At 58.0% G+C, this 224412-nt stretch carries 191 protein-coding genes, 1 tRNA gene and 1 riboswitch (1 of these 193 running past the window's edge); of the genes, 87 read left to right on the top strand and 105 right to left on the bottom strand.

Going from position 1 to position 224412, the window contains the following annotated elements:
* Positions 1 to 251: 251 nt before the first annotated feature.
* Together G5380_RS05610 and G5380_RS05605 are read right to left on the bottom strand one after the other, a co-directional pair.
* Entirely contained in the window at positions 252 to 4052 is a 3801-nt protein-coding gene (locus tag G5380_RS05610; RefSeq protein WP_421352492.1) for a translocation/assembly module TamB domain-containing protein, read from the bottom strand.
* A 61-nt stretch (positions 4053 to 4113) separates the two neighbouring features.
* On the bottom strand, positions 4114 to 5889 hold the full coding sequence (locus tag G5380_RS05605) for an autotransporter assembly complex protein TamA (RefSeq protein ID WP_100646312.1): 1776 nt from the start codon (positions 5887 to 5889) through the stop codon (positions 4114 to 4116).
* 514 nt (positions 5890 to 6403) lie between these two features.
* On the opposite strand from G5380_RS05605, the gene G5380_RS05600 reads away from it, so the two are divergent.
* From G5380_RS05600 to mltB, 10 genes are all read left to right on the top strand, one after another.
* Entirely contained in the window at positions 6404 to 6778 is a 375-nt protein-coding gene (locus tag G5380_RS05600) for a hypothetical protein (RefSeq protein WP_236271099.1), read from the top strand.
* Positions 6779 to 6901: 123 nt separating this feature from the next.
* Positions 6902 to 7180 carry a peptidylprolyl isomerase gene (locus G5380_RS05595; protein ID WP_005334269.1) on the top strand — a complete coding sequence of 93 codons (279 nt, stop codon included), beginning with the start codon at positions 6902 to 6904 and terminating at the stop codon, positions 7178 to 7180.
* A 179-nt stretch (positions 7181 to 7359) separates the two neighbouring features.
* Positions 7360 to 8034, top strand: a complete 675-nt coding sequence (locus tag G5380_RS05590; protein WP_216977405.1) for a DUF1499 domain-containing protein — start codon at positions 7360 to 7362, stop codon at positions 8032 to 8034.
* Positions 8035 to 8059: 25 nt separating this feature from the next.
* Positions 8060 to 8641, top strand: a complete 582-nt coding sequence (locus tag G5380_RS05585) for a carboxymuconolactone decarboxylase family protein (RefSeq protein ID WP_421352491.1) — start codon at positions 8060 to 8062, stop codon at positions 8639 to 8641.
* The gene (locus G5380_RS05580) at positions 8641 to 10794 is read left to right on the top strand and encodes an FAD-dependent oxidoreductase (protein ID WP_421352490.1); all 2154 of its coding nucleotides are present in this window, start codon (positions 8641 to 8643) and stop codon (positions 10792 to 10794) included. Before G5380_RS05585 ends, G5380_RS05580 begins: the two co-directional genes overlap by 1 nt.
* 17 nt (positions 10795 to 10811) lie before the next feature.
* Positions 10812 to 12035: an ABC transporter substrate-binding protein gene (locus G5380_RS05575; RefSeq protein ID WP_421352489.1), complete on the top strand. Its 1224-nt coding sequence runs from the start codon at positions 10812 to 10814 to the stop codon at positions 12033 to 12035.
* Between the two features lie 77 nt (positions 12036 to 12112).
* Positions 12113 to 13747: an ABC transporter permease gene (locus G5380_RS05570; protein ID WP_421231798.1), complete on the top strand. Its 1635-nt coding sequence runs from the start codon at positions 12113 to 12115 to the stop codon at positions 13745 to 13747.
* 23 nt (positions 13748 to 13770) lie between these two features.
* Positions 13771 to 14421: an ATP-binding cassette domain-containing protein gene (locus G5380_RS05565; RefSeq protein WP_421352488.1), complete on the top strand. Its 651-nt coding sequence runs from the start codon at positions 13771 to 13773 to the stop codon at positions 14419 to 14421.
* Between the two features lie 16 nt (positions 14422 to 14437).
* The gene (locus tag G5380_RS05560) at positions 14438 to 15052 is read left to right on the top strand and encodes a CDP-alcohol phosphatidyltransferase family protein (RefSeq protein WP_042010154.1); all 615 of its coding nucleotides are present in this window, start codon (positions 14438 to 14440) and stop codon (positions 15050 to 15052) included.
* Between the two features lie 132 nt (positions 15053 to 15184).
* A complete protein-coding gene (mltB, locus tag G5380_RS05555) occupies positions 15185 to 16267 on the top strand; it encodes a lytic murein transglycosylase B (protein WP_202001272.1) in 1083 nt (360 codons plus the stop codon).
* Positions 16268 to 16369: 102 nt separating this feature from the next.
* Here the strand turns inward: mltB and pgm are convergent, their stop codons facing one another.
* Together pgm and seqA are read right to left on the bottom strand one after the other, a co-directional pair.
* Positions 16370 to 18019 (bottom strand): phosphoglucomutase (alpha-D-glucose-1,6-bisphosphate-dependent), encoded by a 1650-nt coding sequence (gene pgm, locus G5380_RS05550; RefSeq protein WP_021231101.1) that lies wholly within the window; start codon positions 18017 to 18019, stop codon positions 16370 to 16372.
* Positions 18020 to 18077: 58 nt separating this feature from the next.
* Positions 18078 to 18587: a replication initiation negative regulator SeqA gene (seqA, locus tag G5380_RS05545; RefSeq protein WP_005350541.1), complete on the bottom strand. Its 510-nt coding sequence runs from the start codon at positions 18585 to 18587 to the stop codon at positions 18078 to 18080.
* 274 nt (positions 18588 to 18861) lie between these two features.
* On the opposite strand from seqA, the gene G5380_RS05540 reads away from it, so the two are divergent.
* The 4 genes from G5380_RS05540 to fldA are packed head-to-tail and all read left to right on the top strand — an operon-like array spanning position 18862 to position 20802.
* Positions 18862 to 19644, top strand: a complete 783-nt coding sequence (locus G5380_RS05540; protein WP_421205777.1) for an alpha/beta fold hydrolase — start codon at positions 18862 to 18864, stop codon at positions 19642 to 19644.
* Between the two features lie 55 nt (positions 19645 to 19699).
* Positions 19700 to 19921: a DUF2788 domain-containing protein gene (locus G5380_RS05535; RefSeq protein WP_005334296.1), complete on the top strand. Its 222-nt coding sequence runs from the start codon at positions 19700 to 19702 to the stop codon at positions 19919 to 19921.
* A 20-nt stretch (positions 19922 to 19941) separates the two neighbouring features.
* Positions 19942 to 20238, top strand: a complete 297-nt coding sequence (ybfE, locus tag G5380_RS05530) for a LexA regulated protein (RefSeq protein WP_005334297.1) — start codon at positions 19942 to 19944, stop codon at positions 20236 to 20238.
* A 39-nt stretch (positions 20239 to 20277) separates the two neighbouring features.
* The gene (fldA, locus tag G5380_RS05525) at positions 20278 to 20802 is read left to right on the top strand and encodes a flavodoxin FldA (protein ID WP_005334298.1); all 525 of its coding nucleotides are present in this window, start codon (positions 20278 to 20280) and stop codon (positions 20800 to 20802) included.
* A gap of 90 nt (positions 20803 to 20892) precedes the next feature.
* Here the strand turns inward: fldA and G5380_RS05520 are convergent, their stop codons facing one another.
* On the bottom strand, positions 20893 to 21366 hold the full coding sequence (locus tag G5380_RS05520) for a DUF4442 domain-containing protein (RefSeq protein WP_058056010.1): 474 nt from the start codon (positions 21364 to 21366) through the stop codon (positions 20893 to 20895).
* Between the two features lie 242 nt (positions 21367 to 21608).
* Here G5380_RS05520 and fur point away from each other — a divergent pair, with 242 nt between their 5' ends.
* The gene (gene fur / locus G5380_RS05515; protein WP_005334301.1) at positions 21609 to 22037 is read left to right on the top strand and encodes a ferric iron uptake transcriptional regulator; all 429 of its coding nucleotides are present in this window, start codon (positions 21609 to 21611) and stop codon (positions 22035 to 22037) included.
* Between the two features lie 115 nt (positions 22038 to 22152).
* On the opposite strand, the gene glnS is transcribed toward fur, so the two are convergent.
* The 3 genes from glnS to nagE form a co-directional block, all read right to left on the bottom strand.
* Complete coding sequence (gene glnS / locus G5380_RS05510; RefSeq protein WP_005334302.1) at positions 22153 to 23814, bottom strand: glutamine--tRNA ligase; 1662 nt, start codon at positions 23812 to 23814, stop codon at positions 22153 to 22155.
* Between the two features lie 355 nt (positions 23815 to 24169).
* The gene (locus tag G5380_RS05505; RefSeq protein WP_181224396.1) at positions 24170 to 26833 is read right to left on the bottom strand and encodes a beta-N-acetylhexosaminidase; all 2664 of its coding nucleotides are present in this window, start codon (positions 26831 to 26833) and stop codon (positions 24170 to 24172) included.
* Positions 26834 to 26954: 121 nt separating this feature from the next.
* Positions 26955 to 28433, bottom strand: coding sequence for an N-acetylglucosamine-specific PTS transporter subunit IIBC (gene nagE, locus G5380_RS05500; protein WP_076492426.1), 1479 nt, complete (start codon positions 28431 to 28433; stop codon positions 26955 to 26957).
* Positions 28434 to 28706: 273 nt separating this feature from the next.
* Here nagE and nagB point away from each other — a divergent pair, with 273 nt between their 5' ends.
* Genes nagB through nagC form a run of 3 tightly spaced genes read left to right on the top strand, consistent with a single transcriptional unit; the run spans position 28707 to position 31881 of the window.
* Positions 28707 to 29507: a glucosamine-6-phosphate deaminase gene (nagB, locus tag G5380_RS05495; RefSeq protein WP_005334308.1), complete on the top strand. Its 801-nt coding sequence runs from the start codon at positions 28707 to 28709 to the stop codon at positions 29505 to 29507.
* 9 nt (positions 29508 to 29516) lie between these two features.
* Positions 29517 to 30662: an N-acetylglucosamine-6-phosphate deacetylase gene (gene nagA / locus G5380_RS05490; RefSeq protein WP_021231107.1), complete on the top strand. Its 1146-nt coding sequence runs from the start codon at positions 29517 to 29519 to the stop codon at positions 30660 to 30662.
* A gap of 4 nt (positions 30663 to 30666) precedes the next feature.
* Positions 30667 to 31881, top strand: a complete 1215-nt coding sequence (nagC, locus tag G5380_RS05485) for a DNA-binding transcriptional regulator NagC (RefSeq protein WP_101530951.1) — start codon at positions 30667 to 30669, stop codon at positions 31879 to 31881.
* A 71-nt stretch (positions 31882 to 31952) separates the two neighbouring features.
* On the opposite strand, the gene G5380_RS05480 is transcribed toward nagC, so the two are convergent.
* Positions 31953 to 33569 (bottom strand): phosphoethanolamine transferase, encoded by a 1617-nt coding sequence (locus G5380_RS05480; RefSeq protein ID WP_421230653.1) that lies wholly within the window; start codon positions 33567 to 33569, stop codon positions 31953 to 31955.
* Between the two features lie 230 nt (positions 33570 to 33799).
* On the opposite strand from G5380_RS05480, the gene G5380_RS05475 reads away from it, so the two are divergent.
* The 9 genes from G5380_RS05475 (at position 33800) to G5380_RS05435 (ending at position 44756) form a co-directional block, all read left to right on the top strand.
* On the top strand, positions 33800 to 35035 hold the full coding sequence (locus G5380_RS05475; RefSeq protein WP_257124650.1) for an HD-GYP domain-containing protein: 1236 nt from the start codon (positions 33800 to 33802) through the stop codon (positions 35033 to 35035).
* A gap of 353 nt (positions 35036 to 35388) precedes the next feature.
* Entirely contained in the window at positions 35389 to 37059 is a 1671-nt protein-coding gene (locus tag G5380_RS05470; protein ID WP_421230654.1) for a LytS/YhcK type 5TM receptor domain-containing protein, read from the top strand.
* Complete coding sequence (gene btsR / locus G5380_RS05465; protein WP_421230655.1) at positions 37056 to 37760, top strand: two-component system response regulator BtsR; 705 nt, start codon at positions 37056 to 37058, stop codon at positions 37758 to 37760. Before G5380_RS05470 ends, btsR begins: the two co-directional genes overlap by 4 nt.
* A gap of 140 nt (positions 37761 to 37900) precedes the next feature.
* Entirely contained in the window at positions 37901 to 39322 is a 1422-nt protein-coding gene (locus tag G5380_RS05460) for a carbon starvation protein A (protein WP_005350521.1), read from the top strand.
* 223 nt (positions 39323 to 39545) lie between these two features.
* Positions 39546 to 39884 carry a DUF3302 domain-containing protein gene (locus tag G5380_RS05455; RefSeq protein WP_257124649.1) on the top strand — a complete coding sequence of 113 codons (339 nt, stop codon included), beginning with the start codon at positions 39546 to 39548 and terminating at the stop codon, positions 39882 to 39884.
* Positions 39885 to 39887: 3 nt separating this feature from the next.
* Positions 39888 to 40925, top strand: a complete 1038-nt coding sequence (locus G5380_RS05450; protein WP_075115488.1) for an HlyD family secretion protein — start codon at positions 39888 to 39890, stop codon at positions 40923 to 40925.
* Positions 40926 to 41040: 115 nt separating this feature from the next.
* Positions 41041 to 42801, top strand: coding sequence for a DEAD/DEAH box helicase (locus G5380_RS05445; RefSeq protein WP_421352487.1), 1761 nt, complete (start codon positions 41041 to 41043; stop codon positions 42799 to 42801).
* A 124-nt stretch (positions 42802 to 42925) separates the two neighbouring features.
* A complete protein-coding gene (gene dacB, locus G5380_RS05440) occupies positions 42926 to 44365 on the top strand; it encodes a D-alanyl-D-alanine carboxypeptidase/D-alanyl-D-alanine endopeptidase (protein ID WP_058056004.1) in 1440 nt (479 codons plus the stop codon).
* Between the two features lie 94 nt (positions 44366 to 44459).
* Complete coding sequence (locus G5380_RS05435; protein ID WP_224970215.1) at positions 44460 to 44756, top strand: GrxA family glutaredoxin; 297 nt, start codon at positions 44460 to 44462, stop codon at positions 44754 to 44756.
* 106 nt (positions 44757 to 44862) lie between these two features.
* Here the strand turns inward: G5380_RS05435 and G5380_RS05430 are convergent, their stop codons facing one another.
* A complete protein-coding gene (locus G5380_RS05430) occupies positions 44863 to 45708 on the bottom strand; it encodes an endonuclease/exonuclease/phosphatase family protein (protein ID WP_005337873.1) in 846 nt (281 codons plus the stop codon).
* Positions 45709 to 45815: 107 nt separating this feature from the next.
* Here G5380_RS05430 and G5380_RS05425 point away from each other — a divergent pair, with 107 nt between their 5' ends.
* On the top strand, positions 45816 to 46040 hold the full coding sequence (locus G5380_RS05425) for a hypothetical protein (protein WP_005344394.1): 225 nt from the start codon (positions 45816 to 45818) through the stop codon (positions 46038 to 46040).
* Here the strand turns inward: G5380_RS05425 and yciA are convergent, their stop codons facing one another.
* From yciA to G5380_RS05395, 6 genes are all read right to left on the bottom strand, one after another.
* Positions 46041 to 46445 carry an acyl-CoA thioester hydrolase YciA gene (yciA, locus tag G5380_RS05420; protein ID WP_005337875.1) on the bottom strand — a complete coding sequence of 135 codons (405 nt, stop codon included), beginning with the start codon at positions 46443 to 46445 and terminating at the stop codon, positions 46041 to 46043.
* 59 nt (positions 46446 to 46504) lie between these two features.
* Entirely contained in the window at positions 46505 to 47323 is an 819-nt protein-coding gene (locus G5380_RS05415; RefSeq protein WP_421352486.1) for an NAD-dependent epimerase/dehydratase family protein, read from the bottom strand.
* A gap of 256 nt (positions 47324 to 47579) precedes the next feature.
* Positions 47580 to 48395, bottom strand: a complete 816-nt coding sequence (locus G5380_RS05410) for an SH3 domain-containing protein (protein WP_421352485.1) — start codon at positions 48393 to 48395, stop codon at positions 47580 to 47582.
* 267 nt (positions 48396 to 48662) lie between these two features.
* Positions 48663 to 52238, bottom strand: coding sequence for a pyruvate:ferredoxin (flavodoxin) oxidoreductase (nifJ, locus tag G5380_RS05405; protein ID WP_421352484.1), 3576 nt, complete (start codon positions 52236 to 52238; stop codon positions 48663 to 48665).
* Positions 52235 to 53881 carry an NAD(P)-binding protein gene (locus tag G5380_RS05400; RefSeq protein ID WP_421352483.1) on the bottom strand — a complete coding sequence of 549 codons (1647 nt, stop codon included), beginning with the start codon at positions 53879 to 53881 and terminating at the stop codon, positions 52235 to 52237. The genes nifJ and G5380_RS05400 overlap by 4 nt, the downstream gene beginning before the upstream one ends.
* A gap of 176 nt (positions 53882 to 54057) precedes the next feature.
* A complete protein-coding gene (locus G5380_RS05395; protein WP_164537195.1) occupies positions 54058 to 54810 on the bottom strand; it encodes a substrate-binding periplasmic protein in 753 nt (250 codons plus the stop codon).
* Between the two features lie 77 nt (positions 54811 to 54887).
* On the opposite strand from G5380_RS05395, the gene G5380_RS05390 reads away from it, so the two are divergent.
* Together G5380_RS05390 and G5380_RS05385 are read left to right on the top strand one after the other, a co-directional pair.
* The gene (locus G5380_RS05390) at positions 54888 to 56738 is read left to right on the top strand and encodes an MOSC N-terminal beta barrel domain-containing protein (RefSeq protein ID WP_421352482.1); all 1851 of its coding nucleotides are present in this window, start codon (positions 54888 to 54890) and stop codon (positions 56736 to 56738) included.
* A 224-nt stretch (positions 56739 to 56962) separates the two neighbouring features.
* Entirely contained in the window at positions 56963 to 58675 is a 1713-nt protein-coding gene (locus tag G5380_RS05385) for a methyl-accepting chemotaxis protein (protein ID WP_266134426.1), read from the top strand.
* A gap of 77 nt (positions 58676 to 58752) precedes the next feature.
* Here G5380_RS05385 and htpX read toward each other — a convergent pair whose 3' ends face one another.
* From htpX to bioB, 5 genes are all read right to left on the bottom strand, one after another.
* Positions 58753 to 59625 carry a protease HtpX gene (gene htpX, locus G5380_RS05380; protein ID WP_005337890.1) on the bottom strand — a complete coding sequence of 291 codons (873 nt, stop codon included), beginning with the start codon at positions 59623 to 59625 and terminating at the stop codon, positions 58753 to 58755.
* Between the two features lie 113 nt (positions 59626 to 59738).
* Positions 59739 to 60416 (bottom strand): dethiobiotin synthase, encoded by a 678-nt coding sequence (gene bioD, locus G5380_RS05375; RefSeq protein ID WP_005337893.1) that lies wholly within the window; start codon positions 60414 to 60416, stop codon positions 59739 to 59741.
* A gap of 60 nt (positions 60417 to 60476) precedes the next feature.
* Positions 60477 to 61292, bottom strand: coding sequence for a malonyl-ACP O-methyltransferase BioC (bioC, locus tag G5380_RS05370; RefSeq protein ID WP_270904484.1), 816 nt, complete (start codon positions 61290 to 61292; stop codon positions 60477 to 60479).
* Positions 61285 to 62481, bottom strand: coding sequence for an 8-amino-7-oxononanoate synthase (gene bioF, locus G5380_RS05365; protein WP_421352481.1), 1197 nt, complete (start codon positions 62479 to 62481; stop codon positions 61285 to 61287). The genes bioC and bioF overlap by 8 nt, the downstream gene beginning before the upstream one ends.
* Complete coding sequence (gene bioB / locus G5380_RS05360) at positions 62478 to 63566, bottom strand: biotin synthase BioB (RefSeq protein WP_005350480.1); 1089 nt, start codon at positions 63564 to 63566, stop codon at positions 62478 to 62480. The genes bioF and bioB overlap by 4 nt, the downstream gene beginning before the upstream one ends.
* 193 nt (positions 63567 to 63759) lie before the next feature.
* Here bioB and bioA point away from each other — a divergent pair, with 193 nt between their 5' ends.
* Together bioA and G5380_RS05350 are read left to right on the top strand one after the other, a co-directional pair.
* Positions 63760 to 65034 (top strand): adenosylmethionine--8-amino-7-oxononanoate transaminase, encoded by a 1275-nt coding sequence (gene bioA / locus G5380_RS05355; protein ID WP_421352480.1) that lies wholly within the window; start codon positions 63760 to 63762, stop codon positions 65032 to 65034.
* 176 nt (positions 65035 to 65210) lie between these two features.
* Positions 65211 to 66023 carry a HAMP domain-containing protein gene (locus G5380_RS05350; RefSeq protein WP_216979127.1) on the top strand — a complete coding sequence of 271 codons (813 nt, stop codon included), beginning with the start codon at positions 65211 to 65213 and terminating at the stop codon, positions 66021 to 66023.
* A gap of 23 nt (positions 66024 to 66046) precedes the next feature.
* Here G5380_RS05350 and G5380_RS05345 read toward each other — a convergent pair whose 3' ends face one another.
* Entirely contained in the window at positions 66047 to 66397 is a 351-nt protein-coding gene (locus G5380_RS05345) for a hypothetical protein (protein ID WP_216979128.1), read from the bottom strand.
* A gap of 194 nt (positions 66398 to 66591) precedes the next feature.
* Between G5380_RS05345 and asnS the strand changes: the two genes are divergently transcribed.
* The 4 genes from asnS to G5380_RS05325 all read left to right on the top strand — a co-directional run bounded on the left by asnS (position 66592) and on the right by G5380_RS05325 (position 71406).
* Positions 66592 to 67992 carry an asparagine--tRNA ligase gene (asnS, locus tag G5380_RS05340; protein WP_216979129.1) on the top strand — a complete coding sequence of 467 codons (1401 nt, stop codon included), beginning with the start codon at positions 66592 to 66594 and terminating at the stop codon, positions 67990 to 67992.
* 110 nt (positions 67993 to 68102) lie between these two features.
* The gene (locus tag G5380_RS05335) at positions 68103 to 68858 is read left to right on the top strand and encodes a substrate-binding periplasmic protein (RefSeq protein WP_216979130.1); all 756 of its coding nucleotides are present in this window, start codon (positions 68103 to 68105) and stop codon (positions 68856 to 68858) included.
* A 374-nt stretch (positions 68859 to 69232) separates the two neighbouring features.
* On the top strand, positions 69233 to 70576 hold the full coding sequence (locus tag G5380_RS05330; RefSeq protein ID WP_421352479.1) for an anaerobic C4-dicarboxylate transporter: 1344 nt from the start codon (positions 69233 to 69235) through the stop codon (positions 70574 to 70576).
* A 173-nt stretch (positions 70577 to 70749) separates the two neighbouring features.
* Positions 70750 to 71406: an adenine nucleotide alpha hydrolase gene (locus G5380_RS05325; protein WP_258720979.1), complete on the top strand. Its 657-nt coding sequence runs from the start codon at positions 70750 to 70752 to the stop codon at positions 71404 to 71406.
* A 122-nt stretch (positions 71407 to 71528) separates the two neighbouring features.
* Here G5380_RS05325 and G5380_RS05320 read toward each other — a convergent pair whose 3' ends face one another.
* The gene (locus G5380_RS05320; protein WP_421352478.1) at positions 71529 to 72668 is read right to left on the bottom strand and encodes a M20 family metallopeptidase; all 1140 of its coding nucleotides are present in this window, start codon (positions 72666 to 72668) and stop codon (positions 71529 to 71531) included.
* 134 nt (positions 72669 to 72802) lie between these two features.
* Entirely contained in the window at positions 72803 to 74179 is a 1377-nt protein-coding gene (dcuC, locus tag G5380_RS05315) for a C4-dicarboxylate transporter DcuC (protein ID WP_128836092.1), read from the bottom strand.
* Between the two features lie 285 nt (positions 74180 to 74464).
* On the opposite strand from dcuC, the gene G5380_RS05310 reads away from it, so the two are divergent.
* From G5380_RS05310 to G5380_RS05275, 8 genes are all read left to right on the top strand, one after another.
* The gene (locus G5380_RS05310; protein WP_421264953.1) at positions 74465 to 74779 is read left to right on the top strand and encodes a hypothetical protein; all 315 of its coding nucleotides are present in this window, start codon (positions 74465 to 74467) and stop codon (positions 74777 to 74779) included.
* Positions 74780 to 75095: 316 nt separating this feature from the next.
* Entirely contained in the window at positions 75096 to 75446 is a 351-nt protein-coding gene (locus tag G5380_RS05305) for an ArsC family reductase (protein ID WP_005337930.1), read from the top strand.
* A 19-nt stretch (positions 75447 to 75465) separates the two neighbouring features.
* Positions 75466 to 76593, top strand: a complete 1128-nt coding sequence (gene dapE, locus G5380_RS05300) for a succinyl-diaminopimelate desuccinylase (protein WP_421264954.1) — start codon at positions 75466 to 75468, stop codon at positions 76591 to 76593.
* Positions 76590 to 77279 (top strand): M15 family metallopeptidase, encoded by a 690-nt coding sequence (locus tag G5380_RS05295; protein ID WP_101530496.1) that lies wholly within the window; start codon positions 76590 to 76592, stop codon positions 77277 to 77279. Before dapE ends, G5380_RS05295 begins: the two co-directional genes overlap by 4 nt.
* Entirely contained in the window at positions 77276 to 77422 is a 147-nt protein-coding gene (locus tag G5380_RS05290) for a hypothetical protein (protein ID WP_005337933.1), read from the top strand. The genes G5380_RS05295 and G5380_RS05290 overlap by 4 nt, the downstream gene beginning before the upstream one ends.
* Before the next feature lie 280 nt (positions 77423 to 77702).
* Entirely contained in the window at positions 77703 to 79430 is a 1728-nt protein-coding gene (locus G5380_RS05285) for a potassium/proton antiporter (protein ID WP_005359340.1), read from the top strand.
* 43 nt (positions 79431 to 79473) lie between these two features.
* Positions 79474 to 80577, top strand: a complete 1104-nt coding sequence (locus G5380_RS05280) for a beta-N-acetylglucosaminidase domain-containing protein (protein WP_421221440.1) — start codon at positions 79474 to 79476, stop codon at positions 80575 to 80577.
* A 153-nt stretch (positions 80578 to 80730) separates the two neighbouring features.
* Positions 80731 to 81939, top strand: a complete 1209-nt coding sequence (locus G5380_RS05275; protein ID WP_421171983.1) for a cation:proton antiporter — start codon at positions 80731 to 80733, stop codon at positions 81937 to 81939.
* 73 nt (positions 81940 to 82012) lie between these two features.
* On the opposite strand, the gene G5380_RS05270 is transcribed toward G5380_RS05275, so the two are convergent.
* Positions 82013 to 82645, bottom strand: a complete 633-nt coding sequence (locus G5380_RS05270; RefSeq protein WP_216954223.1) for a LysE family translocator — start codon at positions 82643 to 82645, stop codon at positions 82013 to 82015.
* Positions 82646 to 82877: 232 nt separating this feature from the next.
* On the opposite strand from G5380_RS05270, the gene G5380_RS05265 reads away from it, so the two are divergent.
* The 3 genes from G5380_RS05265 (at position 82878) to G5380_RS05255 (ending at position 85500) form a co-directional block, all read left to right on the top strand.
* Positions 82878 to 84500 carry a methyl-accepting chemotaxis protein gene (locus G5380_RS05265; RefSeq protein ID WP_421352477.1) on the top strand — a complete coding sequence of 541 codons (1623 nt, stop codon included), beginning with the start codon at positions 82878 to 82880 and terminating at the stop codon, positions 84498 to 84500.
* Positions 84501 to 84676: 176 nt separating this feature from the next.
* On the top strand, positions 84677 to 85207 hold the full coding sequence (locus G5380_RS05260; RefSeq protein ID WP_005350438.1) for a DUF1523 family protein: 531 nt from the start codon (positions 84677 to 84679) through the stop codon (positions 85205 to 85207).
* Positions 85204 to 85500 (top strand): winged helix-turn-helix domain-containing protein, encoded by a 297-nt coding sequence (locus G5380_RS05255; RefSeq protein WP_287974366.1) that lies wholly within the window; start codon positions 85204 to 85206, stop codon positions 85498 to 85500. The genes G5380_RS05260 and G5380_RS05255 overlap by 4 nt, the downstream gene beginning before the upstream one ends.
* Before the next feature lie 185 nt (positions 85501 to 85685).
* Here G5380_RS05255 and G5380_RS05250 read toward each other — a convergent pair whose 3' ends face one another.
* Both G5380_RS05250 and rihA read right to left on the bottom strand, forming a co-directional pair.
* Positions 85686 to 86153 (bottom strand): hypothetical protein, encoded by a 468-nt coding sequence (locus tag G5380_RS05250; protein WP_179903520.1) that lies wholly within the window; start codon positions 86151 to 86153, stop codon positions 85686 to 85688.
* Between the two features lie 33 nt (positions 86154 to 86186).
* Positions 86187 to 87122, bottom strand: a complete 936-nt coding sequence (gene rihA, locus G5380_RS05245) for a pyrimidine-specific ribonucleoside hydrolase RihA (RefSeq protein WP_335836722.1) — start codon at positions 87120 to 87122, stop codon at positions 86187 to 86189.
* A 222-nt stretch (positions 87123 to 87344) separates the two neighbouring features.
* Between rihA and G5380_RS05240 the strand changes: the two genes are divergently transcribed.
* Positions 87345 to 88073, top strand: coding sequence for an RluA family pseudouridine synthase (locus G5380_RS05240; RefSeq protein ID WP_421352476.1), 729 nt, complete (start codon positions 87345 to 87347; stop codon positions 88071 to 88073).
* A gap of 140 nt (positions 88074 to 88213) precedes the next feature.
* On the opposite strand, the gene udp is transcribed toward G5380_RS05240, so the two are convergent.
* On the bottom strand, positions 88214 to 88969 hold the full coding sequence (udp, locus tag G5380_RS05235; protein WP_005337975.1) for a uridine phosphorylase: 756 nt from the start codon (positions 88967 to 88969) through the stop codon (positions 88214 to 88216).
* Between the two features lie 382 nt (positions 88970 to 89351).
* Here udp and yiaY point away from each other — a divergent pair, with 382 nt between their 5' ends.
* From yiaY to G5380_RS05220, 3 genes are all read left to right on the top strand, one after another.
* On the top strand, positions 89352 to 90503 hold the full coding sequence (gene yiaY, locus G5380_RS05230) for an L-threonine dehydrogenase (RefSeq protein WP_421352475.1): 1152 nt from the start codon (positions 89352 to 89354) through the stop codon (positions 90501 to 90503).
* 137 nt (positions 90504 to 90640) lie between these two features.
* Positions 90641 to 90979, top strand: a complete 339-nt coding sequence (bamE, locus tag G5380_RS05225) for an outer membrane protein assembly factor BamE (protein ID WP_005337980.1) — start codon at positions 90641 to 90643, stop codon at positions 90977 to 90979.
* 184 nt (positions 90980 to 91163) lie between these two features.
* The gene (locus tag G5380_RS05220) at positions 91164 to 91793 is read left to right on the top strand and encodes an NAD(P)H-binding protein (RefSeq protein WP_421352474.1); all 630 of its coding nucleotides are present in this window, start codon (positions 91164 to 91166) and stop codon (positions 91791 to 91793) included.
* A gap of 144 nt (positions 91794 to 91937) precedes the next feature.
* Here the strand turns inward: G5380_RS05220 and G5380_RS05215 are convergent, their stop codons facing one another.
* Positions 91938 to 93632: a pyridoxal phosphate-dependent decarboxylase family protein gene (locus tag G5380_RS05215; protein ID WP_421352473.1), complete on the bottom strand. Its 1695-nt coding sequence runs from the start codon at positions 93630 to 93632 to the stop codon at positions 91938 to 91940.
* Positions 93633 to 93855: 223 nt separating this feature from the next.
* Positions 93856 to 94872 (bottom strand): lipoate--protein ligase A, encoded by a 1017-nt coding sequence (locus G5380_RS05210; protein WP_158113190.1) that lies wholly within the window; start codon positions 94870 to 94872, stop codon positions 93856 to 93858.
* Positions 94873 to 95302: 430 nt separating this feature from the next.
* Between G5380_RS05210 and G5380_RS05205 the strand changes: the two genes are divergently transcribed.
* On the top strand, positions 95303 to 97765 hold the full coding sequence (locus tag G5380_RS05205; protein WP_421352472.1) for a diguanylate cyclase domain-containing protein: 2463 nt from the start codon (positions 95303 to 95305) through the stop codon (positions 97763 to 97765).
* Positions 97766 to 97815: 50 nt separating this feature from the next.
* Here G5380_RS05205 and G5380_RS05200 read toward each other — a convergent pair whose 3' ends face one another.
* The 9 genes from G5380_RS05200 to G5380_RS05160 are packed head-to-tail and all read right to left on the bottom strand — an operon-like array spanning position 97816 to position 107541.
* Positions 97816 to 99015 carry an ABC transporter permease gene (locus G5380_RS05200; protein WP_421352471.1) on the bottom strand — a complete coding sequence of 400 codons (1200 nt, stop codon included), beginning with the start codon at positions 99013 to 99015 and terminating at the stop codon, positions 97816 to 97818.
* A complete protein-coding gene (locus tag G5380_RS05195; RefSeq protein WP_421352470.1) occupies positions 99015 to 100229 on the bottom strand; it encodes an ABC transporter permease in 1215 nt (404 codons plus the stop codon). Before G5380_RS05195 ends, G5380_RS05200 begins: the two co-directional genes overlap by 1 nt.
* Positions 100230 to 100919, bottom strand: a complete 690-nt coding sequence (locus tag G5380_RS05190; RefSeq protein WP_421352469.1) for an ABC transporter ATP-binding protein — start codon at positions 100917 to 100919, stop codon at positions 100230 to 100232. It lies immediately after the preceding gene.
* Positions 100912 to 102051 carry an efflux RND transporter periplasmic adaptor subunit gene (locus G5380_RS05185; protein ID WP_421352468.1) on the bottom strand — a complete coding sequence of 380 codons (1140 nt, stop codon included), beginning with the start codon at positions 102049 to 102051 and terminating at the stop codon, positions 100912 to 100914. The genes G5380_RS05190 and G5380_RS05185 overlap by 8 nt, the downstream gene beginning before the upstream one ends.
* 27 nt (positions 102052 to 102078) lie before the next feature.
* Positions 102079 to 105255, bottom strand: a complete 3177-nt coding sequence (locus tag G5380_RS05180) for an efflux RND transporter permease subunit (protein ID WP_421352467.1) — start codon at positions 105253 to 105255, stop codon at positions 102079 to 102081.
* Entirely contained in the window at positions 105248 to 106288 is a 1041-nt protein-coding gene (locus G5380_RS05175; RefSeq protein ID WP_421352494.1) for an efflux RND transporter periplasmic adaptor subunit, read from the bottom strand. Before G5380_RS05175 ends, G5380_RS05180 begins: the two co-directional genes overlap by 8 nt.
* Before the next feature lie 41 nt (positions 106289 to 106329).
* Positions 106330 to 106800 carry a DUF6691 family protein gene (locus tag G5380_RS05170; protein WP_421352466.1) on the bottom strand — a complete coding sequence of 157 codons (471 nt, stop codon included), beginning with the start codon at positions 106798 to 106800 and terminating at the stop codon, positions 106330 to 106332.
* 13 nt (positions 106801 to 106813) lie between these two features.
* The gene (locus G5380_RS05165; RefSeq protein ID WP_421352465.1) at positions 106814 to 107227 is read right to left on the bottom strand and encodes a YeeE/YedE family protein; all 414 of its coding nucleotides are present in this window, start codon (positions 107225 to 107227) and stop codon (positions 106814 to 106816) included.
* Positions 107227 to 107541, bottom strand: a complete 315-nt coding sequence (locus tag G5380_RS05160; RefSeq protein WP_005338008.1) for an ArsR/SmtB family transcription factor — start codon at positions 107539 to 107541, stop codon at positions 107227 to 107229. The genes G5380_RS05165 and G5380_RS05160 overlap by 1 nt, the downstream gene beginning before the upstream one ends.
* Before the next feature lie 88 nt (positions 107542 to 107629).
* Between G5380_RS05160 and G5380_RS05155 the strand changes: the two genes are divergently transcribed.
* The 3 genes from G5380_RS05155 (at position 107630) to G5380_RS05145 (ending at position 109599) form a co-directional block, all read left to right on the top strand.
* Positions 107630 to 107815: a YgaP family membrane protein gene (locus G5380_RS05155; RefSeq protein WP_201990468.1), complete on the top strand. Its 186-nt coding sequence runs from the start codon at positions 107630 to 107632 to the stop codon at positions 107813 to 107815.
* A 422-nt stretch (positions 107816 to 108237) separates the two neighbouring features.
* On the top strand, positions 108238 to 108642 hold the full coding sequence (locus G5380_RS05150; RefSeq protein ID WP_201990470.1) for a hypothetical protein: 405 nt from the start codon (positions 108238 to 108240) through the stop codon (positions 108640 to 108642).
* Positions 108643 to 108870: 228 nt separating this feature from the next.
* A complete protein-coding gene (locus G5380_RS05145) occupies positions 108871 to 109599 on the top strand; it encodes an MgtC/SapB family protein (protein WP_201990472.1) in 729 nt (242 codons plus the stop codon).
* A 92-nt stretch (positions 109600 to 109691) separates the two neighbouring features.
* Here G5380_RS05145 and G5380_RS05140 read toward each other — a convergent pair whose 3' ends face one another.
* The 5 genes from G5380_RS05140 to G5380_RS05120 form a co-directional block, all read right to left on the bottom strand.
* Positions 109692 to 110702 (bottom strand): LacI family DNA-binding transcriptional regulator, encoded by a 1011-nt coding sequence (locus tag G5380_RS05140; protein ID WP_319920197.1) that lies wholly within the window; start codon positions 110700 to 110702, stop codon positions 109692 to 109694.
* Between the two features lie 27 nt (positions 110703 to 110729).
* Complete coding sequence (locus tag G5380_RS05135; RefSeq protein WP_421352464.1) at positions 110730 to 112145, bottom strand: glycoside hydrolase family 32 protein; 1416 nt, start codon at positions 112143 to 112145, stop codon at positions 110730 to 110732.
* A complete protein-coding gene (locus G5380_RS05130) occupies positions 112145 to 113509 on the bottom strand; it encodes a sucrose-specific PTS transporter subunit IIBC (protein WP_042657031.1) in 1365 nt (454 codons plus the stop codon). The genes G5380_RS05135 and G5380_RS05130 overlap by 1 nt, the downstream gene beginning before the upstream one ends.
* Positions 113510 to 113592: 83 nt before the next feature.
* Positions 113593 to 114549: an aminoimidazole riboside kinase gene (locus tag G5380_RS05125; protein ID WP_421294624.1), complete on the bottom strand. Its 957-nt coding sequence runs from the start codon at positions 114547 to 114549 to the stop codon at positions 113593 to 113595.
* A gap of 115 nt (positions 114550 to 114664) precedes the next feature.
* Positions 114665 to 116170 (bottom strand): carbohydrate porin, encoded by a 1506-nt coding sequence (locus tag G5380_RS05120; RefSeq protein ID WP_421352463.1) that lies wholly within the window; start codon positions 116168 to 116170, stop codon positions 114665 to 114667.
* A gap of 1240 nt (positions 116171 to 117410) precedes the next feature.
* Between G5380_RS05120 and mgtE the strand changes: the two genes are divergently transcribed.
* Positions 117411 to 118790: a magnesium transporter gene (gene mgtE / locus G5380_RS05115; RefSeq protein ID WP_216954257.1), complete on the top strand. Its 1380-nt coding sequence runs from the start codon at positions 117411 to 117413 to the stop codon at positions 118788 to 118790.
* Between the two features lie 115 nt (positions 118791 to 118905).
* Here mgtE and dnaJ read toward each other — a convergent pair whose 3' ends face one another.
* The 3 genes from dnaJ to grpE all read right to left on the bottom strand — a co-directional run bounded on the left by dnaJ (position 118906) and on the right by grpE (position 122951).
* Positions 118906 to 120048, bottom strand: coding sequence for a molecular chaperone DnaJ (gene dnaJ, locus G5380_RS05110; protein WP_216954258.1), 1143 nt, complete (start codon positions 120046 to 120048; stop codon positions 118906 to 118908).
* Positions 120049 to 120149: 101 nt separating this feature from the next.
* Positions 120150 to 122078 carry a molecular chaperone DnaK gene (gene dnaK / locus G5380_RS05105; protein WP_005338034.1) on the bottom strand — a complete coding sequence of 643 codons (1929 nt, stop codon included), beginning with the start codon at positions 122076 to 122078 and terminating at the stop codon, positions 120150 to 120152.
* 297 nt (positions 122079 to 122375) lie between these two features.
* Entirely contained in the window at positions 122376 to 122951 is a 576-nt protein-coding gene (gene grpE / locus G5380_RS05100) for a nucleotide exchange factor GrpE (RefSeq protein ID WP_005338036.1), read from the bottom strand.
* A gap of 291 nt (positions 122952 to 123242) precedes the next feature.
* Between grpE and nadK the strand changes: the two genes are divergently transcribed.
* The 6 genes from nadK to G5380_RS05070 all read left to right on the top strand — a co-directional run bounded on the left by nadK (position 123243) and on the right by G5380_RS05070 (position 131951).
* Positions 123243 to 124127: an NAD(+) kinase gene (nadK, locus tag G5380_RS05095; RefSeq protein WP_005338038.1), complete on the top strand. Its 885-nt coding sequence runs from the start codon at positions 123243 to 123245 to the stop codon at positions 124125 to 124127.
* Positions 124128 to 124359: 232 nt separating this feature from the next.
* Positions 124360 to 126024, top strand: a complete 1665-nt coding sequence (gene recN / locus G5380_RS05090; protein ID WP_421352462.1) for a DNA repair protein RecN — start codon at positions 124360 to 124362, stop codon at positions 126022 to 126024.
* A gap of 279 nt (positions 126025 to 126303) precedes the next feature.
* Positions 126304 to 127194, top strand: a complete 891-nt coding sequence (locus tag G5380_RS05085) for a manganese-dependent inorganic pyrophosphatase (RefSeq protein WP_167557940.1) — start codon at positions 126304 to 126306, stop codon at positions 127192 to 127194.
* A 250-nt stretch (positions 127195 to 127444) separates the two neighbouring features.
* Positions 127445 to 128608, top strand: coding sequence for a macrolide transporter subunit MacA (gene macA / locus G5380_RS05080; protein ID WP_421352461.1), 1164 nt, complete (start codon positions 127445 to 127447; stop codon positions 128606 to 128608).
* On the top strand, positions 128605 to 130584 hold the full coding sequence (locus tag G5380_RS05075) for a MacB family efflux pump subunit (RefSeq protein WP_421352460.1): 1980 nt from the start codon (positions 128605 to 128607) through the stop codon (positions 130582 to 130584). The genes macA and G5380_RS05075 overlap by 4 nt, the downstream gene beginning before the upstream one ends.
* 2 nt (positions 130585 to 130586) lie before the next feature.
* Positions 130587 to 131951: an efflux transporter outer membrane subunit gene (locus tag G5380_RS05070; protein WP_323912944.1), complete on the top strand. Its 1365-nt coding sequence runs from the start codon at positions 130587 to 130589 to the stop codon at positions 131949 to 131951.
* A 547-nt stretch (positions 131952 to 132498) separates the two neighbouring features.
* Here G5380_RS05070 and G5380_RS05065 read toward each other — a convergent pair.
* From G5380_RS05065 to G5380_RS04935, 27 genes are all read right to left on the bottom strand, one after another.
* Positions 132499 to 132909: an H-NS family nucleoid-associated regulatory protein gene (locus tag G5380_RS05065; protein WP_216954269.1), complete on the bottom strand. Its 411-nt coding sequence runs from the start codon at positions 132907 to 132909 to the stop codon at positions 132499 to 132501.
* Between the two features lie 462 nt (positions 132910 to 133371).
* Positions 133372 to 135099 carry a Wzy polymerase domain-containing protein gene (locus tag G5380_RS05060; protein WP_421352459.1) on the bottom strand — a complete coding sequence of 576 codons (1728 nt, stop codon included), beginning with the start codon at positions 135097 to 135099 and terminating at the stop codon, positions 133372 to 133374.
* 17 nt (positions 135100 to 135116) lie between these two features.
* Positions 135117 to 136397 (bottom strand): sugar transferase, encoded by a 1281-nt coding sequence (locus G5380_RS05055; RefSeq protein WP_421263467.1) that lies wholly within the window; start codon positions 136395 to 136397, stop codon positions 135117 to 135119.
* A gap of 18 nt (positions 136398 to 136415) precedes the next feature.
* The gene (locus G5380_RS05050) at positions 136416 to 137549 is read right to left on the bottom strand and encodes a glycosyltransferase family 4 protein (protein WP_421352458.1); all 1134 of its coding nucleotides are present in this window, start codon (positions 137547 to 137549) and stop codon (positions 136416 to 136418) included.
* A complete protein-coding gene (locus G5380_RS05045) occupies positions 137546 to 138640 on the bottom strand; it encodes a glycosyltransferase (protein WP_421352457.1) in 1095 nt (364 codons plus the stop codon). The genes G5380_RS05050 and G5380_RS05045 overlap by 4 nt, the downstream gene beginning before the upstream one ends.
* Before the next feature lies 1 nt (position 138641).
* On the bottom strand, positions 138642 to 139409 hold the full coding sequence (locus G5380_RS05040; RefSeq protein WP_421352456.1) for a glycosyltransferase family A protein: 768 nt from the start codon (positions 139407 to 139409) through the stop codon (positions 138642 to 138644).
* 8 nt (positions 139410 to 139417) lie between these two features.
* Positions 139418 to 140674 carry a lipopolysaccharide biosynthesis protein gene (locus tag G5380_RS05035; protein WP_421352455.1) on the bottom strand — a complete coding sequence of 419 codons (1257 nt, stop codon included), beginning with the start codon at positions 140672 to 140674 and terminating at the stop codon, positions 139418 to 139420.
* 30 nt (positions 140675 to 140704) lie between these two features.
* On the bottom strand, positions 140705 to 142690 hold the full coding sequence (locus G5380_RS05030; RefSeq protein WP_421208014.1) for a polysaccharide biosynthesis protein: 1986 nt from the start codon (positions 142688 to 142690) through the stop codon (positions 140705 to 140707).
* Positions 142687 to 143712, bottom strand: coding sequence for an MraY family glycosyltransferase (locus tag G5380_RS05025; RefSeq protein WP_421352454.1), 1026 nt, complete (start codon positions 143710 to 143712; stop codon positions 142687 to 142689). Before G5380_RS05025 ends, G5380_RS05030 begins: the two co-directional genes overlap by 4 nt.
* Positions 143712 to 144662 (bottom strand): UDP-glucose 4-epimerase family protein, encoded by a 951-nt coding sequence (locus G5380_RS05020; RefSeq protein WP_216954413.1) that lies wholly within the window; start codon positions 144660 to 144662, stop codon positions 143712 to 143714. The genes G5380_RS05025 and G5380_RS05020 overlap by 1 nt, the downstream gene beginning before the upstream one ends.
* Before the next feature lie 19 nt (positions 144663 to 144681).
* Positions 144682 to 145806 carry a glycosyltransferase family 4 protein gene (locus tag G5380_RS05015; RefSeq protein ID WP_421352453.1) on the bottom strand — a complete coding sequence of 375 codons (1125 nt, stop codon included), beginning with the start codon at positions 145804 to 145806 and terminating at the stop codon, positions 144682 to 144684.
* Positions 145784 to 146272 (bottom strand): GDP-mannose mannosyl hydrolase, encoded by a 489-nt coding sequence (locus G5380_RS05010; RefSeq protein ID WP_421352452.1) that lies wholly within the window; start codon positions 146270 to 146272, stop codon positions 145784 to 145786. Before G5380_RS05010 ends, G5380_RS05015 begins: the two co-directional genes overlap by 23 nt.
* 16 nt (positions 146273 to 146288) lie before the next feature.
* Positions 146289 to 146939 (bottom strand): acetyltransferase, encoded by a 651-nt coding sequence (locus G5380_RS05005; protein ID WP_421208011.1) that lies wholly within the window; start codon positions 146937 to 146939, stop codon positions 146289 to 146291.
* Complete coding sequence (locus G5380_RS05000) at positions 146911 to 148551, bottom strand: glycosyltransferase (RefSeq protein ID WP_421352451.1); 1641 nt, start codon at positions 148549 to 148551, stop codon at positions 146911 to 146913. The genes G5380_RS05005 and G5380_RS05000 overlap by 29 nt, the downstream gene beginning before the upstream one ends.
* Positions 148542 to 150827, bottom strand: coding sequence for a glycosyltransferase (locus G5380_RS04995; RefSeq protein ID WP_421352450.1), 2286 nt, complete (start codon positions 150825 to 150827; stop codon positions 148542 to 148544). Before G5380_RS04995 ends, G5380_RS05000 begins: the two co-directional genes overlap by 10 nt.
* Positions 150824 to 151582: an ABC transporter ATP-binding protein gene (locus G5380_RS04990; RefSeq protein WP_108539993.1), complete on the bottom strand. Its 759-nt coding sequence runs from the start codon at positions 151580 to 151582 to the stop codon at positions 150824 to 150826. Before G5380_RS04990 ends, G5380_RS04995 begins: the two co-directional genes overlap by 4 nt.
* Complete coding sequence (locus G5380_RS04985) at positions 151579 to 152364, bottom strand: ABC transporter permease (RefSeq protein ID WP_213386863.1); 786 nt, start codon at positions 152362 to 152364, stop codon at positions 151579 to 151581. The genes G5380_RS04990 and G5380_RS04985 overlap by 4 nt, the downstream gene beginning before the upstream one ends.
* A 63-nt stretch (positions 152365 to 152427) precedes the next feature.
* Positions 152428 to 153516 carry a DegT/DnrJ/EryC1/StrS family aminotransferase gene (locus G5380_RS04980; protein WP_421352449.1) on the bottom strand — a complete coding sequence of 363 codons (1089 nt, stop codon included), beginning with the start codon at positions 153514 to 153516 and terminating at the stop codon, positions 152428 to 152430.
* 2 nt (positions 153517 to 153518) lie between these two features.
* Positions 153519 to 154640, bottom strand: a complete 1122-nt coding sequence (gene gmd, locus G5380_RS04975) for a GDP-mannose 4,6-dehydratase (RefSeq protein WP_108540000.1) — start codon at positions 154638 to 154640, stop codon at positions 153519 to 153521.
* 14 nt (positions 154641 to 154654) lie between these two features.
* Entirely contained in the window at positions 154655 to 156064 is a 1410-nt protein-coding gene (locus G5380_RS04970; RefSeq protein ID WP_302055988.1) for a phosphomannomutase CpsG, read from the bottom strand.
* Complete coding sequence (locus G5380_RS04965; protein ID WP_108540002.1) at positions 156045 to 157442, bottom strand: mannose-1-phosphate guanylyltransferase/mannose-6-phosphate isomerase; 1398 nt, start codon at positions 157440 to 157442, stop codon at positions 156045 to 156047. Before G5380_RS04965 ends, G5380_RS04970 begins: the two co-directional genes overlap by 20 nt.
* Positions 157443 to 157480: 38 nt before the next feature.
* A complete protein-coding gene (gene rfbC, locus G5380_RS04960; RefSeq protein WP_421208007.1) occupies positions 157481 to 158026 on the bottom strand; it encodes a dTDP-4-dehydrorhamnose 3,5-epimerase in 546 nt (181 codons plus the stop codon).
* A gap of 62 nt (positions 158027 to 158088) precedes the next feature.
* On the bottom strand, positions 158089 to 158967 hold the full coding sequence (gene rfbA, locus G5380_RS04955; RefSeq protein WP_216954298.1) for a glucose-1-phosphate thymidylyltransferase RfbA: 879 nt from the start codon (positions 158965 to 158967) through the stop codon (positions 158089 to 158091).
* A 99-nt stretch (positions 158968 to 159066) separates the two neighbouring features.
* Complete coding sequence (rfbD, locus tag G5380_RS04950) at positions 159067 to 159954, bottom strand: dTDP-4-dehydrorhamnose reductase (RefSeq protein WP_421208006.1); 888 nt, start codon at positions 159952 to 159954, stop codon at positions 159067 to 159069.
* Positions 159954 to 161060 (bottom strand): dTDP-glucose 4,6-dehydratase, encoded by a 1107-nt coding sequence (gene rfbB / locus G5380_RS04945; protein ID WP_421208005.1) that lies wholly within the window; start codon positions 161058 to 161060, stop codon positions 159954 to 159956. The genes rfbD and rfbB overlap by 1 nt, the downstream gene beginning before the upstream one ends.
* Positions 161061 to 161649: 589 nt before the next feature.
* Positions 161650 to 164799 carry an efflux RND transporter permease subunit gene (locus G5380_RS04940; RefSeq protein WP_181222115.1) on the bottom strand — a complete coding sequence of 1050 codons (3150 nt, stop codon included), beginning with the start codon at positions 164797 to 164799 and terminating at the stop codon, positions 161650 to 161652.
* 17 nt (positions 164800 to 164816) lie between these two features.
* A complete protein-coding gene (locus G5380_RS04935; RefSeq protein ID WP_421352448.1) occupies positions 164817 to 166010 on the bottom strand; it encodes an efflux RND transporter periplasmic adaptor subunit in 1194 nt (397 codons plus the stop codon).
* 140 nt (positions 166011 to 166150) lie between these two features.
* On the opposite strand from G5380_RS04935, the gene G5380_RS04930 reads away from it, so the two are divergent.
* The 6 genes from G5380_RS04930 (at position 166151) to G5380_RS04905 (ending at position 170159) form a co-directional block, all read left to right on the top strand.
* Complete coding sequence (locus G5380_RS04930) at positions 166151 to 166789, top strand: TetR family transcriptional regulator (protein ID WP_421352447.1); 639 nt, start codon at positions 166151 to 166153, stop codon at positions 166787 to 166789.
* 105 nt (positions 166790 to 166894) lie between these two features.
* A complete protein-coding gene (locus G5380_RS04925) occupies positions 166895 to 167446 on the top strand; it encodes a hypothetical protein (protein ID WP_421352446.1) in 552 nt (183 codons plus the stop codon).
* Between the two features lie 192 nt (positions 167447 to 167638).
* A complete protein-coding gene (locus G5380_RS04920) occupies positions 167639 to 168820 on the top strand; it encodes a dicarboxylate/amino acid:cation symporter (protein WP_005359180.1) in 1182 nt (393 codons plus the stop codon).
* Between the two features lie 224 nt (positions 168821 to 169044).
* The gene (locus tag G5380_RS04915) at positions 169045 to 169359 is read left to right on the top strand and encodes a DUF134 domain-containing protein (protein WP_005338107.1); all 315 of its coding nucleotides are present in this window, start codon (positions 169045 to 169047) and stop codon (positions 169357 to 169359) included.
* The gene (locus tag G5380_RS04910) at positions 169356 to 169931 is read left to right on the top strand and encodes a NifB/NifX family molybdenum-iron cluster-binding protein (protein ID WP_421263008.1); all 576 of its coding nucleotides are present in this window, start codon (positions 169356 to 169358) and stop codon (positions 169929 to 169931) included. The genes G5380_RS04915 and G5380_RS04910 overlap by 4 nt, the downstream gene beginning before the upstream one ends.
* Positions 169932 to 169973: 42 nt before the next feature.
* Entirely contained in the window at positions 169974 to 170159 is a 186-nt protein-coding gene (locus tag G5380_RS04905) for a hypothetical protein (protein WP_421352445.1), read from the top strand.
* Between the two features lie 163 nt (positions 170160 to 170322).
* On the opposite strand, the gene G5380_RS04900 is transcribed toward G5380_RS04905, so the two are convergent.
* The gene (locus tag G5380_RS04900) at positions 170323 to 171447 is read right to left on the bottom strand and encodes an HD domain-containing phosphohydrolase (protein ID WP_216951702.1); all 1125 of its coding nucleotides are present in this window, start codon (positions 171445 to 171447) and stop codon (positions 170323 to 170325) included.
* Between the two features lie 293 nt (positions 171448 to 171740).
* On the opposite strand from G5380_RS04900, the gene rimO reads away from it, so the two are divergent.
* Entirely contained in the window at positions 171741 to 173069 is a 1329-nt protein-coding gene (gene rimO / locus G5380_RS04895) for a 30S ribosomal protein S12 methylthiotransferase RimO (protein ID WP_421352444.1), read from the top strand.
* Positions 173070 to 173233: 164 nt separating this feature from the next.
* Positions 173234 to 173911 (top strand): Crp/Fnr family transcriptional regulator, encoded by a 678-nt coding sequence (locus G5380_RS04890; protein ID WP_216951704.1) that lies wholly within the window; start codon positions 173234 to 173236, stop codon positions 173909 to 173911.
* 97 nt (positions 173912 to 174008) lie between these two features.
* Here the strand turns inward: G5380_RS04890 and tsgA are convergent, their stop codons facing one another.
* The 4 genes from tsgA to G5380_RS04870 form a co-directional block, all read right to left on the bottom strand.
* Positions 174009 to 175172, bottom strand: coding sequence for an MFS transporter TsgA (gene tsgA / locus G5380_RS04885; RefSeq protein ID WP_227340955.1), 1164 nt, complete (start codon positions 175170 to 175172; stop codon positions 174009 to 174011).
* Positions 175173 to 175225: 53 nt separating this feature from the next.
* Positions 175226 to 175927 carry a purine-nucleoside phosphorylase gene (gene deoD / locus G5380_RS04880; RefSeq protein ID WP_005303072.1) on the bottom strand — a complete coding sequence of 234 codons (702 nt, stop codon included), beginning with the start codon at positions 175925 to 175927 and terminating at the stop codon, positions 175226 to 175228.
* A 318-nt stretch (positions 175928 to 176245) separates the two neighbouring features.
* Entirely contained in the window at positions 176246 to 176827 is a 582-nt protein-coding gene (locus tag G5380_RS04875) for a DUF1349 domain-containing protein (protein ID WP_421352443.1), read from the bottom strand.
* A 365-nt stretch (positions 176828 to 177192) separates the two neighbouring features.
* Positions 177193 to 177282, bottom strand: a tRNA-Ser gene (locus G5380_RS04870).
* Positions 177283 to 177673: 391 nt separating this feature from the next.
* Here G5380_RS04870 and G5380_RS04865 point away from each other — a divergent pair.
* A complete protein-coding gene (locus G5380_RS04865; protein WP_216979181.1) occupies positions 177674 to 178630 on the top strand; it encodes a L,D-transpeptidase family protein in 957 nt (318 codons plus the stop codon).
* Between the two features lie 39 nt (positions 178631 to 178669).
* Positions 178670 to 179659 carry a DUF481 domain-containing protein gene (locus G5380_RS04860; RefSeq protein ID WP_323913161.1) on the top strand — a complete coding sequence of 330 codons (990 nt, stop codon included), beginning with the start codon at positions 178670 to 178672 and terminating at the stop codon, positions 179657 to 179659.
* A gap of 66 nt (positions 179660 to 179725) precedes the next feature.
* On the opposite strand, the gene G5380_RS04855 is transcribed toward G5380_RS04860, so the two are convergent.
* The 4 genes from G5380_RS04855 to G5380_RS04840 all read right to left on the bottom strand — a co-directional run bounded on the left by G5380_RS04855 (position 179726) and on the right by G5380_RS04840 (position 183966).
* A complete protein-coding gene (locus G5380_RS04855; RefSeq protein ID WP_421222144.1) occupies positions 179726 to 181141 on the bottom strand; it encodes an SLC13 family permease in 1416 nt (471 codons plus the stop codon).
* A 245-nt stretch (positions 181142 to 181386) separates the two neighbouring features.
* Positions 181387 to 182112 (bottom strand): MaoC family dehydratase, encoded by a 726-nt coding sequence (locus G5380_RS04850; RefSeq protein WP_204483864.1) that lies wholly within the window; start codon positions 182110 to 182112, stop codon positions 181387 to 181389.
* A 245-nt stretch (positions 182113 to 182357) separates the two neighbouring features.
* The gene (gene rlmF / locus G5380_RS04845; protein ID WP_421172009.1) at positions 182358 to 183329 is read right to left on the bottom strand and encodes a 23S rRNA (adenine(1618)-N(6))-methyltransferase RlmF; all 972 of its coding nucleotides are present in this window, start codon (positions 183327 to 183329) and stop codon (positions 182358 to 182360) included.
* A gap of 148 nt (positions 183330 to 183477) precedes the next feature.
* Positions 183478 to 183966: a C40 family peptidase gene (locus G5380_RS04840; protein WP_421172010.1), complete on the bottom strand. Its 489-nt coding sequence runs from the start codon at positions 183964 to 183966 to the stop codon at positions 183478 to 183480.
* A gap of 275 nt (positions 183967 to 184241) precedes the next feature.
* Here G5380_RS04840 and G5380_RS04835 point away from each other — a divergent pair, with 275 nt between their 5' ends.
* Positions 184242 to 184961, top strand: a complete 720-nt coding sequence (locus G5380_RS04835) for a 4'-phosphopantetheinyl transferase family protein (protein ID WP_158112381.1) — start codon at positions 184242 to 184244, stop codon at positions 184959 to 184961.
* Positions 184958 to 185806, top strand: coding sequence for a tetratricopeptide repeat protein (locus G5380_RS04830; protein WP_421205837.1), 849 nt, complete (start codon positions 184958 to 184960; stop codon positions 185804 to 185806). Before G5380_RS04835 ends, G5380_RS04830 begins: the two co-directional genes overlap by 4 nt.
* Before the next feature lie 172 nt (positions 185807 to 185978).
* Here the strand turns inward: G5380_RS04830 and G5380_RS04825 are convergent, their stop codons facing one another.
* Together G5380_RS04825 and ribB are read right to left on the bottom strand one after the other, a co-directional pair.
* A complete protein-coding gene (locus G5380_RS04825) occupies positions 185979 to 186221 on the bottom strand; it encodes an Lpp/OprI family alanine-zipper lipoprotein (RefSeq protein WP_005334342.1) in 243 nt (80 codons plus the stop codon).
* 225 nt (positions 186222 to 186446) lie between these two features.
* The gene (ribB, locus tag G5380_RS04820) at positions 186447 to 187100 is read right to left on the bottom strand and encodes a 3,4-dihydroxy-2-butanone-4-phosphate synthase (protein ID WP_100654777.1); all 654 of its coding nucleotides are present in this window, start codon (positions 187098 to 187100) and stop codon (positions 186447 to 186449) included.
* 104 nt (positions 187101 to 187204) lie between these two features.
* Positions 187205 to 187361, bottom strand: a riboswitch (FMN riboswitch).
* 259 nt (positions 187362 to 187620) lie between these two features.
* Here ribB and purU point away from each other — a divergent pair.
* Positions 187621 to 188457 carry a formyltetrahydrofolate deformylase gene (gene purU, locus G5380_RS04815; RefSeq protein WP_005344188.1) on the top strand — a complete coding sequence of 279 codons (837 nt, stop codon included), beginning with the start codon at positions 187621 to 187623 and terminating at the stop codon, positions 188455 to 188457.
* Between the two features lie 79 nt (positions 188458 to 188536).
* Here the strand turns inward: purU and G5380_RS04810 are convergent, their stop codons facing one another.
* Both G5380_RS04810 and cls read right to left on the bottom strand, forming a co-directional pair.
* Entirely contained in the window at positions 188537 to 189799 is a 1263-nt protein-coding gene (locus G5380_RS04810; protein WP_421352442.1) for a DUF945 family protein, read from the bottom strand.
* Positions 189800 to 189906: 107 nt separating this feature from the next.
* Positions 189907 to 191388 carry a cardiolipin synthase gene (cls, locus tag G5380_RS04805; RefSeq protein ID WP_421352441.1) on the bottom strand — a complete coding sequence of 494 codons (1482 nt, stop codon included), beginning with the start codon at positions 191386 to 191388 and terminating at the stop codon, positions 189907 to 189909.
* 95 nt (positions 191389 to 191483) lie between these two features.
* Between cls and G5380_RS04800 the strand changes: the two genes are divergently transcribed.
* The gene (locus tag G5380_RS04800) at positions 191484 to 192026 is read left to right on the top strand and encodes a DUF1439 domain-containing protein (protein ID WP_005344183.1); all 543 of its coding nucleotides are present in this window, start codon (positions 191484 to 191486) and stop codon (positions 192024 to 192026) included.
* 5 nt (positions 192027 to 192031) lie between these two features.
* On the opposite strand, the gene G5380_RS04795 is transcribed toward G5380_RS04800, so the two are convergent.
* The gene (locus G5380_RS04795; RefSeq protein ID WP_266134531.1) at positions 192032 to 192472 is read right to left on the bottom strand and encodes a GNAT family N-acetyltransferase; all 441 of its coding nucleotides are present in this window, start codon (positions 192470 to 192472) and stop codon (positions 192032 to 192034) included.
* Between the two features lie 325 nt (positions 192473 to 192797).
* On the opposite strand from G5380_RS04795, the gene G5380_RS04790 reads away from it, so the two are divergent.
* The gene (locus G5380_RS04790) at positions 192798 to 193547 is read left to right on the top strand and encodes a lytic transglycosylase domain-containing protein (protein WP_410170577.1); all 750 of its coding nucleotides are present in this window, start codon (positions 192798 to 192800) and stop codon (positions 193545 to 193547) included.
* 92 nt (positions 193548 to 193639) lie between these two features.
* On the opposite strand, the gene aqpZ is transcribed toward G5380_RS04790, so the two are convergent.
* Positions 193640 to 194329 carry an aquaporin Z gene (gene aqpZ, locus G5380_RS04785; protein WP_421205840.1) on the bottom strand — a complete coding sequence of 230 codons (690 nt, stop codon included), beginning with the start codon at positions 194327 to 194329 and terminating at the stop codon, positions 193640 to 193642.
* Between the two features lie 274 nt (positions 194330 to 194603).
* Positions 194604 to 194813 (bottom strand): DUF1653 domain-containing protein, encoded by a 210-nt coding sequence (locus G5380_RS04780; protein ID WP_043851261.1) that lies wholly within the window; start codon positions 194811 to 194813, stop codon positions 194604 to 194606.
* A gap of 387 nt (positions 194814 to 195200) precedes the next feature.
* Here G5380_RS04780 and G5380_RS04775 point away from each other — a divergent pair, with 387 nt between their 5' ends.
* A complete protein-coding gene (locus G5380_RS04775; RefSeq protein ID WP_005334367.1) occupies positions 195201 to 196415 on the top strand; it encodes a pyridoxal phosphate-dependent aminotransferase in 1215 nt (404 codons plus the stop codon).
* 63 nt (positions 196416 to 196478) lie between these two features.
* Here the strand turns inward: G5380_RS04775 and G5380_RS04770 are convergent, their stop codons facing one another.
* From G5380_RS04770 to G5380_RS04745, 6 genes are all read right to left on the bottom strand, one after another.
* Positions 196479 to 197954: a YfcC family protein gene (locus tag G5380_RS04770; protein WP_421249136.1), complete on the bottom strand. Its 1476-nt coding sequence runs from the start codon at positions 197952 to 197954 to the stop codon at positions 196479 to 196481.
* Positions 197955 to 198115: 161 nt separating this feature from the next.
* Entirely contained in the window at positions 198116 to 199309 is a 1194-nt protein-coding gene (gene fabV / locus G5380_RS04765; protein WP_421352440.1) for an enoyl-ACP reductase FabV, read from the bottom strand.
* A gap of 150 nt (positions 199310 to 199459) precedes the next feature.
* The gene (locus G5380_RS04760; RefSeq protein WP_127005742.1) at positions 199460 to 200047 is read right to left on the bottom strand and encodes a histidine phosphatase family protein; all 588 of its coding nucleotides are present in this window, start codon (positions 200045 to 200047) and stop codon (positions 199460 to 199462) included.
* 153 nt (positions 200048 to 200200) lie between these two features.
* Positions 200201 to 200854, bottom strand: a complete 654-nt coding sequence (locus tag G5380_RS04755) for a helix-turn-helix transcriptional regulator (RefSeq protein WP_005334376.1) — start codon at positions 200852 to 200854, stop codon at positions 200201 to 200203.
* A gap of 64 nt (positions 200855 to 200918) precedes the next feature.
* The gene (locus tag G5380_RS04750) at positions 200919 to 202208 is read right to left on the bottom strand and encodes a serine dehydratase subunit alpha family protein (protein ID WP_421235758.1); all 1290 of its coding nucleotides are present in this window, start codon (positions 202206 to 202208) and stop codon (positions 200919 to 200921) included.
* A 22-nt stretch (positions 202209 to 202230) separates the two neighbouring features.
* Positions 202231 to 202614: a Rid family detoxifying hydrolase gene (locus tag G5380_RS04745; protein WP_040095234.1), complete on the bottom strand. Its 384-nt coding sequence runs from the start codon at positions 202612 to 202614 to the stop codon at positions 202231 to 202233.
* 251 nt (positions 202615 to 202865) lie between these two features.
* On the opposite strand from G5380_RS04745, the gene G5380_RS04740 reads away from it, so the two are divergent.
* The 3 genes from G5380_RS04740 (at position 202866) to G5380_RS04730 (ending at position 206945) form a co-directional block, all read left to right on the top strand.
* Positions 202866 to 204161 (top strand): amino acid permease, encoded by a 1296-nt coding sequence (locus G5380_RS04740; RefSeq protein ID WP_005334398.1) that lies wholly within the window; start codon positions 202866 to 202868, stop codon positions 204159 to 204161.
* 203 nt (positions 204162 to 204364) lie between these two features.
* Positions 204365 to 206371: a methyl-accepting chemotaxis protein gene (locus G5380_RS04735; RefSeq protein WP_362786913.1), complete on the top strand. Its 2007-nt coding sequence runs from the start codon at positions 204365 to 204367 to the stop codon at positions 206369 to 206371.
* Between the two features lie 268 nt (positions 206372 to 206639).
* Complete coding sequence (locus tag G5380_RS04730; RefSeq protein WP_279486815.1) at positions 206640 to 206945, top strand: hypothetical protein; 306 nt, start codon at positions 206640 to 206642, stop codon at positions 206943 to 206945.
* A gap of 62 nt (positions 206946 to 207007) precedes the next feature.
* Here the strand turns inward: G5380_RS04730 and G5380_RS04725 are convergent, their stop codons facing one another.
* A complete protein-coding gene (locus G5380_RS04725) occupies positions 207008 to 207196 on the bottom strand; it encodes a hypothetical protein (protein WP_279486814.1) in 189 nt (62 codons plus the stop codon).
* Between the two features lie 271 nt (positions 207197 to 207467).
* The gene (gene speA, locus G5380_RS04720) at positions 207468 to 209369 is read right to left on the bottom strand and encodes a biosynthetic arginine decarboxylase (RefSeq protein ID WP_005344160.1); all 1902 of its coding nucleotides are present in this window, start codon (positions 209367 to 209369) and stop codon (positions 207468 to 207470) included.
* A 1014-nt stretch (positions 209370 to 210383) separates the two neighbouring features.
* On the opposite strand from speA, the gene pepT reads away from it, so the two are divergent.
* Together pepT and G5380_RS04710 are read left to right on the top strand one after the other, a co-directional pair.
* Positions 210384 to 211607, top strand: a complete 1224-nt coding sequence (pepT, locus tag G5380_RS04715; RefSeq protein ID WP_421352439.1) for a peptidase T — start codon at positions 210384 to 210386, stop codon at positions 211605 to 211607.
* Positions 211608 to 211816: 209 nt separating this feature from the next.
* Positions 211817 to 213526, top strand: coding sequence for a lysophospholipid acyltransferase family protein (locus G5380_RS04710; RefSeq protein WP_421352438.1), 1710 nt, complete (start codon positions 211817 to 211819; stop codon positions 213524 to 213526).
* Between the two features lie 114 nt (positions 213527 to 213640).
* Here G5380_RS04710 and G5380_RS04705 read toward each other — a convergent pair whose 3' ends face one another.
* From G5380_RS04705 to G5380_RS04690, 4 genes are all read right to left on the bottom strand, one after another.
* Positions 213641 to 213949, bottom strand: coding sequence for a SelT/SelW/SelH family protein (locus G5380_RS04705; protein WP_216979195.1), 309 nt, complete (start codon positions 213947 to 213949; stop codon positions 213641 to 213643).
* Positions 213950 to 214027: 78 nt separating this feature from the next.
* Complete coding sequence (locus G5380_RS04700; RefSeq protein WP_216951723.1) at positions 214028 to 215152, bottom strand: adenosylhomocysteinase; 1125 nt, start codon at positions 215150 to 215152, stop codon at positions 214028 to 214030.
* A 182-nt stretch (positions 215153 to 215334) separates the two neighbouring features.
* Complete coding sequence (locus tag G5380_RS04695) at positions 215335 to 216072, bottom strand: hypothetical protein (protein ID WP_421352437.1); 738 nt, start codon at positions 216070 to 216072, stop codon at positions 215335 to 215337.
* Positions 216072 to 216632, bottom strand: a complete 561-nt coding sequence (locus G5380_RS04690) for a YceI family protein (RefSeq protein ID WP_216951725.1) — start codon at positions 216630 to 216632, stop codon at positions 216072 to 216074. Before G5380_RS04690 ends, G5380_RS04695 begins: the two co-directional genes overlap by 1 nt.
* 109 nt (positions 216633 to 216741) lie before the next feature.
* Here G5380_RS04690 and G5380_RS04685 point away from each other — a divergent pair, with 109 nt between their 5' ends.
* Positions 216742 to 217641 (top strand): LysR family transcriptional regulator, encoded by a 900-nt coding sequence (locus G5380_RS04685; protein ID WP_150997262.1) that lies wholly within the window; start codon positions 216742 to 216744, stop codon positions 217639 to 217641.
* A 45-nt stretch (positions 217642 to 217686) separates the two neighbouring features.
* Here G5380_RS04685 and G5380_RS04680 read toward each other — a convergent pair whose 3' ends face one another.
* Positions 217687 to 218115: a hypothetical protein gene (locus G5380_RS04680; RefSeq protein ID WP_279496602.1), complete on the bottom strand. Its 429-nt coding sequence runs from the start codon at positions 218113 to 218115 to the stop codon at positions 217687 to 217689.
* 67 nt (positions 218116 to 218182) lie between these two features.
* Between G5380_RS04680 and G5380_RS04675 the strand changes: the two genes are divergently transcribed.
* Positions 218183 to 219913 carry a formate--tetrahydrofolate ligase gene (locus G5380_RS04675; protein ID WP_421332644.1) on the top strand — a complete coding sequence of 577 codons (1731 nt, stop codon included), beginning with the start codon at positions 218183 to 218185 and terminating at the stop codon, positions 219911 to 219913.
* A gap of 73 nt (positions 219914 to 219986) precedes the next feature.
* Here the strand turns inward: G5380_RS04675 and G5380_RS04670 are convergent, their stop codons facing one another.
* Both G5380_RS04670 and folE read right to left on the bottom strand, forming a co-directional pair.
* Complete coding sequence (locus G5380_RS04670) at positions 219987 to 221642, bottom strand: methyl-accepting chemotaxis protein (RefSeq protein ID WP_421352436.1); 1656 nt, start codon at positions 221640 to 221642, stop codon at positions 219987 to 219989.
* Between the two features lie 411 nt (positions 221643 to 222053).
* A complete protein-coding gene (gene folE / locus G5380_RS04665) occupies positions 222054 to 222710 on the bottom strand; it encodes a GTP cyclohydrolase I FolE (protein ID WP_005344140.1) in 657 nt (218 codons plus the stop codon).
* 309 nt (positions 222711 to 223019) lie between these two features.
* On the opposite strand from folE, the gene moeA reads away from it, so the two are divergent.
* The gene (gene moeA / locus G5380_RS04660) at positions 223020 to 224246 is read left to right on the top strand and encodes a molybdopterin molybdotransferase MoeA (protein ID WP_421352435.1); all 1227 of its coding nucleotides are present in this window, start codon (positions 223020 to 223022) and stop codon (positions 224244 to 224246) included.
* Positions 224243 to 224412: the 5' portion of a molybdopterin-synthase adenylyltransferase MoeB gene (moeB, locus tag G5380_RS04655; RefSeq protein WP_421352434.1), read on the top strand. It continues 586 nt past the right edge of the window; 170 of the gene's 756 nt are visible here — the first part of the coding sequence; its start codon is at positions 224243 to 224245; the stop codon falls past the right edge of the window. Before moeA ends, moeB begins: the two co-directional genes overlap by 4 nt.

Below are 224412 nucleotides of genomic sequence, written 5' to 3'. Positions count from 1 at the left end.
CCGAGCGGCCAAAGGGATCAGACTGTAAATCTGACGGCTCTGCCTTCGAAGGTTCGAATCCTTCTCCCTCCACCATAATTCAGAAAACCCGGCCTAGTGCCGGGTTTTCGCATTTTTGGCCCATCGCAATTCATTCTCCCTCTGCACTGCCAACCTTTATCACGGCTTGCCCGCGGCCGATCGAGCAATACAAAACGGGAGGCCTGCGCCTCCCGTTTAGATTCATATCAGCCCTGTTACGGGATGAAGCGTTACAGAGTAAAGCGATAGAAGATATCGACCGCCTGAGCCACCCCGCTCATCGCCTGCAGATAGAGCCGTGGCAATACCTCGTAGCGCAGCTTGAACTCGGCGATGGGGCTGAAGACCCCGACCCCGTACTGGAACTGCAGGCCCGGCAGCAGATATGCAGACAGAGTCACCTGGGTGTTGTCACCACTGCCCGCCGTATCGAGGGAGACATCGCTCATCCCCAGCGACTCGCCGATGCTCGACACCACGCCGTTGGCCTGACTCACCGCGCCGGCTACCAGCAGGCCGTTGAAACCGCCATCCTCACCGCCGGTCTGCAACCCTTTGCCGCGCAGCAGATAGGAGAGCTGTTCCGACTGCGCCATCTGCGGTTCGGAGTAGACAGTGATCTCCGGCTTGCTGGCAGGGCCAGTCACCCGCACCCCGACCGTCACCTGACCCTCGATGGTATCGGGATCCCGGTTGGCCTCGATGTTGAGGAAGGGCCGATCCAGCGGACCGGAGAAGAGGATCCGCCCCTCCTTGATGATGAGGTTCTGACCATAGGCCTTGAAGCGGCCATTGGTCAGCACCAGCTGGCCGTTGCCTGCCAGCGGTTTCTCGGGATCCTGACGGATATTGAGGCCACCGGAGACATCGGTCTTCAACCCCATGGCATCGAGCTTCACATCGTTGCCAAGGCGGATCGCCACCTTCATCGCCAGCGGCAGACTTGCCTGCTTGGGAGCCGGGGGCAGATCGTCATAGACCACGGTCACATCATCGGAGACCGCAACCGCCGAATCCGGCAAGCTCTTGACCAGAATGCGCGCCCAGGGAATATCCACCTGACCGGTAATCCGGGTCTCCTCCCCCAGCGACACCGCGATATCGGGAGAGACTCTGACCCGGCCCATGCCCGGATATTGCGCCTCCAGATCCTTGCCCTGAATGGTGAGGCTGCCGCTGACCGGCATCTTGGCCCAGCTGAGCCAGCCGCCCAACGCCAGCGGCCCCTTGCCCACCAGCATGGAGCCATCGAGCTCGGCACGGTTGCCTTCGATCTTGAGGCGGGTCACCAGCTTGGTCAGGGTCACCATGTCGGAGTGAGTCTGCACTTCACCGTCACGCAGGTTGAGCTGGCCAAACAGCAGGGGCGCCGCCAGGGTGCCGTCGAAGCGGGCATCGGCGGAGATGATCCCTTGCAGGGAGCGCACCTCAGGGATGAGCGGCGCAAAGGTATTGAGCTTGAGATCGTCAAACTTGAGCTGACCACCTAGCAAACCGCGACCGGCAGGCTCCTTGATCAGCAGATCGGTATCGATATTGCCGATCTGCTTGGAGGCAAAATCGAGGCGAATGGCCGCCTGCTGCCGCTCGAAATCCAGGGCTAGGGCCAGCTGCTGATAATCAGTCTTGAGACCATCAGCCACAAAAGTGCCCGGCGTGGTGCGCACCACCGCATGCAGGGTCGGCTGATTGCCACGCCAGCTGGCGCGGCCATCGGCGGAGAGCATCGCCTGCCAGCGGAAGTTGTCCGGCAACCAGGGGCGCAGCCGCTTGAGATCAAACTCGCTCAGGGCAAACTCCAGAGTCCCCTGGGCAGCGGAAACCTGACTCCCCTTGACGCAGAGGCTGGCCCCCTGGGAGCCGAGGCAGAGATCCCCCATCGCCAGACGCTGACGCGGCAGATCGAGATCCAGTGCCCACGGGGAGCTCAAGTCCCAACGGCGCAGCGGGGTTTTCAGCCGCAACTCGGAGAGCGCCCCGCGCCAGTGATCCCCGCGCACGCCGCCACCCAGTTTGAGGTTGGCCGCAACAGGGTCACCCTTCATGGTCAGGGTCAACAGATGTTGACTGATATCGCCGCTGAGGTTCAGGGCAAGCTGGCTGAGCTTGGTTTCGCCCTGTTTCAACTGCGCCACCAACAACGCGAGATCACCGGCCGGTTTGGCGCCGATCGCCGCATTGCCCTTGAGGCTAATACCCTTCATGTCGGTGCCGGCATAGTAGAGCCGCTCGGAGGCGAGATCCGCATCGATTTTTGGCGTCTGCTGATTGCCACTGACCTTCACCTGTCCCTTGATATCCCCTTTCAGGCCGGGATAGATGCCCCCCAGCTGGGGAGCCAGCAGGTTGGCATCGAGCTTCCACTGGGCGCTGCTGATACTGCCCTTGGCCTGCAACTGGTTGGGGCCACTTTGCAGCGAGAGCGTCGGGATCAGCCACTCCATCTTGTCGTTACCGCTAAGCTCCCCCTTGAGGGCCAGCGGATACTGGTTGAGTTTGCCATCCACCTTGAGCTTGGGCAGTTTCAGCTCCCAGTGGCCCGCTTCGTTCATCACGAAACGGCTCTCCAGCTCACCGGCCAGCGTCCCTTTCAGCTCGGGCAGCAGCTCGGCCGGATTGATCCCCTTGAACAGGGTGGTTCCCTGCCACTCGATCCCCTTGTTCCAGGCGAGCTTGCCATCGAGCTTCAACTCCCCCTTGAGGGCATTGAGCTGCAAGGCTATTTTGCTGAGCCGCTCCAGATCCCCCTTGCCGTCCAGCGCAAGCTTGAAGGGGGGGACATCGGTCCCCTTGCCGGAGGTATTGAGGGCAAACTGGTAGCCGGAGAGCTTGCCCTTGGCAGTCAGGCTCCCTTTGTCCAGCCGATAGCTCGGCTCATCTTTGGCTGGCTTGTGAAGAGGCCAACCGAGGCTCTTCCAGTCGAGGGCCAGATCAAAGGGCAGATCTGGGTCGAGGGCGGCCAGCGAGCCCTTGAGATTGGCGGCAACCGGCCCCTTGGCCGACAACGCCAACCCCAGCTTGCCAACCGAACCGTTCAGCGCCAGCGTGGCCTGCTCCCCTTGCAACTCGCCATCCAGCAGTCCCTTGCGGGCCTTGGCATCCAGCGTCACCGCCAGCGGGTAGTCGTCACTGAGCTGGATATGGCCCTTGAGCGCCAGATCGGCCATGGCGTGGCGTAGCGAGAACTCGCGCACCTCGATGCGATCGTCGGCAGCAGTGGCCGACAGCAGCAGCCTGTCGAGCCCTTCAATCAGCTCGCCCTGCTTATATTGCACCCGGGTCGCGCTGACCCCTTCCAGCTGGATGGGGAAAGGAAGATGAATGGCGGGCAGGAGAATGGGGGCAGCCTTTGCCGTGTTCGCAGCTGGCGTCCCTTTGCCCTGTTTGACGGTCTTGGCGCTGGCCTTGTCGTTGCGCGCCACCGCAGCACCGGCTTGCTTCTCGTTAGCGGCCGGCTGCTTGGCGGATTTGGCTGCGCTGGCGGGTGCCGCATCATCCAGCGTCACCTTCAAGTTATCGAGCACCGGGCCGCGTACAATCAGCCCCTTGCGGTTGAGGGTGGAGCCGATATCGAGGGACCCCAGGGTCACGGCCACGCCGGGCACCGCCAGATCGAGGTCAGCCACCTTGAGGCTGTCGACCTGAATTTTGAGGGGGAGCGGATGCCAGACAAAAGGCTCCGACGGCTCTTCCGGTGCAGGCTCCGAGTCGGCCACCTTCACCACCGGATGAGTCACTTCAAGCGATTTGATCCAGAGTTTGCCCTGCAGCAGTTTGCCAAGATCCCAGTCGAGCACGGCGCGATCCACCGTGACATCCACCAGCTCATCCTGCCAACCCGCCCCTTCCAGAGTCCAGCCATAGCCAAGCTGACCGGCCACCAGCTCCCCCTTGAGAGAAGGCAGCGCTCCCTTGGCCTGTTGCCACAACCACTTGTTGCCCTGATGGGTAAAGCCCAGCAGGCTGACGCCGATGAGCAGCAGGAACACCAGCCCCATCAGCCAGAGAAAAATACGTTTTAGCCAGATCACAATGCAGACCCCCGCGCAAGATACAGCCGCAGCGGCCAAAGAAAAAAGCGTTTAGACAACATCATAATTCAGGCCCCAATGCGAAATGCAGCCGCAAGGGCTTGTCCTCCTCCGATACCCCGACCGCCAGATCCAGCCTGACCTGGCCGATGGGGGTGACCCAGCGCACACCGACGCCGGTACCTATTTTCCAAGGCTCGCTGTAATCGGTGGTTGAGGTGCCGCCATCCACAAACATGGCCCCCAGCCACTTCTCGCTGAAGCGGTAGTTGTATTCCAGACTGGCCACGCTGGTGTAACGGCCACCGGTCAGCTTGCCATCCGGCCCGGTGGGGGAGATGCTCTCGTAACCAAAGCCGCGCACCGTCTGATCGCCACCGGTAAAGAAGCGCAAAGACGGCGGCACCAACGAGAAGCTGTCACCTATGATGGCCCCCTGCTCGGCCCGCATCAGGAATCTGTGGTTATCACCAAGAGTTCGCAGCCACTTGCTGCGCCCCCACACCCGCATAAAGCTGATGTCGGAGCCCCATCTGGGATCGGAGAACTCCAGCGTCAGCTGCTGGCGATCCCCCCAATCGGGCACCAGGGTGCCGCGCACCCGCAGTCGGGACCAGGAGACCCCGGGGATCAGCAGCAAGCTGTTCCCCTCGTCGGCACCCTGGGTATAGATCTCGTTCTCCAGCCGGATAAAGACGTCCCGATCCCAGCTCTCCGGCCGTCGCGTCCAGCGGTGCACACCGATGGTAGTGAGATCGGAGCGGGTATCGTTGTTGTCCTTGTACTGGTAACCGGTCTGGATGGAGTAGTAGTCCCGCAGCGGGTTACCCACCGGGATCTGATAGTCGAAGCTGAGCTCTGCCTCCGGCGCAGACACCTTGGCGGTGGCAAAGAGACGGTGGCCATAGCGGTTGACCCAGGGCTTCTCCCAGGTGGCACTCATCCGCGGCCCCACGTCGGTGGCATAACCGATACCGGTCTCGATTTCGTGATCGACCCGGTTATCCAGCGTCACCGCGATGGGTACCCGATAGTTGCTCGCCTCGCTCAATACCGGCTTGATATCGACCTGACGGAACAGCTTGGTGGAGGAGACATCCTGCGACATCTCGGCCAGACGGATGGCGAGATAGGGGTCGCCGCTCTTGATGTTGATAAGCGGGCGAATAAGGTGAAGCGCTTCGGGGGTGGCATCGTAGCGGATCTCGCCAAAACGGTAGCGATGGCCCGATTCGAACAGAATAAAGATCTCTGCCGTCCCCTTGTCCGGGAACACCTTGACCTGACTCTTGCTCAGCTTGGCATCAAAGTAACCGCGAGCCAGTCCGAGGCTGCCCAGATCCGCCTTGATGGATTCATACTTGGCGTGGTTGAGGGGCTCGCCCTCTTTGAGGGGCAACTTGTCCAGCAGGGCACTGTAAAGCTCGTCGCTGCCCGCATCCCCCTCCAGCAGAATATCGAGGCGGGAGACGATGACCGGCTCCCCCTTGTCCACCTCAATCACCACTTTGGACGGGGTTTTCTTATCGCGACTCAGGGTGATTTTCGGCTGGTAGTAGCCATAAACCTGCAGCGCCTTTTGCACGCTCTCGGTGATTTTGGCGCGGGCCGGGCGGTATTGCCGCTCCTGATAGACTGGCAGGGCATTGAGGTAGGCTTCGACGTTATCCTTGTTCTCCCCTTTCAACCCCTTGACCTGATAGGTGAGCTTGGCGGCAAACGCGGGCGAAGCCAGCAGCGACAGCAACAGGCCCACCCCCAGTACCCGCAGGCCGCGGCGAAAGGCAGAGCCAGACAGTGAACGCCCTGCCAGCAGGGATGAAATGCATCCTGTCAAAGGTCAATATTCCTGAATCTGTGGTGAAGGAAACCAGCGCCCTTTCGGGCCAACCCCGAATGCGGCGCAGCACGCCATGCCGTGCATGGCCGTGACACCAAAATGCGCGCCAGAAAAATGGCGAACCTTATCCTAACATAGGCATCGGCCAGCGACAGCGCAGCACCATTGGCAAATTCGCCATATCTTTTAAGAGGTTGACCACAAATCACACATTTTGGTGACAATGACGCCGCCCGCTTTCCCGATGGAAGCGAATTGACCTGCCCTGAATAAGGCTCACCCCACCATCAGGCACCATTTGTCACCTCTCCTCCTCTCTTTACCACCAGAAACCCACCACGACAGAGTTTGTCGGCATCACCCCACCCTCACCGTTTAACAGGCCCGGCACACGCCAAAGCCCGCCGTAGCGGGTGATTAAGAATTGCTCGTTCAGCGCAATCGAATTATCCCGCTGCCTTTGCAGACGTCCCTCCCTCACACTTGAACCATCAACTGAAGGAGACACATCATGCATGCACGTAGCGAACAGATGGCTGACTATATTGCCGATCGTCTCGAGTTCATCACCTTCCTCGCCTGTTGCAGCGCCCTGCTGGCCCTGCTGACCGGCATGAGTGGCCAGCAGGCGCTGGCCTTTACTGCCCTGAACCTGCCTTTTGGCCTCGGCATTTTGCTGGCGATGGCGATGCTGGCCCCCCTGCCCGTCCACTGGCGGCTGCCGGGGGTCACCTTGCTGCTGGCAGGTTGCGCTCTGATGACCCTGCAACTGGGGGGCGAATGGCTCAATCCGCTGGCTATCTGGAGCCTCTACGCCCTGCTCGGGCTGGAGATCATCTGGCAAGCTCGTCCACGCGCCATGCTGGCCACCCGAGCTCGCCAATAATACGGCCGATAAAGGGCGGGCTGTGATGGCTGACGCCAGTGGCAAATTGGGGTACTCTTGCGCCCCGATTTGCTACCACCCTTGGCGTTAACAACCTTCGCCATCACTCCCAGGAGCGCCCCGATGAAAAAAGCCTGTGCCCAGCACATTCTGGTCAAGACCGAAAAACAGTGTCTGGAGATCAAGGAGAAGATCGAGAAGGGAGCCGACTTCGGCCAGATGGCCAAGCGCTTCTCCACCTGCGCTTCTGCAAAACGCAGCGGCGATCTGGGGGAGTTCAATAAAGGGGATATGGTCAAGCCCTTTGACGATGCCGTCTTCAAGGGTGAACTGCTCAAGGTGCTGGGGCCGGTGCGCACCAAGTTCGGCTTCCATCTGATCAAAGTGCTCTATCGCAACTAAGTCATCGCAACTGACCATTTTCTCGGTGAAGCTCCCGTCAGGCGGGCTTCACCGACCTCTGCATTCCCCTCGCGAAACTGACCAAAACCACGCCAAACTCGCATCAATTTACTAACGTTATCAGGCAATTAAGTTTATCCTTCTCGGCATTGTCCACATTCGACGATGGATCCCGTGCTATGCCCCGCTCTTGCTTGTGGCCCCTGCTGGCCTGGTTACTCCCGCTCGCTGGCGCCCTCGGCAGCCGCTTTCATCTCTGGCCCTGGTGGATCGGTTTTGCGATCTGTCTCATCGGAGCCCTTGTCTCCCTGATCTTGCTGGTACGCCTACCCTGGAGCCGCAACCGCTACGCCAGCGGCCTTGGCGCCTTGCCACTGCTGCTACCGCTGACCTTTGTGGCACAGGCGCTGCGCATGCCGCTGATCAACGATGTGAGCACAGATCCCTACAATCCCCCCCAGCTACGCTGGGCGGCAGAGCTGAGAACCGCGCAGGATCTGCCAATAAATAGCGCCCCGCTGAAAGCAGTTGAGGCAAAACCCGGTCCTCTCTTTACCCATACCGCCCCCGAAGAGGTGGTTATTGAGGCTGAGGAGCTGATGCAGGAGCTGGGCTGGCAGGTACGACCCAGCCCCGACGGTCTGGATGCAGTGGTCACCACCGGCTGGTTCGGCTTTCAGGATGATGTGGCGCTGCGGGTCTTTGCTGGCCCCAAAGAGACCCGCATCGATATGCGATCAGCCTCCCGTCAGGGGCAAAGCGATCTGGGCACCAACCGGGCGCGGATCGAGGATTTCCTGACCCGCCTGAACGAGCGCCTCGGCCAGGCCTACAAACCCAATTTGAAACCGTAAGTGTGAAACAACAAGAAGGTAACTGATGCGCGTTGAGGTCAAACCCGACCGGGAATATGCCTGGTTTATCCGCCCCTTTTTCTGGCTGCAAAAGCGCAACTATGGTCAGGTGCTTATTCCGGGCAAGTGCTGGGGCCGCTCGCCGCGCCTCTTTGCCGCCGTCGCCACCCTCTATGGCGTCATCAACCGCAAGCGCTCCCCCATAGATCCCGTGCTGCGCTCGCTGGTGACGGTGCGGGTCTCCCAGCTCAACTGGTGCCGTTTTTGCGTCGACATCAACGCCATGACCTTGGTAAAGAGAGCCGGTTCCAGCGAGAAAGTGGAGGCGCTGGCCAACTGGCGCGAAAGCCCCTTGTTTGACGAGCGGGAAAAAGCGGTGTTCGACTATACCGAAGCGATGACTGGCCTCGATGGGGTGAGCGATGAACAGGCTGCCCGCCTCAAGCCCTGGTTCGACGACGATGCCATGGTGGAGCTGACCGGTCTTATCGCCTTTCAGAACATGTCGGCCAAGTTCAACGCCGCCCTCGATATCGCACCGCAGGGCTTCTGCCAGCTGCCGGTGCAACCGGAACGCCCTGCCCAGCCAGACAGCAAGGACGCCTGATGAACCGGACCCGCCTGCTGCTTGCACTGGTGATGGGGGGCCTTATCGGCACCTTTTTTGCCCTCGATCTTGGCCGTTACCTCACTCTGGACGCCTTGCAGGCCCAGCAGGCGGCAGTGGCGCAATGGGTCGACAGCCACTTTGTCTCGGCCAGCCTGCTGTTCGTGCTTATCTATGTGCTGAGCACCGCCCTCTCCCTGCCCGGCGCCAGCCTGCTCACCCTGGGTGGCAGCGCTGTGTTTGGCGTCGCCTGGGGGCTGCTGCTGGTCTCTTTTGCCAGCTCCATTGGTGCGACCCTGGCCTTTCTCAGCGCCCGTTTTCTGCTGCGCGACTGGGTCGAGCAGCGCTTTGGCGACAAGCTGGCCACCTTTCAGTCCGGCATGGCGAAGGAGGGGGCCTTCTATCTGCTGAGCCTGCGCCTCATCCCCATCTTCCCCTTCTTTCTGGTCAATCTGCTGATGGGGCTCACCCCCATCAGAGTCAGCACCTACTACTGGGTCAGCCAGCTTGGCATGCTGCCCGGCACCTTCGTCTACGTGCTGGCGGGGAGCGAGCTTGGCCAGTTAACCAGCACCGGCAATATCCTCTCCCCCGGCCTGATGGTCGCGTTGACCCTGCTGGGGCTGATGCCCTGGCTGGTCAAGAAATTGACCGCCAAGCTCGCGCAGCGGCGCCTGCTCGCCCCCTATCGCAAACCCGCTCGCTATGACTACAACCTGCTGGTGATCGGTGCCGGGGCAGGTGGGCTGGTTACCAGCTATATCGCGGCAGCGGTGAAGGCCAAGGTGGCGCTCATCGAGAAGCACAAGATGGGGGGCGATTGCCTCAACAGCGGCTGCGTCCCCTCCAAGGCGCTGATCCGAAGTGCCCGCTTTGCCGCCGAACAACGCCGGGCCAGTGAACTGGGCTTTGGCCCAAATCAAGCCAGCGCTGATTTCGCTGCCGTGATGGAACGGGTCGCCTGCGTCATCAAGGAGGTCGAGCCCCACGACTCCATCGAGCGCTATCAGGGGCTTGGAGTGGAATGCATCGAAGGGGAGGCGCGGCTGGTCTCTCCTTGGGAGGTGGAGGTTAACGGCCAGCGCCTTGCCAGCCGCCATATCGTTATCGCCACCGGCGCCCGGCCGCTGGTGCCCAAGCTGCCGGGGCTGGATCAGGTGCCTTACCTCACCTCGGATAGCCTCTGGCAGCTGCGCACCCCGCCGCGCCGCCTGCTGGTGCTGGGCGGCGGCCCCATCGGCTGCGAGCTGGCCCAGAGCTTCGCCCTGCTCGGCATTCCCGTGACCTTGGTGGAACTCTCGGAGCAACTGCTGCCCCGCGAAGATAGAGAGGTAGCCGACGCCCTGGCCGGGCAGATGAGCCGAGATGGCGTGCAGCTACTCACCGGCTGGCGCGCCGAACGAGCCGACTATCTGCCCGCAACCGAGGGGGATCTACCCATCCGGCTGCAACTGCGCCGGGGCAATGAGATACAGGTGGTGGAAGGGGATCAACTGCTGCTGGCACTGGGTCGGGTCGCCAATGTGAGCGGCTTCGGGCTCGAAGCGTTGGGGGTCGAGCTTGCCCCCCGCGGCACCATAGCGGTCGATGGCTTTCTTGCCACCAACTTCCCCAGCATACTGGCAGTGGGAGACGTAGCGGGCCCTTACCAGTTCACCCACTTTGCCGCCCATCAGGCCTGGTATGCGGCAGTAAATGCCCTGTTTGGTCAGTTCAAGCGCTTTCGGGCCGACTATCGGGTCATTCCGGCGGCCACCTACACCACGCCGGAGATTGCCCGGGTCGGCCTCAATCGCAAGGAGGCCGAAGCGCAGGGGATTCCTTTCGAGGCGACCCGCTTTGAGCTGGCCGAGCTGGACAGAGCCATTGCCGATGGGGAGCGCCACGGTTTTATCGAAGTGCTGACCGTGCCGGGCAAGGATACTATCCTTGGCGCCATCATAGTGGGCACTCACGCCGGTGAGCGGATTGCCGAGTTCGTGCTCGCCATGCGTCACCGTCTCGGCCTTGGCAAGATCCTCGGCACCATTCACGCCTATCCCACCCTGATGGAGGGGAACAAATACGTGGCAGGTGAATGGAAACGGGCCCACCAGCCCACCCGGGTGCTGGCGTTGCTGGCCCGTTATCACCGCTGGCGCCGTGGCGCCTGACAATCAGGGAAACATTTATGCTCAAGCCATTCTCACAGCTCTGCTCACACCTCAACTCACACTGCAGATCTCGGCTCAAACAGCGGCTAAATGCGCTGCTGTGCGCCCTGCCCCTGCTGGCCAGCGGCCCTCTGTTGGCGGCCAACCCAGACGATAACTGGCAACGGACCCTTGAGGAGGCGAAGGGACAGACCGTCTACTTCAACGCCTGGGGCGGCAGCCCGGAGATCAACGCCTATCTGGTGTGGGCCGGGCAGGAGCTGGCGCGCGACTATCAGGTCAAACTGGTGCAGGTGAAGGTGGATGACATTGCCCAGAGCGTCAGCCAGTTGCTGGCCAACAAGCAGGCGGGCAAGCAAGCTGGCGGCCCCATCGATCTGCTCTGGGTCAACGGCGAGAACTTCAAGGCGCTCAAGGAGCAGGGGCTGCTCGGCGCTCCCTTTACCGCCGAGCTACCCAACATGGCGCTGGTAGACAGCACCCTGCCGGTGAGTGAGGACTTCACCCTGCCGGTGGAAGGGCTGGAAGCCCCCTGGGGCATCGGCCAGCTCAATCTGATGGTCGACACCGAAGAGGTCGCCAGAGCGCCCACCTCGGCAGCAGCCCTGCTGGCGTGGGCCAAGGCCCATCCCGGTCGCTTCACCTACCCCAAGCCGCCCCAGTTCCATGGCTCCAGCTTTCTCAAGCAGATCCTGCTGGAGTTGACGCCAGACCCCGCCCCCCTCTATCGGGAGGCGACCGATACCGAGTTTACCCAACTCACCGCCCCGCTCTGGGCCTGGCTCGATGAGCTGCATCCGGCACTCTGGCGCAAGGGCAAACTGTTCCCCACCAGCGCCGCCGAAACCCGCCAGTTACTCGATGATGGCGAACTGGCCATGGCCATCAGCTTCAATCCGCAGGAGGCGCAGAGCGCCGCCCAGATTGGCGCCCTGCCCCCCAGCGTGGAAGCGGTAGCCATGGAGAAAGGGGCGCTCACCAACAGCCATTTTCTCGCCATCCCCTTCAACGCCAGTGCCCGTGCGGGTGCCAAGGTGGTGGCCAACTTCCTGCTGAGCCCGGCGGCGCAGGCGCGCAAGGCCAATCCGGCCTTCTGGGGTGATCCCAGCGTGCTGCGGGCCGATGCCCTGCCTGACCCCGCCAAGGGGCAACCGGCACTGCGCTTCAAAGCGGTGGCCGAGCCTCACCCCAGCTGGCAGCTCAAGCTGGAAGCGGCCTGGGCCGAGCGTTACGGTCACTGATGAGTGCCGCTGGTCACCCGCTTTCCCGCTCCCGACCGTGGCGCCAGTTGACACGCCACCCCACTATGAGTACGGGGATGGCGGTCATTTATCTGGCACTCTTCGTCATCCCATTGCTGGCGGGGCTGTGGCAACTGCTGGCGGAGGGGATGGCCGCCTCTCATCTCGCCTTGCTGCTGGCCCAGCCAGGCCTGTGGCACTCCGCTGCGCTGAGCCTGTGGATTGGCGCCGCCTCCACCCTCGGCAGCCTGCTGTTGACCTCCTTGCTGCTGGCCCACAGCGACAGCCGGGCTTTCGGGCTGCTCCGCCGCCTGCTCTCGCCCATGCTGGCCATGCCCCACGTCGCCTTTGCCATCGGTTTTGCCTTTTTGCTCGCCCCCTCCGGTTGGCTGCTGCGGCTCATCTCGCCAGCTCTGACGGGGTTTGATCTCCCCCCCGATTGGCAGACCATCCGCGACCCTTGGGGGCTCGGGCTGATTGCACTGCTCGTTTTCAAGGAGACCCCCTTTTTGCTGCTGATGGCGATGGCCGCACAACAGCCCATCTTGCTGGCACGCCAGCAGTGGCTGGGGGCAAGCCTCGGTTTTAGCGCCCCCCAGATCTGGTGGCGCCTGCTGCTACCGGCGCTCTGGCCCGCCCTGCGCCTGCCCATCTATGCGGTGGCGGCCTACGGTGTGGCGGTGGTGGATCTCGCCCAACTGCTCGGGCCCGATGCCCCCGCCCCGCTGGCGGTGCGGTTGTGGCTCTGGTATCAGGACCCGGATCTGCTCTGGCGCGGCGCCACTGCCAGCGGCGCCCTGCTGCTGCTCGCCATCACGGCGCTGCTGATCGCCATGCTCAGATTACTGGAGTGGCTTCATCAAGAGGTGAGCAAAGGCTGCTGGCTCGATGGCAAACGGGCTGCGTCCCACTCCTTTGCCAACCGGCTCGCAGCAGGCTCTGCATTCACTCTGATCACCGTCAATCTGGCGGTGCTGGTGGCCCTGCTGCTCTGGTCGCTGGCGCGCCGCTGGCCCTTTCCCGCCCTCTGGCCCAGCCAGTGGAGCAGTCACTACTGGCTGGATCTGCTGCCAACACTGCTGCCACTGCTGGCAACCAGCGCACTGCTGGCACTGGCGAGCGGCTTGCTCGCGCTGATGATGGCGGTGCTGAGTCTGGAGGCACAAGCCGGCCGCCGCCCCTGGCCACTCTGGCTTATCTGCCTGCCACTGTTGCTGCCGCAGGCGAGCCTGCTGTTTGGCATCCGGATCGGGCTGGACTGGCTTGCACATGACGCGATAAGCAGCGGCATTGGCTGGAGCTGGGTGCTCTGGAGTCAGCTGCTGTTTGTCTTTCCCTATGTCTATTTGTGCCTGCACGGCCCCTATCGCCAGTTCGATCCGCGGATCACCCAGAGCGCCCTGCTGCTGGGGGCAACGCCATGGCGAGCCTGGTGGCAAGTGAAAGCGCCGCTGCTGGCGCGCCCGCTGCTGTTTGCCTTTGCGGTGGGGGCTGCGGTGAGCCTGGCCCAATACCTGCCGACCCTGCTCTTTGGCGCAGGCCGGGTCGCCACCATCACCACCGAAGCGGTGGCCATCGGCAGCGGCCTCAACCGGCGACTGGCGGGGCTATACGGTCTGCTGCAACTGCTGCTGCCGCTCGTTATCTATCTGCTGGCGCTCTGGCTGCCGGCGCGGATCAATCCGGCGCTCAAGGGGGGCGGCTCACGATGAACTCTCATGATGGAAACAGCCATATGCTGAGCACCACGCCTCTTCGGCTTTACCTTGATGAAAATCTGCTGCTCTCGCTGCCCGCCCTGCAAGTGGCCCCCGGCGAGGTATTGACCCTGATGGGGCCAAGCGGCTGCGGTAAAAGCTCCCTGCTGGCGGGGCTGGCCGGGGTACTGCCCGGCGCGCAGACAGATAGCGGCCCGATCCGGCTTGAGGGGGAGGTAAGGCTCGGCGAGCGGCCACTCAACACCTTGCCTGCGCAAGCGCGGCGCATCGGCATGCTGTTTCAGGATGACCTGCTGTTCGACCATCTGACGGTGGCGGAGAACCTGATGTTCGGTATGCCTGCGACCATCAAGGGAAAACGTGCGCGGCGGGAAAAGGCGCTGACCGCATTGGCACAGGTCGCACTGGCGGATCAGGCTGACAAGCTGCCACAACTGTTGTCAGGGGGTCAGCGAGCGCGGGTCAGTCTGCTGCGGGCGCTGTTGGCGGAACCCGACGCCCTGCTGCTGGACGAGCCCTTCTCCCGCCTCGACAAGCCGCTGCGGACCGCCTTTCGCGAGCTGGTGTTCGCGCAGATCAAGGCGCTGGCCATCCCCGCCATCCTGGTGACCCACGATGCGGAAGACGCACCGGGCACCATACTCAACCTCACCGAATGCCACTGTTAACCGAGGAGTGTTCACCTTGTTTGATCGCCATCTGATCCCCGTGATCCGCAGCCCCCTCACCCAGCTTGCCAAACCGCTCTGCCGCGCCGGGATCAGTGCCAATCAGGTGAGCCTCACCGGCTTTGCCATCGGCATGTTGGCGCTGCCGCTACTGGCCTTTGGCTGCTATCAATGGGCGCTCGCAGCCATTCTGCTCAACCGGCTGCTGGACGGGCTCGATGGCGCCGTGGCGCGGGAAACCGGCATCACCGATTGCGGTGGCTTTCTCGACATCACCCTCGACTTTATTTTCTACGCCGCCGTGGTGCTGGGCTTTGCCCTCGCCGCCCCCGCCAATGCGCTGCCCGCCGCCACCCTGCTGTTTGCCTTTATGGGCACCGGCTCGAGCTTTCTGGCGTTTGCCATCATGGCGGGCAAGCGGGGCATCGACAATCCGGTCTACCACCACAAATCCCTCTACTATCTGGGCGGCCTCACCGAGGGGAGCGAGACCATCGCCCTCTTTGTGCTGATGTGCCTGTGGCCCGCCGCCTTCGCCCCGCTCGCCTACGGCTTTGCCCTGCTCTGCGCCATCACCACCCTGACCCGACTCTGGAGCGGCTACCACACTCTACGTCCCCCCCAGCCATAAACAGCACAGCCCTCACCGGAGGGCTAATCCATCGCACGATGAATTGGCGGCAAACAAGGCACACGGAACACTTGCACGGGGATGACAATGTTTTACCATGACGGCACTTTTATCAGTCTCTTTGAGAACCCTATGCGTCGCCTTGCCTCTCTTCTCACTCTGTCGTTATTCCCCCTGCTCGGTGGCTGCAGCAGCGCCCCAGCGCCAAAGCCCGTGGTCGTCCCCCAGCCCAAGAGCGCCTTTATCAATCAGGCGCCATCCAGCAAACCCGTTTATACACAAGGGGTTAGCAAGGGGGACTTCGCCAATCGCCCCAACGTGGACAGGTTCGTCCAGAAAATGGTCGAGAAGCACGGTTTTGACAACGCCCAGCTGCATCAGGTGCTGGCACAGGCAGAGCGTTACGACTGGATCATCCGCCTGATGGATGCCCAGGCACCGACCACCGCCAAGCCCACTGGCCCGACCGGCGCCTGGAACCGCTATCGCGCCAAGTTCATCACCCCCGACAACGTACAGAACGGCGTCAACTTCTGGCGTGAATACGCAAGCGAGCTGAACCGGGCGGAGCAGATCTACGGGGTGCCGCCGGAGATCATCGTCGGCATTATCGGGGTCGAGACCCGCTGGGGCCGGGTTATGGGCAAGACCCGCATTCTGGATGCACTGGCCACCCTGGCGTTTGATTACCCGCGCCGCGCCGAATTCTTCACGAGCGAATTGGAAGCCTTCCTGGTGATGACCCGCGATGAGGGGATGGATCCCACCGAACCCAAGGGCTCCTATGCGGGCGCCATGGGCTACGGCCAGTTTATGCCCTCCAGCTTCCAGCGCTATGCGGTGGACTTTGATGGCAACGGCCACACCAACCTGTGGGATCCGGTGGATGCCATCGGCAGCGTCGCCAACTACTTCAAGGCCCACGGCTGGGAGAAAGGGCAACCGGTGGCGGTGCGCAGTCAGGGCCAACTGCCCGGCTATGAGCATGGCTTCCAGACCCGCTACCCGGTCGCCACCCTGCGCCGCGCAGGGCTCACCCCCACCAGTAGCCTGGGCAACCACAACGAAGCGAGCCTGCTGCGCCTCGATGTCGGCACCGGCTACCAATACTGGTACGGTCTGCCCAACTTCTACACCATCACCCGCTACAACCACAGCACTCACTACGCCATGGCGGTGTGGCAGCTGGGGCTGGCGGTGAAGGCGGCGCGCTGATAACTCGCTGGCATAAAACAGACAATGAAAAAGGAGCCATCATGGCTCCTTTGTTATATCCAACGTTCCACCTCATCAGGGGCTCAAGGATGGCTACCTGATTTAGACGCCTGCCTTGGCCAGCGCAGCAGAGACGATCTGCTGGGCCTCTTGCTGGATGAGGTCGAGGTGCGCGTCGCCCTTGAAGCTCTCCATATAGATCTTGTAGATGGACTCGGTGCCGGAGGGGCGCGCCGCGAACCAGCCGTTCTCGGTCACCACCTTGAGACCGCCGATGGCGGCATCGTTGCCCGGCGCCTTGGTCAACTTGGCGATGATGGGCTCACCGGCCAGGGTTGAGGCTTCCACCAGTGCCGGATCCAGCTTGGAGAGCACCGCTTTCTGGGCACTGTTGGCCGGTGCGTCGATACGACGATAGCTGGAGCGGCCAAACTTGGCTTCCAGTGCGTCGTAGTGGGCCTGCGGATCCTTGCCGGTCACCGCCAGAATTTCCGCCGCCAGCAGCGCCAGAATGAAACCGTCCTTGTCGGTGGTCCAGACGGTGCCATCTTTGCGCAGGAAGGAGGCGCCCGCGCTCTCCTCGCCGCCAAAGCCGAACTCGCCGCTGTAGAGGCCATCCACGAACCACTTGAAGCCGACCGGCACCTCTTTCAGGGTGCGGCCAATCTCGCCGGCAACCCGGTCGATCATCGAGGAGGAGACCAGCGTCTTGCCGACGGCCGCATCCGCAGACCAGCCGGTACGATGGGTAAACAGATACTGGATCGCCACCGCCAGATAGTGGTTCGGGTTCATCAGGCCTGACTTGGTGACGATGCCGTGACGGTCGTAGTCAGGGTCATTGCCAAGGGCGATGTCGAACTTGTCCTTGAGCGCGATCAGGCTCGCCATGGCGAACGGGCTGGAGCAGTCCATCCGGATCTTGCCGTCTTTATCCAGGGTCATGAAGGAGAAGGTCGGGTCGACCTTGTAGTTCACCACCTCGATATTCAGGCCGTAGGTCTTGGCGATGACGTCCCAGTAGGCGACACCGGAGCCGCCCAGCGGATCGACACCGATCTTGATGCCCGCGTTCTTGATGGCATCCATGTCCAGCACGTTCTTCAGATCATCCACATAGGGGGTGACATAGTCGTGCTCGACCACGAACGGGCTCTTGAGCGCTTCGGCGAACGGCATCCGTTTCACGCCAGCCAGACCCGCTTCCAGAATCGCGTTGGCACGGTCCTCCACCCACTTGGTGATCTCCCCTTCGGCGGGGCCACCGTGAGGCGGGTTGTACTTGAAGCCACCATCTTCCGGCGGGTTGTGGGACGGAGTGATCACCACGCCGTCAGCACGGGCAGCCGGTTTGCCTGCATTGTGGCGCAAGATGGCGTGAGAGATGACAGGGGTCGGGGTAAAGCCGAGGCCAGCCTGAATGCGGGTTTCAACGCCGTTGGCGGCCAGCACTTCGACGGCGCTGGCAAAGGCGGATTCGGACAGGGCGTGAGTATCCATGCCGACAAACAGCGGGCCAGTAATGCCGGCCTGCTGGCGATACTCCACCAGGGCCTGGGTCACAGCCAGAATATGGGATTCGGTAAAGGCGCTGTGCAGGGCGCTGCCGCGATGGCCGGAGGTACCGAAGGCAACTCGCTGCTCGGGGCGGCTCATGTCCGGCTTGTTGAGGTAGTAGGCGCTGACCAGACGGGGGATGTTAGTCAGATCGCTTAAACGGGCCGGTTGACCGGCGTGGGAATGCTGAGCCATGGCGTTTTCCTTGCGTAATGGCGGCCTTGCCGGGCAAGGCCTGAGTCTTGAAGAATCGTTAAATGGCGCCACACACCTGCGCGATCACCTCTTCGCCATAGCCCATGCTGGCCATCAGCTGGGCAACCATGTTCTGCTTGCGGCTGGTGTTGGTGTTGGTGATCACCCAGAACGGGGTCTCCGGTACCGGCTTGGGCTTGGTGGTGCTACCACTGGCGCGCAGAGCCTCGGGATCCTGCGAGAAGTAGACGCGCTTGCGCCCCTTGATTTCGGTGGCCTGGGTAAAGCCTTCCGGGTTATCCCGGTAGAGGGTACTCAGCACCAGCATGAAGCGGTTGATGGACTTCTCTTCTTTTTGCAGCTCACCAGAATCGAGCAAGGCTTGCAGCCCTTGTTGGGTGGCTACGGTACTGGGCTGCGCGACAGCAACGGGCTCGGCAACCGGCACACGTTGGTGAGCAGGCTGTTCCAGCAGACGGCGCAGGATATCGGAGGCACTCTCACCAATGTGCCGGGTCTGGCTGGCGATATAGAAGTAGAGATCGTCATCAAGCTCGATGGTTTTCATAGGGATGCGCTGGACTCGTCGAAATTCGGATGCGGCGATTATACATAGGCAAACCCGACAGCCCAAGCAAGGGGCTGGCAGATGTACATGAATCTCATCGAGAATACGGCATAATAGCGGGCCAAGTGTGTGATCAGCCGCACTGATAGCCGATCCGGACGGGATTTTTTAGAAAAAAAACCACATAAAATCCCAATCCATTGGACGAAATCCTTTTCTTTCCAGTGCGTTAAATAAAACAGCGATACGCACCCACGACCGACAAGGTGTCATTTTGCAACAAAACAGCATATTGAACTTCAAGGAGCAGGGTCAGGGGCCGGCGGTCATTCTGATCCACGGCCTGTTTGGCAGCCTCGACAACCTCGGCCTGCTGGCCCGTGCTCTCTGTGAACAGTACCGGGTCATCAGCGTCGATCTGCGCAACCACGGAGCCTCCTTTCATAGCAGCGAGATGAGCTATCCGGCGCAAGCGGCCGACATCCTGACCCTGATGGATCGGCTGGAGATTGCCGAAGCGGCCCTGATTGGCCACTCGATGGGTGGCAAGGTGGCGATGCAGCTCGCCAAGCTGGCGCCAGAGCGGGTGACCAAACTGGTGGTGGCCGACATGGCGCCGGTCGCCTATCCCCACTCCCGCCACCAGAATGTCTTTGCCGGACTCAACGCCACACTGCGCACGCCGCCGCAAAGCCGCAGTGAAGCGGAAGCCATGCTGGCGCAGCATATCGAGATCGCCGGGGTACGCCAGTTCCTGCTCAAATCCTTCGCCAAAGGTGAATATGGCTGGAGTTGGCGCTTCAATGTGCCCGCCCTTGAGCAAAACTACGCCAACATCATGGGCTGGCCAGAGGATGAGCATCGCTTCGAGGGGCCAGTGCTCTTTATCAAGGGGGGGGATTCCGATTACATGCAGCCCCAATACAGCGAGACGGCACTGGCCCAATTCCCGGCGGCAAAGGTGCGTGTCATCGCGGGTACCGGCCACTGGTTGCATGCGGAAAAACCGGCTCTGTTCAACAAATTGGTTGTGGATTTCCTGTCGACAGGCGGTTAACAGTTTCAAATCCTTTGTGATATAGTGCGCCGGTCATAAGGAGTGTGCGCAATCCATGCTAAGTGAACATATCGACCTGATCGAAAGTTTGGGCCTCAAGTTATTCTTTGTGGCCATTTTCATATTGATTGGCCTGGCCATTCAGGACGTGCTCAAGCGCGGCAACGTGCCCCGTTTCGGTCGTTTTATCGTCTGGTTGGTACTGTTTCTGGGTTGTGCGGGTTTTGTCGCCAAGGGGCTGATCGAACTGGGCTGGGAAGGCTCAGGACTCGGCTAACTTATTTTCATCTGTGATGTATGGCCAAACAGCAAACTGATCGAACAACACTGGATCTGTTCGCAAATGAGAAGCGCCCCGGCAGGCCAAAGACCAATCCACTCCCCCGCGAGACCCAGCTCAAGATCAACAAGCGTAACCAGCTTAAGCGCGATCGGGAAAATGGGCTGAAGCGGGTAGAGTTAAAGGTGGAGGCCGAGTTGCTGGAGCGCCTGAACCAACTTGCGTTACAACAGAACATCAGCCGAGCCGAGCTGATCCAATCTATCCTGAAACAACAGATTGAGTCCGCCTTTGCGGTGGACATTGCAGTCTGAGCGTCGAGCATTAACACCAAATACGGGTAACTAAACACTATGGCAAGTGTAGGTCTGTTTTTTGGCAGCGATACCGGTAACACCGAAGCTGTCGCCAAGATGATCCAGAAAGAGCTGGGCAAAAACCTGATTGAAGTCCGTGACATCGCCAAGAGCAGCAAGGCCGACATCGAGAGCTTTGATCTGCTGATGTTCGGCATCCCGACTTGGTACTACGGCGAAGCCCAGGCCGACTGGGACGACTTCTTCCCCGATCTGGGCGAAATCGACTTCACCAACAAGCTGGTCGCCATCTTCGGTTGCGGTGATCAGGAAGACTATTCCGAGTACTTCCTCGACGCCATGGGCACCCTGCGCGACATCGTCGAAGCAAAAGGCGCCATCATCATCGGTCACTGGCCGACTGCCGGCTACGAGTTCGAAGCCTCCAAGGCACTGGTCGATGACAAGCACTTTGTCGGTCTGGGTATCGATGAAGATCGCCAGCCGGAGCTGACCGCCGAGCGCGTCAAGGGCTGGTGCAAGCAGCTGCACGAAGAGATGTGCCTGGGCGAGCTGGAGTAATCCGCCTCCCTTCATTTCTCTGACAACAAGGGCCCCGACGGGGCCCTTGTTGTATCTGCAAGTGGCAATGCCTGCCTTCATTCTCCCCTGTTATTCACCTCTGTGCTCCGGTTTGGCTCGCACATAGAGGGTGCGCTTGACCTGCGCCACCAGTTCGCCGCTCTTGTCCTGCACCGAGACCTCGAATTCTGGGAAGTGTTTGTTGCCACCTTCGGTCGCCGCCACGATTTCGGCCAGCTTGCCCTCGGTCAGGTTAAACTCGGCCACCAGCTTGCCCTTGCCCGGCTTGATGTAGTTGATGCTGCCCGCCTTGTCCCAGACGTAGTAGCGATTCTTGAAGTAGCCCATCAGCATCAGCGGATAGATGGGGTCAGTCATGGCAAACATGCTGCCGCCAAACTGGGTGCGGTTGGCATTCTTGTTCCACCAGCGGGATTTCAGGGTCACCCGACAGTAGCGAAAGTCATCGCTCAGGGTCTCTATCTTGATACCGGCCCCCCAGAAAGGGGGCCAGGCGTTGAGTGCGCGGCGCACCCAGGCCGCATTGTCAAAAAGCCAATCCATGGATCTCATCCGACCAGAAATATGAAAGTTACATCTTATCAACATCTGCCATGCCAGCAAGTCGGACGACACGATTGATTATTTCAATCCAACCGGCCATTTATGGCTAAACCCCTTGAATTGCTGGGTTTATTTTTAGGGAGGCTACGACCTATAATGACAGGCCAAGCGAGTTCAAGGTTGCCATTCCTGCGGCAGTCCATCAGAATAACCCCACCTTCGAGAATGCGAATAAGTAGAATATGGCAGACAACAACCAAGCGTTAAAAAAGGCCGGGCTCAAGATCACCTTGCCCCGGGTCAAAATCCTGGAAATCCTGCAACAGCCGGACTGCCAGCACACCAGCGCCGAAGATCTCTATAAAAGACTGATCGACCTGGGTGAAGAGATTGGTCTCGCTACCGTCTATCGCGTTCTCAACCAGTTTGATGATGCCGGTATCGTTACCCGTCACCACTTCGAAGGTGGCAAGTCGGTATTCGAGCTGGCCACTCAGGAGCACCACGACCACCTGGTTTGCCTCGACTGCGGCAAGGTGATCGAGTTCTCCGACGAAGTGATCGAACAGCGTCAGCGCGAGATCGCCAAGAAATTCAATATCCGTCTCACCAACCACAGCCTCTACCTCTACGGTCATTGTGCTACCGGTGAGTGCAAGCACGACGAATAAGTCGCCCGCGACTTGCAGATAACGGACAATAAAAAAGCCAGCATCAGCTGGCTTTTTTATTGTCGGCGCAGGCCGCTGGCAGCACACAGGGCAGGGTTTCCCCTGCCCCATCGGCTTAGCCTTCTACCTTGCCCCAGGAGTCGCGCAGGGCAACGGTGCGGTTAAACACCAGATGCTCCGGGCTGGAGAGCTTGTTGTCGGCGCAGAAGTAACCTTCACGCTCGAACTGGTAAGCTTGCTCCGGCTTGGCGTTCTTCAGGGAAGCCTCGACACGGGCACCCTCGATGATCACCAGGGATTCCGGGTTCAGCGCAGCTTCGAAGTCATCCTCGGCGCCCGGGTTCGGCACCTTGAACAGACGATCGTAGAGACGCACTTCCGCTGGCAGGGAGTGAGTGGCGCTGACCCAGTGGATCACCCCTTTCACCTTGCGGCCATCGGCCGGATCCTTGCCCAGAGTCTCGGGGTCGTAGGAGCAGTAGATGCAGGTGACTTTGCCATCGGCATCTTTCTCGATGCGCTCGGCCTTGATCACATATGCATTGCGCAGACGCACTTCCTTGCCCAGCACCAGACGCTTGAACTGCTTGTTCGCCTCTTCTTTGAAGTCCGCTTCGTCGATGAAGATCTCGCGGGTAAAGTTCAGCTCGCGGGTACCCATCTCGGCATTGCTCGGGTGGGCCGGGGCAGTCAGCACTTCGTCGGCAGCCAGGTTCTCGATGACCACTTTCACCGGATGCAGCACGGCCATGGCGCGCGGCGCATGCTCGTTGAGGTCTTCACGGATGCAGGCTTCCAGCATGCTCATCTCGACGATGTTGTCCTGCTTGGTGACGCCGATGCGCTTGCAGAACTCGCGGATGGAGGCCGGGGTGTAACCACGACGACGCAGACCGGAGACGGTCAGCATGCGCGGGTCGTCCCAACCATCAACATGCTTCTCGGTCACCAGCAGGTTCAGCTTGCGCTTGGACATGACGGTGTATTCGAGGTTCAGACGAGAGAACTCGTACTGACGGGGGTGGCAATCGATGGTGATGTTGTCCAGCACCCAGTCATACAGACGACGGTTGTCCTGGAACTCCAGGGTACAGATGGAGTGGGTGATCCCTTCCAGCGCGTCCGAGATGCAGTGGGTGAAGTCATACATCGGGTAGATGCACCACTTGTCACCGGTCTGGTGGTGGTGGGCAAACTTGATGCGGTAGATAACCGGATCACGCATCACCATGAAGGGGGATGCCATGTCGATCTTGGCGCGCAGGCAGGCGGTGCCTTCGGCGAACTCGCCGTTCTTCATCTTGGCAAACAGCGCCAGGTTCTCTTCCACGCTGCGATCGCGGAACGGGCTGTTCTTGCCGGCTTCAGTCAGGGTGCCACGGTACTCGCGCATCTGCTCGGGCGTCAGCTCGTCCACATAGGCCAGACCCTTTTCAATCAGCTCGATGGCGTAGCCGTGCAGCTTGTCGAAATAGTCGGAGGAGTAGCAGATCTCGCCATTCCACTGGAAGCCGAGCCACTGTACGTCCTGCTTGATGGACTCTACGTACTCGATATCTTCCTTCACCGGGTTGGTGTCATCGAAACGCAGGTTGCACTGGCCCTGATAGTCGCGGGCGATGCCGAAGTTCAGGCAGATGGACTTGGCGTGGCCGATATGGAGATAACCGTTCGGCTCGGGCGGAAAACGGGTATGCACGCTGCTGTGCTTACCGCTGGCCAGATCTTCATCAATGATCTGACGAATAAAGTTAGTTGGGCTGTTCGCCTGACTCATGGCTCACCTCAAAAAAGCGTCACTGGCGGAAGTTGTGCCGGCTGGCACCCTCATCCCCCCGCCGTCAAGCCGGGTATGATCCCTTATTACGGGCGCTGTCTCAACCTGAATTTGGCACTTCCGGGCCATTTCCCGGCCATTGCACCGCTAAAAACAGCGTGGCTTGGCACATTGCACACCAAATGCATAAAAAAGCCCCGCACTAGGCGGGGCTGAAAGTGATGAAAAACACAAAACAGACAATTACACACAACAAAGGCTCACACGCACAGTCAACCTTTCCCAAACCCGATGCGCCATCGCCCTTGGGAAAGGCGGGTCTTGCGACCCACCTCATGTTAACGGTTGACTGCTATCAGTTCAGTTCGGTGACGCGGCTGGTGCGCTTGCCATCGAAGCTGATGGTACGCAGGTAGACCTTGCCATTCACGCTCGGCTTGGCCGCGGCGTCATAGGCACTCCAGTTGGTACCGTCCAGGCTGTACTGGATGGGCAGACCCGGCAGATCCACGTTCGCTTCCAGCACACCGTTCACTACCTTGGCACCCGGTACGGAGAGGCGGTATTCAACACCGGCCTGATCCAGTTTCGGCAGCACGCGCTGACCCAGTACGTTGGCAAACTGGTTCCACTCTTTGTTGAGGGTGGCCTTGTTGACGAACTTGGTCTCGCCGGAGAACTCGCGGTTCTTCACGTAATCCAGCTCGAAGCCACCTTTGTGCCAGGCACGCTCGGCCACGGAGAAGATACGCGGGTAGACCATGTACTCGTACTGAGCATCGGTACGCACGGTTTCACTCCACTGCTGACCGGAGATCCCCTTGAACTTGACCGGATCCTGGTCACCCTTGGCCACGAAGGCGTTGCCGTCGCGGTCAACCGAGGTCTCGGCGTTCTGCGGCAGGTTTTCCGGGGCGAAGGCAAACACCTTGCGAGTGTCGTTGAAACGGGTAGCCCAGTAGTAGCCACGCTCGGCCGGGTGTACTTCGTTCGGGAAGTCGAAGTAGAGGTAATCCGGGTTGGACAGCACCACTTGGTAACCCTTGTGGGCCCACTTCATCGCTTCATTGAAGCCACCCCAGTAGAGGGTTTCCCAGAAGTTGACACGGGTGTTGTCGGTGGCGAAGTCCTTGGCACCGCTGGCGTACTTCAGACCATCTTCCCACGCCTGCAGGGTAGAGAAGCCGCGGTCTTTGACCATCTGGCCCACTTCCTTGGCGAAGTAAACCGGCAGCTCGCCCACTTCCTTGATCTTGCCTTCGTCGATCATCTTCTGGCACATCGGGGACTTGCCAAACGGCTTGTCCTGCTTGCTGGAGTCGACGTTGCCTTTCCAGGCGACCAGCTCTTCTTTCTTGGTGACGGCCGGATCCTGATAGCCACCGCCCTGCATGATGTTCTTCGCCTCATCACCACCATAGTGCCATGCGGTCAGCGGCTGACCGGCGGCCTGGTGCATCTGGGCAACTTCATCCATTACCTTGGCCACGAAGGTGGCAGCACCCGGCTGGCAAGGGTTGATGAAGGACATCTTGTCGTAGAACTGGACGGAGGTGACGTTGGAGGTGTCAGCCGGGTCAGTCAGACGGAACTGGTTGGCTTCGGCTTCTTTGCCTTCCGCCATCAGACGCTTGTAGCGCGCTTCCATGGAGACCACGGCAGCACGAGCGTGGGCCGGCATGTTGATCTCGGGGATCACGGTCACACCGCGGGCCTTGGCATAACGCACCAGATCCACGTAGTCAGACTTGCTGTAGAAACCGGAACCCTGGTTGTCGCTGGTCGGGCCGGAACCCAGTTGCGGCATCAGGCACTTGGTTTCGGACTCGTCGTGGCAACGCTGGCTACCGACCTGGGTCAGCTCCGGCAGACCCGGGATCTCCAGACGCCAGCCTTCATCGTTGGTCAGGCCAAGGTGCAGCACGTTGAGCTTCATGGCAGACATCTGGTCAACCAGCTTCTTCATGGTATCCAGACTGCGGAAGTGGCGGGCCACGTCGGTCTGCATGCCACGGTATTCAAAGCGCGGCGCATCTTCGACGGTCATCGGGCTCACCAGCTTGTCATCAACACCCAGCAAGGAGATCAGGGATTGTGCACCCCAGAATGCCCCGTCGATGTCGCGACCCTGGATCACGGTGCCCTTCTGACCGATGGTCATGTCATAGCCTTCAGCCTGCTTGAGCTTGCTGCCGAGCTTGATGGTCACCGGGTAGCCGGTGTCGGAGAGGGTAACACCCAGCTTGGTCAGTTGAGCCTTCAGGGCCTCGGCGCGATCGCTCGGCAAGTCCAGGGCATTGAGTTTGATGGTGGAGAAGTCAACCTGCGGACCAGCTTTGACGACCTGCTTCATCGGGGTCGGCAGGATCTGGTTGTCAATCTTGCCAGCCGGCAGCAGGGTGCTGGTCTGGTTGGCCGCGAAACGGGTTTCGCTGTTCATCAGGATGTTCTTGTCATCCTTGGTACGCTTCCAGCCATCGGCCGGCATCGGCTTCTCGTAGGTGCTGGCATCATTGATGTTGCTCATGCTGGCCAGTACTTTCGGCTCGGCACCTTCGCTGGCGACATACCAGTTCGGCATGATGTCAGACTCAAACAGCACCCAGTATTCCACCACCAGCGGCACTTCGACCGTGGCATCCTTGGCAAAGCCCTGGAACTTCTCGGTTGGCGTCAAACGATAGAGATCGCCGGTCAGGTGAGTGATGGTGAACTGGTCGTTATCCACACGCTGGATACGACGGATGGAGGAGACGTAGATGCTCCAGTCTTTGGAGGTGACGTCAGCACCGGTATTGGTCAGGTGCAGCTTGGCAACGCCACAGCTCGCCCACTCGGAACCGAGCGCCTGGCAATCGAGGCCGGCACCGGCACCGTCGTTGGTGACCACTTCATACTTGACCACCAGGTTGTTGGCGAGGGAGTCGACCACAGCCTGCTTGGCGGCATCGGCTGCCTGGACCTGGCTGACAAAAACGGTAGACATGGCAATGGCTAACAGAGAATGTTTCAAGTTCATAACTGCTGCTCTCATTTGAAGTAAAGGTTGGATTTTCTTGGCTTTTTTATATGGGGCCCCTGAGCGGGGCCCTTAGTTATGTCAACAATGGACTTAGACTTGAGGTGAGCGAGTCGCTCGATTAACGCAGGGCTTTCATCTCACCGGCGATGATTTCGGCCAATGGGCCCAGAATCACCTGCAGGTTCTGCTCACCGAGTTTGACCACACCGGCTGCACCCAGGGCTTTCAGCTTGCGCTCATCGACGATGCTGCGGTCTTTCAGAGTCAGACGCAGACGGGTGATGCAGGCATCGATGGAGACCAGGTTCTCTTGACCACCCAGCACTTCCAGGTATTGCTTGGCCAGCTCGGTACGGTTGGTAGATTGAGCGGCAGCCGGAGCAGTCTCTTCGTCATCTTCACGACCCGGGGTTTTCAGGTTCAGCTTGGCAATCACTACGCGGAACACGGTGTAGTAGAGGCCGAAGAAGACCAGACCCTGAGGGATCAGCATGTACCAGTTGGTCGCCAGCGGGTTACGGCTGGAGAGCACCATATCCACCAGACCGGCACTGAAACCGAAACCGGCCATCCACTGCATGGAGGCAGCGATGAACACGGAGATACCGGTCAGTACGGCGTGGATGACATACAGTACCGGCGCCACGAACATGAAGGAGAACTCGAGCGGCTCGGTAACACCGGTGAAGAAGGAGGCAAAGGCAGCTGCGATCATGATGGAAGCAACTTTCTCTTTGTTCTCTTTCTTGGCGGAGTGGTAGATGGCCAGAGCGGCACCCGGCAGACCGAACATCATGATGGGGAAGAAGCCAGCCTGGTACATACCGACCACGCCTTTCACCTGATCCAGGCTCTTGCCAGCGGCCAGAGCAGCATCGATAGTAGCCTGACCACCCAGGAAGTTCGGGATGTCGTTGATACCGGCCACGTTGAACCAGAATACGGAGTTCAGGGCGTGGTGCAGACCGATCGGGATCAGCAGACGGTTGAAGAAGGCGTAGATACCGGCGCCGGTAGAGCCCAGGCTCACGATGGACTCACCGAAGGAGACCAGACCACCGTAGATTGCCGGCCATACGGCCATCAGGATGAAGGATACGACGATCATCACCACGGAGGTTACGATCGGTACCAGACGACGACCGGAGAAGAAGGAGAGTGCCTTGTGCAGTTCGACGCTGCTGAAGCGGTTGTACAGCTCAGCGGCGATAACACCACACAGGATACCCACGAACTGGTTGCTGATCTTGGCAAACGCGGCAGGAACCTGCTCCACCGGGATGCTCTTGATCTGGGCCACAGCGCCCGGGCTCAGCAGGGTGGTAACGACCAGGAAGCCGACCAGACCTGCCAGAGCAGCAGAACCGTCTTTATCCTTGGACATACCGTAAGCAACACCGACTGCGAACAGTACGGACATGTTATCGATAATGGCTGCGCCCGCTTTAATCAGGAAGGCAGCCAGCGCACTGTCACCACCCCAACCATTCGGGTCAATCCAGTAGCCAACCCCCATCAGGATCGCTGCGGCAGGCAATACCGCTACCGGCACCATCAGGGCACGGCCGATCTTTTGCAAATAACCGAGAATGTTCACGGTTCCTCTCCTTAGTTAATGTTTTTCTAGAAATTAAGTGCTTATCACGTTTGACGCATAAGCCATCAAGGCTTGATTGGCAGTCTAGGGCTTTTATTTCGCTGCGCAAATTAATAAACCGATAATCGTGATCGTTATCACCCAAACAAGATAAAGGTGGTGGATAGATGTGGCTTAGTTCGCAATCTTTATTTACGCTATAAAACAACTTGAATCCGTCTTAGCCAATTGCCACCGCCAAACCGGTCGCAACCCGACACAGAGGTATCCCATATGCGCCTGATCCCGTTGAAATCTGCCAGCCAAGTAGGCCTGTGGTCTGCTCGTTACATCGTTGACCGCATCAACGCGTTCAAGCCGACCAGCGATCGCCCTTTCGTACTGGGCCTGCCCACCGGTGGCACCCCGCTCAACACCTACAAGCGCCTGATCGAGTTGCACAAAGCCGGTGAAGTGAGCTTCCAGAACGTGGTCACCTTCAACATGGACGAGTACGTCGGCCTGCCGGAAGATCACCCGGAGAGCTACCACAGCTTCATGCACAACAACTTCTTCAGCCACATCGACATTCGTCCCGAGAACATCAACATCCTCAACGGCAATGCCGAGGATCTGGTGGCCGAGTGCAAGCGCTACGAAGACAAAATCAAGTCCTACGGCAAGATCCACCTGTTCATGGGTGGCGTGGGTAACGACGGCCACATCGCATTCAACGAGCCGGCTTCTTCCCTCTCCTCCCGCACCCGGGTCAAGACCCTGACCGAAGACACCCGCATCGCCAACTCCCGCTTCTTCGGTGGCGACATGGAGCAGGTGCCCAAGCTGGCCCTGACCGTGGGTGTCGGCACCCTGATGGATGCGGAAGAGATCATGATCCTGGTCACCGGGCACGGCAAGGCACTGGCCCTGCAGGCCGCCGTGGAAGGCAGCGTCAACCACATGTGGACCATCTCCACCCTGCAACTGCATCCGAAGGGAATGATGGTGTGCGACGAGCCCTCCACCATGGAGCTCAAGGTCAAGACCGTTCGCTACTTCCAGCAGCTGGAAGCCGCCAACATCGGCCGTCTGTAAGGAGTCGTCATGTACGCATTGACCAACTGCACCCTCTACACCGGCAGCTGCGTGCTGACCGGCTACGGGGTGCTTATCGAGGGCGACAAAATTGTCGCCATCTCTCACCTGGCCGAACTGCCTGCGGGCATCGAGCAGATTGACCTCAAAGGCGCCAACCTGACCGCCGGTTTTATCGACGTCCAGCTCAACGGCTGTGGCGGAGTGATGTTCAACACCGACATCACGGTCGAGACCCTGGCAACCATGCAGGCGGCCAACCTCAAATCCGGTACCACCAGCTTCCTGCCGACCCTGATCACCAGTCCGGATGCCGACATGAAGCAGGCCGTTGCGGTGACCCGTGACTACATGGCTGCACACCCCAACGAGGTGCTGGGCGTCCATCTGGAAGGGCCTTACACCAACCTCAAGCGCAAGGGGATCCACCCTGCCGCGCAAATTCGCCAGCCAGCGGACGAGATGATCGACTTCTTCTGCGCCAACGCGGATGCCATCACCAAAATCACCCTTGCTCCGGAGCGCAACGAGCCGGCCCATATCCGCCGTCTGGTGGAAGCGGGCATTCTGGTCTCGGCCGGTCACACTGCCGCCAGTTACGATCAGGCCATGGCCGGGTTCGATAACGGTATTCGCTTTGCGACCCACCTCTACAACGCCATGACGCCGACCCTCAACGGTCGCGAGCCGGGCGTGGTGGGCGCCATCTATGATCGCAAGGATGTCTACGCGGGCATCATCGTCGATGGCCACCATGTGCACTGGGCCAACGTGCGTCTGGCTCACAAGGCGCTGGGGGAGCGACTGGTGCTGGTCACCGATGCCACCGCGGCAGCCGGTGCACCGGAAGGCTTTGAGAAATTTGATTTTTGTGGCACCACCGTCTTTTTACGCGATGGTCAGTGTGTCGACGAGAATGGTACACTCGGCGGTTCCTCCCTCACCATGATTGAGGGGGTGGAAAATCTGGTCAAGCAGGTCGGATTACCGCTCGATGAAGCACTGAGAATGGCCAGCCTCTACCCCGCTCGCGCCATTGGATGGGACTCACGTCTCGGTAGTATCCAGGTCGGTAAAGTAGCCAACCTCACTGTCTTCGATCAGGACTTCACGGTCCGTGGGACCGTGGTTAACGGACACTACACACAACAGTGACATCATGACTGGCGGACAAATAGCAAACGTAGATCTTATCAAGCAGGTCAACAGTGCAGCCGTGTATCGGCTCATCGACCTGCAAGGCCCCATCTCCCGGGTCAAGATTGCCGAGTTGAGTCAGCTGGCCCCGGCCAGCGTGACCAAAATAACCCGGCAACTGATCGAGCATGGCCTGATCAAGGAGACCTCTCCGCAAGCCTCAACCGGCGGGCGGCGTGCCATCTCCCTGACCACCATCAAACATCGCTTTCAGTTTGTCTCTGCCAAGCTGGGCCGCGGCTACCTGCAACTGAGTCTCTATGACCTAGATGGCAAGGAGCTCGACCAGCACGTCATTCAGGTGACCGAGATCGACCAGCAACCCGTGGTCGACATGCTGCTGCGGGAGATTGGCGCCTTTATCGATGCCAACCGCGAACGCTGTCGCAACCTCATCAGCATCGCGCTGACCATGCCGGGTCTGGTCAACCCGGAATCCGGCATGGTCATCTACACCCCCAAGTACCAGATCCGTAATCTGGGGTTAGCGAAGCTGCTTGAGAACCACTTCAACCTCCCCTGCTACGTGGGCAACGACACCCGCTCGCTGGCACTGGCCGAACACTTCTTCGGCGAGTCCCGCGACTGCATGGACTCCATTCTGGTGAGCGTCCACCAGGGGACGGGCTCCGGGATCATCACCAAGGGTCAGGTGTTCCTCGGTCAGAACCGCAACGTTGGCGAGATCGGCCATATTCAGGTCGAGCCACTCGGCAAACGCTGCCACTGCGGCAACTTCGGCTGCCTCGAGACCATCGCCTCCAACGAAGCGATAATCGACAAGGTGAAAGAGCTCATCAGCCGCGGTCACCAGAGCGCGCTGCAGGAGAAGCACATCACCATTCAGGAGGTGTGCAAGGCGGCGCTGGCGGGCGATGAACTGGCCCGCAGCGTCATCGAGAACGTGGGTGAGCATCTGGGACGGGCGGTGGCGATTACGGTCAACCTGTTCAACCCGCAGAAGGTGCTGATCGCCGGAGAAATCACCGCCGCCGAAGAGCTCCTCTTCCCGGCCATTCGTCGCTGTGTCGAGCATCAATCCCTGCCGAGCTTCCACCGTGGCCTGCCCATCGTGAAGGCCCGCTTCCAGAACCAGCCGACCTATGGCGGCTTTGCGCTGGTCAAGCGCGCCCTGCTGGAGGGAGATCTGCTGCAGATCATCATGGAGCAGAAGTAAGACACTGATCTTGCTAGATAACAAAACGGCAGCCAGTGGCTGCCGTTTTCTATTGTGTGCTTGCTAGCGGTTTAGCCCGCCCGACATGGCTTGAACAGATCCAGCTTGTTGTCGTAAACACTCGTCTGCACATCCATGATCCCCAGCATGGAGTGAAAGAGGTTGTCATGGGAGAAGCGCTGACTGCTCGCCTCCGCCGCCAGGCAACCCATATCAAGCTGGCGATCGGCCTGTAACTGGGGCGAGAACCAGGTCAGCAGCGGCACCCGGGTCTGATCATCCGGCGCAAACTTGTAGGGCGTGCCGTGCAGATAGAGCCCCATGGCCCCAAGGGATTCGCCGTGATCGGAGAGATAGACCAGTCCCACATCGTACTGGCTCTCCAGCGACTTGAGCTTGTCTATCAGCAGTCCCACCACCTTGTCGGTGTAGCGGATGGTGTTGTCATAGGTGTTGACCAGCTCTTCGTTGCTGCAGTTTTCAATGTCGCTACGCGGGCAGTCCGGCATAAAGACGCGCTCGCTGGCAGGGTAACGACGAAAATAGGTCGGGCCATGGCTGCCCATCAGGTGAAAAGCCACCAGCTTGTTGCCCTTCATGCCGGCAATCTGCTGATCCAGCCCCTCCAGCAGCACCTCGTCATAGCAAGACTCCCCCTGACAGAGCGCAGGATAGGATTTGGGGAGGATCTCGATGGTCGGCACATTGCGGCACACCCCTTTACAGCCGCCATCGTTCTCTTTCCACAATACCGAGACTCCGGCATGTTGCAGCACATCGAGCAGGCCGTCACGGGAGCTGGCAAGCTGGTCATCGTAACCGCGGCGAGTGAGGTTGGAGAACATGCAGGGCACCGAGACGGCGGTGGCTGTACCGCAGGAGCGCACATTCCTGAACGACACCACCCCCTGCTCTTTTGCTGTAAAGCTGTTGGTCGCCTTGCCATACCCGTTAAGGGAGTAGTTCTGGCTGCGCGCCGTCTCCCCCACCACCAGGAACATCAAAGTCGGCTTGCTTCCCCGGGCCACCACCCTGGCATCTGTCCCCAGATGCTGGTAGGGGATCGGCGTGGCAAACAGCACATCCCGCCCATATTTGTAGAGGCCGTGCACATAGTTGGCGGGCACAATCTCTTTGGCCAGCGACTTGTTGTTGCGCCCGACCGAGGCGTAATCCTGATAGTAAAGTGACGCGACGCCCCCGATAAACAGCAGAGAGATAGCCAGTGCACCAGCCCGCCACGCCAACCCCTGATACCAGCGAGCCGGATAGCGGATCCGCAGTGACCAGAGCACCAGAACAGGCAGCAGCCCGGTCAGCAGAAACCAGAGCGCAACCGAGCCATTCAAATAGGCACCCGCCTCACCACTGTTGGTCTCCACTATGTTCTGGATCATGCCGGCATCAAAGATGACACCGTATTTGAGCATGGCGTAGCTGACGATGGAGCCAGTCAGAATGAGCACGGTAAAAAAGGGCTTGAGCACAAACCGGAACGTGAAGGGAATAAACACGGCATTGAGCGCAGCGATCAGCACCAGCGGGATCGAGATGGCAAATCCGGCTTTGACATGGGTCAGGGCGCTGAGCACCGTATAGAAATGCAAAAAGATTGGCCAGTTCAGTACCAGGGCGAAAAAGAGCACCAGCAACAGATTGGTCTGCAGTACACCGAGAGTTACACGCATAAACAACTCCTACATACCGGCCTGCAGCGCAGCGGGCCGGCCAAGCCAACAAAAACGACGGGGCCAGCGTAGGAAGTAAAACTTAAGCGCGAATTAAGAGGAGAAGCACGGCGCTCGTGCGCCCCATCACAGCACGGGGTGCTCCGTAGCCCCGAAATGGATTTTTAGTTGTCTATCCATCGGATTTTGCTAGCTTGTTGAGTAGGCATTCACGAAATGCAGGTTAACCGATGGCACTGATCCAAGCCTCGATAGAGCAATTGAGAGTAGGCCACTATATCCATCTCCCCACGGGATGGACTAACCACCCATTTATGTTCAATACCTTCAAGATCAAGGATCAGCAGCAACTCGACATTCTCCGTCATCTTGATCTCACCCTGCTGATGGTCGACCCCGACAAGAGCGATCTGCCTATCGAGCCGCTGCTGCGCGGCGATATCCCCGATGCCGGGCCCGATCTCGAAGAGCTGGAGTCCCTGATTGATGCCGGCCCGCCCCCTTTTGACGAAAAAGCCTTTCGCCGCTCCATGCGCGCCGCCGACAAGGCCTTTGGCCAGTCCATGAGCGAGCTGCGTGATGCTCTCGGGGCACTCAACCTCAAACCGGATGAAGGGCTGGCCAACACCGCCCAGATCGTCCGCAATGCCGCCTTCACCCTTAGTCAGCACGAGGGCCCCCTCGGGCTTCACCTGATCCGTAGTCCCCACACCGATGTCCTGCTGCAGCACAGTCTCAATGTGGCTTTCATTGCCATGCTGATGGCCCGCGAATTGGGGATGAATCCCATCGAGCTGGAAGAGACCGGCCTTGCGGGACTTATCCACGACATAGGTGAACTGAAAATTCCCAGCCAGATCACCCAAAAGCGTGGTGAGCTAAACAAGGCCGAGCAGAACTTCCTCAAGATGCATCCCCAGTACGGATTTGACATGCTGAACCAACTCAATGCCTTTGAGCCCAAAATTCGTCAGGTAGCCCATCTGCACCACGAACGGCTCGACGGCAGCGGTTATCCGCTGGGGATCAAGGGGGGGGAGATCCCGCCGCTGGCGCGGCTGATCGGACTGGTCGACTTCTACGACGAGCTGCTTCATCCCCGCAACAGTGGCACGCCGGCGGCACCGAGTCAGGCCATCAGCCAGCTCTACAAGTTATCCCAGAAGAAGTTCGACCAGAATCTGGTCAAGTTGCTGGTCAAAGTGCTGGGGGTCTACCCACCGGGCTCCCTGGTGAAACTCTCCGACGAGAGCATTGCGCTGGTGCTATCTACCGAACCCACCATGCCCCTCAAGCCGAAGATCCTGCCCTATATCAAGGCCCAGCGGCCGGAAGCGGTCGCCATGATCGATCTGCGGGAAGATGAACGCACCATCAGTGCCTTTATCAAACAGGAGGAGCTGGATGAGGGACAGCGGCAGTTCTTCAATCTGACCCGCCGCTTCTGTTACTACTTTGCATTCTGAGTTATCCCCAGAAGCTGGGGATAACTCATTGGACAAACCGGAATAATTGCTCAAACCCCCATCAGAAGGTTGCCAACTGACCATGTATAAAAAACGCCCAGCCAAGGGGCCGGGCGGAGCATGCCACCTCCGTGTGGCGTATCCGGCGGATACATTCATGCTCCATTCATCAATAGCAATCCATCACCTCTTACACAAATATCAATTTAACATGCTGATTTAATGTAGTTTTATCCAGTTTTTCTGGCAAACTGACGGCCCGTTGCGCCCAGTTGGGCCAACAGAACAAGATCCTGATCACACTTATTCACGGGCTGGTTGTTTTTTAGGCTGGCTGATGGGGCGCGTTTTTTATGCAGTTGGTTCTCTCTTTGTTACAGCAGATGAGCGTCAGCCTGGTGATCGCCTATCTCTTCTCGAAAAGCCCGCTGCTTCGCCCGCTTGCCAACTATTCAGTGAGGCTTCCTCACAAGATACTGATATACATAATATTTTCATGTTTTTGCATCCTCGGAACCTATGTAGGCCTCGATATCGACGATGCCATCGCCAACACCCGGGCGGTCGGCGCCGTCTTGGGGGGATTATTGGGGGGGCCACTGGTGGGCTTTCTGGTGGGGCTGACCGGTGGTCTGCACCGCTATACGCTGGGGGGATTTACCGATCTCGCCTGCGCTATCTCCACCACCTGCGAGGGGTTGCTCGGGGGCATAGTGCACTGGCGACTGATGCGCTCGGGACGAACGGATGCCCTGTTTGAACCGCGTATCGCCTTCTTTACCACCCTCTACGCCGAGATCATGCAGATGGTCATCATCCTGCTGGTGGCGACCCCGTTCGACAAATCCCTGCTGCTGGTGCGCACCATCGCCACCCCGATGATTCTCGCCAACTCCTGCGGCGCGGCGCTCTTTATCAGCATGATCCGCGACCAGCAGCGGATGTATGAGAAGTTCTCCCGGGTCTTCTCCGCCAAGGCGCTCAATATCGCCAACCGTACAGTGGGGATCATGAGTCAGGGCTTTACCCCACAGGCGAGCAACAAGATTGCCCGCATCATTCAGGAGGAGACCGGCGTTGGGGCGGTCGCCATCACGGACACCGAGCAGATCCTCGCCTTTATCGGCACCGGCGAAGATCACCATCTGCCGGGCACCCCCATCGCGTCAGCCATCACCATGCAGGCCATCGCCCAGAACAAGGTGCTGTTTGCCGATGGCAACAGCCAGCCCTATCGCTGCAGCCTCTCCTCCGCATGCCAGCTGGGCTCGGTGCTGGTGATCCCGCTGCAGGGGGACAAGGGGGTGATCGGCACCATCAAGCTCTACGAGCCGAAGAAGCGGCTGTTTCTCAAGATCAACCACACCCTGGGGGAAGGGATTGCCAACCTGCTGTCACAGCAGTTGCTGGCCGGTCGGCTGGAGCAGCATCAGCGGCTGCTGGTGCAGTCCGAACTCAAGCTGATCCAGGCCCAGATCAACCCCCACTTTCTGTTCAACACCCTCAACACCATCAGTGCCATCACCCGGCGCGATCCGGACAAGGCGCGGGATCTGCTGCTGCATCTGTCGCTGTTCTTTCGCAAGAACCTCAAACGCCAGAGCGGCCTTGCGACTCTGCAGGAGGAGCAGGAGCACTGCCAATCCTATCTGGAGATCGAGCTGGCCCGCTTTGGCGATCGGCTGACGGTGATAAACGAGATCCCGCCCCATCTGGCCACACTGCGACTGCCCAGCTTCACCCTGCAACCGTTGATCGAGAATGCCATCAAGCACGGCATCTCGACTCTGCTGGAGCAGGGGCGTATTCGCCTCTATACCGATGAGCATCCCACCAGCGTCACTATCCATGTGGAAGATAATGCAGGCACCTGGCAAGCGCATCCCGCTGGCGACGGTCTGGGCATGACCATTGTCGATCGGCGACTGAAAAGCGCCTTTGGCGAGCGCTATGGCGTGACTATTGCGTGCGAGCCGGAACAGTGGACCCGGGTCTCGTTCACCATCCCCAAGGAGCAATCATGATCCGCACCCTGATTGTCGATGACGAACACTATGCCCGCGAAGAGCTGAGGCAACATCTGACCTGCGATCCTGCCATCGAGATCGTGGGGGAAGCGGCCAACGCCATCGAGGCGCTGCCGCTTATTCAGCGCCTCAAGCCTGATGTGGTGTTCCTCGATATCCAGATGCCCAAGCTGAGCGGCATGGAGCTGGTCGCCATGCTCGACCCCCTGCCCCGCATCGTCTTTGTCACCGCCTTTGACGAATATGCCATTCAGGCCTTTGAAGAGAACGCCTTCGACTACCTGCTCAAGCCGGTGGAGCCCGCCCGGCTCGCCAAGACCCTCGCTCGCCTCAAGCAGGATATCTCCCCGCAGCCCATCGAGCGGCTGGCCCCGACTATCGAACATATTCCGGGCTATCTGCACAATCGGGTCAGGCTGCTGCCCATCGCGCAGGTGGAGTATGCCTTCTCCGATCTGGGCGGGGTCCATGTGGCCTGTCAGGGCGAGCTGTTCCACACCCAGCTCACCCTCAAATCGCTGGAAGAAAAGAGCCCGCTGCTGCGCTGCCACCGCCAGTATCTGGTCTCCCCCAACGCCATCTTCGAGATCCAGCTGCTGGATAACCAGCTGGCAGAGATTGTCACCCCGAGCGGCGCCCGGGTGCCGGTCAGTCGTCGCTATCTCAAGGAGCTCAAAGATCAGCTGGGGCTGGACTGAGCCGCGGAGTGTGCGCCTGATCACAGCCGCCGACCGCTCGGCGCGCCAAAGCGCCGCTCGGGGAGTTTCACCTGCCAGTCAGGCGCAACCGTTTTAGACTCGCTCTGCACACTAAAAAATAACAATGCAGGAGCGTAGCAATGATCTGGTTCTTCCTCTGTGTCGGCTTACTTGTGGCCGGCTACTTCATATACGGCAAATTCATCGAACGGATATTCAGCCCGAAACCCGAGCTGAAAACCCCCGCCATCACCATGGCTGACGGGGTGGACTATGTCCCGATGTCGGACAAGAAAGTCTATCTGGTTCAACTGCTCAACATCGCAGGCGTCGGCCCCATCTTCGGCCCCATCCTGGGTGCCCTCTACGGCCCGGTCGCCATGCTGTGGATCGTCTTTGGCTGCATCTTCGCCGGTGCGGTACATGACTACTTCTCCGGCATGCTGTCGGTACGCGCCAAGGGGGCCTCGGTGCCAACCGTGGTCGGTGAGCATCTGGGCACCGCCGCCAAGCACTTCATGAACCTGTTTGCCGTGGTGCTGCTGATGCTGGTGGGCGTGGTATTCGTGCTGAGCCCGGCGGGCCTCTTGGCCAACCTCACCTCCACCGATCTGGTCTACTGGATTGTGGCAATCTTTGCCTACTACATCCTCGCGACCATTGTCCCCATCGACAAGATCATCGGTCGCTTCTATCCCATCTTCGGCGCCCTGCTGGTCTTCATGTCGGTCGGCCTCATCGTTGGCCTGATCGCCTCCGGCAAAGGCTTCTACAACACAGGGATGGACTTCTCCAACCTGCACCCGACCGAACTGCCGCTCTGGCCGCTGCTCTTCATCACCATCGCCTGTGGCGCGGTATCCGGCTTCCACGCCACCCAGTCACCACTGATGGCGCGCTGCATGCAGAACGAAAAATCCGGCCGCTTCATTTTCTACGGTGCAATGATCGGTGAAGGGATCATCGCCCTTATCTGGTGCACCCTGGGTCTCTCCTTCTACGACAGCACCGAAGCGCTCAACGCTACTATGGCCAACGGCGGCCCGGCAGCCGTGGTACACGAAGTCTCCACCAGCCTGCTCGGCACCGTGGGCGGCATTCTGGCCATTCTCGGTGTGGTGATCCTGCCTATCACCTCGGGCGACACCGCGTTTCGCAGTGCTCGCCTGATCGTGGCGGACTTCCTGAAGATGACCCAGAAACCGCTGGCCAAGCGTCTGCTGATTGCCATCCCCATGTTTATCCTTGGTTTTATCATCTCCAAGGCTGAATTCGGGGTGATCTGGCGCTACTTCGGCTGGGCCAACCAGACCACCGCCGTCATCATGCTGTGGGCTGCGGCTGCCTACCTCATCAAAGAGGGCAAGCTGCACTGGATCTGCACCATTCCCGCCATGTTCATGACTGCTGTGGTGATCACCTATCTGGCCAACGCCCCCATCGGATTCGGGCTGGAGATGGGGACCTCCACCATCATCGGCCTGACTGCAACAGCGGCCATTACCGTGGCCTTCCTGATGAAGTTCCGCCAGCCGCTGGTCAGCAGTACCAGCGAAGGGTAAAGCAGCAAAAAATTGCTGCGAAAGCAGCACAAAAAAGGCGCCTGATGGCGCCTTTTTTAATGACAAAAAGACTAATAAGACAACTGTCGAACGGCTTCAGCTTCAATACAGCGAATAGCTTTAAGATTCCGGGCAAACTGACGATAAATGTGTGATTCTTAATTGCTTTAGTGCTTGTTGGAACCCATGATTAAGCTGTGCGTCATGCCAGTGGAGGTTATAAATGGCCCTTGATTATTTTGCCCTTGGTCTGCTCGTCTTTGTCGGGCTAGTCATTTTTTATGGCGTCATCGTTATCCACGATATTCCTTACGAGATTGCCAAACATCGGAATCACCCTCATCAGGATGCCATTCACGTGGCAGGTTGGGTCAGCCTGTTTACCCTGCACGTGCTGTGGCCCTTCCTCTGGATCTGGGCAACCCTCTATCGCCCCGATCGCGGCTGGGGCTTTAGCCAGCGGCTGCAAGAAGATGAAGAGGAGCTGGCGGCCCTCAAGCAGGAGTTGGCGGATCTGAAGAGCCGTATCAACACTATCGAACAGAGTGAGCAACAGGGATAAACCATGGACCTGCTACTGATCCTGACCTACACGGCGCTGTGTGTCGCCATATTCAAAATCTTCCGCATCCCGCTCAACAAGTGGACCGTCCCCACCGCAGCATTGGGTGGCGTGCTGCTCATCGGCACCCTGATCATGCTGATGAACTACAACCACCCCTACTCCGAGATGGCGCGCAACTACTACGTCTCCACCCCCATAGTGCCGCTGGTCAAGGGCCGGGTGGTTGAGGTTCCGGTACAGGCCAACCAGCCGGTGAAAAAAGGGGATGTGCTGTTTCGCATCGATGACGAGCCGTTCCGCCTGAAAGTGGAGAGCCTCACCGCACGGGTCGAATCCAACCGCGAACACCTCAAGTCCATCGAGGCGAGACTGCGCTCCGCCAGGCTGGATCGGGATCGCGCCAGCGACCTGATGCGCCGTGGCGTGGGCAAGCAGCGCGACCTCGACGTCACCCAGGCCAACGTGGACGACATCGTGGCCCAGATTGACCAGCAGAAAGCCACCCTGAACGATCTGCAAGCCCAGCTGATGGAAGCCAAGTACCAGCAGTCCCAAACCGTGGTCTATGCCCCGAGCGATGGTCATGTAGTGCAGCTGGCCCTGCGCCCCGGCATGATCGCCACCCCCTTCATGTATCGTCCGGTGATGACCTTCATCCACAAGGATGACACCGCCTACGTCGGCTGGTTCTGGCAGAACAGCATGCAGAGACTGGCGGTGGGCGATGAGGCCGAAGTGGTGATCGATGGCGTACCCGGCAAGATCTTCAAAGGCAAGGTGACAGCCGTGGTTCCGGCCATTGCCGCCGGTAACGTGCAGGCCAACGCCGGTCTGCTGGATCAAACCACTGCGGTGCGCCCGGGTCGTCTGCCGGTGGTTATCTCCATCACCGACCCCGAGTGGGCCAAGTATCAGGTAATTGCAGGCTCCAGCGGGCAGGCTGCCATCTATACCCACTACTTCCACCATGTATCTGTGATGCGCAAAGTGCTGCTGCGCATGGCAAGCTGGATGAACTACATCTTCCCGTTCCATTGATCAGCACCCAAGCACCCTGCGGGCCGGCATCATGCCGGCCCGCTGTTTTTGTGACGGCAAGCACCCTATAATGGCGCCATCTTGCACCACCCCACATCGACATACCCAAGCCTGCATGTTCGTTCTCAGACCCTATCAGACCGACGCCGTCAACGCCGTGATCAGCCACTTTCGCAAACACCCGGATCCCGCCGTAGTGGTGCTGCCCACCGGGGCCGGCAAGAGTCTGGTGATCGCCGAGCTGGCCCGCAAAGCGCGCGGTCGGGTGCTGGTGCTGGCCCACGTCAAGGAGCTGGTGGAGCAGAACCACGCTAAATACGAGGCGTGGGGGCTCAAGGCCGATATTTTCGCTGCCGGCCTGGATCGCAAGGAGGCGAGCGCCCAGGTGGTGTTCGGCTCGGTGCAGTCGGTCGCCCACAATCTGGCGGCCTTCGACGGGGCGTTTTCGCTGCTGATCATCGATGAGTGCCATCGGGTCTCGCTCGATGACGACAGCCAGTACCATCAGGTGTTAGGCCACCTCAAGGCCGCCAATCCCGCACTCAAGATCCTCGGCCTCACCGCCACCCCCTATCGGCTCGGGCTGGGCTGGATCTACCGGCGCCACTACCACGGCATGGTCAAGAGCCACGGCGAGCGGCTGTTTGGCGACTGCGTGTTCGAGCTGCCCTTGCGTTTTATGGTGAAAAACGGCTACCTCACTCCGCCGCGCATGGTGGATGCCCCCATCGTCCACTACGACTTCAGCAAGCTGGTGGCACGGGAGAACGGCCTCTTTAGCGAGGCAGATCTCAACGGAGAGCTCAAGCGCCAGCAGCGGGTCACCCCCCATATCCTGAGTCAGGTGCTGGAGTATGCCGCCGACCGGCAGGGGGTGATGATCTTCGCCGCCACCGTCGAGCATGCCCGCGAAATTCACGGTCTGCTGGGCGCCCGAGGCCAGCAGACAGCCCTTATCACCGGCGAGACGCCGGGGCCGGAGCGCGATGCCCTTATCAGCGCCTTCAAGGCGCGGGAGCTCAAGTTTCTGGTCAACGTGGCGGTACTCACCACCGGCTTCGACGCCCCCCATGTCGATCTTATCGTGATGCTCAGGCCCACTGAGTCGGTCTCCCTCTACCAGCAGATCGTGGGGCGGGGCCTGCGCCTCTCGCCGGGCAAGAGCGATTGTCTGGTGCTCGACTATGCGGGCAACAACTTCAACCTGTTCGCCCCCGAAGTGGGGGAGCCTCGCCCCCACGCCAGTACCGAGCCGGTACAAGTACCCTGCCCCGCCTGCGGTTTTGCCAACACCTTCTGGGGCAAGACCGACGAGGATGGCAAGGTGATCGAGCACTACGGACGCCGCTGTCAGGGGCTGTTTGAAGATGACGAGGGCAACCGTGAAGAGTGCGACTACCGCTTTCGCGCCAAGATCTGCCCCGGCTGTGGCGCGGAGAACGACATCGCCGCCCGCCGCTGCCAGAGCTGCGATCAGCTGCTGGTGGACCCTGACGACAAGCTCAAAGAGGCGCTCAATCTCAAGGATTGTATGGTGATCCGCTGTGCGGGGCTAACCCTCACAGCAGGGCGCGGCAAACAGGGGGAGCGGCTGGAGGTGACCTACCACGATGAGGATGGATTGACCCTCAGTGAATACTTCGGATTTCACTCCCCGGGCGCACGGCGCTTGTTTCAACAGCACTTTGTGCGTCATCATTGGCCCGCCCCGGGGCTGGAGCCCGAATTTGCCACCCTGGCGAGCGTGCTGGCCGCGCAAAGCCAGTTCCGTCATCCGGATTTTGTCATCGCCCGCAAATCGGGTCGCTTCTGGCAGATAAAAGAGAAAATTTTTGATTATGAGGGTCGCTATCGTACCGCCAACTCGATGACATGATGGCGACCGGCATACATGGCATGAATTGCGTTATCCCGTCGATCCCGCATCGGCGGGTGAAACAAGGTTGAATTATCAGGGTCAGTGCTATCGGTCTGGCCCCTTCGTCACGTTAGAGGATGTTATGCAGCGGCTGTTGATTGGTTTTTGTGCTCTCTTTTCTTCTCTGGCGGCTCATGCCGCCCCGCTGACGCCCCCTCAGGGTGGCCAGTACGCCATCATGGTGCAGGGCAATAACGGCGTCGAGTTCGCCCGCCACGCGGATCAGATGATCGCCCCCGCCTCCACCATGAAGGTGCTCACCGCGCTGGCGGCCCGCCTCGAGCTGGGTGCCGACTTCCGCTTCGCCACTGACATTCAGGCCCAACCCGGTGCCAAACAGGGTGACACCATCAACGGCGATATCTGGATCAACTTCGTCGGCGACCCCACCCTCTCCCGCATGGATCTGCTGGCCCTGTTCAAACAGCTCGGCGTCAGCAGCATCAAGGGCAATGTCTACGTCAACACCGGCGCCTACAACGGCTACGAGCGCGGCAACGGCTGGTCGTGGGGGGATCAGACCCTCTGCTTCGCTGCGCCCGTCTCCTCGGTCATCATCGACAAGAACTGCGCCTACGGCACCATCACTGCCACCCAGATTGGCAAACCGGCGGTGGGCAATGTAGCTACCGGCGTGCCCATCGGCATCGGTGCCGACAACGTGGAAGTGATGAGCTATGGCGACATGGCGCGCCAGTTCTGCGCACTGGAAGTGGACATGGCCAAGGGCAACTTCTACGAGCTCAAGGGCTGCATCACCCCGAACAAGGAGCCGCAGGGACTGCGTTTCGCCATTCACGATGTGGAAGCCTGGGGTTGGGACAACATCCGCTGGGCGATGAACCGTGCCGGTATCAAGCATGATGGCCTGCTGCGGGTCACCCACAAGGCCCCTGAAGGGGCAGAGACCCTCGGCACCCACTATTCGGTCTCCCTGCCGGTAATGCTGGCCAAGATGCTGAAGAAATCGGACAACCTCTACGCCGATACCTTCCTCAAAACCGTGGGCCGTCACTACTACAACAAGCCAGGTAGCTATCGCAGCGGCACCATGGCGGTGCGCGCCATCCTGACCAAGAACGGCATCGATCTGGGCAACGCCACTCTGGCAGACGGCTCCGGTCTCTCAGCCCACAATCTCATCAGTGCCCGTCAGATGATGTCGGTGCTGAACTTCATCCAGAAAAACGATGCCGAACTTGGCCTGATCAAGCTGCTGCCAAGCTCCCAGGTGGATGGCACCCTGGCGTGGCGCCGCAGCGTCACCGCTCCCATGATGAAGAACAAGGTCCACGCCAAGACCGGTACCATCACCGGCACCTCCAATCTGGTGGGCTTTATCGATACCGCGGGCGGCCAGCGCAAGGCATTCGTGATGTTCCAGCGCGGCCTGTCCCAAGATCCGGCCACCCATGAGCGCTACCGTGCCAGCAAGGCGCCGTGGCCCTGGACTGTGTTCGAGAAGGGGGTGCTGGAGAGCATCTATCAGCAGCAGCCGATCCAGATCGCCGATGAGAGCTGAGCCAATAGGCCCACTCGAATCAGGGTATCGATAATTTCGGCTTCAAGTCGCCACGAGGCAGGGCTATGCTGTTGCCTGCCTCATATCAACGGCCATACAAAAACGGCTTAAAAAACGGAGAGAAAATATGTTTGCAGTGATTTTTGGTCGCCCGGGTTGCCCCTACTGTGTCCGTGCCGTACAGATCGCCGAGCAGCTGACCGAACAGCGCGATGACTTCAAATTCCGCTACGTGGATATCCATGCCGAAGGCATCACCAAAGAAGATCTGGCCAAGAGCGCCGGCAAGCCGGTCAATACCGTGCCGCAGATCTTCCTGGATGAGCAGCACATCGGTGGCTGCACCGATTTCGAAGCCTACGCCAAAGCGAATCTGGGTCTCTACCAGTAATGCCTGCGGGTCATCCCGAGCGGGTTGACCGCCAGAGCGTATACAAAAATCCGGCGCCATCAGGCGCCGGATTTTTGTATGGGCAACACGCGCACATCATCCCCGATCAGGGGGTCACCGACTGGGCGGCAAAACGCGCAATGATGGGGTTGTGATCCGAACTGTCGGTCGCCGGTGAACTCACCTCGACCAGATCCAGATTGCGGTAGTAGAGGTGATCCAGCGGGCGACCGAAGGCGGTGCGGCGCAGATCAGGCACCGGCACGGCCTCTTGCAGACCCAGCTCGTCCACCAGTTTGTTCAGCCAGAACTGGCGCTTGTCGCTCCAGGTATTGAAATCACCGGCCAGGATCACCGGCCCCTGATGGCGGCGCACCAAGGCAGTCAGATCGTTGAGCTGCTCGCGGAAGGTGGCCATCCCCAGTTCGAAGTTGACCGCATGGATATTGATGACCATCACGCCATCAGGATCGCCCTGCAGCGGATAGAGGCTCACCAGCCCGGATTTGGGGATGCGCAGCAAGGGCTCGGGAGAGCGCACGCCACAGACGAACGCCTGCGGGGTCTTGGCCACCGTCATTACCCCGAACGAGACGCCGCCCTGGGTGAAAGCTTGCAGCTGTTGCCACTGGAAATCACCGGCGCGCAGCCAGTCGAGCATATCGGGACGGGTGGCCGACTCTTGCAGCAGCACCAGATCCTGCCCCTTGGCATAACTGTCCATCCCTTCACGCCAGTTTTTACGCTGGCCCTTGTAGAGATTCCACACCGTCACCCCGAATTCACGGGGCAGCGCCGTGGTCGCCAACGCTACCAGCGGCGGACGCTGGCAGTCGAGTCCCGGCACAATCCCTTGAGCTGTGACCAGATGGTTCTGATCCGGCACCTCAAAACAGCCTACCAACCCCAGGGTCAGCAGGGAGGTGCCAAGAATGCGATAACTATTTTTCATTGGCTAACAACCGCCCGCCTTTGCTTTTTGTTGCGACCATCACAAACGTCATTCACGCCGACTAAGCTGATAGTCCCTGTTCCACCCAACCAGAAGGACCTTGTCTCATGGCGAAAGAACTTCGGTACAACGTGACGTTTTATGATCAACAAGGAAATTGTCATCAAGTGGAGCTGTCCACCGTCTATCAGATAAGACGGGACCCTCAATGCGATCTCTGCCTGTTCGACACCCTGCAATATGTGGGCTCGGAAGAGATGCTGGAACGCATGATACGGCAAAAAACCGGGCTTGAGCAGGAAATATCCATCATCAATGCCCGGCTGATTTAATCAGGCACTCACCGGAACCGGGCGGGATTTGCCCTGTTCGTCGATGGCGACATAGGTGAAGATCCCCTCGGTCACACAGTAACGCTGGGCATCGTTTTCCCGCAGTACCGGCTTGACCCACACCTCCAGCTTGAGCTTCATGGAGCTGCGGCCGATCTTCATGCAGCGGCCGTAGCAGCAGACCACATCGCCCACCTTGACCGGACTGTGAAAGGTCATGCCTTCGACGGATACGGTACAAATACGTCCTTTTGCCAGCTCCTTGGCCATAATGCCCCCACCTATATCCATCTGGGACATGATCCAGCCACCAAAGATGTCGCCATTGGGGTTGGTATCGGCTGGCATTGCCAGGGTTCTCAGCAACAACTCCCCATCGGGGTGACGTTTTGTATCTACCATCATTACCGCCTCTCTCTCATGGATGGCGGCATGATAGGGGGCGATCACCCCCTTGGCAAACCTCAATTGCCCGAGGCGGCGAGCTCGGCAAACCAGTGGGCCGGATCGGGCCAGCGATAGTTGAATCCCATCTGCTGACAAATCAGCTGACCGTCGATGGGCTGGAATTCACCGGCAGGCTCGATAAAGACCGGCACAGGCAGCCCCTGCTGGCGCGCCGCAAAGGGGTAGAACTGCTCGCGGCGCGGATGCACAGGCGCGCTCAGGTTGAACACATCCCCGTCCTTGCCCCGCTCCAGCAGCAGCATGCAAGCCGCCACCACATCGTCCAGATGGACCAGATTGACCGACTGGGCGCCGCCATCGAGGGTCTTGCCCGCGAGGAAACGGCCGGGATGACGATCCGGGCCATAAAGGCCGGAGGGGCGCACTATCATCACCGTCTCGAAACCGGCCGCCAGCACCGCCTGCTCCGCCGCCAGCATCCGCTCGCCACGGGCATGGCGGGGTTGGGGTTCTTCCCCCTCCTGTTGTCCTGCGCCCCATACCGAGGTGGCGCTGACAAACAGCACCCGCCGCGTGCCGTGCGCTTTGGCCAACGCGCAGGCCTTTGCTACCGCCTGCGGGTAGTCATCGGTCTTGCTGGGCGGTACGCAGATAACCAACGATTCGCAGGGGATGGGCCACGCATCCGACATATGGGCAGAAATCGTCAGCGGATAGGCGTTGATCCCCTCTCCCTGCAGACGGGCCGCCTTCTCGGCGCTGCTGACCGTCACCGCCACCTGCTTGCCTGCCGCCAGCAGGGCCCGCGCCAGCGGCAGCCCGAGCCACCCCGCCCCCAGAATACTGATCGTCCCGGCGATATCTTGTTCTGTCATCGTCCCTTCTCCTGTTTGACGCTATTTGCCCCGCAGCTTACCTGCCTTGGAAAGAAAAGGAAGCCTTGGCTTGCAGATAGATAAATGCTGTTGAGCTGGTAATATTTGTATCTGTTCTGCGTCAATTTCACTGAATCTCTCTCGCTGTCACATCATTCTATTTTCATTCATCAATAACATATATTTCTGTAGCAACCTCGGCAAAGGAACACTTGACCATCAATGTATTGGCTATGTTTTGCACAACTAGCTAGAGCTATTTATTAAAGCGCTCTGTATATTCAGTAAACACCCAGCCTTCTAACGGCTCACCTTGTTTTTGAGGTATTGCAACCTTTATCCAACTACGATTCTTTTCAAGAACGTATACAGATTGCCCAAAATTTAAAGTCATAATTATCTCTGACTTGATAGATGGTAAAGATCTCAATCGAACCTCATCTCCGCTAATAAATCTGTTTAGAGGTGTTACATCTACACCGATACTTTTAGGAAGTTTTTTAATCGCATTAGTCTGAACTCTACGAGGTTCATCATTGTTCCTTAGAAACTCTTCAATCTCAGGTTTAATGTATATATCAACAGTTATCGGTGCAATTATTTCAGTTATAAACAACAGTATAATAACTTTAAAGAACCCTGGAAGTTTCTGAAGGGCTTCTAATAATGAATGTCGAGATAAACTACTTTCTCTAAGTGTTTCGTTTACTTCAGATAATACACTGGAAATATCAGAGCCATCTTCATATTCAACTAATTCGGCTGAACACTCATAAAAATCAACACTTTGAATCAAGGTCCGATGTTGTTTCAACAAGTTTAATGTCAAAATAAACTCGTTAGGGAGGTGTGTAAGATTATTGAATGCTGGGATATTTCGCTCAATAGACCTCAGGTATTTTTGTATCCCGAGCTGGGAAAATTCATCCAACCAAGTCAGATTAATTTTGTATTTATTTATGGACTGAGAAAGCAGTGTAACTTCTGGACTAATAATAGACTTTTGAATAGCATTAATACGTTCAATTTCCTTCCTCCACGCTGGATTTAGAATAGATTGAATTCTGTCCATCTGTTTCATCCACGGTTGATTCGATAGCGAATAAAACTTTTCGACGCCCTCTATATACTGGCTCATTTTACGTGTTCCCTTTAATTAGATTTGCACGTAGATTATCCATTATTTTCATTTTTCTCAATGTGCTAGTACTGACGAATTTCTACATAACACCAAACTTTTTCGGAAAATTGTATATTTTTACTCAACAGACAACTCACTTTCTTTCCACACAAAAAGCGGGCCAATGGCCCGCTTGGTTATATTTCACTCACCCCATACTCACACCGGCGGATGGAAATGGCTGGCTTCGCGGGTGGCCATCTCCTCGTAGGTGGCCCACTTCTGCCACGCCACTTTTTGCGCCACCTGCATCAGCCGCTCGGCCTCCTCCGGATGGCTCTGGGCCAGCACCCGATAACGGATCTCCTCCTGCCGGTATTCAGCAAGGGGAATGGAGGGGCGCAGGCTGTCGAGGCTGAAGGGGTTCTGCCCCGATCTGCGCAGTACCGGGTTGTAGCGCATCAGCGGCCAGTGACCAGAGGCCACCGCGCGTTTTTGCTGGGTCAGGCCAAACTCCATATCGATGCCGTGGGCGATACAGTGGCTGTAGGCGATGATCAGCGACGGGCCCGGATAGGCCTCCGCCTCACGCAAGGCCTGCAGCGCCTGCTGCGGGTTGGCACCAAAGGCGATGCGGGCAACATAGACGTTGCCGTAGGAGATGGCCTGCAACGCCACATCCTTCTTGGCCAGCGTCTTGCCTCCCGCCGCGAATTTGGCGACGGCACCGAGCGGGGTCGATTTCGACATCTGGCCGCCGGTGTTGGAGTAGACCTCGGTATCCATCACCAGCACGTTCACATCGCGCCCGGAGGCGAGCACATGATCGAGCCCCGCCGAGCCGATGTCATAGGCCCAGCCATCGCCGCCGATGATCCAGACCGAGCGGCGCACCAGCTGATCGATAAGCGACAGCAGCTCGCGGGCCTTGCCGGACTTTACCTCTTCCAGCCGCTCGCGCACTTGCGCGACCCGGGTGCGCTGGGCGCGGATCTCCGACTCCAGCCGCTGCGGGGCGCTAATCAGGGTATCGACCAGCTCGGCGCCCAGCTCCCCCTTCATCGCTTCGAGGGCTGCCACCGCCTGACCGTGATGCTGATCGGCGGTGAGACGAAAACCAAAGCCAAACTCGGCGTTGTCCTCGAACAGGGAGTTGGACCAGGCTGGCCCCTTCCCTTCGCCATTCTTGGCCCACGGCGTGGTCGGCAGGTTGCCACCATAGATGGAGGAGCAACCGGTAGCGTTGGCTACCAGCATGCGATCGCCAAACAGCTGGGTCAGCAGCTTGAGATAGGGGGTCTCGCCACAGCCGGCGCAGGCACCGGAGAACTCGAACAGGGGTTCGAGGAACTGGGCACCGCGCACCGTGGAGAAATCCACCCGCTCGCGGGCAGGCCACGGCAGACTCTCGAACCAGCGCAGCGCCTGTTTCTGGCCAGCCAGATGGGGCGCCTTGTCCATCATGGTGATGGCGCGCTCGCCCTCGTGTTCCTCATCGGCCCCGACCCGCACCGGACAGGCCTGCACGCACTGACCGCAGCCGGTGCAATCCTCCGGATAGAGTTGCAGGGTGTAGCGGCTGTCGGGGAAGCCCTTGGCGGTAACGGGCACCGACTGGGCTGCCTCGGGGGCGGTCGCCAGCCAGTCCTGATGGTAGAACTTGGCCCGCAGCGCCGCGTGGGGGCAGACAAAGACACAGTTGCCGCACTGGATGCAGATATCGGAGTGCCAGATCGGGATCTCGCGGGCGATATCCCGCTTCTCGAAGCGACTGGTGGCGGTGGGGTAAGTGCCATCCACCGGCAACATGGAGACCGGAATAAGATCGCCACGCCCCGCCAGCATCTCGCCGGTGACCCGCTGGACAAACTCGCTGCCACCCGGTGCCAGCGGTAGCGGATAGTCGCTGATCTGCTCCTCACCGGCCGGGATGGCCACCTGATGGAGATGAGCCAGAGTGTCATCCACCGCCGCGAAGTTGCGCTCAACCACTTCGGGCCCCTTGCGGGCATAACTCTTCTCGATGCTCTCCTTGATCAGCGCAATGGCCTCATCCCGCGGCAAGACTCCGGCCAGCGCGAAAAAGCAGGTCTGCATAATGGTGTTTATGCGATTGCCCATGCCGTTTTGCTCGGCCACCCGATCCCCATCGATGCAGTAGAGGCGGATATCGAGGGCGCGAATGCGGGCACGCAGCCGCTCGGGCAGCTGGCCCCACACCTTGTCAGCCTCGTAGGGGGCATTGAGCAGCAGGGTCGCCCCTTCGGCGGCGTGCTCCAGCAGATCGACCGATTCGACAAAGCCCCACTGATGGCAGCCGATAAAGCTCGCCTGCTCGATAAGCCAGGGGGCGTCGATGGGCTCGGGGCCAAAGCGCAGGTGGGAGACGGTGCGCGAGCCCGACTTTTTGGAGTCGTAGACGAAGTAGCCCTGGGCGTGGAAGCCCTCCAGCTCACCGATGATCTTGATGCTGTTCTTGTTGGCGCCCACAGTGCCGTCGGCACCGAGGCCGAAGAAGAGCGCCCGCACCCGGCTGGCAGGCTCCAGATCGCCGATGGGGTGCCAGGCCAGACTGAGGCCCGACACATCATCCACAATCCCCACCGTAAAGCGGGGGCGCGGCGCATCGGATGCCAACTCCTCGAACACCGCCGCGCACATGGCGGGGGTGAACTCTTTGGAAGAGAGGCCATAGCGACCGCCGCTCAGCCAGGGCAGCCGCTTGATAAGGCCGCGCTGCAAACCGTCGATAAGGGCGCTCTGCACATCCAGCAGCAGCGGCTCGCCGCCCGCCCCCGGCTCCTTGGTGCGATCCAGCACCGCCATGCGCCGCACGCTCTGCGGTAGCGCATCGAGCAGCGCCTGTACCGGGAAGGGGCGATAGAGGCGCACAACCAAGACCCCGGTCTTGCGATCCTGTTGATTGAGCCAATCCACAGTCGTGCGGGCGGTGGCCGCTCCCGAGCCCATCAGTACGATGACGTCGGTGGCATCGGGCGCGCCGTGGTACTCCACCAGCCGGTAGTGGCGGCCGGTCAGCTCGCCGAGATTGTCCATGCACTGCTGCACCCGCGCCGGTACCGCTTCGTAGAAGGGGTTGACGCTCTCGCGGGACTGGAAATAGGTATCCGGGTTCTGGGCGGTACCGCGCATCACCGGATGATCCGGGTTCAGCGCCCGGGCACGGTGGGCGCGTACCCAATCGTTGTCGATCAGCGCCCGGATCTCATCCCGATGCAGGGCGGTGATCTTGTTCACCTCGTGGGAGGTACGAAAGCCGTCGAAAAAGTGGATAAAGGGCACCCGGCACTGCAGGGTGACGCTGTGGGCGACCAAGGCCAAGTCCTGCGCCTCCTGCACCGAGCCGGAGGCGAGCATGGCAAAGCCGGTGCTGCGCGCTGCCATCACGTCCTGATGGTCGCCAAAGATCGACAGCCCCTGCGCCGCCAGCGAGCGGGCCGCCACATGGAACACCGCCGAGGTCAATTCACCGGCGATCTTGTACATGTTGGGCAGCATCAGCATCAGCCCCTGACTGGCGGTGAAGGTGGTGGCGAGCGCCCCCGCCTGCAGGGCGCCGTGTACCGTGCCGGCCGCCCCCCCTTCGCTCTGCATCTCTACCACTGTGGGAATGTTGCCCCACAGGTTGGTCTGCTCCTCCGCCGCCCAGGCATCGGCCAGTTCGGCCATGGTCGAGCTCGGGGTAATGGGGTAGATGGCACACACTTCGCTCAGCTGGTACGCCACCCGGGCCGCGGCTTCGTTGCCGTCGACCATGATCAGTTCATGTTTCATTGGGACTCCTCCGGTTGGCGCAGCTCAATGGCGTGACAAGGGCACTGGTCATGACAGGCACCGCAACCGGTGCAGCGCTCGGCATCCACCTGATAGCCTTTGCCCGGCCCCAGCTTGGCGATGGCCTGCTCGGGGCAGCTGCCATAGCAGCCGTCACACTCGAAGCAGTTGCCGCAGGAGTAGCAGCGCGCCGCCTCGTAGCGGGCGGCCACCTCATCCAGCCCGCCGATGATCTCGCCAAAGTCATCCCGCGCCCACGCCGGTTTGACCGGCTGGCTGCTGGCCGGGGCGTGGGTCTGGAACCAGAGCTGCAACTGCTCCGGCCCCACCAGCGGGTAGGAGACCATCTTTTGGTAGTGGCGACCGCGCAGCCAGGCATCCATATGGCGCGCTGCCTTCTTGCCATGGCCGGTGGCGATGGTGACGGTGCGCTCGGAGGGCACCATGTCGCCGCCCGCAAACAGACCCGGCACATCCGTCATCAGGTTACCCGCCACCTGCACCACTCCCTCCTTGTTGACCCGCACACCGGGAATGCTCTCCAGCACCGAGAGGTCGACCTCCTGACCGAGCGCCAGAATAAGGGAGTCCGCTTCGAGGGTTTCAAACTTGCCGGTTGGCACCGGCTTGCCCTCGGCATCCAGCGCCATCACCTCCACCTCGATATTGGTGTTGTCGAGCTGGCGGATGCTGCGCAGCCAGTTGATCTTGATACCCTCCTCCTCGGCCTCGTCGGCTTCAAAGGCGTGGGCAGGCATATGGTCCCGATCGCGGCGGTAGATGATCATCGCCTCTTCTACACCGAGGCGACGGGCGGTACGGGCCGCATCCATGGCGGTGTTGCCCCCCCCATAAATCGCTACCCGCCGTCCCAGTTTAGGGGGCGGCAAGCCCTGCTCTTCGGCCAGGCTCGCCTGTTCGAGGAAACTCACCGCATCGAGGATTTTTCCCGCTTCCCGGGCAGGAATATCGACCCGCTTGGCCAGATGGGCGCCGATGGCCATAAAGACGGCGTCAAAGCCCCCCTCGTCGCGCTCGCGCAGCACATCCGCCACCTTGTGGTTGAGGGTCAGGGTCACCCCGGCCGCCACGATGCGAGCCACCTCCCGATCCAGCACGTCGCGGGGCAGACGGTAGGCGGGAATGCCGAAACGCAGCATGCCGCCCGCCAGCGGCCCCGCTTCGCGGATCTCCACCTGATGGCCAAGCCGGTTGAGGTGCCAGGCGCAGGAGAGGCCGGAGGGGCCGGCGCCGATCACCAACACCTTCTTGCCGCTGGCAGGGGCAGGGTTTGCGGGCTGCCAACCACGGGCCAGCGCCTCGTCGCCGAGGAAACGCTCGATGGCGTGGATGGAGACGGATTCATCCACCTGACCGCGGTTGCAGGCGCTCTCGCAGGGGTGGTAGCAGACCCGGCCATGAATGGCGGGCAAGGGGTTCTCTTCGATCAGGGTCTGCCAGGCCGCCTCAAAACGACCGGCCTGCGCCAAAGAGAGCCAGGCCTGGATATTTTCTCCGGCCGGGCAGGCGTGATTGCAGGGTGGCAGGGCCGGCCGCCAGACGGGTAGCCGGGTACGCACCGGGCCTGTTCCCGTTTTCAGGGAGAGATCCGGCAATGGGGTCATGTCCAGTTGTTTGCTCATACATTGCTTTCTTCTTTTTGTGTGACAGGCCCCACCCGATGGCGCTTGATACCGTGTAGCCGAAGCGGACGGTGGCCGGATGGGGAAGAAGCGAAAGCGTTAGAAACTGGGAACTGAGTCGATAATGGCCGCTTTTTTGTACTGATTAGCGAATCAGGATCAAAAAATGTTGCACTTTATGGTTCATAGAGACCAGAACGTGACTCAAGTAACATCTTCTCCAGCTGACCGCTGGCTTTCAGTTTGGCGAGCCCCCGATTGAAGGTTTTGACCAGCTCGTCAGCGTTGGCACGCTTGCGGCTGATCAACAGGTGACCTTCAACTTTCATCACGGGTTTTGAATGGGTTGCAAAGAGATCGACCGTGCTGGCCGGGTAGAACTGACGCAGGGAGTAGTAGCCGACATCTATGTTCTCCAGGGTCAGGTCGGCGCGGCCGGAGAGCAGCAGATCAAAGCTCTGGCGCAGCCGGGTGACGAACTGCACCTGCAGCGGCACCTGCGCGATGGCTGCAAAAAAATCTGCATTGTAGGTATAGCCACTGACCGCAGCCAGCTTGCGATCCGCCAGATCCTGATAGCCACGCCATTCCAGCGGATCGGACTTGAGATAGAACCAGACGTAGGTCTCGCTCAGGATGGGATCGCTGTAGAGATGGGTTTTGCGCCGCTCGCTCGACTCATACCAGTGGACTGTGCCATCCACCACTCCCTCCTCCGACAAGCGAAAGGCCCGCTTCCAGGGAAGAAACTGGAACTTGACGCTCACCCCTTCACTCTTGAATGCCTCGCTCACCACATGAGGGATAAGCCCCTGATATTTCAGCGTCTCGGAGCAGTAAGGGGGATACTCTCCCGTGGTCAGGGTCAGCTCCTGCGCCCAGAGCCCGTGGCAAAAAAGGCTCCCCGCCAGCAACCAGCTTATTTTCATCCCGATGCCCTCTTGTTCTGTTTTCCCAACTATAGACCCCCCCCTTGAAAGGATTGCCGGATCGTCGGGGAACCGTTATGTTCCCCTTTTTCCAGGCGATCGCGCCGCGTCACAAGGATATGAAGATGCCCAGGCTAGACAGCATTCACCTCTACCCCATCAAATCGACTGCAGGTATGCCGCTGGCTCGCGCCCGGGTGACCGAAGAGGGACTGGCAGGGGATCGCCGCTACATGGTGGTCAAACCGGACGGCACCTTTATCACCGCCCGTACCAATCCCCAGCTGCAACAGGTCGTGGCCACCCCCATCGAAGGAGGCTTGCAACTGCGCTATCCGGGCTTTGAACCGCTCACCCTGCAAGAGGCCGACTTCAGCCGTGCCCCGCAAGCTACCGGAGTCTGGAGCGACCGTTTCACCGCCCTGCACACCGACCCCAAAGCTGATGGGTGGCTGAGCCGGGTGGCCGGGGAACCAGTGCAGCTGCTCTGGCTGGGTGAAACCTCTGATCGCTTTCGTGAAAAGACCGGCACCCGGGTCAGCTTTGCCGACGGTTATCCGCTGCTGCTGATAAGCCAGGCTTCCCTTGAGGATCTCAATCTGCGCTCCGATGCCCTGCACCAGATGAGCCAGTTCCGTACCAATCTGGTGGCAAGCAATACCCAGCCCTTCGAGGAGGACAGTTGGGTGCGTATCCGCATCGGCGAAGTGGAATTTAAAGTGGTCAAGCCCTGCAGCCGCTGCATCATGACCACGGTGGAAGCGGGCACCGATCGTTTCAACGCCCTCAAAGAGCCGCTGGCCACCCTCACCCGCTACCGCCGTGGCGAGGATGGCGAGGTCTACTTCGGCCAAAATCTGGTGGCGCTGAACGAGGGATGGATTGAGGCAGGCAGCGAGATCGAGGTGCTGGAGCGCACCCGTCCGGTGGTCTATCCCGCCGCCGCACCGAAGAAGCGGGAGCTGGTCTGCGTGGCCCGTGAACCGCTGGCGCGGGATCTGGAGACCTTCTGGTTCGAAGCCGCCGATGGCGAGCCTCTGCCCGACTACCTGCCAGGCCAGCATCTGCCCATCAGCCTCGATATCAAAAACGAGCGGGTTCAGCGCCGCTATACCCTGAGCTCTACGCCAGATCAACCGGAGCGTTACAGCATCAGCGTCAAGAAGGTGGAGGGTGGCCGCATCTCCCACTGGCTGCACCAGCAGTTGCAGGTGGGTGATCGGCTGCTGGCCGCCAACCCCGCTGGCGAGTTTCACTTGGGCCACGAGCGCAACCTCCTGTTGCTCTCCGCAGGATCCGGCGTCACCCCCATGCTGGCGATAGCCCGCACCCTGGCGCTACGCGAGGAGCTGGAAGAGGTTCACTTTATGCACCTGTGCCGCAGCGAAGCGGACATTCCCGCCGCCAGCGAACTGCACGCCATGGCGCAGCAGGGGATGACCCTCACCCTGATCCTGAGCCAGCCGGACAGTCACTGGCAGGGGCTGCAAGGGCGACTCAATGATGAGCATCTGCAACGGATCAAAGGGCTGGCCGAAAAAGAGGTCTTTATCTGCGGCCCCCGCGGCTTTATGGCCGATGCAGCCGCCAAAGTGGCAGCCCTCGGCGTTCCGGCCGCGCGTATTAAACAGGAGAGTTTTGGGGGCGCCATTCTCTCTGTGGCCCGCCCCCATCAGGCGGTGCAACTGCGTATCGGCGCCCAAGCCTTTACCGGCAACAATCAGGGCACAGTGCTGGATCAGGCCAACAAGCAGGGAGTTGAGCTGCCCTGGAGCTGCCGCGCCGGGATCTGCGGCAGTTGCAAACAGACGCTGATCTCGGGCGAGGTGGATCACCCCGACGCCCCCGCCATCACCGCCGCCGAGCGGGCCGAGGGCAAGATCCTTGCCTGCTGCGCCGTGCCGCTCACAGACATCGTCATCAAATAAGGTGATCGAGCCACGAAAAGGCTGGCTGGGCCCCGATCCTGGCCGACCTTTTCCCCCCTGTCGACCCGCGGTTCCTCCATTCTCGTCTCTTTCTCGCCCCGCCTGCGCAACCATGCCGACGATGACTTCTATACTCACAGCAATAACAACAAAACCCCTCCGACGTAGCGGCCTTTGCCGTCTGACCAAGGGGGTTACCCGGTGAGAATAAGGACGCTCAAACCATGGAACAGAACAAACCCGCCTTTCAACTCAACCTCTTGCTCTCCGTCATCACCCTGATCCTGCTGTCACTGGTGTTTTTCGCCTACAGCTGGGCGGGTAAACAACTGGAAGAGAGTTATCGACAACAATATCTCTCCTACCTGCTGGCCGACGAGCTGCGCCAATCCTCCGATGACCTGACCCGACTCGGTCGCACCTACGTCATCACCAAGGATCCAGCCTACGAGCAGCAGTACATGCGGATACTGGCCATTCGCAACGGCGAACAGCCGAGACCGGATGGCTACAACCGTATCTATTGGGATTTTGTCGCGGCCAACGGCCAGAATCCTCGCCCCGACAGCAATGTTCGCCGCGGCCTGATCGATCTGATGAAGGATGCCGGTTTCACCGATGCTGAACTCGCCAAGCTCAACGAGGCCAAGAACAACTCGGATGCACTGGTCAACACCGAGGTGGCTGCCTTCAAACTGGTGCAGCAGACGGACGGTGATCTGGCCGCCAACCAGCAGAAGGCCATCGCCATGATGCATGACAAGGCCTATCACCAGAACAAGGGTCGCATCATGTCACCCATCGACGATTTCTACGTGATGATGGAGGGGCGCAACCAGGAGGCGGTCGAGAGTGCCACCGCCAATACCGACATGCTGCGCTACCTTTTTATCGCTCTGGGCCTGGTATTGATGTTCTTCCTCTGGCGCACATATCGCTCCCTGCTCGATCTGGTGGGCACCTCGGTCGAACAGCTCAAGACCGACCTCCATCTGCTGGCAGAAGGGGATTTCTCCCGCCCCATCAAGGTGCCCCAAGGCTCGAAAGAGAGTCTTATCGGCCTGCTTGGCACCACACAGAGCACCCTCAAGGGGATCATCGGCAAGGTATCCCACTCCACCGAGGAGTTGTCCAATTCGGCCGACAGCATCGCCCAGATAGCGGAGCAGACCGCCCAGTTCGCCACCGATCAGCAAACCAGTACCCAGACCATGGCCGCCGCCATCGAAGAGCTGGTGGTGAGCATCAGCCACCTCTCCGACAATGCCAGCCATGCAGACGAGCTCAGCAAGGTCTCAGCCGACACGCTGGAGGAGGGCTCCGGGGTCATCAAGGAGACGCTTGGCAGCATCGAGAATATCTCCACCACGGTCGGTGAAGCAGCCAGCACCATCGCAGAACTCAACAGCCATACCCAGCAGATCTCGGAGATCATCGGCGTTATCCGCGGCATCGCCGATCAGACCAACCTGCTGGCCCTCAACGCGGCTATCGAGGCGGCGCGGGCCGGTGAGCAGGGACGTGGCTTTGCGGTGGTGGCCGACGAAGTACGCAATCTGGCCAGCCGCTCGGCGGCCTCGACCCAGCAGATCACAGGGATGATCAGCAAGATCCAGAGCGGGGCGGATGCCTCTATCCGCAGCATGGAGAACACGGTCAACAACGTCTCCCGCGGGGTCACACTGGCCAACCAGACCGGGCAGGCAATCGCCAGCATCCAGAGCCACGCCTCCAATCTCACCGGTCTGATGGGAGAGATCAGCCACACCCTGCGCGAGCAGTCCACCGCCGCCAACGAGGTGGTCTCTACCGTCGGCAACATCACCTCCCTCTCGGAACAATCGGGGGATGCCGCCCGCCACGTGTCCCAAGAGGCAGCCAAGCTCAAGCAGCTGTCACGGGTGCTGCGCCAGGAGATGGGGCACTTCAAGCTTTAAAGAAGGCTGCAAAACAAAACGGCTGCCCCAAGGCAGCCGTTTTTTATTCGGCGTTATCCCCTGTCATTCAGTATCTATCAACCACGCAGGGCGGCGATACGCTGCTCGATGGGCGGGTGGCTCATGAACAGTTCGCTCATGGAGCGCTTGCCGTTGATGCCAAAGGCCATCATTGAGCCTTCCAGCTGCGGCTCGGCACCGCGGGAGAGGCGCTCAAGGGCGGCAATCATCTTGTCGCGACCGGCCAGCTTGGCGGCACCGGCATCGGCACGGAACTCGCGCTGACGGCTGAACCACATGACGATGATGGAGGCCAGAATGCCGAACAACATCTCCAGCACAAACACGGTGATCATGTAGGCAAAACCACCGGTGCTGCTGCTCTCTTCCTCGTTGTTGGAACTGAAGAAGTTGCTGATGACGCCAGCCACGATGCGGGCGAAGAACATCACGAAGGTGTTCACCACCCCCTGGATCAGGGTCAGGGTCACCATGTCGCCGTTGGCAACGTGGCTCACCTCGTGGGCCAGTACCGCTTCCGCCTCGTCACGGCTCATGCTGTAGAGCAGGCCGGAGGAGACCGCCACCAGCGAATCATCTCGGCGGGCGCCGGTCGCAAAGGCGTTCATCTCGGGAGAGTCGTAGATCCCCACTTCCGGCATCTTGATACCCGCTTCGCGGGCCTGACGGGCCACAGTGCTCACCAGCCAGTGCTCGGTCTCGTTACGGGGTTGCTCGATGACCTGGACGCCATAGCTGCGCTTGGCCATCCACTTGGACATCAGCAAGGAGATAAAGGAACCCCCAAAACCGAACACGGCACAGAACACCAACAGCCCGGAAATGCTGGACTTGTTGATCCCCAGAACCGAGAACAGGATATTGAGTACCACCCCCAGCACCAGCATGACGGCCAGGTTGGTCACCAGGAATAGCATAATCCGCTTCATATAGACTCCTTGTGAAGATAAAGGACATGACCGGGGTTCACTCGGGATCCCCACCTGATCATGTTAATGTCGACATTCTAGGGAGATTCGATGAATGTTCGCTGAATATGCCGTCAAAGTAGCGGCGAGATATCGAGACGCCCCTGCAAATCGGCTTCAAGCGGATTGTTTATAAACGGAATTTCGCCGAGGAAGGGAGCTGGCAGCAAGCCCCTCAGGGTGTCCAGATTTTCCTGATAATGGCTCATGGAACCATGGAGCCGATTAATTACCCACCCCGCCACCGGCAGCTGATCATTGCGAATGGCGGCAAAGGTGAGCAGCGCATGATTGAGGCAACCCAGCTTGGCTCCCACCACCATGATCACCGCCATGTTCTCCTGCTTGACCCAGTCCGACAGCAGATGCTTGCGATCGAGCGGCAAATACCAGCCCCCCGCCCCTTCCACTACCGCCAGTTCGGCCCCGGCCTGTTCAATCTTGCGTAGCCCCTCGCTCAACCCCTGCATGGTGATAGGCTGGCGCGCCTCGCTGGCGGCAATGTGGGGCGCAATCGGCGGCTCATAGGCGAACGGATTGACCACCTCATAGGGCAGCGGCAGGCTCGCCGCCTCCTGCAACAGGACAGCATCAAGGTTGCGCAGCCCGTCAGGGGTGCGGGCACATCCGGCCGAGACAGGCTTGTAACCCGCGCACTTGATTCCCTGTGCGCTGAATTCGCGCAGCAGGGTGCGCGCCACCAGCGTCTTGCCCACATCGGTATCGGTGCCGGTGATAAAGAATGATTTCATACGGTTCTCTCCTTGGCAGGGAGTGGCACACTGCCCTGCACACACTGCGATTCCCGGCGCTCAGCGAGGCTTGCTGAGGCGGCCGAGACACACCCGATAACTGGCGACCAACCTGCCATCGGGCTGGCGAAATGCTTCATATGCCTGAGCCAGCTGCTGCAATCTGGCGCGACCGCTCAGACCGGCCGGGGCGGCGCCCCCTTGATTGTCGTTGATCTGATTGGCCCCAATCCCCTTGAGATCGCGCAACAACTGCGGCAATTCAAGATAGGCGAGATCCCAGGTGATACAACGCAGCTCGGGAGCAGATACCCCGGCGCTAGCCAGCGCCTGCTCCAATTGTGGCAGGCTGAGGAAGCGATTGACATGGGCGCGACCATCAAGCTGCTGCCAGGCGGCTCGCAACTGCCAGAGCGACTCATCGAGCAGGGTCGAGAAAAAGATCTGGCCGCACGGTTTGACCACCCGAAGCAACTCGCCAAAAGCCTGGGCCGGACGCTCGCACCACTGCAACGCCAGACTGGAGAAAACCCAGTCGAACGAGTTATCGGCGAAAGGAAGCTGCTCCGCATCGCCGCAGAGCAGGCGAGCACCGCTGCCACGCAAGGCGGCCTGCGCCAGCATGCCGGGGGCGAGATCAAGCCCCACCAGCTGGTGACAACGGTTCGCCAGTTGGGGCAAGAAAAAGCCGGTGCCGCAGCCCAGATCCAGCCCGCTCACCGTCAGATCAGTGCCAACCAGCCTGTCTGGCATCCATTCCAGCAGCGCCTGACCCACCTCCTGCTGAAAGCGGGCATGGGCATCGTAATGACGAGCGGCGGCGCCGAAACGGCGAGCAAGCTGCGCCTTGTCGACCGTTTGAAAACGCTCAGCCATAGTGAGCCTCCCCAAGCGTTGTAACTGCAGGGCTGACCCCCAAGGCATCGAGCAGGCGATCCACATCCTGCTCGCGGTGAGCCGCACTCAGGGTGATGCGCAGCCGGGCCGTACCGACCGGCACAGTGGGCGGGCGGATGGCGCTCACCCAGACGCCGCGCTCCCGCAGCCGTTCAGCCAGTTGCAGAGCGGTGCTGCTCTCCCCCACCAGCAGCGGCTGGATCGGGGTATCGCTCGCGCCAAGCTGCCAACCCAACGCCTCTGCCCCTTGCCGGAAGCGAGCGATCAGCTGGCCAAGATGGGCGCGGGACTCATCAGCCGCGCGCACCAGTTCGATGCTCTTGCTGACCGCGCAAGCCTGCGCGGCGGGCATATGGGTGCTGTAGACATAGTGGCGGGCAAAGTTGACCAGATACTCCACCAGCTCGCGGCTGCCGCCGACAAAGGCACCGGCGACGCCAAGCGACTTGCCAAAAGTGCCCATCTGGATATGTACGCTGGCAGGTTGAACCCCTTGTGCCGCCAGGGTGCCGCGCCCCTCGGATCCCAGCACACCAAGACCATGGGCATCGTCGATCATCAACCAGTTGCCGCTTTGGGCGGCGAGGGTTGCGAGCTCGCGCCAAGGGCCCTGATCCCCGTCCATGCTGAACACCCCTTCCGAGACAATCAGTCCGCGATTTGGCTCAAGCTGCCGTTCAAGGGCCGCCATGTCGTTGTGGGCAAAGCGCTTCATCTTGCAGGGGAGCTGGCTGCCCATCTCCTGCAGGGAGGCGTGGTTGAGTTTGTCCTGCCACAGCAGATGATCCTTGCCGAGCAGGGCTTTGAGCACCGCCTGATTGGCGGAAAAACCGCAGTTGAAGAGCAGCACCGCCTCCACCCCGAGCCACTCGGCCAGGGTCTTCTCAAGCTGTTGGTGGGCATGACTGTAACCGGTCACCAGCGGCGAGGCGCCGGAGCCCGTGCCATAACGTTCAATCCCCGCGTTGAAGGCGGCCTTGATGGCGCCGTGATCCGCCAGTCCCAGATAGTCGTTGGCGGAAAAGTTGAGGTAGTCGCGCCCCGCAACCCTGAGCCGCCCGCCACTCGCCCCGTCGGTCGCGATGCGGTTGCGGAGCAGGCCGGCCTGCTCGCGCTCGACCAGAGCCGTGCCCAGCACAAAGGGGCCCGTTACTGCAGGGCCGTTCATGACCGCGCAGCCCCTGCACGGGGGCGGGTGGCGTCATAAAACATCTCGGCAGGCTCGCTCTGGCGACTCACCTCGGCCAGCAGTTCCTCTTCTTGAACCTGATCCGGCTTCTGGGCCCGCTGGGCAGGGCGAATGCCGAGCCGCTTGAACAGCTGCATATCGCTGTTTTCGTCCGGGTTGGGGGTGGTCAGCAACTTGCAGCCATAGAAAATGGAGTTGGCCCCGGCCATAAAACACATGGCCTGCATCTGCTCATTCATCTTCTCCCGCCCGGCTGAGAGGCGCACATGGGAGGCGGGCATCATGATCCGTGCCACGGCGATGGTGCGGATAAATTCGAACGGATCGAGGTTCTCCTGATCCTCCAGCGGCGTTCCCTTCACCTTGACCAGCATGTTGATGGGCACACTCTCCGGGTGCCGCGGCAGGTTGGCGAGCGCCATCAAGAGGCCCGCACGGTCTTTGGCCTGCTCGCCCATGCCGACGATACCGCCGGAGCACACCTTCATCCCGGCACCGCGCACATGCTCCAGGGTATCGAGTCGATCCTGATAGGTGCGGGTAGAGATGATCTCGCCGTAAAACTCGGGCGAGGTATCGAGGTTGTGGTTGTAGTAATCGAGCCCCGCGGCCCCCAGACGCGCCGCCTGATCGGCGGTGAGCATCCCGAGCGTCATGCAGGTCTCCATCCCCAGCCCGCGCACCTCCTCGATCATCCGGATGATGTAGGGCATGTCCTTCTCTTTGGGGTTGCGCCAGGCGGCCCCCATGCAAAAGCGTGACGAGCCGTTGGCCTTGGCTTCGCGGGCCCGCTCCAGCACCTTCTCCACCTCCATCAGCCGCTCGGCCTCAAGACCGGTGTGGTAACGGGCGCTCTGGGGGCAGTATTTGCAATCTTCCGGGCAGGCGCCGGTCTTGATGGAGAGCAAAGTGCTCACCTGCACTTCGTTCGGGTCAAAGTGGGCGCGGTGGACGGTCTGGGCCTGAAACAGCAGATCGTTGAATGGCAGGGCAAACAGGGCCTGAACCTCGGCGAGAGTCCAGTCATGACGAAGGGCGTGACCGCCCGCGGTGAGAGCATTCATACATGGCTTCCGGTTGTTATTAGTGGGATCCTGCGCCCGCCATCTTGGGATGGACGGCCACAAAACCCGCCGCCGGGCCTGCGCGCTCAGGGTTATGCGCAGTGCCAAGTGGCTGAAATTGTTGGCTAGTGTAGAGAGCACGCGTAGACTGTCAACACCGACCAGATCAAACAAATTGACAACAGAACAACAAATGACCAATCAAGAATTCGACCTGCACCACATCTGGCACCCCTATACCTCCCTCACTCACCCCCTGCCCTGCTATGAAGTGGTCAGCGCCAAAGGGGTGAAGATCACCCTCAGCGACGGCCGTGAACTGGTGGATGGCATGAGCTCCTGGTGGGCTTGCGTGCACGGCTATCAGGTGCCGGAGTTGGACGCCGCCGCCACCGCCCAGCTCGGCAAGATGTCCCACGTGATGTTTGGCGGCCTCACCCACGCTCCGGCGGTCGAGCTCTGCCGCAAGCTGGTGGAGATCACTCCAAAGGGGCTTGATCGGGTCTTTCTGGCCGATTCCGGCTCGGTGGCAGTGGAAGTGGCGCTCAAGATGGCGCAGCAGTACTGGCACGCCAAGGGGACGCCCAGAGCCAAATTTGTCGCCCTGCGCAGCGGCTATCACGGCGACACCTTTGGCGCCATGAGCGTCTGCGATCCCGATGGCGGCATGCATGAGCTCTACAAGGGGTTTCTGCCGGAGCACTATTTTGTCGAAGCACCCAGCTGCCGCTTCCACGCCGAGTGGGATGAACAGTGCGTGGTGGAGCTGGCGACGCTCATGGCGGATCATCACGAGGAGATCGCCGCCATCGTGCTCGAACCCATAGTGCAGGGCGCTGGCGGCATGCGCTTCTATCACCCCCGCTACCTGCAGTGGGTGCGTGCCCTGTGCGACGAGTTCGGCGTGCTGCTGATTGCCGACGAGATTGCCACCGGCTTTGGCCGCACTGGCCAGCTGTTTGCCTGCGACTGGGCGGGGATCAGCCCCGACATCATGTGTCTGGGCAAGGCGCTCACCGGCGGCTACCTCACCCTCTCTGCGACCCTGACCACCGAGCAGGTCGCCCGCACCATCTGTGACGGCAAGGCGGGGGTCTTTATGCACGGCCCCACTTTTATGGGCAACCCGCTCGCCTGCGCGGTGGCCAACGCCTCCATCGAGTTGCTGCTGGCCTCACCGTGGCAGGAGCGGGTGCGCACCATCGAGCATCAGCTGCGAACAGAACTGGTAGAGCTGACCCTGCACCCGGCGGTCGCGGATGTGCGAGTGCTCGGCGCCATCGGGGTGGTGGAGATGAAAGAGCGGGTGGATGTGGCGCGCATCCAGCGCAAGTTTGTCGAACTGGGCGCCTGGATCCGCCCCTTTGGCAAGCTGGTCTACCTGATGCCCCCCTTCGTCATCACCCCTGAAGAGTTGCGGGTATTGACCGGCGCCATCCGTCAGGCCATCACCGAAGGCGAGTTTTAATGCATGCAGCGGGCGGCCATCGCAGCCGCCCGTTTGACTACCGGCATTTGATATATAAAGAGGGCAACTTTATCCACTTCAGTGCAGTTTCACTTGCCGTAATGTGAGCAAAACACCAGACCTGAGGCCCCAAGAGGGGTAAACTGCTGCGGTTTTACTATCAAGAAAGACTGCTCATGCGCCTCTCCATTGCTGCCAAAATCAACTTTTTCCTGCTCTTCATCTTCTCCATGGTACTGGTCTTCTCCGCAGCCTATCAGGCAGTGCGCGAGCGCGATCTCATCCTGACCCTCATCAAGGAGCAGAGCCGCGAGCAGACCGAAGCCTATTTCGACGGCCTCAACATGCTGATGCTGACCGGCAAGATGGATGCCCGCGATACCCTGCGCGGCAAATTTCTCGACCATGCCCATGTGGAGGATGCCCGCATCGTCCGTGGCGACGCGGTGAGCAAACAGTTCGGGCCGGGACGGGAGACCGAACAGGTAAAAGATGAGTTTGATGAGCTGGCTCTGGCGGGCAAAGGGAGCCTGGAGGTGGTGCACAACGGCATGCACAGCCGTCTGGTAGTGACCCGACCGCTGCTGGCCAAGAAGGATTTTCGCGGCACCGACTGCACCAGCTGTCATCTGGTGCCGGAGAATACCGTGCTTGGGGCCGTGCGCTTTGACTACTCCCTCGATTCGCTGTTTACCCGGGTCGAGCAGAACATTCTCACCTCGGCGCTGATCCTCACCGGCATCTTCGGGATGGGACTGCTGCTGACCCTCTGGGTCATCCGCACCTGGATCGTGCGCCCCCTCAACCAGTTGACCCGCTCCATGGAAGAGGCCACCGACCTGCACGACTTCGGCCACCGGCTGGAGGGGGATGACGGCGACGAGATTGGCCGGGTGGCGGTGGCCTACAACCAGATGCTCGACAGTGTGGAGCGCCAGCTCGGCAAGCGACCGCTCGGCGGCAAGCCGGGAGCTCGCCCTGGCGAATAGCGGACCACACCGCCCGGCATCGGCTAACCGGTGTAATAGAACAGCAGACAAGCAATAAGGATCAGCAGCAGGATCGCCAGATTGACGTGATAGGCATCATCCCTGCGCCGACTGCGCCGCCGCTCCAGCAGCAGTACAGCCAGGGTCAGCAAGCTGCAACCCCACAGGCCATGCACCAACCAGGGAGTGAGTGCGGGATCCCAGTAATCGCGTACCTTGATGCCGCCGTAAACCAGAAAACCATATGCAATCTCCGGCCTAGCATAGTGATAGAGCGCAAGCAGCACGATAAAACCGCACCAGCAGATCAGCACCATTGCTCGCAACAGTCGTGTCAGCCAATCCGGCCCTTGTCGCCGCTCTTTCACTCGCATCTCCTGTCCCGAGGGAACCCTGCTTGGGTGAACCATGCTGAAAACCCCACCAGAGTCCGACATTTTTGCTTGTTTATCAAACCCGCGCGGGTAAGATTGACGGCTTAGTCTGCCATGGTGGGCCATCTGTGCCCGGGCCAGACTCCCTAGTGTTGCAAATAGCGCTGCAAGAACAAGCTGGAGACAATATTTCGATGACGCACGCATCCGTAGTTGATGTGCTGACCGGTAAATATGCGGTTGGCACCACCCTGACTGTACGAGGGTGGATCCGGACTCGCCGTGATTCCAAGGCGGGGATCTCATTTTTGGCCATTTCCGATGGCTCCTGTTTCCATCCGGTACAGGCCGTCGTCCCCAATACCCTGGCCAATTACGAGAATGAAGTGCTGCGTCTGACCACCGCCTGCTCCGTGGAAGTGACTGGCATCATCGCCGAATCCCAGGGCAGCGGCCAGGCTTTCGAACTGCAGGCCACCGATGTGAAGGTCGTCGGCTGGGTCGAAGATCCCGATACCTACCCGATGGCCGCCAAGCGCCACAGCATCGAGTACCTGCGTGAACAGGCTCACCTGCGCCCGCGCACCAACATCGTGGGTGCCGTGACCCGGGTTCGCCACTGCCTGGCGCAAGCTATCCACCGCTTCTTCCACGAAGAGGGCTTTGTCTGGGTTGCGACCCCGCTCATCACCGCCTCTGATACCGAAGGGGCCGGCGAGATGTTCCGTGTCTCTACCCTGGATCTGGAAAACCTGCCGCGTACCGACGCCGGCAAGGTGGACTACAACGAAGATTTCTTCGGCAAAGAGGCCTTCCTGACCGTATCCGGCCAGCTGAACGCCGAAACCTATGCCTGCGCCCTCTCCAAGGTCTATACCTTCGGGCCGACCTTCCGCGCTGAAAACTCCAACACCAGCCGTCACCTGGCCGAGTTCTGGATGGTTGAGCCGGAAGTGGCCTTCAACAATCTGGAAGATAACGCCGCCCTGGCCGAAGCCATGCTGAAGTATGTCTTCAACGCCGTCCTGACCGAACGTCGCGACGATCTGGAGTTCTTTGCCCAGCACGTGGACAAGGATGCCATCGGCCGTCTGGAGCGTTTCGTCGCCTCCGACTTCGCCCAGATTGATTACACAGATGCCATCGAAGTGCTGAAAAACTGCGGCAAGAAGTTCGAGTTCCCGGTCTCCTGGGGCATCGATCTCTCCTCCGAGCACGAACGCTATCTGGCCGAGGAGCACTTCAAGTCTCCGGTGGTGGTGAAGAACTATCCGAAAGATATCAAGGCCTTCTACATGCGCCTCAACGACGACGGCAAGACCGTTGCCGCGATGGACGTACTGGCACCGGGCATCGGCGAGATCATCGGTGGCTCCCAGCGTGAAGAGCGTCTGGAGGTACTGGATGCCCGCCTGGCCGAGATGGGCCTGAAGCAGGAAGATTACTGGTGGTATCGCGATCTGCGCCGCTACGGCACAGTCCCGCACTCCGGCTTCGGTCTGGGCTTCGAGCGTCTGGTGGTTTACGTGACCGGTATGGGCAACGTCCGCGACGTGATCCCGTTCCCGCGAACTCCGCGTACCGCCGAGTTCTGATCAGCGGCATATTGCCACTACATTGCAAAAGCCGTCCTCAGGGTCGGCTTTTTTATTACCCCCGTTATGGGTAATACTCAGAACCAATCGACACAAGGAATGGGTCGTTCATGGGATATCGTCGGCTTCTGACACTCTTGCTGCTCTGGCTCCCCCTGCAATTGCGGGCAGAACCCGTGCACCTGACCACCCTGGAGTGGCCCCCCTATACCAGCCAGCATCTCCCTGATGGTGGCCTTACCGGCCATATCGTCAAGCGTGCATTTGCCGAAGCGGGGCTGGAGGTTCAGTTTGACTTCTACCCCTGGCATCGAGCCATGTTGCTGGCATCCGATCCCGCCCAGCACTACAGCGGCTACTTCCCCAAATACTTCGCCGATGATCTGGATAAACGGTGGCATATTTCCACCAGCGTGGGCAGTAGTGTGCTGGGCATGGCGCAGCAAGCCGGCCCCCCTATCCACTGGCAGCGACTCGAAGATCTCGCTTCCTACCGGATTGGGGTCGTCGCAGGTTATATCAATACCCGTGAATTTGATGCCCTGATGGCCAGCAAGCGCCTCAACACCTTTGCCGTGGACGACGATCACCTCAACCTGCGAAAATTGCAGCGCGACCGGCTCGATCTGGCCGTGATCGACCGGGATGTTTTCTACTGGCTCACCTATCACGATGACAAACTCCACCCCGAACAGCTGCAGTTCAACCCGAAGATCCTCGGGTACAAGAGCCTGCACATCATGTTCCGTCCCGATCAACAGCAACTGCAACAGCGAGTGAACAATGCGCTAGCCAGACTCGATATCAAGCAGCTGAGCGAACAGTATCAGCGTCGCTATCTGCTATCAGCACCCGCCCCCCGATGAGCAGAGTCGCAGAACACCCCATTTGTCAAAAAAGATATCTTTAACCCGTGTTTTTACAGCCTCTTCTCCCCTGACCCGGGCCTTTTTCCACAACTTCCTTACCAACGCATTCCCCATCACAACGCCTCTGGTTGCACTCTGATGGGCTGGCCCCGAGTGATACCACTTGGTGACAAAAATGATGTTTTTGTTAGTACGTGGTTTTTAAGTGGTTTAATCAAAAATTCATCGAGTTATTGAAGTAACTCAATTTTTTCACTTTTTCAGGGGAGCAGAATAGCAACTAACCCTTTCGGGCTAAATAAAACAGACAATGACAATTCATGGTTCAGGCTACCCGCGGCAATATGGGTTGAATCACACGAGGTAACGGAATGATCTTGACGGAATTTTTAGTGGTACTCGGCTGCTTGCTGCTGGGTACCCGCTTTGGGGGCATGGGACTCGGTCTCATCAGTGGTATCGGTCTCTTCCTGCTGACCTTCGTCTTCGGTCTGGTTCCGGGCGAACCGCCTGTTCAGGTAATGCTGACCATTCTGGCGGTGATCGGCTGTGCCGCCACCCTGCAGACTGCCGGTGGCCTTAACCTGATGATGCAAGTGGCCGAGCGTCTGCTGCGCCGTCACCCGCAATACATCACTATCCTGGCGCCGCTCACCACCTGGACCCTCACCTTCCTGTGCGGTACCGGCCACGTGGTCTACACCATGTTCCCCATCATCGCTGACATCGCGCTGCAAAAGAACATCCGTCCCGAGCGCCCGATGGCTGTCGCCTCCGTTGCCTCCCAGATGGCCATCTGCGCCTCCCCGGTCTCCGTTGCTGTGGTCTCCATGGTCTCCATTCTGGCGGCTGGTCACGGTATCGGTCAGGCTTACGGCCTGCTCGACATCCTGATGATCGCCATCCCCTCCTCCCTGACCGGTGTCATCGTGGCAGCCCTGTGGAGCCTGCGTCGCGGCAAGGATCTGGACAAGGACGAAGAGTTCCAGGCCAAGATCAAAGACCCGGAGCAGCGCGCCTTCATCTACGGCGGTGGTGAAACCCTGCTCAACACCAAGTTCCCGAAAGAGGCCTACTGGTCTACCTGGATCTTCTTCGCCGCCATCGCTGCCGTGGTATTGCTCGGCGCCAACGAAGGTCTGCGTCCGGTGTTCACCATCAAGGACAAGACCGGCCCGCTCTCCATGAACCTGGTGATCCAGATGATGATGCTGATCGCCGGTGCCATCATCCTGATGCGCTGCAAGGTCAAGCCGGGCGAGATCGCCAACGGTGCCGTCTTCAAGGCAGGTATGGTCGCCATCTTCTCCGTGTTCGGGGTGGCATGGATGAGTGAGACCTTCTTCCAGGCCCACATGCCGCTGCTCAAAGAGACCCTGGCCCATGTGGTACAGGCCCAGCCCTGGACCTACGCCCTGGTGCTGTTCCTCATCTCCAAGCTGGTAAACAGCCAGGCCGCTGCCCTCACCGCCATCGCCCCCATGGGTCTGGCGCTGGGTGTGGAGCCGAAGCTGCTGATCGCCTTCCTGCCGGCCAGCTACGGCTACTTCGTGCTGCCGACCTACCCGAGCGATCTGGCCTGTATCGGTTTCGACCGCTCAGGCACCACCCGCATCGGCAAGTTCATCATCAACCACAGCTTCATCATTCCGGGGCTAATCGGGGTGGTGACCTCCTGCTCGCTGGGCTTTATCCTCACCAGCATCCTGCTCTAATCGCAGTCGCGTTTACCACGCCATTGCAATACAGGCCCCCGCTTCGGGGGCCTGCTTTTTTCCCGCTCAGTGACCCCAACCATTTCCCCGCCGCCATTTCCGGACACTATGCCTTTACCTCTGCCCCCGCCGCTGGGTAGCATGCCCCCTCGTTCACCACCGGAATCTCATCCATGTCTCGCGTCATCCTGCTCTGGAGCGGTGGCAAAGATGCCATGCTGGCCCTCTGTCATGCCCGCCAAGCGGGCCATCAGGTGGTGGCACTGGCCACCTTTGCCCCGCCAGAGCCCCGATTTCTCGCTCACCCCTTGCCACTGGTGCGCCGTCAGGCGGAAGCCCTCGAGCTGCCCCATCTGCTGGTCACCATAGAAGCGCCGTTCGAGCAGAGCTATGAGACGGCGCTGAGCCGCTTGCAGCAGGAGTGGAACCTCGACGGGGTGGTCACCGGCGATATCGACAGCGTGGGCGGTGCGCCAAACTGGATCCGCGAACGCTGCCAGCCGCTGGGTCTCACCGTCCACACCCCGCTCTGGCAGCAATCTCGCCAAGCCTTGCTGGCGGATATGCTGGCACGCGGCATCGTCGCCCACCTCTCCTGCGTCGATACCCTGATACTGGCCCCCGAGTGGACTGGGCGTACCCTCGATGCCGCCACCCTCGCCGAGTTGCAGCAGCTTGCTGCAATACAGGGCTTCGATGCCTGCGGCGAGCAGGGGGAGTACCACACCATGGTGACCGACGGCCCGGGCTTTGCCGCCCCGCTGCGCCTCGATGGCTGGCAGGTGGCGCGGCAGGATCACCTGGCTTATCTGGCCGAGCCACAGGGGTAACGGCCGCAAGCCATCTGGCCCGCTCACTCAGCACGCGAAAAATCGCGATAAAAAACGGGAGGCAACAGCCTCCCGTTTGGATTTGAGCGGGCCATGGCGACCCGAACAAGGGATAAACCGGCTTATTTCACCAGCTTGCCCAGCACCCGCTGCAGCAGGCGGATGCGCGGCTCGATGCTCTCCAGCAGCAGGAATTCCGCCTCCGAGTGGAAACCGCCCCCCATGGGGCCGAAACCATCGAGGGACGGCACCCCCGCGGCGGCGGTGAAGTTGGCATCCGAGCCGCCACCGGCTTCCAGCCAGTTGAAGGGGATCCCCTCCTCTTTGGCTGCCGCCTCTACCAGCGCCATCAGCGCCTCGCTGTCACCGCTCGGGCGCATCGCCGGCTTGAAGGTCTGGCGATCCACCTCAACCCGACAACCCGCGAGGAAGGGGTTGTTGGCCATAAAGGTGAGCCGGTCGTGTACCGCAGCGGCCTCTTCGTTGCTCCAGAAGCGCAAATCCACGATCGCCTCGGCAAAGTCCGGCACCACGTTAACGCCGGTGCCACCCTGTACCACGCCGACGTTCATGGTGGTGCCCGTGGTCATGTTGACCTGCTCGTTGATGGCCAGCACCCAATGCGCCAGCTCGGTGATAGCAGAGACACCTTCGGTCAGGGCCGAACCGGCGTGGGACGCCTTGCCGTGGAAGGTGATGCGGTACTTGGCATTGCCCTTACGGGCGCTGATGAGATCCCCGTTGGGACGGGCTGCCTCGGCCACCAGCACGCAGCCGCTCTGTTTGGCCTTCTCCACCAGCCAATCCTTGGACCAGGGGGAGCCAATCTCTTCGTCGCAGTTGTAGCAGACCAGCACCTTGAGCTTGGCAAGCAATGCCGGATCCATCTCTTTGAGGGCATACCAGATAGAGAGCAGGCCGCTCTTCATGTCCGACACACCGGGACCAAAGGCTTGATTGCCTTCGATTTTCAGCGGGCGCTTGGCCGCCGTCCCCTCGGGGAAGACGGTATCCATGTGGCCGCACAGCATCACATCGTAGTGATCGGCACCCGGCGCATTGGTTGCCTCGAGGCAGGGGCCGCACTCGGCAGCGAACTGGTGGCGGGTCACCTGCCAGCCGATGGCCTCATATTTCTCGGTCATGATGTCGGCCACTTTCGCTACCCCGGCCGGGGTGCGAGTACCGCAATCGAGGTTGATGAGCGGGGCCAGATCGGCCAGATAGCTATCGAGGGAAAACGGGCTCTTTACAACTGTCATTATCTTCTCCATGCAACAATCAGCGTTGATGACCGATCGTCTATTGCAACAATGCGACACAGTGAGAAAAAGGCGGGCAGCCATGCCACCCGCCCGACCGGTAAATTCCAAACACCACTACATAACCCACATCACTACATGAACAGCAGATAGTTGAGGGTCAGCGCCGTCAGCAGCGCCCCCGCCATCGGCACGCTGGTGCGTTTGACCACGGTAAAGGGCGATACCTTGGCAATCCCCGCACAGGCGATCAGTACCGCTGCGATGGGAGAGACGGTGCGGCCGATACTGGAAGCAAGCTGCATCGGCAGCAGCATGGTCACCGCAGGTACGCCAAACTTGGCCGCAACCGCCGGTGCCAGGGTCGAGAAGCTGAGGAACGCCGCGTTGCCGGAGCCCATGATGACCGCCGCTACCATGATCAGCGCCACCATCACCAGGGTCATCAGACCGCTGCCGATACCGGCATTGCTGGCAGAGTGCAGCAGGGTGTCGATGGCACCGATGGCCTTGAGGGATTCAGCAAACAGCTCGGCACAGACGATGAGCGCCACCACGGGGCCAAACACCTTGCCCATACCATCGAGGAAGCTCGACAGCCCGGCAAAAGCGGTACGCACCGAGCGACTACGCAGCAGCTCGCACAGCATGCCGATAAAGACCGACAGCAGCATGGCCACCTCCACGCTCATCTTGATGTCGCTCACCAGCAGCTTGGAGAAGGTCATCATCAGCACGAAGGGGATGATCGGCAGCAGGGCATACCAGGTGGGCGCCTGCACGCTCTCGGTGCCCTGTTCGTCCAGCTCGGCGTGATCGCCGCGATGGAGCGCCGGATCCCAGCCATCCTTGCGATCGCAGTGACGCTGCCAGAAGAAGTGCAGCACCATGGTCACCAGCAGCATGGGGGCCACCAGCCAGATCTGGTAGTCGACAAAATAGCTGGTCGGATCCATGCCGGATTGACCGGCGGAGAAGATGGCGTTGGTCTGGGTCGGGCCAATTTCAAACGCCTGTGAGGTGGCGATGACGCCACAGGCGGAGGCCGGGCTGATGCCGAGGTTGCGCATCACCGGATACATGGTGACCATCAACAGCAGGCCAAGGCCGGTAGCGGAGGTGACGAACAGGGAGACGAATACCGCCACCAGATAGCAGATGGAGAGCATCAGGTAGCTGGACTGGATGCCTGCCACCGGTTTGACCGCCACCCGCACCAGCGCCTGGGAGGCACCGATATGGGACATGTAGGTGGCAAAACCCGCCACCGCCATGATGGTGAGGCCGAGGCCCGCCGCGCGGTAGGAGAAGATCCCCTTGAACACTTCGAACAGGTCGAACAGGGCGAAACCGGTGCTCTTGTCAGCGGGGAGAATGGGGTGCAGCCCCAGCCAGTAGGCCACCGCAAAAATGGCCATGCCCGCCAGCGCCAGCACCGCCTGCGGGTTGTAATCCTTGATGATGCCGTAGACCACGGCGACCAGAACGAGCAAGACGAATAAAAGTTCCAATATTCACTCCTGATAAATTTATCGAAGAGCGAAATCTAGTGATCTGACCACTGTTTGCCTTTGATCCCTATCAATAAAGGTGCCGTCACCGTGATTCATTAGCATAATATGTCGGCCATGTAACAATTTTTCGTTATTTCAACTACCGGAAAACCTTTATCACCCCATATCCGGGAATTGTGTGACGCGACTCCCCTCTTTTTTGCGTTGGATCAACATATGACGGCGCCGAACTGGCGAAGATGCGCTTCGACATATAGCGACCATTTCGCGCCGGAGAGAGTTATGACAAGCCAAGCCACCGCAGGTGCTTCGACCTGCGACTACAAGCTGTGGGACATCCTCGTCGAGTCTGCAAAGGAACGCACTACCATTCGTTACTCCAAACTGGCCAAGCAGGCCGGGCTGGAGCAGTGCCAGGATGAACTGCGCACCCTGCTGCAACGCATCCGCATGTACTGCACCGAAAACAACCTGCCGATCCTCTCCGCCATCGTGGTGGACGACGTGGGCAAATACACTGGCCTCTCTTCCAGCCTGCCTGATGCACCTTGGGAACGGGCCCGGGTCTTTGACCATGAGTGGAGCACCCTGCACTAATTGAGGTGCTTGATGATGCCGACCAAAACGCGCCCGCTGGCGCGTTTTGGCTATCTGGCGTTTGCCCTTTCTCTTTTTCTCCTGCAATAGCGGCTCTTCTCCCGCAATAACCGCCCCATCGGGCACGCCAGCCCCACTGCTTCTGACCTTGTGCTCAAAATCGCCGTTCAGGTGTGACCAGTCCCGGTAAAACCCGCGAGCCAGACCATCGGCGTTGCCATGGGATTGCCACAATGCCAGAATCGGGCCCTTGCACTCTGTTGATTCGGATTTTCGGGCACGGCCACGGCCTGCGCCCACAAGAGAAGGACTCCCCATGGCCATCACTCTCTATGGCATCAAGAACTGCGACACCATCAAGAAAGCCCGCAAGTGGCTGGATGAGGCCGGTATCGACTACCGCTTTCACGACCACCGCGCCGACGGCCTGAACCCGGACGATCTGGACAGCTGGCTGGCAAAACTCGGCTGGGAAGCCCTGCTCAACAGTCGCGGCACCACCTTCCGCGCCCTGCCGGATGAAGCCAAACAGGGGCTCGACACCGCCAAGGCGCGCGCCCTGCTGCTGGAACATCCGGCCATGATCAAGCGCCCGCTGCTCGACCGTGACGGCGAACTGACTCTGGGTTTCAAGGCTGATCATTACCAATCCCTCTTCTCCCGTTAAGGACAACTAAGGACAACTGATGTCGGATGTCATCGCACTGGCCAAGGATCTGATCCGCCGCCCCTCCGTTACCCCCCTCGATGAAGGGTGCCAGACCCTGATGGCGGAGCGCCTCGCCAGGATCGGGTTTGTCATCGAGCCCATGGTGTTTGAAGACACCACCAACCTCTGGGCCCGCCGCGGCAGCGAGGGGCCGCTGTTCTGCTTCGCCGGCCACACCGACGTGGTGCCCGCCGGGCCGCTGGAGAAATGGCACACCCCGCCGTTCGAGCCGACCATCAAGGATGGCGTGCTCTACGGGCGCGGCGCCGCCGACATGAAAGGCTCGCTGGCTTCCATGGTGGTGGCGGTCGAGCGCTTCGTGGCCGAGCATCCGGATCACAACGGGTCCATCGCCTTTCTCATCACCTCCGATGAAGAGGGGCCCTTTATCAATGGCACCACCCGGGTGATCGACACCCTGGAGGCCCGCAACGAGAAGATCCGCTGGTGCATCGTCGGCGAGCCCTCATCCACCGACGTGGTGGGGGATGTGGTGAAGAACGGCCGCCGCGGCTCCATCACCGGCGATCTGCTGGTGCGCGGGGTGCAGGGCCATGTCGCCTATCCCCATCTGGCGGACAACCCCATTCACAAAGCCGCGCCAGCGCTGGCGGAACTCGCCGCCACCGTGTGGGATGAGGGCAACGCCTACTTCCCCCCCACCAGCTTCCAGATCGCCAATATCTCGTCCGGCACCGGCGCCTCCAACGTCATTCCGGGTGAGCTGCAGGTCCAGTTCAACTTCCGCTTCAGTACCGAACTGACCGACATGGATATCCGTGAGCGGGTCGAAGCGCTGCTGGATAAACATGGCCTCGATTATCAGCTGAGCTGGACCCTCTCCGGCCAGCCGTTCCTCACCGACACAGGCGCGCTGCTCGATGCGGCTGTGGCGGCCATCGAGGCGGTGAACGGTCAGCGACCGGCCCTGCTCACCACCGGCGGCACCTCCGACGGGCGCTTTATCGCCCCTACCGGCGCCGAGGTGATTGAGCTCGGTCCCGTCAACGCCACCATTCACAAGGTGAACGAGTGCGTGAAGGCGGACGATCTGGATCTGCTGGCGGACATGTACCAAGGGGTGCTCGAGAGATTGCTGGCATGACGCAGGAACAACTGCTGGGGCTCGACGAGAGCCACCTTATTCTGGTGGGACGCGGCCCCCATCGTCTGACCGCCGCCACCGCGGCGGCCTTCAACGACATGCAGGTGGCGGCCGCCTACGAGGGGTTCAACCTGCAGGCGGCCTCCAGCTGGCGCAGCTTCGAGCGCCAGCTCGCCATCTGGAATGGCAAGTGGCGCGGCGAACGACCACTGCTCGATGCCCACAGCCAGCCCATCGATGCCCTGCAACTAAGCGAGGTGGAGCGGCTGCACGCCATTTTGCGCTGGAGCGCCCTGCCCGGCACCAGCCGTCACCACTGGGGGACCGATCTCGATATCTACGACCCGGACTGTTTGCCTGCCGATACCAAACTGGCACTGGAGCCGTGGGAGTATGAAGCCGGGGGCTGGTTTGCAGATCTCAGCGAGTGGCTCAGCGACCACATGAGCGACTTCGGCTTCTTCCTCCCTTATGCCAAACCAGTCGGTGCAGAGAGCGGGGTCGCCTACGAGCCCTGGCATATCAGCTTCTCGCTGGAGTCCGACGAGCAGCGACTCGATCCCGCGGCACTGGCGCTTTGTCTGCAACAGGCGGATATTGAAGGCAAGTCGACCATATTGGCCAACCTTGATGAAATTTTGGCCCGTTATGTCACCACCTGTCCTGACGAAAGGAAAATCCCATGAATCTCTGGCTGTGGATAGGGTTGCCGCTGCTGTTCCTGCTCGGGCTGTTTCTCAATGCCATCAAAGACATGAAACGGCTGGAGAAGCAGTTGCCCAACTACAAGGACAAGATCCGCGAAGTAAAGGATGACGAGGACGACTGAATCCCGCCCCCATCCCGTGGGGAGCGCCCTTGTGCTCCCCTCTCCCTCTGCTGTGCCGTTTCGCTTTTCCCCGCCCTCTCCTCCCTGCGCATCCTGAAATCGACGATCCTTTGACTCCGCTTTCGTTAACCCCGTCACAGTCAGAATATGGCGCGGCCATGCTGAAAAAAGGGATGAAAAATGTAAGAAAGTGAAAATTGATGCACAAATAAGCCACACAAGGGGGGCCTAACTGCATATAATGTGCCTACTTTGCACATTACCAGGAAGGAGTTCGCCCTTGGATGCCGCTACCATCAACAGTTTCTTTTTTGTCGCTGCCCTGTTGGTGGGAGCCAGCGTACTGTTGAGCGCCCTCTCTTCCCGCCTCGGTATTCCCATTCTGGTTATCTTCCTCGCCGTCGGCATGCTGGCCGGTGAGGATGGCCCTGGTGGCATCCACTTCGCCGACTACTCCATCGCCTATCTGGTGGGCAACCTGGCGCTTGCCATCATTCTGCTCGACGGTGGCATGCGCACCCGGGTCTCCTCGTTTCGGGTTGCACTCTGGCCTGCCTTGTCGCTGGCGACAGTCGGGGTGGCTATCACCACCGGCCTGACGGGGCTTGCCGCCGCCTGGCTGTTTGACCTCAACCTGATGCAGGGGATGCTGATCGGCGCCATTGTCGGCTCCACCGATGCGGCGGCGGTCTTCTCCCTGCTCGGCGGGCGCAGCCTCAACGAGCGGGTGAGCGCGACGCTGGAGATAGAGTCGGGCAGCAACGATCCTATGGCAGTGTTTCTTACCGTCACCCTGATCGAGGTGCTCGCCACCGCCCAGCAAGGGCTGGATGGGGGCTTCCTGCTGCTGCAACTGGTCAAGCAGTTTGGTCTTGGCGCCGGGATCGGCCTTGGCGGCGGCTGGCTGCTGTGGCGCCTCATCAACACAGCCCGCTTGGCGCCGGGGCTCTATCCGCTGCTCACCGTCAGCGGCGGTCTGCTGATCTTCGCCCTCACCACGGCGGTCGGTGGCAGCGGCATTCTCGCCATCTATCTCACCGGTCTGTTGCTCGGTAACCTCGCCCTGCGCAGCCGCAGCACCACATTGTCGGTGCTGGACGGTCTGACCTGGCTCAGCCAAATCGGCATGTTTCTGGTGCTGGGGCTGCTTGCCTCCCCCCACAAGCTGCTGCCCATCGCCCTGCCCGCGCTGGCGCTGGCGATGTGGATGATCCTGTTTGCCCGCCCGGTGTCGGTCTGGATCGGGCTGCTACCGTTCAAGAACTTCGCCCCCCGCGAGCGCTGGTTTATCTCCTGGGTTGGCCTGCGCGGCGCCGTGCCCATCATTCTGGCGGTGTTCCCCATGATGGCGGGGCTGCCCAACGCCCAGCTCTACTTCAACGTCGCCTTCTTTGTAGTACTGGTCTCGCTGATTTTGCAGGGCAGCTCGCTACCGCTGGCCTCAAAACTGGCGCGGGTGGAGGTACCGGCACCGCCGTCGCCCATCAACCGCTCGGGGCTCGAAATCGATCTCGACAGCCAGTGGGAGACCTTCGTCTACCAGCTGGGGGAAGAGAAGTGGTGCATCGGCTCGCCACTGCGGGATCTGCAGATGCCCACCGGCACCCGGATCTGCGCCCTGTTTCGTGGCCGCGAGCTGCTCCACCCCTCGGGTAGTACCTGTCTGCAGGCCGATGACATCCTCTGCGTCATCGGTCACGAACGTGACCTCCCCGCCCTCGGTCAGCTCTTTAGTCAGGCACCGGAGCAAGATCTCGGCCCCCGCTTCTTCGGTGACTTCCTGCTGGAAGCGGCGGCACGGCTGGTGGATCTCGCCCCTCTTTACGGGCTGGATGTGAGCGAGGTGGCGGATCAGACACTGGGCGATTTTATTGCCAGTCAGTTGGGCGATAATCTGGTGGTCGGTGACAACATCGAATGGCAGGGCCTGATCTGGACCGTGGCCGAAATGGACGAGAGCGTGCCGAGCAAGATCGGGGTGCGCTTTCAGGAAGAGGACCCGGTCTGACTGACCGTCCCGTATCAAGTCCCCAGCAAGAAGGGAGAGAGTTATGCCATATCAAAGTTTGCTGTCCGGCCCCCTGCCCCCCGCTGCCAATCTGGGGGTCATTGAAGGCTTTTTTGGCAAGGGATGGAGCTGGCAGGCCCGCGCCCGCTACGCCCAGTGGCTGCCACGCCACGGTTACGGTTTCTATATCTATGCACCGAAAGAGGATGGCTATCTGCGCAAGCACTGGGCCCTCCCCTGGCCCGAGCAGCAGCAGGCCGATCTCGCCGAACTGGCGCGCCAGTGCCGCGCCAACGGCCTCGCCTTCGGGGTGGGCTTGAGCCCCATGGGGGCTCATCACGACTACGATCGCAAACGCTCGGCGCTGCTTGAGAAAGTGCGCCTCATCGACGAGATGCTGCAGCCTGACATTCTGGCAGTGCTGTTTGACGACATGAAGGGGGATACCCCGGATCTGGCGCACCATCAGCTCATCATCGCCCACGACATCGCGGCTCACAGCAAGGCGACCCGCCTCATCTTCTGCCCCAGCTACTACTCGACCGATCCGGTGCTGGAGAAGGTGTTTGGCGCCATGCCGCCCCACTATCTGGAGGAGCTTGGCGAGCGGCTCGATCGCCGTTTCGAGATCTTCTGGACCGGCCCCAAGGTCTGCTCCAGCGAATATCCGGCCAGCCACCTCAAGCAGGTGACCGAACTGCTCGGCCGCAAGCCCTTCCTGTGGGACAACTACCCGGTCAACGATGGCAGCAAGGCGAGCAGCTACCTGCACCTGCGCGCCTTCGAGAATCGCCCTGCCGAGCTGGCAGAGCTGGTCTCTGGCCACGCGGTCAACCCGATGAAACAGGCGGCGCTGTCGACCCTACCCCTCGCCACCCTGCCGATGAGCTACCGCCTCGGCAAGCAGTACGACCCCGACAAGGCGCAGCATGCCGCCCTCAACGCCACCTGCGGCCCACAGATCTCGGCGATGATCGAGGCCGACCTGCCGCTGTTTCAGGACATAGGGATGGCCCAGCTGACCCCTGAGCAGGTGGCCCATCTCAAGGCCCGCTACCTGCCGTTTCGTGACCAATCCTGCGTCGACGAAATCGTGCGCTGGCTGGATGGGGAGTATGTGTTCGACCCCGACTGCCTGACCGATTGATCTGCCTCGGCAGGCGTGATGGGCACAGCCACTCTGGACAAGGTGTGCGCACAGTTACGGCAACAAAGAGTTAATCACTGAGAATATCGGGCATAACCCGGGGCCAGGATGGCAGTTAAACAGCCCTGACAAGATGGTTTCAAGGGAGCTTGTATGGATACACATCTGCTTTACCAGAATCTGGCGGTGATCGCTGCCTTCTTGCTGATCTACAGCCTGATCGCGGGGCGCTTCGAATCAAAGCTGGTCAACGGCCCCCTGCTCTTTCTGCTGACCGGCTGGTTGCTGGGGCCTGGCGGGCTGGAGCTGCTCTCCCTCTCTATCGACAGCGCCGGCATCAAGCTGCTGGCCGAGCTGACTCTGGTTATCGTTCTGTTCAACGATGCCGCCAATACCAACTGGCAAGTATTGCTGGCCAACCGGCAGCTCCCCATCCGGCTGCTAATGATCGGCCTGCCACTGACGCTCATCGCCGGAGCCCTGTTTGGTCACTGGATCTTCCCCGACCTGCCACTGCTGGAGATGGCCATCCTCTCCACCATTCTTGCCCCCACGGATGCGGCGCTCGGCAAGGCGGTGGTGAGCAACCCGGCCGTACCGGCGCCACTGCGCGAAGGGCTCAATCAGGAGAGCGGCCTCAACGACGGCATCTGTGTGCCTGTGCTGCTTCTGCTGCTGGCCCTTATCGCCCCCACAGAGCAGCACGCAGGCACAGCCACGCTGGCCATCACCCTGATGCTGGAGGAGATCGGCATTGGCCTGCTGGTCGCCTTCGTGCTGACCAGCCTAACCATACGGCTGCTGAAAATCTCTTATCTCAACGGCTGGCAACTGCCGCTCTGGCGCCAGCTCACCATGCCGGGACTGGCCCTGCTCTGCTTTGCGCTGGCCCAGAGTCTGGGGGGGAGCGGCTTTATCGCCGCCTTTGTCGGCGGTCTCTTTATCGGGCGCAGACTCGGTGAACACAAGCACGCCTATATGGACAGTTGCGAAGGCTACGGCGACCTGCTCTCCGTGGTGATCTGGATGGTGTTTGGCGCAACTCTGCTCCCCATGTTGTCGGAGCTGATGCACTGGCAATACTGGCTCTATGCCATTGCCAGCCTCACCCTGCTGCGGATGGTGCCGGTCTGGCTGAGCCTGCTCGGCACCGGCCTCAAGCCAGAGCTCAAGCTCTTTATCGGCTGGTTCGGCCCGCGGGGCCTTGCCAGCATCGTCTTTGCAGTGATGGTGCTGCAAAACCAGCCTGCCCTGATTGGCCAGCGCCCCATCATCGCCACTGTGCTCTGCACCATCATATTGAGCGTGCTGCTGCATGGCATCACCGCCAACCCCTGGGTCGCACGTTTCAAACCCCGCTGAACCACTTGGCACTCATAAAAAATGCCACCGACCGGTGGCATTTTTCTTGTCTGGTGCGGGTCACTGACAGCGCTTAACCAAGCGCCAGCCAGACTCCCACCCCCAGCATCAGAGTACCGGCGATGCGGTTCATCAGGGTGACGTTGCCGCTCTTGGCGAGGAAGTGGCGCAGAGTTCGGCCACCACTGGCGTAGAGCAGCAGGCAGGAGAATTCGATGACCAGAATAAGCGCCACCAGCGCAGTGATCTGCGGCACCATCGGCTTGCTGGCCGAAATGAACGGTGGCAGCAGGGAGATCATGAAGGCCCACCCCTTGGGGTTGGCAATGGCGGTGACGAAACCCTGCACCGCCAGTCCCATGGCGCTGGTCTGCTGACCGGACGAAAGATCCGCCGGAATGGCCATCTTCCCCTTGGCCTGCCACATCTGGATACCGAGCCAAACCAGATAGGCGCCCCCCACATATTTGAAGGCGGCAAAGATCCCCGGATAGTTGAGCATGATGGCAGCCACCCCGATCACCGACAGCACCGAGACCAACCCGACTCCGATCAGCTCCCCCCACATCATGTGCAGGGTACGGCGCACCCCCAGGCTCATCCCCAACGTCATCGACAGGGTCATGCACATGCCGGGGGTCACCGAGACAAAGAAAAAGGTCGGGATAAACAGGGCCAGAATGGCCGGATCGATCCAGCTGGACACTACACACCTCCATACGCCAAGAGCGGGGAATCACGAAAACGGGACAGGATTGACTCAATCCGGCCAGTTGTACCACATATTCAGGGGATCAAGCGTTCAATCATGCATATATGACGCCTTTTTCACAAGGAAAAACCTTTTCTTCAGCAAATTTCAGCAATAAAATCCTGTGACAGCTCCTGACGTAGGTGTGTAATATGTCGGCTCCTCCCATTTCGGATTAGAGCCATTTATGTCATTGAATAATCTATCAATACGTGTCCAGGTCCTGATACCGCTGCTGCTGGCCAGCCTGCTGATGATGGTGATGATTGCCATCAGTAAACAGGGGCTGGATGAAGCCATCAATGACATAGATGAGACGACCCAGAGCGTGGTCCAAAACAAGGACGATATTGCCAAACTGATCCACGCCACCTACCGGCTGCGCACCAGCGCCATCTATGGCCTCTACGATGCCAAGCTGTTTGCCGCACTGCCCGCAAACCTCAACAGCGCCGAGCAGGAGATCAACGCAATCCTCGGCCGTCTGGTGCTCCCCGGTGCCGAGCAGGATAACCGGCAGGTCGCTGCCGCCCTGCAGGCCTACCTCAGCCATACCCGCAGCAACATGCTGCCGCTGCTGGCGCAAAAACATCAGGGTGGCGTCGATCCGGTCGCCTACGAGGCGGCCCGCCTCCATTTCCGCGAGCTGGGTGAACAGCTGATCAAACAGATCGACAGCATGTCGGCCCACATCAACCAGCTGATCCAGCAAGAGCTGGCCGACGAGCAGGCTCACTACGACGCAACCCTGCTGCGTACCCTGCTGCTCACCGCCGGTACCCTGCTGGCGGCGCTGATCTGTGGCTGGGTCCTCTCCGGTCGCATCGTCAGCCCCATCGGTCAGTTGCAAGAGGTGATGCACGCCGTGGCGCAAGGGCGCTTCAACGTGCGCGCCAAAGCGGATGGCAACAACGAGCTGACCCGTCTGGCCAAAGATATCAACCTCACCCTGACCCAGCTCGGCAACACCATCGAGAACCTGACCGGGATCAGCAACAGCGTCGCCTCCGCCGCCACCGAGCTGGCCGCCGTGATGACCCAGTCCGAGGCCAATGCAAAGCAGCAGCACAGCGAGATCGAACAGGTCGCCTCCGCCGTGACCGAACTCTCCAGCACCGCTGACAACGTCAACCACAACGCCGCCGTCGCCGACGAGCTGGCGCGGGATGCCAATGGCCGGGTCGAACAGGGGCTCGCCCTCTTTACCGAAAGCATCGCCGCCAACAGCCGGATGGCGGGCAGTCTGGAAGATGCCGCAGCCATCGTGGCCCAGCTCAAATCCCAGTCCGAGCAGATCGGCAAGGTAATTGAAGTGATCCAGGGGATCTCCGAGCAGACCAACCTGCTGGCGCTCAATGCCGCCATCGAAGCAGCTCGCGCCGGTGAAACGGGCCGTGGTTTTGCGGTGGTGGCCGACGAGGTGAGAATGCTGGCTGCCCGCACCCAAGACTCCACCAAGGAGATCCAGGCTATCATCGAGCGGCTGCAGAGCCAGTCCCAATCCGCCAACAACGGCGTGCAGGAGACCCTGGAGATCCTCAGCCATAACCAGCGTTTGTCCGCTCAGGTGCAGGATCTGCTAAGCGGCATTACCGGTGCCGTGCGCCAGATCAACGACGCCAACGCCCAGGTCGCCACTGCCGCCGAGGAGCAGTCCTGCGTCACTGCCGACATCAACCGCAACATCACCAATATTCACGAGATCGTGAGCCAGAGCTCCGCCGGCATCAGCCAGAGCGCCAGTGCCAGCAACGAGCTCTCCCAGCTCGCCGAGCAGCAACGCAAACAGCTGGCTCAATTCCAGCTGTAAGCGCACAAAGTGAACCAGACAAAAAGGCCCGCAAGGGCCTTTCTTGTTGATGGAGCAATGGCTTTGTCTCTGTTTTAAACGCCATTTTTTGGCCGTTGGCGCCATAAGGGGCTGGGCTGCCCTGTCAAATATCGGTATGGTAGAGGCACGTTACTCCCCCCTCACGTGAGCACACCATGAGCCTGAGATTCAAGAAACCCGCTTTTATCGCCCTGGGGCTCATCGCCCTCATTTCCGCCGCCTGGCTCGACTACTACCTGCCGGAGCACACCATCGCCACCATCACAGGGGTCGAGGTGAAGCGCACCGACAAGGATGGCCCCATCAGCCAGAAGAACCCGGCTGACGGCCCCACCACCGACGTCTACTACATCTACACCGAGCGCCCCGGCGAGAAGATCCGGGTGTTTCGCAATGAAGATACCGAGTGGGGCTGGCCCTTCTACTTCAAGTTCAACGCCGCCGACGTCCAGGCCAAGGCCAAGTCCATGGAGTTCGAGAAACGCCTGGCCATCATTACCTCCTACGGATGGCGCGTGAACATGTTCTCCATGTTCCCCAACGTCACCAAGATTGAGAGTACCGAGCCTGACGCCTCCACCTGGAGCTTCTTCCGCTGGTTCTGGTTCGGCCTCTGGGCGCTGGTGATGGGCAAAGCCGCCATCGCGACCTGGCGCTACTTCGATCGCCTTGAGGACGAGCTATGAGTGAGCCGAGCAAGACCCGCACCAGCTTCTACCGGCGGCTCTACGTGGCCTGGCTGATCAGCCAGGGCACGGATACGGTGCCCGCCCTCATGGAGGCAACCGGCATGCCGCGCCGCACAGCGCAGGATACCCTGAGCGCGCTGGCCGAGCTCGACATCAGCTGCGCCTTCGAGCAGACCGAGGGGGCTCGCCACCTGCAGGGACACTACCGCATCAGCGACTGGGGCCCCATCAACCCAGCGTGGATCAAGGCTCAACTGCCGCTTATCAAAGAGACTTTGAGCTATCCCTGAAATGATGTCGAGTCAGGCCTGCGACTGGGGAACCTATTGCAATCCGGCATGGATCAAGGCCCAGCTGCCTCTTATCAAGGAGACGCTGAGCTATCCCTGATCAGGGCGCTAAGCAACAATAAAAAAGAGGGGCCAGCCGGCAAGGCTGGCCCCTCTATTTCAGGCCGATAGCATGACAGGTAGTCCTACTCAGGCATGGCCGAATCCTCAAGTTCCCCATCAGACTCGCCGCGGGTGCAATCGATGATGGAGCGCTTGGGGTTGTTGGGATCGCGCAAAAGCAGAGGGGCTGAGCCCTCGTCATGCTTCTGCTCGTCGCCAAACTCGCTGCCGTAGGCGTTGTGGGTCAAGCGGCGGGCGTTGGCGATGGGGGTATCGACAAAGAGGGCATGCACTTCGAAGCTTGAGGCTGGCACGATAAAGCCGACCACCGGCAAGCCGTGCAGCTCCTCGTGCACCTTGTACCAGGCAAAGCCGTCACTCACCTTGTAGGGGGTGTAGTTGGCCAGTTGTAGATTGGCGGCCCTGCCCGTCTCATCCACATAGAGATCGGTAAATTCACAGGTCGCCAGCCCCTGCCACATCCGCTCGAACGGCGTCGCACAGCCTGTCAGTTGCAACCCGGCCAGCAGCACCAAGCCTCTCTTCCACATTCCCCGCCCCTTCTTGCAAAAATGAACCGGCGCTCAGTCAAACGCCCGCAGCCGCGTCACCAGCAGATCGATAAAGCCCGGACGATCCAGCCCCAACAATACCAGCGCATTGGCTGGCTTGCCGGTCAGGCCATAACGATCCACCACCGTCATCCCCACGGTATGCTCCCCGCTGGTCTCGATATCGACCCAGCACTCGACCCCGTGGAACAGCTCGGGAGCCAGCAACCAGGCAATGGTACAGGGGTCGTGGAGCGGCGCACCAGCAAATCCCCACTTGGGATCCCGATGGTAGATCATGAAAAAGTCGAGCAGACCGGCCACACACTGGGCCACCGGATTGGTGATGGCGCGTACCCGTTCGATATCCTCGTCCATCACCTGCGCCTCATGGGTCACATCGAGGCCGCACATGGTGATGGGGATACCCGACTTAAAGACCATATCGGCCGCTTCCGGGTCCACATAAATATTGAATTCCGCCGCCGGCGTCCAGTTGCCAGCCCCAGCGGCGCCCCCCATCAATACGATGCGGGCAATCTTGGGTTTGAGCTCGGGATGAGCCGCCAGCAGCAGGGCGATATTGGTCATCGGCCCAGTCGGCACCAGAGTCACGGGCTCCGGGCTCTCGCGCAGGCACTTAGCCATCAATTCAAGCCCAGTCATGGCCTGCGGCGCAAAGGCAGGATCAGGCAGTTTGGGGCCATCGAGCCCAGATTCGCCATGGACGTTGTCGGCGATAATCAGCTCGCGGGCCAGTGGTTTCGGCGCCCCGGCCGCCACCGGAATATCGTCCCGTCCCAGCAGGGTGAGAATGCGCAGGGCATTGTTGAGGGTCTTGTCCGGCGTCTGGTTGCCCGCGCTGGTGGTAACCGCCAGCACCTTCAGTTCAGGGCTGGCCAGCGCCAGAATCAGGGCGATGGCATCGTCGTGGCCGGGATCACAATCGAGAATAACGGGCAGTGCCATGGGATGAGTCCTTACAACATAACAGGGAGCCATACCTTAACAAGCAAGCCTCGGATTAACTCGGGAGGGGGTCACAAAACGGGGCCTTGTTGCTGACCTGGGCGGTTTGCACGGCACGCCACCTAGCTCAACACAGCTCACTATCAAAAGTTTGTATGGCGTCATGCCGTTCATTTTCCGAGGCAGCGCACCGCCCATTCGCCCGGCCGCGCCGGTTCGGGTATGATCGCACCCCATTTCCAGCCTGTGCCACCTATGTCCGTTATCGTCGACACCTTTATTGCCCCGCCCTGCAAGGCCGCCATCGAGATCCTGTTCGAGGATGAACACCTGCTGTTCATCAACAAGCCGAGCGGCCTGCTGAGTCTGTCGGGCAAAAATCCGCAGAACCTCGACTCGGTGCACTATCGCTTGGTGCAGGATTACCCCGGCTGCACCCTGGTGCATCGCCTCGATTTTGGCACCTCAGGCATCATGGTGGTGGCCAGAAACAAGGCCATCAATGCCCTGCTCTGCCACCAGTTCAGTCAGCGGGCGGTGAGCAAGGCCTACAGCGCCCTGCTCTGCGGTCATCTGATTGACGACGAAGGAGTTATCGACGCCCCCATCGCCAAGGATCCGGCCCTCTTTCCGCTGATGAAGATCTGCGCCGCCAGCGGCAAACCCGCCCGCTCCCGCTATCGGGTGATTGAGCGGCTGGCGCAGCAGATACAGAGGCAGACCGTGCCACTGACCCGGGTGAGGTTGGTGCCAGAGACCGGCCGCACCCATCAGCTGCGCATCCACAGTCAGCTGCTGGGCCACCCCATCCTCGGCTGCGATCTCTATGGCGGCCTGCTGCAACCCGGCTGCGAACAGGCGCCGCGGCTGATGCTGCATGCCAGCGAGCTGGATTTTGCTCATCCGGTGAGCGGCGAGCCGATGCAAGTGCGCTGTCCAGCGCCGTTTTAGAGCCAATAGGGAGAGACAACCAGCGCAAGTGCGGCGGGATCAGTGAAAGGCGTGACGGGAGAGAAAAAGCGGTAAACGGCGGATAAAGATAGGGGCCGCGCTTTCGCAACGGCCCCCACCCCCCACTCTTTGTGGTGCTATCAGATCAGCTTGCGGGCAGCGCCCAGTACGATCTTGATGGCATCAGATTCGGTCTTCGCCATGGTCTCGGCGTTCGGGATCTCTTGCTGGGTGCGGTTGACGATAACGCCAGCCACCATACCGGCACGCAGGCCCTGGCTGGAGCACATGGTCAGCAGGGTTGCAGATTCCATTTCATAGTTCAGCACGCCCATGGCTTGCCACTCTTTCATGGAACCCTGGAAACGGCTCACTACGCGGCCGGATACGGTATCGTAACGCTCCTGACCCGGGTAGAAGGTGTCAGAGGAGGCAGTCACACCGATGTGCAGCTTGGAGCCCATCTCTTTGGCGGTGTTGACCAGCGCGGTGGTGCAGTCGAAGTCGGCAACAGCCGGGAACTCCATCGGTGCAAAGTGCAGGCTGGCACCGTCGAGGCGCACGGAACCGGTGGTCACGATCACGTCACCCACGTTCAGGTGCGGCTGGATGGCGCCGGTGGTGCCGATACGCAGGAAGGTGCGGATGCCAAGCTGGGCCAGCTCTTCTACCGCGATGGAGGTGGACGGGCCACCAATACCGGTAGAGCAGATGATCACGGCCTTGCCGTCCATCTCGCCGCGCCAGGTAGTGAATTCACGATGGCTGGCCAGGTGCACCGGGTTATCCAACAGCTCTGCGATACGCTTCACGCGCTCGGGGTCACCGGGGACGATCGCCAGGGTGGCGCCTTGCAGATCCGCTTTCTTCAAACCCAAGTGAAATACATCAGACATATTGGACTCCTGGTTGCCCCCTGCCAGCATGGTCAGGGCACAAGTTAAGATGATTCTTTATGATACTTTCAAGCCTTTACCCCCCTCTTCGGGGAGGCGCCAACTATGGTCGAAAGCGCTTTCCAATTCCTTGAAGCGCCTCACACTTCCACGCATTGACAGTGACAAACATTGTGCAAAACGTTTGCTAACTCAATGAAATAATTGACAAACGTTTTTCTGCCAATCGAGTCAGATGCGGGAAAGTCAAGCCTGGTTCAGCGCTTAATTAACGACTCGTGATCGACCCCGTAAAGTTGTAAACAAGATGCTTTTGTATCCCTTTCTAGATGGTAGCCTAGCTCTCAACTACCACTTAATGGCTAACTACAGGAAGTCCATCATGGCTACATTCAAATTCTATATTCCCGCAATCAACCTGATGGGTGCCGGCTGCCTGCAAGAGGCTGCCGCCGATATCAAGGGTTACGGCTATCGCAAGGCGCTCATCGTCACCGACAAAATCCTCAACCAGATCGGCGTGGTCGCCAAGCTCACCACCCTGTTGGCTGAACATGGCATTGAAAGCGCAGTTTTCGATGAGACCAAACCCAACCCCACCACCAGCAACGTCGAAGCGGGTCTGGCGATGATCAAGGCCAACGGCTGCGACTGCGTCATCTCGCTGGGTGGCGGCTCGCCCCACGACTGTGCCAAAGGCATCGCGCTGGTTGCCGCCAACGGTGGCAACATCAAGGATTACGAAGGGGTGGATCGCTCCGCCAAGCCGCAACTGCCGCTTATCGCCATCAACACCACCGCCGGTACCGCCTCCGAGATGACCCGCTTCTGCATCATCACCGACGAAGCGCGCCACGTGAAAATGGCCATCATCGACAAGCACGTTACCCCGCTGATGTCAGTCAACGACCCCGAGCTGATGCTGGCCAAGCCGGCCGGTCTGACCGCCGCTACCGGCATGGATGCCCTGACCCATGCCATCGAGGCCTATGTTTCCACCATCGCCACCCCGGTGACCGATGCCAGCGCCGTGATGGCCATCGAGCTGATTGCCAAGCACCTGCGCACCGCCGTCAACCACGGTGATGATCTGCATGCCCGCGAACAGATGGCCTATGCCCAGTTCCTGGCCGGTATGGCCTTCAACAACGCAAGCCTGGGCTATGTGCACGCCATGGCCCACCAGCTGGGCGGTTTCTATGACCTGCCCCACGGTGTCTGCAACGCCGTGCTGCTGCCCCACGTTCAGGCGTTCAACGCCCAGGTGAGCGCGGCTCGTCTGAAGGATGTGGCCCGCTACATGGGTGTTGACGTGAGCGCCATGAGCGACGAGCAGGGCGCTGCCGCTGCCATTGCCGCCATCAAGCAGCTGGCGCGGGATGTGAAGATCCCGGCCGGTCTGGAGCAGCTCGGCGTCAAGGCCGATGACTTCGATACCCTGGCCAGCAACGCCCTGAAAGATGCCTGCGGCTTCACCAACCCGAAACAGGCGAGCCACGAAGAGATCGTCGCCATCTTCCGCGCCGCCATGTAACGGCTGCCGGATTGCCAGAAAGGGTCGCAGTGCGGCCCTTTTTATTGGCTGATGGATCAATGGCTTTTTACTTCCGTGGAGGGAGTCGGTATGATTTGCCGAGCCAAAAAAGACTGTATGGATGATCTGAACTCGTTATGCGGATGAAACACCTGATTGCCGCGGCCCTGACCGCCCTCACCCTCTCCGGTTGCAGCCTGGTCTATCGTATCGATATTCCCCAAGGCAACTATGTGGAACAAAAACAGGTCGACAAACTGCGCCAGGGGATGACCCGCGAGCAGGTCAGCTATGTACTGGGAACCCCCATGTTGCGTGACGGCTTTGACCCCAACACCTGGTACTACCTCTATGAATTCCAGCCGGGCCACGGCGACAAGGAGCGCAAAGAGCTCACTGTCACCTTCGCCAACGACAGGCTGACCACAGTGACGGGTGACTTCCCGCTGCCAGCCGCTTTTAATACCCCGCTCTGATATCCCGCAAAACCGGCCTCGCGCCGGTTTTGTTTTATTCAGCCTCCGCACTATCTATCTTGCCCGTTATCCTGTCAGGGGATGTCGTGTCATCTCCTCCCATTGCAGCTGCCTGCAAATTGCCTGATGCTGATGAGCAGCCACCATGGCATCAACACCATCGAATGACACAGGGAGAATCCCCATGAGCCGGATCCTGATTGCCGGGGCCAGCGGCCTGATCGGTCGCGAACTGGTGCAGCAACTGCCTGCCGAACATGAACTGACCCTGCTCTGTCGCAAGCCGGGCAAGGAGGCACACCACTGGCTGCCGGTCAATTTTGATGATCTGGCCAGCGTCACCCTCTCCCGCCCGGTGGATATCGCCTTCTGTGCCCTCGGCACCACCCGCAAGGATGCCGGTTCAGCCGAGGCGTTTCGCCGGGTCGATCTCGACTATGTGGTCGCCTTTGCCGAACTGGCCCGCCGCCACGGCTGTCAACGGCTGATCGTGGTCTCAAGCATGGGGGCCAGTGCATCGTCCCCGGCTCTCTATCCGCGAACCAAGGGGGAGATGGAGCAGGCCCTGCTGGCCCAATCCTGGCCACGGCTCGCCATCGTGCGGCCCGCTATGCTGCTCGGAGATCGCCAGCCACCGCGCCTCTCCGAGCAGATCTTTCAGACCATCTACCCGCTGTTTCGGCCACTGCTGGTGGGCAAACTCGCCCGCTGGCGCGCCATCGAGGCCAGTCAGGTGGCTCGCGCCATGATCGCCCTCTCGAAACTGCCCGCCGGGTGCGAGATTGTCGAAAACGAGCAACTGCTGGCCCTCTGAACCCGGCCTTCCCCACTACTTAAGCTCTATGCCGTAAAAACAGCAGGGCAAGCCAATTGGCTTGCCCTTTGTTTATCTGTTGGCGAGGAACCCTGACCGCCTCTTGCCATCACAGGCTGCACTCGGCTGTCAGGGCAACATCCATCAACCGCGAATATGGTCGATAAAGGTGTCGATCTGCTCGCGGGTGCAGGCGGGGTTCATAAAGACCGCCTTCTCCCCTGCGATGTAGGAGTATTTGCCGCGGGCGTCATAGTCGGAATGGGCCACCGCCTCCACCCAGTTGGTGTAGAGCCCCACCTTGCCGCGCCCCTTGAACAGGCTGCGGTGATAGTCGGTGTTACGCTGCAGCCGCGCCTTGTAGGCAGGGTCGCTGGAGCGGGCCAGCTCGAAGGCGAACTCGGCTTCCGGATCGCTCACCCACTCGGGGTTGTAGATCTTGAAGCCGACGCTCGGCCCCTGATTCTCCTGCGCCACCAGCTTGACGTTGCCAAGCTGACTCAGGCGATAGCGGAAGTAGTTGGCATTTTGCAGGCAGTGGGCCAGCACGGTGCGATACCCCTCGACCCCCATATAGTTGAGCGCCGCATAGGCACCAAACAGACCGCTCGCGCCGCGGGAGCACTCGATGGTGGATTGCAGGTGGGTCTGGCCCTGAATGTCCCGCTCGAAGTAGGAGAAGTTCTCCGGGTCATTCTCCATCGCCTTGAGGTCATCCTGCTCCTTGATCATCACCAAGCTGGAGGTGTAGGGCACATAGCCCCACTTCTGGAAGTCGACGGTGAAGGAGTCGGCATATTTCAGCTCGGCAAAGCGCGCCACGTTGCGCTCGATCCCCGCCAGAGTGGCGCTGTTGATGGCGAGCGGGTTGGCGGCAAAGTCGTAACCCAGGAAGAAGATCATCGACCAGCCGATGGCGGCATCGACGTGGATATGGGGCTTGACCGCCACCTCGAACTGCTCGCAGAGGCGATTGCGCAGCTCGAACACGGGTTTCACCTGATCCACCCCGAAGGTGTCGGTGGTGCCCATGGTGAGCATGATGGTGGGCACCACGTGTTTGAGGGCAAAACAGGCGGTCAGGGTGCGCTCGAGGTGGTCGAGATCGATGTCGTTGTTCTCGCCGACCTGAATGCGGATGGTCTTGTTCTCGATGTCGACCCCGAGCAGGGAGAGGTTGGTGATGTTGGAGTAATGCCCCCCCTGGGAGTTGATGATGCGGTAATCCTGATAGTGACCGAGCCCCTTGTGCTTGGCCTCCGGCAAAGTTTTGCGAATGCCGAGCAGGTAGCCGTAGAGGTTACAGAAGGTCCCCCCCTGGGTGAAGATGCCGGTGGCCCGCTCGGGGTCATAGCCTGCCAGCAGCGCAATCTGGCGCACTACCTTCTTCTCCAGCTCCTCGGCGACCCCGGCGTATTCGGAGTAGACCAGATTGGGGTTGGCCAGAATGCCCAGCTGGGCGCCATAGATAGCGGGATCCGCCGACATGGTGATGACGTTCTCGACGCTGGAGGGGTTCTCCCAATCCTTCGACAGGGCGGCGGCAAACAGCAGCTCGGCCATCGGCTCGCCCGGGGTGCGCATGGTGGCGGGCACCGGCATGGTCTCGCAGAGATCGGCCAGGCGGGCACGGCCATCAGGCCAGGCGTTCAGGCGGGCATCCGGCGCCAGGCCACGGGCCCGAAATTCGTTGAGGGTGGCAAATCCGGGTTCGCGAAAAACGGGCCAGAGATCGGGATTGCGCGAGAAAAAGTTGGCTTTGACTGTGGCGAAACGGGCGGAAAAATCGGGGTGGACGGCATTGACGCTTTCGTCTTGAAGATAAACTAAGTCACTCATTTTTATACCATTAGTACAGCAAATGTGCGGCCGTTATACCCCTGTACCAGCGGGGCCGACAGTGACAATATCTAATGGCCTACCCTACTTTTTGTCATGTATCAGCCATCACAAGGGCTGGCAAAAAGGCGCCTTTGAGGCGCCTCTTTATATTTCGTGATCTTGCTCCCATCCTGGCTGACAGCGCCCTCACTAACGGACCGCCATCAGTGCAGTGCCCCCCTTAACGCAGGGAGGTCAACAGCCACTCGGCAAACTCCGCCAGCTCGCTCTGCTGCTGCGGGAAGGCCGCCAGCCAGGGCTGCAGGCGCGCGGAAACCGCGTCCAGTCGATAGCCGCAACCCGCCAGTTCGGCCGCCAGCAGATCAAACGGGGCCGGCTCCAGAGTATCGCTAAAGAGCTGCGCCCGGGTGATGACCCCTTTCTCCACATCAAAGTGCAGCTCCACCCCGCCCCAGCTGAACCGCTCCTCCAGCAGATGGCTGAAAGCCGGTGCATGGCCGTAGTTCCACTCCCAACTGCGCTGGCGGGCGAAGGTCTCGGCAAAGCCCGGCAGATCCGGCATCTGCTCCGGGGAGATATGCTCGGGCTCAACTCGCGCGCCGTAATGGTGGAAGAAGGCCTCCTGCAGCGCCTCACTCACCTGTTGATGGTCGAGCCCCGGCAGCAGTTCGCACAGATTGGCCACCCGGCTGCGCACCGAGGTGATCCCCTTGGCCGCCAGCTTCTTGGGGTCGGGGTTGAGGTAGTTGGCAAGGCGGCCGAGATCGGCGTCCAGCAGCAGGGTGCCGTGGTGGAATCCGCGATCCAGAGTCTCCCGATAGGCCGACCCCGATACCTTGCGCTCCCCGTCCGGGGTGGCCACCAGCAGATCGTTGCGACCGGAGGCAAAGGCTTCTATCCCCAATCGCTTGAGCCCGTCCAGCACTATGGCGGTGGAGACGCTCTTGTCATACTCCGGCTTGCCCGCCATGAAGGTGAAGCAGCTGTTGCCAAGGTCGTGGAACACGGCGCCGCCACCGCTGCTGCGACGCGCCAGGGTCACCCCGTCCTCTTCCATGCGGCGGGTATTGCACTCCTTCCACGGGTTCTGGGCACGGCCAATCACCACGGTATTGGCATTGCGCCAGAGGAACAGCACCCGCTGGCCGGGGTCCATCTGGCGGAAGATGCACTCCTCAACGGCCAGATTGAACAGGGGATCGTGAGAGTCGGAGACAAGCAGACGCAAGCGGGACATAAAAAGACCTTATCCTGAACTGGGGGCAGCATGATAACACTGACGGGGTACCATCACTGAGCCGTTGCACATTAACCGGTGCGCAGCAGCCGCGATACATTTGCGTCACACCTGACTGCCCCATAAAAGTATCTATTGATATAACGACACAGCTTGACGTGCAACCACGGAAAAAATGCAGTCAAGCCACAATGCCAACGATAAAAATGGGAAAAAGTGGCTAGAATGCGACCACTTCGATAGGCCATATGACTCTCTTATTGGTCACATAACTTGCAAAAAAACGGCATGTATCCATCCCGTGTGATGAACGACACAAAAATGACTTTCCAACCCCCCTATACCCCATTGCAAACGCCTTTTCTCCCCTTGCAGGTGACACAAAATTGCTTGAATCTAGCCTAGACACCGCTCCCGAGAGAAACGTTGTATGACGGAGAACGCAGCGCCCCGCCAGCCCCTCAGCTGGTTTATGCCAATGCTGGTCAGTATGGTCATCACGACCCTGACCTCTTCCCCCGTGCGAGCCGGCGAGCAGGTCATCGTCCAGTTGCCGTGGCAGCACCAGTTCCAGTTTGCCGGTTACTACGCAGCCATCGCCAAAGGGTTTTATCGGGAGGCCGGTCTGCATGTGACCTTGCGTGAAGCGGACTCCCGCACCGATGTGGTCAGCGAGGTGATCTCGGGAAAGGCCCAGTTTGGCATCAGCGGCAGTGATCTGCTGCTGGATCGGGCTGCCGGTCGTCCGGTGGTGGTGCTCGCCGCCCTGCTGCAGCACTCGCCGCTGGTTCTGCTCACGCTGGATCGGCCAGATATTCGCAACCCGGCCGATCTGGCCAACAAGCGACTGATGCTGGAGCCGGGCTCCAACGAGCTGCTGACCTACCTTTCCCACCAGACCCGCAGCCGCGACTGGGTCACCCTTCCCTACAAACAGGGGATAGAGGCACTGCTGGCGGGCAAGGTGGATGCCATCAGCGCCTACAGCACTACCGAGCCCTTCTATCTGCAACAAAAAGGGATCCCCTATCGGGTCTTCAGTCCGCGCACCATCGACTTCGACTTCTACGGCGACAACCTGTTTACCTCCGAGCGGGAGCTGATCACCCGACAGGATCGGGTCTACGCCTTCCAGCAGGCCAGCCTCAAGGGGTGGCGCTATGCGATGGACCACCCCGAAGAGATGATCAACCTCATCATGGAGCAGTACCCGACCGGGGCTGGCCGTGAACAGCTGGAGTTCGAGGCTCGCGAAACCAGAGCGCTGATGCAGCCGGATCTGATCGAACCTGGCTACATGCAGCAGGAGCGCTGGCTGCAGATCGCCAAAACCTATCTGGAGGCGGGCATGCTCACGGTATTGCCCAACCTCGACCGCTTTATCTACGACCCGGCGCAGGAGCGGCTACGCCAGCAACGGCAACTGCTCGACAAGAGCGTGGCGGTAGCCATGCTCATCACCTTTACCCTGATGACCCTGCTCGGCATCTTCTTGCACCTCTATCTGCGCCTGTGCCAGGAGGCGCGGGATCGCCAGCGGCTGACCCGTGAACTGGCCCAGAGCGAGCAGCACTATCGCTTCGTGGCGGAGAACAGCGCCGATGTGATCTGGACCATGGATGCCGCCAGCTTGCGCTTTCGCTATGTCAGCCCGGCCATCGCCCCCCTGAGCGGCTACGAGGCCCCCGAGCTGTTTGCCCTCCCTCTCAAACAGCTGCTACCGGATGCCTCAAGGCAACTGCTGCGTGAGGAGATCTCCGCCACTCTGGAGGCCTGGCAGCGGGGTGAACATGACCAGACCCGCCGGGTCATTCGCACCCAGCTGCGCCACAAGGATGGCCATCTGGTGGCCACCGAAACCATCACCACCCTCCATGGCAACCACAATGCCCAGCCGGAGGCGATCCTCGGGGTCACCCGGGATATCACCGAGCGGGCAGCGCGAGAGGAGATGATGCGCCGCCTCGCCTTCTTCGACCCCCTCACCGGGCTGCCCAATCGCCGCTTGCTGCAGCAACGGCTCAAGGAGCTGATGGAGCAGGAGACGCCCAGTCCGCTGGCGCTGATGTTTATCGATCTCGATCACTTCAAGCCGATCAACGACACCTTCGGCCATGAGACCGGGGATATTCTGCTCAATATGGTGGCCGAGCGGATGAGCCACTGCGTGCGCAAACAGGATCTGGTAGCACGGCTGGGGGGCGACGAGTTCGTTATCTTGCTGCCGGAAAGTGGCGACGAAGTGCTGGCGGTGGCCGACAAGCTGCACCAGCAGCTGCGCCATCCGTTCCAGCTGGAGGGGCAGGAGCTGCTTATCTCCAGCAGTATCGGGCTGGCGCTCTATCCCGAGCACGGGGAGGATGCCAAGACGCTGATGCACCACGCCGATCAGGCCATGTATCAGGCGAAGAATCGCGGCCGCGGCCGGGTCTGCCTCTATACCGAAGGCCTTGATCCCGAGCAGGGCGCCCTGCTGTGGCAACCCGGCCACGAGTGCGGTCACCCGCGCATCGATGCCGAGCATCGCCAGCTCTTCGTGCTGACCAACCGGCTGCTGGAGCGGATGAAAGATCAGCACGAGGATCCGGCCCCGTTTCTGGAGAGTCTGGAGAGCCTGTTCGACATGGCCCGCCATCATTTCGCCTTTGAAGAGCAGATGCTGGCGGAGATCGACTATCAGGAACTCGTCAGCCACCGTCAGGATCACCAGCGCCTGCTCAACAAAGCAAGCCAACTGCTGCACGCTGCCAAAGCGGGGACGCTGGGCAACGACGAGTTGCTCAACTTCATCATTCAGGAGCTAGTGGTCGGCCACATGAGTCAGGCCGATCGCCGCTACTTCCCTCTGTTCAGATCTGAGCGCAGCCTGTCGGTTGCGGAGGTGGTCACCTAGTCCCCCCTTTTCAGACCCGAGCGCAACGAGCCTCTTGCGAAAGGGGCGACCTAGTCACCGCGCAGGGCAACTACTGGGTCGAGACGCACTGCCCGCAGCGCAGGAGCGACCCCGGCCAGCAGGCCCACCAGGGCGCTGCAACCGAGCGCCAGCAGCAGATAGAGAGGATGGAGGGTGAGCGGCAAGCCGGCCGCCAGCAGGGTGAGCAGCAGCTTGAGCCCGCCGAGCAGGGCCAACCCCATGGCTCCGCCCAGCAGCGCCAGCACCACGGCTTCGAGCAGGAACAGCAATAGAATGCGCCGCCGTGGGCAGCCCAGCGCCATCAGTAAGCCCACTTCGGGGATCCGATCCTGCTGGGCGATGCTCATGATGCTGAAGATGCCGACCGCCCCGATCAGCAGCGAGATAATGCCGAGCCCGCCAACCGCCAGCTTGATGATGGAGAGTATCTTGTCGAGGCTGGTCAGCATGTCCTGCTGGGAGGTGAGGGTGAAATCCTCGGCGCCGTGGCGGGCGATCAGCACGCGTCGGATCTGGGCGGTGATGTCGGCCTCCGTCTGTCCGGCGCGATAGATGACATCGATCTCCTGCAGCCCCTCCTTGTTGAACAGCGCCTGGGCGTGAGCGGCAGGCAGATAGATCATGTCGTCCAGATCAAAGCCGAGAAATTGCCCCTTGGGCGCCAGCACCCCGGCCACCCGAAAACGGCGATCACCGGCGCGCAGCAGACTCCCAGGCGCATCGCCCCCAGGAAACAGCTCAGCCGCCACCTTGGCCCCCAGCACCGCATAGGCGCGGGGCATGGCACTGTCGTCCGCGGGCAGAAAACGCCCCTGCACCAGGGTGAGTCGCCAGCCGGAGAGCGCCGCCGAGCCTGTGCCCAGAATAGCGGTGCTGCGGGTGAGCCCGCGGCTGCGCACCTCCCCTTGCCCCTGCACCACAGGGAGCGCCGCCTCTATCCCTGCCAATCTGGCGAGGGCATCGGCGTCCTCCAGCAGCAGGGGACGGCTGCTGGAGAGGATGCCGGGCGGGCCGCCTGCGGTTTCGGTCTTGCCTGGGGTCACGGCGATCAACCGGGTGCCAAATTGGGAGAAGCTGTCGAGCAGATAGAGCCTGAGCCCCTCGCCGATGCCGGTGAGCAGGGTCACCGAGGCGATCCCGATGGCGATGCCGAGCGCCGACAGCAGGCTGCGACTGCGCCCAGCCAGCAAGGCGCGCCAGAGCCAGAACAGCAGATCAGCGGCGCGCATCAGCCACCGCTCCACTGCCCGCTGCGCAGGCTGCTGACCGGATCTTGCCGTGCTGCACGGGAAGCGGGCAGCCAGCTAAAAAACAGCCCGGTCAGCAGGGCCGCCGGTATGGTGCAGAAAGTAGCGAGCAGAGGGACCGCCGCCGGAAATCCGGGCCAAATCACTCCAGCGAGGCCAACCAGGGCATAGCCCAAGACCGTGCCAAACAGCGCGCCACTGCCGCTCAGCAGCAGCGCCTCCCACAAGAACAGCTGGCGGATCTGGCGGCTGTCGGCCCCCAGCGCCTTGAGCAGGCCGATCTCGCCAGTGCGCTGGCGGGTGCTGATCAGCGCCAGATTCATCATCATGATGCCGGAGACCAGCAGGCTGATGGCGCCGATACCGGCAACTGCCAGGGTGAGGGTCGAGAGAATGGTGGAGAAGGTAGCCAGCATGGCGTCACGGCGCACCACGGTCACATCGAGCACCCCATGGCGCGCCTGCATCAACTGCTCCAGTCGCTTGACCAGCGAGGGCACGGCTTGCCCCGCCAGCGGCTGGATCAGCAGCCGAAACAGTCCCTCGGTATTGAACAGCCGCATGGCGCTACCGACCGGGATCAGCGCGGCCTCGGCCATATCCATCCCCAGATTGCTGCTCTGGCTGGTGAAGACCCCCACCACCCGAAAGCGACGATTGTCAAAACGCAGCCACTGGCCGACCGGATCGGCCTGACCGAACAGCTCACGGGCCACCTTGGCCCCGAGCAGAACGGCCGAGCGATCCTCTGCGGCATCTCCCGGCAGCCAGCGGCCGGAGAGCAGTTCCAGCCCGTGGGTATCGCGCAGCCCGTTGCTGCTGCCAAGCAGCATGGTCTGGCGCAGCCGCGCCTCCTGTTTGGCCTCGGCAAAGCCCATCACCAGCGGCACCAGCCGCACGTTTGGCTGATGCTGGCCAAGGTAGTGCATATCATCGAGAGTGATCTGCCGCAGACTGTTTCCGGTGACCGGCGGCAGCCCGCCGGTGGTCTCCTTGCGGCCCGGGAACATCACCAGCAGATCCTTGCCAAGAGAACTGAACTGGTCGGCCACATAGCGCCTCGCCCCCTCCCCCAGCGCGGTGAGCAGCAGCACCGAGGTGACGCTCAGACTCACCGCCAGGATCAAGACCAGCGCCCGTGAGCGCTGGCGCAGCAGGGCCACGGCGGCAAAGCGGATCACATCGGGGCGCCGCATTCAGCCACCGCCGCTATCAATGTTGATGCGGCCATCGTTCATCAGGATCCGCCTGCCCGCCCGATCACCGAGGCGCGGGTCGTGGGTTACCACCACAAGCGTGATCCCCTGCTCCCGGTTGAGCCCCTCCAGCAGGGTAATAACCTCCTCCCCGGAGCGGGAGTCGAGATTGCCGGTGGGCTCGTCGGCCAGGATCAGCCGCGGCGCCATTGCCATGGCCCGGGCGATGGCCACCCGCTGACGCTGACCACCGGAGAGCTCGGCAGGGCGGTGTCCGGCCCGGTTCTCCAGCCCCAGTTCCCCCAGCAACTGCTGACTGCGACGATGGCGCTCGGCGGGGGCGATCCCGCACAGCATCAGCGGCAGCTCGACGTTTTCACGGGCGGTGAGGCGGGAGATAAGGTGAAACGACTGGAACACAAAGCCGATGCGATGGCCGCGCAGCTGGGCCTGTGCCGGCTCTGACAGGGTGGCGGTATCCTCCCCTCCCAGCCAGTAACGCCCCTCATCGGGCCGATCCAGCAGCCCCAGCACATTGAGCAGGGTCGATTTGCCGGAGCCCGAGGGGCCCATCACCGCCAGATACTCCCCCTCGGCAACCCGCAGGGATACACGATCGAGGGCAGCTACTTCGCTCCCCCCCAGGGTGAAACGACGGCTGACGGCATCAAGGTGAATGAGATCACTCATCCGTCTGCTCCGTGGCGGCGCTGAAGGGGCCTTCCCCGACAATCTGTCCGGGCTGAGCCGCCAGCCGATCACCGGTGGCAAGCCCCTCGGCGACTTCAATCCAGTTCCAGTTCTCCACGCCCCAACGGGGCATCACCCGCACCAGCTTATCCCCTTCCAGCCGCAGCACGCTGCCATCGTCGGCCCGGCTGCTGGCCGCCACCCGCAGCACATCGGTGGCGCGGGTCACCTCGACCTCAAGGTCGGCGCTGTAGCCGATAAGCAGGGGCACATCGGTGGGCAGGGCAGTGAGCGATGCCTCCACCTCGACGGTGCGGGCCTGCTTCTCCAGCTCCTTCACATAGGGGGCGATACGGGTGACGGTAGCGGCAAAATCGCGCCCGGGCATGGCATCGAGCAGTACCCGGGCAGACTGGCCCACCTTGAGGCGGGCGGCATCCACCTCATCGATGGGGGCTGAGACATACAGACACTTATCATCGATAAGATCGATCACCGGAGGCATGGCCACTCCGGGCGGTGAGGGGGTCATGTATTCGCCCAGCTTGCTGTTGACCTCCGCCACCACTCCGGCAAACGGCGCCAGCAAGCGGCGCTCGCTCAAGCGTGCCTCCACCTGGGCGACCTGCGCCTCGTCAACCCGCTCCTGCTGACGGGATGCCTGACAGACATAGCGGCGGGTATCGGCCAGATTCTGGGCCTGCTCGGCGAGGGTGCGGGAGGTGAGGTTTTTGGCCAGCAAGGTGGCCAGCCGGTTGGCCTCCCGCTCGTAGTAGGCCGCCTCGCTGCAACGCTCCTCGCGCTGGGTCTTGCCAAGGGCCTGCTGGGCGCGGGCCCGGGCGAGATCGGCGTGAATATCGTCACTCCAGAGGGTCAGCAGCAGATCTCCCTGCGCCACCCGCTCCCCGGCCTTGACGGCGATCTGCTCCACCACGCCGCCACCAGGCAGACTGAGTCCGGCCCGCTGGCACGACTTGATGGTGCCGGCCCGGGTGTTGACCACGGTGACCAGCACATCCCCCCGCCCGACCTCTGCCAGCCTGATCGGCGTAGGCTGCGGTCGCCACCACCATGCTGCCGCAGCCACCGCTACCACAGCGCCACTTCCCCACCACAACCAACCTCTCTTCATCGCGCATCCTTTCGCTAGTGACTCCCGTCATGAGCGTCGGGAGAGCAGGGCATAATAGAGCAAGGGTATCACCACCAGGGTGAGCAAAGTGGAGACCAGGATCCCGAAAATCAGGCTGATGGCCAGTCCGTTGAAGATGGGATCATCGAGGATAAACAGAGCTCCGATCATCGCCGCCAACGCCGTCAGCATGATGGGTTTGGCCCGCACCTGCGCCGCTTCGATCACCGCCTGCTCGAACGCCACTCCGGCGCTGCGCTGCTGCTCGATAAAGTCCACCAGCAGGATGCTGTTGCGTACGATGATCCCGGCCAGGGCGATCATCCCGATCATCGAGGTAGCGGTAAACTGGGCCCCCAGCAGGGCGTGGCCCGGCATCACCCCTATGATGGTGAGCGGAATGGGAGCCATGATGATGAGTGGCACCAGATAGGAGCGGAACTGGGCCACCACCAGCAGGTAGATGAGGATCATCCCCACCCCGTAGGCGATACCCATGTCGCGGAAGGTCTCGTAGGTGATCTTCCACTCCCCGTCCCACAACAGCGCCACCTCCCCCAGCTTGTCGGGCTGCTGCACGTAATATTGGGGCAGGTCGATGTCGGCACCGGCGGCAAACATGCCGTAGAGCGGGCTGTCGGTGTGGCCACCCATGTCGGCCACCACCATCACCATGGGCTGCATGTTCTTGTGCATGATATAGCTGGGGGCCAGCTCATCACGGCGACTCACCAGCTCGGAGACCCGCACCAGCTGGCCGCTCTGGCTGCGCACCTTGAGGGCCAGCACGCCCGCCAGATCCCGTTTGTCACCGGGTGCCAGTTCGATGCGGATCGGCACCGGATACTTGGCACCATGCCCCTGCAGCCAGCTGGCATCCTGATAACCCACCCCGCCATTGAGGGTGTTCACCAGATCCCCGAGATCGACCCCGAGCAGGGCCGCCTTGCTGCGATCCACCACCAGCCGCCACTTGGGCTGCGGGTCGGTCAGATAGATATCCACATCCACCAGATCCGCCGTGGCCACAAAACGGGCCTGTACGGCGCGAGCGGCCGCTTCGCGGGCGGCCTGAGTCGGGCCATAGATCTCGGCAACGATGGGGGACCAGACCGGCGGGCCGGGGGGCACCTCTACCACCTTGAGGTTGCCCCCTGCCGCACTGGCGATAGCCTGCAGCGGCTCCCGAACCGACTGGGCAATCTGGTGACTGCTGCGATCCCGCTCATGCTTGTCCACCAGATTGACCTGAATATCCCCCACGTTGGCGCCGCTGCGGATAAAGTAGTGGCGCACCAGCCCGTTGAAATTGATGGGGGCGGCGGTGCCGGCGTAGATCTGGTAATCCTTCACCTCCTCCACCTTGGCAAGCTCCCGCCCGACCGCCAGCAGGGTGCGCTCGGTCTGCTCCAGGGTCGCCCCCTCCGGCATATCGAGCACCAGCTGAAATTCCGACTTGTTGTCAAAGGGGAGCATCTTGAGCACCACCCACTGCACCACCGGCATGGCGGTGGCGGCCCCGACCAGCAGCAACACCACCAGCCAGAGTTTGCGTCTGGCGCGCTTGGCGCCATCACCGATCAGGAAAGGGGTCATCAGCCGGTGAAAAAGACCCGCCTTGGCCTCGCCGTGGGTACCGAGCGCCTCCCCCTTGAGTAAATGGCTCGCCAGCCAAGGGGAGAAGATGAAGGCCACCAGCAGGGAGATAAGCATCCCCATACTGGCATTGATGGGGATGGGGCTCATGTAGGGGCCCATCAGGCCACTGACAAAGGCCATCGGCAGCAGGGCCGCAATGACGGTCAGGGTCGCCAGTATGGTCGGCCCTCCCACCTCGTCCACCGCCCCCGGTATCAGATCCTTGAGCGCCCCCTTGCCCAAACCGCGATGGCGGTGGATGTTCTCCACCACCACGATAGCGTCATCCACCAGAATGCCGATGGAGAAGATCAGCGCAAACAGTGACACCCGGTTGAGGGTAAAGCCCCACGCCCAGCTGGCAAATAGGGTCAGTGCCAGGGTGATGACGATGGCAACGCCCACCACCAGCGCCTCGCGCCACCCCATGCTCACCAGTACCAGCAGCACCACCGCCGTGGTGGCAAAAATCAGCTTGCCGATCAGGGTGTTGGATTTGGTCTCAGCGGTGACGCCGTAGTCACGGGTCACCGTCACCTCGACGCCAGCCGGGATGAGTCGATTCTTGAGGCTCTCGACCCGTTCTTCCACCCTCTTGGCCACCTCGACCGCGTTCTGGCCTGGCTGCTTGCCGATGGCCAGGGTCACCGCCGGATAACTGGCTTGCCCCTGCCCCATCCAGCTGCGTTTGGTCGGAGTCTCCTGACCCAGAGAGACCCTGGCCACATCCCCCAGATAGACCGGCTTGCCGTCGTGCATCCCCACTACCAGCTCTCTAGCCTCCTGCTCGCTTTGCAGGAACTGCCCCACCTGCACCTTAATCTCACTGTTGTTCTGCTCGATAGCCTGTGTCGTGCCTACCTGATTGGCGGCAGCAAGTCGCTGGCTCAGCTCGCCCCAGCTGATGCCGTGGGCGCTGAGGGCCACCGGATCCGGCATCACCCGCAGCACGGCGCTCTGGCTGCCCAGCGTGTAGATATCGCGGGTACCGGGAATGCGCTTGAGTTCGGTCTCCAGCTCATGGGCGACCCGGGTCAGTTCGGGAGCCCCCAGTTGCTTGCTCCCCTCTTTGCTCCAATCTTTGCTCCATAAGGTCAAACTGACGATAGGGACATCATCGATCCCCCGGGGTTTCACCAGCGGCTGACCGACTCCGCTCCCCTGTGGCAACCAGTCGCGGTTGGAGTCGAGCTGGTTGTTGAGATCGACGATGGCCTGCTCGCGGCTTACCCCCACCTTGAACACCACCACCAGCAGGGCACCATCGGGTTGGGAAAAAGAGTAGAGGGTATCAATGCCCTTTATCTGGGAGACCACCTGCTCGGCAGGGGTGGTAACGAGAGAGGCCACTTCAGCCGGGCTGGCCCCCGGGAAGGGAATGTAGACATCGGCGAAGGTGACATCGATCTGCGGCTCCTCCTCCTTGGGGGTCACCAGCACCGCAAACAGGCCGAGCAGCAACCCCACCAGCGCCAGCAGCGGCGTGATGGCCGAGCCCTGAAACAGCGCAGCCAGCCGACCGGCAGGCCCCAGCCTCTCCTTGTTGCCGTTCAGCTCGCTACTCATGGGCCACCTCCTGCTGCTGCGCCCAGGCATCGGGAGCCAGCTTGTCACCGGCTTGCAGCCCGGCCAGGATCTCGCACTGTCCCTCGACGCAATGGCCGACCCGCACCGGCGTCAGGGCCCAGCCAGCGGGTTGCTGCAGATAGACGCCGTTGAACTCCCCTTGCCGCAGCAGGGCGCGATCCGGCACCTGCAACACCTGACGCTCACCCTGCTTGAGCTGCACCTTGAGCCACATGCCGGGCAATACCCCGGCGGTTTGCGGCGGCAAGTCGAGGCGCAACCTGAAGGCGTGGCTCTGGCTGTCGGCATAGTTGAAGCGGGTCAGTTTGACCGGGGTAACAGACTTGCCATCCGGCAGCAGCACCTGCACATCCGCAGGCTCACGAGCCAGCGAAAGGGCGGATTGGGGCAACTCCACCTCCACCCGCAAGGTGTCGAGGGAGAAGCCGGAGAGCAGCGGGGTACCGGGGGCGACAGTCTCCCCCAACTCCACCAGCCGTTTGGTCACCACTCCGGCGTAGGGAGCCAGAATGCGGGTATAACCGTAGGCCTCGCGGGCCTGAGTGAGAGCTGCATCGGCAGCATTGACCTCGGCGCGGGCGGCGCGATCCGTCGCCTGGGCATTGTCGAGCTGGGCGCGGGTGATCACCCCCTTGGCAATCAGCGCCTGAAAACGGGCAAGCTGGCGCTCGGCTTCCACTTGCTGAGCCTGCGCCCGCGCCAGCCGCGCCTCGGCCCCCGTGACGGCGGCAAACTGCTCTTTGCCGCTGATCTCCAGCAGCGGCTGCCCCGCCTGCACCTGATCGTTCACATCCACCAGCATGCGGGAGACCCGGCCGCTGGTCTGGGCCGCCACCGTCCCCTGATTGATGGCACTGACGGTGCCATCCAGCGTCAGCCAGTCGGTCACCGGCTGTGGCGCCACTGTCAACAAGGGCTCTGGCTCCATGTCCGCGGCAAAGGCCCGGGGGGATGTCATGGCCTGCGATGTCATCACCAACAAGGTGATCCCCAGCAACCGGATCTTTTCCATCATTATTCTCCTTCCCTGGCGTAATCTGTCACTTCACGGGATCAGGCGGTATGGGACTGGCGCACCTTATCCACTCCCCGAGCTGGCGCCTTGGTCAGCACCCTGGCCAGTCCTTTGTCAAACAGCAAGATCCCGGCCACCATGGCCGCTATAAACAACATTATCATGGGCTGCCCGCTGGAAATGAGACTCATAGCAGGCCCCGGGCAGATACCCACCAATCCCCAGCCGATGCCAAACAGCGCAGCCCCGCCGATCAGCCTGCGCTCGAGCCGAGGAGCTGGTACGGCGACGATGGGCTCACCCAGCACACTCTGGCGGCGGGGTTTCACCAGCAGAAAATAACCCGGCATAAAGACCAGCAGGGCGCCCCCCATCACGAAGGCAAGGCTGGGATCCCAGGCCCCGGCCAGATCGAGAAAACCGGTGACCCGAGCGGGATCCACCATGCCGGAGATGGCCATCCCCAGTCCGAACAACACACCCGCAAACAAACTTGTCAGCAACTTCATGGCGATCAGCCCCTTACAGCAGATGATGAGTGGCGAAGACGGTGATAAAGCCTGCCGCCATAAAGGTCAGGGTGGCGACGATGGAGCGCAGGGAGAGCCGCCCCATGCCACAGATGCCGTGGCCGCTGGTGCAGCCATTGCCAAGACGGGTACCGACCCCGACCAGCAGACCGGCCAGTAGCACAACGGGCCAGCCGGGCAGCGTGGTGAATGCAGGCATGGTGGCCCAGCCCAGGGTCAGCGCCAACCAGGCACCCGCCCCGAGCCCCAGCAGAAACAGCACCCGCCACGGCGCACGGTGTTGCAGCGCACCGGCCAGAATACCGCTGATCCCGGCCACCCGGCCGTTGAACAACATCAGGATCAGGGCCGACAGCCCCGCCAGCATGCCACCGCCCAAAGAGAGCAGCCATTGGCTTTCCATCATCAAGATTCCTTATTTTCTGAGTGACAAAAATGGGTTTGCAGCGCGCCCAACACATCGGCGGCCGCCTCGCTCACCAGCGAGTAGTAGATCTGCTGGGAGACCTTGCGCGAACGGATCAGGCCGTAGCGCTTCAATACCGAAAGTTGCTGGGAGAAGGCCGACTGCCCGAGTTGGCTATGGGCCAGCAGCTCCCCGACCCCCTTCTCCCCCTCCACCAGCTGGCAGAGCACCATCAGGCGTTCGGGATGAGCCAACGCCTTGAGCAGGGAGGCGGCGGCTGTCGCATGTCTGTTCATCTCGTCGAATTGGCTCATAAGAGTAAATTAGCAATTGCTGATATTTGTTCTATTGTATAAAACAACACTAAATTAGCAATATCTAAAGTAGAAAAGGAGAAAGACCATGACAGTAGATAACGGAGTCAGAATCGTCGCGGGTTGCATGTTGCTGCTCTCGCTGATCCTTACCACCTGGGTTCATCCGGGCTTTGTCTGGTTGAGTGCCTTTGTCGGGGTCAACCTGATCCAGAGCGCATTCACCGGTTTCTGCCCGGCCGCCATGCTCCTCAAGCGCCTGGGGCTGAAGTAACAGGTCGCGCAAGACAGGGGCGGTCCTGCTAGCGGGGCGTCATCGCGCGGCGATGGCTATCGTCGCTCCCTGATGCTTATGGAGGTAGCCAGTCGGCCCCATTATTGACAAACTTGTATCTAAATGTTGCTGGAAGGTCGATAAGGCTTTACCTCACCGCTCTGGATGAGTACCATTTTGCCGTTCTTAACACAGCGGAGACCATCAGTGGGCAACTCATCAAGTGACAGTTGTAGACCGACCCTCATCGTCGGTACCAAGGTCGCGAGCTAGCCGCAGGTCTTTCTCTGCCGCATGCTCGCAACCCTGCGAGAAGCGGAAATCCACTCCCCTCTTCTCTTTTTTCACACTTGACGTCAGGTGATCTGGCTTTGCCATGACACCTTGCCTGCATAGTTTCTGCTTCCCACAAGGAGGCTGCTATGCGTTTTATCTCAATCAAACCGGCTGCGGATCGCGTGGTCGCAACAGGTTCTGTTGCACCCCGGGCTCACCCCCTGCTGAGCAAGCTGGGGCGCGGCATATTGCCACGCTGGCTGGGCGGCAAACCGCGCCAGCACCACTATAGGCTGCAGATCCGTTGCGAGGATCGCGCCGATATGGAGCAAGTGCTGGATATGGTGAGCCACACCCTGCAACCGGCCGGACTGCAACCGATGCAATCGATGAAACCGGGTCGCAGCGGCGGGCGAGAGCTGGTGCTCAATGTGCACTGCACTCCACCCCAGCGCCGCTATCTGGTGCAGTTTGTTCATCAGGTCGGAGTAGCGCATCCGGTGCGCTGGGAGCTGCGTCCGCGCATCGACACGGCTCCCGAACTCAACTGACGCGCATCCTGCTGCACTAACGACCGTTCAGGGGGCCAGCCACGCTGGCCCCACTTGTTGCGTCCTCTCCGAGCGTCAGGGCATCTGATGATGCTCGCGCCCCGGAAGCTAAACCCGGGACGCTGCGTTTTTCTGCTGGCCATCCGCTCAATCCCCCTCTGATCCATCCGCCACCCGGCGTTTCATCATGGATTGTGCCAAGCCAGCTTTCATAAGAAGGAGTACGCCATGAAGATGTGGCAACAACTAGACATGCTCTCACTGCTCGACACTCTGGCTAGCCTGCTGCTCGCCTTTGTGCTCGGCAGTCTGGTCGGGCTGGAGCGCCAGTACCGCCAACGTACCGCGGGCCTGCGCACCAACGTGCTGGTCGCCGTGGGAGCCGCCCTGTTCGTCAGCCTGGCCCAGCGAATCTATGACCTGCACGGCGGCAACTACAACGTGGTCCATGTGGTGGCCTATATTGTCTCCGGCATCGGCTTTCTCGGCGCCGGCGTCATCATGCGCGAGTCGGGCAATATCCGTGGCATCAACACCGCCGCCACCCTGTGGGGTGTAGCTGCGGTCGGCGCCGCCTGTGGCGCCGGGCTCGCCATGGAGGCCATTCTGGGCGCCCTGTTCGTGCTGGCCGCCAACACCCTGCTGAGACCGCTGGTCAACCAGATCAACCGTCGCCCGGTAGACAATCTGGACACAGAAGTTACCTACAAGGTGACAGCCCTGACCCCGCGCGAGCATCAGAAGGAGGTGCTGCACTGGCTCGAGGAGATGCTGGAGCAGGCCAACTATCCCATGAGCGAACTCGACATCGAGCCGTTTGGCGAGAGGGATCTGGAGATCTCGGCGGTGCTGCTGGCTACCTCCATCGATGGTGACGAGCTCGACGCCCTGATGGTGAAACTCGGCATTCATCCCCATATCAAGCAGATATTCTGGCGCGCCAGCACCACGGATTGAGTTGTCGATCAGAGTCATGGCTCCATCCACCAACGGCAAAAAGCCCCGCCAGCAATGGCGGGGCTTTCTCATATGGGATGGGCGAAGAGTGGCTAGCGGCGGCTGCGCCAGCGCACCCTGGGGGTGATCACCTGGGCAGTCTGCGCCGGGGGATTGCCCGCAATCAGTTGCTGCATCAGCTCGAAAGCGGCGAGGGCCAGCGCCGGACAATCCTGCGCCACCGAGTCGATGCGCATGGGAATGCAGTCGAGCAGGTCGTGATCGTCGAAGGTACACAGCCGCATGCCCGTCTCCATCAGCCCCGCTTCGTTGAGGTAGCGCAGTACCCCTTCCAGCAGGGTAAAGGAGGCGGTAAAGAGCCCCCTAGGGGGCCCCCCCAGCTCGGCCACCAGCTCGGCCATCAGCTGATAACCGGAGCTCGGCTGGTAGTCGCGATGGCGCACCCGGGCGGCATCGGCTTCAAAACCGGCGCGATGGAGCCCCAGCTCATAGCCCGCCAGCCGGTGACGGCTGGGGGAGAGATCCAGCAGGCCGCCGAAGTAGTAGATCTCCTCGCCGCACTCGCTGGCCATGTCCCGCACCAGTTCTGCGGTGGCCTTGCAGGCATCCGAAATCACCATGGGCAGGCGCGACTCGCCGATATGGCGGTCGAGCTGCACTACCGGCAGACGATCGTGGATACGGGCATAGATGTCATCGCTGTGGCCACTGGAGGCGACAATCAGCCCATCCACCTGACGGCTGATCAGGTTATCCACCACCCGCTGCTCGAGGGCGGGATCATCTTCGGAGCAGGCGATCAGCAACTGGATGCCCGCCTCCCGGCAGTGGGTCTCGAGGGCACGGGCGATGCGGGCAAAACCGAAGTTGGTGAGATCGGGGATCACCAGCCCCCAGGTGTAGCTGCGGGTCTCGCGCAGGGAGCGGGCGTGAAAGCTCGGCAGGTAGTGACACTCCTCCGCCACCGCCTGAATACGCTTGCGGGTATCGTCGGCAATCCGGTACTCCGCACTCTTCCCGTTGAGCACCAGACTGGCGGTCGCCTTGGACACCCCCGCCAGTTCGGCGATCTGGGCAATCGTGATCCGTTTCTTCTTCTCCACCTGGCCTCCCGGCTGACTAGAACCGGGCTATTGTACTAGGCACGCTGACAGCGGCCAGTGATTGAGGCAAATTTTGCAGCCATCATCGCCGTTACCTGATGATAGTTGCGGCTTTTCCCCGGGGAAGTAGCGCGCCGACAGGCTGTGTCGACCCTCATCGATGAAGCACTCCAGACTGGAGCGATCACACAGGATGGTGATCCGCCCGCCAGCCCATGGGCTGCTGCGGGTCTCCCACGCCCCGCTCTGCCAGTTCTGGCGCCGCAAGGTGATGCGCCCCGGCTGCCACACCAGCTCGGCCACGGCACCGAACCAGAGGCTCCCCTCACCGCAGAGATCCAGATCGAGCCAGGCCGAGTCGATGGCCAGCCCCGGAAACTCGCCGAGCGTCCCCTCGAAGCGGGTCAACTCTCCCTTCAATGCCGCAAGCTCCGCCACAGGCCGCTGGCAGAGCCACTCATCCTGCCAGAATAGCTCCCGCGGGCAGCTCATCTGATGGATCCAGCCATAGGGGATAGTGGGTTGGCTCATCTCGTTCTCCTCCGGCAGCCCCAGCCAGCCAAACAAGAGGCGGCGACCCTGAGTGTCCAGGGTAGTTTGCGGCGCATAGAACTCGAAGCCCCGGTCCAGCTCGTGGAAAGCCCCGTGCTCGAAACGCTCGCCGTCGAAGTTGCCAGAAAGCCAGCCGCACTGGTAGAGGTTGCGATAATCCTCGCCTGCCGGGGCAATCCCCTGCGGGCAGCTGATCAGCACATGACTCTCCCCCAGCGGGAAGAGATCCGGGCACTCCCACATATAGCCAAACTCACCGAGACCGCCATGTCCGCTACCGGCGATGGGGCCCACCCGCTGCCAGCTTTGCAGGGTGTCGCCGCGATAGAGCAGCACTTCCCCCTTGTCATCCAGGGTGCGCGCGCCCAGCACCATCAGCCACTGCAGGCCGTCGTGCCACACCTTGGGGTCGCGCACGTGGCCGCTGTAGCCTGCGGGCAGGTCCAGAACGGGCCCCAGCTTCTCGAAGCCCCCCTCAGTGTCGGCGCGGGCCAGACACTGATAGGCGGTGCGGCTGCCATCCGGGTATTTGACATTGCCGGTGTAGATAAGGGTCAAACGCCCCTGCTCATCGCTCACCGCCGAGCCCGAATAGCAGCCGTGGCTCTCATAGGCTTCGGTGGGCAAGAGCGCCACCGGCTCGTGGTGCCAATGCAGCAGATCGGTGGAGGTGACATGGCCCCAACCCTTGTTGCGGTGCTCGCAGCCCAGCGGATTCCACTGGTAGAAAAGGTGGTAGCGCCCGTCGTGCTCGATAAAGCCGTTGGGATCGTTGAGCAGCCCCACCGGGGCTGCCAGATGCCAGCGGGGCCGATGGGGATCGGCCGCCGCCTTGAGCTGTCCGGCCAGCAGCGACCGGACAATCTGGTTGAGAAGATCGCTTTCCTTCATCACTCCACCTTGTACTTGAGCAGGTAGGATGCGGCGAAGGCGGCACCAAAGGCGATCACCAGCCCGATGATGTAGTGAATAAGGCTCATGGGCTGGACGATGGCCATGCCGGGAATACCGGTCAGCCCTACCGCCGTCATCCCCACCTTGGCCGCCACCACGTAGGCGCCGCCGCAGGCCCCGCCAAACAGACCGGCGAGGAAGGGTTTGATGTAGCGCAGGTTGACGCCAAAGATGGCCGCTTCCGTGATACCCAGCAGGCAGGACATGGCAGCCGGCACGGTAATGGCCTTGATCTTCACATCACGAGTCTTGAAGTAGACCGCGAGGCAAGCCCCACCCTGTGCCACGTTGGCCATGGCCCAGATGGGCAGCAGGAAGTTGACGCCAATTTGCGGATTGGCCAGCAGCCCCGCCTCGATGGCGTGGAAGCTGTGATGGATGCCGGTGATGACGATAAGCGAGTAAGTGCCGCCAAACACCAGCCCCGCCAACCAGCCCGCCTGCTCATAGAGGGCACTCAGACCGAACGAGATGCCATCCCCCAGCACCCGACCCGCCGGGCCGATAAAGAGCAGCGCCACGAAACCGGTGATGATGACGGTGAGAAACGGCGTGAGGATCAGATCCAGCGCGTCCGGAATGCGCTTGCGCAGCTGTTTCTCCAGATGGGACATAAACCAGACCGCCAAGAGCACCGGGAAGACGGTGCCCTGATAGCCGATCATGGCGACATCGAGCCCGAAGAAATCCATGGTCTTGAAGCCACCGGCCACGCCCCAGGCGTTGGTCAACGCCGGGTGGGTGAGGATGCCGCCAAGGGTCGCCCCGAGGTACGGATTGCCACCAAACTCCCGCGCCGCCGTAAAGCCGATGAGGATCGGCAGTATGATAAAGGCCGCCGAGCTGAACATGTCGAGCATCACAAACAGGGCGCTGTCGGCATTGACCCAACCGTAGGTGCGCACCATGCCGAGCAGCCCCATCAGCAGGCCCGAGGCGACGATGGCCGGAATGATCGGCACGAAGATGTTGGAGAGGGTTCGCGCCAACCGCTGGGCCACGTTGAGCTTGGCCGCCGCCATGTCGGTCAGCTCCGCCTTGCTGGCGGTGCCGGTACCGGTCAGCGCCACAAACTCCGCATAGACCTTGTTGACCAGACCGGTGCCGAAGATCACCTGAATTTGGCCCGCGTTGCTAAAGCACCCCTTGACCCCCTCCAGCTTGTCGATGGCGGCCTTGTTTACCTTGCTGTCATCGGCCAGCACCAGCCGCAGCCGGGTGGCGCAGTGGGCAGCGCTGACGATGTTCTCCTTGCCCCCGAGCAGGGGCACCAGATCCTTGGCTATCGCACTGATATTCATATTCTTCCTCTTATGACCCGCCACGCTGGCGGGCCCTTGTCACATGAGAGTAGGGGCTGTCGAGCCGGGCTTCTAGCCGCAGATCAACAGCCGCTTGTGTCTGATCGCAAAAAGGCATCCAGTTCGGAGCGGGTCGGCAGCGCCGTCATCGCCCCCTTGGCGGTGGTAGCGAGCGCCCCACAGCCGTGGGCCTGAGCCAGGATGACGGGTAGCTCGGCCAGCGTCGGCAGCGACGAGCGCCCGGCCAGCGCCGCCAGCAGACCGGCGACGAAGGCATCCCCCGCCCCCGTGGTGTCGAGCGGGGTCACTTTCTGCCCCACCCACTCCAACAGCTCGCCACCCAGACGCGCCACCACCCCGGCCGCGCCCCGGGTCACCAGCACCAGCGCCGGGCCAGAGAGAGTTGCAAGCCCGGCGACCAGTTCATCCTCGCCACTCAGCAGTTGCAGCTCCTCAATGGAGAGCTTGACCACATCCGCCTGTGCAATTGCCTGACGCACCAGCGGCAGCATCTCGGCGGGGTTGCCCCACACCTCGGGGCGCAGGTTGGGGTCGAAACAGACCCGCCCGCCTGCCGCCTTGATAGCCGCCATGGCCTGCAGGCAGCTGGTGCGCACCGGCTCGTTGGCGAGCGCGATGGAGCAGGTGAGCAGCCACTGACCGGCGTCGAAGCGGGGCAACTCATTTGGGGTGAGAAACTGGTCGGCACTGGGGCGCACCATAAAGGTGAAGCTGCGCTCCCCCTCATCATCCAGTGCCACCAGCACGGTAGAGGTGCGATGGTCTGGATCGAGCCGCAGCGCACCGATATCCACCCCCTCCCCGCTCAGGGTGTCGGCCATAAAGCGGCCGAACGGGTCAGCACCGACCCGGCCGATAAAGGCCGCATCGCCACCCAGCCGTGCCACGCCAACCGCCACATTGGCGGGAGCGCCACCCGGACACTTGAGGTAGTGCAACGCCCCTTCCGGGATCAAGTCCACCACCGCATCCCCCATTACCCACACACGATTCGTCACCTTGCTACTCCACTGCTGCATCGGATCCACGGTCAAACCCGAACTCTGTTCTGTTGGCTGGCATTATCAGCTAAACCGTTTTAGCTAACCAACAGATCTCGGTACCGGCTGCCATTTTTGTGATCGGGATAACGAACTAGAACCAGGTTTCCATCTGCACGCCAAAGTTCCACTCGCCACCGGCGGTGAAGTTGCTCTGGCCCATGGCATCGTCGCTGGCGTAGTTGTCGAGCTCGGAGGACCAGTCCATCCAGCTGGCGAACACCCTCAGCTCGGGACGTTCAAAGAAACCGGCGGTCTGCGCCTTGAAGGTGGGGGCGAAGGTGAGCTTGGTGAAGTTGCCGTTCACCGCCTGGCGTCCCTTGTAGCCCTTGGGATCGAGGTCCATGTATTGCCAGGCTGCCTCGTAGACCAGCTCGACGTTCTGGCTCAGCACCTGCGCCACCCGGGTATTGAAGGTGAGCCAGCGGTACTCGTCCCCTTTCACGTAGCGATCCTGACTCTGCTCGGCCAGCAGGGCCGGGGCAAAACGCCAGCGCAAGTTGACATCGGTGGCGCCAAACACGGCGATCCGCACCGCATCGGCATCCGGCAGCAGCTCGCTGTCAGAGCCCAGCCCCTTGACCTCGGCCCCCAGCCCATGACCATACAGCACCGCCGCCTTGGCAAAACCGGGGTTTATGCCAAAGAAGCTCTCGCCGTGGTAGGCCAGCAGGGTGTGTGCCCCCTTGTCCGCCGCCTCGCTGCCCGCCCCCTTGTCATTGATGCGGGCGTCATTGTCCTTGGCCGAGAGGCCGTTCACCATCCACTGCCAGTTACCGACGCGGTTGTTCATAGTGAGGATGTAGCTCTCGATATCGGAAAAACCGCTGGCGCTGATGTCGCCGTAATCGCGGCCATAGAGGGAGAAGTTGGCCTTCCAGCTGTCGGCCAGCTGCACGTCGTAGACGCCGCCGCCGGTACCGGCCAAGAACACCACGTCGGAATCGAGCCAGTGGATGTCAAAGTTGTCCCGATCAAAGCGCTTGCCCGCCCACAGCACCGTATTCTTGAAGGGGCCGTCGAAGCTCGCCAGATTGCCGATCTCGGCAAACACCTGACGGGTATTGAGGCTCGAATCGCTGGCGGTCCAGTCGTTGCTGGTCTCCACCCCGTCCGCCAGCATCAGCTTGTAGCGGGCCCAGCTGCCATCCTCGAAGGTCTGGGTTTTCAGCAGGTTAGCCTCCATGTAGGTGTCATCTTCGTTGCCAAGGCGACCTACGGCCCCGCCCACCGAACCGGCTGGCGTGATGTAGGGGCCGCCGCGCCCGCCGTTGCCATTGCCGTTGACCAACAGGCCCGAGCGGGCGTAGCCGTGAAACTCGAAGCCCTGGGCACCAGCGGTCTTCTCATCCACCTGCTGGCTGCGGTTGTCGGCCACCTGAGCCTGCTCGCTCGCCGCGCTCGCCTTCACTTCCGCCTGACTGGCACGGCTCTCTGCCGCCTCGGCTCTCGCTTCGGCTGCCTGTACCCGCGCCTCCAGCGCCGCCAATCTGGCCTCGACACTCTCACCTGCAATACTCGCCTGCGCCGCCCACAGCGGGCTGCTCATCCCCAATCCCAGCGCTACCGCCAGCGCCAACTTGCTCTTGAACATCATCATCTTCCTCACCTGTCATCTGTGGCCCGGACGGGCGCTGTTGTTATCGACAGCCAGAGCATAGCTAAACCAATTTAGCTAACTCAATATGACAACTAAACCGTTTCAGCAACAGTGTGAGCGGGATAACATTTGTACAGCAGGAATTGGCGGGAGTTGTGAGGAGGATCCCTCATCAGGATCCACTCAATAAGGCGGATCCCGATTCTGCGAGCAGCGACCCTGACAATGTGAATAGGAAGGGAGGCACCTCACCACCAACCGGATCAGGGTGCTGGCGATGGGTCTGCCAGGTATCGGCATACCCTATGCGTCATTCTGTTGGTGGAGATTGTTACACGCATTACACCATCAGGTTCGGCTACAAAGCAGCGTAAATAATACCGATCACGCATGCGATATGGCTGAATACGCGACATTCCTGTCGTTCAATTACCAAAATATCAATAAAGATGTTTCTAAATGTTTCTGGCGGTGGATTAATTATTTACCAATAAGAACCATTCCAGTAGCATCGCAGCATTGATTAATAACGGAGACCATCAGTGGGCAATTCATCAGATGACAGTAGGTTGTTGAGCTCGTCAGCCAATACCTGAGTCGCGAGATCCCCGCAGATTTTTCTGCCGCTATCTCGCACTATGCGGAGAGCGGTTTATTTGCACCTGAGTGCAATTCCTTCCCTGTATTCACTCGATGTCTGTTACTGACGCCATCCAATGCTACAGACTGGATGCGTAAATAATGCCTGCATGGGTTTTCTCCTGATATCAGGATCACCATGTCATTACCACTGTTACCTCATCACGCCATGTTTTTCCGCCTCTGGCGTGCGTCAACGATGGCGAACCTCTATCGCTGCAGGTCAGTAGCCACAAGGCTTTTGACAAGGCTTTTGACAAGGCTTTTGACAAGGCTTTTGACAAGGCTTTTGACAAGGTGGCATGGGAGATGGCAACAGCCGCTAGCCGGGCGACGACCGTCCCGCGATCCGCTCCACCTTCATTTACTTGTGCCGAGTGCAACACCTGTTCATTCCCCATGCGTGGCTATTGACGGGTAAGCATATGACGATTTTTTACATCAATCAGGAGGTGTGTAATGGACCCTGACCCTGGAGCCGGTATCGGTGACTAGTCCGGATTAATTTTCGGGCGTTATTTCCTTATCTATTTTTGCTGATGTGATGTCAGTCGGAATTCTATTTTCTATTTTCCAGGCTGATGTATTAAAGGATATATAAATGCAATACCAAGATATTCACCAACAACTGTATGTACTGCTGCAAAACAAGGATCGTATGGGGATCCAGAGCCTCAGCCTGAATATTCATGAGGTCGATCTGGCACAAGCGATAAACCGCCTGACAGATAAACATATTCATACCTTTCTCAATCTGGTTCCTGCATTGCGTGCCGCACGCATCTTCCGCCATCTGCCCAGCGATATTCAGGCCAGCCTGGTACGTTCCATGGCCAAGCCCCAATTGGAGGAGTTGTGTACCCGCCTATCCCCCGATGACAGAGCCGATCTCTACAATCGTCTGCCCGCAGCCTTGCGCCAGACCCTGCTCGATGCGATGACAGATGAAGAACGTGAGGATACGCAACGGCTGGCATCTTACCCGGAAAACCTCGTCGGCTCCATCATGAGCTCGGATTGTGCCAGCCTGACGGCTGACATCACTGTGGGAGAGGGGCTGCAACGGCTGCGCAGCACTGCTGCCGACAGGGAGAGTATTTATACCCTGTATGTCGTGGATGAAATGCGCCGCCTCATCGGGGTTGTCTCCCTGCGCGAACTGTTTCTCGCCGACAGCAAAACCCCCATCTCGGCCATTATGCAGCGCGAGCTGGTGAGTATTCAGGCCGATGCCCCCAAAGGCGAAGCCGCGGAGATGATCGCCCGTTACAACCTGCTGGCCCTCCCCGTATTGAATCAGGATCAGCAGTTGCTCGGCATGGTGACCGTGGATGATGCAATGGATGTTGCCGAAGAGGAAGATGCCAACCGGATTGCCCGCTTCGGTGGTACGGCTGCGCTGGGAGGTCCCGAACTTGATCTTCGCGCATCCAGCACCTTTAACATGTTCAGCGCCCGATTCTTCTGGCTGGCGGTCTTGACCGTATTCGGCATACTGACCAGCAATCTGGTCGCCGCTCAGGAAGAACTCATCAGCGAAGTACTGATCCTCGCAGCCTTTATTGCCCCTATTATCGACATGGGGGGCAACTCGGGCAGCCAGTCGGCCACCTTGGTGATCCGGGCAATGGGCATGGGTCAGATCAAGCTGAGCATGCGTGACTTCTTTTTCGTGCTGCGGCGCGATCTGCCCGTCGCAATGGCTCTGGGGCTGGGTGTCGCCCTGCTGGAAGGGGTGATGGCATTCTGGAGCAAGAGCATCGGCTGGGACATCGTCATGATTGTCAGCCTCTCTGCCATGACGGTGACTGTGGTTGGCAGCCTGCTTGGTCTGGTCCTGCCGTTTGCCGCACGGAAGATGGGGACTGATCCGGCAACCCTCAGCTCCCCCATGCTCACCTCGATCATGGATCTGTTGGGCGTGCTGATCTATTTTGGTTTCGCCTATGCCTTCCTCGGTGGGTCACTGGCTGCTGCCTGACAGCGCACAGCAGATGGGGACAGCCAAACCACCGCCATCTCCGATAGTTCAAGATAAGAGAGAGAGGGAGGCATCACGCCTCCCTCTCTCTTTATATCGACACGGGTCTATGCCATCACTTGGTCAGATCGTCGAAGAAGCGTTTCACCCCTTCGAAGAAGCCTTCCGATTTCGGCTTGTGGGTCTTGGCAGCAGCACCGCTGAACGACTCGTCCAGCTGACGCAGCAGCTCTTTCTGCTGCTCGGTGAGGTTGACCGGAGTCTCGATCACCACCTTGCACATCAGATCCCCTACCTGGCCGGAGCGCACTGACTTCACGCCCTTGCCGCGCATGCGGAACATCTTGCCAGTCTGGGTCTCCGGAGTGACCTTGAGCTTGACGCGGCCATCCAGGGTCGGTACTTCAATCTCGCCACCCAGCGCAGCTGCGGTGAAGCTGATGGGCACTTCGCAGTAGAGGTTGTTGCCGTCACGCACGAAGATCTCGTGCTCTTTGACGTGCACCTGTACGTAGAGATCACCTGCCGGTGCTCCTGCTTCCCCCGCTTCCCCTTCGCCGGAGAGACGGATGCGATCGCCGGTATCGACGCCCGCCGGAATTTTCACCGACAGGGTCTTGGTGCGCTGGTAGCGACCTTCACCGTGGCACTTGCGGCACGGATCCTTGATGATCTTACCGCGGCCGTGACAGTGCGGACACGCCTGCTGCACCGCGAAGAAGCCCTGACGCATCTGCACTTGGCCGGAGCCGTGGCAGGTCGGGCAGGTCTGGGCACTGCTGCCGGTGTGGGCACCGGAGCCGTTACAGACTTCACAGTGAACCAGGGTCGGCACCTTGATCTCCTTGGAGACCCCGCGTACCGCCTCTTCCAGCGTCAGCTCCATGGTGTAACGCAGGTCGGAGCCACGGGCCGGGCCACGACGGGCACCACCACGGCCACCGCCGAAGATGTCACCGAATACGTCACCAAACATGTCGGCGAAGTCGGCACCACCGCCAAAGCCACCGTGGCCACCGCCACCCTGGCTCGGGTCGACACCGGCATGGCCGTACTGGTCGTAACGGGCACGCAGGTTGGCATCGGTCAGGACCTCGTAGGCTTCCTTGACCTCTTTGAACTTCTCTTCGGATGCGGCATCACCCTGGTTACGATCCGGGTGATACTTCATGGCCAGGCGCTTGTACGCCTTCTTGATCTCGCGATCGTCGGCATCTTTCGCCACACCCAGTACTTCGTAGAAATCGCGCTTCGACATACTCATCCTGTGGTTACGCAGACGGGCGTTGGTTACCCAACGCCCGTGAATTCATTGACCAAGCCGATGGGCGAAGCGGACTTCGCCCATCTGGGTAGGGCTTACTTCTTGTCGTCTTTCACTTCTTCGAACTCGGCGTCGACTACGTCGTCGTCAGCCTTGGCAGAAGAGGAGGACTGACCGGCATCAGCACCGGCTGCACCCTGGGCCTGAGCCTGCTGCTGGGCAATTTCCATCAGCTTCTGGGACGCTTCCAGCAGAGCCTGCTGTTTGGCCTCGATAGCAGCCTTGTCGTCACCCTTGATGGCCGCTTCCAGCTCGCTCAGAGCGGCTTCGATCTTGGTCTTGTCATCGGCAGGCAGGGCTTCACCGGCTTCGGTGATCTGCTTGCGTACGGAGTGGACCAGACCATCAGCCTGGTTGCGAGCCTGTACCAGCTCTTCAAACTTCTTGTCCTCGGCCGCGTTGGCTTCGGCTTCGCGTACCATGCGCTCGATCTCGTCATCAGACAGACCAGAGGAGGCCTGGATGGTGATCTTCTGCTCTTTGTTGGTCTCTTTGTCTTTCGCAGAGACGTGCAGGATACCGTTGGCATCGATGTCGAAGGTCACTTCGATCTGTGGCAGACCGCGCGGTGCCGGACGGATGCCTTCCAGGTTGAACTGGCCCAGAGACTTGTTGTCGCTGGCGCGCTTGCGCTCACCTTGCAGCACGTGAATGGTCACGGCAGACTGGTTGTCTTCGGCAGTGGAGAACACCTGGGACTTCTTGGTCGGAATGGTGGTGTTCTTCTCGATCAGCGCAGTCATCACGCTGCCCATGGTTTCGATACCCAGAGAGAGCGGGGTAACGTCCAGCAGCAGTACGTCGGTCTTGTCACCGGACAGTACGGCACCCTGGATGGCAGCACCCATGGCCACAGCTTCGTCCGGGTTGACGTCTTTACGCGGCTCTTTGCCAAAGAACTCGGCAACGGTCTTCTGAACCAGCGGCATACGGGTCTGACCACCAACCAGAATCACGTCGTCGATCTCGCCAACTGCCAGACCGGAGTCTTTCAGGGCAACACGAACCGGCTCCAGAGAGTCCTTCACCATGTCTTCTACCAGGGATTCCAGCTTGGCGCGGGTCACCTTGATGTTCATGTGCTTCGGACCGGTGGCATCTGCAGTGATGTACGGCAGGTTGACGTCGGTCTGCTGGGCAGAAGAGAGCTCGATCTTGGCTTTCTCGGCGGCATCTTTCAGACGCTGCAGAGCCAGCTGGTCGTTGCGCAGGTCGATGCCCTGCTCACGCTTGAACTCGTCTACCAGATAGTTGATGACGCGGTTATCGAAGTCTTCACCACCCAGGTGGGTGTTACCGTTGGTCGCCAGTACTTCGAAGGTGGTTTCGCCTTCCACTTCGTCGATCTCGATGATGGAGATATCGAAAGTACCGCCACCCAGGTCATATACGGCAACCTTGCGCTCGCCCTTGACCTTGTTCACGCCGTAAGCGAATGCAGCAGCAGTCGGTTCGTTGATGATGCGTTTTACATCCAGACCGGCGATGCGACCAGCATCCTTGGTAGCCTGACGCTGGGCGTCGTTGAAGTAGGCCGGAACAGTGATAACGGCTTCGGTTACCGGCTCGCCCAGGTAGTCTTCGGCGGTCTTCTTCATCTTCTTCAGCACTTCGGCAGAGATCTGCGGCGGTGCCATTTTCTTGCCCTTCACTTCAACCCAGGCGTCGCCGTTGTCAGCTTTGGCGATGGCGTACGGCATGATTTTCAGGTCACGTTGCACTTCTTCATCTTCAAAACGACGACCGATCAGACGCTTGATGGCGAACAGGGTGTTTTTCGGGTTGGTGATGGCCTGACGCTTGGCCGGCTGACCAACCAGGATCTCGCCATCATCGGCATAGGCAATGATGGACGGAGTAGTACGATCGCCTTCTGCGTTCTCGATCACGCGAGCAGTGTCGCCATCCAGAATAGCGACGCAGGAGTTGGTAGTACCCAGGTCAATACCGATGATTTTACCCATTTGACGAATCTCCAAATACTTTGAATAAACTGGCGAGGAACTCGCCTTAATGCGTTAACGGCTAGGTGGGGGCTGCCAATCTGGCTTTCAAGCTCCCGGCATCAAATTTTTTGTGCCGCCGCGGCCTTGTTACCTATATGGGGTCGTCAGACGCAGCTTCAAGCCCCAACCCTAAAAAACCACACCCTTTGTCATGGTTGCGCGGCCACGTTGAGCCGTAAACCGGGCAAGATGAACAGGTGCTACACTGCGAAACAAAAAGCCCGCCACAGGGCGGGCTCGGGCACCCACAGCCAATCAGTCGACCGCTTTGGCGATCATCACCATGGCAGGACGGATCACCCGACCGTTGAGGTCATAGCCCTTCTGCATCACTGCAATGACGGTGTTCGGGGCCACATCGGCACTCGGCACCATGCTCATCGCCTGATGGGCATTGGGGTCAAACGGCTGGTTGATCGGGTCGAGCGCCACCAGACCAAACTTGGCCACGCCGCTCTGCATGGATTTCAGAGTCAGCTCGACACCTTCGATCATCGGCTTGAGGGCTTCGTTCTCCTTGTCGGCCAGTTCGATGGCACGCTCAAGGTTGTCCAGCACCGGCAGCAGTTCATTGGCGAACTTCTCCAGAGCGAATTTGTGCGCCTTCTCCACATCCAGCTCGGTACGACGGCGCAGGTTCTCCATCTCGGCGGCGGTACGCAGGGCGCGTTCACGCTCTTCCGCCGCTTTTTGGATGGCGGTTTCCAGCTGCGCTTCCAGTTCGGCAATACGGGCCTGCTCGGCTGTCACTTCACTGTCTACATCGGTCGGCTCGACTGGCTGGGCTTCCACTTGCTCCATCGCTTCAACCTTTTGCTCTTCGTGGTTCATGACATCTCCAATTCCGGGGTTACTTATGAGGGCCCTGACGTCTGGTTGAGCGACCGGACGACAACAGACCGACTATGTTGGCGCTATTATGGGGATGCATCCCCGGCTTTCAAGAGGTAAAGGGCAATCAGGGTTGCTGAATAGCAGCAACCGTCGGTTTATACGGGTTACCGCTCACCGTTTAACCAGTAGCCTCAAGGGGATAGCCGGCCCCGTCACACGGGAGAGCGTCACAAGCGGAGCAAAGCACTGTATACTGGCCCGCAATACCCATCCCAGATCTGACTGACTATGGATTCTCCGTTCAAAACCATCGCCCTGATTGGCAAACCCCACCATGAGGGGGCCAACCAGACGCTGACCGGCCTGCATCAATACCTTACCGCCCGCGGCTTTCGGGTACTGGTGGAGAGCCGGGTCGCCCAGACCCTGAGCATCCTCGATGAAAACGTGATGGATCTGGTACAACTGGGCCAGCAGGCCGATCTCGCCATCGTGGTCGGCGGTGACGGCAACATGCTGGGGGCGGCGCGAGTGCTGTCACGCTTCGATGTAGCAGTGATCGGGGTCAACCGGGGTAACCTCGGCTTTCTGACCGATCTCTCGCCGCAGGATTACCTGCTGCCATTGGAGCAGGTGCTCTCCGGCCACTACAAGAGCGAACACCGCTTCCTGCTTGAGGCCTCGGTCTATCGCCACGGCGAGCGCAAGTCGAGCAATCTGGCGGTCAACGAGGCGGTACTGCACCCGGGCAAGATCGCCCACATGATCGAGTTCGAGGTCTATATCGATGGCAGCTTTATGTATAGCCAGCGCTCGGACGGCATCATTGTCGCCACTCCGACCGGCTCCACCGCCTACTCCCTGTCGGCAGGTGGCGCCATCCTCACCCCCAAGCTCAACGCCATCACGCTGGTGCCCATGTTCCCGCACACCCTGAGCAGTCGCCCCATCGTGCTCGATGCCGACAGCGAAGTGCGGCTGCTGGTCTCGCCGGACAATCAGGACGATGCCATGCAGGTGAGCTGTGACGGCCAAGTGACGCTGGCGGTCCACCCGGGGGATGAGATCCTGATCAAGAAGAGCCACCACCAGCTCCATCTGGTTCACCCGCTCGACTACAGCTACTTCCACGTGCTGCGCAACAAGCTCGGCTGGGGCAGCAAGCTGTTCTAATCAGCTTTGACCGACAACGGCATTGCCAGAGAAGGGCGCCTGAATTGGCGCCCTTCTCTTTTCTGTCGTGGCAACGTCCCCTGCACTCTCATATCAGTACCGCATTTTCATAGCCATACCACACTGGCTCCCCCCTTCCTGTGTTAAAAATGGCGGCGCCCTCTTTACTGTATATAAGACCAGTATATACTGGATGCATACACAGTAATGTTGACCTATACAGGATGAGACCATGCTGACCCAGCTGACCGTCAACAACTTCGCCATCGTCAAGTTTCTCGAACTCGATCTGCAACCGGGCATGACCTGCATCACAGGTGAGACCGGTGCCGGTAAATCCATCGCCATCGATGCTCTCGGTCTCTGCCTCGGAGAGCGGGCCGAAGCCGGCATGGTGCGACCCGATAGCGACAAAAGCGAGGTCAGCGCCCGCTTCCTGCTGGACAACAACCCGGCTGCCCGCGCCTGGCTCGCCACCAACGAACTGGAAAACGAAGGGGAGTGTATCGTGCGGCGAGTCATCTCCGCCGAGGGCCGCTCACGCAGCTATATCAACGGCGTGCCCGTACCCCTCACCCAGCTCAAGAATCTGGGTCAGCTACTGGTCAACGTGCACGGTCAACATGCCCACCAGATGCTGCTCAAACCCGACTACCAGCTCGCTCTGCTCGACGGTTATGCCGGTCACCATCTGCTGCTCGACGAGGTGCGCCAGCACTATCAGCAGTGGCGCCAACTGCAAAACGAACTGAACCGGCTCAAAGCCGAGCAGCAGCAGCGAGAGGCCCGCCGCCAGCTGATCGAGTACCAGGTGCAGGAGCTGGACGAATTTGCCCTGCAAGCAGGGGAGTTCGAAGAGATAGAAGAGGAGCACCAGCGTCTCGCCAACGGCACCGAGCTGATGCAGGAGTGCGGGGCTTGCCTCGACCTGCTCTATGACAACGAAGAGACCACTATCGCAGGGCTGCTGCAATCGGCCGTCGATCGGGCCGAGGGGCTGGTCAGCATGGACAGCCGCCTCACTCCGGTACTGGAGATGCTGAACGAAGCGCTGATCGGCGTGCAGGAGAGCCACAGCGAACTGCGCAGCTACCTCGATCGGCTGGAACTGGATCCCGAGCGTTTTAACGAGCTGGAGGCCCGCCTCTCCAAGGCGATCAATCTGGCCCGCAAGCACCACGTTAAACCGGCAGATCTGGCTCAGTACCATCAGGAGCTGGCCTCTGATCTCGCTCGCCTCAACTCCGATGAGGAGCGGTTAGAGGGGATGGAAGATGAGCTGGCCGAGGCCCGTCAGGCTTTTGTCCAGGCCGCCGAGGCCCTGAGCCAGAGCCGTCAGCGTTACGCCATGGAGTTGGGCGCCAAGGTAACCAGCAGCATGCACGAACTGGCGATGCCCGATGGACGCTTTGCCATCGAGGTGCGCCCCGATGCCCAGAGCAGCCTCTCTCCGCTGGGTATAGATCGGGTGGAATTTATGGTCACCACCAACCCGGGCCAACCGATCCAGCCGCTTGGCAAGGTTGCATCGGGTGGCGAACTGTCGCGTATCAGCCTCGCCATCGTGGTGATCAGTGCTCGCAAGATCTCAACCCCGACCCTGATTTTCGACGAAGTGGATGTGGGGATCAGCGGCCCGACTGCCGCCGTGGTGGGTCGCCTGCTGCGCCAGCTCGGCGAGTCCACTCAGGTGATGGTGGTTACTCACTTGCCTCAGGTGGCAGGCAACGGCCACCAGCATATGGTGGTGAGCAAGCATACCGATGGCAAAACCACCGAAACCCAAATGAGTGCCCTTGATGAGGCTGCCCGTCTCAATGAATTGGCACGCCTGCTTGGAGGCGACCAGATCACCGACAACACCTTGGCCAATGCCCGCGAGCTGCTGCGTCGATGAATCTGGCAATAAAGCCGATGTGCAGCGATAGCTACTGACAGGGCAGACCGAACATGCTGACTGCGCAGGCATGGACGAGTGCCATGGCCTCAACAGTCAGCAATAGCCAACAGCCAACTGTGAGCGCCGAACTCGCGTCAGGATTACCGACCCAGATCAATAAAATGGCGAGTTAGGCGAAGCTGGCAGCAACATGGGCGTGGATCCGGTTGCCTTCATGTAGCGGATTTCGCATAGTGTTGCCCCCCTTTATGGGTATCCAATTGTGAGGCTTTGTCTATGATCCACGTTTTTGGTCACAAGAATCCTGATAGCGACAGTATCTGCAGTGCGCTGGTTATCACCGACTGGCTCAATGGCCAGGGCCGTCAGGCCACCCCATGGCGTCTGGGTGACCTGCGCACCGAAACCCGTTTTATTCTGGAGCAGGCTGGCGTCAGCGAACCCGAGTTGCTGACCAAAGATCTGACCGGTGAAGATGTCTGGCTGGTGGATTTCAGTGATCTGGAACAGGGCCCTGCCACACTGGCACAAGCCAATGTACTGGGTCTGGTGGATCACCACCGTCTTGGCACTCTGGTTACCCAGTCTCCGCTGGATGCGTGGATCCGGGCCGTCGGCTGCACCTGCACCATCGCTTTTGATCTGCTGAGTCAGCAAGGCACTGTGACCCGCAGCCAGGCTCGTCTGATGCTGGGTGCCATCATGAGCGACACCCTCTGTCTCACCTCGCCGACCACCACCGAGCAGGACAAGATCGCTTGTGAGCGTCTGGCACCGCTGGCCGAAGTATCGCTGGCCGAATTCGGCCAACAGCTGCTGATGGCGAAAACCGACCTGAGCGGCCTGACTCCGGCTCAACTGCTGCAGCAGGATGAGAAGGCATTCCAAGCCGAAGGGTTGAACTTCATCATGAGCCAGATCGAAGTGGGCAGCGAGCAGCAGCTGGCCGACCAGATTGACACTCTGCTGCAAGAGATGGCACACCGTGTTGAAGGCGAAGGGCTCGACTTCTTCGTGCTGATGGTGACTGACCTGACGGCCGCAGCCAGCCGCATCTACTTTACTGCACACCCGAAAGTACCGGCAGAGTCCAGCTACCACCCGGGCTTTGTCAGCCGCAAGAAGCAGGGTCTGCCCTGGGTGATGGATCTGCTGGCCAAGGCCTGATCCTCCCTCGCCATCACCTATTCCAAAGCCCTGCCTCTGCGCAGGGCTTTTTCATCGCCACCGCCAGCCGCACTCCCCACCCTCTTGTTGACCATCTTGCTCACGACTGCGGTCTATCGCTTACTCCTTTCTCGGCTTATTGACAGTTAACGCCATAACTTTGCTTACATATTTGCGGCTGTTATTTATCAGGGCTTTGCTGCAGGATAATCGCCGCGCACAACCTTTTCCGTTTCCATTCAGGTGATCGATGAACATAACCCCCAAGCAGAGAACCCTGGCCATCACCATGCTGATCGCCGTGGTACTCATCGGCTGGCTGCTCTGGCCCAGTCAACCACCCAAGGCGATGCTAACCGCTCAGGTGACCCGCGAGGATATTGCCCAGACCGTGCTGGCCAGTGGTGTGCTGCAGGCCGTGGAGCAGGTGGATGTGGGGGCCCAGGTCTCCGGTCAGGTTACCAAGCTGGCCGTCGAGGCTGGTGATCAGGTCAAGCAGGGAGACCTGCTGGCCGAGATCGATCCCCTGATTGCCCAGAACAACCTCAAGACGGCCGAGGCGGAACTTGCCAGCAACCGCGCCCAGCTCAAGATCAAGCAGGCACAACTCAAACAGAACGAGCTCGCCTGGCGGCGCCAGCAGCAGATGTTCAAGCAGGAGGCGAGCTCACGGGCCGATCTGGAGAGTGCCGAGGCACTGCTGGCGGTCACCCGCGCCGAACTGCAAAACAGCCAGGCCAATATCGACAACGCCCTGATCAAAGTTGATCGGGCCAAGACCGAGTTGGGCTACACCAAGATCCTGGCGCCGATGGATGGCACCGTCATCAGCATTGTGACCCGTCAGGGCCAGACCCTGGCTGCCAGCCAGACGGTGCCGACCGTGCTCAAGCTGGCCAACCTCGAGACTATGACGGTCAAGGCGCAGATCTCCGAAGCCGATGTCACCAAGGTCAAAGCCGGCATGCCAGTCTACTTCACCCTCATTGGCGATCCGGATACCCGCTATCAGGGTACGCTTCGCGCCGTGGAGTTAGCGCCTACCAACATCAATGATCAGGCCACCACAGGCACCACCACCAATAATGCGGCCGTTTACTACTACGCCCTGTTCGATGTGCCCAATCCCGATCATACCCTGCGAGTGGCAATGACCACCCAGGTGACCATAGTGCTCGGCGAGCGCAAGCAGGTGCTCACTGTGCCGCAAACCGCCCTCGGCAAGTCGCTGGGTGACAACGAGTATGAAGTCACCGTGATCAAGGACGATGAGACAACCGAAACCCGCCATATCAAGACCGGTATGAAGGATGAGATCCGCATTGAGGTGATCAGCGGGCTGAGCGAGAAGGAGGAGGTGCAGCTCAATCACGGAGCCCCCGCCGACAATGATGAGATGGCGGTGATGCTATGAGTGAGCCCCTGAACCAGCTGCCGTTGATCCAGCTGAAAGGGGTCGAGCGACGCTACCAGAGCGGCGACAGCGAAGTCACCGTGCTCCACCCTCTTGATCTCACCATCACGGCAGGAGAGATGATCGCCATTGTCGGCGCGTCCGGCTCCGGCAAGTCGACCCTGATGAACCTGCTGGGTTGTCTCGATAGCCCGAGCAGCGGCCAGTATCTGTTTCGCGGTCAGGACACCGCGACCATGGATGCGTTGGCGCTGGCCCGGCTGCGCTGCCACCACTTCGGTTTTATCTTTCAGCGCTACCACCTGCTGCCCCATCTCGATGCCGCCGCCAACGTGGAGATCCCCGCCGTCTATGCCGGCACCAGTCGCCCGGATCGCCAGGCGCGCGCGCGTCAGCTGCTGGGTAGACTGGGGCTGGCCGATCGCAGCCACCATACCCCGGGCCAGCTCTCCGGCGGTCAGCAGCAGCGGGTCAGTATCGCCCGGGCGCTGGCCAATGGCGGCGAAGTAATCCTCGCCGATGAACCGACCGGCGCACTGGATAGCCAGAGCGGCAAGGAGGTGATGGCGATCCTCAAGGAGCTGCACGCTCAGGGCCACACCATCATTCTGGTCACCCACGATATGAACGTGGCCAGCCATGCCGACCGGATCATCACTCTCAAAGATGGTCGGATTGAACAAGATAGCGGCCCCAGCCAAACGGCCGTGTTGGCTCCAGCCACCGCCACAACCACAGCCCCTCAAAAAATAGTGCCCACTAAAGGTGCCATGGGCCACGACTGGGATCGTTATCGGGAAGCGGGACGGATGGCGATCCATGCCATGCTCGCCCACCGGATGCGCACCTTCCTCACCATGCTCGGCATCATCATCGGTATCGCCGCCGTGGTGAGCGTGGTCGCTCTTGGTCAGGGGGCGCGCGCCAAGGTGATCGACCAGATCAATGCGATGGGCACCAACACCATCGAAATCTTCCCGGGTAAAGGATGGGGCGATGAGAAGATGGCCAGCATCCAGACCCTCAACAAGGGGGACCTCGATGCCCTGTTGGGGCAACCCTATCTTGCGGGCGCCAGCCCCGAGATCGGCAGCTCAGGGCAGTTGCGCTATCGCAACAAGACCAACAGCGGCAATGTGACCGGGGTCGGTAACGACTATTTCAAGGTAAAGGGGATGACGCTGGTCAGTGGTCGCTTACTGGAGTGGCAAGATATCCAGCAGCGTGCCGCCGTTGCCGTGGTGGACAAGAAGAGCATCACCAGCCTGCTTGGCAAGGAGGAGCCGGTCGGCAAGGTGGTACTGGTCGGCACCTTGCCGGTGCGGATTGTCGGTGTGGTTTCGCAGGAGACCGGCTTCGGCCCCACCAGCCAGTCGGTCAATATCTGGCTGCCCTACAGCGCGGTGATGAGTCGCCTCATCTCGCAGCACCACTTCAGCCAGATCACCATCCGGGTCAAGGACGGGGTACAACCGGCGCTGGCCGAGCAGGCGGTGATCGAGCTGATCACCAAGCGCCACGGGGTGAAGGATTTCTTCACCTTCAGCAGCGACAGCATCATCAAATCGGTGGAGAAAACCACCGCCACCATGACCCTGATGGTCTCGGCCATCGCGGTGATCTCGCTGATCGTCGGCGGGGTGGGCGTGATGAACATCATGCTGGTGTCAGTGGTCGAGCGCACCCGCGAGATCGGCATTCGCATGGCCGTGGGCGCCCGCCAGTCGGATATTTTGCAGCAGTTCCTGATTGAAGCTGTGATGGTGAGCCTGCTGGGGGGTATCTTCGGCGTCGGCCTCTCGCTAGGCATTGGTGCGCTCTTTGCACTGCTGGTGGACTCCATCAAGATGCAGTTCTCGCTCTTCTCCATCCTGATGGCCTTTGGCTGCTCGTCACTCATCGGGATCCTGTTTGGTTACCTGCCGGCACGCAATGCGGCGCGGCTCGACCCTGTTGTCGCACTGGCGAGGGAATAACAATGCACAAACTCTCCTGGCTGGCTCTCTCTATGGCCCTCAGCGGCTGTAGTCAGCACAGCACCTATCAAAGACCCGAGTTGGCGATCGCCCCCACATGGCAACAAGCAGAGGGCGCCCAACTGGCTGCGCAGGCTGGCCTCTGGTGGCGGGAATTTCATGATCCCCAACTCGACAAATTGGTCGAGGCGGTTCTAGCCGCCAACCCGGACATGCATGTGGCGGCCCTCAAGCTCAAAAGCGCCAGACTGGGCGCCGAGCAGGCCGATACCAACCTCACCCCCTCGGTCAATGGCACTATCGCAGCCAGTGGCAACAAGGATCTGAAAAGCGGCAAAGGCACCAACAGTCTGGGCCCCTCGCTGAGCCTCAGTTACGAAGTGGATTTGTGGGGCAAGCTTGCCTCGGTGCGAGATCAGGCAAGCTGGGAGGCGGCGGCAAGCGAGCAGGATCTCGCCAGCACCCGACTCCTGCTGATTGGCAATACTCTGGAGCAGTATTGGCAGCTCGGCTATCTCGGCTCTGCCATCGCACTCGGAGAACAGCAGCTGGCCAACCTGACGCGAACCGAGCAGCTGACCCAAACCAAATACCAGGCAGGCGCCATCACCCGACTCGATCTGGCGCAGGCACGCCAGCAACTGGCAGGCAAGCAGGCTGAGCTGGCCTCCCTCAAGGCGCAGCAGGAGCAGGCTCGCAATGCCCTGCGTCTGTTGCTGGGCCGCAGCAGCGGGCCGCTGGAGTATGCACCCGCTTCCCTTGCAAAGCAGGCCATTCCTGAACTTGCGGTGGGTATTCCGGCCGATGTGCTGGCCCGCCGCCCCGATGTCAAAGCGGCCGAATTGCGGCTGCGCAAGACGCTGGCTAAAGGGGATGAGATCCGCACCAGCTTCTACCCCAGCCTGACCCTGACCGGCAGCGCCAGCACCGCATCCGATAGATTGGCGCAAGTGCTGCAAAATCCGGTCGGTACGCTGGGAGCCAGCCTTGCCCTCCCCTTCCTTGAATACAACCGCACCCAGCTCGCCATTGAAAGCTCGGAGCTGGATTACCAGATCGCCGAAACCGAGTTTCGCAAGCAGCTCTACACTGCACTGGTGGAAGTGGAAGACAATCTGGCCGCCCGCCACTATGGCCAGCAGCGACTCGATTATCTGCAGGAGCAGCTGAGTTATGCCCGGGAGGCCGAACGACTGGCCAAGGCTCGCTTCCAGGCGGGTGCGACCGGCGTGCAAGCTTGGCTTGATGAGCAGAACCGACTGTGGGATGCCCAGCAGAGCCTGCTGGCACAGCAAAAAGAGCAGCTCACCACCACAGCCAAAATCTATCGCGCCCTGGGTGGCAGCGATAGCGTGACGCCCCGATAGCGCTTCACCTGGCTATCCCCCACTCGCCTACAGAGTGGGGAATATCATCGCCATAGACCATACAGAATTTCCTCTCCCACACTGCAGCCGAACTTCATTGCCCATTATCAGGGGCAGTCATGGCAGCGCAGCCAATTACATGCATCGGCGACCCTGAATATACCGGCCATACCTTGCGGCTCTCTCTATACCTAACGCCCCCTGACCGGAGATAACGATTACCGGATATTCCATCAGCAGAGAGCTCTACTCTTGCCGAACGACGCACCGTGAATCGTGAATCGTGAATCGTGAGAAACATATCCGAAGCTCGTATCAGCACAACGCATACAAATAGCGATATCGCGTTGGTGAGCCACAGGACAAAATTAATCGTAAACAACGAATGATATTGAGTAAAGGAACTGCGGGTAAGGCGAGAGAGAAAGGATACAAACGAGGAATGCAGATAACAATGAGGTGGAAATACTGGTTGGATAACCACGAGTAAAACGGCAAAAATAATGCCGCCCGAGGGCGGCATTATTCAATCTCTGAACCTGACGAATTAGATCAGGAAATCGTTCAGGTCTTTACCCAATGCGACTTGAGCAGCAATGGCTTTCGGCATACGGCCTTGACCGGTCCAGGTTTTTTCCTGGCCATCTTCTTCGTACTTGTATTTAGCCGGACGCGGAGCTCGCTTGCTCTTGGCAGCGCCAGTTGCAGCAGCCGGAGCAGCGGCAGTCGCCAGTAGCTCACGAGGATCAATACCAGCCTGCTGCAGCATTTCGGTGAATTCATTCAGCTTGCGCTGACGCTCTTCCTGTTCAGCACGCTCCTGTTCAACAGAATCGGCGCGCTCTTGGTAAACCAGGTCAAACTTCTCTTTAGCTTCCAGCAGTTGCTCAAACGGCAGCTCACGAACAGCCGCACGCAGACTGCGAATGTTCAGCAGAACTTTCAGAAACTCGTTCATTATTTCCTCACAAAAAGTCGGTCACAGGGATTACCGTGTCAGAATAGCATGGACAATTGATAACAACATACCGTTTTCTGTATTTACACTCCTTTTTTTTTATTTTTCACTCACCATACTCTCTTGACGCGAAGCGTGATAACAAATCAATGCTCAGTTGTGATTGCTATACAATCTGACAGATGATGATCTCAGATATTACAGGGCTCATTAATATCCCACTACATGCAGTCAGAAGATTCTCTTTATAGTGACACCCGATATGCCCTCCCCCCCGCCCAGTTACCCATCAAGCAAGGTGAAATAAAAAAGCCACAAAGCAATTCCTCAGCAACGACGACTTAAAAGGCCATGATTTTTATCCATAAAAATCATGAACTTACAACATCAACCCATATATCTAAAGACAAATAAACAATCTGTTTTTTAACATAACCGATCTTACCCGGTTGTTAAATTACGCTAATTTGCGCGAGCATTACTTTGTGCCGATTGATCAACACCACTGATCACCGGTATAGCTACAGAGCCATTCAGCAGAGGTTCCGCAGGATAGAGTCTGAGCGCTTCCAGACGCATCGCATCGGCTGCCTCTTTGCGACCCAGAGCGTTAAGTGCTGTCACCATATTGGCGTATATATTAGCTCGTGGTGTATGAAGTACGAAGTCCTGCCCCCACTCCAGATAAGCTTCCAGTTCATCCTTGTTGTTTGTCTGCAAACCGACCATCAGACGAACCGAGTTCACATCAAATTCAACTCGTGTCAGCCATGCCATAGGATTGATAATCTCCAGCAAGAGCGTCGGCTCCTTATAACCTCCCCGCTCGTATTTGGTGACGACCCAGGCAGTATGAAGGGCTGTCAGCATAAATGGGACAATCAATAGAGGGATAGCTATTGCCATAAATCGGAGCAACAACCAGGGGCGATACTCAATGTCCAACCACGATGGGCTACCGCAACTCACGAAACGGGTTTCTTCAATCTCGGTGTCAACGACATAGATCAGCGTCAGCAACAACCACCACAACACGATTGCATGGTAAAGGGGATATTCCGTCTGAGTATGGAGCAATATCGGTGTCACCAGGGCAAGCAGTGCCATGGCATTTACCCAACGCACCTTCGTCAGGCGCCACAATAATGCGCCCCCCATAATCACCATACCAACCATGGGAGCCACCCCTCCCTCAACAGCCCAATAAAGGAATTCGTTGTGGGGATGGTCAAGATTGTACTCAATCTGCACCATAGATGGATTCAGCGCCTTATCAGCCATGTAGTGATGGAGAAAAACAGATTCAAAACTGCCGTATCCCCAACCACTCCATGGTGCTTCGGCAATCAGCTTGGCTGCATAAGGCCAATAAATAGATCGCATACCACCAGATTGATAAATCTCCAACCCGCGCTTTGCTCCTGCCATCCAGTACTGTGATAGCAGGCCAAGGGCCACCGCAAAAATAACCAGCGCCAACATACGCCATAGCACTCGATGGCGATGGAGTTGCGGTATCAATAAAAACAGAGCTAGCAGACCGCCAAGTTGACCCACTCGGGATTGCAAAACAACCAGCAACAGTGTTGCTGATAGAATGACGCCATAGCGCAGAGCCATCAGAAAACGACCACCCTCTCGGCGTAATTCCAGCCAAATAGCAAGGGCAAGACCAGTTGCCATAAAGGTTGCCATCACGTTTGGCTGTTGAAAGATCCCGTAAGGACGATTGGTTTTAGTGTCGTAGCCAATCCAGTTACCGGGTGTCAACAGATAGAACTGTATCAGACCGAGCAAAGCCTCCATCGCGATCGCTATCAGGACGATATAGAGCAAGCGATCACGCTGCAACCGATTGAAGCGCCATTGATAGAGCCCGAATAAAAACAGCAGACCAGCAAAAAGCCCCAATAATCTTGGAATGGCATAATCCCTGAGTGCAAAACCTGGATAGAACATCGGCAGCAGTAGCAAGAGTGCCCCTATCCATAAGCCCGCTTGTAATGGAGAAAAGAGCAGACGCTGGCGTAACGTCACTTGCCACAATCCTAATCCAATAGCCAGCGAGGCAAACACCCATCCCCATGCGTTAAAGGGCAGATATAGCCCTGCTCCTCCCGGGTTGTGCATAAAAAAATGCACTCCAAGTAACCAGTATAATGAAGATAAAATCCAATACAAGTTGCTCATATATTATTTCCGTATACTCAACGAGCCCCAAACCCTGTCAGCATTGTTTTAATAGTTTTGATTACTATTAATAGATCAAGCCAAAGCGAAAAGTTTCTAATATAATAAAAATCATATTCTAATTTTATACGAGTACTATCTGTATCAGCTGAGTAGCCATGCATCACCTGAGCCCATCCACTTATACCAGGACGAACCATATGACGATACATATAGAATGGTAATTCAGACTCAAACCTCTCCACAAAAAAACGCTGTTCAGGTCGTGGACCAATCAAGCTCATATCCCCTTTAAGAACATTAAAGAATTGCGGGAGCTCATCAATTCTATATTTACGAATAAAATGACCAACACGAGTAATCCGTTTGTCAACTTCCTGAGCAAAATATGCATTGTCTAATGATGAACTGTCATGCATACTACGGAATTTATATATTACAAAATCTTTATTACCCAGCCCAACTCTCTTTTGCTTAAAGAAAGCAGGGCCAGGGCTTTCCAGCTTTATTAATATTGCTGTTATCAGTAACACCGGCATAAAAAAGGGGAGTGCAATTATAACAACCAAAAGATCAGCTAGTCTTTTTAAAAAGAAATAAAACAACGAGGGAATAGCGGAACCCAAATCATTTTCATATAATTGCTCAACACTGACTCGGCCTGTTAATGATGCATATATAGTTTTGCTGTGATAGATTGGTATCCCTAACAAAACGAAATCAGTTAATAACTTTTGCCATTCACTCGTCAAATCAGATGAGTGAAAATCAGCAACTACGGCACTACCACAAAACAGAGAAAAATCAGGTTTGTGAAGAATATTCCATTCAACAGCAGTCAAGGCACACAGTTTCTGATAATTACCAACCGGGATGATAGAATACTTAACCTTGCCAGATCGTGCCCCTAAATAATAAATAAGCCAGCAAGACACTAAAGCCAGTATATACGAGCTTATAATTACTGGCCTACTATACTCAAGACGAAACAGCAGCAACACACCGAACAATATTCCATACACCGCGGTTACTGTTGGAATCATATAAGATAAAGCATTAACTCCAGGATAGCAAAGCACTCGACTCAGGAAAAAACCAGCAGTAATACATGTTATAAAGATGCCTAAAAGTGAATTTATCTTTACATCATCAAGGGTATTCCAAAAATCCCCTCCCCAAAACAAAAATGCAGGTAGTAATGTTGATATCAAGGATGTAAAAAAGAACGTTATAGTATAATTAAACCGTACAAGGTCATACCAACGACCACCATATGGATAATAGCTATTATTTATCATGAAAAACTCATTTAGTTATCAACCAAAGGGGTGAGCGCCATCGATATGCTGAGCCAATATATCAAAATATATGCCAATGATTTTTTTTTCATCGAATCTGGCACTGACTAATTGCCTCCCAGCATTACCCATCAAGGTTCTTTGAGCTGTAGTCATTCGTATGAATGTCATCATCGCATCAGCCAATGATGAAACATTTCTAGCTTGACAGAGTAACCCGGTTTTCTCATGTAGCAGTACATCTCTACATCCAGGAACATCGGTAACAATAATTGGCTTTGCCATTGCAGCAGCTTCGATCATAGTTCTTGGCAATCCTTCGCGATAAGAAGGTAACACAATACAATCACTTTCCATTATGAAAGGCCTAACATCATGTGTAGTACCGAGATATTCCAGCACACCGTCATTGATCCATTCATGCAACTGTGCATATCCGATCGCTCGTGGGTTATCAGCCTGAACATCGCCTAACAATTTAAACTTTATGTTTGGATGACTAATGTGAATCTGCTTTGCGGCTGCTACATATTCTCCAATCCCCTTATCCCATAACAACCGCGCAATGAGCAAAAAACTAACCGAGTCATCTTCAGAAAATTTCTCTGAAGGATAAAAAACACTCAAATCAACGCCCTCGCCAGGCAGTAACAGAGTCTTTTTTTCATCTACCAACTGTCTTGATACAAATTCAAGGCGATCATCTTCATTTAAGAAAATGACTAGCTTAGGATATTTAAAAGTGAATTTATAAAGCAATCTTACTACTTTAGGCACCCAACCATCATTCATAAAAGCATATCCTAACCCAGTAGTTATAGCCAAGGCAGGTGTGCGACAAAGATGTGCAGCAAAAGAACCATATATATTTGGTTTTACCGTATAATGGATAATTAAATCCGCATTAATTCTCCTATATATTCTTACGAAATCAAATATTAATTTCAGCTCAACAATTGGGTTGACTCCTTTAGGGGATAGTGCCAACGGTATAAATGAACACCCCAAATCACAGAGCGAAAAAACTGTATTATCAGGTGGAGCAACAATGGTTATGCGATATCCATGTTGTATAAGTGCAGATAATAATCCGCGGCGAAAATTCCACATTGACCACGCGGTATTGCTCACCATACAAAGATGTTTGCTCATGTGTAGTCCTGGTACAAATTTAACCAACGCAGACAGATCGTCTCTATTGAATAATGGTTAATAACCCGAGTCCGAGCCTCCTTGGTCATCACCTCTCTCTCAAGCGGCGAGAGCATCATAGCCTGCTCAATCGCGGTAAATAGCTGCTGACTATTTTTAGAGGGGACAAGCAATCCAGCAGAGCCAACCACTTCCCTCACTCCACCACAATCGGTGGCAACCACTACCCGCTCAGTAGCCATAGCTTCAGCCACAACTAAACCAAACCCCTCCCAAGCGGATGACAACACAAAGATATCTGCTGCACTCATCCAATCTTCAACATCATAGCGCAGCCCCAAGAAATGAACTCGCTCGCTAATCCCTTGTGCGCTAGCTATTGTGGTTAAGTATTCTTTTTGCTCCCCCTCACCTATAATGACCAACTTAATATTATTGAATCTCGAAGATAACATCGCAAATGCAACAAGCAAATTTGTATAGTCCTTGGCAGCGGTCAGTCTACCTACCGAAATTAACAATATGTTATTGTCATCAATCCCAAGCTGAGAGCGTAATTTATTTCTGACTGTGGCATTAAAATAAAAACGCTCCGTATCAATACCGTTATACATGACTTTCATTCGCCCGGCAGATACCGCACCTTGTTTAATAAAAGCCTCAACTGCCTCTTGGCTTACATTTGTGTTAAGATCACATAACCTTTCGGTAAATCGGTATGCCAATATCCGCCACCCCCCCCCCTCATTAACATTATGCGCAGAGCAGATAAGCTTCGGAAATGACACAAATAATCGTAACAACCGAGCAAAAATATTTGCATGCACCATATGGCTATGCACCACATCCGGTTTATATTGATTAAGTAACCTGATCGCCTGCCAGTATGCTTTGAAAATACTAAATGGAGTTTTCCTCATCTGCAATGAAACGATGTCTGCTGCAGTCGAATGTGGGCGATTGCTAATTTCACCGGTCATCGAGATAATTAATATATGGTGGCCCAACCTAATAAATTGATCTGCCAAATCGCACACTTGTCGTTCAGCCCCCCCCATACCAAGGCCTGTGATTACCATCGCAATTTTCATGCTATTTCTTCAACCAACAGTAAAGAATACACTGGAGACTTCTGACACATGCTTTGACCTTACCGAACAATCGAGTATCTCGGATCACCTGGTCTCGATAGAACAAACCAAAACCACATGGATTACTTCTTAGATTTTTTTTAAAATTTGAGGTGTAGCCATCAGGAAGATATTCACACAAGTATATTACTTGGTCTACATAAAAAACTATCTTACCTATATCGGCAATTTTATTCCATATATATAACTCTGGTACAAACTTTTCGCCCGGGAACTCAGGAAAAGGACACTCACGCATAACATTAGTGCGAAAAACATAAGCCAAGTCACCTTTTAATATATGCCCTGCCATGATGGGCTGCATTACCATTGACTTGCTCCATGCGGTGTCGGAGATACCAATTATGTGACCAGATAATGTTGCTCTTCTAAAACACATCCCAACAAATTCCGAGCCAATATGATTCATAACATCATATAGCTTGGCAACAGCATCACCAGTTAATAAGTCATCACTATCCACAATGATAATCCAATCACCGGTCGCATGAACCACACCTTCATTTATAGCGCGATGCTTCCCTCCATTTTCTTTATAAAAATAATTGATTGGAAAGTCAGATTTAACTCTATAATCAAAAATAAGCTCGGCGGTACCATCAGTGCTACCGTCATCGATTACAAGCCATTCAAAGTCCCGCCTTGTCTGCTGACACAAACTGTCATACAACCTTGGTAAAACATATGCTCTGTTATAAGTTGGCGTCATTATTGTTATCATTTCACGACCTTACACACGCAACCTTTATATTGATGAATGAAGTATATCGACATCGTCGCAGCCATCATCAAAAAAGCATTAGTTATGTAAACGATGTAAATGTCACCGGAACGAAATACTTTTAGCAACAACCAATAGTTGAACATGCTTATAATTAAGAGCAAGAACCACTTGCACATTATCAAAAAATATTTTTTGTCACGGTATAACCGTTGCATTAAAACGCTATCCACAGCGAAAAAAGAAAGCGCAGGCAACATCATAATGGCTAATTCTGCTGCTAACTCATAATCTTTTCCAAAGATAAAATAGACAATTTCATGTAGCCATAACCAACCCATTAATTGCAAGATACATGCAACTAATAACAGCCCTAAACAGACCGTATGTATTTTTTTTACTCTGCGCCCATATAACATCATTGGGGCTATAGACTGCACAACTATACCAAGTACAAGTACGCCCTGCTCTAGCATTTGACTAGCTACACCATACATGGCTAGTTGTTCATACCCTAAGTAATGCTCGATGAAAAAGCGATCAATTCTCATATAAATCAGCATCAGCATTAATGGGACCCAGAGCGCCCCACCTCGACTTAACATTACCACTGCCACTTTTTTATGCCAGTCCCAGATGCCACCTCTAAAATAAATAACACAACACAGTGACATAGCTAAAAACATTGCTTCTATTGCCCTGCTTGAATAGATGATGAAATAAGATGAAAGTAAAAGAGCGAGGCTTACCAAAAGCACCCTTAATAATAAAATTGCAAGACGAATCGCTACAACAATACCTATATTTGTGGTGGCTTGATAATAGTTGGCTATTACTGAAAATGGTTCATTAAAAATGAGCGACAGTGCCAATAGCATCAGCATTAATCTTACATCTTGATCTGCGACAATAAAATTTGCGTAGACTAATGTGACAAGCAAAGCAACCAAAGCGAAAAGTAGACGAAAAACAAATACTGAAGATAGTATCTTCCAACGCAAATGAGGATGCCGAACTAATGCCGGAACAACAACTTCCGAGCCGGCAATCAATGTAACTGATGACAATAAAATGACGGCATTGAGCGAATATAGCCATTTCCCATATAATGAAACACCGAGTAGATGACTAATTACCCCCTCGCAAAAAAAAACCAACCCAATGGTCACCATTTTTTCAAATAATAGAATACTAACATTAGTAATAATTGCGGCATATTCTCGATAAAATGCCACAACCAGGCCTAATCGCATCCAAGTTGCCTCATTATAGAAACAGGTAACTCAATTTCTAGCCAGCAAAAAATTAACATTGTGTACTGGTAGCTTCACGATGTTCTCCGTTATTGTATGCTGCTGCTTCGCTAGCCACACCAGATCACAGATACCATCCGTCGGTTCGAATGCAGCAGGAGCATGCATCAGGATCTCGCGCACTTGCTGTTGATCAAAACGGTGACAAGCATCATCCAGCGAGGCCAGCAAGGGGCGCAGTCGGGACCAGGGCAGCCAGCTCTCTTGTGCCACCATGATCCTGGGGTGTTCGGTTCCTCTGGCATCATCACCAATCAGTAACTCTTCGTAGAGCTTTTCGCCCGGCCGCAACCCCGTCACCTCTATGGCGATATCACCATCGGGACGCTGCTCATCACGCAGTGTCAGGCCGCTGAGGCGTATCATGCGCTTGGCCAGCTCCATGATCCGTACCGGTTGCCCCATATCGAGCACAAAGACGTCGCCCCCCTCCCCCATGGCGCCGGCCTGGATCACCAACTGGGCAGCCTCAGGTATCGTCATGAAGTAACGGATGATATCGGGGTGAGTCAGGGTGATAGGCCCCCCCTTATCTATCTGCTGTCTGAATAACGGCACCACTGAGCCGGAAGATCCAAGAACATTGCCAAAGCGCACCATACAAAAACGGGTGCTGTGCTTCTCGCGGGTCAAGGCTTGCAAGATCAATTCGGCCAGACGCTTGCTGGCCCCCATGGTATTGGTTGGCCGCACGGCTTTATCGGTAGAGATCAGCACGAATGTTTCCACCCCTGCCTCAATGGCCGCCTGTGCCGCATAAAGAGTGCCGAATACGTTGTTACGTACTCCTTCAATGATATTGAACTCGACCAGCGGGACATGTTTGTAAGCCGCGGTATGGTAGACGGTCTGGATCCTGAAGCTCTGCATCACCGTTTTTAGACGATGCTGGCGCTGTACTGAACCCAATAACGGCACCAGCTCTGTTTCGATCTGCTCGCGCTGACACTGTTCACGCAGATTCTTATTTAAGGCATAGAGAGCATATTCAGATAGCTCGAACAGAACCAAGGTGGACGGTCGGCACCGCAAAATCTGGCGACATAACTCAGAACCAATGGAGCCACCGGCACCGGTTACCATGACCGCTTTGCCTGTGATATTGGCTTCCATTAATTTTGTCACCGGCTCTACCGGATCTCTGCCCAACAGATCGTCGATGGAAACCTCATTGAGCTGATCTATGCGAGCCGAGCCATTGACCAGATCGGCCATTCCCGGGATAGAGAGTACTTCGCAAGAGAGGGGCTCAAGTGCATTGATCACCTCCTGACGACGCGCTCTGGTGCTGCTCGGCATAGCCAGCAAGATCTTCTGTACCCCATGGTGGTCAATCAGGGCTGGCAACTGAGCACTGTGATAAACGGTACAGCCCTGGATCACGCATCCCTGTTTGGCGGGATCGTCATCAATAAAGGCGACGGGATAAAACTCATTACCTTGCAACAAGGCCATTTGAAGCTGTCGACCCGAAGAACCCGCGCCATAGATCAACACCTGGGTACGAGCCAGACGGGTGGTATTGAGCAGCGCCCGGAAAAACAGCCGCACACCACCGACCAGCAGCACCAAAAAGGAGAGATAGATAACAGATACCGTTCTGGGCAGAAAGATATCAAAGTAAAATGCAGAGAGAACAAAGAAACAGGTTGAAAGAAATGCGCCTAGCGAGATTGTCCATAAGACCCGAAAGCTGACATATCGGAGTACTGCGCGATAGAGCCCCAGCCGTACAAACAAACTGATGCTGACAACGATAATTGCGCCAAGGAGTGCCCAGTGATGAGGGCTATCGATGGGCCAGTTATGTTCAAGCCGGATCCAGTACGCTCCCCAATAGGTCATGGTGATCAAGAGCATATCAACGGCGACAGAGATGACACGCTTACTGGCTCGTGATAGGGAGCCCAGGCAACTCAGTAGCCAGCCCCCTCCGGGTAAAAGCTCATTTCTCATTCTGGTACTCCTGCATTCAGGTGATACGCAAGAAAGGCTAACGGCAAGTAGGCAATGACCAGACCGATCACACCATCGAGCTGGCCCAATACAATCATGACAGCGATCGGCGCAAGCCAGAGGCTATTTAAAACAAGCACAGCCAAGGTCACGTTTCGATGACTTTGCCAACGTCTCGCCAGATATTGATAGCCATGAGTACGATGCGCCTCGCTCAGACGACATTTCAGACGATAGCGATTCAGTAACGTCCAGGTCGCATCAACCACAAAGACTCCGAGCATGACGAGCCATGCCCACAGGAATTGAGGCGCAGAAGCGGCATCCAGCAGCATCAGGGAAGCCAGCATCAAGCCAAGAAAACCGCTGCCACCATCCCCCATAAAGATCCTGGCGGGCGGAAAATTCCAGCACAAGAAGCCAGCCGCCGAAATCCCCAGTAGCAGGATCAAACTGGCAGACGACCACTCCCCCCCAACCAGATAGTGAAATAACGTCATGAACAGACAGACGACAACGGCTTCACCTGCCGCCAAGCCATCGATGCCATCCATAAAGTTGTAGAGATTGATAAACCAGATCACCCCCAGCCAGACCAGCAGGTAACCAAACCAGGCCAGATCGAGCTGCCAACCAAAGAAGGTCAGCGCTGGCAAACCATTAACCGCAGAAACCACCAAAGCGGCCGCCATGCTCTGCACAATCAGGCGGGTTCGAGGCTTGAGAGAGATGTGGTCATCGATAAAACCAACCAATGCAATGCCCAGCGCCGCAGCCCATATCAATGCAAAGCTGCTCTGGGATATGCCGACGGGCAGTGGGATCAGGGTAACAAACAACGGGGCTGCCAGCAGAAAGGTCGCCACGATAGCCATGCCACCGCCTCTCGGGGTAGGCACCTGATGCGAACTGCGATGATTGGGTTGGTCAAGCAAGCGGGTCTGGGCGTAGCGCCTGAGCAGGCCGGTCATGGTAATTGAAAGAAAAAGACAAAATATCGACAACAAAACAAATGCCAGCATCAAGACGACTCACTATGGATTGACGCCATCAGAGATAAGGTCTGAGAGAGCGAATAGGGTGCCGACCATTGTAATCGGCTCTGAGCCTTGCGGGTATTCATTTCCAGAGAGCCATAAATCCGTTGTAGCTTGGCATCAATCCCCAAACAGCGTCCAAGCCCTCTTATTACTCCTGGTGGGAGATAAAAGAGCCGACAGCTAACGCCTTCTGCTTCTGCAATCGCCGCCAACAACTGAGACGTCGACACTGCGACAGGATCTGCGACTAAAAAGACCTGATTCACTGCAGCCGGGTGCGCCATCGCATGGGCAATAAAGTCACACAGATTAGGTAACGCCAACAGGCTACGCGCATTGGTCAAACGGGCAAAAGGGAGCGGGATCCCTTTGCGCACCCAGGTCATCATGCTGGCAAAGTTAGCCTTCACTCCTTCTCCATAGATAAGAGGAGGACGAATGATGGTTACAGCCATACCACACTCTTTCGCGAGTGCCATCAGCCCCTGTTCCGCCTCATACTTCGAGCGCCCATAGGGATCTTCTGGCGGACTTTGCACATTCTCATCAAATGGCTTGCCAGGCTCGGTCTGCTCGCCATTCACTTTTATCGAACTGATAAAGATGAAGCGCTTCACCCCTGCCTCAGCCGCTTGTCGAGCAAGAGCGAGGGTGCCCTCTGTATTCACCGCTCGAAAAGCCGCCAAAGGATCTGTCGCGGTTTCCGACATCACATGCACCCTGGCTGCACAGTGAACAACCACATCCACCTGTTGCAATTGGGCTGTCCAGTTTGCATCGGCAGTCAGAGAGGGAGCCTGAACATGGTAAGAAGCCAGCGGGTGACTTCGCACCGCTCCTTTAACATTCGCCCCCAGCGCCAGCAAGTGTTCACAGACCGCCTTGCCTACAAATCCGTTGGCACCTGTGACAAGAATTCTAGGTATGGACATACAGTTTGAGATAGGCATTTCAAGATGAATAATAATTTGAGATAACCTTTTCATATAACGTCATATATTTATCAATCATGACGTCGGCAGTAAAGTTATGTTCAAATCTAGCCTTTGCATTTTTCCCCATACGCTCAGCTTCATCTTGATCATCCCATAACTTTTTCATTGCAGATGAGAGAGCCTCACTATTTGCTGGCTCAACTGCCAAGCCGGTTTCACCATGCAGATTTATATATGTAGTGCCTGTACCAATTTCGCAAGTAATCATTGGCTTACCATACATTGATGCCTCTAACAAAGTCATACCAAACGCTTCAGAACGCAGATGAGATGGAAATACCACAGCGTAACATAACTCCAGTAAAATATTTTTTTCAGCGTCACTTACTGGACCAACAAACAACGTATTTTTTAATCCTAACTTATCCGCCTGAGACTTCAACTCCTTTTCACATGGGCCTTCACCAATTATTATCAAAGGATAATCAAGTCCACGCATAGCATCAAGGACAAATGACAACCCCTTATAATATCGTAAAAATCCGATAAAAAGAAAAAAACGCCCTTTTATTTTATCATTCCATTTATTCGATAACGATAGTTCTGCATAACTTGGAGATACCTTTTCCAGACCGAATGGTATCACCTCAACATCCTTTTTTAGGCTAGAGAGAACAGGGCTGGTCTTGACATAATTGGGTGAAGAAGCGACCACAGCATCAACTTTATTTAGAAAAGACATCATCAATGGCTTATAAAGTTGTAGCAGGTATTTTTGTTTGACAATGTCAGAATGGTAACTGACCACTGTCGGCTTTTTAGGATTAACCCAAAAATGAATGAGATCCATATAGGGCCACGGAAAATGATAATGAATAATATCAGCTTTCTCAGCCAGTCGCCTGAATTCGACAATCGCAGACCATGAAAAACCAGTCGAAGCTATATAAAAATCTTCTTTTGCAGCATGCACACTATGATTAGCGATGTTAAAATTTCGACCAGCATTCTCAGCACTTAAACATAATACATCAACCTCATGCCCTCTTTTTACTGCACCTTCCGCAAGCTGATATATGACTTGTTGCACACCACCGTAAGCATCTGGATAATATGTTTTAAAAAAATGAAGAATTTTCATTATCTTCCAAGCCCTTATCTAAAAAATAGTTCTTTGTGTATTGATGAACATCTGGTGATGCAAGAAGGTCTACTATATCAAACCATTGATACTTTGAATGCTGAGCAACAGAGAATGAATTTATATCATGGTCTAGTTCTATTGAATACGCTAAAACAACATAGTGAGTTGGAGTCATAACGTCATAAAAAGAATCTTTATAAAAATGCTCGTAGACTCCAATAAATTTAGCTTTCGAACTCTGTAACGTCACACCAAGCTCATTCTCAGCAACTCTTTTAAAGGCATCTAATATAGCTTCTCCCTTTTTTATCCTGCCCCCCAAAACAAACCAATGATCGGCTGCAGGTCTATTTCTTCTGAGACCGAGAAGATATCGCCCTGAACTATCAGAAATCACCAGATCAATCGAGATTAAGGGGGTGTTTTTTATTGTTTTTAAAAAATCATCATCCGTAAGATGCATATCTCGCCCCAAGATGTTATTTATATTTCTTTGCTGGCACACCCAAATAAATTCCGGGCTGATCTATAGTGTTTACAACACACGCACCGGCACCAACAGTAATCTCGTCGCGAACAGTAATATTGTTGATTATAGTCGCGCCAGCACCTATAAAACATAACGTCCCAATATTAACTGAACCTGCCACTGTACTGTTGACCGATACATGCGTAAATTCATCAACACAGACGTCATGTTCAATTATTGCACCTGAATTGATAATGCATCCCTCACCAATTTTAACTGAAGGACCAATGTGCCCATGATGACCGACGAATGTTCCTTTACCTATGATAGAGTTAATACCAATCGTGGCTGTGGCAGAAATCAAGGTGGCAACTTGCCACCCCATTTTCCCCAATATCTCTAACTGTAACTTTCTTTTATGATTATCACCTACTGCAGAAAAAAAAATCCACTCATCGGGAGAGATTACATCCCATGAAGGAAAAACTGGATAACCCAAAATACTCTCGCCAGGTTTTGCATTATCATCAATAAAGCATAACGTTGAAAATCCTAACGACAATGCTACATCAGCCACACTTCTTGCATGTCCACCACATCCTAAAATGGCCAACTTCTTTGAATCTACCACATTATTTCTCCAAGCAACTAATACGCTCAAGTATATCGATATGCTCATTTACAACATCAGACCATGTACGCATTGATAACTGATCGTATATCTGCAACTGTTTTCGTAGTAAGATGTCCTTATGGTGGAGTGCCCATTCTATTCTCTTAGCCATATCTCTCCAATCATATGGATCAAAAAATGTCATTTCCTGTAACTCAGGGTCAGTAAGAATTTCTTCAGTTACAGGAATACGAGCCATAACAACTGGTGTATTAACAGATAACGCCTCAGTAAATGTAAATGGACACCCACCTTCACTTAGACTTGGATTAACTGCCAAACTTGCCAATTTATAACAAGCTGCGAGCTCTTGCATTGTTAGTCCATGCAGAAATAAAATTTCGTGTTGCAGATTGTGACTAATAACAAATTCTTTTACTTCAGGCATAACACTAACACTGCCGGTAACGATCAGTTTGTGCTGAACGAATTTTTTTCGTAAAAGATACTCATACGCTTTGAATAAACTTATTATGTTTTTATTTGGCCTGATCTGGCTAGCATAAAAAACAAACTCTACATCTTTATTTTTAAATATTGAAACATAATTCTGCTCATTCGATTTGCGAATAGCGGACATGAGTAACGACTTGGCATAATGGGTAGTTGCCTCTTCATTATCTGGTAGACCAGTAATATTAATGAAGCTATCAACTTTATTAGCGGCGTGATGTACTACAGACACCTTTTCCATTGATACTTGATAGCCATCAATAAGTGTATTCCATTTTACCACTTCACTATAAGTTACAAAGTGATCCCCTGTTCTGATAGCCTCTTCTAACAATTTAAACGTCGATAGAGTTCTATCACCACCAATTTGAGAAAAGGCCACGGGAAACTCTCGTAAAACAACATCAGGTACACACATTAATCGAGGGGAATCGATCTTGTTAAACTCAGGCCAATAGGCTGTTGGACAATACCATGCAGATATATCATGCATACTATCGATTAATGCGCTTATACGCTTCCCTTCCACCAACTCCATGTTACGGTAGAGACGCAATACAAATCCATCATCTTTAGGCGAGTAAATCATTTTCATGAAACGGCCTATGTACTTGGAAAACCTGCCCAGCACAATTAGTTTCAATCTACGAATAAAAAAGAACGCCAATAAAAAAGGAAACGAAAAAATAAAAAATAATGGGGAAATGATTAAAGCCAGCAGAAATAACAAACTCCCTTCAATGCCTAAAAGGATCAGATCCAATTTTGTGTATGCATTTAACAAACGTTTTTCCACATAATGGAAAATATTTTCCTTCAAGCTAGCAACCAACTCCAGTAAAAACGATTTGAGTGTTTTTCTTTTTTGTCTTTTCGTTTTACGGTTAATGTACCAATGGTAAAGATCCAGTAAAAGTGGTCTTTTATCTGGCGAGCGAATCGAAAAACTGTCATGTGGTACATTCTCACTATCAAAAAGGTCATATAGATCTTTCGTAGACCAACTAGGACAAACCAAGGTAAACTTTACATCATCACGTGCTGCAGCACCTTTAAGAAAGGCAGCCAAGTAACGACCAAGTCCCTCCTTTCGTAAATCAACAGATGGGGCATAGCAAAGATAAATTCCAAATTTTCTCACAGACATTCGCGTATTACCCCCCAATAATGCTTAGCCAGATTTTTCGCTCGTTGTTCTTTCAGCATATCTTTACTAGGCAAATTTTTTCGAAGATGCAAAGCTTGCTCTTCTATATATTTTAGCTGCCAAGCCATTTGCTCCGGCGAGTTTGCATCAGACCATGTTAAATTAAGTGAAAACTGTCTATCTATTTCACGCATTGCCGGATAATCAGAGGAGAGTGCAGGTATATTCAGATAGGCAGCCTCAATAACCGAAAAAGTACCATTATCAATGCGCGCAGGATGCCATATAAATGCTGCTTTTTTTAGTGCTTTTTTATATTCTAAATCGGATAACTCACCACATAATTTTATCTTACGTTTCAATGACTCACTATTATCAACAGTTCTCACAAACTCGCTCAAATATGAAAGTTTACTTTCCATTATACTCTGAGTATTAACTCCAGTAATAAAGCATGTAAGAGAACCGGCTAGCTGATTATAATAAATTTCTAATGCTTTGACAGCATTGAGATGATTTTTATGTGGACTGAGATTAGTTGTCCAAATGAAATAATCGCCAACATCTTTTTGCTGCTCATCTGAAAACGAAAAGTCAGGTGCCAACATAGGTAACCTAGCAATTCTGTCAGACTCAATACCAGCATATTGTTGCGCATCTCGGCAAGTAAACTCAGTAGTAACCAAGACTCGCTCAGCTTGTGTTGCTGCTTTCAAGTAGGGATGATCAGCACCTCCTTGCAAAATTGAAACATATCGCTGCAAATAATCGTATACCATCAATACTATCGGTCTTACTGGAAGCAGCGTTTTGTCCAGCCTGTCGGAAACGAAAACCCAAATATCACAATCATAGAAATTACTGATGCTGTCATTGGGCACCATATATGATTCATCTACGGCACACCAGCCATCATGACCAGCATACTGCATAGCACGTGTAGCATCATCTTTAGAAAGATGTTGCCAATAGAAGCTTCTCCTTTGAATTTTTGGATTTAAATCCCGCAATTCATTAGCATGCTCTAATTCATCAATTGTTGGATGCGCAAAAACGACCTCACATTCTTCATTAGCCTGTTGACTACCAAGTAATATGGCATCAGCTAAAAGCTTAGCGCCTCGCAGACTCCCCCCTCGATACTCAATCGGAACAATTACAGCAATTCGCTTTTTTCTAGTGATATATGTAGGGCGAGCGTTCTGCTGGAGGCGATGCTCTTTTAATCCATCAACGACAAGGCTAAAGTTTCTTTTCCATATTGAAGCACAATACTCTGGCATCATTTGCTCAAGAAGCACATGCTGTGTTTTTCTAATATCATTGATTAACTGTTCATCGCCATTTAAAATTTTTCTAATCTTAGCCTTAGCCTCTGCAATTGTTTCACATCTGCCAGGTAAATCCCCGCCACCCATCAAATCCAGCATTCCCCCAGCCATATATATTAATGGCATACCAGCTTGTATAGCTTCAAAGGGATGATAATGTATATGATTTAGTTCAGTGGAATGATAAAACATAACGCTGCATTGTTGCATGTTATCAGAGTGCTCTTCTTTAGATACAAAGCCGAGTACTTTCTTATCATTAACAGCTATTGGCTGCGCACCACCAATGATATAATCAAACTCTTTAAAATCACGAACAAAGGATTCATAAATACTTTTAAAGTATGGAGATGTTCCTATTCTAGGACAGACAAATAGTATCGTCTTTCTTTTTCCAGTCCAATTATCAGGTTGATATTTACCTTTTAAACCAACAGGCAAATAGCATGAGCGCTTTGCTAAATATGGCATTTCTACATCGGAAATATGCTCATAGCCACAACCAAACCAGAATCTTTTCCCCATCGATTTAATCGTTGATACTACATTATCTCCACACTCACTTCTTAGTAAAGAAGAATAATTGTATCCCTTAGATAATCCAAATACACGAAGAATGACGGCACCATTAAAATTTTTAATGGTTGACTTAATTTGCTTTGGGAAGAAGCCAATTATCGCATAATCAAAATATTTATTGACAATATCCCAAGCGTTTTTACTGGGCGACTCATACCAATTTTGTTCATTTAAAATATCAAGTTCATGCCTAGGGATAGTCAATTTATCGTCAAAATCGAATGTAATACTTGCCGATAAATTTCCCTCATCATATGGAAACTTTTTTGGAAGATATATTTCTTCAATACCAAACTCTATTAGCTGAGGTATTTCAAAGTTTCTTAATGTTGAATGGTTAAGCAGCCACAACACTCGATTTTTCATGCTAAATCCAGATTATTGACTCGTTTATAGGCAATGATCGCATCATCAATGGGGCCATCAAAAATGTATTCACCATGATGAAATACAATCCCTCTTGAACAAATATTTTTCAATGCGCTGAAATCATGTGATGCTAAAACTAGTATTTCAGCATTCTCAATCAAACTCATTATTCTGCTTTTAGCCTTTGCCATAAACTGAGCATCACCAGCACCAATCACTTCATCTAGGAGCAAAATATCGCCACCAACTGCTGTGGATATAGCAAATGCTAGTCTTACCTGCATGCCTGCAGAGTAAGTTTTAATTGGATAATCAATAAACTCACCCAAACCAGCAAACTCAACGATCTCATTTTCTTTCTCTTTCATAAAAGTCGGAGAGAGGCCAAGCAGAAGACCACGATAGAGAATATTCTCTCGGCCTGTTGCATCAGGTTCAAAACCTAGACTCAAATCAAAAAGAGAACGAACTTGCCCTTCAACAATTAATTTACCACTAGATATAGGATAGAGACCTGCCACCGTTTTAAGAAATGTACTTTTTCCTGCACCATTATGCCCTAAGAGCCCGACCCTCTCTCCATTATTTATTTCTAGCGTAATATTTTTTAATGCATGAATATCAGAGACAGAACGCTCTGCTTTTCCTTTTTTAAAAGCAGCAGAGAAAAGAGACTTTAGTGACCGCTCTTTGTAAGCTACTGATGCATAATGAAGGTTAACATTCTCAAGTTTAATTTTATTCTTTTTCATAGGTAGAAGATCACTTTTTTCTCTGCATTTCGGCCAATCAGCCACGCAAGCAAAAATAGGAAAGCAGCAGTTATCAGACTAAATGTATAGTTCTCCAGACTCGGCCACTCACCTTTTAGTAGTGGTGCTCTTATAATTTGCAATACATGATACACAGGATTGTAATCGACTAACCAATCCAATCCGCCAGAACGGAACATACGTTCTTCGAAATATACCGGAGAGATAAACCATATCGCTTGCATGACTAATCCCATCGCATGTGGTACATCTCTAAATCTAACCCCGATATAGGCTAGCAATGTTGATAATGGCCATGCTATAAGTGCCAATATTGGGAAAACAGTTAAGGTGGCTAGCCAGGTTATATTTATATTTTGTGGCAATACAACTATTGACCAAGCAAATAGAGCCAAACTGGCAAGTGCAAGTACTATAATGCTGCTCAAGACAGTTCGTAATGTATATATTGCTAATGGATGCTTGCATTGTTTAATGTAGGCATCTGCTTGCACAAACGCAAGTGAACCACCAATGGTATTGGCTACTACAAAATCCCAGACTATAATTCCTGACAAAATATAGGGTGCATACGTCACTATGTCCGTATTAAACATTTTACTAAAAACTATAGATATTAATAATGTCATACCTAAAGGTTGAATAAATGACCATAATACACCGAAAAAAGACCGCCGCCAACGAGAGCGTAGATCCGATAAAGCGAGATGCTGCCAAAAATATCTAGCATCCCAAATACCCCTAACATAAGAAAGACTCATAAAACTCCCACCAACTTAAAATAACCCTTCACCAACGAAAGATGAAGGGTTATTTATTTAACATTACTTATTTAAATAAAAATCAGAAATTATGTTGCAGATATAATCAACATCTTTTTCCAATAATTCAGGGTAGCTTGGTAAATTCATTCCTCTTGAGCTGATATCTTCAGCAACAGGAAATTTATGTTCCGTAAATACATGTGGCATCGTATTAGCTAAAGGAAACAATGGCCTTGTCTCAACATCATGACTCTTTAGAACTGTTCTGAGCAAGTCTCTATCTTGTGCATTCTCGACTAGGATCGAGCACATCCAAAATGAATGCCTGGTATTCTCAATCTCTTTGTGGAATGTTATCGGCAAATGGTTTAATCGACGCTGATACCAACTGGCAATCTCTCTTTTTTTTGCAATTATCTCGTCTGCTTGCTCTAATTGTGCCAGGCCAATCGCAGCACATATATTTGTCATGCGATAATTAAATGCCAACGCATCATGCCAATACTCTTTAACCTTCGAAACACCTTGGCTCTTCAAGTGGCATGCCAAGTCATGGACATTTTTATCCTTTGAAACAACCATGCCACCTTCGCCGGTAGTTATTGTCTTATTTCCAAAGAAACTGAATGTTGCCACATCACCAAATGTACCAACATGCTTATTCTTATAAAGAGTACCGAACGCCTCCGCACAGTCTTCTATCAAAAACAAGTTATGTTTCTTACAAACATCGACTAACGCATCCATATCACATGGTAAACCATAAAGATGCACAGCCATGACAGCCTTGGTCTTTGTTGTGATTTTTGCTATTACATCATTGACATCGATGTTCCATGTATCTGGTAGCGAGTCAACATAGACTGCTTTTGCACCGGTCTGAATGATTGTATTCACTGAGGCAATATATGTGAATGAAGGAACAATAACCTCATCACCAGGACCAATACCTAAAGCAGCCAACGCCAAATGAAGTGCTACAGTACCATTACTCACTGTTGTACAATTTTCTGCACCAATATACTTTGAAAATGCAGATTCAAATCTGTTAATAAACTCACCTTTTGAAGAGATCCATGTTGAATCAAGGCATTCATTAACATATTTTTTTTCATTACCAGATAATCTTGGTTGATATACTGGAATCATAGTCACTCCACACTGACATTAACATCAAAGCCATGAGATTTCAGCAAGGCATGCTGGCGAGCTTGCTGCAAATCATATGCAACCATCTCACTTACCATTTCTGCGAGTGTCGTTTCCGGCTCCCAACCCAGCTTATTTTTTGCATTAGATGGGTCACCAAGAAGAGTCTCTACCTCGGCCGGTCTGAAATAACGTGGATCAACACATACGATAATATCACCGACCTTCAATGCCGGCGCCTTATCTCCATAAATCGCCGAAACGACAGCTTTTTCCTCGACGCCGCTTCCAACAAAGTTCAATTCAATACCTAACTCAGCAGCGGCCATTTTTATAAATTCACGGACACTATATTGCACTCCAGTTGCAATGACAAAGTCCTCTGGCTGCTCTTGTTGCAACATCATCCATTGCATCTTGACATAGTCTCTTGCATGTCCCCAATCACGCAATGAGTCCATGTTTCCCATATACAGGCACTTTTCGAGGCCTTGAGCAATATTTGACAAACCTCGAGTAATTTTTCTAGTGACAAATGTTTCTCCACGACGGGGTGACTCATGATTAAACAAAATACCATTACAAGCATACATACCATATGCCTCACGATAATTCACCGTAATCCAGTACGCATACATTTTTGCAACAGCATAAGGGCTGCGCGGATAAAAAGGTGTTGTCTCTCGCTGCGGAATTTCTTGCACGAGGCCGTATAGTTCGGATGTCGATGCCTGATAAAAACGAGTTTTTTTTGTCAGTCCCAAGAAACGAATAGCTTCCAATAAGCGTAAAGTACCTATCGCATCAACATCCGCAGTATATTCTGGGGAATCAAAACTAACAGCGACATGAGATTGAGCACCAAGATTATAAACTTCATCTGGTTGAACTTCGGCTATAATTCTCGTTAGATTTGATGAATCCGTTAAGTCACCATAATGTAGTTTAAAATCAACGTTCTCTTCATGAGGGTCTTTATAAATGTGGTCTACACGTTGTGTATTAAACTGAGATGCACGGCGCTTAATACCATGGACTTCATACCCCTTCTCTAATAGAAACTCAGCCAGATATGAACCATCCTGACCAGTCACCCCAGTAATTAACGCTACTTTCTTGGACATTTTCAGTACTCTCCTTATAAGTTGTTGATCATTTTATGTAATGAATTCAAACCAGACGTTAACTTGCTTATATCGTTTTTGCTTTCAACATTAAGCCTTAGTAATGGTTCTGTGTTTGAAATGCGAACATTAAATCGCCAATCATTCATTTCAATACTAAGACCATCTACATATTCTACCTTGACAGCAAGTGGCGCATAGACCTCTTCCAGCTTCTTTATTATCTCAAGAGCATTATCAACTCTATAATTTATCTCACCACTGCATGGATAGGCTTTAACACGTTCAGCAACTAAACTAGACAATGTGGATTTTTTTAGTGATAGCAAGTTAATTACTAGTAACCAAGGAATCATACCGCTATCACAGTAGCCAAAGTCACGGAAATAGTGATGGGCACTCATTTCACCACCATATATTGCATTCTCACTGCGCATCCGTTCTTTAATAAATGCGTGACCAGTTTTGCTTTGTACTGGTGTACCACCAGACTTTTCAACGATATCAATAGTATTCCATGTCAAGCGCGGATCATGAATGATTTTCTCATGAGGATTATCTACTAAAAATGCCTCTGCTAATAATCCAACAATATAGTATCCTTCGATGAAATCACCATTTTCATCAAACAGAAAGCAGCGATCAAAATCACCATCCCAAGCAATACCCATATCAGCATGATAGAACTTTACCGCTTCCGATGTAGCACTTCTATTTTCAGGAAGCAATGGGTTAGGAATACCATTGGGAAAGTTACCATCTTCCTCATGATGAATTTTTATAAACTCAACAGGAACATTGAGGGTATTGAAACGTCGCTCGATAACATCAAGCACATGCCCTGCCGCCCCGTTACCGGCATTCACAACTAGCTTGAGTGGACGTAATTGATGCGGCTTTATATACGTCAGCAAATGATCGACATAAGCATCTAGTATCGATTTTTTAATCAATGTTCCTTGCCGGGAGGATGCAATGAAGTCACCCTTTTCAGCCAATGCTCGAATATCATTCAAACCACTATCACCACTAATTGGACAAGCATCACGACCAACCAGTTTCATGCCATTGTAATCCATAGGATTATGACTGGCCGTCACTTCTATAGCACCATCAATGTCTAACGTAAATGCTGCAAAATAGGTTTCTTCAGTCCCCGTAGTCCCTAAGTCGATGACATCACAACCGGCATCAAGAATCCCTCTTGCAAGTGCTTGCTTTAGGCTTTCGCTCGTGAGCCTAACATCGCCTCCAACAGCAATTGTCGTTGCATTTAGATACTGTGCAGTTGCACGGCCAATACGGTATGCAATCTCAGTGTTCAGCTCATCACCCAGTTTGCCGCGAATATCGTAAGCTTTAAAACAGGTAAGATTCATGATGCCCCCTAAATTAAATTCCTTTTCAATAATCAATGATGTCATCTTCACCTAAATATTCACCCGTTTGCACCTCTAGCATAACTAAATCGATGAGACCTGGATTTTTTAATTGGTGACGATGCCCAGCAGGAATATATGTAGATTGGTTAGCAGTTAGCAAGGCAATTTGATCTTCATAGAAAACCTCTGCAACACCAGATAATACCACCCAGTGTTCATTTCTATGATGATGCATTTGCATCGTTAAGCTAGCCCCAGGTTTAACTTCAAGTCTTTTTATTTTAAAACGCTCTCCCACCTCAAGTAACGTATAACGTCCCCATGGACAATAGACTGTACGATGTATTTTATATGCATCATTATTTATCGTCTTAAGGTGATTATAAATTAATTTTACATCCTGACTACTTTCTTTGTGAGCGACCAATAGAGCATCAGCAGTATCAACAATTACTAGGTTTTCTACACCTACAGCACCAATAACCCGATCCTCGCTCGAAATATAACAATTTGAGGTAGCATGTAAAATTGCATGCCCCTGAACGGTGTTTCCATCGTCATCAGCTTGATGTAGTTCACTTATTGCAGCCCAAGACCCAATATCACTCCAGCCTATGTCACATGGAACTACTGAAACATTTCCTGATTTTTCCATCACGGCATAATCTATCGAGATGTCTGGAACATGGATAAATGTGTCAGGGTCCAGATCAATATGCTTGACCTTTTTACTTTGAACCGAATCGGACTTGTCAAGGCAAGCTTTTGTTGCTATCAATACTTCCGGACAATGCAAGTCCATCTCTGCAATCATTGTACTTGCTTTAAAGCAAAACATACCTGAATTCCAGAAGAAGCGACCGCTTTCAACGTACTCAATTGCCTTATCCAATGTTGGCTTTTCAACAAAGCGCAAAACCTCTGTACCAAGAGCTTCAATGTAACCATAACCTGTTTCAGGTATTGTGGGTTTAATACCAAATGTGACTAACCGTCCTGCTTTTGCTAATTCAATAGCGCAGGAAACAGCATCATCGAATGCAACTTGCTCTGTGATCAAGTGATCAGCAGCCAAGACCAACAAGACCGCATCATCGCCATATGTATCGCGAGCATAAATTGCTGCAGATGCTACTGCTGCTGCAGTGTTACGGCCATAAGGTTCAAGAATAAATGAAGTCTGAATTTCATTACTATTAACTTCTTTAAATGAATCTAGTGTTTTGAAATAAAGGTCTCGATTAGTAATAGTTAATACTTCACTGACATCTGATAATTTTGCTCCACGTAAAAATGCTTTTTGTAAAAAACTTTGATTATCCGATAGTTTAATGAATGGCTTGGGATGTTGTTCACGTGAAACAGGCCATAATCTTGAACCGCTTCCACCACACATAATAGCAGGAATTAAGACAGTCATAGATACACCATAATGTATTTAATGTGTTGATATGATTTTCAGAAATATTTAGCTGCCATAAATGGCTTTGCATTTTTATCTTTAAGAGATAATATAGGGAGCATATCACTCTCCCACTCTATTCCTAGTTGCTGGTCATTCCAACATATTGTATGTTCAAAATCAGGTCTATAATAATTGGTTGCTTTATATAAAACTTCTGCTGTTTCTGTTCTAGTTATAAAACCATGGGCGAACCCTTTCGGAATCCACAATTGCCGCTTATTCTCAGCTGATAGATGAACACCGACCCATTTTCCAAAGGTCGGCGAATTTTCACGAATATCCACTGCTACATCAAATACTTCTCCCACAACACATCGCACCAGCTTTCCCTGGGCGTGTGGTGATGATTGATAATGCAGTCCACGCAACACGTTTTTCGAGGATTTAGAATGATTATCTTGAACAAAAGTAACAGGGTATCCTACTGCTTCTTCGAACAGTTTATGGTTGAAACTCTCAAAGAAAAAGCCACGCTCATCACCAAATATTTTTGGCTCAAAAATAAGTACATCAGGTATCGTGGTCTCGATTACATTCATCTTCATATCCATATTTTATTTAGTTTATTTTGCAGGAACGGGTGCATACCCTTAACTCCAACTCATACTTTCGAAACCATCTTTAACAGGTATTGTCCATAAGCATTTTTCGCAAGTGGTGTCGCCAACGTTTTTACTTGCTCTGCATCAATGAATTTCTTGCGATAGGCGATCTCTTCAGGACAAGCGACTTTCAACCCCTGACGGGTCTCGATGGTCTGAATAAAGTTGCTCGCTTCAATCATGCTCTCGTGGGTACCGGTATCAAGCCAAGCATAACCACGGCCCATCATGGCCACCGACAGATTACCTTGTTCCAGGTAGATACGGTTTACATCGGTTATCTCCAGCTCGCCACGGGGCGACGGCGTCAGACTCTTGGCGATCTTGACCACGCTGTTGTCGTAGAAATAGAGGCCGGTTACCGCATAGTTGCTCTTGGGCTCCAGTGGCTTCTCCTCCAGAGAGATCGCGGTGCCCTCTTTATCAAATTCAACCACCCCATAACGCTCGGGATCATGCACATGGTAGGCAAAGACGGTAGCACCGCTCTCTTTGGCCACTGCCGCCTCCAACTGTTTCTGCAAGTCGTGGCCGTAGAAGATGTTGTCCCCCAACACCAGTGCACAGGGGTCTGAACCGATAAACTCTGCACCCAGAATAAAGGCTTGTGCCAACCCGTCCGGGCTTGGTTGAACCTTGTATTGCAAACTCAGGCCCCACTGACTGCCATCACCTAGCAATTGCTCAAAACGGGGGGTATCTTGCGGCGTGCTGATGATCAAAATATCGCGAATTCCCGCCAGCATCAGGGTGCTGAGAGGATAGTAGATCATCGGCTTGTCATAGATAGGCAACAGCTGCTTGCTCACTGCCATGGTTACCGGATAGAGACGGGTGCCTGAGCCGCCGGCCAGAATAATGCCTTTACGTTTGGTCATGATGCTTGTTTCTTATATAGAGGAAGCATGGCTTTAGGCCACCTTTCCGTTTTATCCCTGCCAGCCAGGGAGGCAGTCACTACATCCCTGGCCAGTAATTTACTTGCCAAGGATCTCGGTCAACATCCGCTCCACACCGACTGTCCACTCCGGCAGCACCAGATCGAAGGTGCGCTGGAATTTGCCGGTATCCATGCGGGAGTTATGGGGGCGTTTGGCCGGGGTAGGGAAGGCGCTGGTCGGCACCGCATTGAGTTGTGTCACCGCCAGTTCAACGCCAGCCTCTCTGGCTTTGGCAAACACCAGCTGGGCGTAGTCAAACCAGGTGGTGGTACCGGAGGCAATCAGATGGTACAGCCCGGCGACCTCGGGTTTGCGCTGCGCCACGCGGAGAGCATGGGCGGTGCAATCGGCCAGCAACTCGGCGCCGGTCGGAGCGCCAAACTGGTCATTGATCACTGACATCTCGCTACGCTCTTTGCCAAAGCGCAGCATGGTCTTGGCAAAATTGGCTCCGCGGGCGGCGTAAACCCAGCTGGTGCGGAAGATCAGGTGACGGGAACAAAGTGCGGCCCCTTGCTCACCCGCAAGCTTGGTTTCGCCATAGACGTTGAGCGGGGCGGTTGCATCGGTTTCCACCCAGGGGCGCTCACCGCTGCCATCAAATACATAGTCGGTGGAGTAATGCACCAACCAGGCACCCAATGCTTCCGCTTCTTTGGCTATCGCTGCCACGCTGGTCGCGTTGAGCAGCTCGGCAAATTCACGCTCGCTCTCCGCCTTGTCGACTGCGGTGTGGGCCGCAGCGTTGACAATCACATCCGGCTTGACCAGACGTACAGTGTCGGCCACCCCTGCCGGGTTTCTGAAATCGCCGCAATAATCGGTGGAGTCAAAATCAACGGCAGTGATGCGCCCCAGCGGCGCCAGTGCGCGTTGCAGCTCCCAGCCTACCTGGCCGTTTTTGCCAAACAGCAGAATATGCATCAGGCACGCTCCCCATCATTCTGTTCAATCGAGGAATAGTGTTGCTCAATCCAGGACTGGTAGGCACCGCTCTTGACGTTGCTGACCCACTGCTGGTTATCCAGATACCACTGTACAGTTTTGCGAATACCGGATTCAAAGGTCTCTTGCGGGTGCCAATCCAGCTCGGCGCTCATCTTGGTCGCATCGATGGCATAACGGCGATCGTGGCCGGGGCGATCCGCCACATAGGTGATTTGCTCACGATAAGAGCCCGATTTTGGCACCATCTCGTCCAGCAGATCGCAGATGGTGTGGACCACCTCCAGATTCTGCTTCTCGTTATGACCGCCGATGTTGTAGGTCTCACCGACCACGCCTGTGGTCGCTACCTTGTAGAGCGCACGCGCGTGATCTTCCACGTAGAGCCAGTCACGGACCTGGTCGCCCTTGCCATAGACAGGTAACGGCTTGCCATCCAGCGCGTTAAGAATGACCAGCGGGATCAGCTTCTCGGGGAAGTGGTACGGGCCGTAGTTGTTGGAGCAGTTGGTGACCATGGTCGGCAGGCCGTAAGTACGGCGCCAAGCGCGCACCAGATGGTCGCTGGAAGCCTTGGAGGCAGAATAGGGGCTGCTGGGGGCGTAGGGGGTGGTCTCGGTAAAGAGCGGCAATGGTTCACCGGCAGCCACTTCATCCGGATGAGGCAGATCACCATACACCTCGTCGGTGGAGATATGGTGGAAGCGGAAGACCGCCTTGCGTACCTCGTCCAGACCGTTCCAGTAAGCGCGAGCCGCTTCCAGCAACATATAGGTGCCGACGATATTGGTCTCGATAAAGTCAGCCGGCCCTGTAATGGAGCGGTCAACATGGCTCTCGGCGGCCAGATGCATCACGGCATCCGGCTGGTGCAAGGCAAACACCCGATCCAGCTCGGCGCGATTGCAAATATCCACCTGCTCAAACACATAACGCTCGCTTGACGATACATCGGCCAAGGATTCCAGATTGCCGGCATAGGTGAGTTTATCGAGATTGATAACTGAATCTTGGGTATCACGGATAATATGGCGCACCACGGCAGAGCCGATAAAGCCGGCACCACCGGTCACGAGGATTTTCATAAATATGTATCTCTTGCGAGGCGTTGATATGACATCAGAGAGAGGCTGGCTATCCACTGATGCGTTATTGAAACACCCAATAGACTGCAATTTAACCAGCGCCAACAGCAGCAAAACAATAAATGAACATTATTTGTGCAAATCGCTGAATAATCTCAAGGCTACCGCCCTTGGGTTACAGCCCCCAGTTTGCTGCTTTTAACCAAATTAGGTCTGCTGTTGGTCATCATGTCCTCCAGCATTTTGCTGTCTTGATGGTGTGTAGCACAGCTTTATGGCCCAAGACCAAGAAAGAGCGGACACTACCTATCCAACCCCATAAGACGCAGATTCTATCTTGTTTCCAGCCGAGCTGCACAGCAGAAACTGACTTGCCCCTCACCTCTGAAAAGGAGTCGATAGAAAACCACCTCACGGCGACATAATTTCTCGAAAAGAAGCAGTATTAACTTAATAATTACGCTTAAGTTACCGTTTTTACGGAAAAAAAATAGAGCGACTTTCCAAGTCGCTCTATTTATTACTCAGTCATACCTGATGTATTTGTCTTATTGTGATCTGCCACCCAGAACTTCAGGGGTTACTTTGCTCAGTCACCTTTTGACTCAACTGCTGCAACCATGCGCGCCTCTTTACTCTTGTGGCTAGTGAAGTAACGCATCACCAGCACGAAGAAGAGCGGGACGAAGAAGATGGCCAGCACGGTGGCGCTGATCATCCCCCCCATTACGCCGGTACCGATTGCATTACGGCTGCTGGCACCGGCGCCGGAGCTGATCACCAGCGGCAGCACCCCGAGGATAAAGGCGAGCGAGGTCATCAGGATCGGACGCAGACGCAGGCGCGCCGCCTCCACCACGGCTTCACCCAAGCCCATCCCTTTGTCGTAGAGCTCTTTGGCAAATTCCACGATCAAGATCGCGTTCTTAGCCGACAGGCCTATGGTGGTGAGCAGGCCGACCTGGAAGTAGACGTCGTTCTCCAGCCCGCGCAGGGTAGCAGCCACAATGGCCCCCAGTACCCCGAGCGGCACCACCAGCATCACCGAGAACGGAATGCTCCAGCTCTCGTAGAGGGCCGCCAGACAGAGGAACACCACCAGCAAGGAGATGGCGTAGAGCGCGGGCGCCTGTGAACCGGCCTGGCGCTCCTGGAAGGAGAGCCCGGTCCACTCGATGCCCACCCCTTCCGGCAACTGTTTCACCATCTGCTCGATGGCGGCCATAGCATCACCGGTACTCTTGCCGGGCGCCGCCTCACCGACGATCTCCATCGCCGGCACGCCGTTGTAACGCTCCAGACGCGGCGAGCCGAAGCTCCACTCGGTACTGGCAAAGGCGGAGAAGGGCACCATCTGACCGGCACTGTTGCGCACATACCAGAGTTTCAGATCTTCCGGGTTCATCCGGAAGGGGGCATCTGCCTGCATGTAGACCTTCTTGATCCGGCCACGATCGACGAAGTCATTGACGTAGGAAGAACCCCAAGCGGTAGCCAGGGTGTTGTTGATATCCGCGATGGATAGCCCCTGCGCCAGCGCCTTCTCGTAGTCGATCTTGATATCGAGCTGGGGGGTGTCTTCCATCCCGTTCGGGCGTACCCGCACCAAAGTGGGATCCTGCGCCGCCATACCGAGCAGCTGGTTACGCGCCGCCATCAGCTTGTCGTGACCGATACCGCCGCGATCCTGCAGGAAGAAGTCAAAACCGGTCGCCGTACCCAACTCCGGGATCGGAGGCAGGTTAAAGGCGAACACTTGCGCCTCCTTGATGCTGAACAGATAGCCCATGGCGCGGCCGATGATGGCATTGGCGCTGCGATCCGGGCTCTTGCGCTCGCTCCAGTCCTTGAGCTTGATAAAGGCCATACCCGCGTTCTGGCCACTACCGGCGAAGCTGAAGCCGGATACGGTCAATACGGAGTCAACGTTATCCTTCTCGTTTTTCAGGAAGTAATCGCGCATGTCCGCCAGCACCACCTCGGTGCGCTGCTTGGTCGCCCCCACCGGCAGTTGAACCATGGACATGATGACCCCCTGATCCTCTTCCGGCAGAAAAGAGGTGGGCATCCGCATAAAGAGCACTGCCAGTACCGCCAGCATGGCGCCGTAGATCAGGCTGTAGCGCACACCCTGCTTGATCACCTTGCGCACACCGCTCTGATAGCGATTGGTACCGGCATCAAAGGCGCGGTTGAACCAGCCAAAGAAGCCGCGCTTGGCCCCAAACTCGCCATGTTTCATCGGCTTGAGCAGGGTGGCACAGAGCGCCGGTGTCAGGATCAACGCCACCAGCACCGACAGCACCATGGCCGAGACGATGGTCAGCGAGAACTGGCGATAGATGGCGCCAGTCGAGCCGCCGAAAAAGGCCATCGGCACGAACACGGCGGAGAGCACCAACGCGATCCCCACCAGCGCGCCGGTGATCTGGGTCATCGACTTGCGGGTCGCTTCCAGCGGGGAGAGATCCTCCTCGCTCATCAGCCGCTCCACGTTCTCCACCACCACGATGGCGTCATCCACCAGCAGGCCGATGGCCAGCACCATACCGAACATGGTGAGGGTGTTGATGGAGAAACCGAACGCCGCCATCACCCCGAAGGTACCGAGCAGCACCACAGGCACCGCAATGGTCGGGATCAGGGTGGCGCGGAAGTTCTGCAGGAACAGATACATGACGCAGAACACCAGGAAGATCGCCTCGATCAGGGTCTGCACCACCTCCTCGATGGAGATCTTCACAAACGGCGTGGTGTCGTAGGGGTAGACGATCTCCATGTTGGCCGGGAAGTAATCCGACAGCTCATTGAGCTTGGCACGCACCTTCTCGGCTGTATCCAGCGCGTTGGCGCCGGTAGCCAGCTTGATGGCGACCGCGGCGGTAGACTGGCCGTTGTAGAGCGCATCGGCGTCATAGCTTTCACCCGCCAGCTCGACCCGGGCCACATCTTTCAGCCGTACCTTGGAGCCATCCTGATTCACCCGCAGCAGGATATCGTTGAACTGCTCCACGGTAGAGAGACGGGTCTGCCCCATGATGGTGGCGGTGAACTGCTGATCTTCCACCGATGGTGTGCCACCCAGCTTGCCAAACGCGACCTGGGCGTTCTGCGCCTTGATGGCCGCCTGTACATCCCCCGGGGTCATCTGCACCCGGTTGAGCTTGTTGGGATCCAGCCAGACCCGCATGGAGTACTGGCTGCCGAACAAGGTGATATCCCCAACCCCGTCCAGACGACTCAGAGGCTCCTTGATATTGGAGACCACATAGTCCGCCAGATCGTCGTTGTTCATCGAGCCATCGCTGGAGATGAAGGCCGCGACCATCAGGAAGCTGCTGGAGGTCTTCTGTACCCGGATCCCCTGCTGCTGAACCTCTTGCGGCAGCAGCGACATCGCCTGCTGCAGCTTGTTCTGCACCTGCACCTGGGCAATATCGGGATCGGTCCCCGGCTGGAAGGTGAGGGTCACCGACACCCGCCCCGCGGAGTCAGACTGGGAGGACATGTAGAGCAGGTGATCCAGCCCGGTCATGTTCTGTTCGATGATCTGGGTCACCGAGTCTTCCACCGTTTTGGCGGATGCGCCCGGATAGCTGGCGGAAATACCGACAGCGGGCGGCGCAATGCTCGGATACTGGGCGACCGGCAATTTGATGATGGCCAGGCTGCCCGCCAGCATGATCACCAGCGCGATCACCCAGGCAAAAATGGGTCTGTCTATAAAAAATCGAGCCATGAAGCGACTACTCCATCCTACTTGTTGGCCGGGGTGTTGGGCGCAGCTTGAGCAGACGGAGCATCAGCACCCTGCTCGGCGGGATTGACCACGGCGCCCGGTCGTACTTTCTGCAAGCCAGCCACGATCACACGCTCGCCGGAGGTGAGCCCTGACTCCACCACCCAGTTGCTGCCGACGACCCGGCTCAGCTGCACGTTGCGCAGCTCCACCTTGTTGTCAGCGGTTACCATCATCACGGTGGCGCCGCCGTTGGGGGTGCGAGTCACGGCAGTTTGCGGCACCAGCAGCCCTTGCGCCCGCTCACCCTCTTGCAGGGTGGCGCGCATAAACATGCCGGGCAGTAGCAGTTGGTGAGGGTTGGGCACAATCACCCGCAGGGTCACCATGCCGGAGGTCTCATCCACGGTCACATCGGAGAACTGCAGCGAGCCCTCTTCGCCATAGGTACTGCCATCTTCCAGCTGGAAGGTCACCTTGGCTCCCTTCTGCTCGTCCTGGGTCAGCTTACCCTCGGCGACCAGTCGCTTGAGGCGCAGCAGATCGGCAGTGGACTGACGCACATCCACATACATGGGATCGAGCTGCTGAATGGCGGTCAGGCTGTCAGCCTGCTGGGCGGTCACCAGCGCCCCCTCGGTCACCGCGGATTTACCGATGCGGCCACTGATGGGGGCAGTGATGCGGGTGTAACCGAGATTGATCTCGGCAGTGCGCAGGGCCGCCTTGCTCGCCATGATCTCCGCTTTGGCCTGCTTCCAGCTGGCATCGGCGTCGTCATAGTCCTGACGGCTGATGGATTTGACTTTGAGCAGCTCCTGATAGCGCTGCGCCTTGAGGCGGGCACTCTGCTCGTTAGCCTCGGCCTTGGCCAGATTGGCCTTGGCGCTGGCAACCGCCGCCTGATAGACAGCCGGGTCGATCTGATAGAGCAGATCGCCCGCCTTCACATCGCTTCCCTCGGTAAAGAGGCGCTTGAGGATGATGCCGCTCACCTGCGGACGCACTTCAGCCACCCGCAACGGGGCGCTGCGGCCAGTCAACTCGGTGGTCAACATCAGCGGACCGCTCTGCAGGGTCACCACGTTGACCGCCGCGGGGGGCATGCCGCCCTGTCCCTGGGGTGCGCCCCCCTTGTCACCACAACCTGCCAGCAAGCCTGTAGCCAAGAAGGCAAGACCAACAGAACGAGCAAGAATATGTTTATGCATGAAACACCTGAGCCTTTGCCAGTCAATGAACAATCAGGGCCGCATGGGCCCTGTTGGTAAATAGTCGAAAGATGAGGCAATATACATACATTCATAAATGTATGTAAGTGACTTTTTGCTTGCATGAGGCACAAATTTCGATGGCCAGACGAACCAAAGAAGAGGCGCAGCAAACCCGCTGCCACATCATGAGCACGGCGCTGGATCTGTTCTGCTCTCAGGGCCTGGCCAAGACCAGCCTGACCGACATCGCCAGGGCGGCAGACCTGACCCGCGGGGCCATCTATTGGCATTTCAAGAACAAGGATGAACTCTTCATTTCGCTCTGGCAGGAGCTCTGCAGCCCCCTCGCCCACCAGCTCGATGCCTGCCTCAATCCAGATGAGCCGGATCCGCTGAGGCAACTGCGCCTCTTCTTCGAAGGGGTGCTCCACAGCTTCATTCACAATCCAGCCCAGCGGCAGATGTTCACCATCCTGTTCAATCTCGAATCGCTGGAGGGGGAAGCCATTTCCCTGCGCGAGCATATCCGCAGCGAGTCAGCCAACTTTTTCCGGGACCTGGAGACCACCCTGGCCAACGCGGTACGGCGGGGCCAACTACCCGCCGACCTCAACCTGCAGCGCGCCGCCACCCTGCTCCACTGCACTCTGGATGGCTACATCATCAACTGGCTCCACTTTCCGGGGCGGATAGACCTGCAGGGCGAATCAGCCTTTATGATAGAGAGCATGTTCACCATGCTGGCCCAGCCCCACGGGCCTGCCTGCGGCCGCTAACCGGCTCCGGCAACTTCCTCACATCCAAATCGGGGCCTGACCGCGCGCTTTGGCAGTCAGGCCCCGATTTGTTACCCTGTGCGCCCCCTGCTTGAGGTAACCCCTGTGCCACACTCTGACGCCATCCCCGCTTCCCGGCCATTTAACGACCAGCACGCCCGCGCTCGGGCTGCCTTTGTGGCGAGCCTCAAACCCGGTGCTCACCTGCTTAATGGTCAGTGCGGTACGGGGGAGGATCTCTGCTGGCTGCGTGCAGAAGGGTATGTGGTCACCGCCTGTGAAGCGGTACTGGCCGACGCCAAAGTCGCCTCGCAGCAATCTGGGCAAGCGGTGCGGGTCTGCCCGCTGGCGAAGATGCACTCGGTGCTCCCTTACGATGGCATCTGGCTGAGCCGCCCGCTTGATGGTGACGCGGCCACCCTTGTCCCCCAGTTGCAACAGCTGGCGACCCTGCTCAAAGCGGGCGCTACGCTCTGCTTCCCCCTGCAGCCAAGCGGCAAGATAACTGACGCTCAGCTACAGCAACTGGTCACCACATCCGGGATAGCGCTGCAACTGGCGCCGATGGAAGCCGTATCAGCCAGTACGTCAGATTCCTCAAGTCAAAACGCCATCCAGTACGTCATGTTGCTGCGTGGCGATCATCAAGCCACCTAACGGGCTAATTCATCACGGATTTTCCCATTCAACGCCAAGCCGACAGCTAGTCGGTGATCTTGGCTTTCGACAATATTTAACTCGGCATTAACGCAGAAAAGGCAGACATAACACGGCTTACGTGTTAAAAAGTGTGATTAATATCAAAATTTAATAACAAAACAGACAATACAACCAACTCCGGATTTCCTTATGAAACTTGTCCTGAAACTCATTGCTGGCATCCTTGCCGGTCTCTTGCTCGGTCTCTACGCCCCTGAGTGGGTGGCGCGCGTGCTGTTTACGGCCAAGACAGTGATAGGTCAGCTGATCACCTTCACCATTCCGCTCATCATTCTGTTCTTTATCATGAGCGGCATCGCCAGCCTGCCGAAAAACTCCGGCAAGCTGCTGGGCAAAACCGTGGCCCTCTCCTACTGCTCCACCATTCTGGCGGGGCTGTTCGCCTTTACCGTGGCTAGCCACCTGATCCCGCAGTTCACCACCGCCGCCGAGCCCACCACGGCCACGGCCATCAAGCTCGCCTCCTACGTCAATCTGGAGATCCCGCCGCTGTTTGGCGTGATGTCGGCACTGGCCGCCGCCTTCGTGTTCGGCATCGGCATCAGCGCCACCCAGGCCACCGATCTGCGCCGGGTAGCCGATCAGGGTCGTGACATCATCGACCGCCTGCTGGCCAAGGTGATCATTCCGCTGCTGCCGTTCTACATCGCCGGCGTCTTTGTCGAGATGACGGTAGAAGGCACAGTATTCGCCACCCTGAAAACTTTCGGCGTGGTGCTGGTGATGGCGATCCTGATGCACTGGATCTGGCTCTCCGTGCTGTTCGTCGGCACCGGTCTGGCCCTTGGCCGCTCACCGGCCCAGCTCATCAAGAACATGCTGCCCGCCTACTTCACCGCGCTGGGGACCATGTCGAGCGCCGCCACCATTCCGGTCGCCCTGCAATCGAGCAAGAACAACGGGGTGAGCGACGGTATCGCCAACTTTACCGTACCCCTGTGCGCCACCATTCACCTCTGTGGCTCCACCATTACCCTGGTCACCTGTGCCACCGCGGTGATGTTCCTCTCCGAGCATCTGGCCATTCCGGGCATCGAGACCATGCTCCCCTTCATCATGATGCTGGGGGTGATCATGATCGCCGCACCGGGCGCGCCGGGTGGTGGCGTGATGTCGGCGCTGGGCCTGCTCACCTCCATGCTGGGGTTTGGTGAAGCCTCCATCGCCCTGATGATCGCCCTCTATCTGGCGCAAGACAGCTTCGGCACCGCCTGCAACGTCACTGGTGACGGCGTGATCGCCCTGTGGGCGGATCGCTTCGCCAACGGTAGCGAGAGCGCAGCTCCAGTGGCCGAGGCCGAACAGGCGTAAGCTCGCCGGGATAGCCCGACCATCCTCTGCAAAAACCGCAGGCCCGAACCATGTTCGGGCCTGCGTCGTTTCTGCCACCTTCACTGCTTTTGTACGTATTCCCCCTCCCCCTCTTTACCCCTCTCTGCCGTAAACAGCACTGGCTCAGCTCTCTACACCCGACAAAATTATTGGCATATGCCACATATGAGCGTATAAATGGCTTATGCCAATTAGGAGCCACCATGCCAAGACCCAAGATTGCGCGCCAGATCTGTGGCCGCCCCGCCAACAGCTGCTTCAAACCCAATGGCCGCCCCATGCATCAGCTGGAACAGGTCACGCTGGCCCCTGACGAGTTCGAGGCACTGCGCCTCGTCGACCTTCAAGGAATGCAGCAGCAGGAGGCCGCCCTGGTGATGGGGGTTTCCCGCCAGACCCTGGCCAATATCCTGAAAAAAGGGCGCTACAAGGTGGTGGAGTGTCTGAGTCTGGGCAAGGCATTGATGATGCAACCCGCCGAGCCCGACCACCCAACCAGTGGAGAAGAGCCGACATGAATGCTGTCACAACCATGACCGCCAACCCCAGCAACAGCGCCCTGATGCTGAGTCAGGGGCTGCTGGCTGGCCACTTTACCCGTGCCGAGCAGCTGCAAATTCTTAACCCCGAAGGGAACGTTATCGCCACCCTGCCCAATCCGGCCGCAGCCGAAGGCTGCCACGGCAAGCAAGCGCTTCTCGACGCCCTCGCCCATCATCAAGTGGGTCAGGTGGTGGTGCGCAATATCGGCGAGCGAATGCTGGGGCGCCTGCTGGCGGTCAATATCCGGGTGCTGCAGTGTCGCTCTGCCCGCCTGCCGCTGCCCGCGCTGTTAGCCCCCACCAATTTGCAACCTCTTACCGAGGCAAGTCAGGGCCGTCCGTCTCGTCGTCATCAGAGCAAGGCGACTATCCATGCCATCCAGCCCGTCGGCGCAGGCCACCCCCATTGTCACGGTGGTTGCAACAGTGGCTCCGATCACTGTTGCGCCAGTAGTGGCAATCAGGCAGAGAGCTCACGACAAGGCCATACTTGTTGCCACGGCAGTGAAGGCGCCAACCAGCAGGGCGGTTGCTGCCATCATCACTGATGCCATCGCCGTGCATGTCATCACCATCAGGGAGAAGAGATCATGTCCATCTGGTTGTTGAGCCTGCTCGCCTCGTTCGTACTGATCCTGGCCATGGGCACCATCATCTGGTGGCGCCAATACCAGCTTGCCCAGAAGCGGGAAGATAAAGAGGTGCGCCCCTGTGGCTGCTCCAGCGCTTGCACGGATCACCTCTATCAAATCAGCGAACCGACTCCCAAAAAGTAACCTGAGCGCAAACGCCATAGCCGCAGATACAAGGTCGGCAAAATAAGGGCGCGTGAAATCGAGAAGAGCATAAAAGAGAGGGGGCACCTGCTGGTGCCCCCTCTCTATTTATTCCTCGTCATGCTTGAACCGCCTCTTTCCCCCTTACGCTCATCACACGCGCTCAACCCGGCTCTGCGCCACTGGCCGCCACACCTGATGAACTGGCGGGATCCTGATACTGCTGATAGATGGCATAAAACTCGGCCTTGTTGTGCAGGGCCGCAGCGACACAGGTGGGATCAAACTGGCTGCCGGCATGCTCCTCCAGATAGGCAAACGCCGTCTCGAACGGCCAGGCCTGCTTGTAGGGGCGCTCGCTGGTCAGGGCATCAAAAACATCAGCCACCGTCACGATACGCGCCGCCAGCGGGATCGCCTCCCCCGCCAGGCCCAGCGGATAACCGGTGCCATCAAAACGCTCATGATGGCCTGCGATGATGTTGGTCAGCATATCGGTGTGGTGAATGCCATCGAGGCCAAACTCATTGATCATCAGGCTGATCATCTCTCGCCCCTTGCTGGTGTGAACCTTCATGATCTCGAACTCTTCCGGGGTCAGCTTGCCCGGCTTGAGTAAAATGGCATCCGGCACCGCGATCTTGCCGATGTCGTGCAGCTCGGAGAAGAGGTAGACAAACTCCACCTCCTCGTCGCTCAGCCCGCAAGTCGGGGCCAGCGTCTTGGCGATCAGTCGGGAGTAGGCCGACATCCGATGCAGATGGTTGGCGGTCTCCTCATCCCGATAGCGACTGAACTCCCGTGCCGTGGTCAGCGCGCCGCCGAGGGTCTGAATAGAGAAGAACTCCACCGCAATGATGGCGGACAACATCTGGGCATAGGCCGACAGCTCGCTTTGGATCGACTCATCGAAATAGCCCGGCTCCATGGCATCGCAAAACAGAAAACCAAACAGCTTGCTGTTGAACAACAGCGGCTCGGTATAGCTGGAGGCATAGCCCGCCTCCAGCAGCTTGCGGCTGTGTTCCGACGCGGAACCACGCAGGGCATCGAGATTGCCAAGCACCCGGGGGTGCTTGTGCTCCGCCAGATAGCGCAAGGAGGGAACATCGCTCAGCTTCACCTCATACTGCACCAGCGGCGAGGGCCCCTCGGTGCTGTGGGCGAAGGTCTTGAGCTGATCGGTATGGGGATCGTAAATCGCAATGGCCACCCGACTCAGCTTGTCAAAACGCTCGCGTAGCGTAGCGTGCAGATTCTGCATTCTTTCGCCAAATGAACTTTCCATTGCCTTCTCCACCGGATCACCATGATGGGAGTATAGGGGCACCCGTGACAGGGTTCCCAGCCACAGACCGCGAAATTGACTAATAAGTCAGCAATGCATATTGCCAGCCACAAACCTGTGCAGCAGGGACTGCGCGCCAGTCAGGGCTCCACCATCAGCCGCTATTCGCACGGCCCAATCCTGCCCACTCGGAGATATTGTTAGGTTCTGCCATGCTGGCTGTATAGTTTTTGGTTAACCATTCCGGTAAAATCCGCGCCCTTAAAGAAGAGCCACCTAAGAGTGATTGAGCGATGTCCAACACAAAACAGGCCCCCAAAGTAGGATTCGTCTCCTTGGGTTGCCCCAAAAACCTGGTCGATTCAGAACGCATCCTGACCCAGCTGCGTACCGAAGGGTACGATGTGGTGCCCAGCTATGACGATGCCGAGCTGGTCGTCGTCAACACCTGCGGCTTTATCGACAGCGCGGTGCAAGAATCGCTGGAAGCGATCGGCGAAGCGCTGGCCGAGAACGGCAAGGTGATCGTCACCGGCTGCCTTGGCGCCAAAGAGAACCAGATCCGCGAGATCCACCCCAAGGTGCTCGAGATCACCGGCCCCCACGCTTATGAAGAGGTGCTGGGTCACGTCCACAAATATGTGGAAAAGCCGCAGCACAACCCCTTCACCAGTCTGGTACCGGCCCACGGCGTCAAGCTGACCCCGCGCCACTACGCCTATCTGAAGATTTCCGAAGGGTGCAACCACCGCTGCACCTTCTGCATCATCCCCTCCATGCGCGGGGATTTGGTGAGCCGCCCCATCGGCGACGTGCTGGCCGAAGCCAAGCGTCTGAAAGAGGCCGGAGTGAAGGAGCTGCTGGTGATCTCCCAGGACACCTCCGCCTACGGTGTCGATGTGAAGCACCGCACCGGTTTCTACGACGGCATGCCGGTCAAGACCAGCATGGTCGCCCTGTGCGAAGAGCTGGCCAAGCTCGACATCTGGGTGCGTCTGCACTACGTCTACCCCTACCCGCACGTGGATGACGTCATCCCGCTGATGCGCGATGGCAAGGTACTGCCCTACCTCGATATTCCGTTGCAGCACGCCAGCCCGCGCATCCTGAAACTGATGAAGCGCCCGGGTACCGTCGAGCGCACCCTGGAGCGGATCCAGAAGTGGCGCGAGATCTGCCCACAGATCACCCTGCGCTCCACCTTTATCGTCGGCTTCCCGGGCGAGACCGAGGAAGATTTCCAGATGCTGCTGGACTTTATCGACAAGGCAGAGCTGGATCGGGTCGGCTGCTTCAAATACAGCCCGGTCGAAGGAGCGCTGGCCAACGAGCTGCCGGATCCGGTGCCGGAAGACGTGCAGGAAGAGCGCTTCCAGCGCTTTATGGAGCTGCAACAGCAGGTTTCCATCCGCAAGCTCGCCCGCAAGGTCGGCAAGGAGATGCTGGTGCTGATCGACGAAGTGGACGAAGAGGGTGCCACTGGCCGCTCCGCCGCCGATGCCCCCGAGATCGACGGTCTGGTCTACCTGAACGGTGAAACCGGCCTCAAGCCCGGCGACATGGTCAAGGTGCGGATCGATGAATCCGACGAATATGACCTGTGGGCCAGCCTGATTAGCTAACCCTTGCTGACCACCGCTCAATGAAAAAGCGCCTTCGGGCGCTTTTTTATGCTTCCAGATTGCACTTCTACACCAAGTAAGCCCCACTTTGCGGTACAAAACTGGCATATCCGTATGCAAGGGTGTGTAATAGTCGTTTCTGTTTGGCGACGACTCGAAATCCCATGCAACTCAAACCCCTTCTCAAGGGACGCTTTCAGCCCCACTGGCAGGCCAGTCATGATCTTATCGTGCAGGTAGTGCAATCCTGCATCACGGAGCAGCATCTGATCCCCGAGGGGGAGCCCCTGATGCGTCAGGGGGAGCTATTGCGGGATCTGGTGCTGGTACCGGGCGGCCGCATCGCCATGGGCCACACCGCCATGAATGGCCGCCGCTTTCAGCTCGGCACCCTGGAGTGCGACAACCAGCTGTTTGGCGAGATGGAGTTCTTCACCGGCTACCGCTGCCAGCTCGACATCATCGCCGAGGAGCCGCTGGAAGTGGCCCGCATCGACGGCGAGCAGCTGGAGCAGGCGCTGGTCGCCCACCCCAAGGTGGCGCTCTTCTTTGCCACCGCCATTGCCATCGACTATCAGGACACGGTGGATATCTTCACCTGCCGCATGCTCTACCCCATCAGCTACAACATCGCCCTCGACCTCTATCACAGCCACTGCCACCACAACCCGGTGAGCGGCTTTCGCAAGGGGTATCAGGAGGCGGAACGCTTCGGCACGACCGACCGGGTCTACCGGCGGGCGGTGAAAGAGCTGATGGAGAAGGGACTGGTGGAGCGCGGCGAAGAGGGATTGCAGATCCGCGATCTGGCGGGGCTCAAGGCCTTTCTGGAGCAGCCATAAGTCGCAGGCCTCAGTTGCCGACTGAGCAGCAACAAGCGGAACAGCAACAAAAAAGAGGGGCGGTTTATACCGCCCCTCTTGCTGTTTACTCCCCCGCTCAGGCGAGACAGGGCTGAGGCCGGGCCATGCGCAGCGAGGCTACCAGCATGGCGAGGATCACGGCGTAGATAAGCGGGATGGCGTACATCACCGCCTGCAAGCCGATCACCTGCTCGAACATGGCGCTGATGGCCGGGCTGAACATGGCCCCCGCGCTGCCGCTGATGAGGATGTAGGAGACGTTCTTGCTCGACGCCTGGCGCACAAACGACACCCCGTAGGCGATAAAGGCGTTGTAGAGCGCCGCGCAGACAAAGCCGTAACCATAGGTGAGGTATGGCAACTGGCTCAGGTTATCGGTGGTGACGATGAGCGCCGTCATCCCCATCGCCAGGGTGATGATCACCAGCAGGAAGGTTCGGATCGCAATGCGGGTCACGATGGCGGTGGAGACCAGTGCGCCGAGCAGGGCAGCCGTCCAGTATTGGGTGATGATATTGCCCGCCTCCTCGAAGGGGATGCCGAACTTGTTCTTCACGAACATGGGCGCCCAGGTGAGGAAGGTGTAGAGCGCCAGCATGCCGAGAAAGAGCCCCAACCCGCCGCTGATGATGCCGAGGTTCCACTCCGAGTGCTCGTTGCCTGCGCTCTCGCCACCCGCCTCGCAGCTGCGGAAGTTGGTCAGCACCGCCACCAGCATGGTCGCCAGCGCCACCACGCCCACCGCCAGATAGCTCCAGCTCCACGCCATGGCGTGAGTCAGGGTGTAGGTGGTGATAAGCGGGAAGACCACCCCGGCCACGTTGAAGGTGGCATCCTGCACCACCAGCATGGTGCTCTGCATCCGCGCCTGCCAGACGCTCACCACCAGCGTCCCTGCAATGCAGAGTCCCACCCCGCCACAAAGGCCGATCACCGTCATGGCAGCCATCACCACATAGAGCGAGCCGGTCAGATGGAGCGAAGCTGCCGCCAGCGCGATCAGGCCGTAGCAGAGCAGGGTCATCCGCTTGAGCCCCACCTTCTCGATAAGGAAGAAGGCGGCAATGGTGCCCGCCAGCGCCCCGCCGTTGAGCAGGGAGAAGATGGAGGCCACATGATTGACGTCGGCGCCGAACTTGGCGGCGATGGGGTCGATCAGCATGCCGAACTGGGTCGCAAAACCGGCCATCACAAAGTTGGCCAGGAAGCTGATGGCAGTGAGGGAGAGCTTATTGTTCATATTGGATCTCTCTTGGGGTCAGGGTGCGTGCAGGGGTGGGCGGACTGCGGCGCTTACAGCGCGGTGTGCAGCGCCAGCTCGATCATCTGGTTGAAGGAGAGTTGCCGCTCTTCTGCGGTAGTCTCTTCACCGGTCAGGCAGTGGTCGGAGACAGTCAGGATGGCGAGCGCCTCGATCCCCTGCTGATGGGCCAGCCCGTAGAGACCGGCCACCTCCATGTCGATGCCGAGCACGCCGAACTTCTCCAGAGCCGGAATGAGGTTTTCGTCCGGATCGTAATAGAGATCGCCGGTGAAGATATTGCCCACCTTGACCGGAATGGCCTTCTCCTGCGCCTTGGTAAACGCCTTGTGCAGCAGGGCGAAGTCGGCCGAGGTGGCCATCTGGTAACCGGCGCTGCGCTTGGCGTTGGTCGGGGAGTCGGTGCCCGCCGCCTGCGCCAGAATGACGTCACGCATCTGCACGTGGCGCTGGGTCGCCCCCAGACTGCCGATGCGGATGATGCGCTTGACGCCGAAGTCATTCACCAGCTCGTGGGCGTAGAGCACCATGGAGGGGATCCCCATGCCGTGGCCCATCACCGAGATGCGCTGGCCGTTGTAGTAGCCGGTGTAGCCCAGCATGTTGCGCACATTGGTCACCTCGCGCGCGTCGGTCAGAAAGGTCTCGGCGATATAGCGGGCCCGCAGCGGGTCTCCCGGCATGATGACGGTCTCGGCGAAATCGCCCGGGTTGGCATTGATATGAGCGGTCATTGTTGTTGTGCTCCAGTTTGACTCGTGTGGATGAGGGCATCCTAGCCCCCGCCCCCTCGCCCCTTGCAGGACAAAAGTCCTGTTGCCCCGATCGAGATCCCAGTTCCGGCAACTTGTTGTCGCTACATCGCATACCGCATGCTTTTCGACGTTGCTTGCCAAGGCTTGCCCATCACAGCCACCCGCCATTCCCGACCTACCGGCATAAAAAAGCGGGAGGGTAACGGCCCTCCCGCTCGATAGACCCTGCAACTGACGCTGCGGGCCGATGGCATTGTTCACTCTGCCGGTTGACACGCAATGCCAGCCATGGGCTGGCTAGCTCAAATCATGCAGTGCCTTGCCAAGGGGCCGCGTGAGGCGCAGATCCGAAAAACGCACCGCCAACCCCTGTCGCTCGGGGGTGCAGCACATCACTCCGATAAAGCAGCGCTCGCCAGGCGGGAACGGAGCGAGCCGCAGCAGTGGCCACACCTCGCCATCGGTGGAGTATTGCAGACGCAGACAATCGGCCAGCCGGGTCAGGCGCAGCCAGAAACGGCGCGGATTGCCGCTGAAAATACCGGTGGCCCTGTCAGATCGCAGATTGGTGAGCACGCTGCCGATCATCGGTTGGGCATCGTTGTACTCTATCCCCGCTTTGAGCCAGTGCGCCTCGTCTTGCAGCAACATCAACCCCGCCTGATCGTAGAGGGTGGTGAACTCCCCTTCGACACAGACCTGAAAGGTAAATTCACCCTCGACCTCACAGCCATAGAGATGCCCACTGTGGCGCTCGAAACCATACCAGGTGCTGCGCCAAAAATCGGTCTGCTTGTCCGTTACCACCAGCAAGCCGTCGCTTGTTTTGTGCCATTCGGCCGGTTCATTGAGCCAGCACCATTCAAGCCCTTCCCTCATCCTCTTTTGCTCCTGTTCTCGCCATGTTTCCCGTTGTCACCGGCCCATAACACTCGGGCGCGCTCATACTATCGCTGGCCATTCGGCCACGAGCCCCAGCTGCGAGCGGCCAGCCAAAGGGACTCCATTGTGTCGCCATCATGACTGGCGAGCAAGCCGTTGGGGCCAACCTTGCAACCGATAGGCGATCGGGCAAGTAAAAGGGGGCCCCTATTGCACGACGATAAGACATCTCGATATGGGCTCGAGTCGACTAACAGGTGGTCGATAGAGGGGACGCTTCAAGCCAGCCAACATCAGATGGCATATCAGGCATCACACGAAACGAAAAAGCCCAAGCAATCTAATTGCTTGGGCTTGGTATGTGGCGGAGAGACAGGGATTCGAACCCTGGGTGGCATTGCTGCCACAATTGATTTCGAGTCAATCCCGTTCGGCCACTCCGGCATCTCTCCGTGGGGAGAGAGTTTTACCCAAGCTGGGCCGAGGATGCAACATAAATTTCTTATATATCAAATGGCTGAATCAGCTATCTGAGAGCAGGCTCACAATGCTTCACGCACGGCCTGCGTTGCGAGGCCACTCTTGTATGGCTCTGTATCCACCCGCTCGCACACCCGGCCATTATCCACGTCGTGATATTCCCCCATTGCCATGAGGCGCCTCTTTTTCCTGCTTGGCACTCAAATTTATGGGTGATGCCGATTTTGGCTGGTTTCCTATGTATCCCCAAATCATTGCGGGTGCGCGGCAAGCTGGTAATCATGGGCTGATTGAGGAACAATCGCGCCATCCTGGCGGCTGTGTTGATGATGTTCCGCCCCGATTGAACTGATGGATCTCCTTATGCGATTGCCGAAACTCATACCCCTCTCCATAACGCCCGCCCTTTCCCTGCTGCTGGCAGCGATCCTGCTCTGCGCCACGCCGGCAGAGGCCAAACGCTACCCGCTGCCACCTGCCGGGAGTCGCCTAATCGGTGAGCTGGAGGATTACATCATCCAGCAGAATGAACATCTGGAGCTGGTTGGCAAAAATACACAAATTGGATTTTTGGCGCTGCTTGAAGCAAATCCGGGTGTAGACCCCTATTTACCCAAGCCGGGCACCCGCTTGACGCTGCCCACCCAGATGCTGCTGCCTGATGTGCCGCGCGAGGGGATCGTCATCAATCTGCCCGAACTGCGCCTCTACTACTTCCCCAAAGGGAAGAACGAGGTCATCGTGCTGCCCATCGGGATTGGCGATATCGGCCGCGAAACACCCGAGATGACCACCACCGTCATCGAGAAGAATCCCAACCCGACCTGGGTTCCCGGCCCCATGGTGCGCAAATCCTGGCTGGAGCAAAAAGGGATCACCCTGCCCGCCGTGGTGCCCCCCGGCCCGGAGAATCCCCTCGGCAAGTTCGCCATGCGCCTTGGCTATGGCAAGCGCGACTACCTGATCCACGGCACCAACAAGGATTTTGGCGTTGGCCTGCGGGTAAGTGCAGGCTGCATCCGGCTGCGACCTGACGATATTGAGGCCCTGTTCAAGATTGTGCCGATCGGCACGCCGGTGCGGGTCATCAATCAACCGGTCAAGGTCGCCATCGAACCGGATGGTAGGCGCTGGCTGGAGGTGCACTCCCCGCTCTCCCGCACCGAAGAGGAGCTTGAAAATGGCGCCCCGCTGGTGCTATCTCCGGCCATAGAGAGCTTTATCAGTGCACCTGACGTGATGCAGGATGAGGTGACGGCGGCGCTGGAGAGCAAAAATGGCCTGCCCCGCCCCATCAGCAGCCAACTTGTCAGTGGTTAAGTCACCAGCGCCCGAGTCGCACCGGAGTCACCTTACCTCATGAAATTCCTGCCCCTCCTGCTCCTGTTGGTCTGTCACTCCTTGTGGGCCAAGGACATTCTCTGGATGAACAATGGCGATCGTCTGACCGGCAACATCGAGGAGGTGACCGAACAGTCGGTGCGCATCGCCCTTCCCTACAGCGGCGCAGTCACCGTCCAGCGAGAGGCCATCAAACGCTGGCGTATCGATAAAGAGGACAAACCCAAGGCGACGGCAAAGGGTGGGCTCAAGCTGTTCGAGGATGACCAGGATGAACGCAACGCCTGGCTCTGGACCGGCAGCGGCGATCTCAATGTCAAACTCAAACAGAATGACAAGCAGACCAACAACGTCAACCTCAAGTGGAAAAGCGAGCTGGCCAATCTGGACTGGCGTTACAGCTTCTCCGGTGAATACACCTATGAGACCGCTGACAACGTCACCGACAGCCATGATTATCAGCTCAACCCTACGCTGGACTACTTCTTCAACCAGCAGTGGTTCTTGCGTACCTCACTCGATGCCGAATATGACATGCTGGATAAAGATCGCTATCTCTACATGGACTATGGCTCGGGGCCTGGCTATCGCTTTTGGAACGACAAGCGCCGCCGACTGGAGCTGATGGCCCAAGGGGGGCTAAGTCGGCTCTACTTCCGTGAAGATAGCAAGATCACCGGCGTTTTTCTGGGTGAACGGGTCATAGACTACCCCTTCGCTGGCCTGAACTGGGATTATCGCCAACCTTTCTCCCTCTGGCAGGAGAAAATGGAACTGTTCAGCCAGGGGCGCTATCTGAAATATCTGGCACAACCCTCCCCCTATGTCACCCGTAATCAGGACCTGAAAGGCAGCATAGGGTTGCGCTACTACTTCAATGACCATCTGCGCCTCTCCTGGTCGAGTGAGCTGAATTGGGAAGATGCTGACATCCTTGTCGACACAGGCAGCCCGGAACCCCGCGAGAGCGAATTAAGACACCTGCTCAGCCTTGGCGTCAGTTTCTAGCCCCGGATCCCCAACACGCAAAGAGGAGCCAATTCGGCTCCTCTTTGCTTTAGGCAGACAGGCTCGCTAGATCAGCCCCCAGGCGGCAATCTGGTAGATCCATACCATCGCCAGCAGGGTGCCGACCAACCCCATGATGACGCCGATGCGCACCATCTGGTGACTCTCCACCAGACCGGTGGCGTGGGCCAGCGCATTGGGCGGGGTACTGATGGGCAGCGACATCCCGAGCGAAACCGAAATGGTGACCGCCAGGATCAAGGTGTGGCTGCCGCCCCACTCGGCCAGCTCCGGCATGCTGACCGCCAGTGCCGCCACCAGTGGCAGCAACAGATTGGCGGTTGCGGTGTTGGACATGAAGTTGGCCATCACCACTGCCAGCAGACAGGCACCAATCAGCACCGCCAGCGTGGAGTATTCGTGGAACGGAATGTGGGTGATGAGCCGCTCGGCCAACCCGGAGTCCTCCAGCGCCAGCCCCAGCGCGATACCACCCGAGACCAGCCAGAGCACATCGAGGGAGATCTTGTGCAGATCGTCCTTGGTGATGATGCCGGTGGTCAGGAACACTGCCACCGGGATCATGGCGACCACGTAGGAGCTCATGCCGTGCAGATCCCCCAGCAGCCAGAGTACTATGGTGGTGATAAAGGTGAGGTAGACCACCCAGGCGCGGGGGGTCTGCATAAAGCGCCCCTCAATCTTGAGATCCATCCGCTTGAGGGAACTCGGGAAGAAGCGCCCCAGCAGGAACCAGCCAAGCAGCAACAGCAACACCACAAAGGGCACCGCAAATCCCATCCACTGACCGAACGAGATGGCATGCTCGCCGGTCAGGTATTTGAGGGCCACTGCGTTGGGCGGAGTACCGATGGGAGTGCCGATCCCGCCGAGGTTGGCCGCCAGCGGAATGGCCAGCACAAAGCCGACTTTGGCCGGGTCCTTGTCGGGAAATGCCGCCAGCACAGGGGTAAGGATGGCCAGCATCATGGCGGTGGTGGCGGTATTGCTCATAAACATGGAGAAGGTGGCGGTGATCAACATCAGCCCCAGCATGACGATCCGGGGATCCTGACCAAACGGGCGCAGCAACACCCGCGCCAGATTGACGTCCAGATGGTATTTGGTCGCCGCAATGGCGAGGAAAAAACCGCCGAGAAACAGCATGATGACCGGCGAGGCAAAGGTCGCCATCACCTCGGTGGACTTGAGCAGCTCACCAAACCCCGGTTCGGCCTTGTCGGCAGTCATGAACCAGAGCCCCTTGTCGGAGAGCAACAGCAGCTCCAGCACGATGATCAGCACCGAGGTGGCGAAGATAGGGATGGGCTCCAGGATCCAGCAGAGGGCGGCCAGCACGAAAATAGCCACGACCCGCTGCTCGATGACGGTGATCCCCTCCAGCGGGATCCAGTGGGTCGGGATCAGCAGGATGGCGAGGCTCAGCAGCAGTGGCAGAATAATCTTGTTATTGATGGGCACTATTGTCTCCAGGATCGGGAGTAAGAAGCCAATAGTGGCATAACATGCTATCGCCTCACGCGGCCAACTCGCCAAAATGAGAGCTGGCTAACTGCACGGCGCACCGTTTTGTGAGTCATATCAAGCTGGGGTCGGCGCGCGATGGCTGACGCCTCAGACCTTGCAACAAACAGGCAAAAAAACGGGCCCGCTGTTCGTTGCACACGACAGCGGGCCCGTTTCACCATTCATGCCGATGAGGGTGCTCAGAAGTAGATGCGGGTCACCGACTCGATGACGCAACCCGGGCGACGGATCCCTTCGATCTCCACCTTGATCTCTTTGAGCAGCTCCAGCCCACCCTTGATGGGGGTGACCCGGGCCAGCTTGGTGCGGGCGCGGATGTTGCTGTCCACCTTGATGGGGTACGGGAAACGTACCTGATCCAGCCCGAAGTTCACCACCATGCGGGCGGTCGGGAACTCGGGGGTGGCCTCATCGACCGAGCCGGTCAACTGCGGCAGCAGCGCCAGGGTCAGGAAGCCGTGGGCGATGGTGGTCTTGAAAGGCGACTCGGCGGCCGCGCGCTCCGGATCGGTGTGGATCCACTGATGATCCCCGGTCACGGCAGCAAACTGATCGATCATCTGCTGGCTGACGTGCAGCCACTCGCCCACATGGGTCTCTTCACCAATGCGAGCCTGCAGGGCGGCATAGAGCTCGGCAGCCTCGGCTCCCAGCTCCACAGCGGGTTCCTGAGCCACGGCAGGCTGACCGTTGGCCACCCGTGCCACGGTTGCTGCATCCTGTTGCTGCTCGCTCTGGGTCTCGGTTTGCAAGTCCAGTACACGACCCAGCAAAGGGTGAAGATGTGCCTTTTGCTGAAACTCACGCCAGTAGTCGCGGATCGCCGGTGAGAGCCAATCCTTGAGCTCAAAGGGGTGCTGCGCCAAAATTTCGCGCTTGCGCTTCAGAAAATCGACAACTTTCATGTTTCGATCCCTATGTGATTCATTGCCTGTAAAGAGGTCTAACCAGTCCTATTTTATTAAAGTTTCAGCTGTAAGTGCAAAAAAATCTCGGCGTACACCTGTACCAAGGCGGAAGTAACTACTTACACCATGTAAACCAGCACGATCTGCCAATGAGGAAATCGATTGCCAAAGATGCCGCCAGCAGGGGAAATTCGCGGGGCTCATCATGAAAAAAGGCCCTCATCGGGCCTTGTGGTGGGGACTCAGCGCGCGCTCGACCAGCCGCGACGCAATCCCTCTTCATCCAGAAAGGACCAGGCGAGGATCCGGCTCACCTTGTTGCCCTGCGCCATGTCGATCACCCGTACCTGACGCGCCCCCACCCGGCTCAACGCCTTTTTCGCCCCCGGCAGATTCTCTTTTTTCGACACCAGCGAGCTGAACCAGAGGCACTGAGTGGCAAACTCCTTGCTCTGGGCAATCATGTTGGCCAGAAACGCCGCCTCGCCCCCTTCGCACCAGAGCTCGGCCTTCTGGCCGCCAAAATTAAGCACAGGAGCGCCTGTCACCTCCTTGCCCAGATTGCGCAGCTTGCGCTCCGTCCCCTTGCTCGCCTCTTCCAGCGACGCATGGAACGGCGGATTGCACAGCGTCAGGGCAAAGCGCTCCTTTGGCCCTATGATGCCGCGAAACACATGGTTGGGGTTTCCCTGCAGGCGACACTCAATCTGATTGCCGAGCCCGTTGCTCTTGGCCAGCAGGGTGGCCGCCTTGACCGAGACCGGATCGATATCCGATCCGACAAAACGCCAGCCATATTCGCGGCAGCCTAGCAGCGGATAGATGCAGTTTGCCCCCACCCCGATATCCAGCACTCTCACCCCCTTGCCGGTAGGGAGCTGGCCTGCGCTCTCGGCCAACAGATCGGCCGCCCAGTGCAGGTAGTCCACCCGTCCCGGGATAGGCGGGCAGAGGTAACCGGTAGGCAAGTCCCAGTGGGCAATCCCGTAGTGATGGGCCAGCAGGGCGCGATTGAGGGACTTCACTGCATCGGGATTGGCAAAATCGATGGTGCGGGTACCGTAGTCATTGATAAATATGTGGACGGCCAACTCGGGAGTTCGCAGGCAGAGCGCCTCAAAGTCGTAACCCGCCTCATGGCGATTACGGGAGTGAAGTCCGGATTTACGGTCGCCCGACTTGGGGCCACCAGCTGATGGGATGCGGGGTTTCATGCTGAGCCTGCCGAAGAAAACGGGCCCACACTATAGTGATTTGACTCGGGAAAGTCTAAACGAGGGCAATAAAAAACCGGGCTATCGAGCCCGGTTCAAGTGAGGTTGGAAAAACAGTCCGTACTGCGAGCCGTTTGTCCAGCCTGACTCAGATATCGATCCGGCGAGCTTGCCAGAACTTGCTGCGCCAGTATTGGCTGTCCAGCTTGGAGCGGGTCACACCGGCTCGAGTCGAGGCGTGAATGAATTCGCCATTCCCGACATAGATACCAACGTGGTTGAGACGACGATTGATTTTGAAGAAGACCAGATCACCTTCGACCAGATCCTGCTTGGAAACGCGCGTCCCTTCGTGAACTTGAGAGCGGGTATCGCGGGGAAGTTCAATACCGACCGCATTGCGAAACACTTCACGGGCGAAGGCGGAACAATCGATACCACGTTCGGTTGTACCACCGTAGCGGTAAGGGGTACCGCGCCACTCTTTGTATACTGTCAGGATTTCATTCACATCGGGTGTCTGCGAAGCTTCCGGTTCAATAACGGGTTCCATCATGGAAACTTCGATCTTGCTCGCGACCTCGGGTTGGGGTGCCGAAGCACAACCCGCCATTCCGAGCGCGACCAGCAGTAGCATCAGGTAGCGCAATCCTTTATCCCCGCAAAATAGTAAATCTTGTTAAAATACGGCCCCAAAGGGCAATTTATAAGGCAACAGCACCCGACTATATCCAAGAATTCTATCGAGGCAAGTGAAAATCCCTATCAAGCTCACATTTTTGCAAGGAAATGCACGATTTTTCATAATTAATGTGATCATGCCCAAACAATATACAATCGCAAAAAGGACCTTTGGCCTCATAGATAACTGGCTTTTATCCCTGCTTCAGCACCTTTTTAAAGTGAAAAATCATGATCGAAACCGATCTTTTTTTGTTAAAACCAGCCAGGGTATGCCAGGCACTGCTTGCTCAATTGCCTGAATGGCTGTCAACCGATGAGCTGCATATCTGGCAAACCATGACCCATCCTGAACGGCGTCAGGAATATCTGGTGAGCCGCGCCCTGCTGCGCCAGCTGTTGTCCGAGAGGCTGCAACGCCCTGCCGCCAGCCTGCAATTTTGCAACGGCCCCCACGGCAAGCCCCAACTGCATGATGATGCTTGGCAGTTCAATCTAAGCCACAGTGGCAGCTGGCTGGTGTTGGCGCTCTGCCCGCAGGGGCAGCTTGGGGTGGATATCGAACTGGGCAAACGGCGGCATCACCCCCTCCCCCTGGCCCGCCGGTTTTATGCACAGAGTGAATATGAGTGGCTCTGCGCGCTGCCTGCTCCAGAGCAGGAGAGTGCCTTCTACCGGCTCTGGTCACGCAAGGAAGCGGTACTGAAAGCCCACGGTGGCGGCATAGCGGCGGGACTGGAGAAGGTGCGGTTTCTCCCGGAGGAAGGGTGGCGACTCGACAACCGGCTCGATGACACCCCTTATCAGGTACAGGATTGGCCCTTTGCCAGCGGCTGGCTCAGTCTCGCGGCGGCAACCCCCGTGACCTTTTACCGGCTTGATGAGCGCTTGAATTGCCAGTCACTCAACCCCATGTTACTCAACACCCTTTCTGAAGAGTCCAACTCATGATCGTCGACATTACTCCCCAGAATTTTCACGCTGAACTGATCGATGCCTCCATGAAGAAGCCGGTCGTCATCTATTTCCATGCTCCGCAGATGCCGGAGTGTCACGGGATGACACCGCTGATCGAATCACTGGTTGGGCCCGCTAATGAGCAGGTCACCCTGGCCAAGGTGGATATGAACGATCCCCAGTTGCAACCGCTCGCCAGCCAGCTCGGCCTGCGCGCCCTACCCGCATTGGTGCTGTTCCATCAGGGTCGCCCTGACGAACAGGGGATCATCGAAGGGCCGCAGGATGAAGCCACCCTGCGCCAGTATTTCGCCGCCTTCACCCCCAAAGAAGAGGAAGAGTTGCTGGCCAAGGGGCAACAGGCACTGGCTGACGAGCAGCCCAGCATCGCCTATGCCCATCTGACCAAGGCACACCAGCTGGCCCCTGAACGTCACGACATCAGCCTGTGGCTCATTCAGGCCGCGCTCGACCTCAACCTGCTGGATGAAGCGCAGGAGCGCCTCGGCACCATCCCGATGGTGGCACAGGAAAGTCACTTCCATACCCTGAGCTCACGACTGGCGCTGGCCCTGCAAGCGGCAGACAGCCCGGAACTGCGCGCGCTGGAAGCCCGTCATGCAGAACAGCCTGATGATTTTGGTCTGGCACAAGAACTTGCTGTGCAATACAACCAGGCCGGCCGTCAGGAAGAGGCATTGGAACTGCTGCTGGCGATCCTCAAACGGGACTTGGCATTCGGCGAAGCCAGAAAGACCTATCTCGATATTCTCGCCACTATGGGTAACACACCACAGGCGCAGAGCTACCGTCGCAAACTCTATAGTCTGCTCTACTGATCGGAATCGAACTGGCTGGTAATGATGGGGGAGTGCCGGGAGACCGGCATGACCTCATGGGTCAAGTACGAAGAAGGTACTGTGGGAATAAGGTGCTGTGGGAATAGTGGAGATACGGTGAATTTCAGGCAAAAAAAAATGGCGCAAAACTGCGCCATTTTTTTCGCATGGATTACTTCTTGTAGGAAGTAGCCATGTTGTCGATGCGCTGGTTAGCACGCATAGCTTCTTGCTTGGCTTCGGCAACATCAGCAGCGATTTTGGACTGATCAGCACGAACTGCGCTAACATCTTGAGCCAGTTGGTCAACTTTGTTAGACAGATTCTGAACGGAAGTTTCCAGTTCGCTGGTGTTTGCACAACCGCCCAGCAGAGCGGACAGACCAACAACACCTACCAACAACAATTTTTTCATTTTTAAAGCTCCCTTGAACTCGCCAGACGTTTAGCAAGCGGCGTGATTATGGCACAAAAAAATCCTACTTTGCATAGTCCCCACCACAGATAAATGCATTAAAACCCTCATTTTTTTTTGAATGAACAGTTTTTGTCCAGATTCGTCTAAAAAATGAGTGTCGTGTGGTGGGGGCACGGACAAAGGTTAACCAAATTTTTGCCTTATTACAATTTCGTATGAGGCTCAGGCTGTACGTTCTGACAACAATTGACGATATTGCACCAGATCCTCGATGGTCAGCACCGGCATTTGGTGCTTGCGACCGAACGCAACCAGGTCTGGCAGACGCGCCATCGAGCCATCTTCTTTGGTCAATTCACACAACACACCAAACGGTTTGAGGCCAGCCAGCTGCATCAGATCGACCGTCGCTTCGGTATGACCACGGCGGGTAAGCACCCCACCGGTTCGCGCCCGCAGCGGGAAAACATGACCCGGGCGATGCAGATCACCCGGTTTGGCGCCGTCAGCGATAGCCGCGCGGATGGTGGTGATGCGATCAGCCGCCGAGACACCGGTCGTGACCCCCTGCGCCGCTTCGATGGTCACGGTAAAGGCGGTCTGGTAGTGGCTGGAGTTGGCCTCCACCATCATCGGCAGTTCGAGCTGGCGAACCCGCTCGTCGGGCAGGCAGAGGCAGACGATGCCGGAGCACTCGCGGATCATCATCGCCATCTGTTCATTGGTCATGGATTCGGCGGCGAAAATGAGGTCGCCCTCGTTCTCCCGATCTTCATCGTCGGCCACCAGCACGCCGCCTCCGGCACGCAAGGCAGACAGAGCCGCTTCGACACGGGCAACGGGATCACCGAATTCACTGAGTAGAGACTGATTCATGGTAAAACTCCTAAACAAGACAAGGACCAGAATCAGGGCATGGAAAGGCAGACAGAGACGGGCATGCAGCGGCCAGCCCACAAGGGCCAACACGGCAAGGTCTGTCTTATCCTCTTTCATCCGGACTATGACCGTCGGCTCCGGCATCTCACCGGATCTGCTGACCCCGACCCGGCAATCAGCCAAGTCGGGCGCTCGCGGGCTCCCCGAGTCAATCGGGATACCGCCGGTGGGGAATTGCACCCCGCCCTGAGAATAAGCGCAGACAGCCTAAAGAAAAACGGTTGCAGATACCAGCCAAAATCCCCCGCAGGCTGAAAAGCGTTTCAACATTGCGCCCGGGATCCCGCTCTGCGGCCCGCTCGCCAGCACGAAAGACCATGACTGGCGAATTTCTTTATGGCGCGGATCGGTTTATGGCATAGTTCCCGAAACAAAAAAACAGGGCCCGAAAAGAGAGCCTGAACAACGCTGCCGGCGCAGACAGCAGCGCCAACACCACAAACGGAAAATGACAGAGATGGAAAAGAAAATACTGCTCACGGATTGCCCGGATGCCAAAGGGCTCATCGCCAAGATCACCAACATCTGCTACAAGCACCAGCTCAACATCATCAAGAACGATGAGTTTGTGGATCACGAGAATGGCCGCTTCTTCATGCGTACCGAGCTGGAGGGACGCTTCAACGACGAGACCCTGCTGGCCGACCTCGATGATGCCCTGCCCACCGGTGCCCAGCGCCGTCTGGTCAAGGCGGGCAAGAAGCGCATCGTCATCCTGGTGACCAAAGAGACCCACTGCCTCGGCGATATTCTGATGAAGAACTACGCGGGCGCGCTGGATATGGATATCGTCGCGGTGATCGGCAACTACGACACCCTGGCCGAGCTCACCGGCAAGTTCGATATCCCGTTCCACACCGTCAGTCACGAGGGTCTGAGCCGGACAGAGCATGAGGAGCAGGTTCGCGCCATCATCGACAGCTATGAGCCTGACTATGTGATCCTGGCCAAGTACATGCGGGTGCTGACCCCGAGCTTCGTCGAGGCCTACCCGCGCAAGATCCTCAACATCCATCACTCCTTCCTACCCGCCTTCATCGGTGCCCGCCCCTACCGGCAGGCGTTTGATCGCGGCGTCAAGCTGATCGGCGCCACCGCCCACTTCGTGACCGACGATCTGGATGAAGGCCCCATCGTCGAACAGGACGTGATCCACGTCGGTCATGCCTTCAGTGCGGACGACATGGCCAAGGCGGGTCGGGATGTGGAGAAATCGGTGCTGAGCCGCGCGCTGGAGCTGGTACTGAACGAGCGGGTGTTCGTCTACGGCAACAAGACGGTGGTCTTCAAGTAATTCGCCCACACGGCCCATATGCAAACGCCAGAAACAACAACGGCTCCCGCGGGAGCCGTTGTTGTTTCTGCGCCGAGTGTCAGAGCGGCAGATCGTTTACCGTCACCGCGCCCTTCTCCAGCTTCAGCTCGGAGGTCAGCGCTTGCTTGTCGGCCTTCAGATAACCCATCTGGGTCAGCTGATCGAGCATGGGGGCCAGTTGCGGCACCGCCTTGCCCAGCTTGTCGCTGAGGCTGGCATGCAGCACGCCGGAGAGGGCCTGCATTCCCGCGTCGCTGTTGAACAGCTGCTCCAGCGAAGTGGAGGCCAGCTTCACGTCCCCCTTCATGGTCACCGCCTCACCGTTGAGCTTGGCGCTGAGATCGGCCAGTTCAAGGGTCGCGCCACGTTTGAGCATCTTATCCAGCGCCTGCTGGATGGCGGCATCTTCAACCCCCTTGCCACCGGCGGCCTGCAGCCCCTGATACCCTTCCAGATCCAGACCGTTGAGGTTGAGCGCCAACTTGCTGTCGGTCACCGCCAGGGTGTCGGTCTCGTTCTCCAGATCCAGCTTGGCAATTTTCATCTGATAGCTGCTGGAGAGGGTCTGGGCATCATCACCAGTCAGCTGAGTCTCGGTTGTCATCCCCTGCAGGGCGACCTTGACGCTGTCAGGCAGTTGCACCGTGAGGGCCGAAAGGGTCATCTCGCTCTGGGGCGAGAGGATCACACCGCTGATCTCGGCAATGTCGGCACTCCCTTTCAGGTCGGCCAGCACCAAGTCCATCTTGCTCTGCTCTTCATGGACCGTCATCCCCTGCCAGGTCATAGTGAGGTGACCATTCCCCTCCAGATTGCCGTGGAACTCACCGCTCAGGGGCAGGAAACTGAACTCGTCCAGCCCCTGTTTGATCTTGAATTCATTGGCCCAGAAACGGCTGCTGTTACCCTGGGTCCAGAGACTGGTGACCGACTCCAGACCGAGTTCCCACTGCTCCATACCCAGTGCGGTAAAGACCGGTGCTAGCGTGCCATTATGGGTATCGAGCAGGAAGTGGCTCTTGATGTAGAGCGGCAGGATCTGGCTCTTGACCACCAGTTGCAGCTCGATGGGCTGACTACCCTCCAGCTCGCTGTCAATGGCAGCCAGCTCCTCCGGCGTCACCACGACCTTCAGGATCCCGTCACGGGTGAAGAGGTTGCTGCTGCCCGGCTGCCACTGCATGTCGAGCCCGCTCTCTTTCTCCACCTTGGCGATCTGCTCCGCCATGATGTTGTCGAAGCTGTTGCCCGTGTACCAGCACGCAGCCAGACCACCACCTACCAGTGCCGCACCCACGGCGAGGGCCACTATCTTTTTCATATATCCATGTGTCTCCAGGGAGTTGTCACTGCACTCTACGGGGCGGACTCGGGGCTAGGCAAGTCCAATCAGATGGCGAGTCCACTTTCTTGCGGCTCGCCACAACATCACAGCAAGGGGCTGAAGAGATAGAAGATGTTCTCCATCGCCTTCTTGTACCAGGGGCGCGCTTGCCACCTGGCCAGGGTCATGGGGGTGGCTTCCGCCATGTACCCCTGTACTAGCCGGGTCATCTGGGCCACGAACGAGGGGTTGTCCACCAGCAAGGTCACCTCGAAGTTGAGCCAGAGGCTGCGCCGGTCGAGATTAACCGTCCCCACCAGGGCAAAGTCGTCATCCACCAGCACGCTCTTGGTATGGAGCAGGCCGGCATCATAGCGATAGATCTCCACTCCCGCTTCCAGCAGCTCCTCCATAAAAGCATTGCAGGCATAGTTGGCCATAATGGAGTCGTTACGGGCCGGCAATACCAGCTGCACCTGCACCCCACGGGCCGCTGCCGAACTGAGTGCGGCTGCCAACGGATCGTCCGGGACAAAATAGGGGGTCGTCAGCACCAGATGGCTGCGCGCCTGGTAGATGGCCAGCAGCAGGCTCTGCTGAATACAGTCACCGCCGACGAAAGGGCCTGACGGGATCAACTGGGCGCGGTAGTTGGTCTGGGGCCAGGCTTCCGGCTCATGCTGCAGACTGTCGAGCAGCCGCTCGCCGGTCTCCACCTCCCAGTCCCAGACGAAGATCGACCACATCAGCGGCACCATGGGTCCCTGCACCCGGATCATGATGTCGACCCACTGGCCAACCCCGGCATCCTGCTTGAAAAAACGGGGATCCACCATGTTCATGGAGCCGGTATAGCCGACCTTGTCATCGATCACCACCAACTTGCGGTGCATTCGCAAATCCTGCCGCTGGAACGGAATGCGCCAGGCGCCGACCGGCAGCACCTCCACCAGCTTGACCCCCGCCTTGCGCAGCTTTTTCGGCCACCCGGAGCGGAAGAAGTGCTTGCTGCCCACCGAATCGAGCAACAAACGACAATCCACGCCGCGCAGCGCGACTTCCATCAGTGCTTCACACACCTCGTCGGCATCACCGCCGGGGTGCCAGATATAGAACTCCAGATAGCATGAGAGCGTCGAGCGGCGAATATCCTGAGCAATCTCATGCAGGATCTGGTCGGGTTGGCTGAGCAGAGTCATCCGGTTACCGGAGAGCATGGGCATGGCCAACCGCCCCTGGATCAGATCGTGCAATGGTTGGGCCTTTTCCCCCACCTCGCAGCAATGCTGGGGGAAAAGGCGGGCCAACTGACGAATCCAGATAGCGTAAGGGCGATACATGGCCTGTGCCCGCTCGGCGCGGCGGCGCCCCAACTTGATTTCACCAAACAGCAAGTAAAAGCCGACGCCGGCAAACGGAATGGCGTAGATCAGCGCCAGCCAGGCCAGCGACACCCCGATGGGGCGGCGTTTCATCACTACCCGAAACGACACACCCGCGACGATAACGGTATGAAAAAGCAGTAGCAGCCAGCCCAGAAAGCGGGAGAACAGCAGGTGGAGATCATGTTCCAGACCGTTTAGCAACGGTAACTCCTTTTCATCAACAAACAGTGGTCGGCAGATCCTGCCAGTCAGGAATGGTATGCTGTAAGGCAAATCCATTCTATCAGGTTGCCCCCATGATTCTGCAATCCATGCTGCTCAGCCTGGCCATGCTAGGTCAAGGCTCATATGACATCAATGAGCAGCAGATCAATCAGTACCTGCAATCCCAGGTGCAAGTCGACAAACAGCTGGAGCTGCCCGGCATCATAAAGGCCCATGTGAAGCTGGAGCAGAGCGATGTCCAGATTGGCCGTCAACAGCCAGACACCGCCCGAGTCTATGGCAAGGGCAAGCTCAAGATCGCCCTGCCCGACAATACCGAATATGACGCCCGCCTGCAGATGACCTATGAGGCAAGACCCCGCTATGACAAGAGCCAGAGCGCGCTGTTTCTCGACAACATGAAACTGGTGGAGTACAAACTGGAACCGGAGGCGGCAGAGAGAAAGTTCGGCATGATGCTCGGTATGCTGCTGCAGAGCATGGAGAAGCGTCTTGAGAGCAAACCGGTTTACCGACTGGATGACAAGGATCCGCAACAAGCCTGGCTGAAAGAAAACCTGCTGGGGCTGGAGCTGTCACCGGGCAAAATCCACCTGCTGACCAGACCCCGCTAGCCCGCTCAATTCAGGAGGGGCTGGCTGGTATCCCGTACCAGCAGCTCCACCTGATAACCCTGCTGCTGCTGTTGCTCATAAAGGGAGAAGAGTGACCCGCTCAATTGGTTGAGGGAGATATCGGCAAAACCGGCCTTGAGATAGAAGGGTTTCTCGAAAGGCAGTACCTGACAGACTACCGGTTTGTCCTCCAGACCGTGACAGGCGTGCTGCAACAGCCGTGAACCCAATCCCAGCGACTGGTAGTGAGGCAACAGACGAAAGCCGCACAGATGATAAAACTCCTCCTCGTCCCGCAACCGAACCGCCCCCACCAGCCAGTGAGCATCACGTACGACAAAGACCCGCTCTGCCAGATCCGGCACATAGTGGGAAAAAGTCGTCTCGTAATAATCCTTGATGAGAGAGAGATCGGCGTCACAGTACTCCTCGAAGATGAGTTCCATCGCCAGCATTCCTGACACAAAAAATTCCTTTATAATCAGTAGATAAGATAGATTGAAACTAACTAGCCAGACCAGCTTACACCAGCAAGATAGCATGCCTTTTATTAACAAAAAAGCGAGCATGCTGGAGCACTTCCCTAAGACGCTTATGACCATTGGCTACCGGAAAATTCCACCTTTTGGCGCCTCTCCTGGCCATACTCTGGCATCCCCCCGTCCCTCGGTCAAATCCCCCCTCCACTTCACAACTCCCTGTTTGTACGCTTGTTCTGCACTCGCCATGGTGCTTTACTCAACATGATGATCCAGGGAAGGAGTGTGACGGTTGAAAGCATGGATGCTGGCAGGCCAGATGGTGTTGATCCCCTTGAGTGGATGGAGCCAGACGCCCCCTCCCGCGGAGGTGGTCTTCCTGACCGCAGCCCCCTCTCCCTTGCGCCCGGTCAATCATGCTGCGCCCGCCCCACAACCCGAAACCGCTCAAACGGCGGCAACCGCCGCTGGCGGCAAGAAGCAGATCCAGGTCTATAAATCGGTGCAGCAAAACGGGGTAGTACGTTACTCCGATATGGCGCCCGAACAGGGCCATTACGAACTGCTGCTATTCAACGACTGCTTCGCCTGCGACCCCAAATCCAGCGTCAACTGGCAGACCACAGGACTGTTTCTCTATGACTATGCCAGCACCATCAAGGCAGCAGCAAAGACCTATCAGGTTGAGCCTGCGCTGATCCGAGCGCTCATTCACGCCGAATCGGCTTTCAATCCACTGGCGGTCTCCCGCAAGGGGGCGATGGGGCTGACCCAGCTAATGCCTGCCACGGCGCGGGAGCTGGGGGTCGGCAATGCCCTGCTGGCGGAACAGAATATTTTCGGCGGGGTGAAATACCTAGCGGGACTGCTCAAGCAGTATGACGGCAACATTGCGCTGGCGACCGCGGCCTACAACGCCGGGGCGGGCGCCGTACAAAAACATGGCGGCATCCCACCCTATGCGGAAACGCGCGCTTATGTGGAGCGCGTCCAGTTGCTCCATCAGCGCTACAAAGAGATGCTGCAGGCCAAGGGACTCTGACGTTTGGCTTGGTGAGTTCTCTTATCTCACTCCTCCAGAAACAAAAAACACGCCCTCAGGCGTGTCGATACCACACTTTGTTTCGCAAATGATTACTTCTGCTCTGTCGCCACCAGGCGATAAGCCAGCGCACCCAGAATGGCACCGACAATCGGGGCAACCCAGAACAACCACAGCTGGCTGACCGCCCAGTCACCGACAAACAGCGCAACGCCGGTACTGCGGGCCGGGTTGACCGAGGTATTGGTCACCGGAATGCTCACCAGATGGATCAGGGTCAGGCACAGGCCGATGGCAACCGGAGCAAGCACAGCTGGCGCACGGCTGTCGGTAGCGCCCATGATGACGAACAGGAAGAAGCCGGTCATCACAGCTTCGCACACCAGTGCCGCCATCATGCTGTAGCCGCCCGGAGAGTGCTCACCGTAGCCGTTGGAGGCAAAGCCGGCGGAGAGATCAAAACCGGCCTGACCGCTGGCAATCACGTAAAGCACGGCAGCGGCGGCAATGCCACCCAGCACTTGCGCCACGATATAAGGCAGTACACCGGATGCCGGAAAACGACCACCCGCCCACAGACCGATGGTGACGGCCGGGTTGAGATGGCAACCGGAGATATGGCCGATGGCATAGGCCATGGTCAGCACGGTCAGGCCGAATGCCAGCGATACGCCCAAGAGGCCGATCCCCACATGGGGGAAGGCTGCAGCCAGCACGGCACTGCCACAACCTCCCAATACCAGCCAGAAGGTTCCCAAAAACTCTGCTGCAACAGGTTTCACTGTATGTCTCCCGATAAGATGAGATAAAAAGGCCCGCAAAGGGGCCATGCGTTAACACGCGCAGCATTATGGGAGCAGCAATAGCCGATGCGAACCCGGTTACCAGTCGCCAGAAAACGTGACTCAAGTCACAATTGGTTGATTAATAGAGATATTTATCAGTAGCAAGCCACACAGAGGCTGTTGCCAACAAGGAGCCTCATGCGACAACTTATGACTCCAAAGGCCTGTTCTGTCTATTTGTTGATCAACAATTCAGGGCCACACCAGCGGATCACTTGATCGGCGAAAAACGGCTGACCACCTGACCCTGATGCTCAATCCACTCCATGAACATGGCGACTGGACGGGCATAGACGGCGCCATCCTGTTCCGACTGATAGATCACCAGCTGCTCGCCTGTCTCGGTATGGCTGGCCAGGGTCAGCACCTGATAGTAGCCCCCCTTGAAGTGACGATAGCGACCGGGTGTGGGTGCATGCATGGGATACCTCTGCAGATAGAACAGGACGGGAAAGGGGAAATATGCGCTGGCCAGTGCCAGTTGTATCAGCTTTTTCTCGTCGGAAATGACGATGAAGAGGCTTTTTTACACAAGCCAATCGTGCCAGAGAGCGTGAAGATTTCAACACAGTAGAGTAGCTTTGTTAATCACTCCCCCATCTTTCACTGGTGAACCTTGCCAAGCACAAACGATCGTGCTGAATTTAACCTTTTAATAACTCTGTTTTGGGGCTAAAAATCAGGAATATCTACTAAAAAGAAGATTGTTCTAGCATTCAATTCTGTGAAGAATAGGGGAAAAGATATTTGATACTAAAAACCGCCTTTTTCGCCAACGCGTCCCTGTGGGGAAGGAATCACTGTCACCATGTTCACAATCGACAAGTCGCACAAGCTCGATGATGTCTGCTATGACATCCGCGGCCCGGTGCATAAAGAGGCTCGCCGTCTCGAAGACGAAGGCCACCGCATTCTCAAGCTCAACATCGGCAACCCGGCCCCGTTCGGCTTTGATGCGCCGGAAGAGATCATCAAGGATGTGATCCTCAACATGCCGCTGAGCCAGGGCTACTGCGACTCCAAGGGGCTCTTCTCTGCCCGCAAGGCGGTGATGCAGTACTACCAGCAAAAAGGGATGCGCAAGGTCGATATCGATGACATCTATATCGGCAACGGCGCCAGCGAGCTGATCGTGATGGCGATGCAGGCGCTGCTCAACAACGGCGACGAGATGCTGGTACCCTCCCCCGACTACCCGCTCTGGACTGCTGCCGTCACTCTCTCCGGTGGCCATGCGGTGCACTATCGCTGCGACGAAGGGGCTGACTGGTATCCGGACCTCGACGACATCCGCGCCCGCATCACCCCGCGCACCCGCGGCCTAGTGCTGATCAACCCCAACAACCCGACCGGTGCTGTCTACGGCAGCGAGTTCCTGCTGGAGGTGATCGAGATCGCCCGCCAGCACAACCTCATCATCTTCGCCGACGAGATCTACGACAAGATCCTCTACGACGATATCTCCCACACCAGCGTCTGCACCCTGTGCGACGATGTGATGGTGGTGACCTTCAACGGCCTCTCCAAGGCCTACCGTGCCTGCGGCTTCCGTCAGGGCTGGATGGTCATCACCGGTCCCAAGGGCCGTGCCCGCGGTTATATCGAAGGGCTGGAGATGCTGGCCTCCATGCGGCTGTGTGCCAACGTGCCGATGCAGCACGCCATCCAGACTGCACTCGGCGGCTATCAGAGCATCAACGAGCTGATCCTGCCGGGCGGCCGCCTGCGCAAGCAGCGGGACAAGGCGTGGGAGCTCTTGAACGAGATCCCCGGGGTCTCCTGCGTCAAACCCAAGGGGGCGCTCTACATGTTCCCGCGCCTTGATCCCAAGGTGTATGACATCCGCGACGATCAGAAGATGGTGTTCGACCTGCTGCAACAGGAGAAGCTGCTGCTGGTACAGGGCACCGGCTTCAACTGGCCCGCGCCGGATCACTTCCGGCTGGTGTTCCTGCCCCGCGAAGAGGAGCTGGAGGATGCCATCGGCCGCCTCGCCCGCTTCCTCAAGGGCTACAAGCAGTAAGCAAGGCTCATGAAAAAGGCTCCCGCGGGAGCCTTTTTGTTATCTGTGGTTTTATCCGTGCCATCAGCCGTGCAGCAGGGCACCGGCTACCAGCACCGCCATGGTGATGAGGGCTACGCCGATGATAAAGGGCAGCACCCAACGCACGAAGCGATCGTAGGGGATCTTGGCGAGCGCCAGACCGGCCACCAGATGAGCGGCGGTGGGGGCAAACAGGTTGATCCAGCCGGAGGCGGACTGATAGGCAGTGATCACCAGATCCCGGGAGATGCCGGAGAAGTCCGCCAGCGGCCCCATCAGCGGCATGGAGACGGTCGCCAGCCCCGAGGTGGAGGGGATGAAGAAGCTCAGGATGATGTGCACCAGATAGGCCATCAGGATGAAGACCGACGAGGAGAGTCCGCTCACCAGCCCTTCAGCCCAATGCAAAATAGTGTCGATGATGACGCCCTGCTCCATCACCACATAGATGCCGCGCGCCACCGCAACCACCAGTGCCACCCCGATGAGATCCCGAGCGCCGCTCAGGAAAGTCGCCACATAGTTGGACTCCGGCATCCGGTTGATCAGCGCAATCAGGATGGAGGCACTGAAGAACAGGGTCGAGAGCTCGTCAAACCACCAGCCAAAGGTGGGCAGCACGTCGATCCCCAAATCGGACCAGGGCACCACCGCATAGATCATCAGCAGGAAGGTGCCGAAGAAGACCAGCATGGTGAGCTTCTGCTTGCCGGTGAAGGCGAGGTTGCCGCTCTTCATCTGGGAGAACTCGTCGTCATAGGCGATGTCGGCCAGCACGGAGCGGGACTTGTCCTGCTGCACCTGCTTGGCATAACGCATCACGTACCAGGAGGCAAAGATCACCAGCAGCAGCCACTGGATGACCCGCAAACCGATCCCCTCGCCGATGGGGATACCGGCAAAACCGGAAGCAATGCCGGTGGCAAACGGGTTGACGGTGGAGGCGAGCACCCCGACCCCGGAGCCGAGCAGGATAATCCCCGCCGCCACCATGCGATCGAAGCCCGCCGCGATCATCACCGGCACGATCAGCGCCCAGAAGGCTACCGTCTCCTCCGCCATGCCGAAGGTGGAGCCGCCGAGGGCAAACAAGGCGATCAACACAGGAATTAGCAGCCGCTCACGCCCGGCAAAGCCGCGCACGATGGCTCCCACCCCGGCATCCAGTGCCCCGCTCTGCATGGTCACCGCGAGAAAACCACCGATGATGAGCACGAACAGCGCCACGTCAGCCGCCTTGTGAAAGCCCTGAATAGGGGCCTTGAGCACCTCGAATACCCCCTGCGGATGAGAGGGCAACTCGGTGTAGCTGCCGGGCACCGGCAACAGTCGCTCATCGCCGCTGTAGTCAGCCACGGCCGCGGCCGCCACCGGCTGCTGGGTCTTGGCAGTCACATAGTTGTATTTGCCCGCCGGCAGCACCCAGGTGAGGGCGGCCATCAGGGCGATGATGATAAAAAGCAGGGTATAGACAGTGGGGAGTTGGCGCTTTTTGGGCGCTTCATTTGGAGTGGTCATAGCTTCCGTACCTCGGCAATGCCGTCTGTGATCCGATCAGCGCAAGACTAGCGGGTTTGATATGGGAAAAGGTGATCGCTGATAATAAAATTCCGCAAATTAGCGGAATGTTTGCCAAAAAAACAGGGCCCCGCGGGGCCCTGTTTTCACTTGAGTCAGACTCAGAGTTCGACCACGTCGAATTTCACATCCGGATTCACATCCGCATCGTAATCGACCTCGTCCAGACCAAAACCGAACAGGCGCAGGAACTCCTGCTTGTAGCCGGTGTAATCAGTCAATTCGGAGAGGTTTTCGCTGGTGATGGATGGCCACAGGTCGCGGCAGGTCTGCTGCACATCTTCACGCAGTTCCCAGTCATCCATGCGGATGCGAGCCTTATCGTCCAGCGCCATGTCGGACGCGTAGAGACGGGTGCGCATCATGCGATCCACCTGCTCCATACAGCCCTCGTGAATGCCCTTCTCCTTCATGATCTTGAAAGCCATGGAGATATAGAGCGGCATCACCGGAATGGCGGAAGAAGCCTGGGTCACCACGGATTTGAGCACGGCCACGTGAGCAGTGCCGCCCTTGGCAGCCAGATCGCCACGGATGGAGGCAGCGGCGCGGTCCAGATCTTCCTTGGCGCGGCCCAGAGTACCGTGCCAGTAGATTGGCCAGGTCAGATCGGTGCCGATGTAGGAGTAGGCCACGGACTTGGCGCCGTCAGCCAGCACGCCGGCATCACGCAGGGCAGCCATCCACAGCTCCCAATCCTGACCGCCCATCACTGTGATGGTGTTCTGGATCTCTTCCTCGTTCGCCGGCTCGACGGTAGCGGTGATGATCTGATCCTTGTTGGTATCGATGGCGGTTGTGGTGTAGACCTCACCGATCGGTTTGAGGGCAGAGCGCACCACTTCGCCGGTTTCCGGCATCTTGCGCACCGGAGAGGCCAGGGAGTAGACCACCAGATCAATCTGACCCAGATCCTGCTTGATAAGCTCGATCACCTTGGCGCGGCACTCGTTGGAGAAGGCATCGCCGTTGACGCTCTTGGCGTAGAGGCCCGCCTCTTTGGCTGCCTTGTCGAAGGCGGCAGAGTTGTACCAGCCGGCGGTACCGGTCTTGGACTCGGTGCCCGCTTTTTCAAAGAAGACGCCGAGGGTGGCGGCGCCGCTACCGAAGGCAGCCGCAATCCGGGAGGCCAGGCCATAACCGGTGGAAGCGCCGATCACCAGCACCTTCTTGGGACCATTCTCGATGGTGCCCTTGGCCTTGGTATAAGCGATCTGGCGACGAACATTGGCTTCACAACCGACCGGATGAGTGGTGGTGCAGATAAAGCCGCGAACCTTGGGTTTGATGATCATATGGGGTCTCGGATCCGTTTAATGGATGAAATCGGGGCATAAGATACCTCATCTTGCCGCGATAAGGTGCTCTGATGTGTTGAACTGCGGCAAAAATGGGCATCCGAAGGTGGCAATCATGGTCCATGCCATGGTGCCACCTCACGGCAATTAGCAGGCAATGCGGGTGATATGACCATCCTGCAGCTTATAGAAGGCATCTTGTGGCAACTCCTGTGACCAGGTCGCCTCATAGTCGAGATCGGCATAGACACCACGCAGCATGGCACCAAGCAGGCCGTGGGAGATAACGATGGCCCGCTCGGCAATGGCAGGATCCTGCAACCACTGGTGTGCCCGGCGCTGAATGCTCTCGAAGCTCTCGGCCCCCGGAGCCTGCAGATACCAGTCCCCCTTGCCGGTATCGAGCTCGGGATGAGCGAGCCGCAACGCCGGGATCTGGCAGCTCTCCCACTCCCCCATCCCCAGCTCCATCAAGCGATCGTCCCAGACAATGCGATCCGCCGTCAGCCCCAACTGCTCGCACACCAGCAGTGCAGTCTGACGGGCGCGACCGAGCGGGCTGGCATAGACGGTCCAGCGGGCGGGATCCGCCAGTTCGGCGGCAAGGCGCCGCCCCATGGCGATGGCTTGCGCCTCGCCCTTGTCGGTCAGATCGGAGTTGCAGCGCCCCTGCAGACGCTGCTCGGCATTGAATCGGGTCTGGCCGTGGCGCAGCAGATAGATGAGTCGGGACATGGTTTCTCCAGCACGTTCAGATAGATAGAAAAATAAGGGGGACGATGATAGCAGATGAGCCCGAAGGATGGCCCAAACAGAGAGGCTAAAGCGGGCGTAAAAAACGGGTCAGTGCCGACCCGTTTGCTGTCAATTTGGCCAGAGTGAACCGGCTCAACCCTTCTTGATCTCCCGCAGATAGCGGTAGATGGAGTGGACCGAGATCCCGAGCTGGCGCGCGGCGATCTGGGCACTGTCTTTTAACTCGAAGATCCCCATGTCGTGCAGCTGGTTGACGATGACCCGTGTCTTCTGGGACGGGGGCACCGCCTCGTTGCCGCGCACCTCGGCACTGACGGTGTCAATGGTGCTGTTGAGCGCTTCGTCGATGTTGCGGGCGAACACCTCCGGGGTGGCATGGCTCTCGTGGGGATGCATGCACTCCGGCATCATGGTGCGCAGCACGGATTGCAACGGGGCATCCATGTCGCTGTTGATACAGAGCAACCCGATGGCCCTGTGCTCCCCGTTGCGGATCACGGTAGTAATGGAGCGCAGCGTCTTGCCGGTGGCGCACTTGGTCATGTAGGGACTGGAGATATCCTGCCCGCTCTTGAGCTTCATCATCGCCAGGTTGGTGATGGGGGCGCCGACACTGCGGCCGGTGATATGGCCGTTGGCAATCTTGACGATCGAGGGATTGCGCGCATCCAGACTGTGGAGCAGCACTTCGGTGTGCTGACCATACATGGCGGCGATGCCGTCCACAATGTTCTCCATCGACTTGAGGATCTCAAAATCGCTCGGACTCAACTCTTGCAGCTTCACAATGGGACCTTCTTGCAAGGGTTGCTGCCGGACAATGGACGCCGGGCAGCAACCAACAGGGACATCAGGCGGACATGATATCAATAATGGTGCTGTCTGTGGCAGACATGCCCTCCTTCACCATCTGGCCGACGTTGCGGATGGTCTGATCCACGTCACCGGCGACGATCCCCTGCCCCGACACCGAGTGGCTGTTGAGGGCCATCAGGAAGCCGCGCACCGCCGCACCGGAGGAGGTACTCACCTTCATGGCGCAGGAGGCTTTCGCCCCGTCACATACCATACCGGCACTGTCGCTCAGCACGTTCTGGATGGCGAAGCAGGATTGCTCGAAGCTGCCGCCTGCCAAATAAACCATGGCCATGGAGGCGGCCGCGCTGGTCACGGTATTGCCACAGAAGGCCGACAGCGGCGGATAGTGGGACTTGATATAGATGGCGCCCAGATGGCTCATGATGAGGGCGCGAGCCAGCTGCTCTTCGCTGGCCGCAAAGCGCTCGGCAATCACCATCACCGGAATGGTGGCGGCAATGCCCTGGTTGCCGCTGCCGAAGTTGCTCATGGCTGGCAGGGTCGCGCCCCCCATGCGAGCATCGGAGGCAGCCGCCGTCATCATCACGATGCGGTTCATCACATCCTCGCCGATGAGACCGGCATCGATGTTCTGCTGCATGGTGCGCCCGATCTCGAGACCATAGGGGTTGTTCATCCCCTCGGCGGAGAGCTTGCCGTTGAGTTCGGAGGCTTTGAGGATGAACCTGATCTGCTCGAACTCCACCTGGGTGGCGAACTCGTAGATGGCGGCGATGCTGATATCTACCCCATCGCAGATGGAACCGGTGGCACCGCCCTGGCTCTGATCAGCGGTGAAGGTCACCTCGCCATCGCGGCGCTGCTCGACGATGCGGGTATGACCGCCGCAGAGGGTCACTTCGGCGCTGTGTTCTTCACCCTTGTCATCAGTGCCATAAACTGTCACGCGGCAGAAGATAAACTCGGGGGCGGCGGTGCGGCTCACCTGCACCTTGCCGGCATCGATCAGCTGCTGGGCACGATCCACCTGTGCTGGCTGGATCGCGGCCAGCACCTCCAGCCCGGCATCGGCGTTGCCGCCGATGGCACCGGCCGCGGCCGCAATGGCCAGACCGATCTTGCCGGTGCCCGGCACATAGACACCCATCGAGTTTTTATAGAGATTGTCCGACACCGCAACCTCGAGGCGACCGGGCTCACAGCCCAGTTGCCGGACGGCGACAGCCGCGGCATAGGCGGCGGCGATTGGCTCGGTACAACCCAGCGCTGGTTTGACAACCTGTTGAATAATCTGCAGATACTGCTGCCACGCTTGTTTCATCACTTGAACCTTTTTATCAGCATTAACGAGCGATATGGGCGATCGCTTCCACTTCAACCTTGACGCCCATCGGCAGATCCTTCACTGCGAAGCAGCTGCGCGCCGGACAATCTTTCTGGAAATAGGCTTTATAGACCTCGTTGAACGCGGCAAAATCGCTGATCTCGGCGAGGTAGCAGGTGGTTTTGAGCACGGTATCCAGCGAGCCGCCAGCGGCTTCCAGCACGGATTTCAGGTTTTCCAGTGACTGGCGGGTCTGGGCGGCAATGCCCCCTTCCACCACACCACCCTGCAGCTTGCAGACCGGCAACTGACCGGAGGTAAAGATAAGGTCGCCATAGGCAGTGCCGTGGCTGTAGGGACCGATAGCGTCAGGTGCCGCTGCTGCTGTGATGATGCGTTTCATATAGCCACTCCTGTTTGTGCAATTTTTTTTGCAATCATGAATCTCATTCCGCTCAACATTATTTGCTTTTTATTTTATCCATTCAACAAAAAGATACAAAAATGGCGTTTAAAGGCACCTTTCGGCCTCAATATAAACCGTGATCACCATCCTGATTTGAACAAAAGTACTCTTATGGGCATTGTTTATGACAGTTTCATTCAACTATATTTGCGCCGCTTTCCCACATCCCTACAAAAAAGAAGGTTTTAATGGACGCGCATAGCACTACACTCGCCAGCCCCGTGATGGGCACGCTGGAATGGAAAGAAGCGGTTCGCTTCGACAGCACCGACTGGGGCTGGATCATCATGAGCATCGGCATGGCCATCGGCGCAGGGATCGTCTTCCTGCCGGTACAGGTGGGTCTGATGGGCTTGTGGGTCTTTCTGCTTTCGGCGGTGATCGGCTACCCCGCCATGTATATGTTCCAGCGCCTCTTTATCAACACCCTGGCCACCTCGCCGGAGTGCAAGGATTACCCCAGCGTCATCACCGGCTACCTTGGCAAGAACTGGGGTGTGCTGCTCGGCGCGCTCTACTTCGTGATGCTGGTGATCTGGGTCTTCGTCTACTCCACCGCCATCACCAATGACAGCGCCTCCTTCCTGCAGAGCTTCGGCGTCACCGACGGCCTGCTCTCCGAAAACCCGCTCTACGGTCTGGTGCTGATCTGCGGTCTGGTGGCACTGGCGTCGCGCGGCGAAAACCTGCTGTTCAAGATCTCCACCTTTATGGTGCTGACCAAGATCAGCGTGGTGGCCGTGCTCGGCCTGATGATGGTGGACAAGTGGGATGCGGCCAACATCACCGCCATGCCCGCCGCCGGTGACTGGATGAAGGATGCCATCATCATGCTGCCCTTTACCCTCACCTCCATCCTCTTTATCCAGAGCCTGAGCCCCATGGTGATCTCCTACCGCTCGCGGGAAAAGTCGCTGGAAGTGGCCCGCTTCAAGGCGATGCGCGCCATGAATATCGCCTTCGGCATCCTGTTCGTGGTGGTGTTCTTCTACGCGGTCTCCTTCACTCTGGCCATGGGCCACGATCAGGCGGTTAAAGCCTCCGAGGAGAACATCTCCGCGCTGGCGATGGTAGCCCAGGGGATGCCCGGCCAGACCCTCAAGCTCCTGAGCCTCACCCTCAACATCTTTGCGGTAATGACCGCCTACTTCGGCGTTTACCTCGGTTTCCGTGAAGCCTGTCAGGGTCTGGCGATGAACCTGCTGCGCCGCGTCATGCCAGAAAACCGCATCAACAAAGGATTGGTGGGTAAGGGCATCATGGTGTTTACCGTCATGCTCTCCTGGGGGGCCATCGTGCTCAACGCACCGGTACTGAGTTTCACCTCCATCTGCAGCCCCATCTTCGGCATGGTGGGTTGCCTCATCCCGGCCTATCTGGTCTATCAGGTACCGGCGCTGCACAAGTACAAGGGCACCTCCCTCTACATCATCATCGTCACCGGCCTGCTGCTCTGCGTCTCGCCCTTCCTGGCGTTCAACTGAAGGTTGCAGGCGGATATCCCCTTATCGACCACGGGTCACCTTCGGGTGGCCCGTTTTCTATTGGCTCGGCTGACGGCGCCCCCGCCCGGAAGTAAAAAGCCAAGGGGATCACAACTTGCAACCGGCCATCACCCAAGAGAGGCCGCTCGGAGTACTATTCAGGCAACACGACTCACGCCCGCACTCAGGTATCGAGGCTTAACATGAAATGGATTTTCAACCCCGCCATCCGGCTGGGCAATCAGCTCTCTTTCAAATACAAATTTCTGCTCTGGTCCTGCCTGATGCTGCTGCCACTGGCGTACAGCATGACCAATCTGCTGGGGCGGCTGCAGGATGACAACGTCCAGGCCAACCGCGAGCTGGCGGGAGTGGTCAATCTCGCCCCCGTGCCCGCTATCGAGCAAGCCCTGCTCACCCATCGCAATCTGGTGACCCGTCACGCCCATGAGGTGGATCCGGTCGGTGATGATCAGGTCAAGGCAGCCGCACAAGCCGTTGATCAGAGCCTGCAAGCCTTTGCCGACACCCGCCAGAACAACCCCTCCTTTGAGGTGATCCAGCAGGGCTGGGCCGCCCTGCAGAGTGAAGCGGGCAAGCTGGAAGTGGAGCAGAGCAACCTGCGCCACGACAAGCTGCTGACCGAGGTGCGCCACCTCTACAAGCACATTACCGCCAGTAGCAGCCTGATCCAGGATCCGGCGCTCGGTACCTACTACATGGTGATCCTCGCCAGCGAGCGGTTGCCGCAGCTGCGCGACCTGCTGGCTCAGGTGCGGGATCGCGCCGCCACCATCGCCGATTTCGGCCTGTTTCAGGCAGAGGGCTACAGCGGCCTGCGTTTTCGTCTCGACCTGATCAGCGCCACTCTGCAGGAACTGGAGGCCGATCTGACTCTGCTCTACCAGATTGAACCGGCCTACCGCGCCGAGCTGGGTCAGCAGACCGATGCTCTGATACAGCTGGTGCGTCAGGGGGTCGAGACCATGGAAAACAAGATGATGAAGGATCAGCTGGTGCAGCTCTCCACCAAGGAGGTGCAGGCACTGGGGGATAAGATGGACGAGGCTATCACCGCGCTGGCAGGCCAGGTACGCCAGCGGCTGGAGGCCGACCTGCATCAGCGGCTGACCGCCAACCAACGCCACTTCTGGTGGGTCACAGCGCCGCTGACCGCCAGCTTGCTGCTCTACCTCTACCTGATGATCGGCGCCTATCTCTCCCTGCGCGACACCGTAGGGCGGGTGCGTGATATTGCCGCCCGGGTCAACGCCCAGGATCTCAGCCAGCATATCGAAATCGTCGGTCAGGACGAGCTGGCCGCCATCAGCCGGGATTACAACGTGACCCTGGAGACCCTGCGCACCCTGATGTTGCGAGTGCGGGAAAATGGCGTCACAGTAGTGGAGAGCGCTACCGAGATCGAAGCACGCACCTGCCGCTCGCAGGAGGTCATTGCCGATCAGCAAGGGGAGACCCATCAGGTCGCTACCGCCATCAAGGAGCTGGCCGCCACCTCACAAGACATGGCGGGCAACGCCCTGCAAGCCGCCCGCATGACCCAGGAGGCGCAGAACGTGGTCGGTCAGGGCGAGGATGTGGTGGAACGCACCATCAAGGCAATCGACCATATCAACCGCGAGGTGCTGCGTACCGCCGACACCATAGGCCAGCTGGAACAGCAGTGCAGCCAGATTGGCGGCGTCATCAGCGTGATCCGCAGCATCGCCGAGCAGACCAACCTGCTGGCCCTCAACGCTGCCATCGAAGCGGCCCGGGCCGGTGAGCAGGGTCGCGGCTTTGCGGTGGTGGCCGACGAGGTGCGGTCTCTTGCCAACCGCACCCAGGGGGCTACCGTCGAGATCCAGCAGATGATTGAACAGCTGCAATCCGGTGCCCGCGCCTCGGTCACCGCCATGTCAGCGGCCAGCCATGAAGCACAGGAGGGGGTCGGGCTGGCGCAGGAGGCAAAACAGGCCTTCGGCGCCATCACCGAGAAGGTGGATCGGATGGTCGATACCAACGCCATCATCGCCAGCGCCATCGAGCAGCAGGGCGCCGTGGTCAACGAGATCGAACGCAACGTGGTGCGCATCTCCGATGGCAGTGACGAGGCGCTGCAAGTGGCCAACGCCGCCCGCGATGCCGCCCGCCAGATCCACCAGCTCACCGAACAGCTGCGCGCCATGGTACAGAGCTTCGTGCTGTAACAGAGCGCTGACAAGCCGGGCTCAACGTGAGCCCGGCATTATCCCGGTCTCGCCCCTGCCCACAATATCTCGGTTGTTCGGATCATCCAGAAAATCTCTGCGACCCACTTGCCGGGCAAACGCCAACAAAGTAGTCTCGAACGAAAACAAAATGCGGCATTCCCGACACGCACTGTCTGCGACGTCGAGGGAAACGAAGCCGCCTGCGAGCCACAGATTAAAACCAGCGTCACGTCATCTATCACCCGCTTCAAGCGAGGATTTACCCATGGCCAGATACCAGTTTTTTACCATTCCGGCGTCCAATCGGCAGCAATACACCTTTATCGACATGGCATCTCCGACTTTTCTGAGTGAAAAGGCGGCACTGCTGACCCAAGGATTCGAGGTGGAGGAGGACTTTATTGACGCGACCAGTCCACGGGAGGCCGTCGAGAAGTACAAATCCAACTTTCTCTATGTAGCGGACGAGATAGGCAAGTCTGATAGCAGCTATGCCGCGGCCATCGCCATGCTGGAGATTGGCAAGGGGTTATTGGGCAATAAAAACCGCCGAGATAAGGTACAGCGGTGAAGAATGGTGGCCATCGTGGCAACGCGCCCGATGGCCATATGGCAAGACATCAATTCGGTAAGTCAGAAGCACCCCAGCTGCTGGAGCATCTCGATCAGCTCCTCTTCGCTGCTCGGCTCATAGGCCAGCTGAAGGCTCGGGGCAGCGCCCCCCATCAGCATGTAGACGTTGGTGCTGCAGTGGTCGTAGTGATACCACTTACCATTGATGCAGACGTCGGTATAGCATCTCGGGTCCCTTTTCAGTTCCATATGCACATCCTTTTGTTACATTCCATCAACATCACTCCTGACCGTAAAATAACCACCGAGGTTCACGCTTGATGCAGATCAATGGAAGCGGCTGAAAGGGATAGATATCTGCCAGATCTGTGGCTTGCGGATGCCCCGAGCCATCATAGGTTATCCAAATGAAGATGGACCGAGCGCACCGTCATATCGCCGGATGGCCCCCGGTAACAAAAACGGCGCCCGCAGGCGCCGTTTTTGATTTTCCCTCAAAAGCGAGGGGCAAACAGAAGGCTTATTCGTCTTCCAGATAGGCGTAGCCTTGCAGGCCCAGCTCCAGCTCGTCGAGCAGGGCTTTGCGAGTGGCATCGTCCAGCGCCGGGTGAGCGGCGATCCGCTGGTAGTTTTCGCGGATCACGGACGGGTCGATGTTGACGTAACGCAGCAGCTGGTCGACGGTGTCGCCACGCACCACGTTGCGAATGTCCATCTTGCCCTCTTCGTCCAGCCACACTTCCGCGCAGTGGGTGTCACCGAACAGGTTGTGCAGATCGCCGAGGATCTCCTGATAGGCACCGACCAGGAAGAAGCCGACGTGGCACTCTTCGTTCTCGCCGTAGACCGGCATTGGCAGGGTGCTCTCGACCCCCAGACCGTCGACATAGTGCTCGACCTGACCGTCGGAGTCACAGGTGATATCCATCAGGATACCGCGACGGCTAAGCGGACGATCGAGACCAGCCAGCGGCATCACCGGGAATACCTGACCGATACCCCAGGCATCCGGCAGGGACTGGAACAGGGAGAAGTTGGCAAAGCACTTGTCCGCCAGCTTTTCACTCAGCTCGTCAGCCAGCGCACGGTGGTTGCGGTTGACCGGGTTGAGCATCTCTTTGAGTGCCAGACAGGTGTTCTGGTGCAGCATCTCGGCCCAGGCACGCTGTTCAAGGTTCAAGAGGCCCATGGTGTACTGGGTATTCACGTCACCCAGATCGGCTACCGAGTCATGGAAGATCTCCAGCAGGGAGGGATCTTCGCTGCGCAGATCCAGCCAGCCTTTCCACATGTTCTGCAGAATGGTCGGCGCATCTTCGTCCGGCGCGCTGATGTCGTTCATCTCCACACCTTCGGCACCAATGATATTGGTGACCAGCACGGCGTGGTGGGCAGTCAGGGCACGGCCGGACTCGCTGATGATGGTCGGGTGCGGCAGATCGAACTCGCGGCAGACATCGCCGATGCCCCATACCACGTTATTGGCGTACTCGGAGAGGCTGTAGTTGGCGGAGCAGTGGCTCTGGGAACGGGTTCCCTCGTAGTCCACCCCCAGGCCACCACCGACGTCCACGACTTCGATGTTGGCACCGAGGCGACGCAGTTCAGCGTAGAAACGGCCGCACTCGCGGATGCCGCCCTGAATGTCGCGGATATTGGCGATCTGGGAGCCCAGATGGAAGTGCAGCAGTTGCAGGCAATCCAGCTTGCCCAACCCGCGCAGACGCTCGATCAGCGCCAGGATCTGGGAGGCGGAGAGACCAAATTTGGACATGGAGCCGCCACTCGATTCCCACATGCCGGAGCCGGTGGAAGCGAGCTTGGCACGCACCCCGATGTTGGGCTTGATGTTGAGACGAGCTGACTCGTCCAGCACCATTTCCAGTTCGGAGGGCTTCTCCACCACGATGTAGACCTTGTGGCCCATCAGGTTGCCCAAGAGGGCGTGGCGGATATATTCGCGGTCTTTGTAACCGTTGCAGACGATCACCGAGCCTTGCTCATGGTGATGGGACAGCACGGCCAGCAGTTCCGGTTTGGAACCAGCTTCCAGGCCAAGCCGGGGCTTGTCGCTGTAGGACTGGCTGATGGTCTCGATGACACGACGCTGCTGGTTTACCTTGATCGGGTAAACGCAGAGGTAGTCCCCTTCATAGCCAGACTTCTCGATGGCCTGACCAAAGGCGTTGAACAGCGCATCGACCCGACTCTTGAGAATGTCGGGGAAGCGCAGCAACACGGGGGTGGTCAGCCCGGACTGACGCAACTGTTCGATGGCGTCAGAGAGCACGATATGCGCGTCAGGGCGTGATTTGTCGGGGGCGACGGTCACATGACCGGCGTCATTGATATTGAAAAAACCCGCACCCCAGTAGGGAACGTTGTAGACCTTCAAGGAGTCCTTGCTGGACCAGTTAGTCATGGGCTATGCCTCGCAAATGAGCGACCCAAAGTCGCCTTCGTTACCCTCAATCACATCCAGACCATCTAGTGCAGAGTACGGCGAGCGCTGCCATCACGAGACGCAGCCACCCAACCCAACCCTTTGCACATCGCGGCAAGCCAGAGGCTGCCTGGTGGATCTTGGGGAAGTAACGAGTCTTGATGTGGGGCTGGTGGCTTTACATCAAGCTCAACGGTATGCGGTGCCACTATGCCGTAGCGCCGCGGTACTTTGATGACAGACGACATCAGCCACGCCGTCAGTTCATCATTCGGCAGCGATCCCGACAGAAGGAGAGGATTCCAAGGAAGAGAAGCGAAGGCGCCAGCACGCATGCGTGTTGATAGACGACAACAACCACAGCCCACCTCACCGTCAGTGACCGCCCATGACAAGGGAAGATGATGAGCCGGTGGCCCACTCGGTCAAATGAAGGATGAGAGTCTGTTGTTCTCCCTGATACCGGAGCCTAACCGGTATTAAAGAAACCATTCCCCAGCAGTGTCTGTCGTTTCTGCGTGCCTCGCCCTATAGGCGTATGATCGGTCGGGTTTCTGGCGGCTCTGCCTGCTTCAGGGTTGCCCTTGGATCGGCGCGGAGTGTACACACTTACCGCGGGCAGTGACAATAAAAAATAGTGTTCAAAATCCCCTTTTAATAAGTCGATCAAATCTTGCTGGCGGGCAGGCGGGCTCTGGGATGGCGCAGGTTATGCGACAGCCCGGTTTCCCCTTGAAAAGTGTGTGAAAACGCCATGATTGGGCTGACGCCTTGCTGTACGGTCGCTGAGGGGAATTTGGCCACCACCGCCAGCGCCTAAATATCGCAATAAATGTCACATTTATGCGATCTCCCTCCCGGACGTTGCCCCGCGCGCCGCACATTCGCCGCTCTTCCCTTGCGTCAAAAAATGGGAAAAACCTGCGCTGACGCAATGAGTGCCCCGCACGGATTGGCCACAATGACCGCTCACAATCGGTTAGAGGCTGACTAATGGATACCCTGCTTGAGCGTTTTCTGCGTTACGTAACTTTTCATACCCGCTCCGATGAGACCAATCCAGCCTGCCCCAGCAGCGAAGGCCAACTGATCTTTGCCCGTGCCCTGCAAGAAGAGATGAAGGCGCTGGGGCTAACCCGGGTCACCCTGGATGAGCACGGCTACCTCACCGGCTGCCTGCCGGGCAACCAGCCGGACGCCCCCGCTATCGGCCTGATTGCCCACATGGACACCGCCGACTACGAGGCGGAGCACGTAGTACCGCAAATCATCGAAAACTATCAGGGCGGCGACATCTGCCTTGGCAAGGGTGACGAGGTGCTCGCCATTCGTGACTACCGCTTCCTGAAAAACTACCTGGGTCAGGATCTCATCACCACCGACGGCACCACCCTGCTTGGTGCCGACGACAAGGCGGGCATCGCCGAGATCCTCACCACCATCGACCACCTGCAGGCCCACCCCGAGATCCCGCGCGGCGATATCTGGGTCGGCTTTACCCCGGATGAAGAGATTGGCCGCGGCGCCAACCTGTTCCCGCTGGAGAGATTCCCGGCCAGGTGGGCCTATACCGTGGATGGCGGCGAACTGGGCGAGCTGGAGTATGAAAACTTCAACGCCGCCAGCGCTACGGTGCGTTTTATCGGCAATAACGTCCACCCCGGCACCGCCAAGGGGAGCATGATCAACAGCCAGACCCTGGCCGCCCGCTTCCACGCCGCCATGCCTGCCGACGAGACCCCGGAGTGCACCGAAGGGTATGAGGGCTTCTTCCATCTGGCCCAGATGAGCGGCACCGTGGAGGAGAGCACCCTCCACTACATCATCCGTGACTTCGACGACGAGCACTTCGCCGCACGCAAAGCCGAGATGCAGAACCGGGTGGCAGCCCTGCTGGCCGAGTATCCCAAGGCCCGCATCGAGCTGACCCTGACCGACAGCTATCGCAACATGCGCAGCCAGATCGAGCCGCACATGCATATCGTCGAGCTGGCCAAGGCCGCCATGGAGGCCGCCGACGTGGTGCCGAAGATCAAGCCCATTCGCGGCGGTACCGATGGCGCCCGTCTCTCCTTTATGGGCCTGCCCTGCCCCAACCTCTTCACCGGTGGCCACAACTTCCACGGCAAGCACGAGTTCATCCCGCTGCAGTCCATGGAGAAATCGGTCGCCACCCTGGTGGAGCTGGTGCGCCTCACCGCAGCCTGGCGCGGTTAATCGGGTCGCTATCATTACCAGGGCAAAAGGGGGGAGCCGGTCAACCGGCCCTCCCTTGCTATCTGGCCATCACCCATCAAGAAAGGTAAACCGGGGAGGGTCGCTCAGGAGCTACTGGCTGCCGCTGCCATCAAACTGTCATCCCGCTGACATGTCGCGGGAACAGTGCCACATCATGCTGGGAGCAACGGATCGCCGGAGCCCTCCAGATGTTCACTATCGATACCCTGCTGACCCAGCACTTCCCCCGCCTGCTTGGCTACCCCCTGCTCACCCCGTTGTTCAAGCGGCTGCTGGGCTGGCTGCTCAACGAACGTGCCTTTGCCGACTTTGCCGCCCGCTACCCGCACCTGCGCGGCCTCGACTTTGTCGAGCAGGCGCTGACCCAGCTCGATTTCGACTATCGGGTCAGCGAGGCGCAGCTGGAGCATATTCCCGCCAGCGGCCGGGTCATTCTAGTCGCCAACCACCCCATCGGCTCGCTGGATGGACTGGCGCTGCTGCAACTGCTCGGCCGCATCCGCCCCGATGTGAAGATCGTCGCCAACCAGCTGCTGGCCCAGCTCGCGCCGCTGCGCCCTCTGCTATTGCCGGTGGACAATATGGAGGGCAAGACCGATCGACAGGCCATCCTCGCCATGAACGAACACCTCGCCCATGAAGGGGCACTGGTGATCTTCCCCGCAGGCGAAGTCTCGCGGCTTGGCCTCAAGGGGGTGAAAGATGGCCCCTGGCAGGCAGGCTTTATCAAGCTGGCCCAGCGCACCCGCACCCCGCTGGTGCCCATCCATCTGGGAGGGCGCAACAGCCTCTGGTTCTATCTCGCCTCCTGGCTCAACAAGCCCGCCTCCGCCCTGTTGCTGGTGCGCCAGCTGTTTCGCCAGCAGGGGCAGACCCTGCCGGTGACCATAGGAGCGCGCATTCCGCTCGGCAGTTTTCAGGAGCTGCCCGCCAAGACGGCGGCGCGGCTGGTGCGCAACCACCTCTACCGGATTGGCCGTGGCAAGGCGGGACGGCTGCAGACCGAGGCCCCCATCGCCCTGCCGGGGGATCGCCGCCAGCTCAAACAGGCCATCGAAAGCTGCGAACAGCTCGGCACCACCCCGGATGGTCAGGGGATCTACCTCTACCGCCGCCACGAACTGAGCCACTCGGTGATCCTGCGCGAGCTGGGGCGACTGCGGGAGATCGCCTTTCGCGCTGTGGGGGAAGGCTCCGGCAAGCGGCGGGATCTCGATGGCTTTGACAACGACTATCACCACCTGATCCTCTGGGATCCGGCCCGACTCGACATTATCGGCGCCTACCGCTTTGCCCCGGTGGCGGAGCTGCTGGCCAGCAAGGGGAAGGATGGCCTCTACAGCCACACCCTGTTCGGCTTTGAGGATAAGTTGCTGCCCCGGCTGGAGCAGGCCATCGAGCTTGGCCGCAGCTTTATCGAGCCCGCCTACTGGGGCAAGCGGGGGCTCGATTATCTCTGGTTCGGCATCGGTGCCTATCTGGCCCGCTATCCCCGCTACCGCTACCTGTTTGGCCCGGTGTCGCTCTCCGGCAGCCTGCCGCCGGCGGCCAAGGATCTGCTGGTGAGCTTCTACCGCCAGCACTTTGCCCCCGAGCTGGCGCTGGCCCCCTCCCGCCGTCCCTACCCCGAGACGCAGCCTCTGTTCGAAGGGGTGGATTACGGCGCCGATCTCAAAGCACTCAAGGCCCGTCTCGACAATCTGGGCTGCGCCATCCCCACCCTCTACAAGCAGTACTCCGAGCTGTGCGAGCCGGGCGGGGTGCAATTTATGGACTTTGGTATCGACCCCGACTTCAACCACTGCATCGACGGGCTGGTGTGGGTCGATGTGAGCCGCATCAAGCCCCACAAGCGGGCCCGCTATATCGGCAGTCATCTGGCCGAGCCGCGCTCATAGCCCTGCAGGCGCCAGGCAAACAGCCAAAGGCAAAAAAGGAGAGAGAGGCCATCGCCTCCCTCTCCTTTCGCTCTCATGCTCAGCACCTTTTCGAGGCGCTCGGCCCATCTGGCGTTACTCGGCCGCCTTGCGATCCGAGTGGCCGAGATCCCGCTCAGGGGCGATAACATCGCGCACCCGCTGCTTGATCTCCTTGGCCTCGGGGAAGCCGTCATCGACCACCCGATCCCACACCTGCACCCCGTTCACCAGAATGCGGAACTCCCCCTTGCAGGCCGGCACCAGCGCCACCTCCCCCAGATCGCTGTCAAAGGTGGAAAGCAGCTCCTGCGCCAGCCAGGCGGCGCGCAGCATCCAGCGACAGAGGGTGCAGTAGCGGATTTCGATGCGGGGTTTGCTGATCAGGGTTTCAGACTCGGTCATGAGTGACTCCATAAAAAAAGCGGCCAATGGCGGGAAGTGGCGTACCGCCACCCAATGGCCAATCCCGGTTCGGTCAAATCAGCGCTGATCAACCCCATGAAAATCGGCCAGCCAATGGCGGGCAATGGTACGCATCGCCGATTCTGGCAGCTCGAACAGGCCGGGAGCAAGAGGGCCTGCCGCCAGCATCCGGATCCCTTCCATGATCTCCGCCAGCACCAGATAGACATATTCGCCAATCACGGCGCCATGGACGAAGTTGACCGCCTCACCCCGGTTGAGCAGGTAGATCTGGGTACCATCCGGCCGGTTGAGGGCCAGCACATGGGGGCACACCTCTTCGCTCGGCCACGGCAACTGGGCCAGCGAGAAGGCAAACTCGTCATCGGCCGAGGTGACCGAGGCGACCATGGTGCCGGGGCGCAGCGCCTGCAGATCCGCCAAATCCAGCGAGCCGTTGCCGGTAGAGCAGATCACCAGCTCGGCGCGGCTCAAGGCTTCAGCCTTGGTGATCAAGCGAAAACCGTGAGAGAGCGCTTCGACCTGTCGCAGCACATCTGTTTCCACCAGCCCGAGATGAAGATTGCGACAGCGCAGGTCGCGGGCGATGCTGCGCCCCACCTTGCCATAGCCAAACAGCACGGCTTCGCAGACGTTGAAAGTACGGTTGAGATTACGAGCCAGCGACTCCGCGGAGTAGACCACGCTCAAACCAATCTGGATATCCTCGGCCTGCTTGAGGGGACTGCGTGCCACCGACACCACCGGGGTCGCCAGCACCTCCTGCTCATAGCGTTGATGGCCGTTCTCGGTCATCTCCACCACCCCGAGGAAACGGGGGCCGAAGTATTCACTCAAGATCACCTGGGTTTTGGCAAAGTAACCGCCAATATCGAGGATCAGCAACCGCTCGTGGGGGGCCACCAGCGGCGCAATCTGCTGGATGAGGCTGTCGGGTTCATTGGTCCAGCGTCGGTTGAGGGGCAGCACCGGATAGTGCTGGGATACCCACTCCAGGGTCGGGCCGTGTACCGATTTCGGTTTGGGCAAAATGGCACCAATCCGTCCAATCTGACCGAGAGCGTCGATAAAACGGGGGCGATCGGGAAGCAGGTGAGTGACCAGCAGAATGCAGAGACCATCGATACGTCCCTGTCCGGTGAAATGGCGAAAAAACAGATGCTCAGATCCTTGACTGCGCAACTGTGGCCTCCTTATGTGCCGCAAAGCAGGCAAACAGAACCCGGCGCGGCCGGGTTCTGTGTGTGTCCAAATAAAATGAAAATCCTTTTTATCTGAAACACATAGGGGGCTCAATCATTATCTGCCAAGAGTATGAGCAGGTATGCAAAAATGGCGCCATTTGACCATTTTCCACACAAGTATCAGTACAAAGAAGCAGCAGGCCAGACCCACCATAGGCTGAGCCCGGTTCCCGCGGCAGCGAGCAGGATCAGCCCACTCCAACGCACTGGCCAGGGTTTGTCACGTAACGCCCACTCCAGCAGCGGCAGCAACCAGACCGGCAGCAACACCACCAGCGGCACCTCCACATATTGCCAGGCCAGCATCTGGACGAAGGCGAGGGCCAGCGCCAGACCGGCGGGTGCTACCTTGATGTCAACAAAGGTGGCAAGCAGGGCGCGAAAACCGGCGAAAGCGGCCAGCGCACCGGCCAGCTGGGCAATCAGCAGACTGCCATCGATGCCGATCACCAGTGCCAACCAGATAAAGCCGAGGGCAAACCCGAGCCCTTCGCGGCTGTCACAGCGCAAGGTGCTCCAGCCAAACCAGAGGATGGCGGGCAGTAGCGCCAGCAAGATCCCGGGTTCGCTCGCCAGTACCGAGGCCAATCCCTGCCACCACACCAGCGCACTGAACACCGCAAAGAGCAGCAGTGAACCGCGCAGATCGTTCACCTGAGCCGCAATGGCGGGCACCAGCAGGGTCAGCGGCAGCCACTGCCACGCCTTGGCCGGAATACCATAGAGACCGCCGAGCAATGAGCCCACCAGCCAGAGCGCCAGCGCGCCCCACAGATAACCCAGTCGCGGCCAGCGCCACGATAGCAAAGCGGCTCCCAGAGGAGCCGCCAGGGTTTGCAGCAGAAGTTCCGCGCCCATTACTTGCGCACGCCTTCGACAAACAGGTTGATGTTCATCTCGTCCGGAATGCCGGGCAGCATGTAGCTCACGCCAAAGTCACTGCGCTTGATGGTGGTGGAGGCGTTGAAGCCGCTGCGGTAGCCGCCCCAGGGATCCTTGCCCTCACCGATCTTGACCAGATCGAAGGCCACTTCCTTGGAGACACCGTGCAGAGTCAGGGTCCCTTTCAGCACGCCTTTATCCTTGGTGCCCTCGTAAGCGGAGCTGACGAAGGTCATCTTGGGATACTGCTTCACGTCGAGGAAGTCCGGACTGCGCAGGTGCTTGTCGCGGGCCTCGTGATTGGAGTCGACGCTGGCGGCATCCACTTCAAAGCTCGCCTTGGCGGCCGCCGGGTTGGCGTCATCCATGCTGAAGGTGCCGCTGAAGGTGTTGAAGCGACCCACCAGCTCGGAGAAGCCCAGGTGACCCACCTTGAACTGCACCGTGGTGTGCGCCGCATCCACATCGTAATCCGCCGCCATCAGAGGGGTAACCATAAACAGGCAGGAGGCCAGCAGAGCCTTGGTCATTTTCATCCGTTCGTTCCTTCATCTTGGGGTTCACATCAGTGGTTAAAATGCTAACCTCGTTCTGAAGATGAATAATCAGTGATTTATTAAATTCATTATTTACTGAGGATGGAAAATGGACCAGATCGCCGCCATGCGTACCTTTATCAAGGTGGTGGAGTGCCAGAGCTTTACCAAGGCCGCCAACCAGCTCGGCATCTCGGTCGCCATGGCCTCCAAGCTAATGCAGCAGCTGGAGGAGTCCCTCGCCACCCGGCTGCTGTCGCGCACCACCCGTCAGGTCAATCCCACCGAAGCGGGCCAGTTCTACTACCAGCGCTCCCTCGCCCTGCTGGCGGAGTTGGAAGAGACCCACAGCCAGCTGACCCACCACAACCAGCAGCCGAACGGTACCCTCAAGCTCTCGGTGCCGATGGATTTTGGCTATCTGCACCTCTCCCCCGCCCTGCCGCTGTTTCGCCAGCGCTTTCCCGACCTCAAACTCGATATCGAGTACAGCGACCGGCGGGTAGCACTGGTGGAAGAGGGGTTCGATCTGGCGCTGCGGATCGGCCACCTCAGCGACTCCTCGCTGGTGGCGCGCCAGCTTGCCACCATTCGGGTCGAGCTTTGCGCCAGCCCCGCCTATCTGGCACGCAAGGGCAGACCGGGAAAACCCGAGGATCTCAAGCAGCACGACTGTCTGATCTACACCCTGACCCAGCCGGAGTGGCACTTCAAACGGGGAAGCGAGCAGCAGAGCATCCGGCCACAGGGGCCGCTGCGGGCCAACAACGGGGTGGCGCTGACCCGCGCCGCTTGTGATGATCAGGGCATCATATTGCAGCCCACCTTTATCGTGGGGGAGGCCCTGCGGTCAGGGCAACTGGTCAGCCTGCTGCCAGAGTGGGACAAGGGAGAGGTGGGACTTTATGCGGTCTATCCGCACCGCCGCTTCGTCTCGGCCAAGGTGCGCTGCTTTATCGAGTTCGTGCAGGAGCGCTATCTCGCCCCGCAACAGTGGGATAAGCCGTGATGATTGCCAGAGCAGAGGATACGGCCTGCTGGTCCGGCTTGAAACCTAGCGCTGGCCAGGTGCGGCGGTGGATGCGGCAACAGGAGTGAGCTTGGCTAGCAGACGCTCCTGCTCGAGACTCAACTGCCAGCGTGGCAGTCGGGTGCGGATCACCGACAACTGCTGCTCACTGAGAGCATAGGGGAGCGCCACTTCAATCTCGGGGCAGTCAAACATGGTGGCCAGCTGCAGGATCAAAATGAGGTTTGCCTCGTCTGTCTTGTGCTTGTTGACCCGTTTGCGGATCTCGTGGCGCAGCTGGGTTTCGGGGTCCTGGGTCATCGCCTGCCAGCCGAAACCGAACAACGGCACCAGCGCGCTGACAATCCCCAGCGCCGTCATCGGCTGCTTGGGGGGATGATAGAGTGCGTTGAGATCCAGCAGAACAGGATTCTGACGAACCTCACCATCACCAAATAAAATCGTTTTCGTCATTGGATTACCCGTTATATTCCACTAGACTGCGCCGCATATTTTACCCCGATATGCCAACGAGGTGCTGATGCTAAGCGATATCGAGATCTCCCGCCAGTCCCCCCGTCTCTCAATCCACGCGCTGGCCGAACGCCTCGCCATCCCCCAGCACCTGCTCAGCCCTCATGGCCACTACAAAGGCAAGCTCAGCCTCGACCTGCTCAAGTCTCAGCCCAAGCAGAGCGGCAAGCTGGTACTAGTGAGCGCCATCACCCCGACCCCGCTCGGTGAAGGGAAAACGGTGACTACCCTTGGCCTCTCCATGGGGCTCAACCATATCGGCCAGCCCAGCATCGCCACTATCCGCCAGCCGAGCCTCGGGCCGGTATTCGGGGTCAAGGGGGGCGCTGCCGGTGGCGGCCACGCCCAGGTGGTGCCGATGGAGGAGATGAACCTCCACCTCACTGGCGATTTTCACGCCCTGACGGCGGCCCACAATCTGGCGGCAGCAGCCCTCGATGCCCGCCTGTTCCACGAACAGAAACTGGGTGCCGAGTTCACCGCCAAAACCGGCCTCCCGCGGCTCGATATCGATGCTGACAACATCCTCTGGCCACGCACCCTCGACATGAATGACCGCGCACTGCGCCACCTCACGATTGGACAGGGGGGCGCTGCCGATGGTGTGGAGCGCAGCGATCGCTTCGTAATCACCGCCGCCTCCGAGCTGATGGCCATTCTGGCGCTGGCGAGCGATCTGAAAGACCTGCGCCAGCGTATCGGCCGCATCCAGCTGGCCCGCGATATTCACGGCAAGCCCATCACTGCCGAACAGCTGGAAGTAGCGGGCGCCATGACGGTGCTGCTCAAAGATGCGCTGCAACCGACCCTGATGCAGACCACCGAGCAGACGCCGGTGCTGGTGCACGCCGGCCCCTTTGCCAACATCGCCCACGGCAACTCCTCGGTGATCGCCGATCGTATCGCCCTTGGCCTGACCGACTATGTGGTGACCGAGGCAGGTTTTGGCTCCGACATGGGGCTGGAGAAATTCTTCAACATCAAGAGCCGCCAATCAGGTATTACCCCCGCCTGCGTGGTGCTGGTGGCCACGGTGCGCGGCCTCAAGGCCAACAGCGGCCTGCTCGATATCCGCCCGGGCCAGCCGCTGCCAGCCAGCCTGCAAGGGGAAGATCTGCCAACCCTCAAGCAGGGCTGCGCCAACCTCGCCTGGCATATCCGGAACGCCCGGCGCTACGGGGGGCCGGTGGTGGTCGCCATCAACCGCTTCCCCACCGACAGCGAGGCCGAACTGGCGCTGCTGGCCCATGAAGCGCAGCAAGCCGGTGCCTGTGGCGCGGCCATCTCCAACGCCTTCACCCAGGGTGGTGCCGGCGCCAGCGAGCTGGCCCGCGCCGTGGTCACCGCCTGCGAGCAACCAGGTAAGGTGAAACTGCTCTACCCCGACGAGGCGAGCCTCGACGCCAAACTGGCGACCCTGGTGGAGTGCGGCTACGGCGGCCGCGGAGTGCAGCTCTCCGACAAAGCCCGCCAGCAGCTGGCCCAGCTCTCCGCCGAAGGGTGGGATCACTTGCCCATCTGCGTGGCCAAGACGCCGCTCTCCATCAGCCACGACCCAGCCCTCAAAGGGGTGCCGACCGATTTCGAGGTGCCCATCGACGAGGTGAAGCTCTGCGCCGGTGCCGGGTTCGTCTATGCGCTGGCGGGCCCCATCATGACCATGCCGGGGCTGGGCAGTCTGCCTGCCTATCGCCATATCGATATCGATGAGAACGGCGAGATAGTCGGCCTGAGCTGAGCCCTTCCACAACGCCAGAAACAACAAGGCCCCGCCAATTGGCGGGGCCTTGTTGTTATCCATGCATCAACCCTTAGAGGGTGAAGCGCTGGGTCATATGGTGCAGGGTGTTGGCCAGCTTGCTCAGTTCGACGCAAGCCTGGGCGATCTGATGAGCGCCCTGGGCATTCTCGTCAGCGGCATTGTGAATATTGACGATGCTGCGGTTGAGCTCTTCGGTCACCGCGTTCTGCTCTTCGGTGGCGGTGGCGATCAGGGTGTTCATGTCAGTGATGCGCACCACAGCACCGTTGATGGTCTCGATACTGGTACCGGCATCCCGTGCCAGACCGACACTCTCCTGCATCTGGTGACGGCTCAGCTGCATGGCGTTGCCCGCCTCGGCGGCGCGACTCTGCAAGAGCTCGATCATCTTGCTGATCTCGGCGGTGGAGTCCTGGGTACGCTGGGCCAATGAACGCACTTCATCCGCAACGACCGCAAAACCACGACCCTGCTCACCGGCACGGGCCGCTTCGATGGCGGCGTTAAGGGCCAGCAGGTTGGTCTGACCGGCGATATCGCGGATCACATCCAGCACCACGCTGATGTTGGCGCTGTCGGCCTCCAGCTGCTGCACCACTATGCCCGCCTGTTCAATCTTGACCGACACCTCTTCGATGCTGGTAATCGAGCTGCGTACCACTTCGCTGCCGGCAGCAGAGGTGCGGGAGGCATCCTTGGCGGCGCTCATGGCATCCGTAGTGTTGCGGGCCACTTCGTTGACGGTGGACTGCATCTCGTTCATGGCGGTCGCCACCTGGGAGACTTCGTTCTGCTGGATGGCCATGCCGCTGGCGGACTGGCTGGAGATGGCGCTCACCTCCTCCACTGCGCTGCTGAGTTGGCTCACGGAGCCGGCGATCTCGCTCACCAGATCGGAGAGGGAGCCCTGCATCCGGTTGATGGCGGAGCCCAGCTGACCCAGTTCATCGCGGTTGAAGTGGCTGTCACGGATCCACTGCTGCAGTTCGCCCTGACCCAGATCGCCATTGGCAATACGCTGGGCCTGACGGGCCAGCATGATCAGCGGGTCGCGGATCTGGCGGGTCAGTACCACGGAGAGCACCACCACAAGGATCAGACCAATCACCAGCGCGATGGTGACACTCAGATTGGCGGATTGATAAGAGTCGACAATGTCACTGCGGGATTCAGACGCATAACCATGGTTAATCTGGATCAGGGAGGCCACTGACTTGCTCAGCGCGGTGTAAAGGGGAACCCCCTCCTCAAGGAAGATGCGTTGGGCTTCGGCAAGCTGATCGCTGTCTTGCAGCTGTGTGACTCGCTGGTGCAGGGCGACGTAACGATCCCAGTCAGATTTCACCGTATCGAAGGTACGGCGCTCCGCCACATCCTCAGGCCAGATCGTCTTGTCATGGGCAATCAGCTGCTGCGCGATCGAGTTAAGCTGTTGACTGGCAATATTCCGATATTCAGCCCTTTTCAGCGGCTCGGCGGCCACCACGAAATAACCCAGCTCATAACGACGCAACTCACCGAGAGAATCCCCGATCGCGCTGGTGCGATTGACCGCTGGCAAGATGCTGTCGGTAAACCGGATGGCAACATCATTCATGTTGCCAAACTGGACAAGGGCAAAACCGCCGATAAAGGCGACCATCAAACCGAGCACGGCAAAGCCGGCGGTGAGTTTTTTACCTATGGTCATGGTACTGGTATTCATGGGATATCCTGGTGGTCGTTAAATTCGTAGCACTCGTCCGGTTCACGCCCTCCTGACATGAACTATCTGGCCACCTGTTCAGTGGCGCACCATCCAACCTTGATGAATATCTCTGAATTCCATGAGGGGCAGCGAGAGCCGTGAGGGGGCGCTAGAGTAACCGGATCGTGGCGGTTCGGAAAGAGTCTGTCCGGTTACTTTTTGTAAGGTGAAAGCGAGGTTTTTTTCGTGTTCGATTAAATATATCGCTCAGATGAATAAATCGAAAAAATGCATAACGTTTGCATAGGGCAAGCCACGCGGGCCAAGCAGTGGCAGACCGCCACTCTCATCCTGAACCAATGAAAAACGCCAGCAATGGCAGCTGGCGTCTCGTTTATTCAGCATGGCGGTTACAAAACAACCGCCATCTTATCCGCGCAGGCCACCGAGAAATTCGGCCCGGGTATCGGGCTGGGTCTTGAACACCCCGCCGAGGGAGGTGGTGGTGGTGTAGGAGGTGGAGTCCATCACCCCCCGCGCCTTGACGCAGTAGTGGGTCGCCTTGATGCTGATAGCCACGTCCTTGGTACCGAGCAGGGTCTGCAGCGCCAGCAGGATCTGCTGGGTCAGCCGCTCCTGCACCTGGGGACGACGGGCGAAGAACTGCACGATGCGGTTGATTTTCGACAGGCCAATCACCTTGCCGCGAGGGATATAGGCCACATGGGCCATGCCATCGATGGTGACGAAGTGGTGTTCGCAGGTGCTGGTGAGGCTGATGTCCCGCACCATGATCATCTCGTCCACCTGCATCTTGTTCTCGATCACCGTCACCTTGGGGAAGGTGGAATAATCGAGGCCGGAGAAGATCTCGTTGACGTACATCTTGGCGATGCGGTGCGGTGTCTCGGCCAGACTGTCATCGGCCAAATCCAGCCCCAGTGTCTCCATGATGGAGCGCATATGGCCTTCGATCTTCTCCCGCTTCTGCTGACTGTTCAGCTCGTTGGCAACCAGGGGGGTTTCCAGTCCCTGGGCTTCGAGGGCAGCCCTGACCAGCAAGGCTTCCGGACTTAAGGTTGTCATTGTCTTTTCTCCCACGCTCAGGGACTGTGAGGGCTGCTCAAGGAGCATCCCCCTATGTTATGGCGGCGCACAGGGCCGACGGTATCGCTGTAATGGTAGCCACACAGGATGTGACGGCCATCTGTTATGGCGGCATAGTAAACGGCCATTGCCGCCAAGATTCAAGTCAACTTGTGCGTCACCTCATACTTTATGGCCATCTACCCCCGTTTTTGCGCCGATTACCCCGAGATTCCCTCGAGATAACCTGCCCATCCCCGGGGAATTTTGTGATAATCCCGCCTTCAATCATAGAAAGAGGTCATGACGATGGGATTTGATACCAGCGGACTACTCCCCTTAAGCGATGCCCTGCAAGGGATGCTGGAACAACTTGCCTGCTGCTGCGACACCGAGCAGTTGCCCCTGCCTGATGCCCTTGGCCGGGTACTGGCCTGTGATATCGCCTCCCCCCTCGCCGTGCCCCCCTTCGACAACTCTGCCATGGACGGTTATGCCGTACGCCTTGCGGATCTCGCCAGTGGCACCCAGCTCATCATGGCGGGCAAGGCCTTTGCCGGTCAGCCCTATCAGGGAGAATGGCCCGCTGGCCACTGCGTGCGGATCATGACCGGTGCTCCGGTCCCCCCAGGCACCGATGCGGTGGTGATGCAGGAAGAAACGCAGGCCGACGGCGATCGGATCACTTTTCTGGCACAACCCGAACCGGGCCAGAATATCCGCCGCACCGGCAGCGATATCGGCAAGGGCGCCTGTGTACTGCCTGCCGGCACTCGCCTCACCCCAAGAGAGATGCCACTGCTGGCCTCCCTTGGCGTGGCCACTGTCGCAGTGCGCCGCCCGCTGAAAGTGGCCATCTTCAGCACCGGTGACGAGCTCAAGCCGGTCGGCACCCCGCTGGCCCACGGCGATATCTATGACTCCAACCGCTACGGCGTGCGGGCCATGCTGGCGCGCATGGGCTGCAACTGCCTCGACCTTGGCATTATCCCCGACGACCCGGCCCAGCTACGCGCTGCCTTTATCCGCGCCGACGAAGAGGCCGATGTACTCATCACCACCGGCGGCGTCTCGGTGGGGGAAGCGGATTTTACCAAACAGCTGCTGGACGAGCTCGGCGAGATTGGCTTCTGGAAGCTGGCCATCAAGCCGGGCAAGCCGTTTGCTTTTGGCCGCCTGCCCCGCGCCTGGTTCTTCGGCCTGCCGGGCAACCCGGTCTCCGCCATGGTCACCTTCGATCAGCTGGTGCAACCGGCGCTGGCCAAGCTGGCGGGCCAACGCTTCGAGCGCCCGCTTCAGCTGCAAGCCATTGCGGCCGAACCACTCAAAAAGAGCCCCGGCCGACTCGACTTCCAGCGCGGCATCCTGAGTCAGGGACCGAACGGCATCGAGGTGCGCAGCACCGGCTCGCAGGACTCCGCCGTGTTCAGCTCCCTGTCGCAAGCCAACTGCTACATAGTTCTTGAACGGGAACGGGGCCGCGTCGCCGTGGGCGAGACGGTCACCGTGGAGCCATTCGGGGGATTGCTGCTGTGAGCGAGATCCTGAGCGACGCCGAACTGCTGCGCTACAACCGCCAGATCATCCTCAAGTCCTTCGATTTCGAGGGGCAGGAGGCGCTCAAACAGGCCCGTGTGCTGGTGATCGGTGCCGGTGGCCTTGGCTGCGCCGCCAGCCAGTATCTGGCGGTGGCCGGGATTGG

The organism is Aeromonas sp. 604443, assembly GCF_049170315.1.
GTDB classification, from domain to species: Bacteria; Pseudomonadota; Gammaproteobacteria; order Enterobacterales; family Aeromonadaceae; genus Aeromonas; species Aeromonas veronii_A.
Note: the sequence above shows the minus strand (reverse complement) of the source record. Positions and strands in the feature narration are given on the sequence as shown.

Bases quoted from the DNA above. Each gene is read 5' to 3' on its own strand.
- G5380_RS05600 (WP_236271099.1), top strand. From the start codon at position 6,404: ATGCATGCACGTAGCGAACAGATGGCTGACTATATTGCCGATCGTCTC.
- G5380_RS05595 (WP_005334269.1), top strand. From the start codon at position 6,902: ATGAAAAAAGCCTGTGCCCAGCACATTCTGGTCAAGACCGAAAAACAG.
- G5380_RS05590 (WP_216977405.1), top strand. From the start codon at position 7,360: ATGCCCCGCTCTTGCTTGTGGCCCCTGCTGGCCTGGTTACTCCCGCTC.
- G5380_RS05585 (WP_421352491.1), top strand. From the start codon at position 8,060: ATGCGCGTTGAGGTCAAACCCGACCGGGAATATGCCTGGTTTATCCGC.
- G5380_RS05580 (WP_421352490.1), top strand. From the start codon at position 8,641: ATGAACCGGACCCGCCTGCTGCTTGCACTGGTGATGGGGGGCCTTATC.
- G5380_RS05575 (WP_421352489.1), top strand. From the start codon at position 10,812: ATGCTCAAGCCATTCTCACAGCTCTGCTCACACCTCAACTCACACTGC.
- G5380_RS05570 (WP_421231798.1), top strand. From the start codon at position 12,113: ATGGCGGTCATTTATCTGGCACTCTTCGTCATCCCATTGCTGGCGGGG.
- G5380_RS05565 (WP_421352488.1), top strand. From the start codon at position 13,771: ATGCTGAGCACCACGCCTCTTCGGCTTTACCTTGATGAAAATCTGCTG.
- mltB (WP_202001272.1), top strand. From the start codon at position 15,185: ATGCGTCGCCTTGCCTCTCTTCTCACTCTGTCGTTATTCCCCCTGCTC.
- pgm (WP_021231101.1), bottom strand. From the start codon at position 18,019: ATGGCTCAGCATTCCCACGCCGGTCAACCGGCCCGTTTAAGCGATCTG.
- seqA (WP_005350541.1), bottom strand. From the start codon at position 18,587: ATGAAAACCATCGAGCTTGATGACGATCTCTACTTCTATATCGCCAGC.
- G5380_RS05535 (WP_005334296.1), top strand. From the start codon at position 19,700: ATGCTAAGTGAACATATCGACCTGATCGAAAGTTTGGGCCTCAAGTTA.
- ybfE (WP_005334297.1), top strand. From the start codon at position 19,942: ATGGCCAAACAGCAAACTGATCGAACAACACTGGATCTGTTCGCAAAT.
- fldA (WP_005334298.1), top strand. From the start codon at position 20,278: ATGGCAAGTGTAGGTCTGTTTTTTGGCAGCGATACCGGTAACACCGAA.
- G5380_RS05520 (WP_058056010.1), bottom strand. From the start codon at position 21,366: ATGGATTGGCTTTTTGACAATGCGGCCTGGGTGCGCCGCGCACTCAAC.
- fur (WP_005334301.1), top strand. From the start codon at position 21,609: ATGGCAGACAACAACCAAGCGTTAAAAAAGGCCGGGCTCAAGATCACC.
- glnS (WP_005334302.1), bottom strand. From the start codon at position 23,814: ATGAGTCAGGCGAACAGCCCAACTAACTTTATTCGTCAGATCATTGAT.
- G5380_RS05505 (WP_181224396.1), bottom strand. From the start codon at position 26,833: ATGAACTTGAAACATTCTCTGTTAGCCATTGCCATGTCTACCGTTTTT.
- nagB (WP_005334308.1), top strand. From the start codon at position 28,707: ATGCGCCTGATCCCGTTGAAATCTGCCAGCCAAGTAGGCCTGTGGTCT.
- nagA (WP_021231107.1), top strand. From the start codon at position 29,517: ATGTACGCATTGACCAACTGCACCCTCTACACCGGCAGCTGCGTGCTG.
- nagC (WP_101530951.1), top strand. From the start codon at position 30,667: ATGACTGGCGGACAAATAGCAAACGTAGATCTTATCAAGCAGGTCAAC.
- G5380_RS05480 (WP_421230653.1), bottom strand. From the start codon at position 33,569: ATGCGTGTAACTCTCGGTGTACTGCAGACCAATCTGTTGCTGGTGCTC.
- G5380_RS05475 (WP_257124650.1), top strand. From the start codon at position 33,800: ATGGCACTGATCCAAGCCTCGATAGAGCAATTGAGAGTAGGCCACTAT.
- G5380_RS05470 (WP_421230654.1), top strand. From the start codon at position 35,389: ATGCAGTTGGTTCTCTCTTTGTTACAGCAGATGAGCGTCAGCCTGGTG.
- btsR (WP_421230655.1), top strand. From the start codon at position 37,056: ATGATCCGCACCCTGATTGTCGATGACGAACACTATGCCCGCGAAGAG.
- G5380_RS05460 (WP_005350521.1), top strand. From the start codon at position 37,901: ATGATCTGGTTCTTCCTCTGTGTCGGCTTACTTGTGGCCGGCTACTTC.
- G5380_RS05455 (WP_257124649.1), top strand. From the start codon at position 39,546: ATGGCCCTTGATTATTTTGCCCTTGGTCTGCTCGTCTTTGTCGGGCTA.
- G5380_RS05450 (WP_075115488.1), top strand. From the start codon at position 39,888: ATGGACCTGCTACTGATCCTGACCTACACGGCGCTGTGTGTCGCCATA.
- G5380_RS05445 (WP_421352487.1), top strand. From the start codon at position 41,041: ATGTTCGTTCTCAGACCCTATCAGACCGACGCCGTCAACGCCGTGATC.
- dacB (WP_058056004.1), top strand. From the start codon at position 42,926: ATGCAGCGGCTGTTGATTGGTTTTTGTGCTCTCTTTTCTTCTCTGGCG.
- G5380_RS05430 (WP_005337873.1), bottom strand. From the start codon at position 45,708: ATGAAAAATAGTTATCGCATTCTTGGCACCTCCCTGCTGACCCTGGGG.
- G5380_RS05425 (WP_005344394.1), top strand. From the start codon at position 45,816: ATGGCGAAAGAACTTCGGTACAACGTGACGTTTTATGATCAACAAGGA.
- yciA (WP_005337875.1), bottom strand. From the start codon at position 46,445: ATGATGGTAGATACAAAACGTCACCCCGATGGGGAGTTGTTGCTGAGA.
- G5380_RS05415 (WP_421352486.1), bottom strand. From the start codon at position 47,323: ATGACAGAACAAGATATCGCCGGGACGATCAGTATTCTGGGGGCGGGG.
- G5380_RS05410 (WP_421352485.1), bottom strand. From the start codon at position 48,395: ATGGACAGAATTCAATCTATTCTAAATCCAGCGTGGAGGAAGGAAATT.
- nifJ (WP_421352484.1), bottom strand. From the start codon at position 52,238: ATGAAACATGAACTGATCATGGTCGACGGCAACGAAGCCGCGGCCCGG.
- G5380_RS05400 (WP_421352483.1), bottom strand. From the start codon at position 53,881: ATGAGCAAACAACTGGACATGACCCCATTGCCGGATCTCTCCCTGAAA.
- G5380_RS05395 (WP_164537195.1), bottom strand. From the start codon at position 54,810: ATGAAAATAAGCTGGTTGCTGGCGGGGAGCCTTTTTTGCCACGGGCTC.
- G5380_RS05390 (WP_421352482.1), top strand. From the start codon at position 54,888: ATGTTCCCCTTTTTCCAGGCGATCGCGCCGCGTCACAAGGATATGAAG.
- G5380_RS05385 (WP_266134426.1), top strand. From the start codon at position 56,963: ATGGAACAGAACAAACCCGCCTTTCAACTCAACCTCTTGCTCTCCGTC.
- htpX (WP_005337890.1), bottom strand. From the start codon at position 59,625: ATGAAGCGGATTATGCTATTCCTGGTGACCAACCTGGCCGTCATGCTG.
- bioD (WP_005337893.1), bottom strand. From the start codon at position 60,416: ATGAAATCATTCTTTATCACCGGCACCGATACCGATGTGGGCAAGACG.
- bioC (WP_270904484.1), bottom strand. From the start codon at position 61,292: ATGGCTGAGCGTTTTCAAACGGTCGACAAGGCGCAGCTTGCTCGCCGT.
- bioF (WP_421352481.1), bottom strand. From the start codon at position 62,481: ATGAACGGCCCTGCAGTAACGGGCCCCTTTGTGCTGGGCACGGCTCTG.
- bioB (WP_005350480.1), bottom strand. From the start codon at position 63,566: ATGAATGCTCTCACCGCGGGCGGTCACGCCCTTCGTCATGACTGGACT.
- bioA (WP_421352480.1), top strand. From the start codon at position 63,760: ATGACCAATCAAGAATTCGACCTGCACCACATCTGGCACCCCTATACC.
- G5380_RS05350 (WP_216979127.1), top strand. From the start codon at position 65,211: ATGCGCCTCTCCATTGCTGCCAAAATCAACTTTTTCCTGCTCTTCATC.
- G5380_RS05345 (WP_216979128.1), bottom strand. From the start codon at position 66,397: ATGCGAGTGAAAGAGCGGCGACAAGGGCCGGATTGGCTGACACGACTG.
- asnS (WP_216979129.1), top strand. From the start codon at position 66,592: ATGACGCACGCATCCGTAGTTGATGTGCTGACCGGTAAATATGCGGTT.
- G5380_RS05335 (WP_216979130.1), top strand. From the start codon at position 68,103: ATGGGATATCGTCGGCTTCTGACACTCTTGCTGCTCTGGCTCCCCCTG.
- G5380_RS05330 (WP_421352479.1), top strand. From the start codon at position 69,233: ATGATCTTGACGGAATTTTTAGTGGTACTCGGCTGCTTGCTGCTGGGT.
- G5380_RS05325 (WP_258720979.1), top strand. From the start codon at position 70,750: ATGTCTCGCGTCATCCTGCTCTGGAGCGGTGGCAAAGATGCCATGCTG.
- G5380_RS05320 (WP_421352478.1), bottom strand. From the start codon at position 72,668: ATGACAGTTGTAAAGAGCCCGTTTTCCCTCGATAGCTATCTGGCCGAT.
- G5380_RS05310 (WP_421264953.1), top strand. From the start codon at position 74,465: ATGACAAGCCAAGCCACCGCAGGTGCTTCGACCTGCGACTACAAGCTG.
- G5380_RS05305 (WP_005337930.1), top strand. From the start codon at position 75,096: ATGGCCATCACTCTCTATGGCATCAAGAACTGCGACACCATCAAGAAA.
- dapE (WP_421264954.1), top strand. From the start codon at position 75,466: ATGTCGGATGTCATCGCACTGGCCAAGGATCTGATCCGCCGCCCCTCC.
- G5380_RS05295 (WP_101530496.1), top strand. From the start codon at position 76,590: ATGACGCAGGAACAACTGCTGGGGCTCGACGAGAGCCACCTTATTCTG.
- G5380_RS05290 (WP_005337933.1), top strand. From the start codon at position 77,276: ATGAATCTCTGGCTGTGGATAGGGTTGCCGCTGCTGTTCCTGCTCGGG.
- G5380_RS05280 (WP_421221440.1), top strand. From the start codon at position 79,474: ATGCCATATCAAAGTTTGCTGTCCGGCCCCCTGCCCCCCGCTGCCAAT.
- G5380_RS05275 (WP_421171983.1), top strand. From the start codon at position 80,731: ATGGATACACATCTGCTTTACCAGAATCTGGCGGTGATCGCTGCCTTC.
- G5380_RS05265 (WP_421352477.1), top strand. From the start codon at position 82,878: ATGTCATTGAATAATCTATCAATACGTGTCCAGGTCCTGATACCGCTG.
- G5380_RS05260 (WP_005350438.1), top strand. From the start codon at position 84,677: ATGAGCCTGAGATTCAAGAAACCCGCTTTTATCGCCCTGGGGCTCATC.
- G5380_RS05255 (WP_287974366.1), top strand. From the start codon at position 85,204: ATGAGTGAGCCGAGCAAGACCCGCACCAGCTTCTACCGGCGGCTCTAC.
- G5380_RS05250 (WP_179903520.1), bottom strand. From the start codon at position 86,153: ATGTGGAAGAGAGGCTTGGTGCTGCTGGCCGGGTTGCAACTGACAGGC.
- rihA (WP_335836722.1), bottom strand. From the start codon at position 87,122: ATGGCACTGCCCGTTATTCTCGATTGTGATCCCGGCCACGACGATGCC.
- G5380_RS05240 (WP_421352476.1), top strand. From the start codon at position 87,345: ATGATCGCACCCCATTTCCAGCCTGTGCCACCTATGTCCGTTATCGTC.
- udp (WP_005337975.1), bottom strand. From the start codon at position 88,969: ATGTCTGATGTATTTCACTTGGGTTTGAAGAAAGCGGATCTGCAAGGC.
- yiaY (WP_421352475.1), top strand. From the start codon at position 89,352: ATGGCTACATTCAAATTCTATATTCCCGCAATCAACCTGATGGGTGCC.
- bamE (WP_005337980.1), top strand. From the start codon at position 90,641: ATGCGGATGAAACACCTGATTGCCGCGGCCCTGACCGCCCTCACCCTC.
- G5380_RS05220 (WP_421352474.1), top strand. From the start codon at position 91,164: ATGAGCCGGATCCTGATTGCCGGGGCCAGCGGCCTGATCGGTCGCGAA.
- G5380_RS05215 (WP_421352473.1), bottom strand. From the start codon at position 93,632: ATGAGTGACTTAGTTTATCTTCAAGACGAAAGCGTCAATGCCGTCCAC.
- G5380_RS05210 (WP_158113190.1), bottom strand. From the start codon at position 94,872: ATGTCCCGCTTGCGTCTGCTTGTCTCCGACTCTCACGATCCCCTGTTC.
- G5380_RS05205 (WP_421352472.1), top strand. From the start codon at position 95,303: ATGACGGAGAACGCAGCGCCCCGCCAGCCCCTCAGCTGGTTTATGCCA.
- G5380_RS05200 (WP_421352471.1), bottom strand. From the start codon at position 99,015: ATGCGCGCCGCTGATCTGCTGTTCTGGCTCTGGCGCGCCTTGCTGGCT.
- G5380_RS05195 (WP_421352470.1), bottom strand. From the start codon at position 100,229: ATGCGGCGCCCCGATGTGATCCGCTTTGCCGCCGTGGCCCTGCTGCGC.
- G5380_RS05190 (WP_421352469.1), bottom strand. From the start codon at position 100,919: ATGAGTGATCTCATTCACCTTGATGCCGTCAGCCGTCGTTTCACCCTG.
- G5380_RS05185 (WP_421352468.1), bottom strand. From the start codon at position 102,051: ATGAAGAGAGGTTGGTTGTGGTGGGGAAGTGGCGCTGTGGTAGCGGTG.
- G5380_RS05180 (WP_421352467.1), bottom strand. From the start codon at position 105,255: ATGAGTAGCGAGCTGAACGGCAACAAGGAGAGGCTGGGGCCTGCCGGT.
- G5380_RS05175 (WP_421352494.1), bottom strand. From the start codon at position 106,288: ATGGAAAAGATCCGGTTGCTGGGGATCACCTTGTTGGTGATGACATCG.
- G5380_RS05170 (WP_421352466.1), bottom strand. From the start codon at position 106,800: ATGAAGTTGCTGACAAGTTTGTTTGCGGGTGTGTTGTTCGGACTGGGG.
- G5380_RS05165 (WP_421352465.1), bottom strand. From the start codon at position 107,227: ATGATGGAAAGCCAATGGCTGCTCTCTTTGGGCGGTGGCATGCTGGCG.
- G5380_RS05160 (WP_005338008.1), bottom strand. From the start codon at position 107,541: ATGAGCCAATTCGACGAGATGAACAGACATGCGACAGCCGCCGCCTCC.
- G5380_RS05155 (WP_201990468.1), top strand. From the start codon at position 107,630: ATGACAGTAGATAACGGAGTCAGAATCGTCGCGGGTTGCATGTTGCTG.
- G5380_RS05150 (WP_201990470.1), top strand. From the start codon at position 108,238: ATGCGTTTTATCTCAATCAAACCGGCTGCGGATCGCGTGGTCGCAACA.
- G5380_RS05145 (WP_201990472.1), top strand. From the start codon at position 108,871: ATGAAGATGTGGCAACAACTAGACATGCTCTCACTGCTCGACACTCTG.
- G5380_RS05135 (WP_421352464.1), bottom strand. From the start codon at position 112,145: ATGAAGGAAAGCGATCTTCTCAACCAGATTGTCCGGTCGCTGCTGGCC.
- G5380_RS05130 (WP_042657031.1), bottom strand. From the start codon at position 113,509: ATGAATATCAGTGCGATAGCCAAGGATCTGGTGCCCCTGCTCGGGGGC.
- G5380_RS05125 (WP_421294624.1), bottom strand. From the start codon at position 114,549: ATGCAGCAGTGGAGTAGCAAGGTGACGAATCGTGTGTGGGTAATGGGG.
- G5380_RS05120 (WP_421352463.1), bottom strand. From the start codon at position 116,170: ATGATGATGTTCAAGAGCAAGTTGGCGCTGGCGGTAGCGCTGGGATTG.
- mgtE (WP_216954257.1), top strand. From the start codon at position 117,411: ATGCAATACCAAGATATTCACCAACAACTGTATGTACTGCTGCAAAAC.
- dnaJ (WP_216954258.1), bottom strand. From the start codon at position 120,048: ATGTCGAAGCGCGATTTCTACGAAGTACTGGGTGTGGCGAAAGATGCC.
- dnaK (WP_005338034.1), bottom strand. From the start codon at position 122,078: ATGGGTAAAATCATCGGTATTGACCTGGGTACTACCAACTCCTGCGTC.
- grpE (WP_005338036.1), bottom strand. From the start codon at position 122,951: ATGAACCACGAAGAGCAAAAGGTTGAAGCGATGGAGCAAGTGGAAGCC.
- nadK (WP_005338038.1), top strand. From the start codon at position 123,243: ATGGATTCTCCGTTCAAAACCATCGCCCTGATTGGCAAACCCCACCAT.
- recN (WP_421352462.1), top strand. From the start codon at position 124,360: ATGCTGACCCAGCTGACCGTCAACAACTTCGCCATCGTCAAGTTTCTC.
- G5380_RS05085 (WP_167557940.1), top strand. From the start codon at position 126,304: ATGATCCACGTTTTTGGTCACAAGAATCCTGATAGCGACAGTATCTGC.
- macA (WP_421352461.1), top strand. From the start codon at position 127,445: ATGAACATAACCCCCAAGCAGAGAACCCTGGCCATCACCATGCTGATC.
- G5380_RS05075 (WP_421352460.1), top strand. From the start codon at position 128,605: ATGAGTGAGCCCCTGAACCAGCTGCCGTTGATCCAGCTGAAAGGGGTC.
- G5380_RS05070 (WP_323912944.1), top strand. From the start codon at position 130,587: ATGCACAAACTCTCCTGGCTGGCTCTCTCTATGGCCCTCAGCGGCTGT.
- G5380_RS05065 (WP_216954269.1), bottom strand. From the start codon at position 132,909: ATGAACGAGTTTCTGAAAGTTCTGCTGAACATTCGCAGTCTGCGTGCG.
- G5380_RS05060 (WP_421352459.1), bottom strand. From the start codon at position 135,099: ATGAGCAACTTGTATTGGATTTTATCTTCATTATACTGGTTACTTGGA.
- G5380_RS05055 (WP_421263467.1), bottom strand. From the start codon at position 136,397: ATGATAAATAATAGCTATTATCCATATGGTGGTCGTTGGTATGACCTT.
- G5380_RS05050 (WP_421352458.1), bottom strand. From the start codon at position 137,549: ATGAGCAAACATCTTTGTATGGTGAGCAATACCGCGTGGTCAATGTGG.
- G5380_RS05045 (WP_421352457.1), bottom strand. From the start codon at position 138,640: ATGAAAATTGCGATGGTAATCACAGGCCTTGGTATGGGGGGGGCTGAA.
- G5380_RS05040 (WP_421352456.1), bottom strand. From the start codon at position 139,409: ATGACGCCAACTTATAACAGAGCATATGTTTTACCAAGGTTGTATGAC.
- G5380_RS05035 (WP_421352455.1), bottom strand. From the start codon at position 140,674: ATGCGATTAGGCCTGGTTGTGGCATTTTATCGAGAATATGCCGCAATT.
- G5380_RS05030 (WP_421208014.1), bottom strand. From the start codon at position 142,690: ATGAGAAATGAGCTTTTACCCGGAGGGGGCTGGCTACTGAGTTGCCTG.
- G5380_RS05025 (WP_421352454.1), bottom strand. From the start codon at position 143,712: ATGCTGGCATTTGTTTTGTTGTCGATATTTTGTCTTTTTCTTTCAATT.
- G5380_RS05020 (WP_216954413.1), bottom strand. From the start codon at position 144,662: ATGTCCATACCTAGAATTCTTGTCACAGGTGCCAACGGATTTGTAGGC.
- G5380_RS05015 (WP_421352453.1), bottom strand. From the start codon at position 145,806: ATGAAAATTCTTCATTTTTTTAAAACATATTATCCAGATGCTTACGGT.
- G5380_RS05010 (WP_421352452.1), bottom strand. From the start codon at position 146,272: ATGCATCTTACGGATGATGATTTTTTAAAAACAATAAAAAACACCCCC.
- G5380_RS05000 (WP_421352451.1), bottom strand. From the start codon at position 148,551: ATGTCTGTGAGAAAATTTGGAATTTATCTTTGCTATGCCCCATCTGTT.
- G5380_RS04995 (WP_421352450.1), bottom strand. From the start codon at position 150,827: ATGAAAAATCGAGTGTTGTGGCTGCTTAACCATTCAACATTAAGAAAC.
- G5380_RS04990 (WP_108539993.1), bottom strand. From the start codon at position 151,582: ATGAAAAAGAATAAAATTAAACTTGAGAATGTTAACCTTCATTATGCA.
- G5380_RS04985 (WP_213386863.1), bottom strand. From the start codon at position 152,364: ATGAGTCTTTCTTATGTTAGGGGTATTTGGGATGCTAGATATTTTTGG.
- G5380_RS04980 (WP_421352449.1), bottom strand. From the start codon at position 153,516: ATGATTCCAGTATATCAACCAAGATTATCTGGTAATGAAAAAAAATAT.
- gmd (WP_108540000.1), bottom strand. From the start codon at position 154,640: ATGTCCAAGAAAGTAGCGTTAATTACTGGGGTGACTGGTCAGGATGGT.
- G5380_RS04970 (WP_302055988.1), bottom strand. From the start codon at position 156,064: ATGACATCATTGATTATTGAAAAGGAATTTAATTTAGGGGGCATCATG.
- G5380_RS04965 (WP_108540002.1), bottom strand. From the start codon at position 157,442: ATGACTGTCTTAATTCCTGCTATTATGTGTGGTGGAAGCGGTTCAAGA.
- rfbC (WP_421208007.1), bottom strand. From the start codon at position 158,026: ATGAATGTAATCGAGACCACGATACCTGATGTACTTATTTTTGAGCCA.
- rfbA (WP_216954298.1), bottom strand. From the start codon at position 158,967: ATGACCAAACGTAAAGGCATTATTCTGGCCGGCGGCTCAGGCACCCGT.
- rfbD (WP_421208006.1), bottom strand. From the start codon at position 159,954: ATGCATATTCTGCTGTTTGGCAAAAACGGCCAGGTAGGCTGGGAGCTG.
- rfbB (WP_421208005.1), bottom strand. From the start codon at position 161,060: ATGAAAATCCTCGTGACCGGTGGTGCCGGCTTTATCGGCTCTGCCGTG.
- G5380_RS04940 (WP_181222115.1), bottom strand. From the start codon at position 164,799: ATGGCTCGATTTTTTATAGACAGACCCATTTTTGCCTGGGTGATCGCG.
- G5380_RS04935 (WP_421352448.1), bottom strand. From the start codon at position 166,010: ATGCATAAACATATTCTTGCTCGTTCTGTTGGTCTTGCCTTCTTGGCT.
- G5380_RS04930 (WP_421352447.1), top strand. From the start codon at position 166,151: ATGGCCAGACGAACCAAAGAAGAGGCGCAGCAAACCCGCTGCCACATC.
- G5380_RS04920 (WP_005359180.1), top strand. From the start codon at position 167,639: ATGAAACTTGTCCTGAAACTCATTGCTGGCATCCTTGCCGGTCTCTTG.
- G5380_RS04915 (WP_005338107.1), top strand. From the start codon at position 169,045: ATGCCAAGACCCAAGATTGCGCGCCAGATCTGTGGCCGCCCCGCCAAC.
- G5380_RS04910 (WP_421263008.1), top strand. From the start codon at position 169,356: ATGAATGCTGTCACAACCATGACCGCCAACCCCAGCAACAGCGCCCTG.
- G5380_RS04905 (WP_421352445.1), top strand. From the start codon at position 169,974: ATGTCCATCTGGTTGTTGAGCCTGCTCGCCTCGTTCGTACTGATCCTG.
- G5380_RS04900 (WP_216951702.1), bottom strand. From the start codon at position 171,447: ATGGAAAGTTCATTTGGCGAAAGAATGCAGAATCTGCACGCTACGCTA.
- rimO (WP_421352444.1), top strand. From the start codon at position 171,741: ATGTCCAACACAAAACAGGCCCCCAAAGTAGGATTCGTCTCCTTGGGT.
- G5380_RS04890 (WP_216951704.1), top strand. From the start codon at position 173,234: ATGCAACTCAAACCCCTTCTCAAGGGACGCTTTCAGCCCCACTGGCAG.
- tsgA (WP_227340955.1), bottom strand. From the start codon at position 175,172: ATGAACAATAAGCTCTCCCTCACTGCCATCAGCTTCCTGGCCAACTTT.
- deoD (WP_005303072.1), bottom strand. From the start codon at position 175,927: ATGACCGCTCATATCAATGCCAACCCGGGCGATTTCGCCGAGACCGTC.
- G5380_RS04875 (WP_421352443.1), bottom strand. From the start codon at position 176,827: ATGAGGGAAGGGCTTGAATGGTGCTGGCTCAATGAACCGGCCGAATGG.
- G5380_RS04865 (WP_216979181.1), top strand. From the start codon at position 177,674: ATGCGATTGCCGAAACTCATACCCCTCTCCATAACGCCCGCCCTTTCC.
- G5380_RS04860 (WP_323913161.1), top strand. From the start codon at position 178,670: ATGAAATTCCTGCCCCTCCTGCTCCTGTTGGTCTGTCACTCCTTGTGG.
- G5380_RS04850 (WP_204483864.1), bottom strand. From the start codon at position 182,112: ATGAAAGTTGTCGATTTTCTGAAGCGCAAGCGCGAAATTTTGGCGCAG.
- rlmF (WP_421172009.1), bottom strand. From the start codon at position 183,329: ATGAAACCCCGCATCCCATCAGCTGGTGGCCCCAAGTCGGGCGACCGT.
- G5380_RS04840 (WP_421172010.1), bottom strand. From the start codon at position 183,966: ATGCTACTGCTGGTCGCGCTCGGAATGGCGGGTTGTGCTTCGGCACCC.
- G5380_RS04835 (WP_158112381.1), top strand. From the start codon at position 184,242: ATGATCGAAACCGATCTTTTTTTGTTAAAACCAGCCAGGGTATGCCAG.
- G5380_RS04830 (WP_421205837.1), top strand. From the start codon at position 184,958: ATGATCGTCGACATTACTCCCCAGAATTTTCACGCTGAACTGATCGAT.
- G5380_RS04825 (WP_005334342.1), bottom strand. From the start codon at position 186,221: ATGAAAAAATTGTTGTTGGTAGGTGTTGTTGGTCTGTCCGCTCTGCTG.
- ribB (WP_100654777.1), bottom strand. From the start codon at position 187,100: ATGAATCAGTCTCTACTCAGTGAATTCGGTGATCCCGTTGCCCGTGTC.
- purU (WP_005344188.1), top strand. From the start codon at position 187,621: ATGGAAAAGAAAATACTGCTCACGGATTGCCCGGATGCCAAAGGGCTC.
- G5380_RS04810 (WP_421352442.1), bottom strand. From the start codon at position 189,799: ATGAAAAAGATAGTGGCCCTCGCCGTGGGTGCGGCACTGGTAGGTGGT.
- G5380_RS04800 (WP_005344183.1), top strand. From the start codon at position 191,484: ATGATTCTGCAATCCATGCTGCTCAGCCTGGCCATGCTAGGTCAAGGC.
- G5380_RS04795 (WP_266134531.1), bottom strand. From the start codon at position 192,472: ATGGAACTCATCTTCGAGGAGTACTGTGACGCCGATCTCTCTCTCATC.
- G5380_RS04780 (WP_043851261.1), bottom strand. From the start codon at position 194,813: ATGCATGCACCCACACCCGGTCGCTATCGTCACTTCAAGGGGGGCTAC.
- G5380_RS04775 (WP_005334367.1), top strand. From the start codon at position 195,201: ATGTTCACAATCGACAAGTCGCACAAGCTCGATGATGTCTGCTATGAC.
- G5380_RS04770 (WP_421249136.1), bottom strand. From the start codon at position 197,954: ATGACCACTCCAAATGAAGCGCCCAAAAAGCGCCAACTCCCCACTGTC.
- fabV (WP_421352440.1), bottom strand. From the start codon at position 199,309: ATGATCATCAAACCCAAGGTTCGCGGCTTTATCTGCACCACCACTCAT.
- G5380_RS04760 (WP_127005742.1), bottom strand. From the start codon at position 200,047: ATGTCCCGACTCATCTATCTGCTGCGCCACGGCCAGACCCGATTCAAT.
- G5380_RS04750 (WP_421235758.1), bottom strand. From the start codon at position 202,208: ATGAAACAAGCGTGGCAGCAGTATCTGCAGATTATTCAACAGGTTGTC.
- G5380_RS04745 (WP_040095234.1), bottom strand. From the start codon at position 202,614: ATGAAACGCATCATCACAGCAGCAGCGGCACCTGACGCTATCGGTCCC.
- G5380_RS04740 (WP_005334398.1), top strand. From the start codon at position 202,866: ATGGACGCGCATAGCACTACACTCGCCAGCCCCGTGATGGGCACGCTG.
- G5380_RS04735 (WP_362786913.1), top strand. From the start codon at position 204,365: ATGAAATGGATTTTCAACCCCGCCATCCGGCTGGGCAATCAGCTCTCT.
- G5380_RS04730 (WP_279486815.1), top strand. From the start codon at position 206,640: ATGGCCAGATACCAGTTTTTTACCATTCCGGCGTCCAATCGGCAGCAA.
- G5380_RS04725 (WP_279486814.1), bottom strand. From the start codon at position 207,196: ATGGAACTGAAAAGGGACCCGAGATGCTATACCGACGTCTGCATCAAT.
- speA (WP_005344160.1), bottom strand. From the start codon at position 209,369: ATGACTAACTGGTCCAGCAAGGACTCCTTGAAGGTCTACAACGTTCCC.
- pepT (WP_421352439.1), top strand. From the start codon at position 210,384: ATGGATACCCTGCTTGAGCGTTTTCTGCGTTACGTAACTTTTCATACC.
- G5380_RS04710 (WP_421352438.1), top strand. From the start codon at position 211,817: ATGTTCACTATCGATACCCTGCTGACCCAGCACTTCCCCCGCCTGCTT.
- G5380_RS04705 (WP_216979195.1), bottom strand. From the start codon at position 213,949: ATGACCGAGTCTGAAACCCTGATCAGCAAACCCCGCATCGAAATCCGC.
- G5380_RS04695 (WP_421352437.1), bottom strand. From the start codon at position 216,072: ATGGGCGCGGAACTTCTGCTGCAAACCCTGGCGGCTCCTCTGGGAGCC.
- G5380_RS04690 (WP_216951725.1), bottom strand. From the start codon at position 216,632: ATGAAAATGACCAAGGCTCTGCTGGCCTCCTGCCTGTTTATGGTTACC.
- G5380_RS04685 (WP_150997262.1), top strand. From the start codon at position 216,742: ATGGACCAGATCGCCGCCATGCGTACCTTTATCAAGGTGGTGGAGTGC.
- G5380_RS04680 (WP_279496602.1), bottom strand. From the start codon at position 218,115: ATGACGAAAACGATTTTATTTGGTGATGGTGAGGTTCGTCAGAATCCT.
- G5380_RS04675 (WP_421332644.1), top strand. From the start codon at position 218,183: ATGCTAAGCGATATCGAGATCTCCCGCCAGTCCCCCCGTCTCTCAATC.
- G5380_RS04670 (WP_421352436.1), bottom strand. From the start codon at position 221,642: ATGAATACCAGTACCATGACCATAGGTAAAAAACTCACCGCCGGCTTT.
- folE (WP_005344140.1), bottom strand. From the start codon at position 222,710: ATGACAACCTTAAGTCCGGAAGCCTTGCTGGTCAGGGCTGCCCTCGAA.
- moeA (WP_421352435.1), top strand. From the start codon at position 223,020: ATGGGATTTGATACCAGCGGACTACTCCCCTTAAGCGATGCCCTGCAA.